202 protein-coding genes, 4 tRNA genes, 2 other RNA genes and 3 pseudogenes (2 of these 211 cut by a window edge) are annotated in these 229798 nt (G+C 65.8%); 131 read left to right on the plus strand and 80 right to left on the minus strand.

Annotation, left to right across the window (positions count from 1 at the left end; genetic code table 11):
* The 3 genes from ACNSTU_RS01040 to msrA all read left to right on the plus strand — a co-directional run.
* Positions 1-119, plus strand: the 3' end of a protein-coding gene (locus ACNSTU_RS01040) for a class I adenylate-forming enzyme family protein (RefSeq protein WP_290630846.1). 1468 nt of this gene lie to the left of the window's left edge; the window shows 119 of its 1587 coding nt (coding positions 1469-1587); the start codon falls outside the window, past its left edge; the stop codon is at positions 117-119.
* 72 nt (positions 120-191) lie between these two features.
* Positions 192-740, plus strand: a complete 549-nt coding sequence (gene msrB, locus ACNSTU_RS01045) for a peptide-methionine (R)-S-oxide reductase MsrB (RefSeq protein WP_290630848.1) — start codon at positions 192-194, stop codon at positions 738-740.
* Positions 737-1336 (plus strand): peptide-methionine (S)-S-oxide reductase MsrA, encoded by a 600-nt coding sequence (gene msrA, locus ACNSTU_RS01050; RefSeq protein WP_290630851.1) that lies wholly within the window; start codon positions 737-739, stop codon positions 1334-1336. Before msrB ends, msrA begins: the two co-directional genes overlap by 4 nt.
* Positions 1337-1562: 226 nt before the next feature.
* On the opposite strand, the gene ACNSTU_RS01055 is transcribed toward msrA, so the two are convergent.
* From ACNSTU_RS01055 to ACNSTU_RS01070, 4 genes are all read right to left on the minus strand, one after another.
* The gene (locus ACNSTU_RS01055) at positions 1563-2126 is read right to left on the minus strand and encodes a porin family protein (RefSeq protein ID WP_290630853.1); all 564 of its coding nucleotides are present in this window, start codon (positions 2124-2126) and stop codon (positions 1563-1565) included.
* A gap of 82 nt (positions 2127-2208) precedes the next feature.
* A complete protein-coding gene (locus ACNSTU_RS01060) occupies positions 2209-2397 on the minus strand; it encodes a hypothetical protein (RefSeq protein ID WP_290630855.1) in 189 nt (62 codons plus the stop codon).
* Between the two features lie 159 nt (positions 2398-2556).
* Positions 2557-3381 (minus strand): anti-sigma factor family protein, encoded by an 825-nt coding sequence (locus ACNSTU_RS01065; RefSeq protein ID WP_290637730.1) that lies wholly within the window; start codon positions 3379-3381, stop codon positions 2557-2559.
* Positions 3378-3884, minus strand: a complete 507-nt coding sequence (locus tag ACNSTU_RS01070) for a sigma-70 family RNA polymerase sigma factor (protein ID WP_290637732.1) — start codon at positions 3882-3884, stop codon at positions 3378-3380. Before ACNSTU_RS01070 ends, ACNSTU_RS01065 begins: the two co-directional genes overlap by 4 nt.
* Before the next feature lie 203 nt (positions 3885-4087).
* Between ACNSTU_RS01070 and ACNSTU_RS01075 the strand changes: the two genes are divergently transcribed.
* Positions 4088-5005: an acyl-CoA thioesterase gene (locus ACNSTU_RS01075; protein WP_418212007.1), complete on the plus strand. Its 918-nt coding sequence runs from the start codon at positions 4088-4090 to the stop codon at positions 5003-5005.
* Positions 5006-5146: 141 nt separating this feature from the next.
* A complete protein-coding gene (locus ACNSTU_RS01080; protein WP_290637734.1) occupies positions 5147-8677 on the plus strand; it encodes an indolepyruvate ferredoxin oxidoreductase family protein in 3531 nt (1176 codons plus the stop codon).
* Here the strand turns inward: ACNSTU_RS01080 and ACNSTU_RS01085 are convergent.
* The 3 genes from ACNSTU_RS01085 to ACNSTU_RS01095 all read right to left on the minus strand — a co-directional run bounded on the left by ACNSTU_RS01085 (position 8642) and on the right by ACNSTU_RS01095 (position 9908).
* The gene (locus tag ACNSTU_RS01085) at positions 8642-9271 is read right to left on the minus strand and encodes a QsdR family transcriptional regulator (protein WP_290632707.1); all 630 of its coding nucleotides are present in this window, start codon (positions 9269-9271) and stop codon (positions 8642-8644) included. The two genes, ACNSTU_RS01080 and ACNSTU_RS01085, sit on opposite strands and share 36 nt — an antisense overlap.
* 164 nt (positions 9272-9435) lie before the next feature.
* Positions 9436-9603, minus strand: coding sequence for a metallothionein (locus ACNSTU_RS01090; RefSeq protein ID WP_290632705.1), 168 nt, complete (start codon positions 9601-9603; stop codon positions 9436-9438).
* Entirely contained in the window at positions 9600-9908 is a 309-nt protein-coding gene (locus tag ACNSTU_RS01095; protein WP_290632703.1) for an ArsR/SmtB family transcription factor, read from the minus strand. The genes ACNSTU_RS01090 and ACNSTU_RS01095 overlap by 4 nt, the downstream gene beginning before the upstream one ends.
* 132 nt (positions 9909-10040) lie before the next feature.
* Between ACNSTU_RS01095 and ACNSTU_RS01100 the strand changes: the two genes are divergently transcribed.
* Positions 10041-10949 carry an AEC family transporter gene (locus tag ACNSTU_RS01100; RefSeq protein ID WP_366925979.1) on the plus strand — a complete coding sequence of 303 codons (909 nt, stop codon included), beginning with the start codon at positions 10041-10043 and terminating at the stop codon, positions 10947-10949.
* A gap of 14 nt (positions 10950-10963) precedes the next feature.
* Here the strand turns inward: ACNSTU_RS01100 and ACNSTU_RS01105 are convergent, their stop codons facing one another.
* The 15 genes from ACNSTU_RS01105 to ACNSTU_RS01175 all read right to left on the minus strand — a co-directional run bounded on the left by ACNSTU_RS01105 (position 10964) and on the right by ACNSTU_RS01175 (position 28621).
* Positions 10964-12328, minus strand: coding sequence for an L-serine ammonia-lyase (locus ACNSTU_RS01105; protein WP_418212008.1), 1365 nt, complete (start codon positions 12326-12328; stop codon positions 10964-10966).
* Between the two features lie 116 nt (positions 12329-12444).
* Complete coding sequence (locus ACNSTU_RS01110) at positions 12445-13347, minus strand: hydroxymethylglutaryl-CoA lyase (RefSeq protein WP_290632697.1); 903 nt, start codon at positions 13345-13347, stop codon at positions 12445-12447.
* A gap of 250 nt (positions 13348-13597) precedes the next feature.
* The gene (locus ACNSTU_RS01115) at positions 13598-15598 is read right to left on the minus strand and encodes an acetyl-CoA carboxylase biotin carboxylase subunit (protein WP_290636815.1); all 2001 of its coding nucleotides are present in this window, start codon (positions 15596-15598) and stop codon (positions 13598-13600) included.
* Positions 15599-15601: 3 nt separating this feature from the next.
* Positions 15602-16396 (minus strand): enoyl-CoA hydratase/isomerase family protein, encoded by a 795-nt coding sequence (locus ACNSTU_RS01120; RefSeq protein WP_290631943.1) that lies wholly within the window; start codon positions 16394-16396, stop codon positions 15602-15604.
* Positions 16397-16410: 14 nt separating this feature from the next.
* The gene (locus ACNSTU_RS01125) at positions 16411-18018 is read right to left on the minus strand and encodes a carboxyl transferase domain-containing protein (RefSeq protein ID WP_290636814.1); all 1608 of its coding nucleotides are present in this window, start codon (positions 18016-18018) and stop codon (positions 16411-16413) included.
* A gap of 12 nt (positions 18019-18030) precedes the next feature.
* Positions 18031-19194: an isovaleryl-CoA dehydrogenase gene (locus tag ACNSTU_RS01130; protein WP_366925964.1), complete on the minus strand. Its 1164-nt coding sequence runs from the start codon at positions 19192-19194 to the stop codon at positions 18031-18033.
* 68 nt (positions 19195-19262) lie between these two features.
* Positions 19263-19679 (minus strand): MerR family transcriptional regulator, encoded by a 417-nt coding sequence (locus tag ACNSTU_RS01135; protein ID WP_290631937.1) that lies wholly within the window; start codon positions 19677-19679, stop codon positions 19263-19265.
* A gap of 100 nt (positions 19680-19779) precedes the next feature.
* Entirely contained in the window at positions 19780-20610 is an 831-nt protein-coding gene (locus tag ACNSTU_RS01140) for an ABC transporter ATP-binding protein (RefSeq protein ID WP_290631935.1), read from the minus strand.
* Positions 20611-20669: 59 nt separating this feature from the next.
* Positions 20670-21917, minus strand: a complete 1248-nt coding sequence (locus ACNSTU_RS01145; protein ID WP_290631933.1) for an ABC transporter substrate-binding protein — start codon at positions 21915-21917, stop codon at positions 20670-20672.
* 36 nt (positions 21918-21953) lie between these two features.
* Complete coding sequence (locus tag ACNSTU_RS01150; RefSeq protein WP_290631931.1) at positions 21954-23027, minus strand: branched-chain amino acid ABC transporter permease; 1074 nt, start codon at positions 23025-23027, stop codon at positions 21954-21956.
* Positions 23028-23032: 5 nt separating this feature from the next.
* Complete coding sequence (locus ACNSTU_RS01155) at positions 23033-23914, minus strand: branched-chain amino acid ABC transporter permease (protein WP_290631929.1); 882 nt, start codon at positions 23912-23914, stop codon at positions 23033-23035.
* Between the two features lie 9 nt (positions 23915-23923).
* Positions 23924-25891: an AMP-dependent synthetase/ligase gene (locus tag ACNSTU_RS01160; protein ID WP_290631927.1), complete on the minus strand. Its 1968-nt coding sequence runs from the start codon at positions 25889-25891 to the stop codon at positions 23924-23926.
* The gene (locus ACNSTU_RS01165) at positions 25881-26684 is read right to left on the minus strand and encodes an ABC transporter ATP-binding protein (protein WP_290631925.1); all 804 of its coding nucleotides are present in this window, start codon (positions 26682-26684) and stop codon (positions 25881-25883) included. The genes ACNSTU_RS01160 and ACNSTU_RS01165 overlap by 11 nt, the downstream gene beginning before the upstream one ends.
* Positions 26685-26925: 241 nt before the next feature.
* Positions 26926-27672 (minus strand): SDR family NAD(P)-dependent oxidoreductase, encoded by a 747-nt coding sequence (locus ACNSTU_RS01170; protein WP_290631923.1) that lies wholly within the window; start codon positions 27670-27672, stop codon positions 26926-26928.
* 28 nt (positions 27673-27700) lie between these two features.
* Positions 27701-28621: a DMT family transporter gene (locus ACNSTU_RS01175; protein WP_290631921.1), complete on the minus strand. Its 921-nt coding sequence runs from the start codon at positions 28619-28621 to the stop codon at positions 27701-27703.
* Between the two features lie 134 nt (positions 28622-28755).
* On the opposite strand from ACNSTU_RS01175, the gene ACNSTU_RS01180 reads away from it, so the two are divergent.
* Positions 28756-29637, plus strand: a complete 882-nt coding sequence (locus ACNSTU_RS01180) for an EamA family transporter (RefSeq protein ID WP_290631919.1) — start codon at positions 28756-28758, stop codon at positions 29635-29637.
* Here ACNSTU_RS01180 and ACNSTU_RS01185 read toward each other — a convergent pair.
* The gene (locus ACNSTU_RS01185) at positions 29582-30268 is read right to left on the minus strand and encodes a GGDEF domain-containing protein (RefSeq protein ID WP_418212009.1); all 687 of its coding nucleotides are present in this window, start codon (positions 30266-30268) and stop codon (positions 29582-29584) included. The two genes, ACNSTU_RS01180 and ACNSTU_RS01185, sit on opposite strands and share 56 nt — an antisense overlap.
* A gap of 651 nt (positions 30269-30919) precedes the next feature.
* Entirely contained in the window at positions 30920-32485 is a 1566-nt protein-coding gene (locus ACNSTU_RS01190; RefSeq protein ID WP_290637780.1) for a class I adenylate-forming enzyme family protein, read from the minus strand.
* 431 nt (positions 32486-32916) lie between these two features.
* On the opposite strand from ACNSTU_RS01190, the gene ACNSTU_RS01195 reads away from it, so the two are divergent.
* Positions 32917-33492 (plus strand): histidine phosphatase family protein, encoded by a 576-nt coding sequence (locus ACNSTU_RS01195; RefSeq protein ID WP_290637778.1) that lies wholly within the window; start codon positions 32917-32919, stop codon positions 33490-33492.
* A 63-nt stretch (positions 33493-33555) separates the two neighbouring features.
* Here the strand turns inward: ACNSTU_RS01195 and ACNSTU_RS01200 are convergent, their stop codons facing one another.
* Positions 33556-34758, minus strand: a complete 1203-nt coding sequence (locus tag ACNSTU_RS01200) for an ABC transporter substrate-binding protein (RefSeq protein WP_290631911.1) — start codon at positions 34756-34758, stop codon at positions 33556-33558.
* Between the two features lie 154 nt (positions 34759-34912).
* Positions 34913-36367, minus strand: a complete 1455-nt coding sequence (locus tag ACNSTU_RS01205; protein ID WP_290631909.1) for an HDOD domain-containing protein — start codon at positions 36365-36367, stop codon at positions 34913-34915.
* Positions 36368-36659: 292 nt separating this feature from the next.
* Between ACNSTU_RS01205 and motA the strand changes: the two genes are divergently transcribed.
* The 5 genes from motA (at position 36660) to ACNSTU_RS01230 (ending at position 41187) form a co-directional block, all read left to right on the plus strand.
* On the plus strand, positions 36660-37514 hold the full coding sequence (gene motA / locus ACNSTU_RS01210) for a flagellar motor stator protein MotA (protein ID WP_290631907.1): 855 nt from the start codon (positions 36660-36662) through the stop codon (positions 37512-37514).
* Positions 37515-37534: 20 nt separating this feature from the next.
* Positions 37535-38401, plus strand: a complete 867-nt coding sequence (gene motB, locus ACNSTU_RS01215) for a flagellar motor protein MotB (RefSeq protein WP_290631905.1) — start codon at positions 37535-37537, stop codon at positions 38399-38401.
* A 73-nt stretch (positions 38402-38474) separates the two neighbouring features.
* Positions 38475-39317, plus strand: a complete 843-nt coding sequence (locus ACNSTU_RS01220) for a 6-pyruvoyl trahydropterin synthase family protein (protein WP_290631903.1) — start codon at positions 38475-38477, stop codon at positions 39315-39317.
* A gap of 74 nt (positions 39318-39391) precedes the next feature.
* Entirely contained in the window at positions 39392-40777 is a 1386-nt protein-coding gene (gene hemN / locus ACNSTU_RS01225) for an oxygen-independent coproporphyrinogen III oxidase (protein ID WP_418212010.1), read from the plus strand.
* Between the two features lie 50 nt (positions 40778-40827).
* Positions 40828-41187, plus strand: a complete 360-nt coding sequence (locus ACNSTU_RS01230) for a YbaN family protein (protein WP_418212011.1) — start codon at positions 40828-40830, stop codon at positions 41185-41187.
* Here the strand turns inward: ACNSTU_RS01230 and ACNSTU_RS01235 are convergent.
* The 4 genes from ACNSTU_RS01235 to ACNSTU_RS01250 all read right to left on the minus strand — a co-directional run bounded on the left by ACNSTU_RS01235 (position 41184) and on the right by ACNSTU_RS01250 (position 45645).
* Complete coding sequence (locus ACNSTU_RS01235; protein ID WP_290631899.1) at positions 41184-42323, minus strand: NnrS family protein; 1140 nt, start codon at positions 42321-42323, stop codon at positions 41184-41186. The genes ACNSTU_RS01230 and ACNSTU_RS01235 overlap by 4 nt on opposite strands.
* A gap of 147 nt (positions 42324-42470) precedes the next feature.
* Complete coding sequence (gene cydB, locus ACNSTU_RS01240; protein ID WP_290631897.1) at positions 42471-43472, minus strand: cytochrome d ubiquinol oxidase subunit II; 1002 nt, start codon at positions 43470-43472, stop codon at positions 42471-42473.
* Between the two features lie 6 nt (positions 43473-43478).
* Complete coding sequence (locus tag ACNSTU_RS01245; RefSeq protein WP_290631895.1) at positions 43479-44894, minus strand: cytochrome ubiquinol oxidase subunit I; 1416 nt, start codon at positions 44892-44894, stop codon at positions 43479-43481.
* Between the two features lie 124 nt (positions 44895-45018).
* Positions 45019-45645: a M15 family metallopeptidase gene (locus ACNSTU_RS01250; protein WP_290631893.1), complete on the minus strand. Its 627-nt coding sequence runs from the start codon at positions 45643-45645 to the stop codon at positions 45019-45021.
* 572 nt (positions 45646-46217) lie between these two features.
* On the opposite strand from ACNSTU_RS01250, the gene ACNSTU_RS01255 reads away from it, so the two are divergent.
* Positions 46218-47636, plus strand: a complete 1419-nt coding sequence (locus ACNSTU_RS01255; RefSeq protein ID WP_290637776.1) for a putative bifunctional diguanylate cyclase/phosphodiesterase — start codon at positions 46218-46220, stop codon at positions 47634-47636.
* 124 nt (positions 47637-47760) lie between these two features.
* Here the strand turns inward: ACNSTU_RS01255 and ACNSTU_RS01260 are convergent, their stop codons facing one another.
* Positions 47761-48270, minus strand: a complete 510-nt coding sequence (locus ACNSTU_RS01260) for a DedA family protein (RefSeq protein ID WP_290631889.1) — start codon at positions 48268-48270, stop codon at positions 47761-47763.
* Positions 48267-49142: a DUF1295 domain-containing protein gene (locus tag ACNSTU_RS01265; RefSeq protein WP_290631887.1), complete on the minus strand. Its 876-nt coding sequence runs from the start codon at positions 49140-49142 to the stop codon at positions 48267-48269. Before ACNSTU_RS01265 ends, ACNSTU_RS01260 begins: the two co-directional genes overlap by 4 nt.
* A gap of 617 nt (positions 49143-49759) precedes the next feature.
* On the opposite strand from ACNSTU_RS01265, the pseudogene ACNSTU_RS01270 reads away from it, so the two are divergent.
* Positions 49760-49930: pseudogene (locus tag ACNSTU_RS01270) on the plus strand (type II toxin-antitoxin system RelE/ParE family toxin); the annotation flags it as partial.
* A gap of 122 nt (positions 49931-50052) precedes the next feature.
* On the opposite strand, the gene ACNSTU_RS01275 reads toward ACNSTU_RS01270, so the two are convergent.
* Positions 50053-50622, minus strand: coding sequence for a hypothetical protein (locus ACNSTU_RS01275; protein WP_418212012.1), 570 nt, complete (start codon positions 50620-50622; stop codon positions 50053-50055).
* Between the two features lie 146 nt (positions 50623-50768).
* Between ACNSTU_RS01275 and ACNSTU_RS01280 the strand changes: the two genes are divergently transcribed.
* From ACNSTU_RS01280 to ACNSTU_RS01300, 5 genes are all read left to right on the plus strand, one after another.
* Entirely contained in the window at positions 50769-51302 is a 534-nt protein-coding gene (locus ACNSTU_RS01280) for a Crp/Fnr family transcriptional regulator (protein WP_418212013.1), read from the plus strand.
* Positions 51303-51588: 286 nt separating this feature from the next.
* A complete protein-coding gene (locus tag ACNSTU_RS01285; RefSeq protein ID WP_418212014.1) occupies positions 51589-52425 on the plus strand; it encodes an N-acyl homoserine lactonase family protein in 837 nt (278 codons plus the stop codon).
* A gap of 166 nt (positions 52426-52591) precedes the next feature.
* Positions 52592-53359: an outer membrane beta-barrel protein gene (locus ACNSTU_RS01290; protein ID WP_418212153.1), complete on the plus strand. Its 768-nt coding sequence runs from the start codon at positions 52592-52594 to the stop codon at positions 53357-53359.
* Positions 53360-53434: 75 nt separating this feature from the next.
* Entirely contained in the window at positions 53435-54826 is a 1392-nt protein-coding gene (locus ACNSTU_RS01295) for a serine hydrolase domain-containing protein (RefSeq protein WP_418212015.1), read from the plus strand.
* A 78-nt stretch (positions 54827-54904) separates the two neighbouring features.
* Entirely contained in the window at positions 54905-56095 is a 1191-nt protein-coding gene (locus ACNSTU_RS01300) for a serine hydrolase domain-containing protein (protein WP_290636112.1), read from the plus strand.
* Positions 56096-56217: 122 nt separating this feature from the next.
* Here the strand turns inward: ACNSTU_RS01300 and ACNSTU_RS01305 are convergent.
* Positions 56218-56487, minus strand: a pseudogene (locus ACNSTU_RS01305) (LytTR family DNA-binding domain-containing protein); the annotation flags it as partial.
* Here ACNSTU_RS01305 and ACNSTU_RS01310 point away from each other — a divergent pair.
* The 5 genes and pseudogenes from ACNSTU_RS01310 to ACNSTU_RS01330 all read left to right on the plus strand — a co-directional run bounded on the left by ACNSTU_RS01310 (position 56480) and on the right by ACNSTU_RS01330 (position 61822).
* Positions 56480-56698, plus strand: a complete 219-nt coding sequence (locus ACNSTU_RS01310) for a hypothetical protein (RefSeq protein WP_290636114.1) — start codon at positions 56480-56482, stop codon at positions 56696-56698. The pseudogene ACNSTU_RS01305 and the gene ACNSTU_RS01310 overlap by 8 nt on opposite strands.
* Positions 56699-56899: 201 nt before the next feature.
* Positions 56900-57252 (plus strand): annotated as a pseudogene (locus ACNSTU_RS01315) (DUF418 domain-containing protein).
* 154 nt (positions 57253-57406) lie between these two features.
* Complete coding sequence (locus ACNSTU_RS01320; RefSeq protein WP_290636118.1) at positions 57407-58519, plus strand: efflux RND transporter periplasmic adaptor subunit; 1113 nt, start codon at positions 57407-57409, stop codon at positions 58517-58519.
* Positions 58519-61614 carry an efflux RND transporter permease subunit gene (locus ACNSTU_RS01325; protein WP_418212016.1) on the plus strand — a complete coding sequence of 1032 codons (3096 nt, stop codon included), beginning with the start codon at positions 58519-58521 and terminating at the stop codon, positions 61612-61614. Before ACNSTU_RS01320 ends, ACNSTU_RS01325 begins: the two co-directional genes overlap by 1 nt.
* A 37-nt stretch (positions 61615-61651) precedes the next feature.
* Positions 61652-61822, plus strand: a complete 171-nt coding sequence (locus ACNSTU_RS01330) for a hypothetical protein (protein WP_290636122.1) — start codon at positions 61652-61654, stop codon at positions 61820-61822.
* 301 nt (positions 61823-62123) lie between these two features.
* Here ACNSTU_RS01330 and ACNSTU_RS01335 read toward each other — a convergent pair whose 3' ends face one another.
* Positions 62124-62624 carry a nucleoside deaminase gene (locus tag ACNSTU_RS01335; protein ID WP_290636124.1) on the minus strand — a complete coding sequence of 167 codons (501 nt, stop codon included), beginning with the start codon at positions 62622-62624 and terminating at the stop codon, positions 62124-62126.
* A gap of 203 nt (positions 62625-62827) precedes the next feature.
* Positions 62828-63319: a CIA30 family protein gene (locus tag ACNSTU_RS01340; protein WP_290636126.1), complete on the minus strand. Its 492-nt coding sequence runs from the start codon at positions 63317-63319 to the stop codon at positions 62828-62830.
* A gap of 98 nt (positions 63320-63417) precedes the next feature.
* On the opposite strand from ACNSTU_RS01340, the gene ACNSTU_RS01345 reads away from it, so the two are divergent.
* Both ACNSTU_RS01345 and ACNSTU_RS01350 read left to right on the plus strand, forming a co-directional pair.
* Positions 63418-64365 carry a histone deacetylase gene (locus ACNSTU_RS01345; RefSeq protein ID WP_290636128.1) on the plus strand — a complete coding sequence of 316 codons (948 nt, stop codon included), beginning with the start codon at positions 63418-63420 and terminating at the stop codon, positions 64363-64365.
* 126 nt (positions 64366-64491) lie between these two features.
* Positions 64492-66726, plus strand: coding sequence for an NADP-dependent isocitrate dehydrogenase (locus ACNSTU_RS01350; protein ID WP_290636130.1), 2235 nt, complete (start codon positions 64492-64494; stop codon positions 66724-66726).
* 161 nt (positions 66727-66887) lie between these two features.
* On the opposite strand, the gene ACNSTU_RS01355 is transcribed toward ACNSTU_RS01350, so the two are convergent.
* The 3 genes from ACNSTU_RS01355 to ACNSTU_RS01365 form a co-directional block, all read right to left on the minus strand.
* Positions 66888-66964 (minus strand) — tRNA-Arg (locus ACNSTU_RS01355).
* A 52-nt stretch (positions 66965-67016) separates the two neighbouring features.
* Complete coding sequence (locus tag ACNSTU_RS01360) at positions 67017-67889, minus strand: hypothetical protein (protein WP_290637154.1); 873 nt, start codon at positions 67887-67889, stop codon at positions 67017-67019.
* 220 nt (positions 67890-68109) lie between these two features.
* Positions 68110-68185, minus strand: a tRNA-Ala gene (locus tag ACNSTU_RS01365).
* Between the two features lie 94 nt (positions 68186-68279).
* Here ACNSTU_RS01365 and ACNSTU_RS01370 point away from each other — a divergent pair.
* The 39 genes from ACNSTU_RS01370 (at position 68280) to ACNSTU_RS01560 (ending at position 106064) form a co-directional block, all read left to right on the plus strand.
* Entirely contained in the window at positions 68280-68966 is a 687-nt protein-coding gene (locus ACNSTU_RS01370) for a TIGR04283 family arsenosugar biosynthesis glycosyltransferase (RefSeq protein WP_290635363.1), read from the plus strand.
* On the plus strand, positions 68966-69604 hold the full coding sequence (locus tag ACNSTU_RS01375) for a TIGR04282 family arsenosugar biosynthesis glycosyltransferase (protein WP_290635365.1): 639 nt from the start codon (positions 68966-68968) through the stop codon (positions 69602-69604). The genes ACNSTU_RS01370 and ACNSTU_RS01375 overlap by 1 nt, the downstream gene beginning before the upstream one ends.
* Before the next feature lie 77 nt (positions 69605-69681).
* Positions 69682-70962, plus strand: a complete 1281-nt coding sequence (glgC, locus tag ACNSTU_RS01380; RefSeq protein ID WP_418212017.1) for a glucose-1-phosphate adenylyltransferase — start codon at positions 69682-69684, stop codon at positions 70960-70962.
* 19 nt (positions 70963-70981) lie between these two features.
* Entirely contained in the window at positions 70982-71755 is a 774-nt protein-coding gene (locus tag ACNSTU_RS01385) for an ADP-ribosylglycohydrolase family protein (protein ID WP_418212018.1), read from the plus strand.
* Positions 71756-71784: 29 nt separating this feature from the next.
* Positions 71785-72198 (plus strand): NfeD family protein, encoded by a 414-nt coding sequence (locus ACNSTU_RS01390; RefSeq protein WP_418212019.1) that lies wholly within the window; start codon positions 71785-71787, stop codon positions 72196-72198.
* Positions 72199-72376: 178 nt separating this feature from the next.
* Positions 72377-73831, plus strand: coding sequence for a flagellin (locus tag ACNSTU_RS01395; RefSeq protein ID WP_418212020.1), 1455 nt, complete (start codon positions 72377-72379; stop codon positions 73829-73831).
* A 91-nt stretch (positions 73832-73922) separates the two neighbouring features.
* Positions 73923-74321, plus strand: coding sequence for a flagellar protein FlaG (locus ACNSTU_RS01400; RefSeq protein WP_418212021.1), 399 nt, complete (start codon positions 73923-73925; stop codon positions 74319-74321).
* Between the two features lie 48 nt (positions 74322-74369).
* Positions 74370-76325, plus strand: a complete 1956-nt coding sequence (gene fliD, locus ACNSTU_RS01405) for a flagellar filament capping protein FliD (protein WP_418212022.1) — start codon at positions 74370-74372, stop codon at positions 76323-76325.
* A gap of 22 nt (positions 76326-76347) precedes the next feature.
* Positions 76348-76803: a flagellar export chaperone FliS gene (fliS, locus tag ACNSTU_RS01410; protein ID WP_418212023.1), complete on the plus strand. Its 456-nt coding sequence runs from the start codon at positions 76348-76350 to the stop codon at positions 76801-76803.
* 11 nt (positions 76804-76814) lie between these two features.
* Positions 76815-77135, plus strand: a complete 321-nt coding sequence (locus tag ACNSTU_RS01415) for a flagellar protein FliT (protein WP_418212024.1) — start codon at positions 76815-76817, stop codon at positions 77133-77135.
* Between the two features lie 304 nt (positions 77136-77439).
* Positions 77440-78942: a sigma-54 dependent transcriptional regulator gene (locus ACNSTU_RS01420; RefSeq protein ID WP_290633328.1), complete on the plus strand. Its 1503-nt coding sequence runs from the start codon at positions 77440-77442 to the stop codon at positions 78940-78942.
* Positions 78943-79063: 121 nt separating this feature from the next.
* A complete protein-coding gene (locus ACNSTU_RS01425) occupies positions 79064-80380 on the plus strand; it encodes a sigma-54-dependent transcriptional regulator (protein WP_290633330.1) in 1317 nt (438 codons plus the stop codon).
* A 79-nt stretch (positions 80381-80459) separates the two neighbouring features.
* Complete coding sequence (gene fliE / locus ACNSTU_RS01430; protein WP_290633332.1) at positions 80460-80783, plus strand: flagellar hook-basal body complex protein FliE; 324 nt, start codon at positions 80460-80462, stop codon at positions 80781-80783.
* A gap of 17 nt (positions 80784-80800) precedes the next feature.
* The gene (gene fliF, locus ACNSTU_RS01435) at positions 80801-82531 is read left to right on the plus strand and encodes a flagellar basal-body MS-ring/collar protein FliF (RefSeq protein WP_290633334.1); all 1731 of its coding nucleotides are present in this window, start codon (positions 80801-80803) and stop codon (positions 82529-82531) included.
* Positions 82524-83543 (plus strand): flagellar motor switch protein FliG, encoded by a 1020-nt coding sequence (gene fliG / locus ACNSTU_RS01440; RefSeq protein WP_290633336.1) that lies wholly within the window; start codon positions 82524-82526, stop codon positions 83541-83543. Before fliF ends, fliG begins: the two co-directional genes overlap by 8 nt.
* Positions 83530-84318: a flagellar assembly protein FliH gene (locus ACNSTU_RS01445; RefSeq protein WP_290633338.1), complete on the plus strand. Its 789-nt coding sequence runs from the start codon at positions 83530-83532 to the stop codon at positions 84316-84318. The genes fliG and ACNSTU_RS01445 overlap by 14 nt, the downstream gene beginning before the upstream one ends.
* Complete coding sequence (fliI, locus tag ACNSTU_RS01450) at positions 84315-85664, plus strand: flagellar protein export ATPase FliI (protein WP_418212025.1); 1350 nt, start codon at positions 84315-84317, stop codon at positions 85662-85664. Before ACNSTU_RS01445 ends, fliI begins: the two co-directional genes overlap by 4 nt.
* Before the next feature lie 15 nt (positions 85665-85679).
* Positions 85680-86126, plus strand: coding sequence for a flagellar export protein FliJ (fliJ, locus tag ACNSTU_RS01455; RefSeq protein ID WP_418212026.1), 447 nt, complete (start codon positions 85680-85682; stop codon positions 86124-86126).
* A 105-nt stretch (positions 86127-86231) separates the two neighbouring features.
* Positions 86232-87629, plus strand: a complete 1398-nt coding sequence (locus tag ACNSTU_RS01460; RefSeq protein ID WP_290633344.1) for a flagellar hook-length control protein FliK — start codon at positions 86232-86234, stop codon at positions 87627-87629.
* A 116-nt stretch (positions 87630-87745) separates the two neighbouring features.
* A complete protein-coding gene (locus ACNSTU_RS01465) occupies positions 87746-88279 on the plus strand; it encodes a flagellar basal body-associated FliL family protein (RefSeq protein WP_290637015.1) in 534 nt (177 codons plus the stop codon).
* A 3-nt stretch (positions 88280-88282) separates the two neighbouring features.
* Positions 88283-89317, plus strand: coding sequence for a flagellar motor switch protein FliM (fliM, locus tag ACNSTU_RS01470; protein WP_290633348.1), 1035 nt, complete (start codon positions 88283-88285; stop codon positions 89315-89317).
* Positions 89292-89732 (plus strand): flagellar motor switch protein FliN, encoded by a 441-nt coding sequence (gene fliN, locus ACNSTU_RS01475; RefSeq protein ID WP_290633350.1) that lies wholly within the window; start codon positions 89292-89294, stop codon positions 89730-89732. Before fliM ends, fliN begins: the two co-directional genes overlap by 26 nt.
* Before the next feature lie 342 nt (positions 89733-90074).
* The gene (gene fliO / locus ACNSTU_RS01480; protein ID WP_290633352.1) at positions 90075-90437 is read left to right on the plus strand and encodes a flagellar biosynthetic protein FliO; all 363 of its coding nucleotides are present in this window, start codon (positions 90075-90077) and stop codon (positions 90435-90437) included.
* Positions 90434-91180 (plus strand): flagellar type III secretion system pore protein FliP, encoded by a 747-nt coding sequence (gene fliP / locus ACNSTU_RS01485; RefSeq protein ID WP_290633354.1) that lies wholly within the window; start codon positions 90434-90436, stop codon positions 91178-91180. Before fliO ends, fliP begins: the two co-directional genes overlap by 4 nt.
* A gap of 8 nt (positions 91181-91188) precedes the next feature.
* Positions 91189-91458, plus strand: coding sequence for a flagellar biosynthesis protein FliQ (fliQ, locus tag ACNSTU_RS01490; protein ID WP_290633356.1), 270 nt, complete (start codon positions 91189-91191; stop codon positions 91456-91458).
* Positions 91459-91474: 16 nt separating this feature from the next.
* Positions 91475-92254: a flagellar biosynthetic protein FliR gene (gene fliR / locus ACNSTU_RS01495; RefSeq protein ID WP_290633358.1), complete on the plus strand. Its 780-nt coding sequence runs from the start codon at positions 91475-91477 to the stop codon at positions 92252-92254.
* A 65-nt stretch (positions 92255-92319) separates the two neighbouring features.
* Positions 92320-93492, plus strand: coding sequence for a flagellar biosynthesis protein FlhB (gene flhB / locus ACNSTU_RS01500; protein ID WP_290633360.1), 1173 nt, complete (start codon positions 92320-92322; stop codon positions 93490-93492).
* Between the two features lie 74 nt (positions 93493-93566).
* Positions 93567-95729 (plus strand): flagellar biosynthesis protein FlhA, encoded by a 2163-nt coding sequence (gene flhA / locus ACNSTU_RS01505; protein ID WP_290633362.1) that lies wholly within the window; start codon positions 93567-93569, stop codon positions 95727-95729.
* Positions 95730-95738: 9 nt separating this feature from the next.
* Positions 95739-97115, plus strand: a complete 1377-nt coding sequence (gene flhF / locus ACNSTU_RS01510) for a flagellar biosynthesis protein FlhF (RefSeq protein WP_290637017.1) — start codon at positions 95739-95741, stop codon at positions 97113-97115.
* An 80-nt stretch (positions 97116-97195) separates the two neighbouring features.
* Complete coding sequence (locus tag ACNSTU_RS01515; protein WP_290631699.1) at positions 97196-98044, plus strand: MinD/ParA family protein; 849 nt, start codon at positions 97196-97198, stop codon at positions 98042-98044.
* Positions 98041-98769, plus strand: a complete 729-nt coding sequence (locus tag ACNSTU_RS01520) for an RNA polymerase sigma factor FliA (protein WP_290631697.1) — start codon at positions 98041-98043, stop codon at positions 98767-98769. The genes ACNSTU_RS01515 and ACNSTU_RS01520 overlap by 4 nt, the downstream gene beginning before the upstream one ends.
* Positions 98770-98904: 135 nt before the next feature.
* On the plus strand, positions 98905-99297 hold the full coding sequence (gene cheY, locus ACNSTU_RS01525; protein ID WP_290631703.1) for a chemotaxis response regulator CheY: 393 nt from the start codon (positions 98905-98907) through the stop codon (positions 99295-99297).
* A gap of 10 nt (positions 99298-99307) precedes the next feature.
* Entirely contained in the window at positions 99308-100072 is a 765-nt protein-coding gene (locus tag ACNSTU_RS01530; RefSeq protein ID WP_290631695.1) for a protein phosphatase CheZ, read from the plus strand.
* A 91-nt stretch (positions 100073-100163) separates the two neighbouring features.
* The gene (locus ACNSTU_RS01535) at positions 100164-102314 is read left to right on the plus strand and encodes a chemotaxis protein CheA (protein ID WP_290631693.1); all 2151 of its coding nucleotides are present in this window, start codon (positions 100164-100166) and stop codon (positions 102312-102314) included.
* Between the two features lie 19 nt (positions 102315-102333).
* On the plus strand, positions 102334-103440 hold the full coding sequence (locus tag ACNSTU_RS01540) for a protein-glutamate methylesterase/protein-glutamine glutaminase (RefSeq protein WP_290631691.1): 1107 nt from the start codon (positions 102334-102336) through the stop codon (positions 103438-103440).
* Between the two features lie 19 nt (positions 103441-103459).
* Entirely contained in the window at positions 103460-104254 is a 795-nt protein-coding gene (locus ACNSTU_RS01545; RefSeq protein ID WP_290631689.1) for a ParA family protein, read from the plus strand.
* Entirely contained in the window at positions 104247-105065 is an 819-nt protein-coding gene (locus ACNSTU_RS01550; protein WP_290631687.1) for a chemotaxis protein CheW, read from the plus strand. The genes ACNSTU_RS01545 and ACNSTU_RS01550 overlap by 8 nt, the downstream gene beginning before the upstream one ends.
* A 92-nt stretch (positions 105066-105157) precedes the next feature.
* Complete coding sequence (locus tag ACNSTU_RS01555) at positions 105158-105655, plus strand: chemotaxis protein CheW (RefSeq protein WP_290631685.1); 498 nt, start codon at positions 105158-105160, stop codon at positions 105653-105655.
* A gap of 19 nt (positions 105656-105674) precedes the next feature.
* The gene (locus ACNSTU_RS01560; RefSeq protein WP_290631683.1) at positions 105675-106064 is read left to right on the plus strand and encodes a DUF2802 domain-containing protein; all 390 of its coding nucleotides are present in this window, start codon (positions 105675-105677) and stop codon (positions 106062-106064) included.
* 4 nt (positions 106065-106068) lie between these two features.
* Here the strand turns inward: ACNSTU_RS01560 and ACNSTU_RS01565 are convergent, their stop codons facing one another.
* Together ACNSTU_RS01565 and ACNSTU_RS01570 are read right to left on the minus strand one after the other, a co-directional pair.
* Positions 106069-107721 carry an EscU/YscU/HrcU family type III secretion system export apparatus switch protein gene (locus tag ACNSTU_RS01565; RefSeq protein WP_418212027.1) on the minus strand — a complete coding sequence of 551 codons (1653 nt, stop codon included), beginning with the start codon at positions 107719-107721 and terminating at the stop codon, positions 106069-106071.
* Positions 107722-107784: 63 nt separating this feature from the next.
* Positions 107785-109284, minus strand: a complete 1500-nt coding sequence (locus ACNSTU_RS01570) for an SPOR domain-containing protein (protein WP_290631677.1) — start codon at positions 109282-109284, stop codon at positions 107785-107787.
* A gap of 179 nt (positions 109285-109463) precedes the next feature.
* On the opposite strand from ACNSTU_RS01570, the gene ACNSTU_RS01575 reads away from it, so the two are divergent.
* The 7 genes from ACNSTU_RS01575 (at position 109464) to ACNSTU_RS01605 (ending at position 119298) form a co-directional block, all read left to right on the plus strand.
* Positions 109464-109539, plus strand: a tRNA-Glu gene (locus ACNSTU_RS01575).
* Between the two features lie 224 nt (positions 109540-109763).
* Complete coding sequence (locus tag ACNSTU_RS01580; protein WP_290631675.1) at positions 109764-111812, plus strand: GAF domain-containing hybrid sensor histidine kinase/response regulator; 2049 nt, start codon at positions 109764-109766, stop codon at positions 111810-111812.
* A 124-nt stretch (positions 111813-111936) separates the two neighbouring features.
* Positions 111937-112299: a response regulator gene (locus tag ACNSTU_RS01585; RefSeq protein ID WP_290631673.1), complete on the plus strand. Its 363-nt coding sequence runs from the start codon at positions 111937-111939 to the stop codon at positions 112297-112299.
* Entirely contained in the window at positions 112296-113489 is a 1194-nt protein-coding gene (locus tag ACNSTU_RS01590) for a methyl-accepting chemotaxis protein (RefSeq protein WP_290631671.1), read from the plus strand. The genes ACNSTU_RS01585 and ACNSTU_RS01590 overlap by 4 nt, the downstream gene beginning before the upstream one ends.
* 55 nt (positions 113490-113544) lie before the next feature.
* On the plus strand, positions 113545-113850 hold the full coding sequence (locus ACNSTU_RS01595; protein WP_290631669.1) for an STAS domain-containing protein: 306 nt from the start codon (positions 113545-113547) through the stop codon (positions 113848-113850).
* 41 nt (positions 113851-113891) lie between these two features.
* Positions 113892-115649 carry an ATP-binding SpoIIE family protein phosphatase gene (locus ACNSTU_RS01600; protein ID WP_290631667.1) on the plus strand — a complete coding sequence of 586 codons (1758 nt, stop codon included), beginning with the start codon at positions 113892-113894 and terminating at the stop codon, positions 115647-115649.
* Positions 115650-115779: 130 nt separating this feature from the next.
* On the plus strand, positions 115780-119298 hold the full coding sequence (locus tag ACNSTU_RS01605) for an EAL domain-containing protein (protein WP_290631665.1): 3519 nt from the start codon (positions 115780-115782) through the stop codon (positions 119296-119298).
* 12 nt (positions 119299-119310) lie between these two features.
* On the opposite strand, the gene ACNSTU_RS01610 is transcribed toward ACNSTU_RS01605, so the two are convergent.
* Positions 119311-124206, minus strand: coding sequence for a chemotaxis protein CheB (locus ACNSTU_RS01610; protein WP_290631663.1), 4896 nt, complete (start codon positions 124204-124206; stop codon positions 119311-119313).
* Positions 124207-124500: 294 nt separating this feature from the next.
* On the opposite strand from ACNSTU_RS01610, the gene ACNSTU_RS01615 reads away from it, so the two are divergent.
* From ACNSTU_RS01615 to ACNSTU_RS01695, 17 genes are all read left to right on the plus strand, one after another.
* Positions 124501-126441, plus strand: coding sequence for a methyl-accepting chemotaxis protein (locus ACNSTU_RS01615; RefSeq protein ID WP_290631661.1), 1941 nt, complete (start codon positions 124501-124503; stop codon positions 126439-126441).
* A gap of 16 nt (positions 126442-126457) precedes the next feature.
* Positions 126458-127981: a chemotaxis protein CheW gene (locus ACNSTU_RS01620; RefSeq protein WP_290631659.1), complete on the plus strand. Its 1524-nt coding sequence runs from the start codon at positions 126458-126460 to the stop codon at positions 127979-127981.
* Positions 127975-129036: a chemotaxis-specific protein-glutamate methyltransferase CheB gene (gene cheB, locus ACNSTU_RS01625; RefSeq protein ID WP_290631657.1), complete on the plus strand. Its 1062-nt coding sequence runs from the start codon at positions 127975-127977 to the stop codon at positions 129034-129036. Before ACNSTU_RS01620 ends, cheB begins: the two co-directional genes overlap by 7 nt.
* Positions 129036-129680, plus strand: coding sequence for a HEAT repeat domain-containing protein (locus tag ACNSTU_RS01630; protein WP_290631655.1), 645 nt, complete (start codon positions 129036-129038; stop codon positions 129678-129680). Before cheB ends, ACNSTU_RS01630 begins: the two co-directional genes overlap by 1 nt.
* On the plus strand, positions 129670-130545 hold the full coding sequence (locus ACNSTU_RS01635) for a CheR family methyltransferase (protein ID WP_290631653.1): 876 nt from the start codon (positions 129670-129672) through the stop codon (positions 130543-130545). Before ACNSTU_RS01630 ends, ACNSTU_RS01635 begins: the two co-directional genes overlap by 11 nt.
* Positions 130542-130913, plus strand: coding sequence for a response regulator (locus ACNSTU_RS01640; RefSeq protein ID WP_290631651.1), 372 nt, complete (start codon positions 130542-130544; stop codon positions 130911-130913). The genes ACNSTU_RS01635 and ACNSTU_RS01640 overlap by 4 nt, the downstream gene beginning before the upstream one ends.
* Complete coding sequence (locus ACNSTU_RS01645) at positions 130910-133603, plus strand: chemotaxis protein CheA (protein WP_290631649.1); 2694 nt, start codon at positions 130910-130912, stop codon at positions 133601-133603. The genes ACNSTU_RS01640 and ACNSTU_RS01645 overlap by 4 nt, the downstream gene beginning before the upstream one ends.
* A gap of 1 nt (position 133604) precedes the next feature.
* Positions 133605-133844 carry a hypothetical protein gene (locus ACNSTU_RS01650; RefSeq protein ID WP_290631647.1) on the plus strand — a complete coding sequence of 80 codons (240 nt, stop codon included), beginning with the start codon at positions 133605-133607 and terminating at the stop codon, positions 133842-133844.
* Positions 133845-133867: 23 nt separating this feature from the next.
* Positions 133868-134632, plus strand: coding sequence for a ParA family protein (locus tag ACNSTU_RS01655; RefSeq protein WP_290631645.1), 765 nt, complete (start codon positions 133868-133870; stop codon positions 134630-134632).
* A 40-nt stretch (positions 134633-134672) separates the two neighbouring features.
* Complete coding sequence (locus ACNSTU_RS01660) at positions 134673-137675, plus strand: PAS domain-containing protein (RefSeq protein WP_290637295.1); 3003 nt, start codon at positions 134673-134675, stop codon at positions 137673-137675.
* Positions 137676-137679: 4 nt separating this feature from the next.
* Positions 137680-138048 carry a gamma-glutamylcyclotransferase family protein gene (locus ACNSTU_RS01665; RefSeq protein ID WP_290631641.1) on the plus strand — a complete coding sequence of 123 codons (369 nt, stop codon included), beginning with the start codon at positions 137680-137682 and terminating at the stop codon, positions 138046-138048.
* A gap of 327 nt (positions 138049-138375) precedes the next feature.
* On the plus strand, positions 138376-138891 hold the full coding sequence (locus tag ACNSTU_RS01670) for a 4Fe-4S dicluster domain-containing protein (protein WP_290631639.1): 516 nt from the start codon (positions 138376-138378) through the stop codon (positions 138889-138891).
* 15 nt (positions 138892-138906) lie between these two features.
* The gene (locus ACNSTU_RS01675; protein ID WP_290637293.1) at positions 138907-140757 is read left to right on the plus strand and encodes an aldehyde ferredoxin oxidoreductase family protein; all 1851 of its coding nucleotides are present in this window, start codon (positions 138907-138909) and stop codon (positions 140755-140757) included.
* 13 nt (positions 140758-140770) lie between these two features.
* The gene (locus tag ACNSTU_RS01680; protein WP_290631635.1) at positions 140771-142039 is read left to right on the plus strand and encodes an NAD(P)/FAD-dependent oxidoreductase; all 1269 of its coding nucleotides are present in this window, start codon (positions 140771-140773) and stop codon (positions 142037-142039) included.
* Positions 142040-142073: 34 nt separating this feature from the next.
* Positions 142074-142328 carry a MoaD/ThiS family protein gene (locus ACNSTU_RS01685; RefSeq protein ID WP_418212028.1) on the plus strand — a complete coding sequence of 85 codons (255 nt, stop codon included), beginning with the start codon at positions 142074-142076 and terminating at the stop codon, positions 142326-142328.
* Positions 142291-142635 (plus strand): hypothetical protein, encoded by a 345-nt coding sequence (locus tag ACNSTU_RS01690; RefSeq protein ID WP_290631631.1) that lies wholly within the window; start codon positions 142291-142293, stop codon positions 142633-142635. Before ACNSTU_RS01685 ends, ACNSTU_RS01690 begins: the two co-directional genes overlap by 38 nt.
* 340 nt (positions 142636-142975) lie before the next feature.
* On the plus strand, positions 142976-144721 hold the full coding sequence (locus tag ACNSTU_RS01695) for a diguanylate cyclase domain-containing protein (protein WP_418212029.1): 1746 nt from the start codon (positions 142976-142978) through the stop codon (positions 144719-144721).
* Between the two features lie 11 nt (positions 144722-144732).
* Here ACNSTU_RS01695 and ACNSTU_RS01700 read toward each other — a convergent pair whose 3' ends face one another.
* Complete coding sequence (locus tag ACNSTU_RS01700; protein WP_290631627.1) at positions 144733-144918, minus strand: hypothetical protein; 186 nt, start codon at positions 144916-144918, stop codon at positions 144733-144735.
* Positions 144919-145054: 136 nt separating this feature from the next.
* On the minus strand, positions 145055-145762 hold the full coding sequence (locus tag ACNSTU_RS01705; protein ID WP_290631624.1) for a TetR/AcrR family transcriptional regulator: 708 nt from the start codon (positions 145760-145762) through the stop codon (positions 145055-145057).
* Positions 145763-145938: 176 nt separating this feature from the next.
* On the opposite strand from ACNSTU_RS01705, the gene ACNSTU_RS01710 reads away from it, so the two are divergent.
* Positions 145939-149073, plus strand: coding sequence for a bifunctional diguanylate cyclase/phosphodiesterase (locus ACNSTU_RS01710; protein WP_290631622.1), 3135 nt, complete (start codon positions 145939-145941; stop codon positions 149071-149073).
* On the opposite strand, the gene ACNSTU_RS01715 is transcribed toward ACNSTU_RS01710, so the two are convergent.
* The 3 genes from ACNSTU_RS01715 to ACNSTU_RS01725 form a co-directional block, all read right to left on the minus strand.
* Complete coding sequence (locus ACNSTU_RS01715; protein ID WP_290631620.1) at positions 149049-149525, minus strand: hypothetical protein; 477 nt, start codon at positions 149523-149525, stop codon at positions 149049-149051. The two genes, ACNSTU_RS01710 and ACNSTU_RS01715, sit on opposite strands and share 25 nt — an antisense overlap.
* Before the next feature lie 44 nt (positions 149526-149569).
* Positions 149570-149666: signal recognition particle sRNA small type (gene ffs, locus ACNSTU_RS01720), an RNA gene on the minus strand.
* A gap of 35 nt (positions 149667-149701) precedes the next feature.
* Positions 149702-149792, minus strand: a tRNA-Ser gene (locus tag ACNSTU_RS01725).
* A gap of 140 nt (positions 149793-149932) precedes the next feature.
* Between ACNSTU_RS01725 and dnaX the strand changes: the two genes are divergently transcribed.
* Genes dnaX through recR form a run of 3 tightly spaced genes read left to right on the plus strand, consistent with a single transcriptional unit; the run spans position 149933 to position 152620 of the window.
* Positions 149933-151657 carry a DNA polymerase III subunit gamma/tau gene (dnaX, locus tag ACNSTU_RS01730; RefSeq protein WP_290631618.1) on the plus strand — a complete coding sequence of 575 codons (1725 nt, stop codon included), beginning with the start codon at positions 149933-149935 and terminating at the stop codon, positions 151655-151657.
* A 33-nt stretch (positions 151658-151690) separates the two neighbouring features.
* On the plus strand, positions 151691-152020 hold the full coding sequence (locus tag ACNSTU_RS01735; RefSeq protein WP_290631616.1) for a YbaB/EbfC family nucleoid-associated protein: 330 nt from the start codon (positions 151691-151693) through the stop codon (positions 152018-152020).
* Positions 152021-152620: a recombination mediator RecR gene (gene recR, locus ACNSTU_RS01740; protein WP_290631615.1), complete on the plus strand. Its 600-nt coding sequence runs from the start codon at positions 152021-152023 to the stop codon at positions 152618-152620.
* Here recR and rsgA read toward each other — a convergent pair.
* Complete coding sequence (gene rsgA / locus ACNSTU_RS01745; RefSeq protein WP_418212030.1) at positions 152611-153501, minus strand: ribosome small subunit-dependent GTPase A; 891 nt, start codon at positions 153499-153501, stop codon at positions 152611-152613. The two genes, recR and rsgA, sit on opposite strands and share 10 nt — an antisense overlap.
* 104 nt (positions 153502-153605) lie before the next feature.
* Here rsgA and orn point away from each other — a divergent pair, with 104 nt between their 5' ends.
* A complete protein-coding gene (gene orn / locus ACNSTU_RS01750; RefSeq protein WP_290631613.1) occupies positions 153606-154163 on the plus strand; it encodes an oligoribonuclease in 558 nt (185 codons plus the stop codon).
* An 8-nt stretch (positions 154164-154171) separates the two neighbouring features.
* Here orn and ACNSTU_RS01755 read toward each other — a convergent pair whose 3' ends face one another.
* The 5 genes from ACNSTU_RS01755 to ppsA form a co-directional block, all read right to left on the minus strand.
* Positions 154172-154996 (minus strand): sulfurtransferase, encoded by an 825-nt coding sequence (locus ACNSTU_RS01755; protein ID WP_290631611.1) that lies wholly within the window; start codon positions 154994-154996, stop codon positions 154172-154174.
* Between the two features lie 16 nt (positions 154997-155012).
* Complete coding sequence (glcF, locus tag ACNSTU_RS01760; protein ID WP_290631609.1) at positions 155013-156227, minus strand: glycolate oxidase subunit GlcF; 1215 nt, start codon at positions 156225-156227, stop codon at positions 155013-155015.
* Positions 156228-156263: 36 nt separating this feature from the next.
* Positions 156264-157331 carry a glycolate oxidase subunit GlcE gene (glcE, locus tag ACNSTU_RS01765; protein ID WP_290631606.1) on the minus strand — a complete coding sequence of 356 codons (1068 nt, stop codon included), beginning with the start codon at positions 157329-157331 and terminating at the stop codon, positions 156264-156266.
* A gap of 23 nt (positions 157332-157354) precedes the next feature.
* Positions 157355-158848: an FAD-linked oxidase C-terminal domain-containing protein gene (locus tag ACNSTU_RS01770; protein WP_290631604.1), complete on the minus strand. Its 1494-nt coding sequence runs from the start codon at positions 158846-158848 to the stop codon at positions 157355-157357.
* A 308-nt stretch (positions 158849-159156) separates the two neighbouring features.
* Positions 159157-161538, minus strand: a complete 2382-nt coding sequence (ppsA, locus tag ACNSTU_RS01775; RefSeq protein WP_290631701.1) for a phosphoenolpyruvate synthase — start codon at positions 161536-161538, stop codon at positions 159157-159159.
* A gap of 253 nt (positions 161539-161791) precedes the next feature.
* Between ppsA and ACNSTU_RS01780 the strand changes: the two genes are divergently transcribed.
* Positions 161792-162613 (plus strand): pyruvate, water dikinase regulatory protein, encoded by an 822-nt coding sequence (locus ACNSTU_RS01780; protein WP_290631602.1) that lies wholly within the window; start codon positions 161792-161794, stop codon positions 162611-162613.
* Positions 162614-162767: 154 nt separating this feature from the next.
* Positions 162768-163178, plus strand: coding sequence for a DUF1249 domain-containing protein (locus tag ACNSTU_RS01785; protein WP_418212031.1), 411 nt, complete (start codon positions 162768-162770; stop codon positions 163176-163178).
* Here ACNSTU_RS01785 and ACNSTU_RS01790 read toward each other — a convergent pair.
* The 5 genes from ACNSTU_RS01790 to ACNSTU_RS01810 are packed head-to-tail and all read right to left on the minus strand — an operon-like array spanning position 163144 to position 168730.
* Complete coding sequence (locus tag ACNSTU_RS01790) at positions 163144-163932, minus strand: glycerophosphodiester phosphodiesterase family protein (RefSeq protein ID WP_290631597.1); 789 nt, start codon at positions 163930-163932, stop codon at positions 163144-163146. The genes ACNSTU_RS01785 and ACNSTU_RS01790 overlap by 35 nt on opposite strands.
* Before the next feature lie 47 nt (positions 163933-163979).
* Positions 163980-166001: a transglutaminase TgpA family protein gene (locus ACNSTU_RS01795; RefSeq protein ID WP_290637289.1), complete on the minus strand. Its 2022-nt coding sequence runs from the start codon at positions 165999-166001 to the stop codon at positions 163980-163982.
* A complete protein-coding gene (locus ACNSTU_RS01800; protein WP_290633700.1) occupies positions 165998-166960 on the minus strand; it encodes a DUF58 domain-containing protein in 963 nt (320 codons plus the stop codon). Before ACNSTU_RS01800 ends, ACNSTU_RS01795 begins: the two co-directional genes overlap by 4 nt.
* Complete coding sequence (locus ACNSTU_RS01805) at positions 166957-167874, minus strand: AAA family ATPase (RefSeq protein ID WP_290633701.1); 918 nt, start codon at positions 167872-167874, stop codon at positions 166957-166959. The genes ACNSTU_RS01800 and ACNSTU_RS01805 overlap by 4 nt, the downstream gene beginning before the upstream one ends.
* 52 nt (positions 167875-167926) lie before the next feature.
* Positions 167927-168730, minus strand: coding sequence for a response regulator (locus ACNSTU_RS01810; RefSeq protein WP_290633702.1), 804 nt, complete (start codon positions 168728-168730; stop codon positions 167927-167929).
* Between the two features lie 186 nt (positions 168731-168916).
* On the opposite strand from ACNSTU_RS01810, the gene ACNSTU_RS01815 reads away from it, so the two are divergent.
* On the plus strand, positions 168917-169858 hold the full coding sequence (locus ACNSTU_RS01815) for a M23 family metallopeptidase (RefSeq protein WP_290633703.1): 942 nt from the start codon (positions 168917-168919) through the stop codon (positions 169856-169858).
* Positions 169859-169892: 34 nt separating this feature from the next.
* Here ACNSTU_RS01815 and ACNSTU_RS01820 read toward each other — a convergent pair whose 3' ends face one another.
* On the minus strand, positions 169893-170738 hold the full coding sequence (locus ACNSTU_RS01820) for an AAA family ATPase (protein WP_418212032.1): 846 nt from the start codon (positions 170736-170738) through the stop codon (positions 169893-169895).
* 41 nt (positions 170739-170779) lie between these two features.
* Entirely contained in the window at positions 170780-171673 is an 894-nt protein-coding gene (locus ACNSTU_RS01825; protein WP_290633705.1) for a LysR family transcriptional regulator, read from the minus strand.
* 295 nt (positions 171674-171968) lie between these two features.
* Between ACNSTU_RS01825 and ACNSTU_RS01830 the strand changes: the two genes are divergently transcribed.
* Positions 171969-172904: a ring-cleaving dioxygenase gene (locus tag ACNSTU_RS01830; protein WP_290633706.1), complete on the plus strand. Its 936-nt coding sequence runs from the start codon at positions 171969-171971 to the stop codon at positions 172902-172904.
* 5 nt (positions 172905-172909) lie between these two features.
* Here the strand turns inward: ACNSTU_RS01830 and ACNSTU_RS01835 are convergent, their stop codons facing one another.
* Positions 172910-174076 carry a cation diffusion facilitator family transporter gene (locus ACNSTU_RS01835; protein WP_290633707.1) on the minus strand — a complete coding sequence of 389 codons (1167 nt, stop codon included), beginning with the start codon at positions 174074-174076 and terminating at the stop codon, positions 172910-172912.
* A gap of 347 nt (positions 174077-174423) precedes the next feature.
* On the opposite strand from ACNSTU_RS01835, the gene ACNSTU_RS01840 reads away from it, so the two are divergent.
* Together ACNSTU_RS01840 and ACNSTU_RS01845 are read left to right on the plus strand one after the other, a co-directional pair.
* Complete coding sequence (locus ACNSTU_RS01840; RefSeq protein WP_290633708.1) at positions 174424-174795, plus strand: hypothetical protein; 372 nt, start codon at positions 174424-174426, stop codon at positions 174793-174795.
* 10 nt (positions 174796-174805) lie between these two features.
* A complete protein-coding gene (locus tag ACNSTU_RS01845; protein ID WP_290633709.1) occupies positions 174806-176266 on the plus strand; it encodes an esterase/lipase family protein in 1461 nt (486 codons plus the stop codon).
* Between the two features lie 18 nt (positions 176267-176284).
* On the opposite strand, the gene ACNSTU_RS01850 is transcribed toward ACNSTU_RS01845, so the two are convergent.
* A complete protein-coding gene (locus ACNSTU_RS01850; RefSeq protein WP_290633710.1) occupies positions 176285-177175 on the minus strand; it encodes a LysR substrate-binding domain-containing protein in 891 nt (296 codons plus the stop codon).
* Positions 177176-177279: 104 nt separating this feature from the next.
* Here ACNSTU_RS01850 and ACNSTU_RS01855 point away from each other — a divergent pair, with 104 nt between their 5' ends.
* A complete protein-coding gene (locus ACNSTU_RS01855) occupies positions 177280-178209 on the plus strand; it encodes a DMT family transporter (protein WP_290633712.1) in 930 nt (309 codons plus the stop codon).
* Positions 178210-178234: 25 nt separating this feature from the next.
* On the opposite strand, the gene ssrA is transcribed toward ACNSTU_RS01855, so the two are convergent.
* Positions 178235-178598: a transfer-messenger RNA gene (gene ssrA, locus ACNSTU_RS01860) on the minus strand.
* A 60-nt stretch (positions 178599-178658) separates the two neighbouring features.
* Positions 178659-179150, minus strand: coding sequence for an SsrA-binding protein SmpB (gene smpB / locus ACNSTU_RS01865; RefSeq protein ID WP_290634944.1), 492 nt, complete (start codon positions 179148-179150; stop codon positions 178659-178661).
* A gap of 149 nt (positions 179151-179299) precedes the next feature.
* Between smpB and ACNSTU_RS01870 the strand changes: the two genes are divergently transcribed.
* From ACNSTU_RS01870 to ACNSTU_RS01880, 3 genes are read left to right on the plus strand one after another with little or no spacing between them, the layout of a single operon-like run.
* Entirely contained in the window at positions 179300-180694 is a 1395-nt protein-coding gene (locus ACNSTU_RS01870; protein WP_290634946.1) for a sodium-dependent transporter, read from the plus strand.
* A gap of 56 nt (positions 180695-180750) precedes the next feature.
* Positions 180751-181194, plus strand: a complete 444-nt coding sequence (locus ACNSTU_RS01875; protein ID WP_290634948.1) for a type II toxin-antitoxin system RatA family toxin — start codon at positions 180751-180753, stop codon at positions 181192-181194.
* Positions 181175-181471 (plus strand): RnfH family protein, encoded by a 297-nt coding sequence (locus ACNSTU_RS01880; protein ID WP_290634950.1) that lies wholly within the window; start codon positions 181175-181177, stop codon positions 181469-181471. Before ACNSTU_RS01875 ends, ACNSTU_RS01880 begins: the two co-directional genes overlap by 20 nt.
* A gap of 6 nt (positions 181472-181477) precedes the next feature.
* Here ACNSTU_RS01880 and ACNSTU_RS01885 read toward each other — a convergent pair whose 3' ends face one another.
* Positions 181478-181822, minus strand: coding sequence for an outer membrane protein assembly factor BamE (locus tag ACNSTU_RS01885; protein ID WP_290634952.1), 345 nt, complete (start codon positions 181820-181822; stop codon positions 181478-181480).
* Between the two features lie 90 nt (positions 181823-181912).
* Entirely contained in the window at positions 181913-183586 is a 1674-nt protein-coding gene (recN, locus tag ACNSTU_RS01890; RefSeq protein WP_290634954.1) for a DNA repair protein RecN, read from the minus strand.
* A gap of 377 nt (positions 183587-183963) precedes the next feature.
* Between recN and hrcA the strand changes: the two genes are divergently transcribed.
* The 5 genes from hrcA to dapB all read left to right on the plus strand — a co-directional run bounded on the left by hrcA (position 183964) and on the right by dapB (position 189900).
* Positions 183964-185022 carry a heat-inducible transcriptional repressor HrcA gene (gene hrcA / locus ACNSTU_RS01895; RefSeq protein ID WP_290634956.1) on the plus strand — a complete coding sequence of 353 codons (1059 nt, stop codon included), beginning with the start codon at positions 183964-183966 and terminating at the stop codon, positions 185020-185022.
* A 126-nt stretch (positions 185023-185148) separates the two neighbouring features.
* Positions 185149-185775 (plus strand): nucleotide exchange factor GrpE, encoded by a 627-nt coding sequence (grpE, locus tag ACNSTU_RS01900; protein WP_290634958.1) that lies wholly within the window; start codon positions 185149-185151, stop codon positions 185773-185775.
* Between the two features lie 101 nt (positions 185776-185876).
* Positions 185877-187802 (plus strand): molecular chaperone DnaK, encoded by a 1926-nt coding sequence (gene dnaK, locus ACNSTU_RS01905; protein ID WP_290634959.1) that lies wholly within the window; start codon positions 185877-185879, stop codon positions 187800-187802.
* A gap of 126 nt (positions 187803-187928) precedes the next feature.
* On the plus strand, positions 187929-189059 hold the full coding sequence (gene dnaJ, locus ACNSTU_RS01910; protein ID WP_290634961.1) for a molecular chaperone DnaJ: 1131 nt from the start codon (positions 187929-187931) through the stop codon (positions 189057-189059).
* Between the two features lie 28 nt (positions 189060-189087).
* Entirely contained in the window at positions 189088-189900 is an 813-nt protein-coding gene (gene dapB, locus ACNSTU_RS01915) for a 4-hydroxy-tetrahydrodipicolinate reductase (RefSeq protein ID WP_290637588.1), read from the plus strand.
* Here the strand turns inward: dapB and ACNSTU_RS01920 are convergent, their stop codons facing one another.
* Positions 189901-190797 carry a DMT family transporter gene (locus tag ACNSTU_RS01920; protein ID WP_290634965.1) on the minus strand — a complete coding sequence of 299 codons (897 nt, stop codon included), beginning with the start codon at positions 190795-190797 and terminating at the stop codon, positions 189901-189903.
* Positions 190798-190866: 69 nt separating this feature from the next.
* Positions 190867-193041: a malate synthase G gene (locus tag ACNSTU_RS01925; protein ID WP_290634966.1), complete on the minus strand. Its 2175-nt coding sequence runs from the start codon at positions 193039-193041 to the stop codon at positions 190867-190869.
* 257 nt (positions 193042-193298) lie between these two features.
* Here ACNSTU_RS01925 and ACNSTU_RS01930 point away from each other — a divergent pair, with 257 nt between their 5' ends.
* The 4 genes from ACNSTU_RS01930 to tsaA all read left to right on the plus strand — a co-directional run bounded on the left by ACNSTU_RS01930 (position 193299) and on the right by tsaA (position 199747).
* A complete protein-coding gene (locus ACNSTU_RS01930) occupies positions 193299-195695 on the plus strand; it encodes a DEAD/DEAH box helicase (protein WP_290634968.1) in 2397 nt (798 codons plus the stop codon).
* Positions 195685-196935: a ribonuclease H-like domain-containing protein gene (locus tag ACNSTU_RS01935; RefSeq protein ID WP_290637587.1), complete on the plus strand. Its 1251-nt coding sequence runs from the start codon at positions 195685-195687 to the stop codon at positions 196933-196935. The genes ACNSTU_RS01930 and ACNSTU_RS01935 overlap by 11 nt, the downstream gene beginning before the upstream one ends.
* Positions 196936-197010: 75 nt before the next feature.
* Complete coding sequence (locus ACNSTU_RS01940) at positions 197011-199038, plus strand: ATP-dependent helicase (RefSeq protein ID WP_290637585.1); 2028 nt, start codon at positions 197011-197013, stop codon at positions 199036-199038.
* 28 nt (positions 199039-199066) lie between these two features.
* On the plus strand, positions 199067-199747 hold the full coding sequence (gene tsaA / locus ACNSTU_RS01945; protein ID WP_290632665.1) for a tRNA (N6-threonylcarbamoyladenosine(37)-N6)-methyltransferase TrmO: 681 nt from the start codon (positions 199067-199069) through the stop codon (positions 199745-199747).
* A gap of 38 nt (positions 199748-199785) precedes the next feature.
* On the opposite strand, the gene ACNSTU_RS01950 is transcribed toward tsaA, so the two are convergent.
* Entirely contained in the window at positions 199786-200166 is a 381-nt protein-coding gene (locus ACNSTU_RS01950; protein WP_290632663.1) for a hypothetical protein, read from the minus strand.
* 9 nt (positions 200167-200175) lie between these two features.
* On the opposite strand from ACNSTU_RS01950, the gene ACNSTU_RS01955 reads away from it, so the two are divergent.
* Genes ACNSTU_RS01955 through ACNSTU_RS01965 form a run of 3 tightly spaced genes read left to right on the plus strand, consistent with a single transcriptional unit; the run spans position 200176 to position 203380 of the window.
* On the plus strand, positions 200176-200889 hold the full coding sequence (locus tag ACNSTU_RS01955) for a hypothetical protein (protein ID WP_290637583.1): 714 nt from the start codon (positions 200176-200178) through the stop codon (positions 200887-200889).
* An 11-nt stretch (positions 200890-200900) separates the two neighbouring features.
* Positions 200901-201152: a YkgJ family cysteine cluster protein gene (locus tag ACNSTU_RS01960; protein WP_290631974.1), complete on the plus strand. Its 252-nt coding sequence runs from the start codon at positions 200901-200903 to the stop codon at positions 201150-201152.
* Positions 201149-203380, plus strand: coding sequence for a tRNA(Met) cytidine acetyltransferase TmcA (locus tag ACNSTU_RS01965; protein WP_290631972.1), 2232 nt, complete (start codon positions 201149-201151; stop codon positions 203378-203380). The genes ACNSTU_RS01960 and ACNSTU_RS01965 overlap by 4 nt, the downstream gene beginning before the upstream one ends.
* Here the strand turns inward: ACNSTU_RS01965 and ACNSTU_RS01970 are convergent.
* From ACNSTU_RS01970 to map, 11 genes are all read right to left on the minus strand, one after another.
* Positions 203344-204330, minus strand: coding sequence for an NADPH:quinone reductase (locus ACNSTU_RS01970; RefSeq protein WP_290631970.1), 987 nt, complete (start codon positions 204328-204330; stop codon positions 203344-203346). The two genes, ACNSTU_RS01965 and ACNSTU_RS01970, sit on opposite strands and share 37 nt — an antisense overlap.
* 25 nt (positions 204331-204355) lie before the next feature.
* Complete coding sequence (locus tag ACNSTU_RS01975) at positions 204356-205039, minus strand: haloacid dehalogenase type II (RefSeq protein ID WP_290637579.1); 684 nt, start codon at positions 205037-205039, stop codon at positions 204356-204358.
* Between the two features lie 157 nt (positions 205040-205196).
* Positions 205197-206417 (minus strand): YeeE/YedE family protein, encoded by a 1221-nt coding sequence (locus ACNSTU_RS01980; RefSeq protein ID WP_290637578.1) that lies wholly within the window; start codon positions 206415-206417, stop codon positions 205197-205199.
* Between the two features lie 117 nt (positions 206418-206534).
* Entirely contained in the window at positions 206535-207566 is a 1032-nt protein-coding gene (locus ACNSTU_RS01985) for an LLM class flavin-dependent oxidoreductase (RefSeq protein WP_418212033.1), read from the minus strand.
* A complete protein-coding gene (locus tag ACNSTU_RS01990) occupies positions 207563-208711 on the minus strand; it encodes an MFS transporter (protein WP_290636742.1) in 1149 nt (382 codons plus the stop codon). The genes ACNSTU_RS01985 and ACNSTU_RS01990 overlap by 4 nt, the downstream gene beginning before the upstream one ends.
* A gap of 5 nt (positions 208712-208716) precedes the next feature.
* Positions 208717-209853: a succinyl-diaminopimelate desuccinylase gene (gene dapE, locus ACNSTU_RS01995; RefSeq protein ID WP_290631392.1), complete on the minus strand. Its 1137-nt coding sequence runs from the start codon at positions 209851-209853 to the stop codon at positions 208717-208719.
* Complete coding sequence (locus ACNSTU_RS02000; protein WP_290631390.1) at positions 209850-210200, minus strand: Spx/MgsR family RNA polymerase-binding regulatory protein; 351 nt, start codon at positions 210198-210200, stop codon at positions 209850-209852. Before ACNSTU_RS02000 ends, dapE begins: the two co-directional genes overlap by 4 nt.
* 2 nt (positions 210201-210202) lie before the next feature.
* Positions 210203-211021: a 2,3,4,5-tetrahydropyridine-2,6-dicarboxylate N-succinyltransferase gene (dapD, locus tag ACNSTU_RS02005; RefSeq protein ID WP_290631388.1), complete on the minus strand. Its 819-nt coding sequence runs from the start codon at positions 211019-211021 to the stop codon at positions 210203-210205.
* A 71-nt stretch (positions 211022-211092) separates the two neighbouring features.
* On the minus strand, positions 211093-212286 hold the full coding sequence (gene dapC / locus ACNSTU_RS02010; RefSeq protein WP_418212154.1) for a succinyldiaminopimelate transaminase: 1194 nt from the start codon (positions 212284-212286) through the stop codon (positions 211093-211095).
* 13 nt (positions 212287-212299) lie between these two features.
* Positions 212300-215002, minus strand: coding sequence for a [protein-PII] uridylyltransferase (gene glnD, locus ACNSTU_RS02015; RefSeq protein WP_290632412.1), 2703 nt, complete (start codon positions 215000-215002; stop codon positions 212300-212302).
* 8 nt (positions 215003-215010) lie between these two features.
* A complete protein-coding gene (gene map, locus ACNSTU_RS02020) occupies positions 215011-215784 on the minus strand; it encodes a type I methionyl aminopeptidase (RefSeq protein ID WP_290632410.1) in 774 nt (257 codons plus the stop codon).
* 302 nt (positions 215785-216086) lie between these two features.
* Here map and rpsB point away from each other — a divergent pair, with 302 nt between their 5' ends.
* The 14 genes from rpsB to lpxB form a co-directional block, all read left to right on the plus strand.
* The gene (rpsB, locus tag ACNSTU_RS02025; RefSeq protein ID WP_290632408.1) at positions 216087-216857 is read left to right on the plus strand and encodes a 30S ribosomal protein S2; all 771 of its coding nucleotides are present in this window, start codon (positions 216087-216089) and stop codon (positions 216855-216857) included.
* 115 nt (positions 216858-216972) lie between these two features.
* A complete protein-coding gene (gene tsf / locus ACNSTU_RS02030) occupies positions 216973-217854 on the plus strand; it encodes a translation elongation factor Ts (RefSeq protein ID WP_290632406.1) in 882 nt (293 codons plus the stop codon).
* A gap of 24 nt (positions 217855-217878) precedes the next feature.
* A complete protein-coding gene (gene pyrH, locus ACNSTU_RS02035) occupies positions 217879-218598 on the plus strand; it encodes a UMP kinase (RefSeq protein WP_290632403.1) in 720 nt (239 codons plus the stop codon).
* Positions 218599-218603: 5 nt separating this feature from the next.
* The gene (gene frr / locus ACNSTU_RS02040) at positions 218604-219161 is read left to right on the plus strand and encodes a ribosome recycling factor (RefSeq protein WP_290632401.1); all 558 of its coding nucleotides are present in this window, start codon (positions 218604-218606) and stop codon (positions 219159-219161) included.
* Positions 219162-219249: 88 nt separating this feature from the next.
* Positions 219250-220014, plus strand: a complete 765-nt coding sequence (locus ACNSTU_RS02045) for an isoprenyl transferase (protein WP_290632399.1) — start codon at positions 219250-219252, stop codon at positions 220012-220014.
* Positions 220007-220822: a phosphatidate cytidylyltransferase gene (locus ACNSTU_RS02050; protein WP_290632398.1), complete on the plus strand. Its 816-nt coding sequence runs from the start codon at positions 220007-220009 to the stop codon at positions 220820-220822. Before ACNSTU_RS02045 ends, ACNSTU_RS02050 begins: the two co-directional genes overlap by 8 nt.
* Positions 220813-222012, plus strand: a complete 1200-nt coding sequence (gene ispC, locus ACNSTU_RS02055; RefSeq protein ID WP_290632396.1) for a 1-deoxy-D-xylulose-5-phosphate reductoisomerase — start codon at positions 220813-220815, stop codon at positions 222010-222012. Before ACNSTU_RS02050 ends, ispC begins: the two co-directional genes overlap by 10 nt.
* Positions 222009-223364 (plus strand): RIP metalloprotease RseP, encoded by a 1356-nt coding sequence (rseP, locus tag ACNSTU_RS02060; protein WP_418212034.1) that lies wholly within the window; start codon positions 222009-222011, stop codon positions 223362-223364. The genes ispC and rseP overlap by 4 nt, the downstream gene beginning before the upstream one ends.
* A gap of 38 nt (positions 223365-223402) precedes the next feature.
* Entirely contained in the window at positions 223403-225682 is a 2280-nt protein-coding gene (bamA, locus tag ACNSTU_RS02065; protein WP_418212035.1) for an outer membrane protein assembly factor BamA, read from the plus strand.
* A 111-nt stretch (positions 225683-225793) separates the two neighbouring features.
* A complete protein-coding gene (locus ACNSTU_RS02070; RefSeq protein WP_418212036.1) occupies positions 225794-226315 on the plus strand; it encodes an OmpH family outer membrane protein in 522 nt (173 codons plus the stop codon).
* 142 nt (positions 226316-226457) lie between these two features.
* Positions 226458-227474, plus strand: coding sequence for a UDP-3-O-(3-hydroxymyristoyl)glucosamine N-acyltransferase (gene lpxD / locus ACNSTU_RS02075; RefSeq protein WP_290634682.1), 1017 nt, complete (start codon positions 226458-226460; stop codon positions 227472-227474).
* Positions 227475-227540: 66 nt separating this feature from the next.
* Entirely contained in the window at positions 227541-227981 is a 441-nt protein-coding gene (gene fabZ / locus ACNSTU_RS02080) for a 3-hydroxyacyl-ACP dehydratase FabZ (protein WP_290634680.1), read from the plus strand.
* Entirely contained in the window at positions 227978-228748 is a 771-nt protein-coding gene (lpxA, locus tag ACNSTU_RS02085; protein ID WP_290634678.1) for an acyl-ACP--UDP-N-acetylglucosamine O-acyltransferase, read from the plus strand. The genes fabZ and lpxA overlap by 4 nt, the downstream gene beginning before the upstream one ends.
* Positions 228749-228798: 50 nt before the next feature.
* Positions 228799-229798, plus strand: partial view of a lipid-A-disaccharide synthase gene (gene lpxB, locus ACNSTU_RS02090; RefSeq protein ID WP_418212037.1) — the 5' portion only. It continues 173 nt past the right edge of the window; only the first 1000 of its 1173 coding nucleotides appear in the window; the start codon lies at positions 228799-228801; the stop codon falls past the right edge of the window.

Below are 229798 nucleotides of genomic sequence, written 5' to 3' on the forward strand. Positions count from 1 at the left end.
TGGTGTTCGTGGACGCACTGCCGCGCACGCCGTCGGGGAAGTTGATGAAATACGTGCTGCGCGACACCTACCGGCCGCTGGGCGGGGAGCCCGGGGGTGGCGAGCCCGGCCGGGGCTGACTCCGGCGGAACGCCCTGTCAACTTTACCCCCACCCGGGTGTCAAAGGCATGGGTGAGGGTGGAGGAACGTGATGAACAGGCGTCGTTTCATCGGCGGAGCGTCGGCACTGGGTGTGCTGTCGATGCTGCCACCCGGGCTTCTGGCGGCGCGTGCGCGCGCTGCGCACCACGATGTGTCGGTGGACGCCCGGGAGTTGGAGCGTCTCGGCCGGACGGCGGAGCAGTGGCGGGGCATGCTAAGTGACGACGTCTGGCAGGTGCTGTTCCGCGGGCGGACCGAGCCGTCGTTCTCCAGCCCGCTGGACTCGGAGTACGGTGACGGCACCTACATCTGCGCGGCCTGCCACCTGCCGCTGTTCGGCTCCGAGACCAAGTTCGACAGCCGTACCGGCTGGCCGAGTTTCTACGAACCGTTTCACGGGCACGTGGGCACCAGGCTCGACTTCAGACTGATCTGGCCGCGTACCGAGTATCACTGCATCCGCTGCGGCGGACACCAGGGGCACGTCTTCAATGACGGCCCCGAGCCCACGGGCGAGCGCTGGTGCAACAACGGGCTGGCGCTACGCTTCGTGCCTTCCGGCGATCCGCTGCCCGAACTGAGGGGGCGCACCACATGAAGCGACTGACTGCTGCACTGGCGGGTGCCGTGGGGCTACTGCTGGGGGTGGCCCTGACCGGCGTTGCCGTGGCGGACGAGCGCCAGGCCGTCTTTGCCGGTGGCTGTTTCTGGTGCATGCAACCGCCCTACGATGAGCTGGACGGCGTGCTCGGCACCGAGGTGGGCTACACCGGCGGGCATGTGGAGGAGCCGACTTACGAGCAGGTGACCGCTGGCGACACCGGTCATCTGGAGGCGGTGCGCGTCACCTACGATCCGGAGCGCATCGATTACGAGTCGCTGCTGGAGGTCTTCTGGCGCAACATCGATCCTCTCGATGACGGCGGACAGTTCTGCGATCGGGGCGGTCACTACCGTGCGGCCATCTTCGTGGCGAATGAGGCGGAGCGGGAGCAGGCCGAAGCCTCGCTGCAGGCGCTGGAGGCGTCCGGGCGGTTCGAGGATCCGATCGTCACCCGGATTCGCGATGCCGACACGTTTTATCTTGCCGAGGACTACCACCAGGACTACTACCAGAACCGCCCGCTGCGGTACCGCTTCTACCGCACCAGTTGCGGCCGGGATGCGCGGCTTGATGCGCTCTGGGGGGATTGACGATGCATCGCCCGGGGGGGATACGCCGGCTGGTAGACATGAACGTCTACCCTGCGGAAGGCGTAGTGCCTAGTCACCGAGTAGGGTGGACCTTCAGGTCCGCCATCAAGCTGTCCGGTTCGCTACGCACGGGATCAATGGTACCCGTATGCTCACCAGGGGCGCGCCTGTGAAATAGGGCGGGCCGGCGGGGGGGAGTCGCCGGCCCGTACTGCGGGATTGCGCCTTAGAAACGGAACTGCATGTTGATCGAAGCCAGATCGACATCCGTGTCGTCAACCGACATCCGATCGTACTCGAGACGCAGGTCGGTGTGCTCGGTCAGGGTGAACCGTGCACCGACGCCGTAGAACATGTCGTTGCCGTCGTCACTGTAGCTGGCGTCCAGCGGACCGGAGGAGCTGCGCTCCCGGTCCCAGAAGAACTGGCCAACCCGGGCATACGGGGCGAAGAATTCCGTGACCGGCAGCGCGGCCATGCCGGCGATGGTCCAGCCGTTGATATCCGTATCGAGGTTGCCGTCCTCGGCGGTGCCGAGGTCGATATAGCCCGCTTCCAGTGAAAAGATGCGGTTGGCCTCCATGCCGGCGAACACGCGCCAGGACCAGCGATTGTCCTTGATGTCATCATCAGACTCTGGGAAGTCCTCGTCGTTGAGACGATAGTAGCCCAGGCCGCCGCCCAGGTAGCCGCGAACCTCCGGTTGCGTCGCTGATTGTGCGACCACCGTGGCCGGCGCGGCCATCAGGCCGGTGATCACGAGCGGAATCCAGATCCTTGTGTGCGTCATGATGAGTCTCCTGTCTCATGGCAAAAAGAGAGCGCCCCCGCCGCCAACGGGCAGGGTGGTGCTGCGGGCTACTGTGGCTGCGTCAGTCGTCGAACGCGTCTTCCACCTCGTCACCGGCGTCGTCGAACTCATCGCCGATGTCATCGGCGGTGTCATCGATTTCTTCGCCGGCCTCTTCGGCGGGTCCCTGGTCATCGCAGGCGGTGAGACCCAGCGTGCCCAGGGCGAGGCCCAGGAGCAGAATGAGCAGGGCGTGGCGTAGCTTCCACATCGTCGATTACCTTCCTTCTGACAGTCCGTGTCCGGCCCGAGCGTGGGCCGGGATTCGGACGACGGCGGGGCGGGTCGCCCCTTCGCGCCGTCGTCTATCCATACATACGCAGGATGTGCCGGAAGAGTTCCATGGAATGTGATGCGGTCGGTGGAACGGCTAGCGGAAGTGGTCGAACGCCCGTTCCGCCAGTGAACCCAGCATGTCCTGATCCACGGAGCCGAGCACCGCATAGCGGGTCGAGCCGGATTCCGAGTTCCAGTGATACATGGACAGGTCGTCCTGCTTCTGGAATGCAGTGCGACCATTGCGCTCGAGCGCGCGTGAAAGGACTCCGTCGTCACCGCGGGACTGGAAATAGATGGCGACCATCTGGTTGTCATCGTTGCGGTAAAGCATCTGGCCGGCGGAGCCGGACGAGGCCGGAAGCGCCTGCCCGCCGATGAACTGGAAGCCGTCGTCGTCCAGCTCGGGTGCGGCGATTTCCAGCTCGTTTCGCTCACGGAACCACTCGCCGAAGCGGTCCCGGTCTTCCTCGAGGCGAGTCTCCCGCCAGGGCGAATCCTCGCGGGCATAGAGGGAGTACGAGCTGGACGCCTGCTGCAGGAACATCTGCATCGCAATGCGTTCGGCTTCCTGTTCGTAGAGGTCGCTGCGCAGCATCCAGCCGGCGACCACGCCTACAGCGAGCGCAACCGAGGCCGCAGTGGCCAGTGGCATGCTGCGCCGCAGCCAGCTGACCCGGGCGCCGTCGTGCGCCTCGACGGGGGTGATGGTGTCCAGCAGGCGGTCGGGAATGGGTTCATCCAGCACGGGGTCGTAGAGCTGACGCAATGCATGGGCCTGCGCTTCATAATCGCGCACGGTCTCCATGGCCTCCGGGTTACGGGCGAGATGATTCTCAACGCGCGCCTGCTCGGCCCCATCCAGTTCGCCATCCAGATAGGCGTTGATCATTTCGGAACTGACGGTGTCGTTGCTCATTCGGCACCTCGTTCCACACGCTTGGCCGATGCGCCGTTGGTTTTTGTCCTCAGCGCTTCCCGAGCCCGGGAAAGCCGGGAGCGCAGTGTGCCTACGGGCACTGACAGCACCTCCGAGGCCTCTTCGTAGGTAAAGCCTTCCACCGCAACAAGCAGCAGCGCGTTACGATGCTCTTCCGGTAGTTCTGCCATGGCCGCCCGCACGCCATCAAGCTCAGTGGAAACCTCCTGTCCGGCAGCGACGGCATCCGGCTCTCGAAAGTGGCGCCGGAAGTGGAGTTCACGGTCGACGGAACGCCGGCGTGAGACGTGGTTGTTGTGCAGGATGCGGAACAGCCACGAGCGCAAGCCCTTGTCGGGATCCCACTTCCGGGCGTTCTTCAGAGCACGCTCCAGACAGCCCTGGACGAGATCATCCGCTTCTTCCGGGCAGCCGGCAAGCGCTCTAGCGTAACGTCGCAGGTGAGGGATCTCCGCTGTAATCCGTGTGCGAAGACTGTGCATGTTGATGCGTTCTCCCGGCGGTTCGTCCAGAGCGGGATTGCTCTGGTGATCCCCCGACAGTGTTGTATGTTGAGATCGGACAACGCTAGCACAATGCGCGTCGCCTTCGACCTGTTGCAGGATGGAGACGTCTGCCCCGGCCTGGCGTGTAGAATCCGGCTGCGCCGGCACATCAACATGACAAACGGGATGGTACGCGAATCATGACACCCCTGTTGGAAGTCTACCGTAACAGCGTTCAGTCGTGGGAAATCGACATGATGGGCCACATGAACGTCAAGTTCTATGTGGAGAAGTCCGTGGCCGCCCTCGCCATGCTCGGTCAGCATCTCGGGCTGGGCCCACGGTTTGCGCGGGAGAGCGGCGCCTGCCTGGTGCCAACGGAGCACCATGTCCGTTTTCTCCGGGAGCAGCGCCCGGGAGCACCGCTGGTGATCAACGCCGGCATCGTCGAGGCGACCCGCGAGCGGCTGGTGGTATACCAGGAGATGGTCAACGCGGCGAGCGGTGACCTGGCGGCCTCCTTCATCGTGACCGTGGCGCTGCAGGATGGCGTTAGCAGGGAATCCAGGCCGATCCCGGAGCACGTGCTGGAGCAGACGCAGCCCCTACGCACGGAGGTCCCCGCCCACGGTGCTCCGCGGGGGCTTGAGATGGCGCCGCCAAGGTCGGAGCCGACCCTGGACGAGGCCGTGGACAAAGGCATGTTGAGCACCTGGAAGGGGCCGGTTCTGCCGCGCATGTGCGACCACCATGGCCGCCTCGCCACCGAGGCGCACATGGGCATCGTCTCCGACGCCATACCCAATCTGCTGGTGCACCTGACCGCGGAGGACCGGTCCGAGAGCCCGCTCGGTGGCGCCGCGCTGGAGTACCGTTTCGTCTACCGGCGGCCGGTATCCGGGGATGATCTGCTGGAGCTGCGCAGCGGCATCAAGGCGGTCTCGACCAAGACCTATCAGTTCGGCCACTGGCTGTTCAACGGGGCAACGGGGGAGTGCGTGGCGACGGCAGAAGCGGTCGCCGTGCTGCTGGACCTGGACGCGCGCAAGGCCGTGGTCATCCCGGAAGCCAGTCGGGCGGTGCTGGAGCGCCATGTGATCCCGGGGCTGTCGGCCTGAGGGCGGCGTCCGCGGGTTACGGCATGCTGCAGTGCAAATTGACTCGCCGGACGGAGCGGCGGATCGTCAGGGGATGGTCCGCCGGGCTCAAAAGGCGAATGGTGGACGACGCGCTCCGGCGGCAGCCGGAGCACAAACCGGGTGTCCGATAAGGGAGATCCCCTGATGGTGCTCGCCGACGTTCGCCTCGACGACAAGTACGCCCGCGATGCCGGGCGCGTGTATCTCAACGGCATTCAGGCGCTGGTGCGGTTGCCGCTCATGCAGCGCCAGCGTGACAGCAACGCCGGTCTCAATACCGCCGCCTACATCTCCGGGTACCGCGGCTCGCCCCTGGGCGGGCTGGACAAGGCCCTGTGGGACGCGGGGCCGTTCCTTGATCGCCAGTCCATCCGCTTCCAGCCCGGGGTCAACGAGGACCTGGCCGCCACGGCCGTCTGGGGCAGCCAGCAGGTGGGACTGTGGCCGGGCGCGCGCTACGACGGCGTGTTTGGCATGTGGTATGGCAAGGCGCCCGGGGTGGATCGCACCGGCGACGTGTTCCGCCACGCCAACTCGGCCGGCACCGCGCCCCATGGTGGTGTTCTCGCCGTGGCTGGAGACGATCACGGCTGCAAGTCGTCTACGCTGCCGAGTCAGTCCGAGTTCGCCTTCATGGATCTGCAGATGCCGGTGCTGCACCCGGCCGATGTCCAGGATGTCCTGGATCTGGGGCTCTATGGCTGGGCGTTGTCCCGCTACAGCGGCTGCTGGACCGGGTTCATTGTTGTCGCTGATACCGCCGACGCGTCTGCCTCGGTCAGCATCGACCCCGATCGAGTGACCATTGCTCTGCCGGAGGATTTTCAGATGCCGCCGGATGGCCTTGGCATCCGCTGGCCGGACCGGCCCATGGACCAGGAGTTCCGGTTGCAGCGCTACAAGCTCCAGGCTGCGCTGGCGTTCGTCCGCGCCAACCGCCTCGACCGGATCGTGATCGACACCCCCGCGCCGCGCCTTGGCATCGTCACCACCGGCAAGGCCTATCTGGATGTGCGCCAGGCGCTCCTGGATCTCGGCATCGACGACGATGAGGCGGCGCGCATCGGATTGCGCCTCTACAAGGTGGCCATGAGCTGGCCTTTGGAGCCGGAGGGAGTGCGTCGCTTCGCCGACGGGCTGGAAGAGATCCTGGTGGTGGAAGAAAAGCGCCCGCTGATCGAGAGCCAGTTGAAGGAGCAGCTGTACAATCTGGAGCACGCCAGCCGTCCGCGGGTGGTGGGCAAGTATGACGAGTACGGGGAGTGGATTCTCCCGTCGGCCGGCGAGCTCAATCCCGGGCAGGTGGCGCGGGTGATTGCGGCGCGTGTCGGCCGGTTCCACGCCAGCACGGTCATGGAGCGGCGGCTGCGTTTCCTGGAACAGCAGGAGGCGGCGCTGGCTGCCGGCCGGACGCTGGTGGAGCGCCTGCCGCACTTCTGCTCCGGCTGCCCGCACAACACCTCGACGCGGGTACCGGAGGGGAGCCGCGCCACGGCCGGGATCGGCTGTCATTACATGGCCAACTGGATGGATCGCCACACCGAGACCTTCACCCACATGGGCGGTGAGGGGGTGCCGTGGATCGGGCAGGCGCCGTTCACGGAGACGCGGCACATCTTTGCCAATCTGGGCGATGGCACCTATTTCCACTCCGGGCTGCTGGCGATTCGGGCCGCCGTGGCTAGCGGCGCCAACATCACCTACAAGATTCTCTACAACGATGCCGTTGCCATGACCGGCGGCCAGCACGTGGACGGCGAGTTGGACGTGCCGCAGATCACCCGGCAACTGGCCGCGGAGGGCGTCCGGCGCACGGTGGTGGTGAGCGACGAGCCGGAGAAGTACGGCACGTCCACGCCCCTGGCGCCTGGTGTCCGGGTGCACCATCGGCGTGATCTGGACGTCATTCAGAAGGACCTGCGCGAGGAGCCGGGGGTGACCGCGCTGGTGTACGACCAGACCTGCGCCGCCGAGAAGCGGCGCCGGCGCAAGCGCGGCACCATGCCGGATCCGGCCAAGCGCGCCTTCATCAATACCCGGGTGTGCGAAGGCTGTGGCGACTGCAACAGCAAGTCGAACTGCCTCTCCGTGGTGCCTGTGGAGACCGAGCTGGGCCGCAAGCGGGCAATCGATCAGGGCCAGTGCAACAAGGATTTCTCCTGCGTTGACGGGTTCTGCCCGAGCTTCGTGACGGTCCACGGCGGCACCCGGCGCAGGCCGGAGGCGAACGCCGACCCGAGCGCTTTGCCGCCCCTGGCAGAGCCCGCGCTGCCGCGACTCGACACGCCCTACGGTGTCGTCGTGACAGGGGTGGGCGGTACCGGCATCGTCACGGTCGCTGCGCTTCTGGGCATGGCCGCGCACCTGGAAGGCAAGGGTGTGGCCGTGCTCGACATGACCGGGCTGGCACAGAAGTACGGGGCGGTCACCAGCCACATCCGTATGGCTGGTGATCCCGATCAGCTTCACGGGCCGCGCATCCCCCCGGGCGAGGCGGACCTTCTGCTGGGCAGCGATCTTGTGGTGGCCTCCGGCCGGGACAGCCTCGGCCGCATGGATGCCAGCCGCACCGCTTCGGTGATCAACACCCACGGCGTCATGCCCGCAGCATTCATCAGTAACCCGGATATGCCCTTTCCCACCCGTGAGATGGTGGAGCAGATCCGTGGCCAGAGCCGCGCCGGTGCCTGTCACGCCCTGGACGCCGCCGCACTCACCGAGGGCCTGTTCGGTGACAGCACCACCATGAACCTGTTTCTGGTCGGCTTCGCTTATCAGCAGGGGCTGCTGCCGGTCTCGTCGGAGGCGATCGACCGCGCCATCGAGCTCAATGGAACCGCCGTTGAAGCCAACCAGCGGGCCTTTTTCTGGGGACGTCACGCGGCGCATGACCTGGAGGCGTTACAGCGCCAGGCGCAACCGGGTGAACAGGGCGAGGGTGAAGCGCCGGACCCGGAGACCTGGATCCAGCGCCGCCACGCCGACCTGACTGCCTACCAGAACGTGGCCTACGGCGACCGGTTCACCGCGCTGGTGGAACGCATGCGCGACGCCGAGCACCGGGTGATGCCCGGCTCCCGGGAGCTCACCGATACCACGGCGCGCAGCTACTTCCGGCTGCTGGCGTACAAGGATGAGTACGAGGTGGCACGGCTCTATACCGACGGCGCCTTCGCGCGCCAACTGGAAGAGACCTTCGCCGGCGACTACCGGGTGCGTCTGCATCTTGCGCCGCCGGTGCTGGCGCGTCGGGATCCGCACACCGGTGAGCCCCGCAAACGCGAGTTCGGCGCCTGGATACTCCCGGCCATGCGGGTTCTGGCGCGCATGAAGGTGCTGCGGGGAACCGTTCTGGACCCGTTTGCGTATTCAGTGGATCGCCGGCTGGAGCGTCAGTTGATCGGCGAGTTCGAGCGGTTGTGTGACGAGCTGCTGACCGGGCTGCGCCCGGAGAACCACCATCATGCGGTGGCCCTCGTGCGGCAGTTCGGCGCCGTGCGTGGCTACGGCCACGTGAAAAAGGCCAGTGTGGAGCGGATGCGCCAGCAGCAGGAGACGCTGCTGCACCGGTTCCATGCGCCCGAGTCGGCATCGGCCGCGGTCGGCCGGCCGGCGTCAGCGGCCGATCGTGTCGGGGCGGCTGAGCAGTAGCCGGAAGGCGGTGGTCGCCTGGTCGAGCCCCGGTTCGCGGCCGCAGATGATGTCGCTGTAGATGGCGCCTTCGCCGATGCGCACGAGAAAGAAGGCGAGGCTGTCTGTATCCAGCTGCGGGTCGATCCGGCCCGCGTCCGCCTGCTCTCGCAACAGAGCCGACCACGTATCGATCAGCCGGCGCTGCAGGCCGCTGACGTTGGACGTTAGCACGCGCAGGGCGAACTGTGGATCCTGCCGCAGGAACTGGTGCAATGCCTCTGCGCCCATCACCTCCGTGTTCACGTCGTGGTAGATGGCCGCCAGGTAATCCACGCCCAGGAGCGAAGGGTTGGCGTCGGCGCGCGCCTTGGCCTCGTCGAAGACATCCTTGTAGAGCGACCAGAGGATCTCGCCGAGCAGCAGCTCCTTGTTGCCGACCCAGCGCATGAGCGTGGCGCGGCCGATCTCCAGCTCTTCCGCCAGGGCGGAGAGGTTGAGGCGCTTGCCATCCAGCCACCAGCGGCGTGCCAGGCGGAATGCGGTAATGGGGGTTGGACGGCTGCTGCGGCTGTCGTCGTTCAGGGCAAGGGCGAGAGGCGTCTTGCGGCTCATGGGCGGAGCCCCGTTTCAGTCAGTTGGGATTCTTTTCGGTTCTTGCGGAACACGGCCCATTCTACTCAACTCGACGGCGACGGGCATCCCTGTCGTTGCAGCGCTATCGGTTGGAATGGCCCGGGGTGAACGGTTGCCCCGGGCCATGGGAACGGCAGCGCCGGTCAGCCCTTGCAGTCGCAGCCGGCGTGGCCGCAGCCACTGCCGCTGTCGTGCCCCTTGGCACATGCATCACCGCAGTAGAGGCGGCCGTTCTGCTCAACGGCCTTCTCGGGCGCGATGACACAGACGCAGTCGCTGCAGGCGCATTTTACGCGGTCGACGTCACTCATGATGGTTCTCCCGTGTCTTCGTGGATGTGTTCCACCATGTTCTGGAGCATGGTGCGAACGTGCTCGTCACTCACCTGGTAGAGGACGCTGCGACCCTGGCGTGTTCCCCGCACCAATCGTGTGGCGCGCAGCAGCCGCAGGTGATGGCTGATCAGCGACTGGGACGCGTCCAGCCGAGCCGCCATGTGGCCGACGCTGACTGGTTCATCCATACAGGCCAGGACGATGCCGAGCCGAGTCGGGTCCCCGAGCATGCGGAACATCTCGCCGAGTTCGGTCAGTTGGTCATCGGTCAGATCAGACATGGCCTGATAATGCCAATACATGAAGATGTGTTCAAGGATTTTCTGGTGTGTTGACGTTGTCAGCAAACCCCGTAATGCTGCGCACTTCCAGAAAACCGGAGGGACATCGCTCTGTTCGAAATCATCAACATCCTGGCGCCGGTGTTTCTGGTGATTGTCCTGGGGTGGGCGCTGGCGCGCTCGGGCTTTCTCCCGGCGCAGGCCATTGGCGAGGTGAACCGGCTCAGCTACTGGGTCGGGTTGCCGTCGCTGCTGTTCTACAGCATCGGCACGGCCGATCCGCAGATCCAGGGGGTCACCGGACTGCTGTTCGTTACCGCCGCGGCAACGCTGCTGGCGATTGTTGCCGCCGGCCTGGGCGCCCGCGTGCTGGGGCTCCCCGGGGGCTCCTACGGCACCTTCATGCAGGGCGTGTTCCGCGGCAACCTGGCCTTCATCGGGCTGCCGGTGGTGCTGTACGCCTTCTCCAATGGCAACGGCAGCGCCGAGGCGAGCGCGCTGCTGGTGTTCGGGCCCCTGGTGGTGCTCTACAACGTGCTCGCGGTGGTGGTGCTGGTGCTCTCCGGCGGAGGTGCCGGGCGCGGGGTGGTCAGGCCGGCGGTCTACGGGCTGATCACCAATCCGATTCTGATCGCGTCCCTGGCGGGTGTGTTGCTGGCCTTCTCCGGTTTGCAACTGCCTGCATTCGCAGAGCGTACCTTGTCGGCCGTGGGGCAGATGGCGCTGCCTCTGGCGTTGATCTGCATCGGTGCGACCCTGTACTCCACGCGCATACGCGGGCGGATCGGCTGGGCGGTGACCGGGGCGGTGATGAAGGTGGCCCTGGTGCCGGCCATCGGCTTCGTGCTGGCCCGGGCTGTGGGGCTGTCCGCCGAGCACACGCAGATTGCGCTGATCCTGCTCGCCTGCCCGACGGCGTCGGTCTCCTACATCCTGGCGCAGCAGTTGCGGGGCGACGAGGGACTGGCCTCCAGCATCGTGGTGATTGCCAACGTGCTGGCCGTGCCGGCGCTGTTCGTGGTGCTGGCAATCACGGGGTAGCGGGCCAGGCCCGTTCAGCATTCCACGATGTTGACTGCCAGTCCGCCCCGCGACGTCTCCTTATACTTGGATTTCATGTCGCGACCGGTGTCGCGCATGGTCTTCACCGCCTTGTCCAGCGACACCACGTGGTTGCCGTCGCCGCTCAGGGCGAGGCGACTGGCGTTGACCGCCTTGACGCTGCCCATGGCGTTGCGCTCGATGCAGGGGATCTGCACCAGTCCGCCCACGGGGTCACAGGTCATGCCCAGGTGGTGCTCCACGGCGATTTCGGCGGCGTTCTCCACCTGGGCGGGTGTCCCGCCCAGCACTTCGGTGAGCCCGGCGGCGGCCATAGCGCAGGCGGAGCCCACCTCGCCCTGGCAGCCGGCCTCGGCACCGGAGATCGATGCCCCGCGCTTGATGATCATGCCGATGGCCGCTGCGGTGAGCAGGTAGCGGGCGACGCCGTCGTCGGAGGGCTGCGATGTGTGCCGCAGGTAGTAGTGCAGAACGGCGGGGACGATGCCGGCCGCACCGTTGGTGGGCGCGGTTACCACGCGGCCGCCGCAGGCATTCTCCTCGTTCACCGCGATGGCATAGGCGGCGAGCCAGTCCATGCCCGCGAGCGGGTCCGGCGTGCCACCACAGGTGAGCCGGCGGTAGAGCCCGGGGGCGCGGCGCCGGACCCGGAACGGCCCCGGTAGTTCGCCTTCCTGCTCGAACCCCCGGGCCACGCACGCCTCCATCACGCGGCGAACCCGATCGAGGCCGGCGCGAATATCGGTCTCGGTGTGCAGTACCTGCTCGTTGGCAAGGGTCACGTCGCTGATCCGGCAGCCGCGCCGCTCGCACCACTCCAGCAGTCCCTGCGCAGTTGTGAAGGGGCAGGGGAGCTTCAGGTCGCCGTCGCTGCCCTCGTCGCTGACGTCAGGCCCACGCAGAAAACCGCCGCCCACGGAGTAGTAGTCGCGCTCGGCAACAACGGTGCCTGCGCCGTCCCAGGCGGTGAAGCGCAGCCCGTTCGGATGCCCGGGCAGGCTCTTGCGGCCGTGGAAGAGCAGGTCCCGCGCTGAATCGAACGCCACCGGATGACTGTTGCCCAGAATGAGCGCGCCCGCGTCACTGATGGCGGCGCTGCGCCGGGGCAGGCGCTCGGGGTCGGCGGTTTCCGGGTCTGCCCCTTCCAGACCAAGCAGGACCGCCGGGCCGCTGCCGTGACCACGGCCCGTGGCCCCCAGCGAGCCGAACAATTCTGCGCGAACACGGGCAATCCGGTCCAGAGTGCCGTCCGCTGCCAGCGTCGCGACGAAAAGCCCCGCCGCCCGCATGGGCCCTACGGTATGGGAGCTGGACGGCCCGATGCCGATACGGAAGAAGTCGAAAACACTCAGCGTCATGGGGCACCTCCAATGCCATTGGAGGAGTGTGCACCCGCGGATGGGTGTGCGCTTGTGATCCTGCGACGTTCAGGCCGTCGGGAGCGTCACGCCGGTAAACGTGTCGAGTGGACTCTTCACCCCTTGGCCGCGAGGGCCCGAGCGACCCTGGACACCGGTTCGCGGCCGAGCTCGGCCGAAATCCACCGCCCCGTAGCGGCCAGGGCCTGCAGGTCCGCGCCGCTGGTGATGTCCATGCCGTCGAGCATGTACACCACATCCTCGGTGGCCACGTTGCCCGAGGCGCCCCTGGCGTAGGGGCAGCCGCCGAGGCCGGCAACAGAGGCGTCCACGGTGGCCACGCCCAACTCCATCACCGCATACAGGTTCGCCAGGGCCTGGCCGTAGGTGTCATGGAAGTGAGCGGCGATGGCGTTCATGGGCACATGCCCGGCCACGGCCTCCACCATGCGCTTCGCCTTGAGCGGCGTGCCCGTGCCGATGGTGTCGCCCAGGGAGATTTCGTAGCAGCCCATGGCGTAGAGGGCCGTCGCTACCCGGGCCACGGTGGTGGGATCAATCGCGCCCTCGTACGGGCAGCCGAGCACGCAGGAGACGTAGCCGCGCACGCGGATGCCCCGTTCCGAAGCGGCCTCGATCACGGGGCGGAACCGTTCCAGGCTCTCGTCGATGCTGCAGTTGATGTTCTTGTTGGAGAATGTCTCGGAGGCGGCGCCGAACACCGCGACCTCTTCGGCCCCCGCCTCGGCGGCGGCTTCGAAGCCTTTCATGTTGGGTGTCAGCACCGGGTAGTTGACGCCGGGGCGACGCCGGATACTCCGCAGCACGTCGGCGTGGTCCGCCATTTGCGGGACCCATTTGGGTGAGACGAAGGCAGTGGCTTCCACCGTCGTCAGGCCCGCGTCCGCCAGGCGGTGGATGAGCTCCAGCTTGGTGGCCGTGGGGATGGTGACGGTCTCGTTCTGCAGCCCGTCGCGCGGGCCGACTTCAACGATGCGGACGTGGTCGGGGAGGGACATGGGGCCTCCGGGGGTGTGTTGCTGATGCCGGGTTGCGGTTCGTGGTGGACCTGAAGGTCCACCCTACGGTTGCGTTGGCCGGTGCTTCGGGTCGTGTGCCTGGTGGATCTGAAGGTCCACCCTACGGTTGCGTTGGCCGGTGCTTCGGGTCGTGTGCCTGGTGGATCTGAAGGTCCACCCTACGGTTGCGTTGGCCAGTGCTTCGGGCTGTGCGTAGGGTGGACCTTCAGGTCCACCACATCCGTCATCGTTACTCCTCCGCGCCGATGGTCAGCAACTCTGCGCCCTCGGAGACCTGATCGCCTTGGCGGAAGTTGACCTTGTCGACCCGGCCGGAGGTGAATGCGCGGATGGTGTGTTCCATCTTCATGGCCTCCAGCACCATCAGTGCCGCACCTTCCTCCACGTGATCGCCTTCAACCACCATGACCTGCAGCACGGAGCCCGGCATGGGGGCTGTCAGGCTGCCCTCGCGCAGTTCCTCGCTCATGCCGGCGGACAGCGGGTCGTGGATGACCAGTCTGCGCTCAGCGCCGCCGATGGCGACGCTGAGCTGGTCACCGGACTGGAGCGCGAGGGCGTCCTGGTGGACGCCGTCCAGCACGAGACGCATGTGGCCGTCCGAGCCCAGCGTACCGTTGGCGGTGACCGTGCCGCGGGGGAGGTCCAGCAGGAAGCAGTCATGCCGGTAGTGGGCCACCACGGTCAGGTCGGTGTCGCCATCCAGGAAGTGCAGCACGTGGTGATTGTCGCTGTTCGGCTGCCAGCCATCCGTGCTGTGCCAGGGTGACCAAGGGTCGCCGGAGGCGCGGGAGCGCTCCGCAGCGGCCTGGTCGACGCTGAGCAGCTCATACAGCGCCGCCACGGCCAGCAAGGGGTCCGGGACCGGATGCGCCGCAGGGAAGAGGTCGTCCTGGTACTGCTCGATGAAGCCCGTGTCGACCCCGCCCCGGGCGAATGCCGGGTGGGCGGCGATGCGGCCCAGGAACCGCGTGTTTGTGGTGGTGCCCGCCACGGTCCATCCGGCCAGGGCGTTGCGCAGGCGCTGCAGGGCCTTGTCCCGGTCGTCGTCCCACACCACCAGCTTGGCGATCATGGGGTCGTAGTGGATCGAAATGGCATCGCCTTCGCGGATGCCGGTGTCGATGCGCACATGGTCGTCCTCGGCGGGCGTGCGCAGGCGGCTCACGGTGCCGATGGCCGGTAGGAAGTCGCGGTCCGGATCCTCGGCGTAGATGCGCGCCTCGAAGGCGTGTCCGGAGAAGGCGAGGGTGTCCTGGTTGCGGGGCAGTGGCTGACCGGCGGCCACCTGAAGCTGCCATGCGACCAGGTCTTCGCCCGTGATCATCTCCGTGACCGGGTGCTCCACCTGCAGGCGGGTATTCATCTCCATGAAAAAGAACGCGCCGTGGGCGTCCATGATGAACTCCACCGTGCCGGCCCCCACGTAGCCGATGGCGCGCGCCGCTGCCACGGCGGCGTCCCCCATGGCCCGGCGCTTTTCGTCGGACAGGCCCGGGGCGGGCGCTTCCTCGATCACTTTCTGATGGCGCCGCTGGACCGAGCAGTCGCGCTCGAACAGGTGCACCACGTTGCCGTGGTCGTCGGCAAACACCTGTACTTCCACGTGGCGGGGCTGCAGCAGGTACTTCTCCAGCAGTACGGTGTCATCGCCGAAGCCTGCCGCCGCTTCGCGCCGGGCACTGGTCAGAGCCTCCGCGAAGTCGGCCGGGTCGTCCACCCGCCGCATGCCCTTGCCGCCACCGCCGGCGGAGGCCTTGATCAGCACCGGGTAGCCGATTTCGTCGGCGACCTTGGCCAGGTGCTCCGGCGTCTGATCGTCGCCGTGGTAGCCCGGTACAAGTGGCACGCCAGCGTCCGCCATGATGGTCTTGGCCGCACTCTTGGAGCCCATGGCGCGGATGGCCGAGGCGGGCGGACCGATGAAGCGGATGCCCGCGCGCGTGCATGCCTCGGCGAACTCCGCGTTCTCGGACAGAAACCCGTAGCCGGGATGGATGCCGTCGGCGCCGCTGCGGCGGGCCACTTCCAGAATCCGGTCCACGTTCAGGTAGCTTTCCTTCGCGGGCGCCGGGCCCACGGGCCATGCCTCGTCGCAGGCGTGCACGTGCATGGCGTCCGCATCCGCCTCCGAGTACACGGCGACAGTGCGTACCCCCATGGCGCGGCAGGTGCGGGCGATGCGGCAGGCGATTTCCCCGCGGTTGGCAATCAGTACGGTCTGCAACATCCCTCAGGACTCCTCGACCCACGCGGGTTTGCGTTTCTCCAGAAAGGCACCGATCCCTTCCTGCCCCTCGGCGCCGACGCGGATGGCGGCGATGCGGCGCGCGGTGTCCTCGATCATGGCGCGGTCCACCGGGCCGCGGCCCACGGCGCGGGCCAGGTCCTTTGAGGCGGCCATGGCTTCCGGCCCGTTGCCGCGCATCTGTGTGATCAGGTGATCGATGCGTGCATCGAGCTCGCCGGCGGGTACCTGTTCGTGTATCAGGCCGATCCGCACCGCTTCCGCCGCATCGAAGCGCTCGGCGGTGACGAAATACCGGCGCGCCTGCTGTTCGCCCATGGCCTTGACCACGTAAGGTGAGATGGCCGCCGGGATCAGCCCCAGCTTGACCTCGGACAGGCAGAAGCTGGCCGTGCCTGCGGCGATGGCGATGTCGCAGCAGGCCACAAGCCCGACGCCGCCGCCAAAGGCCGCCCCGTGCACCCGGGCAATGGTGGGTTTCGCCAGACCGTCCAGGGTCTCCATCAGTTCGGCCAGGGCGAGGGCGTCGGCTTCGTTCTGCTCGCGCGTGTATCCGGCCATGCGCCGCATCCAGTTCAGATCGGCACCGGCGGAGAAGCTCTTGCCGTTGCCCGCCAGCACTACCACGCGCACGCCGTCGTCGCGCTCGATCTCCCGCAGCACGGCGGTGAGTTCGGCGATGAAGACGTCGTCAAAGGCGTTGTGGCGGTCCGGGCGGTTCAGTGTCACCGTGGCGACACCGTGCGCCTGTTCGGTGAGAATGGCGGCTTCGTCGTTCATCCCGAAACTCCCGGTTACATGCGGAACACGCCGAAGCGCGTGTCCTGCGCCGGCGCGTTGAGGCTGGCGGAGATGCCCAGGCCGAGCACCATGCGGGTGTCCGCCGGGTCGATGACGCCGTCGTCCCACAGCCGCGCGGTGGCGTAATAGGGGTGGCCCTGGTGCTCGTACTGCTCGCGGATGGGCGCCTTGAAGGCTTCCTCGTCCGCCTCGCTCCACTGCTCGCCCTTGCGCTCGAGGCCGTCCCGGCGCACCTGCGCCATGACGTTGGCGGCCTGGTCGCCGCCCATCACCGAGACCCGGGCGTTGGGCCACATCCAAAGGAAACGTGGCGAGTAGGCGCGCCCGCACATGCCGTAGTTGCCGGCACCGAAGCTGCCGCCGATGATGACGGTGAACTTGGGCACCGCGGAGCAGGCCACGGCCGTGACGAGTTTCGCCCCGTCCTTGGCGATGCCCCCCGATTCGTATTTGCTGCCCACCATGAAGCCCGTGATGTTCTGCAGGAATACCAGCGGTATGCCGCGCTGGCTGCACAGCTCCACGAAGTGGGCCCCCTTGAGGGCCGACTCGGAGAACAGCACGCCGTTGTTGGCGATGATGCCCACGGGGTAGCCGAAGATGCGCGCAAACCCGCACACCAGTGTGGTGCCGTAGAGCTGCTTGAACTCCTCGAACTCGGAGCCGTCGACGATGCGGGCGATGACTTCGCGCACGTCAAAGGGCTTGCGCAGGTCGGTGGGAACGGCGCCGTGGAGTTCCTCCGGGTCGTAGAGTGGCGGTTGCGGCTCGCGCACGTCCAGCTCTACCCGCTTGGTGCCGTTCAGGTACTCCACGCTCTGGCGCACGATGCCCAGCGCATGGGCGTCATTGAGCGCGTAGTGGTCAGTCACGCCGGAGACCCGGGAGTGCACGTCGGCGCCCCCTAGATCCTCGGCGCTGACCACCTCGCCGGTGGCAGCCTTCACCAGCGGCGGTCCGCCCAGGAAGATGGTGCCTTGTTCCTTGACGATGATGCTCTCATCGGACATGGCGGGCACGTACGCGCCACCGGCGGTGCACGACCCCATGACCACGGCGATCTGCGGAATGCCGGCGGCGGACATGTGCGCCTGGTTGTAGAAAATCCGCCCGAAGTGGTCGCGGTCCGGGAACACCTTGTCCTGGTTGGGCAGGTTGGCGCCGCCGGAATCCACCATGTAGATGCACGGCAGGTGATTCTCCGCGGCAATCTCCTGGGCGCGCAGGTGCTTCTTCACCGTCTCGGGATAGTAGGTGCCGCCCTTGACCGTGGCGTCGTTGGCGATGATCAGGCATTCGCGCCCGCTCACCCGGCCGATGCCGGTAATGATGCCGGCGGAGGGTACGGCGTCGTCGTACATATCCGTCGCCGCGAGCTGGGAGAGCTCGAGGAAGGGCGAGCCCACGTCCAGCAGCACGCGGATCCGGTCCCGGGGGAGCAGTTTGCCGCGGTCGGTATGCCGCGTCTGCGCCGTCTCGCCGCCGCCTTCCTTGATCCGGGCCACCCGGTCGCGGAGGTCGGCCACCAGCGCGCCCATGGATTCCCTGTTCGCCTGGAACTCCTCGGAGCGGGGGTCGATTCTGGATTTCAGCACCGTCATTGGCTGGTTCGCCTATTTGGTCTGTTCGAACAGTTCCCGGCCGATCAGCATGCGCCGCACCTCGGAGGTGCCGGCGCCGATCTCGTAGAGCTTGGCGTCGCGCAGCAGCCGGCCGGTAGGGTACTCGTTGATGTAGCCATTGCCGCCCAACGCCTGGATCGCCTCCAGCGCCACCTGAGTGGCCTTTTCCGCGGCGTAGAGGATGGCGCCGGCGGCGTCCTTGCGGGTGGTCTCGCCACGGTCGCAGGCGGCCCCAACGGCGTAGACGTACGCGCGGCACGCATTCATGGTGGTGTACATATCGGCGAGCTTGCCCTGCATGAGCTGGAAGGTGCCGATGGGTTCACCGAACTGTTTGCGCTCGTGCACGTAGGGTACCACTACGTCCAGGCAGGCCTGCATGATCCCCAGGGGGCCGGCAGCGAGCACGGCGCGCTCGTAGTCCAGCCCGCTCATGAGCACCCGCGCGCCGCGGCCTTCCTCGCCCAGGATGTTCGCCGCGGGCACCTTGCAGTCTTCAAACACGAGCTCGCAGGTGTTGGAGCCGCGCATGCCCAGCTTGTCGAGCTTCTGCGCCGTGGAGAAACCCGGCATGCCCTTTTCGACGATGAAGGCGGTGATTCCCTTGCTGCCCGCGTCCGGGTCGGTCTTGGCGTAGACCACCAAGGTGTCGGCGTCGGGGCCGTTTGTGATCCACATCTTGTTGCCGTTGAGCACGAAGTGATCGCCTTGGCGTTCCGCGCGCAGCCGCATGGAGACCACATCGGAGCCGGCGCCGGGCTCGGACATGGCCAGCGCGCCCACGTGCTCGCCGGTGATCAGTCCGGGCAGGTACTTCTGCCGCTGCTCCTCGGAGCCGTTGATGCGGATCTGGTTCACGCAAAGGTTCGAGTGCGCGCCGTAGGACAACCCCACGGAAGCCGATGCGCGGGAGATCTCTTCCATGGCGACGATATGTGCGAGATACCCCATGCCCGCACCGCCGTATGTGTCCTCCACGGTGATGCCGAGCAAGCCCATGTCGCCGAGCTTGGGCCAGAGGTCCGGCGGGAATTCATTGCTGGAGTCAATGTCGGCGGCGCGCGGAGCGATTTCGGCAGCGGCGAAATTCGCCACCGAGTCGCGCAGCATGTCGATGTCTTCCCCGAGGCCGAAATTCAGGGTCGGAAGCTGAATCATTGGTGTCTCCCCGGCAGCCGAGGCTGCGTGTGTTTCCTGTTGATCGTCTGTGTCTGGGGTGGCCGTCAGCCGGTCTGTTCATCGTTCTGGCGGCTGAGGAGCTCCTGGCACCTCGTATAGGACTGCTCCAGCTCCGCCAGTGCGTCCTCGATGTCCCTGCGCTGCTGCTTCAGTTGCTGGCGCTTTTCGTCCAGCACCCCGAGGTAGTAGCGCAACTGCCTGGATTCGCCGTGCGCCTGGTCGTAGAGTTCGAACGTCTCGCGGATCTCGCCCAGGGTGAACCCCAGGCGCTTGCCGCGCAGGATGAGCTTGAGCCGGGCCCGGTCGCGGCGCCGGTAGAGGCGCTTGCGGCCTTCGCGGATCGGAGCAAGCAGCCCCTCATCCTCGTAGAACCGGATCGCCCGTGTTGTAATGTCGAACTCGCGCGCCAGCTCGCCGATCGTGTACACCGGGGCGCTCTTCACATGCCGTACGGCTTCCATGGTCTCTGGACTTCCTCGTGGCGACAGTCTTTTCGTTTACGTAAACGTAACATGAGCCGTTTCCGTCCGGTAGATCCTGCCACCGTTCTCGCGGCTCGCGTCAGGCGAGCCAGCGTTTCCGGCGCCGGTAGTGTTTGACATTGTGATAGTCCACCTTGCCGCTGCCGCCAAGATAGAACTCCTGCACGTCCGGGTTCTGGCGCAGCACATCCGCCTCGCCGGTCATGACGATATGGCCGTTCTCCACCAGGTAGGCGTGGTGGGCAATCTCCAGGGCCGCCGAGGCATTCTGTTCCACCAGCAGGACGCTCACACCCTCGTTGGCGTTGATGTCGCGGATGATGGAGAAGATCTCCTCGACCAGTACGGGTGCCAGGCCCAGGCTCGGTTCGTCGAGCATGAGTAGTCTGGGTTCCGTCATCAGCGCGCGGCCGATGGCGAGCATCTGCTGTTCACCGCCGGAGAGGTAGCCCGCCTTACTGCGGGCGCGTTCCTTCAGCCGCGGAAAATAGGTAAAGACCTGATCCCGAAGCTCCTGGTAACGGGTCCGGCTGCCGCGCAGCGGGTAGGCCGCAAGCAGGTTGTCCTCGGGTGTGAGGTGGCCGAAGATGCGTCGACCTTCGAGTACGTGCACCAGGCCGCGCTCGACCCGCTGGGCAGCGCCCAGCGGCGCCAGATCCTCGCCGTTGAACAGGACGTGGCCGCGGGTGATTTCTCCGCGTTCGGGGGCGAGCAGGCCGCTGATGGTCTTGAGTGTGGTGCTCTTGCCGGCGCCGTTGCCGCCCAGCAGGGCGACGATCTGACCGTCTCCCACCTCCAGCGACACGCCTTTGATCGCGAGAAAGACCTTGTCGTAGATCACCTCGACGTTGCTCATGGAGAGCACGGTGGCCGGGGCGGTGCCGGCTGTCTGCGCTGTCTCTGCAGTCATGAACGTATTCCCCGTCGTGTGCCGGCCCGCCGGCGCCTGCGCCGGCGGGCCGTCTGCCGTTAGCGGCCTTCGCGGAAGCCCGCCGCGTCTTCGCGGATTTCTTCCCAGACCAGGTCCTGGTAGGAGTGGAACCAGTCGGTGATCGGCTCCCAGCTGTCGCCGTTCCATTCGGTGACACGGCCGTAGCCACCGCCCTGGTGGTCCTCTTCCGAGAACGACACCGGCGGCATCATGCCCTCGGCGTCGAAGTTGTCGATCATCCGCAGGCCGTCACGCAGTTTTTCCCCGGTCAGCGGAGCGCCGTATTCCTCCAGAGCGAGGCGTGCTCCCTCCACCGCCACGGCCATGGTCGCCACGCCGATGTTGTAGTAAGTGGTGCCGACGTTCTCGGCCTCACCGGTGCCTTCACCGGCGTCGATGACCTGCTCCTGGATGCGCTCGATGATGGGGTAGTCGGTACCGGTGGCAACGGCTTCGTAACGCTTCAGACCCTGGGCCCGGTCAACGCCGATGGTGCGCGCGTCCGTCTCGGCCATCCACACCACTGAGAGTATCTGCGACGGGTCGATGCCGTTGCGGATCGCCGTCTGCACAGAGACGGCCTGACCGCCACCGGCGCCCCAGATCAGCACGTGATCCGGCTGGTAGCGGCGGACATCCGACCAGGTGCTCGACTGCTCGTTGCCCGGGCTCGGATAGGCGAATGTGCGCAGCTCGAACCCTTCGCTCTCGGCGAGCTTCTCGAGCACGGGAACGGGTTCCCGGCCGAATGGCGAGTCGATGTAGACGTGCGCGATGCGCTTGCCTTCCAGGCCGCCCTCATTCTCTTTGATGTACTCGGCCAGAATGGTCGCCTGCGACCAGTATGTGGCCATCAGCGGAAAGATGTACGGGAAGGTGGTGCCGTCGCTGGCGTCGCCGCGCCCGTGGAGCGCCGTGATCATGACGATCTCGTCATCCAGGACCCGGTTCACGGCGGCGCGGGAGACCGGTGTGCTGAGGAAGTCCACCAGCACGGCGCCCTCGCGCCGGGCACGGTTGTACGCTTCAAGGCCGCGCTGCGGCTCGTTGCCGGTGTCGCGCACGAGGGCCTCGAACATGTGCCCGTCGATGCCGCCCTCGGCATTGATCAGTTTCAGGTAATCCCGCTGCCCCTGGTTGTACTCATCCGTGAGGAACGTGTAGACGGCGGTAAAATCCTGGAGCAGGGCAAACTTGATGGTGTCGTTGTCCGCCTTTGCGGTCCCGCCAAAGGCGAGTGCCGCGGCGGCGACCGTGCCGGTCAGAGCCTTGGTGATGCTGCGCATGGTGTCTCCTCCTCGTTTTGTTGTTTTCCCGGTCGTTCAGCTCCGTGAGTGGCGGAACGGCCAGACCAGGAAGTATTTCCTGATGTTGTCGTAGATCTTGGCAAGCCCCAGGGGCTCGAACAGCAGGAAGCCGATAATCAGCGCGCCATAGGCCATCAGCGGGATGTGCGCCAGCAGGTTCGTGGACACTGACAGCCAGCCCTGGATGGCCGCGTACGCGACCACGTTCGTCAGGAATATCGGCGCCAGCAGGACGAATCCGGCACCAAGATAGGCGCCGATGACACTGCCGAGCCCGCCCACGAGAACCATGGCCACCAGCTGGATCGAGACGTTGAAACCGAACTGCTCCGGCGTTACCGCCTGGTAATAGCAGAATGCCAGCACGGCGCCACTGACCCCGCCCAGGAACGAACTGGTGAAGAATGCCAGCAGCTTGTACTTGAAGCTGTTCACGCCGATGATCGATGCCGCGTAGTCCTTGTCACGCACGGCGACCAGGGCGCGGCCGAAACTGGTGCGTTTGATGTTGAGCACCAGCAGGGTCACGATCACGGCCCAGAGCAGGGCGCCGTAGTACAGTGCGGCATCGCTCTGCATGGGCACGAACAGGAAGGTCACGTCCGGCGTCTGCAGCGTGGCCTGGGCGCCCCCGGAGATGGCCGGCACGTTGATGATCACCCAGTCCACCAGGTACTGCATGGCGAGGGTTGCCATCACCAGATACAGGCCCTTGACGCGCAGCGCCGCCGCACCGAACAGACAGCCAATGAATGCGGCCGTCAGACCTGCGCCGATCAGCGCGATCTCGAACGGCCAGCCGGCCCGGACGATATGGATGCTCGAGTAGGCGCCGATGGCCATGACGGCGGCGAAGCCGAAGTGCAGCTGGCCCGCGATCCCCATCAGCAGCGTCAGTGACAGCGCTGCTGCACTCCAGACCAGCCAGGGCAGCATGTAGCTGCTGAGGTAGAGGTCCGACATGTACAGCGGTGCGGCCACCGCGAGCGCCAGCAGGATCCAGACCTGCCAGCGGTCGGTCGGCACCGGCCACAGGCGCCGGGCGGTCTCGTAGCGGGTGTGGTGGACTCCGGACAGTCGATAGAACATGGGATTCAGACCCTCTCGATGTCTTCGCGGCCGAAGATGCCGTGCGGCCGGATCATGATGGTGAACAGGATGATCAGCGAGGTGACCACGTCACGGGTGCCGCCACCCACGATAGGGTCCACGTAACCCGGGATGACGCTGCCGAGAATGCCGACGATCAGCCCGGCCACAAGCACGCCGATGATGCTGTCCAGCCCGCCCAGAATCACCACGGCCACCGCCGGGAACAGCAGCGTCGACAGCGTCCAGTCCACCCCCTGTACCGAGCCCCAGAGCGCGCCGGCGGCAACGGCGGAGATGCCGGCGAGCCCCCAGGAGATGCCCACCGCGCGCTCCACGGATATGCCCACCGACCAGCTCGAGACGTGATCGTCCGACACCGCTCGCAGCTTGGTGCCGAGCCGGGTGCGGAAGAACAGCAGTGACAGCCCCACGAGAATCATCGCCACGATGCCGCCAACCAGGTAATCGCGGTTGATGAACACGTCACCGACGATCACCGGGGTGAGCGGGATGCCCAGGTCCAGGGACTTGGGCGATGCGCCGAGCAGCCCCGGCCCGAGGCCGCGCAGGAAGATCTCCAGACCGAGGGTGAGCATGACGATCATGATGATCGGTTGCCCCACCATCTTGCGCAGCAGCAGGCGCTCGGCCAGGAGGCCGAAGCCGAACATCGCCGCTGCCGCCAGTGCAATGGCGAGATACAGGGGCAGTCCGGCCATGCTTGCGAGCATCCAGATGGCGTAGGCGCCGATCATGACCATGGCGCCCTGGGCCAGATTGGGTACGCCGGCGGACTTGTAGATCAGCACGATGCCAAGCGCCGTCAGGCTGTACATCAGCCCGGTGAGGGCGCCGTTGATGAGCAGTTCGAGAAAGTACGCCATAACCTTGCCTCACTTGTTCCCGGCTGCGGGCAGATCGCGGATGGCGAGATGGCGGCGGAGGACGCCGGACTCGCCGGTTTCATAGGTAATCCGGGCCTCGTACTCGATCTCGGTGCGCCCGTCGTAGAGCGCCTCGATGATCGGCGCGTAGTGCTTGTCGATCACGTTCCGACGCAGTTTCCGAGTTCGGGTGACCTCCCCGTCATCCGGGTCGAACTCCTTGTGGAGATTGACGAAGCGGCGGATCTGCAAGCCCTCCGGCAACTTCGTGTTGACGTGCGTGATCACGCCCTGAAGCCGGTCGTACACCTCGCTCTTCTGCGACAGATCGGCGTAGGAGGTGTAGGGCACGCCGTTCTCCTCAGCCCAGTGGCCTACGGCGTCGATGTCGATGCAGACGATGGCGGTGAGGTGATCACGCCCTTCGCCGACCACGCAGACATCCTTGATGTACTGGCTGAACTTGAGGTGGTTCTCCACATAGGTGGGGATGAACCGTTCGCCGGCGGCGGTATACACCACCTCGGAGACGCGGCCCAGCACCACGATCTGACCGTCCTCTTCCAGATAGCCGGCGTCGCCGGTGTGCAGCCAGCCGTCCTGCAGGGTCTCCGCCGTCGACTCCGGCTTGTTGTAATAGCCGTCGAAGACGTTGTCGCCGCGCATGATGATCTCGCCGTCGTCGCTGATCCGCACCTCGACTCCGGGGAACGCCTTGCCCACGGTGTGGAGCTTCAGCGTGTCCGGGTCCTGGGCGGCGCAAAGGGCGCAGTTTTCCGTCTGACCGTAGAACTGTCTGAGGTTGAGGCCGAGGGCGCGGAAGAACAGGAACACCTCCTCACCGATGGCCTCGCCCGCCGTGTAGGGGCGTTGGACGCGCCCCAGGCCGAGCTGGTCCTTGATCGGGCCGTAGACCAGAATCTCGCCCAGCGCGCGCCAGATCCGTTCACCGCTGCTCGGCGCCTCGCCGTTCAGACGGCGGCGCTCCAGCTCCACGGCGAACGGCATGAACCGGTTGTAGAGCCAGCGCTTGAAACCGGTGGACTCGTCAATGCCCACCTGGATGCGGGTGAGCATGTTCGACCACGCGCGAGGCGAGCTGAAGTAGAGGGTGGGTGCGATCTCGCGCAGGTCGTGCAGGGCGGTCTCCTGCCGCTCCGGGATGTTGACCGAGAACTGCAGCGCGATGGCCGCACCCACGGAGAAGATGAAATCCCCCACCCAGGCCAGGGGCAGGTAGGCCATGTGGATTTCACCCTGGTCGAAGTAGCCCGCCGCCGCCGCGTTGCGCACCCCGGCCAGGATATGGCCGTGTTTCAGCGGGATGCCCTTGGGCGCGCCGGTGGTCCCGGACGAGTGCAGCAGTACCGCCACGTCGTGGACGGTCGCGCGGCCCGTGAGCGACTCCCGCAGCGAGGCGTCGCCTTCCAGGCGTTTGCGCCCTTCTGCCGCAATATCACGGAAGGCGGCCACGCCGGACGGCTCCTTGCCGGCCAGGCCGCGCGGGTCGTCGTAGATGACCAGCTCCAGCTCCGGGTAGGATTCGCGGATCTGCAGCAGCTTGTCCACCTGCTCCTGATCCTCCGCCATGGCGAACCGGATCCCCTCACGGCGGAGCTGGTCCGCGACCTCGTCGGGAGTGGTATCCGGGTAGGCGGGGGAGGGGACGGCGCGCAGTGCCACCGCGCCGAGCATGCCGAAGTACAGCGCCGGGCGGTTGTCACCGATGACGAGAATGTTGTCTTCCTCCCCCACGCCGCGGGCTTCGAGTCCGGCCGCGAAGCAGAGCACCTGATCCAGGTACTCGGCCCAGGTGTACTCCTGCCAGATGCCCTGGTCCCGCTCGCGCATGGCAATCCGGTCAGGGTACTCGCGGGCGTTCCTGGCCAGCAGATTGATCAGGTGATCGTCGTGCTGCCAGTTGGGGTGGAGCGCCGCAGGGTTCGTCTCGTTCGCAAGCTGCTGTTCAGGCTGCATCGTTGCTCTTCCCGATGTAGGCCGCGACAACGGCGGGGTCCTTGATCGCGTCCCGGGCCGTGCCTTCGGCGATCTTCTCGCCGTTGTTGAGCACGGCCACGCGGTCGCAAATGGCGGTGACCACGTCCATGTGATGCTCGATGAGCAGGATGGTGAGGTTCAGTGCCTCCTGGGCATCCAGGATGAAGCGCACCATGTACTCCTTCTCTTCCTGGTTCATGCCTGCCATGGGCTCGTCCAGGATCAGAAACCGCGGTTCCGCGGCCAGCGCCCGCGCCAGTTCCACGCGTTTCTGCATGCCGAGCGGAATGACGTCCACCGGTTCGTCGCGAACGCTCTCCAGCTGCAGCAGGTCGATGATCTCCTCGACCTGCCGGCGGTGGGCCACTTCCTCCTTCTGCGCCCACCACCAATAGAACAGCGATGCCAGCGCGCTGGGGCGCATGAAGATGTGCCGCCCGAGGAGAATGTTGTCCAGCACGCTCATGCCCTTGAACAGCGCCACGTTCTGGAACGTGCGGGCGATGCCTCGTGAGGCGACCTGATAGGGTTTGAGGTGATTGATGGCGGCGCCTTCGAAGACGATCCGGCCTTCCTGGGGCGGGTAGAAGCCCGTGACGGCGTTGACCAGGGTGGTCTTGCCGGAGCCGTTCGGACCGACAAGTCCGAAGATCTCCCCCTGGCGAATGCCGAGATCGATTCCTTTCAGGGCCTTCAGGCCGCCGAAGCGGCGCACGACCTGCTCACAGGCGAGCGTGACGCCGTCATGCGTCGTCTGATCCGTCGTATCCACGGAGTGATCCTCTTGTCGCTGCGTTGTTGTTGGAGCCACTGTTGCCGCGGCTCTCTCCTCCTGTCATCCCCGCAGGGGCAGCGAGGCGGAGTAATGACGCTTACGTAAACGGAAAGCAATTCACGCTCGCATTCGTCGTTACTGCGCCTAGAACCAGAACATAGGTATCGTTTACGTAAGCGTCAAGTGTGACTTGTAGTGCGCTGCGGCAAGTGCCGCAGCGACGGGGCGGGAGAGGGAATCAGCCCTGAACGTGCTGCGTGTTGCCGCCGTCCACGACCACCTGGGAGCCGGTGATGAAGCTGGCGGCGGGACTGGCGAGAAAGGCGACGGTGTTGGCAATCTCCTGCGGGGTGCCGAGCCGGCCCATGGGGTTGCGTTTGAGCACCCGGGCGAACTGGTCCGGGTCGCCCTGCTGCACGCGGTCCCAGATGCCGCCGGGGAAGAGAATGTCGCCGGGCGCCACGGCGTTGACGCGCACCCCTTTCTTCACCAGCTTCATGGACAGGGATTTCATGTAGTGGCTCATGGCCGCCTTGATGGCGCCATAGGCGGCCAGCGGGGGCACCCCGACCATGCCGGCGATGGAGCTGATGTAGACCACCGCCGCGCGGTCGGACTCCAGCAGGTGGGGCAGCACCGTATCCACCTCGGAGACGGTGCCGAGGATGTCCGTGTCCACCATGGCCTTCCAGTCGGTGGTCATGGCGCTGACGTTCGGGATGAAGATGTCCAGGCCGCCAAAGGCGTCGGTGACGTCGCCGACCCAGCCGGAGAAGGCAGCGTGGTCGCTCACGTCCAGCGCGCGCCCGATGGCCTTGCCGGGGAGCGGCTCGAGCCGCTCGAGCATGGCATCGACCTTGTCCTGGCTTCGCGAACAGATGGCTACATGACACCCCTCCTGCGCGAGAGTCTCCGCTATGGCCGCGCCGATGCCTGCCGTGCTGCCGGTAATCAGCGCCCGGGCGCCGTTGAGTCCAAGATCCATGCTGCCTCCGTTACGTTGTTGTTTGTGCTCACTGCTTGCCGGCAGTCGGCTGCCGCACGGCCATGGCCACACCAAACACCGCCACGGCAATGCCCGTCAATGCCATGGGACCGAGCCGCTCGCCGAAGAGAATCCAGGCCTCCACCGCCGTGACCGGTGGCACCAGGTAGAACAGGCTCGCCACACGCGAGGCCTCACCGCGCCGGATCAGCGCCATGAGCAGCAGGATGGCGGCGATGGACAGCCCGAAAATCAGCCAGCCGAGGGTAAGCACGAAGGTCAGCGTCCACTCGATCTCGCGCGTCTCGAACACCAGCGCGGCCAGGCCGAGCACCAGCGATGCGCCCACGAACTGGATGAACGTGCCGGTGGTCAGCGGCATCTCGGTGCAGTAGCGCTTCTGGTACAGAGTGCCGATGGAGATGCCGAGCAGGGCGAGTGCTGCCGCAAGCAGTGCCACGGGGCCGAAGCCGGTGAACAGCGTTGCCGGGTCCGCCAGGTCCAGTTGCTCGCCGAGGACCAGGGTGATGCCCGCCAGGCCCAGGATGATCCCGATCCACTGATTACGGTTGATGCGCTCGCCGAGCCAGGAGCGTGCCAGCGCCGCGGTCACCAGCGGCTGCAGGCCGACGATCAGCGCCGTGACGCCAGCGGGCATGCCCTGGTCGATGGCCGAGAAGACGCCACCGAGGTAGGCCGCATGTACCAGCACCCCGGCGACACCGATGTGCAGCCAGGCCTTAAGGGTGCGCGGCCAGACCTCCCGCATGACGCGGATGATGAGATAGAGCACCACCAGCGTGCAGAGAAACCGGATGGTCAGGAACGTGAACGGCTCGGCATAGGGCAGTCCGAACCGGGCGCCGATGAACCCGGTGCTCCAGAGCAGCACGAACAGGATCGGCATGGCCCGGATCCAGAGACCCTGGGTTGCAGCGGATACGGCCAAGAGATGTCTCCTTCCAACCGGCACGGAATCGCCCCGGAGTGTATCAGCTCGGGCCGGGCCGTGATCGCGCTTGGCGCACGCGCCGGTTCGGGGTAGCCTTCGCGCCCTCGGCTTCGCGGAGGGATACCCGGCTCATGGCCTATCTCATTGGCATTACCCTGTTGTGGGCGTTTTCGTTCAGCCTGATCGGCGAGTATCTCAGCGGGCAGGTCGACAACGACTTCGCGGTGGTCACGCGCGTCCTTCTCGCCGGAGCTCTGTTCCTGCCGCTGTTGCGCTGGCGCGGTCTGCCGGCTCCACTCATTGGCGGTATGCTTCTGGTGGGCATGCTGCAGTTCGGGGTGACCTACCTGTGCCTGTACCGGTCCTTCGCCTATCTCACGGTGCCGGAGGTGCTGCTGTTCACCATCACCACCCCCATCTACGTTGCCCTGATTGATGATGCCCTGTATCGGCGGTTCTCCCCGGTGGCGCTCGCCGCGGCGGCCATGGCCGTCATCGGTGCGGCGGTGATCCGCTATGACGGTGTCACCGGGGACTTCATCACCGGTCTGGTCCTGCTGCAGGTCGCCAACATGGCCTTTGCCGCAGGGCAGGTGGGCTACAAGCACCTGACCCGCCGCTACCCCGTGGCTGTGCCGGGTTACCGCTATTTCGGCTTCTTCTTCATTGGCGGCGCAGTGGTCTCCGTACCCAGCTTCCTGCTCTTCGGCGACGCGGGAATGCTGCCGGAGACCGCCTGGCAGTGGGCCGTACTCGGCTGGCTCGGGCTGGTGGCCACCGGTCTCGGGCTGTTTCTGTGGAATCACGGCGCCTGCAGGGTGGATGCGGGCACCCTGGCAGTGATGAACAACGCCATGATTCCCGCCGGGCTGCTGGTCAACCTGCTCATCTGGAACCAGAATGCCGATCTGCCCCGGCTGGCGCTCGGGGGAGCGATCATGGCGGCATCACTGTGGTTCAATGCCCGCTTTTCTCGCAATGCGGCGTTGGGGTTGACGTCGGCGTCCCGCTAGCACCGGGCGGCAGCAGCACGGTGGTGTTACGGCCACGGTTCTTTGCCTCATAGAGGGCCTGGTCCGCCCGAAAGAGTGTTGACTCGACGGGTTCATCGGCGATGTGGAGCGTGATACCAACGGAGATGGTGAGGCGGTAGTCGTCGGGCAGTTCTGGTAGCTGCAGATCGAGAACGGTCTCCCGCAAGCGCTCCGCGGCCTGGTGGGCTGCCTCGGGGCCGGAGTTGTTGAGTATGAGAAGAAACTCCTCGCCGCCAAAGCGTCCGACGAAATCGCCCTGGCGAAGTGACGCACGAAGTGCATCTCCTACGCGGCACAGCGCCATGTCACCTGCCTGGTGGCCGTAGGTGTCGTTGACCTGCTTGAACAGGTCGACATCCACGAGGCCCACTGCCACGGGCGTACCTTCGGCGCGCTGGGAGTGCGCCTTTTCGCTCTGTGAATTGAGCTGCTCCAGAGCCGCGCGCCGGTTCGGCAGCCGCGTGAGCGGGTCCAGTGTGGCCAGGTCCCGGAGTTCCGCCAGGGCGATCTCCAGGCGTGCGTTGCGCTGGCGCAGGGTGTGTCTCAGCCCGGCTATGAAACCGCCCAGCAGGCAGAGCATAGTGATCACCAGCGCGTAGGTCAGAATCACAGGGGGCCTCGGCGCGGATATTCAGCCGCTCCGGCGCCCAGAAAGCCAGGGTGCCGATCAGAAAGACGTAGGCTGCGACGTGGTAGCCGCCGAGCCACAGCAGGCGGCGTGTATCGTAGGCGAGAGCGGCAAACAGCATCCCGACCGTTGCCATCAGCACCACCGCCACGCGCAGCTGCGGATCCTGGAGGTGATACATGCCATACAGGGCGGGCAGCAGGCTCAGCATGACCTGGGCTCCGGTCATGCTGGGGTCGTGCAGATAGAGGTTCACGCCCGAACGGATGAGCAGCACGTACGCTGCGAGCAGGGTGAGGTACATCAGTGCCACATGCACCACCCGGACGGGCTCCATGAAGCCGGCCAAGGTGGCACTGGCAAGGGTCAGCAGCAGGCAGAGCTGGGCCAGAAATCCCCACAGCGTGCGCTGCAGTCTCAGGGACTGGGCCCCGCTGACGGACTCGACGGATTTTTCCATGTTGACGCCGCGCCGACACCGGCCGAGGTGGAGCTGCCTTCCGGGATTCGGCGACTCATTCTAGTTATTGTTCGACGGCCAGCCGGGCCACGCCGGCCTAGCCATCCTTTTGATTATCGTCAAGCCTAACCCGCCGTGGCCGATTCGCGAAATACGCTGTGTGAGTATTGGTGTCAGCTGGTGGTCATGCCCTGCTGGTAGCGGTCGCGCAGCTCGCGTTTCAGGACCTTGCCGATGGCGGACAGCGGCAGCTCGTCCACGCACTGGATGTCGGCCAGGCGCTGGGTCTTGCCGAGCTGGCCGTTGGCCCAGGCGAGCAGGTCGTCCGGGTTGCCCTCGTAACCGTCCTCTATGACCACGAAGGCCACCGGCGTCTCGCCCCAGCGCTCCGACGGCACGCCCACGACAGCACAGTCGTGAACGGCCGGGTGCTCGCGCAGCACGGCCTCCAGATCGGTGGGGTAGATGTTGAATCCGCCGGATATGATCATGTCCTTCTTGCGGTCCATGATCACCAGGAAGCCGTCCTCGTCGAAGCGGCCGATGTCGCCTGTGCGAATGAACCGCCGCCCGTCCGGGGCGTACCATTCCGCCTCGGCGGTCTTCTCCGGCTGGTTGTGGTAGCCGATCATAAGGCCGGCGGAGTGGCCGACGATTTCGCCCATCTCGCCGTGCGGGACCTCATTGCCGTCGTCATCAATGAGCCGGATGTCGTGGCCGGGCACGGGCTGTCCCACGGTGTGCAGCTTGTCCGGATGGTGATGGGCCAGCAGGCTGCAGACGCCGCCGCCCTCGGTCATGCCGTAGTTGTCGATCAGGCGCCCGGGCCAGCGCGCGAGCACGTCCGCCTTGAGTTCGGCGCGGAAGGGCGCGCTGGTGCACAGCTTGCACTGGAAGGCCGAGAGATCGTAGGCGTCGAAGTCCGGCACATCCATGATGCGCTGGTATTGCACCGGCACGAGAATGGTATGCGTGACGCGGTACTGCTCGGCGAGCTGGAGGTAGCGTACGGCGTCGAATTTGGCCATCAGCAGCAGCATGCCGCCCAGCGCCAGCGTCTGGAAGAAGGGCACCAGCGTGGTGTTGGAATACAGCGGCGTCGACAGGAGGGTGATGCTCTCCGGCCCGATCCCGTACTCCTCGGAGATGCCCCGGCGGATGTGCCCCCAGCGCAGCTGATGGGGTTGCACGATCCCCTTGGGCGTCCCGGTCGTGCCTGAGGAGTAGATGATGTTGAAGGGCCACTCCGGCTCGATGCTCACAGCATCGGCCTGGCTTCCTTCCGCTGCGAGCCATTCGCCGAGCGGCGTGCCCGCGGCGGTGTCATCCAGGGTGATCCAGCGTGCATCGATCCGTGCGCTGACCGGGGCGAGGGCTTCCGCATTGGCCGCATCCACGAACAGGTGGCCTGCGCCAGCGTCGGTCACCATGTGGGCGAGGCTCTCCGGCGTGGCCGAGGGGGCTAGCGGAGCGGCGACGACACCCGCACGCAGTGCGCCCAGGAAAACGGTCACGTAGGCGATCGATGTGCCCGCGCAGATGCTGATGGCATCGCCGGGGCCGAGGCCGTCCCGTTGCAGCGTTGCCGCGACCCGCTCCATGGCGGCGTTCAGCTCGCCGTAGGTCATTGTCGCTCCGTCCTGCACCAGCGCCCGGGCGTCCGGGCGTTCCCCGGCGTGGGTGCGGATCAGGTCCGGCACAGTGGCGAAGGGCTGTTCACTGAGGGCGTTCAGGTCCATGGAATTACGTCCTGTCTCCGGGCGATCGGGGAAGACTAGTGGAGAAGGCTGAGGGTTGTCCATACTGCGAACAAGGATTTCGCAGTGCAGAACATAGCGGGCAGTCAGGCCTTCGTCCTGCGCTCACTGTCCACTGTGCTGCGGCCTGATTCCTTGCCCTGGCAGAGCGCCGCATCGGAATGTCAGGAGCACGAACGCGAGCACCAGCGAGCTGGTTGCCACTCGCATGGCCATCAGGCTGTAGAATGCGAAGCGGGCGCGGATCGGGTCGATGGTATAGCGTGAGGCCGACGAGGATTCGAGGGTCGAGGGTTGGTTTGTTGCGGGCTGGTCGACCATTCGTGTCGCGGGCGGTGCTCCCCGATCCTGTGGTGGACTGTTCACGATCGTACATGCATGCACAACAGTGGGGCATTTAAAGGGGAAGCGGTGTGAGCGGAGTCGCAGATGACCGAGTAACTCTCTATCTGGTGCGCCACGGCAGGGCTGCGGGCTCCTGGGACGAATCCCGGGACCCGCGGCTTGATGCCGAGGGCCACAGACAGGCCGAGCGCGCATCTGCGGAAATCGATGCAATGGCCGGGCGCCCGCTGGCGCTGTGTACCAGCCCGCTGCAGCGGGCCCGCGAGACCGCCGCGCCCCTGGCGGCGCGCTGGGAAACGGCCCCCGCCGTGGAGCCCGGGGTGGCGGAAGTGCCGTCGCCGGGGATGTCACTGCAGGAGCGGGGTGGCTGGTTGCAGGGCCTGCTGCAGTCCCGCTGGCCGGATCTCGAGCCGCATCTGTGGCAGTGGCGTGAGCAGGCAGTGGACACCCTGTGCGCCTGCCAGCGCGATACGGTGTTCGTCACCCACGCGGTCCTGATCAACGCCGTGGTGGCGGCCGTCACCGATGACCCGCGGGTGCTGGTGTTCCGGCCCGACTACTGTTCGGTCACGACCCTGCATCTGCGCCGGGGCGCGCTGGCGCTGCACGCCCTGGGCCGTGAAGCCGATACCCGCCTGCGCTGAGTGGTGGTGTCCCGTCCCGGCAGTACGCGCGATTGATGCGCTTCGCCTGGACGGGGTAACCGGTTACTGCAGGTAGTCGCAGTTGCTCTCGTCCAGTGGCCGCACGGTCTGCTCCGCCGGGATAGTGTTCAGGATCTCGTAGTAGTCACCCGCGGCTTCCGTGTCGCGCGGCGACTTGATGCGGGCCAGGTGCATGTCGATGGCCAGGCGTCCATCGGCGCGCAGTTCCCCGCCGCGGCCGTAGATGTCGTCCACCGGCGTGGCGCGCATCTGTTCCATCACGGTCTCCGGGTCGTCCGTGCCCGTCGCCTCGATGGCGCGGAGGTAGTGCGTGACGGCCGAATAGACGGACGCGCTGAACTGACTGCCGAAGAAGCCGGACCGTTCCTGGAACCGCTCGGCCCAGGCGCGATTGTCGTCGTCGTCGTTCCAGTACCAGGCCGTGGTCAAGCGCAGGCCCTGAGAGACGTACAGGCTCAGTTCCTCGGGCAGGGCTTCCGTGGTCAGCAGACCGGCGAGGATCTGATCGCCCTCGGGAATCCCGAGTTCGTACGCCGTGCGGATGGCCCGGGCCTGATCCTGCCCGGCATTGGCCAGGGCAATGACGTCCGCCCCGGAGGCTGCCGCTTCGAGGATCGGCCCGACGAAATCCTCGCCCTGGAAGGGGTGCAGGGAGGTGCCTACAACCCGGCCGTCGTGGGCTTCGATGACGGCGGTGGAGTCCGCCTGCAGGCTCTCCCCGAAAGAGTAGTCGGCGGTGACGAAATGCCAGCTCTCGTAGCCTTCCTCCAGCAGCGCCGCGGTGGTCCCTGCCGCCAGGGCATAGGTGTCGAACATCCAGTGCGCGCCCAGAGGCGAGCAGTGCTCGCCCGTCAGGCTCGACGAGACGGAGTCGGTGTGGAGCGTGATGATGCCGTGTTCGCGGGCGTAGTGCTGAATGGGAATGGCCGTGTTGGAGCCCACCATGCCCAGGAACGCATCCACGTTGTAATTCTCGTGCAGGTCGCGCGCGTGCTCCATGGCGAGGTCTTCATCCAGCGCATGGTCGCGCGAAATGACCCGGATCCGGTTGCCCAGCACTTCACCGCCAAAGTCTTCCACGGCCATGGCGGCGGCGATCTCGGCCCCTTCGCCCACTTCCCGGTAGGTCGATTGCATGTCGGAGATCAGGCCGATGCGCACCTCGCCGTCCGAGATGCCGGCGTGCGCCGCGAGCGGCGAGGCCAGTAGACCCAGGATTCCAAGACCAATGACTGAGCGTCGCATTCCGTGTCTCTCCTTGCGTCCTCCGGACGCCGACGTATGACGTATTGTTGTTGTGCGGGTGCAATGGCCCCCAGAGCCGCTGCTCCGTGACGTCGGCGAGTATGACATGTTCCATTTCCCGGTTGGAGCCCGGGCTCGGCCGGGCGCTGTGTCGCTACTGTTTCTCCAGTGCCTCCTCAAGGGCCACGCACACCCGGTGAAAGGCCTCCCGGGCGCCGTCGTCCATGGCGCATTCGTTGCCGAGCCGGTCTGCGAATAGTACGCCGACCAGGCCTTTCGGGCCCCGTATCGCCTGTATCAGGTAATCGTCGGCCTGGAACAGTACGCCGCCCAGGGCCTTCAGTTTGTGCCGCAATGGTGATGGTTTACCCGCCGTCACCCGCGCCGGTTTCCTGCCGGGTGGCAGATGATTCATGAGCCACTGCCCCTCGGCGGGCAGGCCGGTGGTGAGCAGGATAGGGTCTGTCTCCGCGCCCAGCGCCAGATAGGGCCGGAGTGTGTCGGCGTTCTTGTTGAGGCGGAAGAAGATCGTCCTGTTCATGCCGAGCCCGTGGTGAACCGCGCGCGTCGCCAGCGTCAGCAGGGGGGCGTAGGTGTCCACGCGCTCATGCCGCAGTTCCAGCTCGTTGCGAATGCGGTCCAGGTTGTCTTCTTCCAGCTCTTCGATGAGGCGCTGGAACACGTCATGCCGGGGCATCAGGCACATGCCGCGCGCGGGCACGGACGCCTCCGGCTGGGGCTGCGTGCGGGTGAGCGGCAGCCACGCGGGCGGGCTTTGCAGCGGGTGCTCCTCTGCCGCCTGCCGGGAGATGGGCGGGATGGTCTCGGCCGCACTCTCGGTGTCCGTTGCAAGATAGGTTGCGAGCACCTCCAGTAGCCGTTCCATGCCCGTAGTTTCCCAGCCATGCTCGCCGATGGATGTCAGCTCCAGGGCGAGGCGAATGCCCAGGGTCCGCCGGGAGGTGATGTTCTCCGGGAGGACGTACTCCATCATCAGCGTCGGGATCCGCCACGCCTCGTTCAGGCCCATGGCGAGGTCCATGGCGGCGAAGCCGAGGGTGACGTACTCCGCCTCGCGGCGGCGGATGCCGGTGCGCTCACGGAGTTCGTCCATCGTCTCCATGAGCGCCTGGCCATCCGGGTCGGCCCGCAGTGCGAACTCGCCTGCATAACGCGCGAGGGCCGCGGCATAGACCTCGCCCGGGAGGATGTCCTTGCGCCGTTCTGCCCAATGTTCCGCCTGTCGGGCCGTGTGGTACGCGTTCGCGAGGGCGCGGCGGTACTTCTCCGCGGCGGATGCGGACAGGGTGGAGTCAATCGCGGGCCAGCCCTTGGCAAGCTCCATGGCCCGGCTTTGCCCGAGCATGAGTAGCGCCTGGTCGGGTGTGGTGGTCTGTGCGTCCAGGTGCCGGTGCTTGTGGCCGTTCGCCGCGCGCAGGATGTTCATGGCCAGGGCCGGGTCCCGGACGATTATCGGGTGCAGGTCGCGTACACCGAGATTGTTGCCCTCCGGCCCTGCCAGGCGTGCCAGCGCCGCCGCAGACGACGGCAGTATCGGCAGATACGGCTTCTCCAGGTGGGACAGCCAGTCCTCCAGGCGTTGTTGCATGGTCTGCTCCTGATGCTCGGGCTCGCGAACCTCTTTAATTGTGGCCCGATTGTCGCCGATGGCCCGGCGGCAGTTTGCGAACCAGTTGGCCGTTATGAATACCCGCCCCCGTGTAGCATGCCGTTTGAATGGCCGGTCAGGAGGGCCGGGTGAGCGGGCGGGAATCATCGGGCTTCAGTTTCCGCAATACCGGCCGATCACAGGGACAGAGTTCAAGCGGACGGCGGCGGTGTGCGCGCCCGTCCTCCGACACGCTTCAAACAAACAAGTCCACAGGGCGTGGGAGTGGAACATGTTGATTGTCTTGGGTGCGTTGATTGTGGTGTTTTCGGTCATTACGGGCTATGTGGCCCACGGTGGCCAGCTCGCAATCCTATGGCAGCCCTACGAGTTCCTCATCATCAGTGGCGCCGCTTTCGGCGGCTTTCTGATCGCGAATCCGGGCAAGGTCGTCAAGAAGGTCTTCCGGGTGATCCCGCTGTTGTTCAAAGGTACGGTCTACAGCAAGGCCACGTACATGGACCTGTTGGCCATGCTCTACGACCTCTTCTACAAGGCGCAGCGCGAAGGGCTGCTGGCCATTGAGGAGGACGTCGATGATCCGCAGAACAGCGAGCTCTTCCAGAAGTATCCGCGCATCCTCGCCGAAGAAGAGGCCATGACCTTTCTCACGGATTATCTGCGCCTGATGGTGGGGGGCAGCATGAATCCCCATGAGCTGGAAAACCTCATGGACCTGGAACTGGAGACCCTGCACGAAGAAGAGGAGATGCCCGCCCACGCGGTCAACATGACCGCCGACGCGCTCCCGGGTTTCGGCATCATTGCGGCGCTGCTGGGCATCACCATTGCCATGGGTGAAATTGACGGCCCGGTCACAGTAATCGGGCAGCTGGTTGCCGCCGCACTGATCGGCACGTTCACCGGCATTCTCGCCGGCTATTCCTTCGTCGGTCCTCTGGGCAAGGCCATGGAGCACCGTGCACGGGAGAAGGCCAAGCTGCTGGAGATCATCAAGGTCACCATCATGGCCATTCTCAACGGATACAAGCCGGTGCTTGCCGTGGAGTTCGGGCGCAAGGTCATGTACGACAACGAACGCCCCGGTTTCGAAGAACTCGAGAACCATCTCAAGGGCCGCGGCTGAGGTAGTCCAGGAGCGAAAGCATGGATGACAAGACTCAGCCGATAATCATCAAGCGCGTCAAGAAGAAGCAGGAGGCTGCTCACGGCGGCTCCTGGAAGGTGGCGTTTGCCGACTTCATGACCGCCATGTTCGCGCTGTTTCTGGTGCTGTGGCTGGTTTCGGTCGTGGACGATGACCAGCGGCGGGGAATCGCGAACTACTTCCAGAACCCCACCGCCTACCAGGACGCCGGCGAGCAGCCGGGTGACAACCTCATCGATCTGGAAGGTGGCAGCGAGACGCCGTTGGACATCGCCGACTCGCCGCGCGAACCGACGGTGGAGGACATCATGCGCGTCGCCGAAGATTACCAGCGCGACCGCATGGAGTCCCTGCAGGCCGATCTGGAGGACGCCATCGAGCAGAGTCAGGCGCTGGAGCCTTTCAAGGATCACCTGCTGCTGGATATCACCCCTGAAGGGCTGCGCATACAGCTTGTGGACAAGCGCAACCGGCCCATGTTCGATCTGGGGGAGGACGATCTGCGGGACTACGCCGAGGCGATCCTGATGGAGCTCGGGGAGGTCATCAATGCCGTGCCGAACAAGATCAGTCTCACGGGCCATACGGACGCTGTGGCGTTCACGGACCCGGACGAGTACGACAACTGGGAGCTCTCCGCTGATCGTGCCAATTCGGCCCGACGTGCGCTGCTGGCCGGCGGGACGGAAGCCGAACGCATTGCGCAGGTGACGGGGCTTGCCGATACGGTGCTATTCGACAAGGAGAATCCGCAGAATCCGATCAACCGGCGCATCAGCATCGTGGTGCTCAACCCGCAGGCCGAGCGGGCCATTATGGAGCGCGCGGACACCTCCCGGTTCACGCCGGCGGACGTGACCGACTGAGCGTCGGGACATCCGCCCGGCCATTGGGGTAAACTGCGCAGCCCGACTGTCCACACCACGCTGCGAGTACCCCATGGCCCGCCTATTCGTCGAACAGCTGACCGTCATCGATTCCTCGCGGCTCGATCCCGTCGACGGGCTGGTGGGCGAGAGCTGGATCGTCGATGTGGAGATCGGCGGCAGCCTGGATGCCCAGGGCATGGTCTTCGATTTCGGTGACATCAAGCGCGAGCTCAAGGCCGCCATTGATGACACCGTCGATCATCGTCTGCTGGTCCCGGAGCAGGGCACCGAGGTCAGCCACACCGACGGCGGAGTCGCGGTGGAGTTCCCGAGTCGCCGCGGCACGATTCGCATGAGCGGCCCGGCGCACACGGTGGTGGTGGTGCCCGGTGCGCGGGTGGACGCTGCGGCGCTGGAGCGGCTGCTGCAGGGCACTCTGTTACAGCGGCTCCCGGGCAACGTGACGGATCTCGTCGTGCACCTCCGGCACGAGGCCATCGACGGCGCCTGGTACGCCTACAGCCATGGCCTGCAGGCCCACGGCGGCGCCTGCCAGCGGATCGCCCATGGTCACCGCTCCCGGCTGATCGTCCATCGCGACGGTGAGCCGGCGCGGGACTGGGAGCAGTACTGGGCCCGACGCTGGAAGAACATCTACCTCGGTACCCGCCAGCACCTGGTGGCCACATCCGACCGCGACGGCGTTCCCTTCCACCGGTTTCGTTACACGTCGGGCGAGGGCGTTTTCACGCTGGAACTGCCCGCGGCGGCCTGCGAACTGCTGGAAACGGAAACAACGGTGGAGCAGATCGCCGCTCACCTGCATGCGTCGATGAAAGAGCAAGAGCCCACCGTTCGCCTGACCGTGCGCGCGTTCGAGGGTGTCGGCAAGGGCGCTCTCGCCGACGGTTGACCTGGGTCAATGTCCGCGCCGGGTCGCGGGGCTAGCCTGATCGGGTGCAAGAAACCCGTCAGGTGATGGAGCCCATGCAGACCGTTTTCGACCGCCCGCTGTACGACAAGTACGACGTTCCCGGGCCACGGTATACTTCGTATCCCACGGCGCCGCATTTCCACGGGGGATTCGGCGCCGACGCCTACATTGACGTCGCCCGCGCCAGCAACGACGATCCCGTGCCGCGGCCGCTGTCGCTGTATCTGCACATCCCGTTCTGCCACAGCCTCTGCTACTACTGCGCGTGCACCAAGATCATCACCCGGCACCCGCACAAAGGCGAGATCTACCTCCACTACCTGGAGCGCGAACTGGCCCTGCAGGGGGCGCTGTTCGACGACGATCGGCCCCTCAGGCAGCTCCATCTCGGCGGTGGCACACCGACCTTTCTGGAAGACCACCAGCTCTGGCGGCTGATGCAGACCATCATCCGGCACTTCCCGCCGGCGCCGATGGGCGAGCGCGAGTTCTCCATCGAGATCGACCCGCGCGCTGTGGGCCCCGATACCATGCGCATGCTGGGCGAGATGGGCTTCAACCGCATGAGCATCGGCGTGCAGGATTTCGACCCCGCCGTGCAGAAAGCGGTCAACCGCGAGCAGTCCGCAACCCTGGTGCGTGAGGTCATCGAGCAGGGGCGCGGGTCGGGGATGGAGTCCCTGAGCCTGGACCTCATCTACGGGCTTCCGCACCAGTCCGTGCGTACCTTCGATGCGACCCTGGACGAGGTGCTCGCCATCCGTCCTGACCGTTTGTCCGTGTACAACTACGCCCATCTCCCCGAGCGCGTGAAGGCCCAGCGGCTCATCGCCTTCGAGACCCTGCCGTCGCCGGAAGAGAAGCTCGGCATTCTCGAGCACACGGTGCAGCGGCTCACTGAGGCGGGCTATGTCGCCATCGGCCTGGATCACTTTGCGCTGCCGGACAGCGACCTGGTGCACGCCATGGAGAACAACACCCTGCAACGCAACTTCCAGGGCTACTCCACCCACGCCGAGTGCGACCTTGTGGCCGCCGGCATGAGCGCCATCGGCATGATCGGTGGTCACTACTGCCAGAACGCGGCCGACCTGCGCAGCTACTACGCCGCCCTGGACGCCGGGCGTCTGCCCGTGGCAAAGGGTTGCCAGCTCGATTTCGACGACCGGGTGCGCAGAACCGTGATCGAGCGGCTCATGTGCCGCACCTGGGTGGATTTCGACGCCATCGAGCGGCGTTTCGGGATTCATTTCACCGACTACTTCGCCCCGGAGCTGGAGGCGCTGGCGCCCCTGGAGGCGGACGGGCTGATCCAGCGCGAGTCCGACGGCATCAGGGTGCTGCCCACGGGGCGCCTGCTGCTACGCAACGTCGCCATGGTATTCGATCGGTATCTGCAGGACGGGACGGCGAACGTGCGCTACTCCCGAACGGTGTAGCATGACCGTATCCGCGCCGTATGGCGCGCCCTGACCGCGAGAGGGTTGCCGTGGTGACGCGCTGGCTCTGGCGGGTGCTCGGTGTGACCTGTGTGGGGATTGGCGCCGCAGGCACCGTCGTGCCGCTGCTGCCGACCACGCCGTTTCTGCTGGTGGCCGCCTGGGCGTTTGCGCGCGGCTCCGAGCGCTGGCGCCAGTGGCTGTTGAACCACCCCCGGTTCGGGCCGCCCATCCACGCCTGGCAGAGCCAGCGCGCAATTCCCCGCAAAGTGAAGTGGATCGGCATCGCGTCGGTGGTGGCCAGCCTTGGCATCGCGCTGTGGGCGCAGCTGCCGCCGGCGGCACTGGCGATTCAGGTGATCGCCCTGGTGTGCGTCACCATCTTCCTGCTCACGCGCCCCGACGCTTAGGTGGTTCGCGGGCGCACCAGCAGGGGCGTGTAGGCGACGGCGAAACAGAGATAGGCGAGCGCCCAACCCAGCCCGGACGCGGCGGCGAGCCACGGGATCTCGACGGAGAAGGCGAGGCCCAGGCGCGCAAGGGCGGCAAGCGTGATCAGTGCGAAGCCGGCCACCGCCAGCCAGGGGGCCACCAGCGGCCGCCCCGTATGGCCCAGGGAGACACGCGCCATCATGCCGATGCACAACGATCCCATTGCCCCCACCATCAGCGCATGCAGCCCGGCCGACCACGCGATGGTGGCTCCGGACAGGCTCATACCGAGCAGCGCCAGCCCCACCGGAATCCAAAGATACCCCAGGTGCAGAATCCACAGCAGCGGCGTGCGCCAGGTCTGCCACGGCCGCCAGGCGATCCAGCGCGCCAGCAGAAAGCCGGCCGCCGCGAACAGGATCGGCGCCAGCATGGGATCGCGGCCACCCAGCAGGTACATGGGCACCAGTAGCAGCACCGCCAGGGTTGCGCACCAGTTCAGCGCCGGCCACTGGCGCGGACGGCTGTCGGCCAGCCAGCGCTCCGTGAAGAAGGGAATGACCCGGCCACCCATGAACACCAGCAGCATGGTCACCAGCAGGATGGTCACATCCAGCGCCGGCATTGCCGCGCCGGGCAGGATGCCGTGGATATCCAGGTGGATAACGCCGTTGAGTACGGCGAAGGCGCCGAACAGGGGGATGAACATATAGTTGCGGGTGTTGCGGGCCGGCAAAAGGGTGCGACCAACGAAATACGCCAGCAGCGGCAGAAACGCCAGGTCAACGATGCTCACCAGCCAGAAGGGTACCAGCCAGGGCACCAGAAAGCCCACGCGGGCGGCCAGCCAGACGCCCACCAGCAGCGCCAGTTCCCGGGGCGTGACCGACTGCCGGCCCGCCCAGTTCTGCGCGGCGGTCAGCACGAATCCGGCAATCACCGCCATGGTGAAGCCGAATAGCATCTCGTGGCCGTGCCAGATCATCGGCGGCACCGGCGCCGTAGTGCCGACGCCGTAGGCAAGCAGGGTAACCCAGACACCCATCCAGGCCAGGGACAGCCAGGCCGCGCCGAGAAAGAAGGGGCGGAAAGCGATGGAAAACAGCGCATGCATGGGAGGCTCTTGGTGGCCCTGGATTGCCCTGCCAGCATGCCCGTCGCGGTGCAGACATCACATTGATGTGGATCAAATGCATGTTAATTAGCCGGAGGGGCGGTCGGTTACACCCCTCCGGCTGATGCGCCTCTCATCGTGGCGCCGTCAGTGGTACCCCTCGCCGGCGCGGACCTTGCCGCGGAAGACCCAGTAGGTCCACGCGGTGTAACCCAGAATCACCGGCGTGATGAACAGCACGCCCAGCAACAGGAACAGCTGACTCTCCGGTGCCGAGGCGGCGTCCCAGAACGTGTGTTCCGGTGGCACGGCCAGCGGCCACATGCTGATCAGCAGCCCCGCGTAGAAAGTAATGAACAGCGTCAGCGTGGCGATGAACGGAATCCCCTCGCGCCGCTTCTCGATGGCCTGCCACAGCCACGCCGCCGCGCCGAGGGTGACCAGTGGGAAGATCCACAGCCACTCGATGTTGCCGAGCCAGCGGTCCAGGACCCGCGCCTCCGCCAGCGGCGTCCAGATGCTGATGATGGCGAAGAACAGCATCACCGCGCCGAGCATCCAGCGTGCCACGCTGTAGGCCCAGGTCTGCAGCGCGCCCTCGGTCTTCAGGATCAGCCATGTGGCGCCGAGCAGGGTGTAACCGCACACCAGCGCCAGACCGGTCATGACCGTGAATGGCGTGAGCCAGTCGAGCGGGCCGCCCACGTAGGTGAACCCGTCCACCTCGAAGCCCTGGATGTAGGCGCCGACCACGGCGCCCTGGGCGAAGGAGGCCACCAGCGAGCCACCGAAGAAGGACCAGTTCCACAGGTACTTCGAGCGGTTCGCCTTGAAGCGGAACTCGAACGCCACGCCGCGGAAGATCAGGCCGGCGAGCAGCAGGAACACGCCGATGTACAGCGCCGGCAGGAACACCGCGTAGACCAGCGGGAAAGCCGCCAGCAGCCCGGCGCCGCCAAGAATCAGCCAGGTCTCGTTACCGTCCCAGACCGGGGCGACGGTGTTCATCATGGTGTCCCGGGCCTCCTCGTCCGGGGCGAAGGGGAAGAGAATCCCCACGCCCAGGTCGAAGCCGTCCATGAGCACGTACATGAACACGCCCAGGCCGATGATGCCGATCCAGATCAGAGTCAGGTCAATCAGTTCCATGGTCATCTACCTCCGCACGCCTTCCGGAGCCGCGCCGTCGTCAAAGCTCGTGTCCACGGCGGAGAACGGGCGCTTGGGCCGTCCTTCCGACGCCTCGGGGGTGCCCTCCAGGGCTTCCGGTCCGGCCTGGATCAGACGCACCAGGTAGTAGAGCCCGGCGGCGAAGATCACCGCGTACACGGCGATGAAGCCGATCAGGCTGAACAGCGCCATCCATCCAGTGAGAGAAGGTGTGACCGCCTCGGAGGTGCGCATGATGCCGTGAATCACCCAGGGCTGGCGGCCGATGTCGGTGACGAACCACCCGGCCAGCACGGCCACGAAGGGCAGCGGGATCATCCAGGTAAACACCCGCAGCAGTCGCGGCGAGTCGAACAGCCGTCCGCGCAGCCGCTGCACCAGGCCCACGGCGGCCACGGCGATCATCAGCAGGCCGATGGCCACCATCACCCGGAAACTCCAGAACACCCAGCCCACCGGCGGCCGGTCCTCCGGTGCCCACTCCTTCAGGCCGGGCACTTCGCCCTGCAGGTCGTGGGTGAGAATCAGGCTGGCCGCGTTGGGAATGGCGATCTCCAGGTAGTTGCGCTCGTTGGCGGCGCTGGGGATGGCGAACAGGATCAGCGGTGCGCCCTGTTTCGTCTCCCAGGCCCCTTCCATGGCGGCAACCTTCTCCGGCTGGTGTTCGAAGGTGTTCAGCCCGTGCAGGTCGCCGACCACGAGCTGTGCCGGGGCGATGAAGGCGAGCAGGACCACGGTCATGCCCAGCGCCTTCCTGTTGATTTCCGGCGCCCGCCCGCGCAGCAGGTACCAGGCGCTCACCCCCGCCACCACGAAGCCGGCGGTCAGGAACGACGCCAGTGCCATGTGGAAGAAGCGCGGCCACAGAGACGGGTTGAAGATGGCCTCGCTCCAGGAGGTGACGTAGATCAGCCCGTCGCGCATCTCGATCCCGGCCGGAGTCTGCATCCAGCTATTGGCGGAGAGAATCCAGAACGACGAGATGAACGTGCCCAGCGCGACCATGCAGGCGGCGAACAGGTGGACCCCCTTGGGCACCTTGTCGCGTCCGAACAGCAGCACGCCGAGGAAGGTGGCCTCCAGGAAGAAGGCGGTGACCACCTCGTAGCTCAGCACTGGCCCCAGGAAGTTCGCCGAGGCGTAGGAGAACGCACTCCAGTTGGTCCCGAACTGGAACGCCATGACGATGCCGGAGACTACCCCCATGCCGAAGATGACGGCAAAGATCCGCGTCCAGAACCGGGACAGCCGCGCGTAGACCGGGTTCTCCGTACGGTAGAAGAGGCCTTCCAGCGTGGCGATATACGCCGCCAGCCCGATGGTGAAAACCGGAAACAGGGCGTGAAACGACACCACGAAGGCGAATTGAATGCGAGAAAGAAGCAGTGGATCCAGTTCCATGACGGCCGTGCACTCCACAGTTGAAGGACGGCTGTATTCTGCAGTGCGTCATGGCGCCCGTTGTTGATGTAGATCAACCGAAGGGGTAGTCCTTTCGAGGTAGGCCGGTTTCAGGTAGTGGAGCTCACTCGCCGCGCTGAAACATCCAGTGCCAGGGCTCGAAGATCAGCCCGTTGTCGTTGTCTTCCGGGTAGGAGAGGGCGAAGCAGAACTCGTCCGCGCGGGCTTCGAGCCAGGCGAAGGCGTCTGTCTCGGCGAACTCGCGGGTCAGTCCGGGGCCGCCCGGCGTGGCGATGTCGATGGCATCACCGGTGTGGTGCTCGCTGTGCCCCGGAGCCGCGCTGGTGCGCAGAATGGCGTCAATGGCCCGGCCGTTGTCCAGGCGCCGGTTCAGCAGCGTGGTCTGCTGGAAGACGCTGCGGAACGTGGAGGCCGGGAACAGCTCCACGCCGTCCATGCGCGCTGCCGCCTGCATCCGTAGCCAGGCCCGGGCCGCGTCCGGGCTCATGAAAAAGGCGCCGCGGCGCTGGTCGATGGCGATCAGGTGCAGCGTCTCGGCCTGCGGCTGCAGCGGTAGCCCGGTGCGCTCAACGTAGTCGGATGGGATCTCCAGCTGGCGGTGCAGCCCGTGGATCAGCGCCTTGTATGCGTTGTCCGGCGCCTCCAGGGCGGGCGCGCCGCAGCGGCCGTCCGCATGGAGCAGCGCCGGTGCAAGCAGGGCGATCAGCAGAAAGGGTCTCCAGTTCGTCATCTGGCCAGTATCCGCCCAAGCGGGCTGTGGGGTCCGCGAACGCAATCACGGATGGGATCGCCCGCTTACGGGCGCCTTCAGCTCTGGTGCGACATGCCGGCACCATCCCGTGGGTGCTGCGTGCAGAAAGGCGTTGTTAACCGGTGGTTGTTCTGCAAGTCTATGGGAAAAGGGCTCAATCCATAATACGAAAACCAACGGAAACATGAGCCGGTTTGTGCGGGAAGCACAATACCGATAACAAGCTGAGACAAGAAGGTTCGCCAGGGGCCGTTTCGCGTTTTCCAGGGGTGACAGGCGCGTATCCGGGAGCGGCGTTCCGGGAGGGGGCGGTTTGGACGCGGAACGGATGGCCTTGCCGCGGCTGGCGCGATGGACGGATGGTGCATTTGTCAGCCTGCTGCTGATCGCGCTGCTGCTCCTTGCAGCACTTTGGACTGTTGTCCTCGATGGCGGGACGCCCTCGGCCTACGCCCATTTCATGTACGCCCCCACCATTCTTGCCGCCTACCGCTATCGCGCCGTCGGTGGTGCGCTGTGCGGGTTCCTCGGAGGCTTTTTGGTGGGGCCGGTTGCCCGCCTGGATTGCCACTGGCGACCCCGCCACAGAGCTGAGCTGGCTCGTGCGAGCCGCCTGGATCAGCGTGGTCGGCTTCACGCTGGGCGCGCTGTTCGGATACGCGAGCCGACAGGCCGGGCTGCTGGAGCGGCACTGGCACACGGACAACGGCACCGGCCTGCCGAACCTCCCGGGCCTCAGGCGCCTCATGGCCGTGGCGGATCGCAACAACGACGCCGGCGATGACCGCGACGTGATCGCCACGGCGTTCAAGGTGGTGAACTACGACGCCCTGGTGGGGAGTTTTGGCTATCAGGGGGCCGACGAGATCATGCGCGCCCTCGGGCAGCGGGTGTCGGACGGGCTGCCGGACGCTGCGATGCTCGGACGCACGGCCCCGGATGATCTGGTGGCGCTGGAGCGCATCGCGCGCGGCGGCGACGCCTCGGTAAAGCCGCAGAGCCTGCCGTCGACACTCGAGATCGGGCGCATGCAGGTGTACGCCGATATCGCCCTCGGGTCGGCCAGGGCCGCGTTCCCGCTGGAGTCGCCGGATGAACTGCTGCGTCAGGCGTCGGCCGCCGCCGGTAGGGCGCGGGATCGCGGGAGACGGATGGATGTGCACAACAGCAGCGACGAGCATGATCGCCGGCATGCTCTGCAACTGCTGGCTCAGGTGCCCCGGGCGCTTGAGGCCGGTGAGATGTATCTGGTCTATCAGCCCGAGCTGGACCTGCGCACGCGGACGATTGTCGGCGTCGAGGCGCTGATCCGCTGGAACCACCCGGAGCACGGGCTCGTCTCGCCGGACCAGTTCATTCCGCTTGTGGAAGGGACGGCACTGATCGAGGACCTTACCCACTGGGTACTGGACCGGGCAGTGCAGGACAGCCAGACCTGGCAGACCGCCACGACGCCCAGGCTGGCGGTGAACATTTCCAGCCGGAATCTCATGAGTCCGGCGCTGATCGACCACATCAGGGATCTACTGGCGCGCACGGGCTTCCCCGGCGACCGGCTGGAGCTGGAGATCACGGAAACCGCGCTGACCGAAGTGGAACAGGCCCACTGCGAGCTGCTCGCGGAACTGCGCGACATGGGCGTGTGCATCGCCATCGACGACTTCGGCACCGGTTACGCATCGCTGGCTTACATCCGCAAGCTGCCGGTGGACGTCCTCAAGCTGGATCGCTCGTTCATCCAGGCGGCACCCGACCAGCCCAAGGACCTCCAGATGCTGCGCCGGATCGTGCAGATCGCCAGCGATCTCCAGCTGAAGGTAGTGGGCGAAGGAGTGGAGGATCGCCGGATGCTCGATCTGCTTGCCGATCTGGGCTGCGATCACGCGCAGGGGTATTTCATCGCACGACCGCTGCCGTCTGACGCCGTGAGGGGGTTCCTGAACGACTCTGGGGAATCGTTGCAGGTCTAGGCGATCTGATTTCCGGGCTCAGTCAAGCCCGAGTGGATCACTGGGTTCCCGCGCCCGGCTTCAGCTCGACTAGAACACACAGCAGCTTGCCCCGTGCGACCCGGTCTCGCAGCAGGTGGATCAATCAGGAAGGGAGAAAAAGCGTATGCGCGCCCTGCACGATGGCGACCAGGCCCAGCGCCCACAGGCTGCATGCCGCCACGTCGTACAGGGTATAGCGCGTGCGTTTGAATCGCGTGACGCCCATCATGGCGGGGACCAGGCTACGGATAGCCGGGATGAAACGGCCGATGAAGATGACGAAAACGCCGTAGCGACGCACCATGGCCTCGGTGCGTTCCCAGCGCTGCGCGTTGCGCTGAATGATGCGCCAGCCATGGATACGGTGGCCGATCCCGCGACCCGCATAATAGCCCACGTGGTCACCCAGCGACGAGCCCACCATCGCCATGGCAGCCATGAGCCAGATATTGGCCCAGTCATTGGCGTAGAAGACTGAAGTAACCACGACGATCATCAAGCTGGGGACGAACAGGCCCACGCCGACACAGGTTTCCATGAAAGCCAGCAGCGGCACGAGGAAGATGGCCTGCTCGCGGTGCTCGCCGGCCCAGGCGAGGATGGAGTCGATCATTTCGCACGACGTCGGGGCGGCCGGGGCAACAGGACCGGCGTGACCGCCTTGTAGGCCTCATAGTCGGCCTCGCCACCCCATTTCTCATCGGCGCGCTGCTCCAGCATCGGAATGCCACTGACTTTCAAGAGCAGCCAGCAGACGAACAGCGGCGAGAGCCAGCCCAGCCATTGCCATCCGGTCAGGGCCGGTGTCGCCATGACCGCGATACCCGTCCACAGCATGATTTCGCCGAAATAATTCGGATGGCGCGACCAGGCCCACAGGCCCTGTTGGATGAAGCGCCCTTGGTTGGTCGGGTCGGCATTGAAGGCGTTCTTCTGGTGATCCGCTACAGCCTCAATGGCAAAACCGCCAACCCAGATGATCAGCCCCAGCGTGGCCAATACATCCCAGCCCGAGGCCCCCGGGCTACTCACCGCAATCAATGCGGCCAGCAGCGTCACGAAAACCCATAGCCCCTGGAGCGTCCAGGCCATGAGGAAGCTGCCCCAGTAGGGCTTGAGGTTGTCAAAGCGGCCATCCTTTCCGCTGCGCTTTACGCGCAGGAACAGGAAGCTGCCCAGACGACCGCCCCAGATGAGTACCAGCGCCGTGATCACCCACCCACGTGCATCCGGACTCGCGAAGCTGGCTGCCAGCAGGATCACACTGGCGTAGGTTAGTGCGCCGGCGAGGTCGTAATAATGCTCGGTTTGGCGCAGGAAGGATGGCACGAACACCAGCCACTGCACCGCAAACGAGAACAGGGCCAGCGCTGGCAACAGCGGGAGACCGGCGACACGGTACGCGCCATCGTCCAGCAACAAGGCCAGCCCCAGCGCGAGTAGGGTTGCGATCACACTGACAAGAAAGGCCGAGCTGTTGCGCACAGCGGGCTCCGTTTGAATGCTTCGGAAGGGAGTATGCGTGACACTGCCACAAGCCGGTCGGCGCGCCTAACAAATTCTTTCGGCGCTCGACTGAGGTCCTCCGCGAGGACGATCGACCGCCGTCCCGCCGATTCAGGCGCTAGCCGCACGGTTAGTAATCAGGAGGCGCAGGAGCGCATGCGGTCGTGGCAAAGCTGAAGCAGGCGAGGGAGGTACAGCGCTGGCTAAGGGATATCCTCAGCGTGCTTCACCGCGCTATGGATATCGACCGATACCTCACGTGACACTGCCTTGAAGCCGGTCCCATTATGGCTCGATCCCGACCTGAAGGCGTCATCGGGCCTGCGGTCACCGAACGGCCGCTATAGCAGTTATGAAGACATCCAGTACCACCTTTATGTCCTGGAGAAAGTCAGGCGTGGCGAAGCTCGTGCCGAGTCAGAGGGCACTGTATCTCACCAGGAGGACTTGGACCGTCTTTCGAAATGGCGTACGAAGTAAGGTGGTCACCGGAAGCGGTTGAGGACATCGAAGCTATTGCTGCGTGGATTGGCAGAGATTCGCCGCAGCACGCTGAGGCCGTCGTTGATCGACTGCTGTAGGCGGCCGCCACCCTCGACCACAACCCCTCCCGCGGCAGAGTAGTTCCGGAGTTCGAGGATTCCGCTTATCGTGAGACTTTCATCTTCAGCTACCGGGCAATCTATCGAGTCAATCCGGCGGCTGTCGTCGTGATTGCAATCGTTCATGGCAAACGCTTACTAGAGAACATTCCGCGCACGGAATAGATCTGTTCCAACCAGCGACAACTGCACCACGACGGAACGCTCCGCCCCCCTCTTAGGGCTCGAGCCTCGGGCGCTCGGTCGGAGGCGACACACCGGTGATCGTTCAGGGTCGGCTGGTGAGCCTAATGGTGGTGATGGTGCCCACCATCGCCGCCGTAACCCCTTTCTTGCTGGTACTCGTGTATTTGATGCCTGGTAAGCAGTTCCGTCATCTTTAGGTGATAACGTAGGTGAACCGCCCGCAGCCTCCCTTGTGCTTCGGCAGCCGCCTGAGTTGCCGCGTCGACCTCCGCCTTGCTGGCGTTGTCATCCGCGAACACGGCGTCAACCTCACGTTCACGCTCGATGTAGAACTCGCCGGCGGCAATCGCTTCCTGCTGCATATCCTCGAACAAGCGACGAGTTTGTTCGATCTGTTCTTCCGTCAGCTCCAGCTCATCAGCGAGATCCAGCACGTGTCGCGGGCCGGGGTAGCCATTCAGTTCTGCCGGCAGGGCGAACCCCATGCCTCTGCCCGCACGGAGATCCTCCAGCTCTTCTTCCGACAAGCTCGTAATCTCGCGTTGCTGTAAACCGGAATACTCATGATGACGGTCCTGGGCATTCGAGCCATGCGTGACCGAATCATCGCCAGACGCAGCAAGTGGACCCGAGAGAGCGACGAGCAGGATGACCGACACGAAGTGTCGCATGGTGAGCCTCTGAAGGTTGACCAAAACGCCATCGAGTTTGTCAGAGGGATTGACCGACACATATGATTATAATCATGCAGCGGAACAGCGGCGAGTTGGACGACCTCTTTCGGACGTGCACCGGGAAACCTCCTGGGATTCGCACATTGACCACTGGAGATGTACTTTTCCGGGCAACGCAACCTGTGCATTCGCTGCACGTCGTTCGGGAAGGCTCGGTTGCTCTGATCCGAACGGATGCCAGAGGCGAAGAAATCACACTATACAAGGCCATAGCCGGAGAGTGCGTCGCTGAGCCCTCGCTGTTCGCCGAGCGGTACCATTGTGATGCCCGAGCAGTCTCGCCCACGTCGGTCACTGTTTACCCACGTCAAGCCGTCCTGGAGAGCCTGCGTTCGAATCCCGACATGGCGCTACAGGCAGCCATGAGCATGGCGCATCTGGTGCAGTCCACACGAACCCGCGTTGCCCTGCTCAGCCTCAATAAAGCACGAGACCGCATATTGCATTACCTCCAGCTTGCCCGGCGCAACGGGGCTGACCATGTTGACATGCTTTCCGACTGGAAAGCCGTCGCCACGGAACTCTCCCTGACGCACGAGGCGGTTTACCGCGCGTTGGCGCAATTGGAGCGTGAAGGGCTCATCCAGAGAGAATCGAAACGCGTCTGGCTGACGTAAGCTGCATTTGCCGACCCCGTTGTCGTGCGAAGCGGGAACACCTCAGAGCGGTCACTGTGGGGTGCGGCCGCCACTGGCAGGTTCGGGTCGACGTTCGCCGTAACGCCGACATGGACCGCATTCTGCAGGGTGGATCGCGGGATCGATGTGAGCCAAGCTGCTCTTAATAAATCATTCCGTGTTGGGAACCATGGCCGCCATGACTCGCCGAGATGCCGCCATACAAGACCCACAGCAATCGAGGACGCTGCGAGGCGTGCAAGTGGGCACAACCGGGACGGGCAGCATGCATCCCGAACACCGGTACGGCTCGCGGCTGCCGCTCATGCTCTGGGTTCTTCTGTCACGGCGCTGGGTCGATGGGGTGCCGGTGCATTTCTTCGCCATCGACCATCGCGATGGGCTGGTGTTGTTCGACACTGGTCTGGATCCGGCGATTGCCAGCGATCCACGGGGCTATCTGGGCAGCGCGGTGGGCGTGTTCTTCCTGCACCGGTTGTTTCGCTGGCAGATCAGCCCCCAGGACAACGTCACTGACCAACTGGCGCGGATGGGTCATGACGTGAGCTCGGTGCGAAAGGTGGTGTTTTCCCATCTGCATTTCGATCACACCGGCTGCATCGACCATCTGCTCCATGCCCAGCTTCTGGCACCGCGGAAGGAATGGGAGGCACTCACTCGGCCGCATGCCGAACGCAACTGGTATCTGCGTCAGCATGTTGATCGCCCCGGCGCGCAGTGGACGTTATTCGACATGGAGCCCTGCAACGACCCGGCGCTTGCCCCGTTTGGCGCCTGCTTCGATGTCATGGGGGATGGCTCGATCGTGCTGTTGCCGACACCGGGGCACACTGCCGGATCAGTCTCCATGTTGTTGCGCAGTAACGGCATGCCACCGATCCTGTTGATCGCCGATCTGGCCTTTGAGCTGGACATGCTCATGACCGATCGATTGCCTGGCGTGGGCGAGGGCTCCGAGGCGATGCGTGTCTCCTACGCAAGGGTGCGCGCATTACGCGAGCGGCTGCCCGGATTGGTGATTCTGCCCAGCCATGACATGGGAACCGCAGCACGTCTTACAAAAGCGACGAACTCACACGCACCAGCGTTCGAGAGTCGTTGAACAGCGAGCGCCTTCGTGGCCCCGAAGCCGTGATCGGCGGTGCGTTCATCGGTTTGAACGTATAATGACCTTTGTGCATGGCATGGCCATGCCCTCCGGTGCCCCGCAGACGGTACCCCCGGCTTCGGGCGACTTCCGGTCAAGCCCCCACGAGAAGGACACGATGATGCTCCGGGCCTGTCCGTGCAGCTTACTGGTCTTGGTATTGATGGCTTTGCCGGCTCCCGGGCAGGTGCAGGCGGCGGAATCCGATCCTTCGGGCTGGACGGTTGAGCTGGAGACCGGTGGCCTCTGGTTCAGCCGCAACCGCGCTCGCATTCCCTCCGACACGGGCACCACCGTTGACCTGCGCGATCTGACCGGGAGCGGAGGTGATCCTTATGTTCGCCTTTACGTGGGCTATGAGTTCAACGAGCGGCACAGTGTTCGCCTCAACCTGGCGCCCGTAAGGGAGACGGGCACAGGAACCCTGGACAGAGAGGTGGAGTTCGACGGTGAGACGTTCGAGGCGGACACACCGACCCGTGCCAGCTACAAGTTCAACACCTATCGGCTGACCTATCGCTGGATGTTCCATCGCGATGCAGACTGGGATCTCGGGGTGGGAGCCGCGCTCCTGGTCAGGGATGCCCACATTGAACTGCGCCAGGACAACGTGCGCGCCAGGAATGAAGACTTGGGGTTCGTACCGCTGCTGCATCTGTATGGCGGGTATCACTTGACCGATCGCACGTCGCTGGTGCTCGACCTGGAGGGTGCGGCCGCGCCACAGGGGCGCGCCCTTGATCTTGCCGTACAGGTGCGTCATGCGCTGCCGTCAGGCTGGCAGGTGTTCGGCGGCTATCGCACATTGGAAGGCGGCGCCGACAACAGCAGCGTCTATACATTCGCATGGCTACACCACGTCTCGGTTGGCATCGGGTACCGCTTCTGACATTACCCCCTGAATGGATCAGCGATACTGGGGACTGGGATCGACCTTGGCTTCGGCCGACATCGGGCTTCACCCATGAACGATCAGGCACTGCTGGACGTCATCGCCGAGCTCGCCAACGACTGGGGCGTTCCCGGCGTCGCTGCCGCCCTTTGGCACCGGGGCGAGACGACGTACGCCTGTCACGGAGTGACCAGCATCGAGAACCCGTTGCCGGTCGATGTGCACACGTTGTTTCAGGCGGGCTCAATCAGTAAGACCTTTACGGCCACCGCGTTGGTCCTGCTGGAGGCTGAAAGACGCGTGGAGCTGGACGCGCCGGTGCACCGCTATGTGCCGGAGTTGCAACTGGCGGATGCGACGGCGGCCGCCCAGGTCACGCTGCGGCAGCTCCTGAACCATACCGCCGGTTGGGAAGGCGATTTCTTTCCGGATACCGGCGAAGGCGATGGTGCGCTGGCGCGTTTCGTAGCTCGTCTGAACGAGGTTGCACAACTCACGCCGCCGGGCGCGCTGTTTTCGTATAACAACGCCGCATACTGCCTTGCGGGCCGAGTGATCGAGAACGTCACCGGTGACACCTACGAGCGCGCCATTCGCAAGCTGATACTGCAGCCTCTGGACTTGCGCGCGTCGTTCTACTTTCCCAACCACATCATGACGCGTCGGTTTGTCGTCGGGCACAGGCCGTCGGCGGACGACACCCTGCAGGTCGCTCGACCCTGGTCGGCGGTACCGCGCAGTGGCCACCCCGCGGGTGGCCTTGTCACCAGCATCAAGGATCTGCTCGGCTGGGCCAGATTCCATGCCGGTGAGGATTGCGAAGCTCGTGGGCCGCAGGTTCTTAGCACGTCGAGGCTGCGTGCAATGCACGAGCCCACGGTGACCATGCGCGGCTGCGCGATTGGCGATGCACTGGGTATCGGCTGGTTTCTGACCGACGTCGGCGGCGCTTGGCTCGTGGGCCATGACGGCAGCACGCATGGCCAGGAGGCCAGTCTGTCTTTCCTCCCTGGACATGACTGGGCGCTGGCGCTACTCACCAATGCAAGCCCCGGCGGTCTGGCGTTCAACCGCATGGCCCGACGGCGCGTGCTCGAGGCTTGTACAGGGGTCATTGAGCCGGAGCCTGAGCCTGAGTCGGCAACGCCGGGCGCGCTTGCTGGCTATGCGGGGACGTATGGCGCTCGCGGCATGCGGTGCCAGGTAGCGGTCGGTGAGGCCGGAGACCTGGAATTCACCCTCCGGAATGATCCGGAACTGCCGGCACTCATGGCCGAGGACGGTGAAGTGCCTGCATCGCAGCCGATGAACCTGCGCGCCGGGCTGGTGAGTGGGCCTGCGGATCGGTACGTGTTCGCAAGCGCCCCGGTCCAGGGCGTCACCGGGTACTTTGAGCGTGACGGTGATGGCGACGTGCGAGCGCTGCACCTGTTCGGGCGCTGGCTGCCCCGCGTCGGCACGTGATATTCGATGCAGGCGAGCCGAGCCATCCCAGGGGGCAAATCGCCGTAAAGACGAATCACGGTCGGGAAGAGCAAGACGATGGTCGATTCAATCCATCACGGGAGCTTTCCGCCAGCCGTTGGCAGCCTACTGGAACGTGCGGTTCAGGACCTGGCCGGTCTGCGGGGAATCCGGCACGCCATCCTGGGTGTCGAGCCAGGGGATCGCTCGTACCGCTGGATCGGTGCCGCCGGTGCCGCGGACCCGAGTGGTACACCGATGACGCCGGAGACGCCCTACTGCCTGGCCAGTGTCACCAAGCTCTACATCGGTGCGGCGATCCTGCGCCTCGAGGAACAGGGCCGGCTCTCCATCAATGATCCGCTCACGGACCATCTGCCCGACCATCTGGTCACTGGTCTCCATCGGCGCCGGGGCGTGGATAGGACGGCCGATCTCACACTGCGCCACCTCCTGGCGCATGCCTCCGGGCTGCCCGAATACCTCTCGGAGGCGCCCAAGGGGAACAAGGCGCTACTGGACCGAATCGTTGAGCAGGGTGACCTGAGCTGGGAGCCAGCCGACGTGACCGAACTGGTCCGGACAGCGAAGGGCGCGCACTTCAATCCCCGCCCCTTCGACGGACGTCGGCATACCGTGCGCTACTCGGACACCAACTTCCAGCTTCTCATGGCCGTGATCGAGGCGGTTACCCGCCAACCAATCCATGAAGCGTTCGCGACGCTCATCTACGCGCCGCTGGGCCTGACCCGCACATGGCACCCGGGAACGCCTTCGGAGGCATCCATGCCGCCAGCCGCAGTGCCATGGGCGGGTGAGGCGCCGTTTGACCGGCCGCTCGCCTTGCGCTCATTCCGGGATCTCTTCAGCACGGCCGAGGAGACGCTGCGCTTCTTGCGCGCCCTGATCACCGGGGCCCTGTTCGATGAGCCAGCCACGGCGGAGCGGATGCGGGAGCACTGGAACCCGCTGGGGTTTTCCCTTATCCCGACAGCCCCCGGCTGGCCCATCGAGTACGGGTTGGCCATGATGCGCTTTCAGACCCCACGCTTGCTGAGACCGTTCCTCACCGTCCCGACGCTCATTGGGCATACCGGAGTGTCCGGCTCATGGCTGTTCTATGCCCCCGATTCCGACCTGTACCTCACCGGGACAGTGGACCAATTGACGGCCCCGGCAATACCGTTCAGAAAACTGCCACGACTGGTCGAGCAACTGCGCTCTACCGCCGTGAAGCGCGCAACAGAGGAGGCGCGACAGCGCGACTGAACGCCGAGGTTGAGCGCTGGACCAGGAGAACCGTGATGGTGCTGCGAGATTCCGTTGAAGTCGCTGCGGACATAGTCAGCGTTCCGGCCCATCCGAGAGGGGTGCTTTTCTTTGGCTACTTCTTGCTGATAGGTGCGGCTGACCCGCACCTCCCGACCATCCTTGAGCAGGAGGCTCATCCGCACGTTGTGCCGATTGACCGCTTCGACAGCGTCGTGGGCAACCCACCAGGAGCGGTGGACGCGTCGGCCCAAGCCGTCGAGCTCTCTTGCGGCATCTTCCATCCGGCACAGGATGAGTTGCTCGCCATCGGTACTGTGCACGGCAAGGTAGTGATCCTGCATCTGCAGGCACAGAAGCTCGCCGCGGATCGGGCGCTCCGTGATGAACATCCAGACGTTCTCGATGATCAGCCAGGCCTATCTCAACCCGACACTGGGCGGGACCATGACCGGCGTCGATTTCTGGCTGTGGGCGGTGTCCCACGTCCCGTTCGATTCAAAGTTCCTGGCGCTGTTCGCGGCCCTGTTCGGCGCCGGAATGGTTGTCATGGCGGAGCGGGCCGAAGCCGCCGGCATCTCTACATGGCGCCAGCACAGGTGACGCATGGGTATCCTGGCGCTTATCGGGCTGATCCACGCCTACGGCATCTGGTACGGCGATGTCCTGTTCATCTATGCCGTCATCGGGCTGATTGCGTTCGCCTTCCGGAAGGCCTCGATCCGGCGTCTACTGACCGTCGCCGCGCTCTTCTACGCGGTGCCCGTTGTTGTCGGACTGGCCATGACCGGGCTGTTCTTCGCCATGCCCGGCGACGAGCACGAGGCAACGGTGCAGGCCCACTGGCAGCCCTCAATCGAGGCGATTGCGGCCCAGCAGGAAGCCTATCGCAGCGGCTGGCTCGGCCAGACGGCCCTGAGCTGTTATCTCCTCACCAGCGTGCTCTGCGGCACCGTGTTCTACGGCCACGGGCTTGGCCTGTTCGGGCAAGCCGACCGCGTGGATCAGCTCCTGGTGGTGCTCGCGGTCTGGGCAGTTCTCTGATCGTGGCGCCGGCCTGGCTGCGTCGCTTCCACATGGGGCCTGTGGAGTGGCTGTGGCGGTGGGGCGTGAAAGGGGAGAAGCCGGCAATGCGGCGCCAGGCGGCAGTGGCCTGACCGGCCAACCTGGCGAGGGCGCGCCCGCGCCTTCCTTCTCGGGTAGCCGAAGTAGACAATGCGGGTTACCGCTGCGCTACACTTCCGCTCAATCTACCGTGGAGAGGGGATCTCGCCCGCTTTACCGCGGATCCTTCACACGCAGGAGCAAATCATGGCGCTGTCCAGAGGACTCCGCTCCCGGTTCCTCAACTCCACCACTCTCGTGTTCTTGGCGATCATTGTGTTGCTCACGGCGTGGATCGGCAGCGGCGTGATCGGCAGGGACGACGCCCCGGTGGCGGACCGGGGGCCCCCAGGGCCACCCACGGTGGCGGTGAGCATCAGCGAGGCCGAATCGGTGACCCGGGAAGTGGTGCTCTACGGCGACGTGGAGCCGAATCAAGTGTCGCTGCTGCGAGCACGCACCGACGGCATCGTGGAAGAGATGATCGCCACCGGCACCCGTGTGGAGCGCGGCGACGCGGTGGGCCAGCTCTCCACCGATGACCGGCAGGCCCGTCTCGCCCGTACCCGGGCGCAGGTGGCCTCGGCCCAGCGCAACTATGACAGCGCCATGGAGATGGTCGAGGGCGGATTCATATCCCGCGCTGAAGTGCAGACCCGACTGGCCGAACTGGAAGCGGCCCGCGCCGATCTGCGGGCCGTGGAGCTGGAGATCGACAACACCACACTGCAGGCACCCATCGGCGGCGTGGTCAACCGCATCGACGCGGATGTGGGCGCCTACGTGTCCATGGGCGGAGAGGTGCTGCAGATCGTCGACAATCACCCGCTGATCGCCGTGGTGCATGTCCATCAGGCCGCGGCGCCACGGCTGCGCACGGGCATGCCGGCCCACGTGGACTTCGTCGGCGCCGACCGGCGCGAGGGCACCATTCGCTACATCGCCCCGTTGGCCGATGGCGCCACCCGGACCTTCCGGGTGGAAGTGGAGGTTGACAACAGCGACCTGGCCCTGCCCTCCGGGCTCAGCGCCGAAGTCATCATCCCCACCGACACGGTGGAGGCGCATCGGGTATCCCCGGCCCTGATCCGTCTCGACACCCAGGGCCGGATCGGCCTGCAGACTGTGGATGAGGATGACCGCATCGCCTTCACGCCGGTGGAGGTAATCCGGGCCCGCGCCGACGGCGTCTGGGTCACCGGTCTGCCGGATCCGGCCCGGATCGTCACCATCAGCCGGGGTCTGCTGAGTCCCGGACAGGCGGTGGAAGTGCGGGAGACGCCGGCAGCCTACCTCCGCTCGGGCGGGGAGGCGCGCTAGTGGCGCGGGCACTGGCGGCCATCTTCAGCCGTGTGCGCACGGTAGTGGTCCTGCTGGCGCTGATTGTTCTCGCCGGCGGCTATTCCTACGTGACCGTGCCCAAGGAGGCGGCACCGGAGATCGACATCCCCTTCTTCGTGGTGAATATCGCCTACCCGGGCATCTCCGCCGAGGACAGCGCCCGGCTGCTGATCGAACCCATGGAGCGCCAGCTACAGACCGTCTCCGGGTTGCGGCGCATCGACGCCCAGGCCGGTGAGGGCTTCGCCACCCTGACCCTGGAGTTCGACCCGGGCTTCGACCACCAGACCGCACTGCAGAGCGTGCGCGACGAGAGCGACAACGCCACGCCGGACCTGCCGGCGGGCGCGGAGGCGCCGGTGGTGCGGGAAATCGACCTGTCGCTGTTCCCGATCCTCACCGTGGCACTGTCCGGCGACGTGCCCGAGCGGGAACTGATCCGCATTGGCCGGGAACTGGAGGAGCGGCTGGAGTCCATCTCCGGGGTGCTGGAGGCGGACATCTCCGGCGCCCGGGAAGACCTCATGGAGGTCATCATCGATCCGCTGGCGCTGCAGTCCCACGGGATCTCACCCCAGGAAGTCAGCCAGGCGGTCCGTAGCAACAACCAGCTGGTGCCCGCCGGCGCCTTCGATACCGGTTCCGGGCGGATCGGCGTCTCCATCCCGGGCACCATCCAGTCGGTGGCGGACGTGCTGGTCATGCCCGTGCAGGTCACCGACAACGCCGTGGTCCGCGTTCAGGACGTGGCCGAGGTGCGCCAGACCTTCCAGGACCCGACCAGCTTCGCGCGCATCGAGGGCCAGCGCACCATCGGCCTCGACATCAGCAAGACCTCCGGGGCCAACATCATCGACACCGTGACCGAGGTCCAGGCGGTGGTCGAGTCCATGCAGCAGGACTGGCCCGCGGCGGTGCGGGTGGATTACCTACAGAACCAGGCCGACGACATCGGCAGCCTGCTGGGGGACCTGGAGAACAACGTCATCACCGCCATCGTGCTGGTCATGCTCACGGTGATCCTGGCCCTCGGCCTGCGCGCCTCGCTGCTGGTGGCCATCGCCATTCCCAGCTCCTTCCTCGCCGGCATCCTGGCCATCAACGTCCTGGGCTTCACCCTGAATATCGTGGTGCTGTTCGCCCTGATCCTGGTGGTGGGCATGCTGGTGGACGGCGCCATCGTGGTGGTGGAGTTGGCGGAGCGCTACCGCGCCGAGGGCCGTGCCCGGCGCGAGGCGTTCCTGGCCGCCGCCCAGCGCATGGCCTGGCCGCTGATCGCCGCCACCGCCACCACCCTGGCGGTGTTCATCCCGCTGCTGTTCTGGCCGGGCACTGCCGGGGAGTTCATGCGCTATCTCCCGGCGACCGTGATCGTCACCCTGACGGCGTCGCTGTTCATGGCCCTGGTATTCGTGCCGGTGGTGGGCTCACTGTTCTCCGCCGGCACGTCACCCCTGTCACCGGCCCGCGCCGCGTCGGCGCCTGGCCCCTACGGCCGGGTGCTGCGCTACATGATCGCCCGCCCGGGCTTCGCCGTGGGGCTTGGCCTGCTGGTGCTGCCCGGCTCGTTCGCCATCTACGGGGCACTGGGCAAGGGTGTCGCGTTCTTTCCGGCGGTGGAGCCGGAACGCGCCCAGATCCAGATCCAGGCGGACGGCAACCTGTCGGTACAGGAATCCGATCGGTTGGTCCGCCTCGTGGAAGACACGGTCATGGGCGAGGCTGGGGTAGACCGGGTTTACGCCCGCACCATCGGTTCGGTGGAGGCGCGCCTGGGCGCCAACCTCGGGCCGGACGTCATCGGCACCATCCAGCTCGACTTCGATGACTGGCGCCAGCGCGAGCCGGCCGCGGTGATCCTGGGCCGCATCCGCGACGCCACAGACGCCATCCCCGGCCTGGGGATCCAGGTCGAGGAGCAGCAGGCGGGGCCCGGCGCTGCGCGGCCGGTGCAGATCGAACTCTCCGCACGCGACCGTGATCTCCTGGCGCCCGCGTCCCGGCAACTCCAGGAGCTGATGGCGGAACAGGGAACGTTCGTGGATGTGGCCAGTGACGTACCGACCGAGCAACCGGAGATCCGCCTGCAGGTGGACCGGGAGCAGGCAGCCCGCTACGGCGTGGACATTGCCACCCTGGGGGATACCGTCCAGCTGCTCACCGGCGGGCTGCTGCTGGGCTCCTACCTGCCCGAGTTTGCGCCGGACGAAGTGGACATCCGGCTGCGTTACCCCGTGAAGGACCGCACTTTCGCCCAGCTTGCCGAGCTGCGCATCGCCACCGAGCGCGGCATGATGCCGATCACGAACTTCGTGGCGCTGGAGGCCTCACCGGCACCGTCGGTGATCAAGCGCGTGGACGGCCGCAACGTCCAGACCGTCTCCGCAGGCATCGCCCCTGGCACTACCTTGGCCGCGGAGCTGACCACCCTGGAGGACGCCATCGCCGCCTCCGGACTGGATGAACAGGTGGACGTGCGCTTCGCCGGAGAACTGGAGGATCAGCAGGAGACAATCGAGTTCCTCATGGTGGCGTTCATCGTGGCCCTGTTCCTGATGTTCCTGGTGCTGCTCACCCAGCTGAACAGCTTCTTCCAGGGCCTGCTGGTGCTCTCCGCCATCATCTTCTCCATCGCTGGCGTGCTACTCGGGCTGGTGCTCCGTCAGGAGCCGTTCTCGGTGGTGATGAGTGGCATCGGCATCATGGCGCTCGCCGGCATCGTCGTGAACAACAACATCGTGCTCATTGATGCCTACAACGAGCATCGCGGCACCGGCATGTCACCCAGCGAGGCCGCCCTGCGCGCCGGCTCCGAACGCTTGCGCCCGGTGCTGCTCACCGCCATCACCACCATCGTCGGGCTCATGCCCATGGTGTTCGGTCTGACCGTGGACTTCTTCGCCCGGGATCTATTCTTTGGCGCGCCTTCAGGGCAGTTCTGGATTCAGCTTGCAACGGCCATTGTCGGCGGTCTGGCTATCGCCACCTTCATCACCGTGCTGCTCACTCCCACACTACTCGCCTGGGACGGCGATCGACGCCTGCGTGGCGCCGACAAGGCAACCGCACCATAGATGGTTGAGTCACTGAGGCCGTTCATCCGATACTTTCGTGGAACAGCAGTTCGATCTGCATGACGGGGCGGTTGTCGCAACCGCAAAACGCCACCGCGCTGCTCTCCGCAACCCTCCGAAACCTGTCGACGCCTACCTCGATACCCTCGCGGCGCAGGGGCTTGTCGTCACGGCGGAAAGGCTGCGGGAGTTCGCAGACGTTCTCTGACCAAACTCGACCCCGTAACCAAGGGACACTGTTCGACCCTGAGCTGCCGGTGACTCGTCACAAACGGAAGTCCGCTATTCGGAGTGGCGCGACTCACACCAACGAACCTTCTGCAAGGCCGGTACGGTTCACCTGCGCTACAGGGACGTGGTCACAGCTGGGACTCGATGGGCAGAAGTCGCGCCGCACCGGCCCCGAAGCGCCGCCGGCGCGGGAGCCGCTGGCGTTTTAAGGTCACCCGGGGTTAAACCGTTCTAGGTGTGCCGGATAACACCGCCCCAGTGATGCCCTCTAAAGCCGTCTAGAGTTGCTTCCGAACAAGTTCCAACCACTCCTTGTACACAGCGATCGCATCAGCTTCCATGACCCGGCTTGCGCGAATGCTCTTGCCCTGTGTCGCCGGCAAGCAAGCCTCGGCGCGCAGACTCGGCACATCCGCATCCGCGAACCGCGTCCCCTGCAAGGGCGCAAACAGGCTAGTCGCCTTTTCACTGTCTGCCGCGAAGTACAGCTCCCGGATTCCTGCAAGCTGCATCGCCGCAGCGCAAAGCGGGCAGGGCTCACCTTGCGCGAATAGAATGCAATCGCTCAGATCCCAGGTATCGAGGCGGTGACAGGCATCCCGGATCGCAACAATTTCTCCGTGCGCCGTCGGGTCCCGATCTACCTCCACACGGTTGATCCCGACGCCCACCACCTCTCCCTCGCGAACGACCAGACTGCCAAACGGCTTGGTACCGGGTTCGCGAAGGGCGCGTCGCCCCTGATTGAGCGTCTCCCGCATGAGTTCATGAGCGTCCATATTACCTCTTCGCACTCGCAGCTGAGTTCAGTTTTCCGGGCACCTTTATTGTATACAATGCACTGCTCCACGAAACCAGTTGCTCCAAACGCGACCTCTACGGGTCGGGCACTGCCATCCAAGAACGTCCCGGATCGTAGCGGAGAAGGCTACGGTGGGGAATCAACCTGGCGGGCCTAAAATCGGGCCAAGCAGGTCACCGTTCAGGCATCGATTCCGTGAAGAACCAGCGCGAATGCCCCGGCCTGCTTGCCGGAGATGAACAGGCTGAGCGACGCGATGCATGCGGGGTCCAGCGCCGGGGCGTCGGGCAGCGTGCGGCCCCGAAACGACGGAACGAATCCGGCGAATGGCAGCGTGATCGGTTCGCGGCGATCTGCCGTGGTCGCGAATGAGTGCTGATACACAGGGGCGTCGCGGTCCCACGTCATGCGCAGCCCCAGCTTGTACTCCTTGCCGTCGCCGCGGACATCCAGCACTACGCCGTCATGGCTCGACAGGTCCAAGGTGGGAACGTCGCATTTCACCGAGGCGAAGCCGCCGCCATTGGCCAGGCTGACCTCTCCCCGGAAGACACTGCTCACGGCGTCCAGCGGCTCCACAGCCCCGGTGGACAGGCCTCCCATGACCGGGTCACCCACGGATACCCATGGGGCGGGTTCTGCCTGCAGACCGAAGCGTGCAACTGCCACCATGCATTCTCCTTGGGCGTGCCCGGTTGCGTGGGTGTTGGCAGAGCAGTGTATTCTGCCCGCTTGCCGGAATCGATCCGTCCTGTTCGCCGGGAGCCGCCATGGGGTTAGCAACCGTCCACCACCCGGGCTACACCATCGATCTGCCCGACGCGCATCCGTTTCCCATGCGCAAGTTCCGCGTCTTGAGGGAACAGCTCGCGGCCTCGCCGTATTCGGAAGTGGCGGAGTGGCTGCAACCGGAGCCGGTGGATCCGGCCCTGCTCACCCGTGTGCACACGCTGGAGTACATCGATGCGTTCCTTAACGGTCGAACCGAGCGCGCCGCACAGCGGCGGACTGGGTTCCAGTGGTCCGAGGACCTGGTGGCCCGGGTGCGCCTGGAGACCGGTGGCACGGTCCTTACGGTGCAGGCGGCCCTGGAGTGCGGACTGGCCCTGAATACGGCCGGTGGTACCCACCATGCGCACGCCGATGCCGGCAGTGGGTACTGCCTCATTAACGACATCGCCGTAGCAGCCGTTCACGCCCTGGCGAGCGGCTGGGCGCGGCGCATCCTGGTGGTGGATCTGGACGTGCACCAGGGGGATGGCACCGCCGGGTTGCTCCAGGACGAGCCCGCGGTTTTCACGTACTCCATGCATGCCCGCACCAACTTCCCGGCACGCAAACGCGCAGGCGATCTGGACATCGCGCTGGATAAAGGGGTTGCGGACGCCGAGTACATGGGCATGTTGGAACGCACGCTGCCTCGGCTGCTGTCGCAGGTGCGCCCGGAGCTGGTGATCTACGATGCGGGGGTGGACGTGCATGCGCAGGACCGCCTCGGCCACCTGGAGCTCTCCGACGCGGGTATTACCCGGCGCGATACCTACGTGCTGCAGACGTGCCGCGAGAGCGGCATTCCCGTGGCGGGGCTGATCGGCGGCGGCTACGACCGCGACATCGACGCACTGGCCCAGCGCCATGCGCTGCTGTTCCACGCCGCCCAGGGGCTGTGGCACGCCTCCGGGCCGCTGCTGGCCTTCGAGGGTGAGCAAGAGGGATGAGTCAAAGCCGAGTGCCTCCGGGAACCCCGGTACGGTTCAGTCCGTTACTATCAGAACACGGCAGCCCGATCATATGGGACAATAGCAACATCGTCGTCATCCGATAATCACGATGAAGAGGATTCCATGACTGACACTGCCAAGAACACGATCTACTACACGCTTACGGATGAGGCCCCTGCGGCGGCCACCCGTTCGTTGCTGCCCGTGGTCCGAATGTTTACCAGCGCCGCCGGCATCGATGTCAAACTTTCTGATGTCTCGCTGGCTGGGCGCATCCTCTCCGCCTTCCCGGAGCGGCTGAGAGACGACCAGAAGGTAGAGGACGGACTGACCTTCCTGGGCGAGCTGACCCAGAATCCACACGCCAACATCATCAAGCTACCGAACATCAGCGCCTCCATCCCACAGCTCACCGCTTGCATACGCGAGCTGCAGTCCCAGGGCTATGATGTGCCGAGCTACCCGGCCGAGCCCAAGAACGATGAGGAACAGGCCATCCACGACCGCTATGCCAAGGTGTTGGGCAGTGCGGTCAACCCGGTACTCCGCGAAGGCAACTCCGACCGCCGCGCCCCTCGTGCGGTCAAGAACTTCGTGCGTAAGCACCCTCATTCCATGGGGAGGTGGAGCAAGGCCTCCCGCACCCACGCCGACTACATGCGCGGTGGCGATTTCTACTCGGCCGAGCAGTCTTTCACTATGCCTCAGGCCGGTAAGGTGCGCATCGAGTTCGTTGACAAGGCCGGCAACGTCAAGCTGAAGAAGAAGCTGGAGCTGGAGACCGGCGAGATCATCGACAGCATGCGTATGAGCGTCAAGGCGCTGCGGGCCTTCCTGGAAGACACCATGGAAGATGCCCGGGAGTCCGGCGTGATGTGGTCCCTGCACGTGAAGGCAACCATGATGAAGGTCTCCCACCCCATCGTGTTCGGCCACGCCGTGAAGGTCTACTACAAAGAGGTTTTCGAGAAGTGGGGCGACCTGTTCAAAGAGCTGGGCGTGAACCCCAACGACGGCCTAAGCAGCGTCTACGAGAAGATCGAAAGCCTGCCGCGTTCCCAGCAGGAGGAGATCCACCGGGACATCCTGGCCAGCTACGAGCACCGCCCGGAAATGGCCATGGTGGATTCCTACAAGGGCATCACCAACCTGCACATGCCCAGCGACGTGATCGTGGACGCCTCCATGCCGGCCATGATCCGCAACGGCGGCAAGATGTGGGGGCCGGACGGCAAGTCGAAGGACTGCAAGGCGGTTATGCCGGAGAGCACATACTCCAAGATCTACCAGGAGATGATTAACTTCTGCAAAACCAATGGCGCCTTCGATCCCACGACCATGGGCTCCGTGCCCAACGTGGGCCTGATGGCAAAGAAAGCCGAGGAGTACGGCTCCCACGACAAGACCTTCGAGCTTGAGGCCGACGGCGTCATGCGGATCGTCGACCATAAGGGCGACGTGCTGATGCAGCACGAGGTGGAGAAGGGAGACATCTGGCGCGCCTGCCAGACCAAGGACGTCGCCGTTCGTGACTGGGTCAAACTGGCGGTGGGCCGTGCCCGCGAGTCCGACACCCCGGCCATCTTCTGGCTGGATCGCAACCGCCCCCACGACATCGAGCTCATCAAGAAGGTCAACTGCTATCTGCAGGAGCACGACCTGAGCGGCCTGGACATTCGTATCCAGACCTACGAGGAGGCCATCCGCCGCTCCATGGAGCGCATGATCCGCGGTCGCGACACCATCTCGGTCACCGGAAACGTTCTGCGTGACTATCTGACCGATCTGTTCCCCATCATGGAGCTGGGCACGTCGGCCAAGATGCTCTCCATCATCCCCCTGCTCGAGGGCGGCGGCATGTACGAGACCGGCGCCGGTGGCTCCGCGCCCAAGCACGTGCAACAGCTCCAGGAGGAGAACCATCTGCGCTGGGATTCGCTGGGCGAGTTCCTGTCTCTGGCGGTCTCGCTGGACGACCTGGGCATGAAGCAGGACAACCCCCGCGCCCGTGTGCTGGGTGAGTGCCTGGACCAGGCGACGGAACGGCTGCTGGAGAACGAAAAGTCACCGTCCCGCAAGACCGGGGAACTGGACAACCGTGGTAGTCATTACTTCCTGGCCCTTTACTGGGCGGAAGCGGTTGCCGCTCAGACCGAGGACCAGAAACTGGCGGACCATCTGGCGCCAGTGGCCAAGGAGCTGAAAGATAAGGCCGAGCAGATCCTTGAGGAGCTGAGCGTGGTCCAGGGCAGTCCGGCAGAGCTGGATGGCTACTATCACCCGTCTCCCGAGGCCGCCGACAAGGTCATGCGGCCCAGCCAGACGCTGAACGGGATTCTGGCGAAGGCGATGGGCTGACGGGAACTGTGTGCTGAAGCCATGCTAGGGAACATGACCTTGCCCGGCTGAATTGGGCGTAACCGTGTTCTACGGCCACGAGCTTGGCCTGTTCGGGGCAGGCCGACCACTTGAAACCGCAGAGGGTGGTGGATCTGTTCGGAAGGTGCTGGAAGGGTAGCTGGCGCCCCGGGCAGGATTCGAACCTGCGACCTACCGCTTAGGAGGCGGTTGCTCTATCCGGCTGAGCTACCGGGGCTGAAGGGGCTGCAGTATAGCGGAGGAGGGCGCCGGGCTGAACCCGGGCCGGATCAGCCGGTGCGGTCCAGGGTCTGCTGCAGGCGTCGCGCGGGCTGGTCCATGTCCGAGCGGCGCAGTCGCAGGCCCTTTATGGCCGGCCGTGCGCCGGTGTCAGGCAGCGACGGCAGGATGCGGCTGATGCGCCGGACGACATCGTCTTCGCTTTCGTAGTCTCCGGCGGCGATGGCCGCGCTGATTGCGGCCGGCGTGATGCGCCCGACCCGGCTGCCGGGGCCGAGCTGGCGCAGGAGTCGGTGGGCGGTTTCATTGATGGCGCGGGCACTGGGGGCCGGCATGGCGCCGGGTGCGAGGTTGAGTACCGCCAGAAAGACGGTGCGCTCCTGGCCACCTCCCTGCCCACGCCGGCCGCCGAGCATGCCCTGCAGCACCTGGCAGAACCCGTCGTGATCAGGGAGGCCGGTCTCGGGGTCGAGGCCGGCGCGTTCCAGAGCCTGTCGGCCGGGGTGGGTCGGTGAGGGGAGGTCCGTGATCCGTCGCTCCAGCCTGGTGAGGTCGTCGGTCGCGGGGGGCGCTGCCGTGGTGTCCGGTGCCAGCAGCACCAGCAGTGCGGTTTCGTTGAATGTCGTGTCGATGCGGCGGGTGATGCATCCGCCGAAGCCGGCCCGGGATGATTCAATGGCGATGACGGAATGGAGCCCTGTCTCGCTCAGGTGGCGCAGCGGCCCGGCGCGCTGGCGCAACGTTGCGGCGAGGCCTTCCAAGGATTCCGCGGCAATGCTTACGGCCTGTCCCGGCCACGGCATCTGATAGACGAGCAGCGCCCGCCATGGCGTTGCCAGAGTCTGGATGTCGCGCATGAGCGCGAGGTGGTCTGGGCCCAGCTCCCCGTTGCTGCAGGGGGCGGACGCCGATTCCTGGTCCAATGGCCCTCCGGTATTCGCATCCAGTCCTTTCGTTCAGGGTGCCACGGGGGAGACACCCCCGGAAAGACCAGCCATCGGACACTGTGCACTCCGTCACGAGAATCCACGCGGCGTAGCAGCGTAGGGTGGACCTTCAGGTCCACCAATAAAGGGAATGGCACAAAAAAAGCCCGCACTACCGAAGTAATGAGGGCTTCAGGCCACCTTGCGGTGGCGTATCTGGTGGAGCCGAGCGGAATCGAACCGCTGACCTCGACAATGCGAATGTCGCGCTCTCCCAACTGAGCTACGGCCCCGAAAAACGGTGCTTAATATACCATCGCCGGGCGGCTGTACCAAGCCCGGGAAATCCCCCTTCCGCAGCCGGGCGTTCCTGCCTACTATGCGGGTATGCGTATCACCATCATCATTCCAGTGCTCGATGAGGCGGCGAGCATCGCCGAAACGCTGGCCCCTCTGCAGTCGGCCAGGGCGACTGGGCACGAGATCGTCGTGGTGGATGGTGGAAGCAGCGACCGCACCCGGGAGGTCGCCGCGCCTCTGGCGGATCGTGTGGTCGAGGGGCCGCGGGGGCGGGCGGCACAGATGAATCGGGGCGCGGAGCTGGCCTCCGGCGACGTCTACTGGTTTCTGCACGCCGACACCCGGGCGCCGGAAGGTGCCGCGGATGCCATCGTTGATGCCTGCTCCGGCGGGCGCCGCGCCTGGGGATTTTTCCGGGTCCGGCTGGACGCGCCGGGTCCCGCATTCCGCATCATCGGCACGGCCATGACCTGGCGCTCCCGCATGACCGGCATCGCCACCGGCGATCAGGGCCTGTTCGCCTCGCGACGGCTTTTTGACAGTGTCGGCGGCTTCCCGGCGGTGCCGCTCATGGAGGACGTGGCGCTGTCGCAGTCGTTGCGTCAGCGGCAGGTGCCGGTGCGCCTCCCGGAGCAGCTCAGCACTTCGGCCCGCCGCTGGCAGCAGCACGGTACCTGGCGGACCGTGCTGCTGATGTGGCGCCTGCGGCTGGCGTATTTCCTTGGCGCCGATCCGGCGCGCCTCCATGAGCGGTATTACGGGACGCAGCCGTAATGGCGGACTGGCTGTTTCCCGAAGGACGGATACTGCTGTTTGCCAAGGCGCCGGTGGCCGGGCGCGTGAAGACGCGCCTGCGCGGTGCCTGGGGTGCCCGAGGTGCGTGCCGAATTCATCAGCAGCTCTTCCGGCGGACGCTGGATGTGGTCCGTCGCAGCGCGGCGGCGCCGCTGGATATCTGGTGTGCCCCCGGTTGCGATCACCCCTGGATCCGCGCTCGGGCGCGGGAGGTTGACGCCGGACTGCGGGCGCAACCGCCCGGCGACCTGGGCGCACGCATGGCCGGCGCGTTCCGGGCGACCCTGCGCACCGCCCCGTACGCCATCATCGTCGGGGGCGACTGTGCCGCCCTGACGCCGGAACATGTGCGCAGTGCGTTTCAGCGCCTGCATGCCGGTGACGACGCCGTATTCACCCCGGCAGATGACGGCGGCTATGTGCTCATCGGCCTGCGCCGGCTGGACCCGGCGGTGTTCCGTACCGTGCCCTGGGGCACCGACGCGGTCATGGCCGCGACCCGTCGCCGGCTGCGCCGCCTCGACTGGCGTGCCGGCGAACTGGCGGCGGTTCCGGACGTGGACCGCCCGGCGGACGTTCGTCGCCTGCGCCGGGCCGGCCTACTGCGGAGCTGGTGATTGTGAGCGGCTCCGGCAGCCATTATCCTGAGCGCTCCGTTCGCCCGAGGGCGCCACTGGGATCTTGAGGACGCCGGATGTTCTTGGAACGCAATCCCCGCTTCGTTAGCCGTCTCACCCGGGACACCCTGGCCATGATCCTGGCCGGCGGGCGCGGTGGTCGCCTCGCCAACCTCACGGACTGGCGCACCAAGCCGGCCGTGCCGTTCGGCGGCAAGTTCCGTCTCATCGATTTCCCCCTGTCGAACTGCATCAACTCCGGCATCCGCCGCATCCAGGTGCTCACCCAGTACAAGGCGCACTCTCTGATTCAGCACGTTCAGCGTGGCTGGGGGTTTCTGCGCGGGGAATTCGGCGAGTTCGTGGAGCTGGTGCCGGCCCAGCAGCGGCTGGATCGTCCCCTGTGGTATGCCGGCACCGCCGATGCCGTCTACCAGAGCCTGGATATCGTCAAGGCGCACAAACCGGAGTACGTCCTGGTGCTGGCCGGCGACCACGTTTACAAGATGGACTACGGCCCCATGATTGCACGGCATGTGGAGTCCGGCGCCGACATGACCGTGGGCTGCGTGGAGACGCCGCTGGAGAAGGCGCGCGCGTTCGGCGTGATGAGCGTGGACGAGCACGGCCAGGTGCTGGAATTCACCGAGAAGCCGGACAGCCCCGAGCCGGTGCCGGGGGACGACGCCACCGCGCTGGTGTCTATGGGCATCTACGTGTTCAACCGCGACTTTCTCGAGCGGGCGCTGCGGGAGGATGCCGAGAATCCCGCGTCCACCCGGGATTTCGGCCGGGATGTCATCCCCACCGCCATCCACGACGCGCGGGTCGTGGCTCATCCGTTCCGCGATCCCCAGACCGACCAGCAGCCCTACTGGCGTGACGTGGGCACGGTGGACGCCTTCTACGAGGCCAATCAGGAACTGATTGGCTCGAGCCCGGAACTGGACATCTACGACGAGAACTGGCCCATCTGGACGTACCAGGCGCAGCTGCCTCCTGCCAAGTTCACCACCGGCACGGTGGCCGGCGAGCAGGTGCCCGGCATGGCTGTCGATTCCATGGTCTCCGGCGGCGACATCATCAATGGCGCCGTGGTCCGCCACTCGCTGTTGTTCTCTCAGGTTGCCGTTGAAAGCAACTCTGTGGTGGAGGATTCCGTGATCCTGCCGGCGGTGAGCGTCGGCCGGAACTGCCGCATCCGCGGCGCCGTCATTGATGAGGGCTGCCGCATACCCGATAACACCGTTATTGGTCATAACCCTGAGCAGGATCGCCGCCACTACCACGTCTCGCCCCGGGGGATCGTGCTGGTGACCGCCGAGATGCTCGGACAGGACGTCAATCACGTACGCTGAATGGCCGCGGAGGAGTGCCATGCTTGGAGCGATTACCGGCGACGTCATCGGCTCCGTCTATGAGCACTGGCCCGTCAAACACACGGATTTCCCGCTGTTTCATCACGACTGCGCCTTTACCGACGATACCGTGCTCACTGTGGCCATCGCCGACGCGTTGCTTGACGACGAATCCTACGCGTCCGCCATGCGTCGATGGGCGAGGCGGTTCCCCACGCGCGGATACGGCATTCGCTTTGCGCAATGGTTCATGTCGGCGAATGGCGAACCCTATAGCAGCTTTGGCAACGGTTCCGCCATGCGCGTCAGCCCCGTCGCCTGGTGGTTCGGCGACGAGGCCACTGTCCTGCGGGAAGCCGAGCGCAGCGCCGCCTGCACCCACAATCATGAAGAGGGTATACGCGGGGCGCGGGCAACGGCGTTGGCAGTTTTCCTGGCGCGAAAGGGTGCTACTCAGGACGAAATCCGTGAGCGGGTTATGGCCGAGAGCGGGTATGCGCTGGACCGATCCCTGGATGCGATCCGACGGGATTACAGCTTCGATGTCACCTGCCAGGGATCCGTGCCCGAAGCCCTCATCGCGTATCTTGAGGCAGACAGCGTTGAGGGGGCGGTGCGCAACGCCATCTCACTGGGCGGCGACGCCGATACGCAGGCAGCCATCGCTGGCTCCGTTGCCGAGGCCGCCTGGGGGGTGCCCGACGCCATGGCGCAGACCGTGTTGAAGAAGCTTCCTCACGACATGAAAGACGTGATCGCCCGGTTTCGCGGCGCCGTGGCCCTGCGTGCCTGATTCCGTGCAACGCTCCGGGTGATCTTGATATGAACAGCAGGCGCTCCGGCCAGCCCTCGTTTCTGCAGCATCCTCTGCTCCGCTACACCCTCCTGCAGGTGCCCGGCTTGCTGCTGCTCGGCAGCGTTCTCTACATCTTGCACGGCTGGGGCTGGCTCAGTGGCCAGGCCGTGTTCTGGGTGGCCGTAGCCTGGGTGGTCAAGGACGTCGCGCTCTATCCGCTCTATCGACCCGCGCTGATGCGCCCGCCGCAGCAGAATGTGGCAGAGAGTTTGCTAGGCATCACCGGCACAGCCCGAACGGAGGTGGCGGAGTCGGGCCTGGTGCTGGTTCGCGGCGAATTCTGGCGGGCGGAAAGTGCCGGGGCGGCAATTGCCGCCGGCAATCGTGTGCAGGTCTGTGGCGCTCGAGGGCGCGTATTGGTGGTGTGCCTCGCTGAATAGCGCAGGACGCAATGGTGTATCGAGGGGTGTTTTGTGACGCAGTTCACGAAAATGTGCCCGGCAACGCTAAAGTCCAGCCCCTTGTGGCCGTTAACCCGTGTGAGCCGGCGGAACCGACTGCGGAGCTGCTAAGGAAAACCGGCTACGACACTATCGGGACAACGTAGGGGTATAAACCATGTCTCAGGTCATTAACACGAACATTGCTTCGATCAACGCACAGCGCAACCTCTCTCAGTCGCAGAGCGATCTGGGTGTGTCGCTGGAGCGCCTGTCCTCTGGTCTGCGCATCAACAGCGCCGCTGACGATGCCGCCGGCCTGGCCATCTCCGAACGCTTCACCGCGCAGATCACCGGCCTGAACCAGGCCAGCCGCAACTCCAGCGACGGCATCTCCTTCGCCCAGACCGCCGAAGGCGCCCTGGGCGAGGTCGGTAACTCGCTGCAGCGTATCCGTGAGCTGGCCGTGCAGTCCGCCAACGACACCAACTCTGCGGGCGACCGCGAGGCGCTGGACAACGAGGTGCAGGAGCTGATCTCCGAGATCAACCGCGTCGCCGAATCCTCCGAGTTCAACGGTCAGAAGATTCTTGACGGCTCTCTTGAAGAACTTGTGTTCCAGGTTGGCGCCAACGCGAACCAGACCATCATCTCCGATGGTGTTGACGTGACCGGAGGCAACCTCGGCTCCAACGTGCTGCAAGGCGTAGCGGTCAACGATATGGAAGCAGTGGAAGGCGCCGAGATGGCGTTGAACGGCATTGATGTAGACCTGGACGGCGTCGAGAGCATCGCTGAGGTTGTCGGAAACATCAACCAGGTGGCGAATGAATCCGGTGTGACGGCGCGCCAGGATTCTCTCACTCGCGCCGTGCTTGGCGAGCTTGGCGACGACGTTGACTTTGAGGACGAAGGCTCGATCACCATCAACGGGTCGACGATCAACTTGGTCGGTGTAGACGACGATCTCGATGAGATCGCAGACCGCATCAATGACGCCTCTTCCAGGACGGGTGGCGTTCGGGCGTCGGTAGGGGATGATGGGCTCGTCCTTGAGAGTTCCTCATCCACGATTGATGTCGCGACTTCGGGTGTTGATGGAGACGGTGATGACGCGGACGTGTTTGGCGGAGATCTCGGAGGCGATCTGAGCGCTGATGAGGTGACGTTCGAAGCCGGCCTCGTCCTGGAGACGGAAGTCGACGGCGCGATCAACATCGCCACTGATGACGTTGAGGCCATGGCAGCCCTTGGGCTCGGCGAAGTTGACGATCCTGATACTCCTACAGAGTTCATTGCATTCGATACCGAGAACCGGACTGTTGACAACAGCGTCGATGTGCTGACTCGGGACTCCGCAACGCAGACCATCGAAGTCATGGATGCGGCCATCAACCAGGTCAACGGCGCACGCAGCCAGCTCGGTGCGGTGCAGACCCGCTTCGAGTCCACCATTTCCAACCTGGACGTGAGCTCCGAGAACCTGTCCGCTGCCCGCAGCCGGATCCAGGACGCGGACTTCGCCGAAGAGACTGCAGCCCTGACCCGTGGCCAGATCCTGCAGCAGGCCGGCACCTCGGTGCTGTCCCAGGCCAACCAGATCCCGCAGAACACCCTGGGTCTTCTGCAGTAAGGGTTCGATTGGCGTTAATCGATTCCCGGGGCAGCTCGCCCCGGGAATCGCTGATAGGCGCCTCACGGGGTGAGCCGTCAGGAGAACAACAATGAGTGAATCAGTCGGATTTGTGCCGTCGGTCTCCAGCACTGGAAGTGGCAGTGGCGGAAGTAATCCCACGGTAACCCGTACAAGCGTGGAAAAGGCAAGCGATCAGCAGGGGCGGCCGTTAGAGCAGGCCGTGAGAGCGATCGAGAACAAGGTGCAGGCCGGAGACCCGGCCTCACGAAGTGAAGTCCAAGGCGCGATCGATCAGATCAATGATGCGGTGCAGATGGTTCGCACCGACCTGGAGTTCAGCGTTGATGATGATACCGGCAGGGCCGTAGTGAAAGTCCTCGAGTCCCGGTCGGACGAGGTCATACGGCAGATCCCCGCAGAAGAGATTCTCACTATTGCGGAGAATATCGAGGAAATGCGGGGCATTCTGTTCGACGACCAGGCCTGATCTGCCAGTCCGGATAGGCTGGCAATAAGTAGCGCAAGGGGATGAACGATGTCTTCAGTAAGCTCGTTGGGAGTAGGTTCCGGGCTCGACATTCGCCAGATTGTGGACGATCTGGTGGCTGCCGAGCGGGCACCGGCCGAAAACCGGATCGAGCGCCAGGAAGAGCGCCTCGAGACCGAGATTTCGGCGTTCGGCAAGGTGCAAAGCCTGATGGGCGATTTCCAGTCCAACGTGGCCGAGCTCCAGGATCCGGACAGCTTCGTCAGTCGGGATGCGTCCTCCACGAGCGATGCTGTGGGTATCTCCGCCGGTGATAATGCCGAGGATGGCTCCTGGAGTGTGGAGGTGCAGCAGCTCGCCCAGGCTCAGCGATCGGTGCTTAGTGCTGACAGCATCGAAGATCGTGACGAACCCCTAGGCACGGGCGAGATCACCATCGAGTCCGGTGATCGCGTCAGCACCATCACCATCGATGAGAACAATCAGACCCTGGAAGGCATACGTGATGCCATCAACCAGTCCACTGCCGGTGTCGACGCATCCATCATCAACGACGGCAATGGCCAGCGGCTGGTTCTCAACGGTCAGGACGAGGGCGAGGCCAGTGCCTTCACCATGGAGGTGGACGGCGATCTCGCAGCCGTGCTGGATCCCGATGGCGAAGGTGCCCTTGATGAGCTGCAGGCCGCGCAGGACGCCGAGTTCAGCGTCGACGGGCTGACCATGACCCGGTCCAGCAACCAGGTGGACGATGTGTTGGACGACATCACGCTGGACCTGGAAGGTGTTACCGATGGCCCGGCTACTGTCAGCGTTAGCACGGACAGTGCCGGCATCCAGTCCCAGGTTGAGGGCTTTGTTGAGGCGTTCAACGAATTTCAGGGCGGCATCAGCGAACTGACCAACTTCGACCCTGAGACCGAAGAAGCCGGCCCGCTGAACGGTGAATCTTCGGTGACCGGGATTGTCTCCCAGCTTCGCAACACCATCACCGAACCCGTGGAAGCCCTGGAAGGGCGTGCCGTTCGCTCCATGGCCGACATCGGTATTTTGACCACGCGCGACGGCTCACTTGAGCTGGATCCGGCGCGCCTTGATGATGCCGTGCGCGAGGATCCGGAAGCGGTGACCGCGCTGTTCGCCGAGAACGGGATCGTGGATGGAGAGGGTTTCAGTTTTGACGGCGCCACCAGTGCGACAGAGCCGGGGCAATTCGCCGTTAACGTGGACGAAGCGCCTGCCCGTGCCGCGTTGCAGTTCGAGTCGGACGATTTTGATTTTACCGAGCCACCGGATAGCGACCGCGATTTCCGGGTTGCCGTGGATGGCGTCGAGTCCGGTGTGCTCACCCTGCCGGCTGAGGATTTCGAGACCGGAGAAGAGCTCGCCCGCGCACTGCAATCGCTGATCAACGGCGATGAAGCACTGAACGATGCCGGAGCCCAGGCAACGGTCTCGTTCGACGGTGATGGCGGCTTTACCATGGAGTCGCGGACGCTGGGTGAAGACTCGACCATCGAGATCACCGAAGCTGCGGATGGGCCTAACGATATCGGCGGTCAGCTCAACTTCCCGGTCGGGGAGCAGGCGACGGGGCAAGACGTCGCTGGCACCATCGGCGGGATGGAGGCCGATGGTACGGGCCAAACGCTGACTGGCTCCATGGGAGCCGCTGATGGCCTGAGTGTGCAGGTGGATGAGGGGCAGGAGGGCGACCTTGGCCTGCTGACCTTCTCCACCGGCCTAATGTCCGACCTGGATAACCGCATCAACGCGCTGATCGGGCCTCAGGGCAGTCTCACCTCCCGCGAAAGCTCGCTGAACAACCAGCTGTCGGATCTCGACGACGACCGCGCGCGGCTGGACCAGCGCATGGCGCGCGTGGAAGACCGGTACGTCCAGCAGTTCACGGCCATGGACAGCATGGTGGCCGAGCTGCAGCAGACCAGTGAGTTTCTCAGCCAGCAGCTGCCGGGTGGCGGCATGAGTGGCGTTTCCCTGTAAGGGAGAGACCAAGGAGCGAGCCATGACCTACGCGAACATGAAGCTCAACCAGTATCAGCAGGTGAACAGCCAGTCCGCCGAGTACGCGGATCCGCACCGTCTCATCCAGATGCTCATGGAAGGGTTCATTACCCGCACGGCCGAGGCCAAGGCCGCTATGGAACGGGGTGATATCAATGCCAAGAACACCGCTGTGAAGAAGGCGTGTGGCATTCTGCACGGGCTGCTGGATTCCCTGGACTTTGACAAGGGCGGTGAGCTGGCGAGTAACCTGGCGTCCATGTACTTCTACCAGGAAAAGACCCTGCTGCTGGGCCACTCCCGCAACGAGCCGGAAAAGCTGGACGAAGTGATGCGGCTGATGCGGGAGGTGAAGGCCGGCTGGGATGGCATCCGGGATGAGGCCGTGGAGCAGCCTGCCAGCACGAAGGCGCCCGCGGCCCCCGCCAATGCCGGAAGTATCAGCGTCTCCGGCTGAGGAGCTGCAGCATGTCTGCTGACGAGAAGAAGCAATCCGCCCGGCGCCTGCTCGGCCTGTCCGAGCAGATGCTGCGGGCGGCCCGCCAGGGCGAGTGGGCCTCGGTGGCCGAGCTGGAGGCCCAGCGGCGTGATCTCAGTCAGCAGCTGTTCGCCGACCCCGTGCCCGCGGAAGCGGCCGACGTCGTGAATCACTGCGTGCGGGAGCTGCTGGCGCTGGACCCGGAACTCATCCAGCTGGCCGAAGCGGCGCGGGATGAAGCCGGGGAAGCGGTGCGCCGGACCCAGACGGGCAAGACCGCACTGTCGGCTTATCGGCGCTATTCACGTTGATTCTCACCACTTGATCGCAAGTTCTGCCAATGGCAATTGTAAAACAATAGCTTACGTTGTTTTTGTGACTTAACGCCTGAAATTTTGGCTGCGTTCCTGCCAGAGCCTGCGTGAACCGCGTCGCATTCCTGACGCCGTATCGTTGACACTCCACCGGCCCCCCAATACCGTCGAATCATTGGCGTCGCCGCTGTGCGACGCGTCAAGAGAATCGACCGGGGACGGACCCCCTCCAAGGTCATAATCCAGACAGGATCGACCCATCCTTTGGCAGGGGTGGGCTGCGGTTTCACCGGGGGTGCGCGTGGTTAGTGTCTATATCTACGACGAGGATCGTGAGCGGGCAGCTTCCGTAGAAGCGATCCTCCGTTTCCAGGATAACGAGGCAAGCAGCTTTTCCGAGCCGGACCATCTCGAGGCCGCCGTGCGCGACGATGAGCCGGCGCTGGCGCTGTTCACCGTGGAGTCCGGAGACTCGGGCTGGGTCGCCGCGCTGGAGCGGCTGAATCAGCGGACCGACGATCTGCCGGTTTTTCTGCTGCTGCCGGACGACGCACCGCGGGTCGCCGCGGAGAACGTGGCCGGCAACGTTCTGGGTTCCCTTGAACTGCCGCTGCGGCAGGCGCAGTTCACCGCTGCCCTCAAGCAGGCCCTGAATCACAATGCCCAGCGACGTGATCGGTTGGCCCGCAAGTCGGGTGTGCCGCGCCTGGTCGGGGAAAGTCGGCCGATGAAGCGGGTGAAGAAGCTTATTGATCAGGTGGCGGCCACCGATGCCAGCGTGCTCATCCTCGGCGAGTCCGGCACCGGCAAGGAGGTGGTGGCCCAGAACATCCACGCCCGCTCCGCGCGTCGTAATGGCCCCTTCGTCCCCATCAACTGCGGCGCGATCCCGCCGGACCTGCTTGAGAGCGAGCTGTTCGGTCATGAGAAGGGCGCGTTCACCGGTGCCATTACCGCCCGCCAGGGGCGTTTCGAGATGGCGAAGGGCGGCACCATCTTCCTGGACGAAATCGGCGACATGAGCCCGGACATGCAGGTGAAACTGCTGCGGGTTCTGCAGGAGCGGACCTTCGAGCGCGTGGGCGGCAACAAGCGCATCGAGGCGGATGTGCGGGTGCTGGCAGCGACCCACCGTGATCTCGATGCCAGGATCCAGGACGGCTCCTTTCGCGAGGACCTCTTCTATCGGCTGAACGTATTCCCCATCGAGACGCCGCCGCTGCGCGACCGGTCCAGTGACCTACCTGTATTGGTAAAGGAGTTGACGAGCCGCATTGAAGACGAGGGCCGCGGCTCCGTCAGGCTGTCCTCGGAAGCGCTGTCCGTGCTCAGCCGTTACGAGTGGCCGGGCAATGTGCGTGAGCTGTCGAACCTGATCGAGCGCCTGGCGATCGTCTGTCCCTTCGACGAAGTGGTTGTGGACGAGTTGCCGGAGAAGCTGCTGCGCGACATGGGCGTGGACGCCGACGACGCGCCCGAGGCTGCGGCCGAGGAGCCCGTCGCAGTGGCGGAAGTCGAGTCCATCGAAGTGGCCGGTGACAGCCTGGCGCCGGAGACCATGCCCCGCCTGCCCGCCGTCAACGGCAAGTCGCCCCGGGATCCCGACGCACGGTTGGTGAAACGGACCAGCGGTGGCATCGACCTGCGCTGGTACCTGGGTGAGCTGGAGCAGCGGCTCATCCGTGAGGCGCTGGAGGAGTCGGACGGTGTTGTAGCCAAGGCAGCCGATCTGCTGCAGCTGCGGCGGACCACGCTGGTGGAGAAATTGCGCAAGTACGACATCCGGCGACCGGATGTAAGCTGAGTCGCCCCCCGGGCGGATTCCCGTTCGGGTCTGTTCTGGCATGCGTTCTGCATTACTCACTCCAACGAAGCGGAAACCGCCGGCGAACTGACGCCGAGGTCCGGAATGCGGAGGGTGCGCCGTGTCAGATAACAAGATCCTGGTTATCGCAGCAGACGAGACCACGCGCGAAGCGCCCTGTGCGGCACTTGACGCTGCCGGTTTCGAGCCCCTGCCTGCGACAACTGTCGATTCCGCCTGCGATCTGATTGCACAGGTGCCGGTGAGCCTGGCCCTGGTCCACGGTGCCAGCACCGGTGATTGGCGTCAGTTGCGGCGCCACGCGGGGGCGCCTCCGGTGGTGGTGATGGAGCAGGGCGCCGAAGTGCCGCGGGCCGTGCAGGCCATTCGTTTCGGTGCCGTCGATTTTCTGACGAACCCCGAGGACCCGCTGGCCGTGGTGGCGGTTGCCCGCCGTCACGCGGTGGCAACGAATAGCCGGGGCGTGATCGCAGTGGATGAGCGGACCCGCGGCGTGCTGGACCTGGCCCGCCGTGTGGCACCGAAGCCGGTCACCGTGCTGCTCAACGGTGAGAGCGGCACCGGTAAAGAGGTCTTCGCCCGCTATCTGCATGAACAGTCGGATCGGGCCGATGGGCCGTTCGTGGCCGTGAACTGTGCGGCCATCCCCGAGAACATGCTTGAAGCGTTGCTGTTCGGGTACGAGAAGGGGGCGTTTACCGGCGCCACCCGCACCCACCCAGGGAAGTTCGAGCAGGCCGCAGGCGGCACGCTGTTGCTGGATGAGATCTCGGAGATCGCCCCGGAGCTGCAGGCCAAGCTGCTGCGTGCGCTGCAGGAGCGCGAAGTGGAACGGCTCTGCGGCACATCGCCCATTCCGGTGGATGCCCGGGTCGTTGCCACCACCAACCGGGATCTGCGCCAGGCGGTGCAGAACGGGCAGTTCCGGGAGGACCTGTACTACCGCCTGCATGTCTTCCCGATCCAGCTCCCGCCGCTGCGGGAACGGCGCGACGACATTCTGCCGCTGGCGGATGCGTTCCTGCGCAAGTTCGGCGACGGCGGGGCCACCATGTCGCCCGCGGCGCGGCACATGCTGCGGGAGTACGACTGGCCCGGCAACGTGCGCGAGCTGGAGAACGTGATACAGCGGGCCCTGATCCTGGCTGACGACGGCTGCGTGGATGCCGAGGATCTGCGGTTTGAGCTGGGGCCGCTGTCCGCGGCGGTGCCCGAGGCGGACGCGTCGCTGGACGACAGCATGAAGGACAGTGAGCACCGCCTGATTCTTGACACCCTGCGGCAGGCCAACGGCAGTCGCAAGATGACCGCCGAACGGCTGGGCATCAGCGTGCGCACCCTGCGCTACAAGCTGGCGCGCATGCGTGATGATGGCGTTCAGGTCCCCGACAGCAGTGCCATGGCGCAGGTCGGCTGACAGTAATGGCCCCGCCGTGGGTGTGGAAACGGAAACGAAACGACGGCCCTGATGGGCCGTTGCCAACGGAGGCGAAACGATGAACCCGGTGAACAACGACAACGTCATGCAGGCGCTCGAGCAGATGCAGGCCATGGTCGATCGTGCCGGCGGCGCGCAGGAAGCGGAACAGGCGGCGGACGGCCCGCAGTTCGTGAACGCACTGCGCGAGGCGCTGGATGGCGTCAACAACTCCCAGCAGGAATCGGCTGCTCTGCAGGATGCGTTCATCAGCGGCGAGGACGTGGACCTCACCGACGTGATGGTGTCGATGCAGAAGTCCTCGGTGGCGTTCGAGGCGACCAAGCAGGTCCGCAATCATCTGGTAGAGGCGTACCAGGACATCTACAACATGCCCGTGTGATTTGAGGTTAGTCCAGCATGGCTGAGTCACAGGCACTGAGCTCCCGGGACGCCCAGGACCTCTCTGCAGACCCCCAGGGCGTCGCCGACGCCGGCTCCGGAACGACCGGTCGACCGTGGGAACGCTTCCTGCGCCGGCCGACGGATTTCCGTCAGGCCGGCTTGATCGGTGGCGTCGTTGCGGCCGTCGCGCTGGGTGTTGGCGTCTTCTTCTGGGCTCAGCAGCCCTCCTACCAGACGCTCTACAGCGGCCTGAGTGATCAGGATCGCGCCCAGGTGGTCGAGGCGCTGCGGGAAGCCGGAGCCGGCGTGCGCCTCAATAATGATACCGGTGCCGTGGAGGTACCCCGCGGCGATCTGCACGAGGCGCGCCTGCATCTGGCCAGCGAGGGCCTGCCGGAGGGGCAGGGGACCGGCTTCGAGATGCTGGACGAGGACCAGCGCTTCGGCACCAGCCAGTTCATGGAGAGTGCCCGCTACCAGCGTGCTCTGGAAACGGAGCTGGCGCGCTCCGTCCGTTCCCTGAGCGCGGTGAGCAACGCGCGCGTGCATCTGGCCATTCCCGAGGATTCGGTATTCGTGCGCGAGGATACCCGGCCTACCGCCTCGGTGGCGCTGGACCTGCACGGCGGGCGCAGCCTCAGCGAGGGGCAGGTGCAGGCGATCGTGCACATGATCTCCAGTAGTGTGCCGGAGATGACGGAAGACAACGTCTCCATCGTGGACCAGAACGGCAACCTGCTGACCCAGGACGAAAGCCGCGATGATGGCATGTCCGGCAGTCAGTTCGAGGTGCGTGAGCGCCTCGAACGGGATTATCAGCGCCGCATCGAGGAGCTGCTGACGCCCATGGTCGGCTCCGGCCGCGTCAAGGCGCAGGTCAATGCTGACGTGGACTTCTCCCGGGAAGAGACTACCGAGGAGATGTTCGACCCGGATGCCACCGTCATCCGCAGTGAGCAGACCAGTGAAGAGCGGGGTTCCGGCTCCGACATGGCGCTGGGCATTCCCGGGGCCCTGACCAATCAGCCCCCGGGTGGTGGCGAGATCGGCGATGGCGACGACAACGGCGGCTTCATGGGCCCCGGGCTCGACATCACCAATACCGCGACGCGCAACTATGAAGTCGGTCGCATCATGCGCCACCTGCAGCGGCCGGAAGGTGCTGTCGACCGGCTGACGGTTGCCGTGCTCGTGGATCAGCCCATGGTCGAGGGCGAGGAAGAGGGTGAGATGGTCCAGGAGGCCATGAGCGCGGAGCAGATCGAGCGCATCACCCAGCTGGTGCAGGACGCCGTCGGTTTCGATGAAGACCGCGGCGACCGCGTGAACGTGGTCGATGCAGTGTTCGAAGAGGTCGATACCGGCGATGCGGTGCCCGATGTGCCGCTGCTTGAACAGCCCTGGATGCAGGAGCTTCTGCGCTGGCTGATCGCGGGTGTCGTCGCACTGGCCCTGATCCTGTTCGTGGTGCGGCCGCTGGTGCAGGCGCTGATCGGCGGGACCCGGGCATCAGGCGAGGACGCCGATCCGGATGTGGATGGCCTGCCGCCCGGTGCGGCCGTCGGACCTGACGGGCAGGTGCAGCAGCGCCTGACCGGGCCGGATGTGGAGAGCGGCTCCATTGGTCAGAGCTCGGCCATGGCCGTGGACCAGAACGAGAAGGTGGAAGCGGCCCGGGAAGTGGTGCAGAGCGACCCGACGCTGGCGGCAAGTGTGGTCAAGGGCTGGTTGAACGAAGATGAGTGACGGCAACAACATCACGGCGCAGAACCTCAGCGGTGCCGAGCGCGCAGCGATCTTCATCATGAGCCTGGGCGAGGACGACGCCGCCTCGGTGCTCCAGCACCTGGGGCCGCGGGAGGTTCAGGTGCTCGGCCAGGCCATGACCGGGCTGCAGAACGTCAGCCGCGAGCAGGTGGGTCGGGTGATGGAGCAGTTCGTCATTGGCGTCAGCGAGCAGACCTCGCTCGGTATCGGCAGCACCGACTACATCCGCTCCGTGCTGGTGAAGGCGCTGGGCGAAGACAAGGCCGGCGGCATCATCGACCGCATTCTCATGGGCGGCAACAGCCGCGGCCTGGAGCAGATCAAGTGGCTGGATGGCCGCACGGTGGCCGAAATGCTGCGGCTGGAACACCCGCAGGTCACCGCGATCGTGCTCTCCTACCTGGACCCGGATCATGCCGCGTCCGTACTCTCGGAAATCCCCGAGCGCATGCGCCACGACGTGGTCATGCGCATCGCCACACTGGACGGCGTCCAGCCCGCTGCCCTGCAACAGCTCGACGAGATCATGGAGAAGCAATTCTCCGGCAAGCAGCGGATCAAGTCGTCGTCCATCGGCGGCGTACAGGCCGCGGCCAACATCCTCAACTTCCTGGACACCAGCGTCGAAGGTGGTGTCATGGAGGCCATCGGCGAGGTCGACGAGGAGCTTGGCAACCGGATCCAGGATCTCATGTTCGTGTTCAACGATCTGGCGGCGCTGGATGATCGCAGCATGCAGACGCTCATGCGCGAAGTGAACACCGACAGCCTGGTGCTGGCCCTCAAGGGCGCCAGTGATGGGGTCAAGGACAAGGTCTTCCGCAACCTGTCCCGGCGCGCCTCGGAGATGCTGCAGGACGACCTGGAGGCCAAGGGCCCGGTGCGGCTCAGCGAGGTCGAGGGTGCGCAGAAGGACATTCTGAGTATTGCCAAGCGGCTTGCCGACGAGGATCAGATCTCCCTGGGCGGGGGTGGCGATGAGTTTGTCTAAAGTCCTGCGCGGTGCGGAGGCTGAAGCGGTCAGCCTCTGGGAACTTCCCTCCGTGGACGGCAACGTGGTGAATCAGCGCGGCGAGCCCGAGGAACCGCCTGAGCCAGAGATGCCGGAGATCCAGCTTCCAACCGAAGAGGAAGTGGAGGCGATACGCGAAGAGGCCCGCCAGGCGGGCTTTGCCGAGGGGCGGGACGCGGGTTACGCCGAAGGTGAGCGCGAGGCGCAGGCGGCCAGCGAGAAAGCCGCGAAGAAGATCGAGAAAGAGCAGCGCCAGCGCCTGAAAACGCTGGACAGACTCATCCGGGCTCAGGCCCGCCCCCTGGAACAGCTTGACGACGAGGTGCAGGATCAGCTGCTCAGCCTGGTGCTCACCCTGGCACGTCAGGTGATCCGCCGTGAGCTGCAGATGCAGCCGGGGGAGATACTCGGCGTCATCCGCGAATCGGTGGCCTTGTTGCCGCTGGCGGAGCGGGACGTCACTGTGCGCGTTCACCCCGAGGACCACCGTTTTCTCCAGGAACTGCTCGGCGAAGAGAGTGACGAGCGGGCGTGGACGCTGGTGGATGACCCGGCCCTCAGTCGTGGCGGCTGCGTGGTGCAGGCGCAGCGTGCGCGGGTTGATGCCAGCCTGGAGACGCGGCTGGCGCAGCTGGCCAGCCAGTTGCTCGGCGCCCGGGAAGAGGATCTGCGTGACGATGACGGTGCGGCGAACGCCGATGAAGAGCCGGACGCCGACGAGAATACTCCGGCCCCCGACGAGGAGCGCTCATGAGCGAGCCCAGCGCCGTACGCCGGGATCAGTGGCTGGAGCGTCTGCGTTCGGTGGAAACGCAGGTGGAACGCCCCAGGCCCGTGCCCAGTGGCGTGCTGCGCCGCATGGTCGGACTGACGCTGGAGGCCGAGGGGTGCCAGGCGCCGGTGGGCGCACGGTGCCTGGTTTCCACGCCCCAAGGCCTGGAAGTGGAAGCGGAAGTCGTCGGCTTCGGTAACGACAGTCTCTATCTCATGCCCACGGGCGATGTGCACGGCCTCACGCCTGGCGCCACGGTCACCCCGCAGGAAGGTGTGTACGAGGCCACCGTGGGCAAGAGCCTCCTGGGTCGCATTCTCGACGGCGCCGGGCGCGCCATCGACGGGGGTGGCAGCCTCGGTGCCACCGAGCGCATGCCGCTGTTGGGGGAAGCGTTGAACCCGCTCTCCCGGGCGCCCATCCGTGAGCCACTGGATACCGGTGTGCGTGCCATCAACGGCCTGCTCACCGTTGGCCGCGGGCAGCGCATGGGGCTTTTTGCCGGCAGCGGGGTCGGCAAGAGCGTGCTGCTGGGCATGATGACCCGCTATACCAACGCCGACGTGGTGGTGGTCGGCCTGATCGGTGAGCGTGGCCGCGAAGTCAAGGAATTCATCGAGGACATCCTCGGCGAGGAGGGGCTGAAGCGCTCCGTAGTGGTTGCCGCGCCCGCCGATGCGTCGCCGCTGATGCGGCTGCACGGCGCCATGCAGGCCACCGCCATCGCCGAGTACTTCCGCGATCAGGGGCAGCAGGTGCTGCTGCTCATGGACTCGCTCACCCGCTACGCCCAGGCGCAGCGGGAGATCGGGTTGTCCATCGGCGAACCCCCCACCACCAAAGGGTATCCACCGTCGGTTTTCGCCCGCCTGCCCAGGCTGGTTGAGCGCGCGGGGAACGGCGAGGTGGGCGGCGGCTCGATTACCGCATTCTACACCGTGCTCGCCGAGGGCGACGATCAGAACGACCCCATTGCTGATGCCGCCCGCGCCATTCTGGACGGGCACGTGGTGCTCAGCCGCGATCTTGCCGACTCCGGTCACTACCCGGCCATCGACATCGAGGCGTCCGTGAGCCGGGCCATGCAGAATATCGTGGACCCGGAGCACCGGGTCATGGCACAACGGTTCCAGCAGATCTATGGCGTCTGGCGGCAGAACCGCGATCTCATCAATGTGGGTGCCTACCAGCCCGGGACCGACCCACGTGTGGACGAGGCCATAGAAATGCGGCCGCGACTGCTGGAGTATCTGCAGCAGGACCTGCATGCCGCGGAGTCCCTTGGGAGCAGTATCGAGAAGCTCCAGGCCGTGCTGCCCACTCAATAACAGACGGGGGTTGGAATGTCGCGGCTGAAGCGTTTGCAGACGGTGGAAGGGGTAATGGACGAGAACGCCGAGCGCGCCGCCCGCGCGTTCGGGCAGGCGCAGAACACCCTGGCGCAGGCCGAACAGCGGCTGGTGCAGCTGCAGCAGTTCCGCGCCGATTACCACAACCGCCTGGCGGACGGGCAGGGCGAGACCATGGACGCCTTTCGTCTGCGCGATTTCAACGCCTTTCTCGTGCGCATCGACGGAGCGATCGAGCAGCAGCGCCGCCAGATCGAGGAGGCGCGCCGGCAGGTGGAGCTGGCCAGGGAAAACTGGAATGCCGAGCGCAGCCGGGCGGACGCCATGGGCAAAGTCGTGCAGCAGGAGCAGCGCTCCGAGCAGCGGGTTGCCGCCCGGCGTGAGCAGAGCGAGGCCGATGAACTGGCCCAGCGCATGTTTATTCACCGTAACGGCATGTAGTAGAAAGAATTTTTGAGTGCTCTTCTGTCCCGGTTATCAACCGATCCAGGTTGGCCCTTCTCTTGCAAGTAAGCCCGTCAATACGTCCTTCATTGGGAGAATGTCATGCAGGGGCTGCAACTGCTGGAGTCCGCGTTCAGGGAGATGAACGGGCAGAAAGGCGAAGGACCGGCGCCGGATGGCAAGGACGGCCGCGCCTTTCTGGAGGCGTTGCTGGAGACCGAGGGGCTGCGGGATTCCGGCTTGACCGTCGAGGATCTGGAGGCGTGGGTCGCCAGTCAGGGCGGCAAGGGCTTGCCGCTGGGTGGTCAGGACTTGCCGCTGGCGGGCAAGCCGGGTACGCAACCGGATGCGCAGGCAGGCAAACAGCTTCAGGGCATGCAGATGCAGGGCGCCCCGCAGGGGCGGATGGCCGCCTCCGACGGCCAAGGTGGGGCGTTCGTCTCCACGGACGCCATGCTGCAAAGCGGCATGCCCAGGGGCGAGCCGCCGGCCGACAGGGTCATGCAGGCGGACAGTCCTGCCGGGCTGGCCGACCAGCCCCTGGAGCTGGACGATGCCACGATTCAGCAACTGCTGGACGAAGGCTTTGCGGTGCAGGAGCTGGTGGACGCCGGCGTGCCGGCAGACCGGATTCCCGCTGATGCGCTGGCGGCGGAAGGTGTTCCGCGCGACGATCTCATGCGTGAAGCGGCGCGCCGGGAAACCCAGCAGACCGAGGCCGCCCGCGCCGACGCCATTCGTGCCCGCGCCCAGGCCATTGAGCAGGGTCGCAGTGCCGACGATGGGCTGCTCAACGACATGCTCAGTTTCGGTAACGGCATACCGGGACAGATGGGCGGCAACGAGGACAGCCTGGAGATGGCCCGGCGGGATACGCTGACGCAGTCGTCCATGCGTGCCGCACAGCTCCAGGGCCAGCAGGCGGCGGATCTGGCCCCGGCCCAGGCACGCAGTGGTGACAGCGAGGCGCAGCCGCAGTCCGACAACGCCAGGCATGCGCAACTGCAGTTCCAGCAGGTTTTCCAGACTGCGAACGCTGCCCCACAGCAGACCGGCATGCCTACATATAATGTGCCCCAGTCAATGGATCAGTCGGGCTGGGGTCAGGCAGTCGGCGAGCGCCTGGTGATGATGGCGAATCAGAACGTGCAGCAGGCGCGCATCCAGGTGAACCCGCGCGAGCTGGGGCCGCTGGATGTGAACATCCAGATGCGTGACGACAAGACCATGATCACGTTCCAGGCCCAGAACGCCGTCACCCGTGAGGCGCTGGACGCCGAACTGCCCCGCCTGCGGATGATGCTCAGCGACAACGGCATCGAGAATGCGGAAGTCTCGGTCGGCAAGGAGGACCCGGGCAATCCGCAGGGCGAGACCGAGCTGGCCGAGGGGTTCGCCCGCGGGGACACCGGTGACGGCGCCGAGTCCGAAGAGGACGAGGATGGCGTGGCCCTGGACAGCGACCGGATTCGTCGCGGGCTGGTGGACCACTACGCATGATCCGGTGACGAACCGGCGCTCCGCGGGGCTCCAGTCACCGGTTGCGGTGCCGATAACCTGTCAGGAATAGGGTGCAAGAGCCCCGGGATTCGCGGGGAGAACAGAAGGGAGAGGGCATGCGTGTCACCAGCAAGGCCGCTCAGCGCGGCTCCGGAAAACTCGTACTGATACTGCTGGTCGTTCTGGTCGCGTTGCTGCTGGCGGTGGGAACCGCTGCGGCGCTGTACCTGACCGGCGTGATCTCGCCGCTGGGCAACGGCGGGAATAATGTGGAAGAGGTGGCAGAGGACGAGTCCGGCGAGGAGCGGCCGCCGGCCCCGGCGCGCGGGCCGGCCCGGTACCTGGAGATGGAAGACGCCATTACCGTCAATATCTCGCGGGAAGACGGCCGGCGTGCCATCCTGCAGGCACGGTTGCAGGTCATGTCGCGGGACGAGGAGATTCTGGACAGCGTGGAGGAGCACATGCCGCTGATCCGCAACAATCTCATCAACCTCTTCGGCGACCAGCAGTTCGAGGACATCACCTCCAGCGAGGGCAAGAATGCCCTGCGGGAAGAGGCCCTGGAAGAGATCAACAGCGTACTGGAAGAAGAAGGTCATTGGCCTCACGTCGAGGCTGTTTATTTCACCAACTTCGTGACGCAATAGCTTATGGCCCAGGAGGACATACTCAGCCAGGACGAAATCGACGCGCTGCTGCACGGCGTCGATGACGGCAAGGTTGATTCCGAGAACGAGCGCGCGCCGCGCGGCGAGCTCAGGCCGTTCGATTTCCAGCATCAGGAGCGCATCGTCCGCGGGCGCATGCCGACGCTGGAGATGATCAACGAGCGCTTTGCGCGGCTGTTCCGTATTGGCCTGTTCAACATGCTCCGCCGGACGCCGGAAGTGTCTGTCCAGGGCGTGGACATGATGAAGTTCGGCGAGTACGTCCACACGTTGTACGTGCCGACGAGTCTCAACATCGTTCGCATGCACCCCCTGCGCGGCATGGCGCTGTGTGTGATCGATCCCAAGCTCGTCTTCGTGGTGGTGGACAACTTCTTTGGCGGTGACGGCCGCTACTACACCAAGATCGAGGGCCGGGAGTTCACCGGCACCGAATGGCGGGTCATCCGCATGGTGCTCAACCAGGCCTTCGAGGACCTCCAGGAAGCGTGGGCGCCGGTGCTGCCCATGGAGTTCGAGTACATGAACTCCGAGGTGAATCCGCAGTTCGCCAACATCGTCAGCCCGTCGGAAGTAGTGGTGGTCTGCCGCTTCAATGTGGAGCTGGACGGTGGGTCCGGCGAGTTCCAGCTCGCCATCCCCTACACCAACGTCGAGCCGATCCGCGATCAGCTCAATGCCGGCGTGCAGAGCGACCGCAATGAGGTGGATGAACGCTGGACCCGCTCCCTGCGCGAGGAGATGAAGGGCGCCGAGGTGGAACTCACCAGTACGCTGTCCAATGTGCAGATCAGCCTGCGTGACCTGCAGCGGATGAAGCCCGGCGACGTGATTCCCTGCGAGATACCGGAGGTCGTCACCATCGAAGCCGAAGGCATCCCCGTGCTGCGTGGCCACTACGGGGTTTCCAACGGGAATGTCGGCATCAAGATTACCGAACAGATTAACGCCCCCGAGCCCGAGGGGCCGCTGGCGTTGAGGAGCAAGCAGAATGAGCGAGGACGATCAGAAGACTGAACAGGAAGGCGCCATGGCCGAAGAGGCGGCTGCCCAGTCCGGGGAAGCGCAGGAGCCGGCCGCCGAGGCGTCGGGTGCGGAAGCTCAGGGCGGCGGCATGAAGCCACCGGGCATGGATACGCTCCATGACGAGAGCACGGAGGTGGACGACGAGAACGTCAACCTCGACGTCATCATGGATATTCCGGTAAACCTTGCCATGGAGATCGGGCGCACCAAGATCAGCATCCGTCATCTGCTGCAGCTCAACCAGGGCTCGGTGGTGGAGCTGGACCGTCTGGCAGGCGAGCCGCTGGATGTGCTGGTCAACGGCACCCTGATCGCTCATGGTGAGGTGGTGGTAGTCAACGACCGCTTCGGTATCCGCCTCACCGATGTCATCAGCCCCCAGGAGCGGGTGAAGAAACTGAAGTAAAACGTAGTGCGGACCTTCAGGTCCGCGAGCCCGGCGCCGATCGGGGGCGTGTCATGGCCAAAGGTGGACCTGAAGGTCCACCCTACGCAGATTGAACCATGCTGGCCGAATCACCGCGGATGCGTCGGGAACGTCAGAGTAGGGCGGACCTTCAGGTCCGCGAGTCATACCTCGATCGGCCGGGGTCGCATCGCAACAGTTCGAACAGGGGTAGTCGCCATCCGGAACCTGAGCCGCCGATTCCGCCAGCCTGCGCGCCTGATCTCCGGCGCTGTGCTGGTATGCGCCAATTTTCTGGCGTCCGGAGCGTTGCTGGCCGGCGAGGCGGAGGGCGGCCCCGGGGTGGATGCCGCGGCGCTGACGCGCGTGGTGATCGGTCTTGTGGTGGTGCTGCTGGTGGTTGTGGCACTGGGCTGGGCCATGCGCCGTTTCGGCAACTACGGTACGGGGTCTTCCGGTCAGTTGCGTGTGCTGGGCGGGGTTTCTGTCGGAACACGCGAGCGTGTCGTCCTGCTTCAGGTCGGCGAACAACAGCTTCTCGTCGGGGTTGCGCCCGGACGGGTACAGACTTTGCATGTACTGGACAAGCCCCTGGAAGGGGCCTCCGGTGATGCGGTGCGCCAGGGCGCGCCGGGTCAGCAGGGTTCCCCGTTCGCGCAACGGCTGCGTCAGGTGATGCGGCCAGACGAGAAGCGTCAGCAATGATTCGTCGACTACTACCCGGATTTCTGCCACTACTGCTACTCCTCTTCCCGGCGCTGACCCACGCCCAGATCGGCGGCATCGAGGCGCTGACCGTGGAGGATGGCGAGGATGGTCAGACCTACAGCGTGACGTTGCAGGTTCTCCTGCTGATGACGCTGCTGACCATGCTGCCGGCGGCGATTCTGATGATGACCGCCTTCACCCGCATCATCATCGTCCTGGGCATTCTGCGGCAGGCCATCGGCACCTCGCAGACGCCGTCCAACCAGGTGCTCGTGGGTCTCGCTTTCTTCCTGACACTGTTCGTCATGACGCCGGTGCTGGAGGAGACCTACAACAACGCCGTGGAGCCCTATCTCGCCGAAGAGATCACCCCTGAGGAAGCGCTGGATGCGGCGCAGGAGCCGTTCCGGGACTTCATGGCCAGCCAGACCCGCGACGAGGATCTGGCCATGTTCCTGCGCATCTCCAACACCGGCGAGGTGGAGTCCATTGAAGAAGTGCCGTTCACCGTGCTGGTGCCGGCTTTCATGACCAGCGAGCTGAAGACGGCGTTCCAGATCGGGTTCATCCTCTATCTGCCCTTCCTGGTGGTGGACCTGGTGGTCTCCAGTACGCTCATGTCCATGGGCATGCTCATGCTCTCGCCCATGATCATCTCCCTGCCCTTCAAGATCATGCTGTTCGTCCTGGTGGACGGGTGGTCGCTGATCATGGGCACGCTCGCAGCCAGTTTCTTCTAGGGGGCGCCATGAGTCCTGACTTTGCCATCAACCTGGGAATGGAAGCGCTGTGGGTCGCCGTGCAGCTCGCCGGGCCGATCCTGCTGGTGGCGCTGATCACCGGCCTGATCATCGGCATGTTCCAGGCGGCGACCCAGATCAACGAACAGACGCTGAGTTTCGTGCCCAAGCTGGGTACGCTCGTGATCACGCTTTTCATTGCATCGCCCTGGATGCTCAGTGTGCTGCTGGACTTCACGCGCAATCTGTTCATGAACGTGCCGTCCTGGATCGGCTGACCGGCGGAGAGATGGCGTGACCTTCACCTCCGCCGAAGCCATGGCCTGGATCGGCGCCTTTTTCTGGCCGTTCATGCGCATCGGGGCCATGGTCATGCTGGCGCCGGTCTTCAGTGATCAGCAGGTGTCCGCGCGTATCCGGCTGCTGTTCGCCGTGGCCCTGACTGTGGGTGTCATGCCCGTGTCCGGGCTGGGACCGGAGGTGGAGCCGCTGTCCGCGGAGTGGTTTCTGATCTGTCTCCAGCAGGTCCTGATCGGCATGTGCATGGGGCTGCTCATCGCCCTTGCGTTGCAGACCGCGAGCATTGCCGGCGAGAGCATTGCGCTGTCCATGGGGCTGGGTTTTGCCAACATGGTGGATCCGGTCACGGGGCAGTCCACGCCGGTGGTCTCCCAGTTCCTGATTGTGCTGGTGACGCTGCTGTTCCTGGTCATGGGTGTTCACCTGATGCTGATCGAACTCATGGCCGAGAGTTTCCGGGTCATGCCAGTGGGCACCGAGGGGCTGGTGCAGGAGGATCTCCGCACGGTGGCGGAGTGGGGCGTGCACATGTACGCGGGGGCCGTGCTGATTGCGTTGCCCGCGGTGGTCCTGCTGCTGCTGGTCTACCTGTCGCTGGGCGTGATGACCCGGGCTGCGCCGCAGATGAACATCTTCTCCGTGGGTTTTCCAGTGACCATGCTGGTGGGGTACATCGCCATCATGACCATCATCATCCCTTCGCTGCCCGGCCGCATGTCCGGCATCTGGAGTCACGCCTTCCAGACCATCGGCACCATCATCGGCACCAACTGATCAAACTGCCTGGATCGGTTCTTGCAAATGCATGAGCCGTCCCTTGAGAGCGTCGGAGTCACGTCATGGCCGGTGAGAGCGAGAACGGTCAGGAGAAAACAGAAGAGCCGACACCGAAACGGCGCCAGGATGCCAAGGACAAAGGCCAGGTTCCCCGATCGCGCGAGCTGAATACCACCATGATCATGGTACTGGGCGCCGGCGGGCTGCTGATCTTCGGCAGCTATATGGCGGGGCAGTTGTTCGAGGCCTTCAATCTGGCATTCCGCATTGACCGGGAGGACGTCTACGATCCGGAGGCGCCCTTTTACTACCTGCGCGAGGCCATCTGGGTGGGCCTCAAGGCGGTGGCGCCGTTCGCGCTCGTGATGCTGGTCGCCGCGATGCTCACGCCGGCGCTCATGGGTGGATGGACCATGAGCGCCAAGGGAATGGCGCCCAAGCTGGAGAAGATGAGCCCGATCAAGGGGCTCGGGCGCATGTTCGGCACCAAGGCGCTCATCGAGCTGGTGAAGGCCCTGGCCAAGGTGCTGGTGGTCATGAGCGTGGCGCTGATGCTGTTCTGGGCCATGCATCAGCGCATCCAGGGCATTACCACGGAGCCCCTGCATCAGGGCATGTTGCACGGCGCCACGCTGTTCTTCTGGGCGTTTTTCGCCCTGGCGTCCTCGTTGATCCTCGTTGCGCTTGTGGACATTCCCTACCAGCTCTGGGACCACACCCAGAAGCTCAAGATGACCAAGCAGGAGGTCAAGGACGAGAGCAAGGAGACCATGGGCAAGCCCGAGGTCAAGCAGAAGATCAAGCAGTTGCAGAACGAGATCGCCCAGGGGCGGATGATGGAGAACGTCCCCAAGGCCGACGTGGTTGTCACCAACCCCACCCACTTTGCCATCGCCCTGCGCTACGACCAGGAGCGCATGCGCGCCCCGCAGGTCGTGGCCAAGGGCATCGATGTGCTGGCGCTGCGCATCCGCGAGGTCGCCGAGGAAAACGAGATCCCGCTGTTCGAAGCGCCGCCGTTGGCACGGGCCTTGTATCACACCGCCGACCTGGAGCAGGAAATCCCCGCGGGGCTCTACATGTCGGTGGCGCAGGTGCTGGCCTACATCTACCAGCTGCAGACAGCGCGCAGGCAGGGCGGACAGCGCCCGCAGCGCCCCGACCCCGGTGTTCCGGACGATTTCGCCAAGTACACGACGAACGACGGCGACGGTCCGGAGGCGGCACGCCACTGAGAGCGCCGGCGCCAACTTTCTGACACAACCGAAACACTGACGCCGTAAAGGCGCGGGAGATCTGGAAACCCATCATGGGAACAGCCGTGCTCGACACTCTGCGCATGCTCACGCGCAACGGACTGGGAACGCCGCTTCTGCTCATGGCCCTGCTGGCCATGATGATCGTGCCGTTGCCGCCGCTGGCGCTGGACATGCTGTTCACGTTCAATATCACGCTGTCGCTGGTGGTGATGCTGGTGGCCGTGTATACGCCGCGGCCGCTGGAGTTCGCCGTCTTCCCCACGGTGCTGCTGATTGCGACGCTGCTGCGCCTGGCTCTCAACATCGCCTCAACGCGCGTGATTCTTCTGGAGGGGCATACCGGTACTGATGCGGCCGGGAACGTGATCCAGGCGTTCGGCGATTTCGTGGTGGGCGGCAACTACGCCGTGGGTCTCGTGGTGTTCGGTATTCTGGTCATCATCAACTTCGTGGTGGTGACCAAGGGCGCAGGGCGGATCTCCGAGGTCACGGCGCGTTTCACGCTGGATGCGCTCCCCGGCAAGCAGATGGCCATCGATGCGGACCTGAATGCCGGCCTGATCGATTCCGAGACGGCCCGCACCCGCCGTGATGAGGTGGCTCAGGAGGCCGACTTCTACGGGTCCATGGACGGTGCCAGCAAGTTCGTGCGCGGCGACGCCATCGCCGGCATTCTGATCCTGTTCATCAATATCATCGGCGGTCTGTTCATCGGCATCCTCCAGCACGGTATGCCGTTCCAGTCGGCCATGAACAACTACACGCTGCTCACCATCGGTGACGGTCTGGTGGCGCAGATCCCCTCCCTCGTGCTCTCCACCGGCACCGCCATCCTGGTGACCCGGGTCTCGTCCTCCCAGGACATGGCCGGGGAAGTGGTGCGCCAGCTCCTCGGCAACCCCAGGGCGCTGGCGGTGAGCGCCGCGGTGCTGGGCCTGATGGGGCTGGTGCCGGGCATGCCCAATCTGGCGTTTCTGACGCTGGCGGGCATTGCCGGCTTCTTCGCTTGGCGCATCCACAACAATCCGCTCGCCGAAGAGGCGGTGGAGCCTGCGGCCAAACCGGCGCGCGGCGCCCAGTCCGGGCGGGCCGCGGGCGGCTCCGGCGGTGGCGAGGGGGGTGCCCCGGTCGCGACCCAGGGCAGCGAGAACCAGGAACTCACCTGGGATGACGTGCCACCCGTGGATACAGTCGGACTGGAGGTGGGGTACGGCCTTATACCGCTTGTGGATCGCAACCAGGGCGGCCAGCTGCTGAACAGGATCAAGGGCGTGCGCAAGAAGGTCTCCCAGGATCTTGGCTTTCTGGTGCCGTCCGTGCACATACGGGACAACCTCGATCTCGGCCCGAACAGCTACCGGGTGAGCGTGCTGGGTGTGCCCATGGCCGAGGCGGAGCTGCAGCCGAGCCGTGAGATGGCCATCAATCCGGGGTCAGTGAGCGGCGAAGTGAAGGGGCAGGTGGCCCGTGACCCGGCGTTCGGCCTCGATGCAGTATGGATCGAGCCGTCCCAGCGCGATTTGGCCCAGAGCCACGGCTACACGGTCGTGGATGCCAGCACCGTGGCGGCAACGCACCTGAGCCAGATCATCCAGTCCCACGCCCATGAGCTGCTCGGGCACGAAGAGGTGCAGAAGCTGCTGGACATTCTCGCCCGCAAGCAGCCCAAGCTGGTCGAGGAGCTGGTGCCCAACACGCTGCCGCTGTCGACCGTGGTGCGCGTGCTGCAGAACCTGCTCGAGGAACGGATTCCCATCCGCGACATGCGCACCATCGTGGAGACGCTGGCGGAGCATGGCCAGGCCGTCAAGGATCCGTCTGCGCTGACCGCCCGCGTGCGCGAAGCGCTGGGCCGGATGATCGTGCAGAACGTGGCCGGCATGTCGGACGAGCTGCCGGTGATCACGCTGGATCCGCAACTGGAACAGTTATTGCTTAGCTCAGTACAGGGCAACGGAGACGGCACGGCCGGCCTCGAACCTGGACTGGCGGACCGCCTGCAGCGGTCCCTCGCGGATTCCGCGCAGCGTCAGGAGGTTGCGAACCAGCCGGCAGTACTGCTGACGGCGCCGCAACTGCGAAGCTGGATCTCGCGTCTGACCCGGCACAACGTCGAAGGACTCAACGTCCTCTCGTACAACGAAGTGCCGGACGAGAAACGAGTCAAAATCGTGGCGTCCATCGGTCAACAACAGGTGGCTCAGGGCAGTTAAGGTGAATTCATGAAGATTAAGCGCATCCACGCCGATACCATCCGCCAGGGGATTCGCCGGGTCCGGGAAGAAATCGGGCCGGAGGCGGTGATCCTGTCCACCCGCGAGCGTGACCAGGGCGTCGAGGTGATCGCCGCCATGGACTTCGACGAGGACAGCCTGCGTGAGCAGGCGGACCGGGATGACCGCCGGGTATCGCCCTCGACGCGCGATCGCGCGGCCCCTGCTGCGGAATCCGGGGCCAGCGCCGATTTCACCGAGATGCTGCGGCGCGCGCGGCAGCAGTCCGGTATCGGTGAGTCGTCTGGCGGACGCCGTCAGCGGATTGACGTCCACGTGGACGACCCGTTGACGGAAGACGACCTCAACAGGGGGCGTGCCGAACCGGCGCCGGTGACGGAAACGCGATCCGTTTCCGAACGGGCGGAGCGCCCCGAAGAGACCGCCGGCCGTGATGACGAGTCGGTGGAGGCCATGCGCAGTGAGCTGAAAGTGCTGCGGACCCTGTTCGAGAACCAGCTCTCCATGATGGAGTGGCAGCAGCAGGGCAAGAGCCACCCGGGGCGTACCACGCTTCTGCGGCAGCTCACGGAGATCGGGTTTGGTCCGGATGTCTGCCGTCAGCTGGCCAATCGGGTTGACGAGAAGCTGGAGCCGGAGCTGGCTCTGCGGCAGGCGCTGCACACGGTCAAGCGGCATCTGCCGGTCAGGAAGGACGACCTGCTCGAGCGCGGCGGCGTGGTGGCGCTCGTGGGCCCGACAGGCGTGGGCAAGACCACCACGGTGGCCAAGCTCGCCGCGCAGTTCGCGCTGCGTCACGGCCGCCACAAGGTGGCTCTGGTCAGCACGGACAATGTCCGGATCGGCGCCCAGGATCAGCTGCGCAATTTTGCGCGCATCCTTGGCGTGACCGTGCAGACCGCGAATTCCGCCGAAGAGCTGGAGACGGTGCTCGCCGATCTCTCCGACAAGCGCCTGGTGCTGGTGGATACCGCTGGTGTAAGCCAACGGGACATGCGGCTCGCGGAGCAGTTCACCACCCTCAAGGGTGTGGGTGACCGTATCCGTAGCTACCTGGTGCTGTCCGCGAACACGCAGCTGGCGGCGCTGAGCGCGACGGTCAAGTCGTACGGCGGGGTGGAGCCGTCCGGCTGTATTCTCACCAAGACGGACGACGCCGCCAGTCTGGGGGCGGCGCTGACCGTGCTGCTGCGGCATCGGTTGCCGGTGAGTTTCCTGGGGAACGGGCAGCGGGTGCCGGAGGATCTGATGCCGGCCGATGCCGGCCACCTGGTGCAGGACGCGCTGAAACTGGTGGAAGAGTATGGCCAGGAAGTGGACGACGAGCAGATGGCCGTGACCTTCTCGGTGGGCGGGTCGCACTGAGGGGCTCACGCCCACGGGGCTCCTGCGTGACAGTGGTAGTGCCGGGAGTGCGCCATGAAAGAACAAAGAGCACAGCGTTAATGGATCAGGCACCGAGTCTGACGCGGGTCAAGGTCATCGCCATTGCCAGTGGCAAGGGCGGGGTGGGCAAGACCAGTGTGTCCGTCAATCTGGCCGCCTCACTGGCGAGCGCTGGCAACCGCGTCCTGCTCATGGATGCGGATCTCGGGCTTGCCAACGTGGACGTGCTCTTGGGTCTTGAGACGCGGCACAATCTGTCCCACGTCCTGTCGGGTCAGGTGGAGCTGGACGACATTCTGATCGATGGGCCCGGCGGCGTGCAGATTATCCCGGCGTCCTCGGGCGTCAAGGGAATGGCGGCCCTGAGCGCGGCGGAGCAGGTGGGGCTGATCCGGAGCTTCAGCGAGCTCACCGGCGATTGGGACTATCTGATCATCGACACCGCCGCGGGCATCGCCGACAGTGTGCTCACGTTTGCCCGGGCGGCGCGCGAGGTGCTGGTGGTGGCTTGCGACGAGCCCTCGTCCATCACGGATGCGTACGCACTGATCAAGGTGCTCAACCGCGATTTCGGCGTCCACCGCGTCCATATGGTGGCCAACATGATTGCCAACGCGGCACAGGGGCAGGAGTTGTATGCCAAACTGCTGCGGGTTTGTGAGCGCTACCTGGATCTGACCGTCGCCTACATGGGCGGTATTCCCAACGACGATGCACAGCGGCGGGCGGTGCAGCAGCAGCAGGCGGTGACCACGCTCTACCCAGGTAGCCCGTCGGCCCGGGCCTTCCGGGAGTTGGCCAAGCGCGTCGATCGGCTGCCCATGCCCAGCCGGGCGGAGGGGCATCTCGAGTTCTTCGTGGAACGTCTCATTCAGTACAGTGGTGAAGCGGGGGAGGTGCTTTCATGAGTTCGCGCGCCGCAGCGTACTCGCAGGTACAGGCGCAGACCGGCGAGAACGACCTGGTCGTTCAGCACGCGCCGCTGGTCAAGCGGATTGCACACCACCTGCTGGCCAGGTTGCCCGAGTCCGTGCAACTGGAGGATCTGATCCAGGCCGGCATGATCGGGCTTCTGGAAGCGGCCCGGCAGTTCGATTCGTCCCACGGCGCCAGTTTTCCGACATATGCCGGGATTCGCATTCGCGGGGCCATGCTCGACGAGATCCGGCGGCTCGACTGGACCCCGCGCTCCGTGCACCGCCGTGGCCGGGAGGTGGCGCAGGCCGTGCGCGAGATCGAGAACCGCGCAGGGCGCGACGCCCGGGACAGCGAAGTCATGGAAGAGCTCGGCATGAGCGCCGATGAATATCACCAGACCCTGCGCGATGTCTCCAGCGCCAAGCTCTTCAGCCTGGATGAAGTCTCGCCGGCAACCGGCGAGACACGGGAACATGAGGGCGATGACGAAGGGCCGGAGCAGCATATCCAGGAGGCCGGGTTTCGTCAGTCCCTGGCCGAGGCCATCGGGACGCTGCCTGAACGTGAGCAGCTGGTGATGTCCCTCTACTACGAACAGGAGCTGAACCTGCGTGAGATCGGCGAGGTGCTCGGGGTGACGGAATCCCGGGTCAGTCAGATTCACGGGCGGATCATGCTCAAGTTGAAGGCACGCCTTGCCGACTGGACAGAGTGACAGGGCGTTTGCATGGACCGTCAGAATCGCGACGTGTGCGGCAGAACGCGGGCGTGCGCTCCGGCAGGGTGAGAGCGTTAGTAAGCCAACGACGTGTTCACCGTCTGACCAAAGTAAAGGTGATTGACTGTGAGTCTGGATAAAGACATGAGAATACTGATCGTGGACGACTTCTCCACGATGCGACGGATCATCAGGAACCTCCTGCGCGAGCTCGGTTTCCAGAACACCCAGGAAGCCGAGGATGGCAACACGGCGCTGCCCCTGCTCAAGAAAGGCGGCTTCGACTTTCTGGTCACCGACTGGAACATGCCGGGCATGGATGGCCTCACGCTGCTCAAGCACGTCCGGTCGGACGACGACCTCAAGCATCTCCCGGTGCTGATGGTCACGGCCGAGTCCAAGCGCGAGCAGATTATCGAGGCGGCCCAGGCGGGCGTGAATGGCTATATCGTCAAGCCGTTCACCGCCGCGACGCTGGAAGAGAAGATCAACAAGATCTTCGACCGCATCGAATCGGCCGAGTGAGGACAGGCGCATGACGGACGCCAGCCCGGATTTAGCTGCCTACGAGGCCAAGGCTCGCGAGCTACTGTCCTGTATCGAGGCCGGTGACGAGGAGGCCGTTGGCAAGGCGCTGGATGAACTCACCCGCCTGCGCGAGACGGAACTGTTCCGGGAGATCGGCAAGCTGACCCGGGAGCTCCATGAGGCGCTCAAGTCCTTTCGGCTGGATGGCCGGCTGAGCGATATCGCCGTCTCGGAGATTCCGGATGCCCATGAACGGCTGAACCACGTCATTGAGCTCACGGAGAACTCCGCGCACCGCACGCTGACGGCGCTGGAGGAGTCCCTGGAGACTCTCTCCAGCATTGGCAGCGAGGGCAAGGTGCTGGCGGCGGAGTGGAAGCGGTTCCGATCACGTCAGCTTTCTGCGACTCAGTTCCGCGGGCTGGGCCAGCAGCTGGACCAGTTCTTCGAGCGTCTCGAGAGTGAAGGCGACGCCATCCAGGCGAAGCTGACCGACGCGTTGATGGCCCAGGATTATCAGGACCTTACCGGCCAGATAATCCGCCGGGTCATGGAGCTTGTGAAAGAGGTGGAGGACGGGCTGGTGTCCCTCATTTCCATCTCCGCCCCGCGTCAGGCGCCGGATAAGGCTACGGAAAGCGCGAAATCGGCCGACAAGAAGAAAGACGACGAAAAGAAGCTGGAGGGGCCGCAGGTGCCGGGGCAGGAATCGGAATCGGCGGTCAGCGGTCAGGACGAAGTCGATGACCTCCTCTCCAGTCTTGGTTTCTGAACTCACGCCGCATCAGTGCGGGACGAGTCGGAGTAGGGCATCCCGGTAAGCCCTGCGTGCGGGCGCGGGCCGGGTATCGCTTGGGGGCTTTATGGCAGTTGATACGCAAGACGACATCGTTCAGGACTTTCTTGTGGAGTCCCGGGAGATCCTGGAGGAGCTGGGCGAGCAGCTCGTGCAACTGGAGCGCGCGCCACAGGATCAGGACCTTCTGAACGCGGTGTTCCGTGGCTTCCATACCATCAAGGGGGGTGCCGGGTTCCTGGGCTTCGACCCACTGGTCGAGATCTGTCATCGCACCGAGGACCTGTTCAACCTGCTGCGCAACGGCGAGCGTGAGGTGACCTCCGAGCTGATGGATTACGTCCTGCGCGCCCTGGATGTGGTGAACAACCAGTTCTCCGACCTGGGTAATGGTGAGGACCCCAGGGAGGCTCCGGAGGAGCTGCTGCGGGCACTGGAGCTCCTGCAGGAGCAGGAGAGCGTGGGCGACGCGCCAGCGGCGGCCCCGGCTGCACAAGCGGCGCCTGCCCCGGAAAGTGCCGCGGACGGCCAGACCGTTGCCGGCGGTGACGACATTACCGAAGACGAGTTTGAAGCGCTGCTGGACGCCCTGGACGAAGATAAACAGGAGCCGGCGGCGCCGGCCGCAGACAACGGCGGCACCCCTGCCGCCGGCGACGACATCACCGAAGAGGAATTCGAGGCGGTGCTGGACCAGCTGCACGGCGAGGGCCAGCACGGCGGCGTCCCCACGGGCGTGGAACCAGATGCGCCGGCGCCCGCTGCAGGCGGCGACGGCCTTATCAGTGAAGAGGAGTTCGAGTCGGTTCTCGACCAGCTCCATGGTGCGGGCAAGGGGCCGACCGCGGCCGGCGCCGGAGCCGCCGCACCGGCGGCAGCCAGCGACTCCGGTACGGCCAGGCGCCCGGCCAGTTCAGAGAAGCCAGCAGCGGCGCCAGCCGCCCGGTCTGGCGGCAACGACGGTGGGTCCGGTGGTGGCTCCGGTGGCGGGGATAGCGGTGCCGGTGGTGCGGCTGGCGGCGGTAAGGCCAGCGGCGAGACCTCCGTGCGCGTCGATACCGCCAAGCTCGATGACATTATGAACCTGGTCGGCGAGCTGGTGCTGGTGCGCAACCGCCTGAGCACCATTCGGTCCCAGTACGAAGACGAGCGCATGGGTCAGGCCGTCGCGGATCTGGAGCTGGTGACCTCCGACCTCCAGAGCGCCGTCATGAAGACGCGCATGCAGCCCATCAAGAAAGTCTTTGGCCGCTTCCCCCGTCTGGTCCGCGATCTGGCCCGGAACCTGGGCAAGGAAGTGGATCTGCAGATGGAGGGCGAGGACACCGACCTGGACAAGAACCTGGTCGAGGCCCTGGCCGATCCGTTGATTCACCTTGTCCGCAACTCCGTGGACCACGGCATCGAGGAGCCGGCCGACCGCAAGGCGGCGGGCAAGGCGTCCAAGGGCGTGCTCCGGCTCTCCGCGGCCCAGGAGGGTGACCACATCCTTCTCACCATCGCTGACGACGGCAAGGGCATGGACCCCGATGCGCTGCGCCAGAAAGTGGTCGAAAAGGGTCTGATGGACAAGGAGTCGGCCAGCCGGCTGGATGAGAAGGATTGCTTCAACCTGATCTTCACGCCCGGTTTCTCCACCAAGGCGGAGATCTCCGACGTCTCCGGCCGCGGTGTCGGCATGGACGTGGTCAAGACCAAGATCTCGCAGCTCAACGGCACCGTGGATATCGATTCGGCGCAGGGCAAGGGCACCACGCTACGGATCAAGGTACCGCTCACGCTGGCCATTCTGCCGACGCTGATGGTTCGCATGCGCGGGCGCAAGTTTGCGCTGCCCATGTCGGTGGTCAGCGAGATCTTTGAACTGGAAATGGGCAAGACCAAGGTGGTGGATAACCGCCGGGTGGTCATGGTGCGGCAGAAAGCGATGCCGCTGTTCTTCCTGGAGCGCTGGATCGACGCCATTGGCAGCCTGGAAACGGAGGATCCCGACGCCGGCCGCGATGAGCAGCAGGTGGTCACTGTCAATGTCGGCAACCAGGTAGTTGGCTTCGTGGTGGACGACGTGATCGGCCTCGAAGAGGTGGTGATCAAGCCGTTGGGCAGCATGCTCCAGGGGTTGCCCGGGCTGGCCGGCTCCACCATCACCGGGGACGGCAGCATTTCGCTGATCATCGATATTCCAAGCCTGGTAAAGACCTTCGGTTCCCGGATGTAGGCATGATGAGGAGAGTTGCGTGGCCACGCGCGTACTGATCGTCGATGATTCCGGTTTCTTCCGCCGGCGCATCAAGGAGATGCTCTCGGAAGACCGCGGCCTGGAAGTGGTAGGCGAGGCGGCGGACGGCCGCCAGGCCATCGCCGAGGTGCTGCGACTGAAGCCCGATGTGGTCACCATGGATATCGAGATGCCCGTGCTGGACGGCATCTCCGCAGTGCGCGAGATCATGAAGCAGCGGCCCACGCCGGTGCTCATGTTCTCCTCGCTCACGTTTGACGGTGCGCGCGCCACGCTGGATGCGCTGGAAGCGGGCGCGGTGGATTTCCTGCCGAAGCGCTTCTCCGACATCTCCGCCAATGCCGAGACGGCCCGCAAGCGGCTGCAGGAGCAGGTCAAGGCCGTTGGTGGCGGCCCGCGCGCGCCGGCACGGCCCCCGGCTGCATCGGCACAGCCCGAGCGGCCGCGTACCGTCCATGATTCACCGCGGGCCGAGACCCGCTCCGACGCGGTTGCGGCGCCCGCCGCACGTCCGTCACGCCGCGGGCCCGGGCTGCGCGATCTTGATCTTGTAGTCATCGGCGCCTCCACCGGCGGGCCGGTGGCCCTGCAGAAGGTGCTTACGGAGCTGCCGGCGGATTTTCCGCTGCCGCTGCTGATCGTCCAGCACATGCCGGCCAACTTCACCAGTGCGTTTGCGCAGCGGGTGAACGGCATGTGCCGGCTGCAGGTCCGTGAGGCCGCGGATGGCGACACGCTGGAGCCCGGCGTCGCACTGCTCGCGCCGGGAGGCACGCACATGGGCGTCCGCCGACGGGGTGGTGCTCTGAGTGTCTACACCATCGAACCGCGGGACGGCCAGTTCTACAAGCCGAGTGTGGATGTCGCCTTCAAGGAGGCGGTGAACACCTGCGGCGGGCGCGTGCTTGGCATCGTCATGACCGGCATGGGGGCGGACGGCTGCGAGGGCGCCGCAGACATTAAGCGGCGCCATGGGCACGTCTGGTCTCAGGACGAAGCGAGCAGCGTCATCTACGGCATGCCCGGCGCCGTCGCCAAGGCGGGGCTGACGGATCGCGAGATGGCGGTGACGGAAATCGGCGGTGCACTGGCGCGCCTGACATGAGCAGGGGCCTGGAGACAGTATGCGTACCTGGGCAATAGCCAATCAGAAAGGCGGGGTCGGCAAGACCACCACGGCCGTCAGCATGGCGGGGCTCCTGAGCAACCAGGGCGAGCAGGTGCTGCTGGTGGACCTGGATCCCCACGGATCGCTGACGGCCTACTTCGGGTACGACCCCGACGACATCTCGCCGAGTGTCTACGACCTGTTCAATGACACGCTGGATGCGAGTGACGTGCCGATGATGCTGCGCGACACCGGCGTCGAGAACATCAAGCTGCTGCCGGCTAGCAGCGCGCTCGCGACCCTGGACCGCCAGCTTGGCGCCCGTCACGGCAAGGGGTTGGTGGTGCGCAATACCGTTGAGGCCCTGGGTGAGCGGTTCGGTACGGTGTGCATCGATTGCCCGCCCATGCTGGGTGTGCTCATGGTGAACGCACTGGCCGCCTGTGATGACCTGCTGGTGCCGGTGCAGACGGAGTTTCTAGCCATCAAGGGCCTGGAGCGGATGGTCCATACCCTGGAGATGATCCAGCGCTCACGGCAGCGAGAGCTCCCGTACAGGATCGTACCCACCATGTTCGACCGGCGGACACGCGAGTCGGTGGAGGCGTTGCAGGAGCTGCGGCAGCGTTACGGGGATCGGGTCTGGGACGGGGCGATCCCGGAAGACACGCGGTTCCGGGAAGCGAGCCGGAATCGCCTGCCGCTGACCGTCGCACAGCCCTGGTCCCGGGGCAGTCAGGCTTATCGCAAACTGCTGCAGGCGCTGGTGCAGCAGCCGTCCGACGCGCCGGAGGCGGTGGAGCATGAGTAACAGCAGCCAGCGACAGCAGCCTACCCTGGTGGACCAGCACGACGCGATCCGCGACTACCTGGACGCGCTGCTGCAGGAAATCCCCGATCTCGAAGCGGACGCGGTGCCCGCGTCGGAGCCGGTGGCAACGCCCCAGCCCGAGCCCGTGGCGGCCGAACCGGTTGCAGCAGAGCCGACCCGGGGGCCGGAGCCGGTGGTCGAGCCGGAGCCGGTGCCGATGCCGGACCCCGCGCCGGTGAGCGCTCGCGAATCGGCGCCCGAGGTTGCGCCGGACGAGCCGGTGACCGAACCGGTGGAGGAATCGACTGCGGAGGTCGCTCCGCCGGCCACCGACCCGGTGATCGAAGAGCCGGCGGCGCGCCGCGATGAGGCAGTGCAGGCGCTGTTCTTCACCGTGGGCGGGCTGAAGCTGGCGGTGCCGCTCACCGAGCTCCACAGCGTCGTGCCGTGGCGCGACGTGGAAGTCACGCCCATGCCGCGGCAGCCGGAGTGGCACATGGGGCTGATGCGCTATCGCAACCGCAACGTGCGCGTGATCGACACCGTCACTATGGTGCTGCCGCCGGACAAGCGCCAGACCGAAGAGGCGCTGGCGGCGCCCGAACACATTCTGGTCGTGGGTGATGGTGGCTGGGGGCTTGCCTGCCACGCCATCGGTGACGTGGTGCGGTTGCGCCCCGATGAGGTGAAGTGGCGCAAGCAGGGGAGTCAACGGCCCTGGCTGGCAGGAACCGTTATCGGTCATCTGAGTGCGCTGATCGACACCAGCGCGTTTACACGAATGCTGGAGACGCAGGCGCCAAAACGTTGACCGTTTCCCGCAATCGCGGGAGCAGGGTCATGCCGGCGGCGTCCGTGCCGATACATCCAGTCTGAGAAAGAAAGTTTGAGTGGAGGCCAGTCATGGCGCAGCAAGCGGCTAGCAATGAGCAGGAGCAGGAACAGTTCCAGGGGCCGGTGACGCAGTGGGTCACGTTCTCACTGGCTGATGAAACCTACGGCATCGACGTCATGCGGGTGCAGGAAGTCCTGCCCATGAGCGAGATCGCCCCGGTGCCCGGCGCGCCCCGGTTCGTGCTCGGCATCATCAACCTGCGGGGCAACGTGGTGACGGTCATTGACACCCGCATGCGTTTCGGTCTTGAATCCCGGGACGCGGACAAGGCCAGCCGCATCGTGGTCATCGAAACCGGTGATCAGGTGGCCGGCATTCTCGTCGACAGTGTGGCGGAGGTCATGAACGTCCGGGAGGACGAGGTGGATACTGCGCCCAACGTCGGAAACGAGGAGTCGTCCAAGTACATTTACGGTGTTGTCAGTCGCGGTGAGGAACTGCTCATCCTGGTGGATGTCAACAAGTTGCTGAGCCGGGAGGAGTGGGAAGAGATCTCCTCCCTTTGATGCGTTATAGCGGGGATGCATGACCCTGAGTGTTCTGATCGCGATGGCCGCCCTCGTCATCGCCCTCACTTCCGCGGCCGTGGCGGTTATCCAGGTTCGGCGGGCAGAAGCCCGCCTTTCCGGTCTGCGTCACGAGCGGCGGCGTGTCCTGGAATCCGTGGAAGGCCTGTCGTCCGGCGCCGTGGCGCAGGGTGAACGGCTGGCGCGTCTGGAGCAGGAGCTGCGCCGCCTCAAGGAGCGGCTGTCCATGCTCAGTTCCCGCGAGACCAGCAGCGAGGCCTTCGAGCAGGCGATCCGGATGGCCCGAAAGGGTCAGGCCGCCGATGAGATCGCCGATACCAGCGGGCTGAGCAAGGTCGAGGCGGATCTGGTGGTGCTGATCCATCAGGAGCACGACGAAGAGGCCTGAAAGGCTACCCGCCGGGCGTTCTCCCTTTCAGGAGATAGGCGAACGCCAGCACTTCCGCGACCACCCGGTACAGCCGTTCCGGGATTTCCTCGTCCACATCCACCTGCGACAGCAGGCGTGCCAGCGTCTGGTCGCCGTGGACCGGTACGTCATGGGACTGCGCCAGGGTCACAATGGCGTCGGCAAGACTGTTTGCGCCCTTGGCAGTGACCATGGGGGCGCCGTCGCCATCGTACTCCAGGGCGATGGCAAGCCGCTGACGGGCCGAGTCATGCCTGTTCATCGAGTAGCCCTCGGTGTGGTCCGGTCGTTGGAGGTGAATCGGATGAGGGGGGTGGCCATGCATGCACGCCATGTTGGCCACCCGGAACCCCATGGCCTGCAGTCGCTCCTCCAGCATGTCCAGCTGCGTCTCCAGGAACCGCACGGTGCTCTCCCGCTCAGCCCACCAGGTAGTGGCCACGGCGTCCGGTGACAGGTGCACCACGGTATGCATTGGCCCCAGCCCCTCGAAGTTGAAACTCAACATCACCCGCCACGTCTTGTCCTCGTCCTGTTCATTGCCAGCGGCCTGTCGCTCCAGGTGGAACTGGATCAGATCGATCTGCCGCCCGTCACGCACGGGCAGCTCGAAGAACAGCGGTAGCGCCTCGCCGGCCAGCAGTGACAGCTGGGTGAGCTGCAGGCGGGCCATGGTGGAGTCGGTCTGACGCGCCAGCTCGGTCAGCATCTCGCCGGCGCCGGCGAGGCCGGGGAGCGTCGCGGCCTGGGGAGGCGGCGGCGGGATGCCCCGCGCCTGCGGCCCCGGGGGCGGCGACGTGTTGGCAGTCTGCTGGGCGGCTCCGCGCTGCGTGTCAGCCGCCGTCGCCTGTGCGGCGCCCGGAGTCGCCGGTTGCGCCAGGGGGGCGACGGGCTGCGGAAGCGCCCCCGGTTGTGGCGCAGGTTGCAGCGGGGCGGGCGGACGCGGCGCCGTCACTGGCGCCAGTCGAGGCTGCGACGCGGCGGGAGGCGGTTGTTGCTCACCACCACGTTGCTGCGGGCGAGCGTCCAGCGCCCGGAACACCTGGCTGAGCAGGTTGCTGAGCTGGCCTTTCTGGTCCGTGCGAACCACGCTGGGCGGCTCCTGGCCGGCGCCAATGGCGAGCAGCCGCCGCTCCAGGTGCAGGCCGCTGTCGGCGACGGCCTGCCGCAGGCCGTCGCTGCGCGAGACCTGGGTGCTGTCGGGGAGGGCCTGCCAGAATGTTCGCAGCGCCTGCTGCACCGGTTCCGGGAGGCTGCGTGTCTGAGCCGACGGCTGCGTTACCGTTTGCGCCACGTTCGCCATCAGGCCAGCGCTGCTGCCCTGTCGCGGCAGCAGTTGCCGCATCGCCTCCGAGGCCTCTCGGCTGGCTTCCGAGGGCAGGATGCGTAGCGTAAGCGCACCCCCTTCCTGGCGCAGCACCTGCACCTGGATGCGTTCACCGGCCTGCAGGGGTTGCTCCGTACGGGCCTGGATCTGGGCGCCGCCGATCTGCAGGGTTACACGCCCGTTCTGCGTCGCGGTGCGGGCAATGGCATCGATTACCTGGCCTGCCTGCCAGGAACGGAGAGACGCACCCGGCGCCGTTTCAGGAATGCGGAGGAGGCCGGGTTGTGCCGTGCTTGATGGAGGCAGCATGGTGACTCCCGGTTCGGGATGGCCTCAAGTTGGCCGCAGGACCATTGCCCCGCGAGCCTCCGGCTACTGGAAGTCGCTCAGCTGGCGCACCCATTCACCGCCGTCCCGTACGTCGTCGGGCAGGGCGGCAAGGCGTTCGCGGGCGTCGCTCTCGCTGGATTCAGCTCCGGTAACGACGACGTACCAGTCGCCGCCATCCCATTCGGTGACCAGCATGTAGGTTTCGACCTCACCGTTATGATTCTCCATCCAGGTGCGCAGGTTGTTGGGGCTGCGGCCCGCAACCAGCTGCACGGTCCAGTGATCACTCGGTTGCTCGGCCTGCCATGACCGGCCCTCCGCAAGCGTTTTCTCCAGCGGTGAGGCGGGTTCTTCCGCCGCGGTTACCCCGGCTTCGGGAGCGTCCTCCGCGGCATCCTCCGGCGGAGTGCCGGCGTCCGCCAGCGCCGTCAGGTCCGTGTGCAGTGATTCGGAGTAGCTGAACAGCGGAAGCGCTCCGGAGAGATCGACCGGCGGCTCCGCTTCGTCTCCGGGCGCCGCGGTGTCCAGATCAATGAGCGGGACGTCCACGACCAGCCGTTCGCCCGGCGTCGGGCCCTTGATCACTGCTGCATCAACGTCCAGCGGTTGAGCCACGGTGGTGGGCTCCGGCGCGTCGCTCAGCTGCCAGCCCAGTGTCAGCAGCGTTGCCAGCAGGCCAATTGTGGCCGCAGCGGCAACCACGACACTGCGCCTCGCACCCCGGAACTGCAGCCAGGTCGGCATTGACCGGCGTGTCTTCGGCCGGGAGCGCTTGCGGTTGGGCCGCTGTTTCGGGCGTGGCCGTTCCCTGCCACCCGCCAGCTGCTTGCGGGCAACTTCCAGTATGGCCCCGGGGCGGCCACCACTGCCGGCGTGGACTGCGTCGATGTCGAGGCTGGCGAGGAGGTGACCGGCGGTGTCGCCTTCCGCCTCCAGTGCCTGGCGGAGGAACTCCCGGGTTCCGGCCGGCTCAAGCCCGTGCAGGGAGACGGCAACGGGGTTGCTCTGGCGCTTCTCCGTATCTCGCCCCGCCACCTGAAGCGCGAGGCGGTGCGATCCGACCAGCAGCAGACTCAGCGCGCGGCCGGAAGCGATCCGTGTCTCTTCACGGAAGGCGAGGAGGTTGTCCAGCATGGCAGATTCCAGCCGGTCCGCGTCGTCCACGGCGAGCACCGGCGACTCACCGGCCCGCAGCATGCCGGTGATTCGCTCGGCCGCGTAGTCGCGAATCCGGTTGGGCGCGCTTACGGTGGGTTCGGCGTGCTGGAACTGCTCGAGCATCCCCAGCAGGATCTCGGTGAACGTGACTTCGGGTTCCACGTTCATGGCGTGGAGCTGCAGTCCGTGATCGTCGCGGGAGAGGATCCGGTGCAGCAGGTGCGTGCGGCCGCTGCCGGGGTCGCCTTCGAGGATGACCACGCGCTCACCCACCTGCAGGTGCTGCAGGAGCAGGTTCATGCGCGTCTCGCGCTCGCCATCGGCGTAGTGGAAGGGTGCCTGCAGGAGCCCGCCCCCCTGGACGCTGCTGGCGTTTGTCGACATTGATGGCTCCCTGGTTTCGGCGTTGCCCGGAACGCCTGTCATTCCGCCTCAGAGTACTGCCCGCAGTGTATCAGGCCGGCGACATTGCAGTGAGGCATGGTTGGCAGTTCAAACGGCCTGTTGACAGGCCCGACGGGCGCTCGTATCATGCGCCGCATCTTGGCTAAGCCAAGGGCCGCGTCCCCTTCGTCTAGAGGCCTAGGACACCGCCCTTTCACGGCGGCGACAGGGGTTCGAATCCCCTAGGGGACGCCACTTTTTCTCTCTCGTGGTTCCCACCACCTGGCGCGGTCTCATGCATATCTTCCGAGGCGCGTCCGCTCCGAAATCCTGAACCGGCGTGTTTCCGATTCGCATTCTGTGACGTGTCCACTAGGTCATGGCGGCGCGTTGTGGCAACGTAGAGCCTCTTCAACCCAGGGTGCGTCGCGCAACGGATCTGTCTGGCTGCCCCGCCAACCTCCGGATAATGGCAGACCGTGCATCAGACAAACTCTGGCGATCAGGCCCGCTCCGCGGCTCTGGATGCGCTGCGCATCATGGATACCGCACCGGAACCCCGGTTTGATCGCTTTACGCGGCTCGCGTCCCGCCTTCTGTCCGTTCCGATCTGTGCCGTAACGCTCCTGGACGCACACCGCCAGTGGTTCAAGTCCGCAGTAGGGCTGTCCATCACGGAGACCGCCAAGAGCGACTCATTCTGTCAGTACGCGATCGGTCAGCCAGACATCCTGGAGGTACCGGACCTGCTGATGGACAGCCGCTTCGAGCACAATCCCTACGTGACTGGCGATCCGCATCTGCGCTTCTACGCCGGCGCCCCCATTGCCGCGCCGGACGGGACCCACCTTGGGACCCTCTGCGTGATGGATACCGCGCCCCGGCATCTGACGGCGGATGAGCGGGACGACCTGCTGGAGCTGGCGCGGCTGGTGGAGCGCGAACTGGCGGCGGAGGATCTCAGCGACGCCATTGCCGCCCAGCAGCGCCGCGTGCAGGCGTTCGCCGCCCGCAAGCAGGAGGCGGAGACTGCCAACCGCGCCAAGAGCGAGTTCCTGGCGCGCATGAGCCACGAGATCCGCACCCCGATGAATGGCATGCTCGGCATGCTGGAACTGCTCGACCGGACGGAGCTCAGCGCGGAACAGCGACGCTACCTGCAGGTCGCCCGCAGCTCGGGTGATCTGCTCCTGGGCCTGATCAACGACCTGCTCGATCTGTCCAGTATCGAGGCGGACAAGATGGTGTTCCGCGAGGAGCCATTCGATCCCCGCTTCGCCCTGCAGCAGGTGGATGCCCTGATGGCGCCGCTGGCGCGCGAGAAGGGCCTGACCCTGAATGTGGCGTTACCCCCGCCGCTCGCTGCCGCTCTGGTCGGTGATCCGCAGCGCGTGCACCAGGTGCTGCTCAACCTGGTTGGCAATGCCATCAAATACACCGAGCGCGGCCGCGTCGACGTTCAGGTGGCGACCACACCGGTTCACGACAATGCGCTGCGGCTGGACTTTCACATCAGCGATACCGGTCCGGGCATCGCGCTGGGCGACCGTCAGGCCATTTTCGAAGCCTTCGCCCAGGTGCACGGGAAGGCCTACGGAGAGCCCGAGGGGACGGGGCTTGGGTTGCCCATTGCCCGGAGACTGGCGGAGGGCATGGGGGGCGCGATTACTCTCGAGAGCCAGCCGGGCGAGGGCAGCACCTTCACGTTCACGGTCCCGCTTGACTACGCAAAGGAGCCGGTTACCGACGTTCGACGCCAGTCTGCTCAGGTGCCTGACGCGGAGGGACTGCAGCGTTGTCGTGTTCTGGTGGCCGAGGACGATCCTGCCAGTCGCATGGTGGCCCAGTCACTGCTGGTGCGGGACGGCCACGCCGTGACCACGGTGGCGCGGGGTGACGAGGCCCTTGAAGCCGCGCTGACCGGCGGGCCGTTCGACCTGATCCTGCTGGACGTGGAGATGCCCGGACTCACGGGGCCGGAAGTGGCCGGCCGCCTGCGGCAGCGGGAGACTGAGGGGACTGCACCGCGGGCCCGAATTGCCGCGCTTACCGCCCACGCCATGCGCGGTGACCGGGAACGATTCCTCGCCGCCGGCATGGACGACTATCTGCAGAAACCCTTGCGGCTGGATGAACTCAGGGCACTGGTACAGTCATGCGCCGTGGCGTCGGCGTCGGATGTGTCTCTGCTGCCGGACCGCGCCCACCTGCTGGACCAGTTCGGCGGCGACGAAGCGCTACTCACCGAACTGATGCAGACCTTGTACGACAGCCTGGTTGACCGGCAAGGCCTCCTGGAGCTGGCCTGGCGGGAGGGCGATTACGACGCGCTGCGCCGCGAGGTCCACGCCTTGAAAGGCATGTTCGGCAACATGGCCATGGGGGTTGCCCGTGAGCATGCGGCGCGCGCGGAAGACGCACTCGCTGGCGATCCGAACGTGTTGCCGGAGCGGGTCAGGGAGCTGGTTCACATCCTGAATGCTTTGCGTACGCAACTGGCGCCGATCTGTGCCGCTCCCGGTGGATGACCCGTGCTCGCGGAAAACCGCTCAAGGGGCGCCGGTCGCGGCCGATACGCCTTCCTGACAAGGCATTGCGCGGCGCCAATGAGTAATGTACAAGGCTTGTACGCGGGAATTAAGGAGTGTGTTGATGGGCAAGATACTGGCGGTAGACGATTCCGCGACCATGCGTCAAATGGTAGCTACTGCGCTCAAGGAAAGCGGGCACCAGGTGGTCGAGGCGGGTGATGGCAAGGAGGCGCTGACCAAGGCGCAGAGAGAGCGGTTCGATCTGGTGATTACCGACGTCAACATGCCGCACATGGATGGGCTCACCCTCATCAAGGAGCTGCGCGGTCTCGCCAACTACCGCTTCACCCCCATACTGTTTCTCACCACCGAAACCGCGGCCGACATGAAGCAGCAGGCGAAGGCGTCCGGGGCCACGGGTTGGCTGGTCAAGCCGTTCAAGCCGGATCAGCTCCTCGCAACCGTCGGCAAGGTGCTGCGATGAGCCTCGCGGCCGTCCGTATGCCCCTGGCGAGTGCGGTTACCTTGGTGCTCGCGGGCATCGCCTGGTGGCAACCCGTGCTCGCGGCCCCTGCGGTGCTCGCGGCGGGTGGGCTCTGGGCGGTTCTGGACCGGTTGTCTGCCGATGGTGAGTGGTCGGAGCCGGGCAACCAAGAGCGCGATGATGCGCTGGAGCGGGAGCTGCGCGGATTTCTCGAGGACATGAATGAGAGCCTGAACGCGGAGTTCCTGCAGATCCGGGGCGACCTGGGGCAGATCCGTTCGCTGGTCACCGATGCCGTGCAGCAACTCAACGCCAGTTTTGTCGGGGTCAACGAAAAGACCCATGAGCAGTCCGATCTTACCGAGACCGTCATGCAGACCTCATCCGAGGATGACGCCAGCGGTTCGCTGGGCATCCGGCAGTTCGTGGCCGAGACCGAGAGCATTCTCGAGAACTACGTGGAGATGGTGGTGGGGATGAGCCGCCACAGCGTGGACGCGGCGCACGCCATCGACGATATCGTCTCTCAGATGGATGCCATCGGCGGGCTGCTGCGGGACATCCGCGGTATCGCCAAGCAGACTGACCTGCTCGCGCTTAATGCCAGCATCGAGGCCGCCCGTGCCGGCGAGGCCGGCCGCGGGTTCGCGGTAGTGGCCGAGCAGGTCAGGATGTTGGCGGAGCAGGCGAATACCTTCAACGACCAGATCGCCGAGCAGGTATCCAGCGCCCGGGGCATCATCGATCACGCGAAATCGTCCGTGAGCGAGATGGCCTCGCAGGACATGAACGAATCCCTGAACGCGCGCAAGCGAATCAGTTCCATGATGCAGGATCTGGAGTCGCTGGATCAGCGGGTGGATGCCGGGCTTTCCCGGATCTCCTCGCTCACCGGCGCCATCGACGGCCACGTACAGGATGCGGTTCGGGCCCTGCAGTTCGAGGATATCTCCACCCAGTTGCTGGACAACTCGGCCAAGGGGGTGGACGGACTGGATCATTACCTCGCCGGCATCCGTGGCGTGGTCGCCGAAGTCACCGACGATGCTGCCGATGCCGCTTACGCGGACCGGCTGCGGGAGGCCCGCTCGGCGCTCGCCCGCCAGCGTGCGGCGCGGGAAGAGGAGCGCCGCTCCCTGCGCTCGGTTTCACAGAGCGATATGGGCGCGGGCGACGTCGAACTGTTCTAGTATCAACGGTTCACGTCGAGAACTGACCGACAGACACCAGACTGAGGACCTATTGATGCCACTGGCAGTGACACGCGACGAGGAAGAAGGCGAGCTGATCATCCAGGTCACGGGACAGTTCGATTTCGGGCTGCACAGGGATTTCCGCGACGCCTACCGGGACGCCAGCGACGTCAAACGGTTCGTGGTGGATCTGCAGAACACCGACTACATGGACAGCTCGGCGCTGGGCATGCTGCTGCTGCTGCGCGAGCACGCCGAGAATCAGGTGGCGCAGGTGGAGCTGCGCAACGTGCGCGGCGAGTTGGAGCGCATTCTGCGTATTGCGAACTTTCACCAGCTCTTCCCGATGCGGGGTTGATCCATGGCTGTCCTGGCGGCAACTTGCATTGAGGAAGGATCGTGACGGGCGACGCCCGTGGCAACGATCACGAACCTCCTGCGCCCGCAGTGGCCGATGCCGCCGCCACGGTGCTGCTGGTGGACGACGAACCGGTCAATCTGCAGCTCCTGAAAGGCATGCTGCGCCACCGGGAGGGCATACACCTGCTTACTGCCGCCGATGGCGCGGAGGCGGTGGAGCAGGTGCGCACCCGGCCGATTGACCTGGTTCTCATGGATGTGCTCATGCCGGCCATGGACGGCTACGAGGCCACACGTCAGATCAAGGCACTCGACGGGGACAGTTACGTCCCGGTGCTCTTCGTCACGGCGCTGAACGACGACGATCAGCTCGCCCGCTGCGTCTCCTGTGGCGGTGACGACTTTATCGCCAAGCCCGTGAATCGTGTGCAGCTCAATGCCCGGCTCGACTCATGGTTGCGCATCGCGCAGGTCTACCGCACGGTGCGGAAGCAGCGCGACTCCCTGGACGCCTACCAGCGGCGCACCGAGATCGACCAGTGGATCGCCCGGGAGGTGATGCAGCGCGCCACTGCCACGCCGCTGCTCCAGCGCGACGGCGTGCGCTTCTGCTACTGGCCGGCGGAAATTCTCAGCGGCGACATGCTGCTCGCCGCAGAGTCGCCAGAAGGCCGCTCGTTCTTCATGCTCGGGGATTTCACCGGGCACGGCATCGCCGCCAGCATCGGTACTGTGCCTACGGCGGATCTGTTCCATCGGGAAGTGGCGCGGGGTGTCGACGCCCGTGAACTGCTCAATAGCGTGAACACGAAACTGCACCAGTATCTGCCGCCCAACCTGTTCATGGCCGCGGTGCTCCTGGTGTACGATCACCATCGCGGCCGTTTCGAGATCTGGAATGGCGGCATGCCGGATGTGCTCTACCGGACCGACGACGGCACGTTGCATCGGGTGGAGTCCAGCCATCTGCCTCTGGGCGTGCAGGGCCACATGGACACCTGCGAGATCACCCGTCTCGATGCGGAGAGCGGCACGTTCCCCGACCGGGTCTGGGTGCTCAGCGATGGAGCCCAGGAGGCCCGTAACGGCGCCGGTGAGGAGTATGGGCAGGCGCGGGCGGAGGCGGCCCTGCTGGCCGGCGGGCTCGCGCAGGTGGAGGAGGAGCTGCGGACCTTCCAGGCGGTTACCGGCGATGACGTGACCATGCTCGAGCTGCGCCCCGAGGTGGCGGCAGAGCGTGACCCGGACATCGCCGCCGAGCAGGCAGGCCCGGAGTGGAGCTTCTCCATGGAGCTGGATGCCGCCGCGTTGCGAGGGACATCCCCTTTGCAGCCCATCGCAGATGGCGTCGCGCAGATGGAGCGGATGGGTGAAGATGAGCGTCAACGGTTTCTCACCGTCATGGCAGAGCTCTATTCCAATGCGCTGGAGCATGGCGTGCTGGGGCTTGATTCATCCCTCAAGACGTCGCCTGACGGGTTCACGGCGTACTACGAGAATCGCTGCAGCGCTCTGAGTGCGCTAAGCTCCGGATTTCTGCGGATTCAGGTCGGCAGAGGGCGGGATGATCGCGGTGAGCTGCTGCGCATCCGCGTGACCGACTCCGGGGCCGGTTTCGATTATGGTCGCCTGCTGCGGGACGAGACGCCTGTGGACGCATCACTTTCGGGGCGGGGGATCAAACTGCTGCGCGGCATGTGTGACTCGCTGTGTTATTTCGGGCGGGGCAATCAAGTGGAGGCGCGCTTCCGGCTCTGCCCCCGCAGGCGCAGTGAACACGCACCGGGCAACGAATGAACGTCTGAACAGCTCTTAATCAGGAATCGTGGGGAAATCGTGGGCAGGGAGCGCCGTCATCAGGAGGTAACCTGCCATTACAGCGCCACTACCCGTCTCGCTGCGTGCTGCAGTTGAAGCGCTGACCGCGGTGTCCGAGCAGCCTTTCCTGCTCGCGGACGCCCGTTCTCCCGATCTGCCCGTGATCTATGCCAGCCCGGCCTTCGAGCGCCTTACCGGCTGGGCCGCGGGGCAGATGGTCGGGAAAAACTGTCGCGTCCTGCAGCATGAGGCGTTCAACCAGCCCGGCCGGTGGCTCATGCGCGATGCGATCCGGCGCGGTTCACGATCGCGGGCACTGGTGCAGAACTGGACCCGTGACGGGCAGGCCTTTGTCAATGAAGTGACGCTTCTCCCCATTGGCAGCCCCGGGCAGTCTCCGGACTATTACCTTGGTTTTCAGCGGAATCTGACGTCCCGTGATGACACGGGCCCCGCGAGAGAGGGGCCCCGGATTGCCGATGAGCGCCGGGATGAGGGGTTGCGGGACTGTATCGCGCACCTGGAGCGTGCGTTCGGAACGGTGATCGACGCAACCACACGCCGGTGGCTGACCGTAGCTGCCACGCCCTCGGGCAATATAACGGAAGGGGGGCTGGATGCGGTCCGTGAGGACGACGATCCCAACCACTACGGGCACCCGTTCAGCCTCGACGATCTGATCGTCCAGATTCGCCGCCGCGCCGGCGATGCGGCGCCCGGTGTACCAGTGCAGGTCACGCGGGAGCCCCGTTTCCCGGAGCGCATCTTCGGTTGCCAGCAGGCCCTGGTGGATACCTTGGGGTACGTCATATCGGCCCTTCTTCGATTCAGCCCGCTTGCGGAGATCCGGATTGATCTGAGCCTGGAGCTCGGCAATGGCGAACAGGGATTCCCGCGATTCGCGATTTTCCCCGTGCCGGCGAACGGCGATCAGCCGGAACCGATCTCCGGTTCCGAGGGGCCGGACAAGGCCCTCAGCCCGTGGTCTGACCTTGCGTTCCCGGAGGTTGCGAGGCAGGTGGCGTTGTGTGGAGCGCGGCTATGGCTGGAGCCAGACTTCACTTTTCATCTTCGCCTGAGCACCCCGGTGAACCTGGCGGCAGCGCAGTATGGTGCCGGACGTTTCCGGCAAAGACACCTGAAAGTGCTGGTTGGTGAGGATAACCCGGTGAACTGGAAGATGCTCACCGGTCTGCTGCAACATCAGCATCACGAGGTGCGGGTGGCGGAGAGCGGTGTCCAGGTTCTGGACGCCCTGCAGGACGGGCGTCCGGATGTGCTGTTCCTGGATCTGTACATGCCCGGCTTGGACGGTACGGAGGTCGCCGCTCAAATTCGCGAAGAGGAGCGCCGGGAAGGGCTCCCTCGCCTGCCGATCATCGCGGTCAGCGCCGCCACCGAGCCGGAGGAACAGGGGCGCTGTCTTGCCGCCGGCATCGACGCCTTCATCGGTAAACCGGTGGATCGTGAGCACCTGCAGGCTGTGCTCTGGGAAGTGCTGGGCAATCGCCCCGGAGACGGTGAGGGGAGCAACGGCAAACCGGTCAGCCTTGCCGATCACCACGACCTGGAGCTGGATCAGGCCCTGCAGGCGCTGGATTACGATCTGGACCTGTTCGCCGGCATGCTGGACGCGTTCAGGGCCGACTTCCCGGAACGCATGGGAATGCTGCGCAACGCCTTGAGAAAGCGGGATGTGACCGAGGCTGGGTTCATTGCCCACACGCTCAAGGGGGCCTTGTCGAACTTCAATGCCGCCGAGGCGGTGGGGCTTGCCAATGCGCTGGGAGATCAGATCGGTCGAGGGCAGGTGCGGGAGGCGCGTGAAACCCTGAAACTGCTGGACGAGACGGTTCAGCGTTTCATGGGGTGGGCCGATGAGTCCGTGGAGGCGCGGCGTCGGGAGCATCGCAAGGATCGTACCGAGACCCGCGCCACGTCGGTGGATGGCCGGAGCGTGCTGGTGGTGGAGGACAGTGCTGACACCCGGCTGATGCTCACCGAGTTCCTGCGCCGGGACGGCTACGTCGTGCACTGCGCCTCCAACGGTGAGGAGGCGCTGAGTCAGCTGGCTGTCGAGACCCCGGATCTGATTCTCATGGACTGCGTCATGCCCGTGATGGATGGTCTGGAAGCGTGCCGGCGCATCAAGAGCCACGACGCCTACGCCGATGTGCCTTTGCTGATCATTACCGCGCTCAATGACGAGAGCTCCGCCGGCGAGGCGATTCGAGCAGGCGCCACGGATTTCATCACCAAACCGATCTTCCTGCCGGTTCTGCGACAGCGACTGCGCCAGCTCGTGCTGTCGCGGGAGCGGCATCAGCGCATCCGCTACCTGGCCTATCACGACAACCTCACCGGTCTGCCCAACCGCGCCCGCTTCCACCAGGAGCTGGACGAGCTCCTCCAGAGCGCGCAGGAGCGCGGAGGCGAGCACGCGCTGATGTACCTGGATCTTGACCAGTTCAAGATCGTCAACGATACCTGCGGCCACGCCGCCGGTGACGAGCTGCTGAAGGAGCTGGGCGAGGTGCTCACCCGTCAGGTGCGCAACGGCGATCTGGTGGCGCGTCTGGGTGGGGACGAATTCGGTGTGCTGCTCCGGGACTGCCGGCTGGAGAACGGCGTACTCGTGGCCGAGAAGATCATCGATGCGGTCCGCAACTTCGTCTTCTTTTGGGAGGAGCAGGCGTTCTTCATCGGTGCCAGCGCCGGGGTGGTCGCGATCAATGACGAGGGCAGCACCACGGGCGATCTGCTCAGTGCTGCGGATACCGCCTGTTATGCCGCCAAGTCCAGTGGTCGCGGGCGTGTGGAAGTCTACCGCCGTGAAGCAGGGCAGGTGCGCCAGGAGTCGGAGCAGCTCCAGCTCGTCCCGCGGATCACCCGGGCGCTGGAGGGCGACCGTTTCGTGCTCTATCGCCAGCGGATCGTATCCCTGTGCGATGTCCCCGATCACGTGCCCCATTACGAGGTTCTGGTGCGGATGCTGGACGAGGATGGAACCATTGTTCCGCCTGCGCGGTTCATCCCGTCGGCCGAACGCTACCAGGTAATGCCCCGGGTTGATCGCTGGGTGGTCCGTCACGCCCTGAAGCACCTGCGCGAGGAGCACCTGCAGGGTGGGCAGCCGGTGCGCTACAGCATCAATCTGTCCGGGACGACGCTCATCGAAAAGGGGTTTGGCGACTTCCTCGAGGAGCAGGTCAGCGTGTCGGGCGTGCCTCCCGAGTGGCTGTGTTTCGAGATCACCGAGACCGCCACCATCCGCCAGATGGATGCGGCGGTGGCCTTCATCAATCGCATCCGTAGCCTCGGCTGTACATTTGCGCTGGACGACTTCGGTGCAGGGCTGTCGTCGTTCGGCTACCTCAAGACGTTGCCGGTTGACTTCATCAAGATCGACGGCCGCTTCGTCCGTGACCTGCTGGAGGAAACCTTTGATCAGGCCATGGTCGAGGCGATTCAGCGCATCGGCAGTGTCATGGGCATCGAGACCATCGCCGAGTTCGTGGAGAACGAGGCGGTGATGGAGCGGCTGCGCGAGATCGGCGTGACCTATGCCCAGGGCTACGGAATCCACCGCCCGGAACCGTTCCCTGGTCCCCTGGAGGCATCCGCCTGAGGTGCAAGGTCGTCATCGCGTGATGGCGTGCTGAAGTGCGGCCTGCAAGTCGACGATGCGCAGCGGTTTCGTCAGGCGGTCGTTGAATCCGGTCTCGGCGGTGGCGTCGTCGTAGAGTGCATCGGCGGTCACCGCGATCACCGGAATGCCGGCCGTACGGGAGTCTGCGCGGAGCGCCTCCAGCGCCTGATGGCCGGTCATCCCTGGCAGGTGCAGATCCATGAGAATGAGATCCGGCCGCTCGGCCGCTGCCATGGCCACGCCCTTGTTGCCGTCGGTGGCTTCCAGCAGCTCCACGGTGGCCTCGCGCCGGAAGATCTCCCGCGCCAGGGCCATGTTGCTGGGGTTGTCCTCCACGTAGAGCACCCGCAGCGAACGCAGCCCGTCGGGCACGATGTCTGTCTCTTCCGGCAGCACGTCCTGTTCGCCCGCGGTGATCTCCGCCACGGTCTCCGGCCGGATCAGGGGCAGGTTGAACGTGAACGTGCTGCCCTGGTCCGGGGTGCTCTGCACATCGATGCTACCGCCCAAGAGCTGGAGGATGCGGTGCACCAGCACCAGTCCGATCCCGGTGCCCTGGATGCGGCCGCCTTCCTGGCCAAGCCGGTTGAAGGACTCGAACAGCCGGCCGCGATCCTCCTGCGGGATGCCGATGCCGGTATCGGAGATGGCGATCCACAGCCGCTGGTCGTCGTGCCAGGCGCCCAGGTAGACGTCACCACCGTCGCGGTTGTACTTGATGGCGTTGGTGAGCAAATTCAGCAGGACCTGGGTGACGCGTGTGGCGTCGGATACCAGCTCGCCGTCGAAGCGGATGTCCTGGTGCAGCGTCACCTGGCGTTCTTCGGCCATGGGCGAGACCGTGCGCAGGCTGTCGTTGACCACCTGATGCAGGTCCAGCGGCTGGTTCTCCACGTGGAGCCGACCGGATTCGATCCGCGCAAGATCCAGGACCTCGCTGATCAGGTCGAGCAGGTGCCAGCCGGCCCGCAGAATCTGCTGGATGTTCTCGTTCTGGGTGGGCGACACGGGGTTCTCCGGGTCCGCCTCCAGCAACTGCGCGAAGCCGAGAATGGCGTTGAGCGGCGTGCGCAGCTCATGGCTCATGTGGGAGAGGAACTCCGACTTCGCCCGGTTCGCTTTCTCGGCCTCCAGCCGCGCGGCGAGCAGGGCGTTTTCCACATCCTTGCGGCGGCTGATGTCCATGACCAGGCCAAGCAGGCGCAGCGGCGCACCGTCAGCCCCGCGCTCGGCATTGGCGCGGATGTGCAGCCAGCGCTGGCCGCCGTTCTGCGTGCGCACGCGGAACTCCAGGTCCACGTCCTGGCTGCTGCGCAGGCACAGGCGGATGGCGTCCAGTAGTGGGCTGCGATCGTCTGCATGGACCTGCCGCAGCAGTTGAAGGCCGGTGAGGGCAGCGGTGGTGAGAGGAAGTCCGAACAGGTTGGCCAGTTGTCCGGGAGCGCCCAGGAACGCGGCATCCGGGCGCCACTCGAAATTCACGACGCCCGCGTAGTCCTGGGCGGTAATCAGGCGCTCTTCGTTGTCGCGCAGCGCCTGCTCCACCTCCACCCGCTTGGTGGCGTCCTCCTGTATGCCCACGAAGTGGGTCAGGTGCTCATGCTCGTCGTGCACGGGGAAGATGGAAAGATCATTCCAGAAGGCCGAGCCGTCCTTGCGGTAGTTGCGCAGCATCACCCGGGCACTGGTGCCGTTACGCAGGGCATCGCGCACCACGTCCAGTGCCTCGGTGTCCGTCTCCGAACCCTGCAGGAAGCGGCAGTTGCGTTGCAGAACCTCATCCGTGGGGTAGCCGGTGATGCGCTCGAAAGCCGGGTTCGCGTAGACAATCGGCAGATCCGGGTCGGCCGCATCGGCGATGAGAATGCCGTTGACCGACGCGTCCAGGGCCTTGGACTGCAGGCGGACCTTTTCCTCGGTCTCCCGGCGTTCGGTGATGTCCAGCGCCTTGATGCACAGGGCGTAGGTACGGCCGTCCTCGTCGTTCAGGGGGAACCGCTCCGTGATGAAATACCGAGTGCGCCCCTCCAGCGTGATGCTCTCCTCGTGCTCCTGTACCGTGCCGGCATCGAACACGGACTGCTCACGCTCGCGGTTGCGGCTGGCGACGGTGTCCGGCAAGAGGTCGGTGTCGCGCCGCCCGATTGCACCGCCTGGTTCCAGGCCGAGCCACGCCTCGAACGCGTCATTGGCGAAGATGTAACGGCCATGCGGGTCCTTCAGGGCCGTGACCACCGGCGAGCGGTTGACGATGGCGTGCAGGCGCGCCTCGCTCTCGCGGGATTCGCGCTCCGCGCGCTTGATGCGCGTGTTGTCGAAGAAGGTGATAACCGCGCCGCCGACGTTGCGCTGCTCGTCGTAGTAGGGCTGCATGCGCAGCAGGTAGTAGCGCATCACCGGGCTGGCCGCGCTGTGCTCGGCGCCTTCCTCGGTGGTGTGCAGGGTCTGGCTGATCTGGACCTCCACCTGCTCGCCGCGGCGGATGACCCGCTGCAGGCGCTGCCGGAACTGTGGCACGTCGACACGGCGATCCACGTCCAGCAGCGGGGTGTCCACCAGATCGTCGGTACCGATGAAGATCTGGTCGCAAGCCGGGTTGTGGAACTTGATGCGGAGTTTTTCGTCCACTACCACCAGCGGGTCGGCCAGGCTGTCGTTGACGTTGCGCAGATCGTTGTAGGCGGCGTTGAGTTCGTCCGTCTTGCTGTTGAGCTCCTCGTTGACGGTGGTCAGCTCTTCATTGGTGGACTGCAGTTCCTCGTTGGTGGTCTCCATTTCCTCGTTGGAGGACTGGAGTTCCTCGTTGGACGACTGCAGCTCCTCGTTGGAGGACTGCAGTTCCTCATTGGTGGTTTCCAGCTCCTCGATCACTGTCTGGAGGTGTTCCCGCGTGGTGGCGAGTTCGTCCTCCAGTTCGCTGATCCGCTGCTGGGTGGCTTCGTCGTCCGCGTCACCGGCATCCGTGGCGCCGTCCCCGGCCTCGGGGTCGCCGCCGGCGGCTGTCGGTACCGGGTCGAAGCAGATCAGGTAGAGAAGCTCCTCGTCCAGCTCGCCGGTCACCGGGTGGACGGAGACCCGCACCCGTTCCTCCTGGTCCGGGACGTGGATGGCGCGGCTGTAGGCGGAGACCCGGTTCTTCTTGACCCGGGTGACCAGCGCCGACATGTCCACCCGCAGCTCCCGTCGGACCAGGTTGCGCACCGTGAAGTCCGGGTCGCCGTGGGGAATGCACAGATAGCGGGACGTGTCGCCCAGGATGTGCTGGATCTGCAGGGTCTCGTCCACCAGCAGGCCGGCCGGGGCGTACTGCTCCATGGTGGCCCGGATCATGCGGTCGTACGGGCTGAGCTTGGGCTGGCGGCGAGCCGGAGATTCCGAGTCATCGTTCGCCGTTGTGCCGACGCCACCGGCGCGGTAGGGCATGGTGGAGTAGCTACTGCGGCTGCCGCGCTGCTGGAAGATCTTCCAGGTGGACTCCAGCGGCAGGAACAGATGCTCGTGCCGCGTCACGTTCTCGGACTTGCCGAGGAACAGCAGTCCGCCCGGGTTGACGGCGTAGTGGAACAGCTCGAACAGCCGCTTCTGCGTATCGTTGTTGAAGTAGATCAGCAGATTGCGGCAGCTCAGGAGATCCAGGCGCAGGAAGGGTGGGTCGTGCAGCAGGTCCTGCCGGGCGAATACAAGCATCTCCCGCAGGCTCTTCACGACCTTGTACTGATCGCCGTACGGCTGGAAGTAGCGGTTGACCGTCTCCTGATCCAGCTCCACCAGCGATGTGGCGTTGTAGACGCCGCGGCGCGCGGTATTGAGCGCGGGCTCATCCAGGTCCGTTGCGAAGATCTGGATGCGGTAGTCCCGGACCCGCGCCCCGAGCATTTCGCTCAACAGAATGGCGAGGGTGTAGGCCTCCTCGCCAGTGGCGCAGCCGGGGACCCAGATGCGGATATCATCGCCCGGGCGGCGATTGCGCAGCAGGTGGTGGAGCTGTTCCCGCAGCGCCTCGAACGCCTCCGGGTCGCGGAAGAACGAGGTCACGGAGATGAGAATGTCCTGACAGAAGAGCCCGACCTCTTCGGGGTCTTCTTCCAGCAGCCGCAGGTAGTTCTCCAGTTCGTTGAGGTGGCGTGCGGCCATGCGCCGGCGCAGGCGCCGGTGAACCGTCTTCTCCTTGTAGGCGGACAGGTCCAGCCCGGTCTGCTGATGAACGAGCCGTGTAATCCGTTCGTAGACCGGCGCTTCCGGCTGCTCGGGTTGGGTAAGAAGGGCGCGGCCCGCCATCTCCACCAGCCGCTGGAGCTCGCCGGCGACGCGGTCCGGCGGCATCACCAGATCGATGCACCCGGTCTCCATGGCCGCCCGCGGCATGCCGTCGTACTTTGCCGTCTCCGGTGCCTGTACCAGGGTGAATCCGCCACCGGCCTTGATGGCGCGCACCCCGTGGCTGCCGTCGCTGCCCGTGCCGGAGAGCACCACCGCGATGGCGTGCTCGCCGAAATCATCCGCCAGAGAGCGGAAGAAGCCGTCCACCGACGGCTTGGGTACGGGGCGGTCTTCCGGCGCGGTCAGCCGGAGCTGGCCGTTTTCCACCACGATGTTCTTGTTGGCGGGCGTGATGTAGATGGTGTTGGCCTCGATGGCCATGCCGTCCGCCACCTGAGCGACTCTGAGCCGTGTCTCCCGCCCCAGAAGCTGCACGAGCATGCTTTCGTGCCGGGGTGAGAGGTGCTGGGCAATGATGTAGGCCATGGAGGTGCCGGTGGGCAGGTGGCCGACGAAGGCGCGCAGTGCTTCCAGGCCGCCCGCGGAGGCGCCGATGCCCACGACGGTGAGTTCGCGCTCGTTCGCAGGGAGTTCGGTGCTGGAGTCGTCAGCGGCGGACTCTGTCATTCGCAGCCTCTGGGCGGCTGCTGTCTGGCAGCCGTGTGGATGAGTCGGGCGTCGGCGTCGCGTCATCCGTGCGGGGCAGCCAACAACGCGATTCATTCTATGGAGGGGCGAGGAGGGCCGCAACCGCGGGTTTCGCCCTTCGACAGCGCGTCTTTGCTGGCGTCGATTTCCGTGCTCAAGCCCGCAGGTGGTCCGCCGATAACCCGGATTGAGTAGCGCTTGCCGGGTCACGGGTCCGGCGCGCGGGCATGCGCGGTTCGCGATGGTGCGAATCCCCAGCACGGAGAGATACAGATGGCTCTGGTGAAGAAATCCGAACTGGACAACGGAGGTTCGGAGCACGACGCGGAGTCGGGAGGCTCCACGGCCGACAACGGGCAGCACTCACGCCGCGAGGCGGAGGCGGCACGGCGCCGGGCGCGCACCCTGGCCAAACGTCAGCAGGCCGCCGAGCGGATCGCCGCGGCCGTGGCGCAGCTCGGCAGCAGCGTTGCCCAGTCGTCATCCGCTGCGGAGGAGCTGCGCCGCTCCATGAACCAGATCGCCGTGGGCGCCGAACAGGCCTCCGGATCCTCGCAGGAGACCCTCGGGTCGGTCTCCCAGGTGGCGAGTGCGGTCACCCAGCAGCGGGACAACACCCGCGCGGCGGTGAAGCGGCTCGACACCATGACCGAACAGGTCACCAGTAGCGGTGATGCCATCGAGGACCTGGTAGACGTGGTGAAACGGGGCATCGAACGCCAGGGGCGTGCGGTGGAAGGGGCGGATACGCTCTCTACGCGGGCGGAAGAGGTGGGCGACATCGTCAAGGCGGTGACCCGGATCGCCGATCAGACCAACCTCCTGGCCCTGAACGCCGCCATCGAAGCGGCCGGGGCCGGCCAGCACGGCCAGGGCTTCGCAGTGGTCGCAGACGAGGTGCGCAGCCTTGCGGAGCTGTCGCAGAAGAGCGCTTCCGAAATTCAGGAGCTGGTGACGCGCATCCAGACGGAGGTGGAGGCCGTCACCGGTGACATCCGCCGGACCGCGGAGCAGGGTCAGGAGAACGCAGACGCCGGCGACCGGATCACGCAGCAGCTCGAAGACGTCCGCAAGTCCATGGAGACCATGCAGGCCAGCGGCCAGTCCATTCGCCGCATCGCCGACGAGTCGGCGGAAGCGGCCGAACGGGTGCAGAAGGAGGCCGAGACCATCGCCAGCGCCGCCGAAGAGCAGGCGTCCGCCTGTGAAGAGGCGGTGCGCATGGCGGGTGAGCAGACCAGCGCACTGAACCAGTGCCAGGAGGCCACCGAGAACCTCTCGGAGCTGTCCGAGAACCTCCGCGACAACACCGACATCGATCGCAGCGCCGAGGAAGTGGCGGCGGCGGCCGAGCAGCTGGCGACGTCGGTGGAGGAGATCCATCGCTCGTCCACGCAGGTGTCCACGGCCATCGAGCAGATCAACAAGGGCGCGCGCCAGCAGAGTCGCGCCGGCGAGGCGGCGGCCGCCGCCATCACCCAGCTTGAGCAGGGCGCCAACCAGGCGTCGGAGCAGACGCAGAAGATCCTGGAACTGGGCGACGAGGCGTTCACCAAGTTGCAGGAGAACCGCCAGACCGTCGAGGAGCTTGCCAGCAGCGTTGCGACTGGCGCGGATCAGTCCCGCGATGTGCGTAAGCGCGTGCGCGAACTGGAACTTGTGACCCGCCGCATCGACAAGACCATGGGTGGCATCAACATGGTCAACGTCCAGACCAGCATGCTGGCCGTCAATGGCGGCATCGAGGCGGCCCGCGCCGGGGAGCATGGAAAGGGATTCACGGTGGTCGCCACCGACATCCGCAACCTGGCCTCGGATGCCTCGGAGAATGCCGGCCGCATCGAGGAGGTGGTCGGCCTGGCCCAGGATGACATCGCCGACGTGCGCTCACTGATGGAGCAGATCGCTGCGAGCGCTGACGAGGAGACCCAGAACAACGAAAGCATCCTGCGCGACCTTCGCAAGGTGGAAGACACGGTAAAAAGGGTGATGGAGGGGAACCGGGAGATCGCCGAAGCCTCGCGCACCATTACCGAGTCCGTTGGCGAGGCGAAAACGGGGATCGAGCAGATCGCCGCCGCGGCCACGGAGGCCGAACAGTCCACCAGCGAGGCCGCCACGGCGTCCACCCAGCAGCACCAGGCCGGGGAAGAGCTGGCGGCCGCGGCCGAGGAGATCGCCTCCCTGGCGGATCAGCTGCAGAACGGTGGGTGATCCGGTGAGCGCTGGCATGGGCACGGCAGGCGAAGTACAGACGGCACCGGGGGACAGTGACGGTCAGCACCTGGTGTTCGCCCTGGGTGACGGAGCCTACACGGTCGCCATGGCGCCGGTGCGGGAGATAATCCGCGTCCCTGAGGTCACACCGGTCCCGCTCAGCCACGACGCCGTGATCGGCGCCGTGAACCTGCGTGGCCAGGTCATTCCGGTGGCAGATCTGCGCCAGCTTCTCGGGTATCCCGCCGTCGAACCGGGGGAGGATGCGCGCGTGCTGGTCACCAGCCTGCGTGACGGGCTGGGGCTGCTGGTGGACGCGGTGCTGGAAGCCACCGTCCTTGATCCCGGCGATGTCCGGCCCGCCGAGAACGTCACCGGCGTCGTCGATCTGCCCTGGCTGGAAGGGGTGGTGCACCGCTGCGACCGCCTGGTGCAGTGCGTCGACCTGGAGCGCCTCATTGCCAATGTTGGCCTGGAGATCGTGACCACCGAGACCCTGGAGCGCTCCGGGGGCGGCAGCCTGGGGGGCACGGCGGAACAGGCGGAAACGGCCGGGCAGCGGCGGGAACTCATTGGACTGGATGTGGCGGGACAGACGTTTGCACTGCCGTTGCGCCAGGTGGTCGAGATCCTGCGCGAACCGGAGGTGACCACCGCCGTCCCGGACGGCCCGCCCGCCATGCTCGGGATCGCCGACTGGCGCGACCGCCCGCTGCCGCTACTGGACCTGGCCCGCTACTTCGATCTGCCGGAGCACGATGGCGAAGCGGAGCGGCGCGTCCTGGTTGTGCCGCTGGCCGGCGACCGGGATTCCCTCGACGGCGCCGTGGTGGGGCTGGTGGCGGATGCGGCCCGGGAGGTTCTGCGGGTACCCGCTCACCGGGTCGACCCGCTGCCAGAGATCATGCGCCAGGGTGGCGGCCTGCAGGAGTGCAGCGCCGTGGGACGGCTGGAGGATGGCCGTCTGGTGTCGGTTCTGGACGCCGAGCAGCTCCTGCACGACCGGGATCTGGCAGCTGTGCTCAATCGCGATGACGTCTCCGGTGCCGCCGACGATCCGTCGGCGGTGGAGCAGTTCGTGACCTTCGAGCTGGCAGGGCGCCCGTACGGTGTGCCAATCGACGCGGTGAAGGAGATTCTGCGCCCGCCCGAGCGGCTCACACGGGTGCCGCGGGCGCCCGCGCTGGTGGAGGGGGCGTTGAACCTGCGCGGCAGTATTCTGCCCATCATCGGGCTGCGCGACTACCTGGGGCTCGGTCCGGTTCCCGACAGTGAGCGGGCACGGGTGCTGGTGCTGCGGCGGGAGTCGGGCTGGCTCGGCTTCGGGGTGGATGCGGTGCTCAGCGTTGAACAGGTGGCCCGCGCCAGCATTGCTCCGGCCCCGGGCAACGCCACACGACACACCGACCTGCTTACGCGGGTTGCCATGGATGACAACGGCGGCATGACGCTCTTACTGGACCCTGCCGGCCTGGCCGCGCGGGTCGAAGCGGCGGCCGAAGAGGTCGCCATGGCAAACCTGGAGCCCCAATGCTGACAGTTCTGGTCGTTGACGACTCGGCGCTGATGCGCCGTGCCCTGCGGGAGGCGCTCGAAGCAGAGCCGGATATCCGCGTGGAGATTGCGCGGAATGGCGAGGATGCCCTGGAGCAGGTGCAGCGGCTGCGGCCGGATGTGATCACCCTGGACATTCACATGCCGACCATGGATGGCCTCACCTGTCTGAGCCACCTCATGGTCATGGACAACCCGTGTCCGGTGATCATGGTCTCCTCATTGACGGAGAAGGGCGCGCTCGCGACGTTCGAGGCCATCGAACTCGGTGCTTTCGACTATATCGCCAAACCCGGCGGAACGATCTCCACGGATCTGGAGAGTATCCAGCGGGATCTGGTCGCCAAGGTCCGTGCAGCAGCGGGAGGGCGCCGTCTCGGCCGGACATCGGCTGAGCCGGCCGCGAAACCGGCACCACCGCAGCCGCGGCCGGCGCGGAGCGGGGGTGCCGTGGAGCGTCTGCTCGTCATCGGTGTCTCCACCGGTGGGCCGCGGACGCTGGAGGAAATTCTGCCACGGCTGCCGGCGGACCTGGACTGGCCCGTGCTGGTGATCCAGCACATGCCTGCCAGCTTTACCAGCGTGTTCGCCCGCCGTCTCGACGGTATGTGCGCCATGGCGGTGCAGGAGATCGCCCGGCCCACTGCCCTTGAGGTGGGCGTCATCCACGTGGCGCGCGGCGATGCGGACATCACCCTGAGCCGCCGCGCCCAAGGGCTGACGCTGGTGCCGACGCCGGCCAACCCGGACTATCTCTGGCACCCTTCTGTTGGCCGTTTTCTGGAAAGTGCTGATGGCCAGGTGGATGCCGGCGCGCTGGTGGGCGTGCTCCTCACCGGCATGGGTGACGACGGCGCGGCCGCCATGGCGGCCTGGCATCGTCGCGGCGCACGGACCATTGCGGAATCCGAGGAGACGGCGGTGGTCTTCGGCATGCCGCACGAGCTGATCGAACAGGGCGGTGCCCAGGAGATCCTGCCTTGCCACCGGATTGGCGCCCGTCTGCTGGACTGGCTCCGTGACGGGGAGGTGGCCTGATGCCTTTGATCCGACGCGATGACGCTGCTCCGGCACCGGGGCAGGAGCGGCGCGAGATCCCGCGAGACAGGGAAGGGCTGATCGCCCAGCTCGATGACAAGCGTCCGGTGGCGAGGCGGCGTGCCTCGCGGGAGCTGGCTGGTGATGCCGGCGCCGTCGACGCGCTCTGCGACGCACTGGAGCGGGAGCAGGACGAGGGCTGTCGCCACGCCATGCTCACGGCGCTGCTGGTCACTGGCGGTCAGCGGGTGCAGGAGCGGCTGCTGCCACTCCTGCGCAGCGAGGATGCCGCCCTGCGCAACGGTGCTATCGAGGTGCTTCAGGGCATGCCGAAGCTCGCCGCGGGGTACATGGATGAGCTCCTGGCGGATCCCGACTCCGACGTGCGCATCTTCGCCGTGAACATCCTGGAGTCGCTGCGTCACGAGCGCGTGCCCGACTGGCTTCGCGGTGTTCTCGAGCGCGACGATCACGTGAACGTGTGCGCCGCGGCGGTGGATGTGCTCACCGAAGTGGGCGACGACCACTGCCTCGATGCCTTGCGCCAGCTGCCCGCCCGGTTTCCCGGTGAGCCCTTCATCGCCTTCGCGGTCCGCACGGCGGAGCGGCGCATCACCGGTGAGGAGCGCGGTGATGGCCGCTGACGCTCCCCGTGAGGCAACGGAGGTGCCCGGCATCGGGTACGAGGATTTCACCCGCTTCCGCGAATTTTACTACCGCAAGACCGGCAACTGGTTCGAGGAGAACAAGCGCTACTACGTGGACAAGCGCCTGCTGGCCCGCATGCGTGCCACGGGTTGCGGTACGTTCCGCGAATACTTCGTGCGCCTGCGTTTCGAGACGGACGGCGCCGAGCTGCAGGAACTGGTCAATAGCATGACCGTGAACGAGACGTACTTCTTTCGCGAGGAGTACCAGTTCCAGTGCCTGGTGCGGTCCATGCTCCCGCGGGTGGTGAAGCGCAAGAAGCCGGGCGAGACCGTGCGCATCTGGTCGCTGCCCTGTTCCACGGGTGAAGAGGTGTATTCCCTGGCGCTGTACCTGCTGGAGTACTGGGACGATGTGGACGATTACAACGTGGAACTGATCGGCTCCGACATAGACACCCGCGCACTGGAGAAGGCGAATCAGGGGATCTACGAGGGTCGTGCCCTGCACGCCCTGCCGGGACCGCTGCTGAAGCGCTATTTCCGGCGGCTGCCCGATGGTAGCCACCAGATCCTCAAGAGCATCCGCGATTCCATCCGCATTAGCCGCGTCAATCTCCAAGATCCGCTGGAGACCCGCCCCTATCGCGGCTTCGATGTTGTGTTCTGTCGCAACCTGTTGATCTATTTCGATGATGCAGCCCGGAGACGGGCGGCGGAGACGCTCTACGATGCCCTCAACCCGGGCGGCTACATCTGCCTCGGGCACTCAGAGTTCATGAGCCGCATCTCGTCGCTGTTCAAGCCGGCGCGCTTCCCCGAGGCCATCGTCTACCAGAGACCGGAGGAGGACCAGACATGACGCGCGTACTGGTTGTTGATGACGCCCAGACCGTTCGCCTCTACCACCGAGAACTGCTGGAGCAGGACGGGTTCGACGTCGACGAGGCCGTCAACGGGCTTGAGGCACTGGAGCGTCTTGCCGATACACCGTATGACCTGCTGCTGGTAGACGTGAACATGCCACGAATGGATGGCTACACGTGCGTCCGCCGGGTGCGTACGGACGGGCCCGACATCGGCGTGCCCGTCATCATGGTCACGACGGAAGGCGCGGCCGGGGACCGGGAACAGGCCCTGAGCGCCGGCGCCAACCTGCACATGGCCAAGCCCGTGCAGCCGGAAGTGCTGCTGAGTCGGGTGCGGCTCATGAGTGGAGTGTTGTCATGAATCCCCTGTTGAAACAATTCGTGGAAGAGACCCGGGAGTTTCTCGAGGACGCGGCCTCCGGCCTGCTGGCGCTGGAGAAAGACCCGACCGACCGAGATGCCATGGACCGGGTATTCCGGGCCATGCACAGCACCAAGGGCGGCTCCGGTCTGTTCGACTTCGACCCCATGACCGACCTCATGCACCAGGCCGAGAACCTGCTGGACGAAGTCCGCCAGGGCGAGCGCCCGCTGCAGGGGGCGCTGGTGGACCAGCTCCTGGACGTGCTCGATCAGGTCAACCGCTGGATCGACGCCATCGAGCGTGACGAGGTGCTGCCGCCGGACGCGGCCGCCGCCAGCCAGGCCCTGGTCGACAAGCTGCGCCATGCCGCGGGTGACACCGTCGACACGGCAGCCGACGCCGATGCGGCTCCGGTCGCGGAGCCGGTGGCCCCGGACACCCCGACGCCGGCTCCCCCCGTCGAGGATGCCGGCTGGCAACCCGAATGGCTTGCGGCGATACCGGATGCGCAGCGGCGTGAAGCCGTGATGGCCGCCTGGCAGGACGGGGCGGAGCTGGCGCTGTTCGAGTTTCAGCCCGAAAGCGGGGCCTTCTTCACGGGCGGTGATCCGCTGCTGCTGGTCCGCAACGTGGAGAGGCTGGTATGGCTGGCCATCGAGCCCGCCACACCCTGGGACGAACCGGAGTCCATGGACGCCTATGACTGCCGGCTGCGATTCCGCGGCCTGGCCAGCAGCGGTGCGGATGCGGTGGCTGCGGAGTTTGCGTTCGAGGACGAGGAGACCCTGCGTTGCGAGCGCGTGCCGGCGGACGCCCTGGTTTTCGCGGGCGGTGAGCCTGGTGACGCCACCATGCTGGAGGAGTTTCTCGCCAGCGCGCCCGAACTCCACGCCGCTGGCGACCATACGGCGTTGCGGCGCTCCGCAGAAGCCATGGCCACTCTGGTCAGCCCGGACATCCGGGAGGGCAGTGCGTTGGCCTGGCTGGTCGTGGCGCTGGATGCCGACCGTCAGGACCACGTGGCCGCACTCTTGCGGGAGCTGGGAGTGGCCGTGACGACGCCGTCGGCGCAGGAGCCGGAACCGGAACCCGAGCCCGAACCGGACCCGGACTATACGGAAGCCGCGCCCGCGTCTGTTGCCGCCGTGGGCCCGGTGGGGGACGCAGCACCGCTGGCGGGCGAGTCCCGCGCGGACGTGTCGGCGATCGATCCGCAGGCGGTGCGTGCCGTCATGCAGGAGCAGTTGGCCATGCTGGGCGCGGTGGACACCGATGATGCGGCAGCGGCCGGTCATGTTGCCGCGGCCGGCCGTGTGCTCAAGCGGGCCCTGGTTGCCCTGGGCGAGGCGGATGACGCTGTCGACACGGCGCTGGAGAACGCCGCCAAGGGTGATCTGGAGCCCCTGCGCGCGGTTGTTCAGGGCGGTGCACAGGGCGTTCCGGCGACGTCCGCGGCCCCTGCGGTTGAGACGGCGGGTGGAGAGCGATCGACCAAGAGCTTCCGCGTGGATGCCGAGAGCATCGATTTCCTGGGCGACCTGGTCGGTGAACTGGTGGTCGCCAAGAACAGCTTCCCGTTCCTCGCTGAACGGGCCGAGCACGAGTATGGCGTGCGCGATCTTGCGCGGGAACTGAAAGAGCGCTTTAACGTCATCAGCCGCATTGCACAGGACATGCAGGGCGCCGTCATGCAGGTGCAGATGCTGCCCATGGCGCAGATCTTCCAGCGATTCCCGCGCCTCGTAAGAGATCTCTCCCGGCGTCTGGACAAGCAGATCGAGTTGGTGCAGGAAGGCGAGCAGACCGAGGCGGACAAGACCGTCATCGAGGTCCTCGGCGAGCCGCTGACGCACATGGTCCGCAACAGCATCGATCACGGCATCGAGTCGCCCGAGGCACGGCAGGCGGCGGGCAAGCCCGCCCAGGGCACGATCCGCCTGGCGGCGCGCCAGGAGGGCGAGCATGTCATCGTCGAAGTGGAGGACGACGGCGGCGGGCTGGATCCGGCCGCCCTGCGCCGCAAGGCCGTGGACAAGGAGCTGATCAGCCAGGCGGAAGCGGAGCGGCTCACCGATCAAGAGAGCCTGCAGCTGATCTTCACCCCCGGATTCTCTACCCGCGACGCCGTATCCGATCTCTCCGGCCGTGGCGTCGGCATGGACGTGGTCCGCAGCACCGTGAATCGCTACGGTGGCTCCGTGTCCGTGGCCAGCGAGCAGGGCCGGGGCACGCGGCTGCGCCTTGCCATGCCACTGACCATGGCCGTGTCCTACGTCATGGGCGTGGAGGTGGCCGGCCAGCTTTTTGGTGTCCCCATGGAGAGCGTGGTGGAGACGGTGCGGCTGCCTGAGTCTGCCGTCCGAAAAGTCAAACAGGAGGAGGCGGTCGTGCTCCGCGACGAGGTGATCCCGCTGCGGCGCCTGGATAAGCTCCTCATGCTCGACGGCGCCCAGAGTGATCGCCGGGCGCGGGTGGATGCCACGTACGACGAGCCCCAGGTGACTGTGCTCGTGGTGCGGCAGCCCGAGGGCCCCGTCGGGCTGGTTGTGGACGACTTCCAGGAGGGCCTCGATGTGATCGTCAAGCCCATGGAAGGTGTGCTGGCAAGTATCCGCGCTTACTCCGGTACGGCCCTGCTCGGCGATGGCCGTGTGCTTCTGGTGCTCAACCTCAGGGAGTTGCTCTGACATGCCCATCGACTACCGCAAGACCGTGGCCCGGCTCGAGGGAACGTGCACCGTCGAGGAAGCGGAGGAACTGTTACAGTGGCTGCAGGCCAATCCCCAGGGCAAGGTCAACCTCAAGGAGTGCGGCCATCTGCATGCCGCCGTGCTGCAGGTGCTCATGGCGGTGCGTCCGCCACTCTCTGCAGAGCCGTCCGATCCGTTTCTGGCGCGCTGGGTCACCCCCGCGATCACTGGCACATAACCATGACGCCATCGGTGTAAGCCATGACGACTGAACCCTTCGTGGTCGCCGTTTCCAACCGCAAGGGCGGGACCGGGAAATCGACGACGGCGGTGAATCTTGCCGCCGCCTGGGCGCGACAGGGCCTGCGCACCCTGGTGATCGACCTGGACAGCCAGGGACATGCGGCACTCGGTCTCGGCGTGAGGCCGGCGCGTGGCCAGCCGGGCAGTCAGCAACTTCTGGCCGGCGAGGTGGAGCAGCTGTCGGCCGTGGTGGTGCCGTCGCGTGTCGAGGGCGTGGACGTGATTCCGGCGGATACCCGTGCGCCGCGTGAGCCCGATGCCCCGCCGGAACGGCTCGCCGCACTCCTCGCAGCGTCCGATACGCCCTGGGACCGGGTCATCATCGATACGCCGCCGTCGGCCGGTGCGTTGCTGGAGAATGCCCTTGGTGCCGCCCACGGCGTGGTCGTTCCGTTGCAGCCCCACGCCCTTGCCGCCGAGGGTGTGCGTCAGCTGGTTCAGCTGTTTTTCCGCATTGCCAGCCGCGTCAATCCCCGGCTCCAGTACCTGGCCATCCTGCCGGTCATGCGTGATCCGCGGGTGCGCCTCCACCGCCAGGTGGTGGACGACCTCGCCCATCAGTTCGGCGCGTTCCGCATGCTTCGGGGAGTGCGCTCGGACATCCGGCTTGCCGAGGCGTTTGCAGCGGAGCGTTCCATCCTTGAGTATGCGCCCTCAAGCCGCGGTGCCATGGACTACCGGCTGCTTGCCGACGAGCTGGAAGCCCTCTGGGAAATTGCCTGACGGCAAGGGAGCGCAACCGCATGCAGGGAGGAGGCGTTCGGTGAATCTGTGGCTCGACACTTACCGACTACTCCTGGCTGCGGCGCTCGTCGGCCTCGGCGCCGTCGCCACGCTGTCGTCCGGCGGTCTGGTGCTCACCGGCGCCGCCGGGTTCACCGGCGTTGAATCACTGCTCGGCGATCTTTCCGTCTTCTCCGGTCTGGCGTTCGCATTGGCCGGCGCCGGCTGGATGACCCTGTTCGCCGGTGTCGCGACGGTCGCCGCGTCGCTTGCCGCCATCGCGGTCGCGGCGTCGCTGCTGGCCTTGACCGGCGGATGGGTGGTCCCCGCCGACGTGCCCGGCGGCAGCGTTGGCGGTCTGGTTGCGGCCGTGCTGCTGGTCGCCAGCCTCCCGGATCGCGTGCCCTTTCCCTGGCGCGCCGCCGGTGCCACGGCCCTGATTGCGGCGGTCGCGCTATGGTTACTCGATGTACCGATGGCTGCGCTCGCGATGGGGCTGGCCGGTGGATTCCTGCTGCCCGGAACGCCGCACCCCGGGGACGTCTCACGGTTGCAAGGACGGGCCAGTCTCCTGCTCCCCGTTGCAGCGTTCGGTGGTGTGCTGCTGGGCACGTTGTTGCTCTGGCAGGTAATCCTGCACGAGGAGCGCGGGCACTGGGTGGAGCGCACCGAGGGCGTTCTCGACCGCTTCCACGTCGTGGTCGCCTCTGATCTGGGGCTGCGGGTGGAGGCCATGGAGCGCATGGCGCGGCGCCTTGAACAGCGGCCGGACCTGACCGAAGAGGAGTGGCGAAGCGACGCCGCGGCCTACCTCACCCACTTTCCGGATCTGGAAGGCGTCGGTCTGTTGGGACCGGAGGGCGTGCTGCGCTGGTCGCAGGGCCGGTTGTGGCGGGAGGCCATGGCGCCCGAAGCGTTTCAGCATGACCGCCGCGCGGCCCTGCCATTGGAAGCCGCCGCCGAGACTGGTCGTACACGTCTCTCGCCGGTATTCCAGCGGCTCCGGGACAGCGCCTTCGTCTACATGATTACACCGGCCCCGCATCAGGGAGGGGACGGCGGATTCCTGATTGGTGTGCGCCGGCTCGATGGGTTGTTCCGGCATGCCCGCGCCGGTGTCGAGCCCGGTTTCGTCTTTCAGGTCCGCGAGCGCGACGGCGCGCACGTGTTCGGCCCGGAGGTCGGGCCTGGTGAGGGTGGTCTCGTCCAGGCGGAGCGAACGGTCGCCCTGTACGGTGCGACCTGGACAGCCACCGCCTGGCCCGATCTGCCGCTGATCGCCGCGGAGCGGTCACGGGTCGGCGATGTGGTGCTGTTCAGCGGCGTGCTGCTGGCGCTGATCGGCCTGGTGGCCATGCGTCTGGCCCTGCTGGCCCGGGAGCGCGCCGTGACCGCCGCCCGGAATGCCGAGGCCTTGCAACTGGTGATGGTGGAGCGGGAACGCACGGAGGCCCGCCGGCAGGCTACGGCCCTGCGTCTCGAGCACACGCTGGATGGTCTGGCTGATGGCTTTCTCACACTCGATGCCGGCTATCGGGTGACCTATGTCAACCGGGTGATCTGCGAAATGGCTGGGATCAAGGGACGAGACGTGATCGGGAAGCCGTTGTGGAACCTGTTCCCGGAGAACCGCGCCATCTACGATCCGCTGTATACCAAGGTAATGGAGACCGGCCAGCCGCTGGTGGAGGAGGTGCGTGATCCGGCGCTGAACCGCTGGCTGGACGTCCGCGTCTATCCCACCGAGGACGGCGTGGCCGTCTACCTGCGGGACATTTCGGAGGCGCGGGAGAGCCGGGATCAGCTCCGTTTCCAGGCCCAGATCCTCGAGCAGATCCACGAGGCCGTGATCGGTTCGGACCTGGCGGGCAACATCACCTTCTGGAATGGCGGTGCCGAACGTCTGTTCGGGTATCAGGCAGAGGCCATGGTGGGCAGCCCGCTGCGGCTGCTACGCCCCGGGCCGGATCAGTTGTCCCTGCGCCGTGAGTTCATGGAGCCGGTGCTTCTCAAGGGGGCGCACGAGCTGCAGCTGCAGCTCGAGAACAGTGACGGTGAGGCGTTCGCGGCGATGATCTCCCTCTCTCTGACTCGTGACTCGGAGGGGCGGGCCACCGGTGTGCTGGCCTTCATTCTCGATGTGACGCAACGGGTGGAGTTCGAGACCGATCTGCAGGAAGCGCTTACCCGTGCGCAGATCTACGCCCGGAGGCTGCGGGAGCTGGGCCGCATTTCTCTGGCGCTGAACACCACCAGCAACTGGCGACGGGCCGTGGACACACTGGCCCGGGAGTCGCGTGAGCTGCTCGAGTCGCACCTGTGTCAGGTGACGGTGCTGGACAGCACCGCGGGGCAGGGGTTGTCATCGGTGATCGCGGCTTCGGAGAAGTACGCCGGTTTCAGTGACAGCCAGGAGCTGATTGCCCCCGACTGGCTGTGGGAGCAACTGCGGCGGTCCCAGGCGCCGGTTCTGCTGACCGAGGCAGAATTCGAGGACGAAAACGGCGAAGCGGGCTTTCCGCGCTGTGGTCTCGGTGTTCCCATCGTCAATCATGACGCAAGGGTGATCGGCATGGTGTTCTGTGCCGACCGCTACCGGGGCGAGTTCACCGCTGACGATGAGGCGATCGGAGTACAGCTAGCCCAGTATGCCGGCGCGGTGCTGTCCAAGAGCGAGGCGCTGGACGCCATGCGCGCGGTCGATGCGCAGCATCGCGAGCAACTGGAGTTCCTCAGTACGGTTACCCGCAGTGTCACCGAGGGAATCGTGGTGACCGATGCGCATGGTGTCATCGACTACGTGAATCCGGCGGCCAAGACGCTGCTGAACCGGGATGGCGCGGAGCTGGTCGGCTACCGGTTGCTGGACCTGCTGGGCGAGACAGAGCCGGTGGTGACCACACCCGGCGAAGTGTCGGATGCCTGGAAAACCACTGTGAAGCGGGGCGACGGCCGGCCACGGACCCTGGTTTTCCGTGTGTCGCAACTGGCCGAGGGACGCTGGCAGAATGGCCGGGTACTGGTCTTCAGTGAGGAGCATTAGGCCCGTGTCCCGCCTGCTCGGAGAACAGATCTTTGTGTACGGTACCCTGCGCCGGGGAGGCAGCAATCACCGGTTGTTGCAGGATGCGCGCTTGCTGGGCGAACATCTCACCGATCCGGTGTTCGCCATGCTCGACATCGGCCCGTATCCCGGGGTGGTGCCCGGTGGGCAGACGGCGGTCCGGGGCGAAGTCTACGTCGTGACGCCCGCGCGGTTCCGGGAGCTGGACGCCCTCGAGGACTACCCCCGCACCTACACGCGCCGGCCCCTGACCACACCCTGGGGCGATGCCTGGATCTACCTCTACAGACCCCGTGGCCAGCGGCTGCCGCAGGTCTCCTCAGGCGACTGGTTCCGTTCCTCCCGGCCCTGACGGCCGGCTCCCGGCGCGCCACCGATCCGGTGGACCTGAAGGTCCACCCTACGTCCCGTTGCCCCGGCCCGCCGCCAGCCTCGTAGGGTGGACCTTCAGGTCCACCACCAGCGCACGCCCGTCCGCCGCCAGCCCCCGTAGGGTGGACCTTCAGGTCCACCACCAGCGCCGGACCACGGCTTCGCACTGCAGCAAAGAAAACGCATGACTTCTTCAGTAATGGCGCCTATTCTCAATTGGAAGGGCATCGCAGAATGTCCTGCCTGACAAGGCTTTGGCGGTTGCGAGGCTCAGAACGCAAACGGTGCCGAAGCGGAGGAGAAAGCCATGGCAATGGCTCTTAAACTGGAACCCGAGAAATGTACCGGGTGCCTGCAGTGCGAAATGGCCTGTTCCTACGAGAACGAGGGCGTCTTCAACCCGGCCAAGTCCCGAATCAAGGTCTTCAGCTTCCACGAGGAAGGCAAGTTCGCTCCCTATACCTGCACCCAGTGCGAGGAAGCCTGGTGCATGCATGCCTGCCCTGTGGAAGCCATCGTCGTCGATATGGCGACGGGCTCCAAGAACGTGCTCGAGGACGTCTGCGTGGGGTGCAAGGTGTGCACGATTGCCTGCCCCTTCGGCACCGTCAACTACGAGCCGGATTCCGGCAAGGTCATCAAGTGTGACCTCTGTGGCGGCGACCCCTGGTGTGCCAAGGCCTGCCCCACCGGCGCCATTACCTATGTCGACGAGGCGGATACCACTTACGAGCGCATGCGCGCCTGGGCACAGCAGGCGCCTTCGGCTCCCGCGCGGTTCAACCCGCCGAAGCCGAAGGAAGTGCAGGTGTTCGAGCGCTGAGCGGAGGATCAAGTCATGGCCTGGACGGGAAACGTGCTGCGGGTGAATCTCACCAATGGCAGCATCAAGAGTGAGCCCCTGAACAAGCAGTGGGCGCGGGACTACCTGGGGCAGCGCGGACTGGCCACCAAATACCTGGTGGAGGAGGTCGACCCCGCGGTCGACGCACTGTCGCCGGAGAACAAACTGATCATGGTCACCGGCCCGCTGACCGGAACCATGGCCTCGACCGGTGGCCGGTACTCGGTGGTCACCAAGAGCCCGCTGACCGGGGCGGTCGCCTGCTCCAACTCCGGCGGCTATATCGGCGCCGAGCTGAAAATGGCCGGCTGGGATATGGTGATCTTCGAAGGACGCTCCGAGAAACCGGTCTACCTGCATATCGAAAACGAGGACGCAAGGCTGCTGCCCGCCGACGAGATCTGGGGCAAGAGCGTCTGGGAGGCGGACGGCATTCTGCACCGCCGCCACCAGGATCCGGACATGCGCATCTCGTGCGTCGGCCGGGCGGCCGAGGCCGGCAATCTGTATGCGGCCATCGTCAATGACCTGCACCGGGCTGCCGGGCGCTCCGGCGTCGGCACCGTCATGGCCTCCAAGCACCTGAAAGCGGTGGCCGTGCGCGGCAGCCGTGGGGTCGGCAATATCAAGGATCCGATGCGTTTCATGCAGGCGACCGAGGCCGGCAAGAAGGTGCTGGCCGACAACGCGGTCACCGGTGGCGGGCTGCCCCAGTACGGCACGCAGGTGCTGATGAACGTCATCAACGAGATGGGCGCCATGCCCACCCGCAACATGCGCGAGGTGCAGTTCGAGAGCGCCCACAGGATATCCGGCGAGGCCATGCATGAGCCGCGCGAGAGCGATGGCAAGCCGAACCTCACCACCAACGCGGCCTGTTTCGCCTGCACCATTGCGTGCGGACGGATCTCGACCATCGACCAGGGGCACTACACGGTAAAGAACAAGCCCGAGTACTGGCACGCCTCCGGCGGGCTGGAGTATGAGGCCGCGTGGGCGCTGGGCTCGGACACCGGCGTGGACGACATCGACGCCCTGACCTACGGGATGTTCCTGTGCAACGAGGACGGCATCGACCCTATCTCCTTCGGTGCAACGGTGGCAGCCGCCATGGAGCTCTATGAACTGGGCGCCATCACCAAGGACGACACCGGCGGGCTGGTGCTGACCTTCGGCTCCGCGGAGGCCCTGACCACCTGTGCCGAACTCACCGCCAGGGGCGAAGGCTTTGGCAAGGAGCTCGGGCTGGGTTCAAAGCGCCTGTGCGAGAAGTATGGCCACCCGGATCTCTCCATGACCGTCAAGGGGCAGGAGTTCCCGGCCTACGACCCGCGTGGCATCCAGGGCATGGGGTTGGCGTACGCCACCTCCAACCGGGGCGCCTGCCACCTGCGTGGCTATACGGTGTCCTCCGAGGTGCTGGGCATTCCGGAGAAGACCGATCCCCTGGTTACCGAAGGCAAACCTGAGCTGGTCAAGGCATTCCAGGATGCCACCGCGGCAGTTGATTCCAGTGGCCTGTGTGTGTTCACCACGTTCGCGTGGACGCTGGACGACATCGCACCGCAGATCGACGCCGCCTGCGAGGGCGAATGGAGCTCGGAGTACCTGCTGCAGGTTGGGGAGCGCATCTGGAACCTGGAGCGTGACTTCAACCTCAGGGCCGGGCTCACCGGCAAGGACGACACTCTGCCGAAGCGGTTGCGCAAGGATGCCGCGAACGTGGGGCCCGCCCAGGGGATGGTCAACGACGTGGAGGCGATGATGCCCCGCTACTACGCCATCAGGGGCTGGACCGAGGACGGCCGGATCACCGACGAGACGCGGCAGCGGCTCGGGCTGTAGACGGAGGCACACCATGAGACACGTCATTGTTGGCGCCGGCCCCGCCGGCGTGGTCGCCGCCGAGCAGCTGCGCGGGCACGACCCCGAGGCCGAGATCACCCTGATCAGCGGCGAGCCGGAGCCGCCATACTCCCGTATGGCGATTCCCTACTATCTGATCGAGAACATCGACGAAGCCGGCACGTACCTGCGCAAGCAGTCGGGCTACTTCGACGAGCAGCGGATTCGCGTGCTGCACGACCAGGTCACCGGCGTGGACTCGGGTAGCCACAGCGTTGCCCTGGCCCAGGGCGGCAGCCTCGGGTTCGACCGCCTGCTGGTTGCCACCGGCTCCCGGCCGTTGGACTTGCCGGTGCCCGGCGGCGACCGGCCGGAGGTCCATCACTGCTGGACGCTGGAGGACGCCCGCGCCATTGTGCGGGGAGCGCAACCGGGCGCCAAGGTGGTGCTGATCGGGGCGGGTTTCATCGGCTGCATCATCCTGGAGTCACTGGCCCTGCGGCGCACCGAGCTCACGGTTGTGGAGGCGGGGAATCGCATGGTGCCACGCATGATGGATGAAACCGCCGGCGGCCTCATCAGGGACTGGTGCGAGTCCAGGGGCGTTCGGGTTCATGTGGATGCGAAGGTTGCGTCCATCGATGACGGCCGTGGCAACCACGCCGCCGCGGTGCGCCTGGAGAACGGCCAGGTACTGGATGCCGACGTGGTGATTGCCGCGGTGGGCGTGACCCCCAACGCGGAATTCCTCCAGGGTGCCGGTCTGGACATGGATGCCGGCATACTGGTGGACCGGCAGCTCAAATCCAGCGTCGACGGCATCTACGCCGCCGGCGACGTGGCCCAAGGGGTGGACTTCTCCACCGGCGGGCAGTCGGTGCATGCCATTCAGCCGACCGCCGCCGACCATGCCCGGGTCGCGGCGAGCAACATGGTGGGGAGGCACCAGGCCTACCACGGCAGTGTCAACATGAACGTCCTCGACACCCTCGGGCTCATTTCCAGCTCGTTCGGGTTGTGGATGGGTAAGGATGGCGGCGACAGCATCACCGTGCACGACCCGGATCGCTACCGTTACCTGAACCTCCAGTTCGAGGACGACCGTATGGTGGGTGCCAGTGCACTGGGCCTGACCGAGCACGTGGGCGTGCTGCGCGGCCTGATCCAGACCCGGGTCAGGCTCGGGGTCTGGAAGGAGCGGCTGCGCAAGGATCCGAGCCGGCTCATGGAGGCGTACCTCGGCGCAACGCGACCCATCGGCTACAACGCCCATGTGCTCTGACCGTGCTGACAGTTCCCCCGCGCAGGGGCAGGAGATGATCCGGCTGCGGGTTAAGCTCTTCGCAAGCCTGCACGTCTACCTCCCCGACGGGGCGGAATGCAACGAGGTGACCGTCGAGTACCCGGCGGGGATTACACCCAACGCCCTGCTGGCGGAGCTGGGCGTTCCGCGGGAGATGGCGCACCTGGTGCTGCGCAACGGCGTCTACATCAAACCGGCGGAACGGGGTCGGCCGGTGCTCGGTGACGGCGATGCGTTCGCGGTCTGGCCGCCAGTGGCTGGCGGATAGCGTGGCCGGCCATGCCCGTGGCGAGGAGCGGATCACCAAGGAAATGGGGCTGCGCGAGATGGAGTTCGTGCAGGCGCTGCCTGCGGTTCTGGCGGGCTATCAGTGGCAGCGCAGCGGCAATGTGGTGACGGCCTGGCGTGAGACGGGAACGATCCGGCTGGAGTTCGGCCCCGAGCAGGTGCGTCGGATCGCCTCGGTGTCGCTGCCATGGATGCCCGTGACCCTGATTTTTGTCGACTTCCCGGAAGCGGAACGGAAGGCGTTCATGGACCACTTCAACCGGCGATTTCAGCGCGGTGGCGGCTGAGATCGGGGCGATGATGCAACCCGCATGTCAGTCTGCTATACCTTGAGTTAATTGGATGGTCGAGTCAGTTCCGGTTTCTGTCAGGTCTGAGCCGGCAACCGGCATTTGGAGGAGTCCCGCTCCTCCCGTTTTATACTCGCCGGGGTGAGAATCTCACCCCGGCCCTCTCGAGCTGGGCAACATCAGGAGCAACACGTCTGCAACTAAGGGGTATGGGTTTGCGCAAAAAAGGGAAGTTCCAGGGCCAAGGACCTGGTGACGCCTCAATATAGAAAAATTGCAAAGGCGGGGTGGTGCGGTGCGAACGTCAACCGATACCGGCCCAACGGACGGTCTGTCCGTGGGTGGACGTGAGAGTGTTTCGGAAACAGCCGCGGCGGGCGGCAACCCGGCGGAACGCGTTCGGGCCGTGAACGTGCCGGTGCTCCAGGAGATCTGCCTTGCGCTGGAGGCCGTACTGCCCGGCGCGCTGGCCATCATACGCATTGATGGTAATGAAACCGGCGCTATCGTTGGCGGTTGTGACGCTGGGTGCCGGGCCGCCGAGCGGCTGCAGTCCATGGCGGCGAAGGGGCATGCTCTACCGGCGGGGCGTCAGGAGGCCGTGGTTGCCATTGACGAGGCGCTCGATTGGGCATGGATCGGGATAATCCTGCCGGATTGTGGCCTGCATGCGGTGACCTGCGATGTGATCGCCGATGGTGCGGGCAATCACCTTGGTGGGTTGTATGTGTTCCATGGTGCCACCGGTGCCGCGCCTCGCGGATGCGAGGCGATCGTGAGTCGGTTTGCGCAGCTTGCGGCCGTGGTCATGGGGGTTAATAACGCCCTCATGGCAGTGCGCAACGAAGCCAATCGGGACGGACTGACCGGACTGATCAATCGCCGCAGGCTCATGAGCCTGCTGAGGGATGACCTGGCCGTGGACTCCCAGCGCGACCAGGTGGCCGTGCTGCTCCTGGACATCGACGACTTCAAGAGCGTGAATGATCGCAGCGGGCACGGAGTTGGCGACAGCGTGCTCATGGTGGTGGCCGACCGGTTGCTCGCGGGCGTGCGCCCCGGGGACGAGGTCGCGCGGCTGGGCGGTGACGAATTCGTGGTCCTGATGCGGGACGTGGACCGCGCAGCAAGTGAGCACGTTGCGTCGCGGCTACTGAACAACCTGCGGGAACCGCTTCACGTGGAAGGTGTCACCCAGCGACTGACGCCCAGCATGGGGCTGGCGTTGTCCGCGGACTTCCCGGACTGCCCGCCGGAGCGGCTTCTGGATGAGGCGGACGCTGCCATGTATCTGGCGAAGCGGGAGGGTAAGGACGGGATGCGCACTGCCGGGGCGCACAGTGAACGGCGCCGCCCTGACACGAGGCTGCTCGAGTTGATGACGGATCCCGGCGTGCTGGACGAATGCCTGGTGCTGCACGCCTGGCCGCGCTGGCGGGACGGGGTCATGGTCGGTCGGCAACTGCTGCTGCAGTGGTGGGACAGGGATGCGGATCGGCTGCGTTCCATGCAGGGGCTGTTACGCCAGATCCAGACGCCGGATGCCCGCATGGAAGTGCAGCGCATCTGCCGCGAGGCGATTCGGGACCGCCTGAACCCCGGCTGGTTCGCCGACGGCATGCGAGTGGCCGTGCGGCCGCCGCGTCCGGCGCTGCTGGATCCGGGTTACCCGGAATTCCTTGCCGGTTGTCTCAAGGACAAGCACGCTCTGCCGCCCCAGATGGAGCTGGATGTGACGGAAATCATGGGCGACCCGCCCGCGCGCATCCGGGCGAGCCTCGAACGTCTGCGCGAGCGGATGCCGGGGCTGCGTATTGCGGTGCGCACGATCGAGCAGAACGCACTGTCCATGGAATTGCTGGAGGCGACGCGCCCCGATGTGCTGCGCATCTCCGTCAGGGATGTGCTCGCCGCAGAGCGCAACGGAATGGACCCGGCGGCGGCGCTGGAGGCGATGTGCGCCTTGGCACGCTCCTGCCATGCAGAGGCCGTCGGCGATCACGTGACCACCTCCCACGAACTGCAGCTTCTGAAGGCGGTAGGTGTCCGGTACTGGCAGGGCCCGTGCGAGATCGCTCCGTAGGAGACGCGGACTCAGTCGTCGATGGCTTCGCAGACGATATCGGTAATCTCCACGGCAATCGTTCTGCCGTTGGCATCCACGGAGACTTCCTCGAATTCCAGTTCCCGCTTTGCCAGGGTTTTTGCCGCCTCAAGCGTTTCGGCCTCGACGACCACGCCTTCTTCTTCTGCTCCGTGGTCCTGTGCGGTTGCAGGCACACGGCACCTCCACAGCGCCATGAGATGTCCTCCCGTGTAGCGATTACGGCTCGACTCGTTACCTCGTCATGCCGTCACTCCAAGACTAGCGCTTCCTGCCGCCGCACGTCGAGACCCGATACATGGATGCCAGCGCTCAGGAGTGGGAACCTGTGTCGGGTGTGCCGTTGGCCGCTGCATCATCGCGCGCCGCCTGCCCGCTACGGGAGCCGCCGATAATTGCGCGGAAGATACCGGTGAGCTGGCGTTCCATCTGGTCTGCGTCGAGGCCGGTATCCCCGGATAGCCATTCCACCAGCAGCTCGTTGGTTGCCCCGACCAGGGCCACGCCCGCGAGGCGGTAGTCCGCTGGCGCTAGTATGCCGCGGTCGGCCATGTGGCCTGCGGCCCCGGCGATGACCTCGGCGAAGTGACGGATCACGTCCCGTCGCCGGCTCTCCAGTTCGCGGCTCACGCCAACGGTTTCCACCAGGGCAAGGCGTGCCCGGGTGGGGTTGTTCATGCACAGCCGGGCAAACCCGCGCAGGGCGTCAAGCACCCGCTCCACGGGGTCGTCGTCTTCGCGAGCGCGGAGCCGCTCCATGACCACGGTCAGCGCATCGTCGATGAATCTATCGAACAGGGCGGTCAGGAGCTCTTCGCGGGAGCGGAAATGCTCGTAGAAGTGGCGGGTTGTCACGCGCGCATGGGCGCACAGCCGCTCGATGGATGTGTTGGGATAGCCGTCCCTGCCCATGAGCTCCAGACCGCTGAGCAGCAGGCGCTCGCGGCGTTCTTCGCGCAGCTCTTCCTTGGTTCGGCCGCGGTAACGACGGGATGTGGGCTGATTCGGGCTCTTTGCCATGGGATGCTCTGTTTGGATGTGATTTCCGGATTATTGAGCAAGCCGGGGGGCGATGTCCAAGGCGGGTGTCGTTAATGAGAGCTGGTTGGTCGTTTGGCCTCTCAAGGCGTGACATTATCGCCCGAGCGCGATCGCGAACCGGCTCGCCGGTTCAAGGAAGGACAGGGCGGGAGTGTATGCGAAAAGACCATCAACTTCCCCGGTTGCCGGCCCGTGTTGCGTTGCTGTACGCGCTAGTGGCGGGGTTGTGGATTCTGTTCAGCGACTCCGCGCTCGTGGCGGTGGGGCTGGATCCCGAGGCCCACGCCCTGATCAGCATGGGCAAGGGCTTTGCCTTCGTCGCGGTGACGGCGGTCCTGCTGTTTATTGCGCTCCGCAGTGGCGTCTCCGGGCAACTGCGCGCCTTTGATGCAATGGAAGACGCGGAACAACGTCAGCGCCAGCGGGTCGAGGCGCTTCCGCACGCCTTCCTGGAAGTGGATGTGGGCGGCGTAATCCGGTTCGGTAACCCGGAAGCGGAGCGGATGTTCGGCGTGGCCGGACCGTCGCTGACCGGCACGGAGCTCGGTGAGCTCCTGCGTGGCCTGAGTGCGCACCAGCAGCTGTCCGCGGCACTGGAACTCGTGCGCTGCGACAGCGATGGCGCCGGCAGTTTTCGCGGCCAACTGGCGGCGGACACCACCGAGCCGGTGGAGCTGCGCGTCGACTGGTCCATCGACCCCTACGGACCGGCCGGCCGACAGCTCGTGGCGGTGGTGACCGATATTACCGCCTGGGTGAGGGCGTCTGCCGAGAGCCGACGGTTGGCCACCGTGCTCGAGGCCACGACGGATCTCGTGGCGACGCTTACTCCGGAAGGTGACATCACCTACCTCAACCGGGCCGGACGTGCGCTGCTGGGTGTGCAACGGGAGGCGGTGGACGGCACGCTGGAGGCACAGCAGTTCATGCCCTTCTGGGCGCAGCGGCTGGCCCGCGACTACGCCGTGCCGGAGGCGTTGCGCTCCGGTACCTGGAGTGGCGAGATGGCGCTCAAGACCCGCAGCGGCCGCGAGCTGCCGGTCTCCCAGGTGGTTGTCGCCCATCGCGATGATCAGGGGCAGGTGCAGTATCTGTCCACGATCGCGCGTGACATCTCCGAACGCAAGGTCATGGACGAGGCCCTGTACGCGTCCCGCGAGCAGTACCGCTCCCTGGTGGAGAATACCCATGACGGCCTGGTGGTGTCCCAGCACGGCCGTGTGCGGTACGTCAATCCGCAGCTCGCGAACCTGCTCGGCTTCGTGTCGGCGGAGTACACGGCCGGCTCATCCATGGCGTTCGTGCACCCGGAAGACCGTGACCGCGTGCGGGAATGGTACCGCTCCATTCAACGGGGTGACGGTGCCGAGCCGTGCATGCGGTTCCGTTTTCTGACCGTGACGGGGGGTGTGTGCTGGGTGGAGGGCAAGGCCAGCACGATACTGTGGGAAGGTGCTGACGCGACGTTGTCGTTCTTCACCGATATCACCGAGCAGGTCCAGGCAGAGGGGCGCCTGGAGTATCTGGCAGAATACGATGCCCTCACCGGGCTCCCCAATCGCGATCTCTTTCTCGCCCGGCTGGATGATGCCATTACCCACGGTGAGGCCCAGGATGGCGCCGTTGGGGTGGTCTATCTCAACCTCACCCGCTTCCAGATCTTCAACGACAGCTACGGCCACGAACTGGGTGACCGGTTGCTGCGGGCCGTGGCGGAGCGTCTGGCGGACGCTGTCGACGACGGGGATGTTGTCTCCCGGGTCGGGGGTGACGAGTTCGCGGTCATTCTCGACGGTCTTCCGGACGCGGATGCCATTCCTCCGGGCGTGCGCGCCCTGCTGACGTCCATGGAGGAGCCCTTCCGCGTGCAGGGGCACGAGTTCTACGTCAGCGCCAGTGCCGGGATAGCCGTCTACCCGGAGGATGGGGCCCGGCCCGAGTTGCTGTTGCGCAATGCCGCGAGTGCCCTGGACGCGGTAAAGAAGTCCGGTGCCGGCGCGTACCATTACTACGCGGCTGGGCTGAACGAGAATGCGCGCCGCCGGTTGGCACTGGAGACCGACCTTCGCCATGCGCTGGGTCGAGGTGAGTTCGAACTGCATTTCCAACCCCAGGCCGATATGCAGAACGGGCGGCTGACCGGAGCGGAAGCCCTGCTGCGCTGGAATCATTCCGAGCGCGGGCTGGTGATGCCGGGGGACTTCATCCCGTTGCTGGAAGAGAGCGAGCTGATCCTCGATGTGGGCGCGTGGGTGCTGGAACAGGCCTGCCTTGCCCAGCGCCGGTGGTGGCGGGAGCACGGGCAGGATCTGGTGGTATCCGTGAACCTGTCGGCGCGACAGCTCGATGACCCTCAGCTGGTGGATCGCGTGCGGCAGATCCTTGACCGCACGGATGTCGATCCGCGCCGGGTAGAGCTGGAGATCACCGAGAGTTCACTCGTCCATCACCCGGAAGAGGCGGCGGCGACCCTGGAAGCGCTCAAACGGCTCGGGCTCAGCCTGGCCGTGGACGATTTCGGCACCGGATACTCCAGCCTCAGCTACTTCCGCCGGTTTCCCGTGGACACGCTCAAGATCGACAAGGCGTTCGTCAGTGAACTGACCCGGGATCCCGACACCGCGGGCATCGTTCGCGCCATTATCGCCATGGCGGACAGCCTGCACTGCCATATCGTTGCCGAGGGGGTCGAGACCCTGGGGCAGCTCCGGATGCTGCGCCAGTATGGATGCAACTGGATGCAGGGGTATCTCCTCAGCCGGCCGTTGCCCGAGGCTGCATTCGATGACCTGGTCCGCGGCGGAGACGGGTTCCAGGTGGCGGATGCCGACGACACCGACGGTGCCGGTCTGCTGCTTGTCGGTAGTGACGATGCCGTTCGCCGGCAGCTGGAGGCGGTGACGCATGAACACCGATTGCCAGTAGCCCGTGTGGCGACCACGGACGAGGCCTTCGAGTGGCTGGCGACGCGGGAGACGGCGGTAATGATTGTTGACCAGAACGCGTACGACAGCGACATGACGCCGTTCGCGGCGCGGGTTCAGGATCTCCATCCGCGGGTCGGGCGGCTCTTGATGGGGGGAGTCGGCGAGGTGCTCGTCGGTGCCCATCAGGTGGGGCAGCAGCGCGCGTTTCAGCGCTTCGTCGACCAGGCAGCGTCCGAGTCCGTGCTGCAGCAGGTCGTGCAGGATGCCATCGGCGCGTATGCGCAGAAGCGGGAACGCGGCGCCATTGGCGGCCGTGCCGGTGGCCGCAGCCAGCAGCGTCAGTCGGCGTCGCGGGGTGCGTAGCGCTGGAGCTGTTCCAGGAGCTCTGCGGTACGGCGCGCCGGCAGTGGAGGAGCTGCTGCGGGCTGCAGCTCTGCCAGACGTGCGCGGGTCCAGGGGGCGTCGCCCTGACGCAGCGTCTCGAGGGTGCCCCACCAGCGCACCTGGAAGACCGGAGCCGCACAGGCGTTGACCGCGTCACGGAGCTCCGCGCTCGTGCCCCTGATCTCCAGCCCGGCCAGCGCGTCCTGGAGCACGTCGCGCAGGCGGATGTAATCCAGCCCGTCGAGCCCCCGGCGGCGAGGCTCCACGCGCGCCAGATAATGGCCCATTTCGCTGCGGCCGGAAAACCAGACCATGACGGTGGAGGCGTCGCCGCCCGAGTCGGTGACCAGGCCGAGGCGATAGCGACGCGGGTCGCGCGCTGCCATCAGCGCATCGATCTCCGCGATGTCCTTGCCTTCCCATGGAAACATGTGCGCGGGTGGTCCGGATGGGGGAGCTGAAATAGGGAGGCGGCGAATACCAGCCACACCCCGGCGCCCGAGTCCACTGCTGCGGCTGCTCCCTTCCGGGCCTGACCGGGTTCACAGCTTATCGCCGCGGGGGGACCGGCACCGCCGCCATTGAATCGGCACTGCCTAACTGAAAATGGCGGAGAGGGAGGGATTCGAACCCTCGGTACGGGGTGACCGTACACGCGCTTTCCAGGCGCGCTCCTTCGACCGCTCGGACACCTCTCCGGTCTACGATGGTGCGTGCCATCGAGGGCGGGAAGATTAAACCAGAACAGCTGCTGGTGCAATGCATCCGGTGACGGGCGAGGGGCTGTCGGGAGGTGTTACAATTCCGTCCACTTGGGACAGGGTTGGCGACTACCGGCATGAGTTATCAGGTACTGGCGCGCAAGTACAGGCCGAGAAGCTTTGCGGACATGGCGGGTCAGGAGCACGTGCTGCGTGCGCTGATCAACGGTCTGGAGAACGACCGCCTGCACCACGCCTACCTCTTCACCGGCACCCGCGGCGTGGGCAAGACCACGGTCGCCCGGGTACTCGCCAAGTGCCTGAACTGCGAAACCGGCGTCACCAGTGAACCCTGCGGCACCTGTAGTGCGTGCACATCCATCGACGAGGGCCGTTTCGTCGATCTGATCGAGGTGGACGCGGCCTCGCGCACCCGGGTGGAAGACACCCGCGAGCTGCTGGATAACGTGCAGTATGCGCCGACCCACGGGCGCTACAAGATCTACCTGGTGGACGAAGTGCACATGCTGTCCACCCACAGCTTCAATGCGCTGCTGAAGACGCTGGAAGAGCCGCCTCCCCACGTGAAGTTCCTGCTGGCCACCACCGACCCGCAAAAGGTGCCGGTGACCATTCTCTCGCGCTGTCTCCAGTTCAACCTGAAGCGGTTGCCGGCGAGTCTGATCGCGGATTATCTGGGCCGGGTGCTGCAGCAGGAGGGGATCACCGCGGAGGCGCCGGGGCTTGCCCGGCTCGCGCGGGCAGCGGACGGCAGCATGCGCGATGCCCTCAGCCTCACGGATCAGGCCCTGGCGTTCGGTGGTGGACAGGTCACCGACGACGACGTGCGCGGCATGCTGGGGAGCATCGAGGATCACAGCGTGCTCGACATCATCGAGGCACTGGCCGGTCAGGATGGCGACGGGCTCATGGGCGTGGTGGATCAGCTCGCCGAGCGCAGCCCCGATTTCGCGGACGTGCTCGCCGCCATTCTGACCAACCTCCACCTGATCGGTCTGTTGCAGACGGTGCCCCGGTCCGTGGACGCGGACCATCCCGACCATGGCCGCCTGCAGGCGCTTTCCGGTGCACTGACACCAGAGGATGTCCAGCTATTCTACCAGATCGCGCTCACCGGGCGCCGTGACCTGCCGCTGGCGCCGGAGCCGCGCATGGGTTTCGAGATGGTGCTGCTGCGCATGCTGGCGTTTCGTCCGGATGATGGCAGCGCACCGCCCGCGGCGGGGAGTGGCCCGGCCTCGGGCCGCACTACCGGGCAGCAGCGCGGCGCGACCGAAAGCGCCGGGCCGACGCCGGCCGTTTCCGCGGCCAAGGAACCCGCCGAGGGTGCACCGGAGCCGGCCGCTGAACACGGTGTCGACCCCGCGGATGCCGCCAATGCAGCGATTGCCGACGCCCCAGCCGCACCGACTGCAGAGCCCGGTGCCCCGGTGCGTGCTGATGCACTGCCGCCCTGGCACGAGCTGGTCCCGCACCTGACGCTGTCCGGCATGGCGCAGGCACTGGCGATGCAGTGCCGCTGGGGCGGGTATGCCGACGGCGTGGTGACGCTCTGCCTCGACCAGCGGCACCGCTCCCTGCGGAACAAACAGGTGGAGCAGCGGATCGAATCAGCGTTGAGCAGCCACCTCGGGGGCGCTGTCACCGTCCGCTTCCAGATGGAGCGCACGGACGCGGAGGAAGACGCGCTGGAGCAGACGCCGGCGGAACGCGTGGAAGTCGCGCGCCGCCGGCGTCAGGAAGCGGCCGAGGAGGCAATCCGGGAGGATCCGACCATTGCCGACATGCAGCAGCGCTTCGGTGCCGAGGTGCTGCCGGATTCAATTCAGCCCGCGGAGTGACCGCGGCGGTAACGCAACAGCGAGGATGATGTCATGAAAGGCGGTATGGGCAATCTGATGAAGCAGGCCCAGAAGATGCAGGCCGACATGCAGAAGGCGCAGGAAGAGATCGCGCAGATGGAGATCACCGGTCAGGCCGGTGGCGGCATGGTCTCGGTGGTCATCAATGGCAAGCACGAGTGCAAGCGTGTCGAGATCGATCCGAGCCTGTTCGGGGACGACGATGACCGTGACATGATCGCCGATCTGGTGGCGGCTGCCTTCAACGACGCCGTACGCAAGGTGCAGGATGCGACCCAGGAGCGCATGCAGGGCATGACTGAGGGTCTGGGCCTGCCGCCGGGAATGAAGCTGCCGTTCTGAATGGCCTACTCACCACTGATCGAGCAGCTGATCGCCAGCCTGCGCAGTCTGCCGGGGGTCGGCCCCAAGAGCGCGCAGCGCATGGCTTTTCATCTGCTGCAGCGGGACCGACGTGGCGGCGCTGCGCTTGCGGAGGTACTCGGCGCCGCCATGGAGCGCGTTGGTGAGTGCCGCGACTGCCGCCTTCCCACGGAGGAGGAGCTATGCTCCATCTGCCGCAGCGAGGGGCGTGATGCCGGCGTGCTTTGTCTGGTGGAAAGCCCGTCCGACGTGTTCGCCCTGGACCAGGCCACCGATTACCACGGCCGCTATTTCGTGCTGGGCGGGCGGCTGTCGCCGCTGGATGGCATCGGGCCCGCCGAGCTCGGGCTTGATCGGCTGGAGGAGCGGCTGCGCTCCGGTGAAATCCGCGAGGTGATTCTGGCGACAAGTCCCACGGTCGAGGGCGAGGCCACGGCACAGTACGTGGCCGAGCTGGCCCGGGAGAGTGGCGCAAGCTGCAGCCGCATTGCCCATGGTGTGCCCATGGGCGGTGAACTGGAGACGGTGGATAGTGGCACCCTGGGCCACGCCTTCGCCGGGCGCCGCAGCTACGAGTAACCGCCGTTGCGCTCCGCGAGCAGTTCCCGCAGGCTGGCAACGCGGCTTGCGTCGATCCGCCCCTGGTCGACGGCGTCGCGCACGGCACAGCCGGGCTCCCGGTCGTGCCCGCAGTCCCTGAATTCGCACGCGTCCGCGTAGGGTACGATCTCCGGAAATCCCGATTCGATGACGTCCCGCGACAGGTGCGCCAGGCGCAGAATGCGCACTCCTGGCGAGTCCACCAGGTCGCCTCCGCCCGGCAGCGGGTAGAGCGTCGTCTCCGTGGTCGTGTGCCGCCCCTGCCCGCTGGCCTCGGAGATGGCCTGGGTGCGCGCCTGCCGGTCGGGGACCAGGGCGTTGATGAGCGAGGACTTGCCCACGCCGGACTGACCCACCAGCAGACTGGTGCGATCGGCGAGGGCCGCGGTGAGCGTCTCCAGACCGTCGCCGGTGACGCAGCTCACGGTGTGGATCGTGCATGCGCGGGCATGGGCTCCGGCGAGCGCGGCCTGGAGGGCAGGCATGGCGTGATCGCCGAGGCGATCGCTCTTGTTGATGACTACGACGGGCGTCACGTTCAGGCTTGTCGCCAGGACCAGGTAGCGGTCCAGAAGGCGCTGATCTGGAGCGGGTTCCGAGGCGCAGACGACGACTAGCTGCTCCAGGTTCGCCGCCAGGGGGCGTTCCTGACCCCGGTAATTGGTGCGTACCAGTGTGTTGCGGCGTGGGTGAATGCGCTCGATCGCCACCTGGTGGGGCGGCTGTCCGGTCCAGTCCACGCGGTCACCGGTGATCGCGCGCCCCGTCCGGCGCCGGGTGAGGGCGCGGTAGAGTTGCCCGTCGGCGGTCTCGATGATGCTCTCGGCGCCGAAGCTGACAATGACCCTGGCTTGATCCATCCGGTACCCGATACTCCCTGGGCGGTTCAGAAAACGAAAGCGGCCCGGGAGCATAGCCTCTGGTAGAATCGGCGGCAACTCACCGCAATGCTAAGGATCCCGTTATGGCGCCGAGTCCCGACAACCTGATCTGGATCGACCTGGAAATGACAGGTCTCGACACCGATCGGGACTACATCATCGAGATTGCCACGGTGGTTACCGACAGTCAGCTCACCATTCTCGCGGAGGGGCCGGTCATCGCCATTCACCAGGCCGATCAGATCCTGCAGGCCATGGATGAGTGGAACACGCGGCAGCACGGACGCAGCGGGCTCGTCGATCGCGTGCGCCGTAGCGAATACGACGAGGCCGCGGCCGAGCGGGAGACGATTGCGTTCCTGGAGCAGTGGGTTCCGGCCGGCGTCTCGCCCATGTGCGGTAACAGCATCTGCCAGGACCGGCGGTTTCTGCACCGCTCCATGCCGGAGCTGGAGGCCTACTTCCACTACCGGCACCTGGACGTCAGCACCCTGAAGGAACTGGCCAAGCGCTGGAGCCCGGACCTGGTGAAGGAGTTCCGCAAGGAGGGCAGCCACCTGGCCATGGACGACGTCAAGGAGTCCATCCGCGAGCTGCGGTTCTACCGCGAGCGGTTCCTGAACGTGCCTCAGCAGCAGTAGGCGGCCGCCTACTGCTCCACCGGCGTGTCCGGGTCATTCCCCCATTCCGACCACGAGCCCGCATACCCGCGCACCTTCTCGTAGCCCAGGCTGCGCAGCATCACGTAGCTGAGCGCCGAGCGGTGGTGGGTCTGACAGTGGGCCACCACCTCCTGATCGGGGCGAATGCCGCGCTCCTCCAGCATGGCCTGAAGCCGCTCTGGCGGCAGGAGGCGGAGGTTGCGCTCCCGGTCCATGGCCTGCGTCCACTCCAGATTGACCGCGCCGGGGATGTGCCCACCACGGGCGGCACGTACGTCCACGCCGTCGTACTCCCCCGCCGAGCGGGCGTCCAGCACCGTCACGTGGTCGTCATCCAGGTGCTTCAGCAGCCATTCCTTGTCCGCCAGTGCGGGCGGATCCGGCGGCAGGGAGACGCGGTAGTCGCTGGGGGTGGGCCTGTTCTCGCCCGATTCCCCCGGAAACCCTTCGTTGAACCACGCGTGGTGGCCGCCGTTCAGCAGTGACCAGTGAGGATGGCCGCAGACGTCCAAGGTCCACAGCAGCCGGCTGGCGCGACCGTTGCCTTCGTTGTCGTAAGCGACCACGTGGCGGTCGTGGGTCAGGCCGATATCCGAGAACACCGCCGACAACGCCTCGGCGTCCGGCAGCAGGCCGAGCGCCGGCGGGGTCTTGCGTACCAGCCAGGCGTAGGTGAGGTGGATGGCGCCGGGTACGTGCTGCTGGGCATAGACGGCGGGATCGCTCAGGTCGATGATAAGCAGGCGAGGGTCGTCCAGCCTTGCCTGAAGCTCTTCCGGTTCGACCAGCAGTGGCAGTAGCGGTTCGCTCATGGTGCGTCGGACTCCTTCAGCGGGCATCCAGCAGTTCCAGCCAGTGCCGTACCGGCACCTCGGACGTCTCGTTCAGATGGGTCAGGCAGCCGATGTTGGCCGTGGCGATCAGCTCCGGCTTGCCGGACTGCAGGTTCCGCAGCTTGTTGGTGCGCAGTTCCTTGGCCATCTCCGGCTGCAGCACAGAGTAGGTGCCGGCGGAGCCACAGCACAAGTGCGCATCGGGAGTGGGCGTCAGTTCAAAGCCGAGCCGCCGCAGCATCGCCTCCACGCGCCCGCCAAGTTTCTGGCCATGCTGGAGCGTGCACGGGGACTGGAAGGCGATCTTGCGTGGTGCGCCGTTCGCGGGAGCGAGGCGCTCCTCCTCCTGCAGCAGGAGCTCGACCGGGTCCACCGCCAGCTCGGAGACGCGTGCGGCCTTTTCGGCGTAGTCGGGGTCGTCCTGCATCAGGTGCCCGTAATCCTTGACCTGCACGCCGCACCCGCTGGCGTTCACCACGATGGCTTCGGCGCCCGCTTCGATATGGGGCCACCAGGCGTCGATGTTCGCACGTACGCGTGCCGCCGCCTTCTGCGGGTGTCCCAGGTGCTGATCGATGGCGCCACAGCAGTCGCTCCCGCTGGTGCGGATGATCTCGATGCCGAGGCGGTCCAGCAATTGCGCGGTGGTGGGATTGATGGTCGGTTCCAGCGCCGGCTGTACGCAGCCCTCGAGCATCAGCACCTTGCGGGCGTGGGTCCTGGATTCAGGCCAGGGGGGCGCCTGCCGCCGCTGCGGGATCTTGCCCCGCAGGCTGCCCGGTACCAGCGGGCGAAACACCTGCCCCGTGCGCAGCAGGGCCGTGAACAGCCGGCGGCGGGGCAGTACGGTCCGCAGCGCGGAGCGCATCAGCGCCCCGTGTCCGGAGCGGGGGACCTGTTCTTCCACCAGCGCTCGGCCGATGTCCACGAGCTTGCCGTACTCCACGCCCGACGGGCAGGTGGATTCGCAGTTGCGACAGGTCAGGCAGCGGTCCAGGTGCATCTGGGTCGTGCCGGTGGCGGGCTGCCCCTCCAGCACCTGCTTCATCAGGTAGATACGGCCGCGGGGGCTGTCCAGTTCGTTGCCGACCAGTTGGTAGGTGGGGCAGGTGGCCAGACAGAAGCCGCAGTGGGTGCACTTGCGCAGGATGCGGTCCGCTTCCTGTCCTTCGGGGGTGTTCTTGATCGAGTCGGTAAGCCAGGTCTGCATGGGGAATCCCGAGTCTCTTGCGGTCGAGGCGCGTGGTCAGATGCCGGCGTAGAGCCTGCCCGGATTCAGTATGCCCTTGGGGTCGAAGGCGGTCTTGACCCGCTCGTGCAGGCGCCGGACGCCCGGGCTCAGTGGCTGAAACACGTCGCCCTCCCGGTCACCGCCCCGGAAGCACGTGGCGTGGCCGCCGAGCCGCTCCGCTTCGCCGAATACTTGCTCCGGGCTGGCGTCGGTACGCAGCCAGTGCTGCTGACCGCCCCAATCCGCCAGGCGCTTCCCGGGCAGATCGGGGGTGTCGGGCAGCGGCGGAAGGGACAGGCGCCACAGGGCCGGGCCGTCGTCGGTGAACAGCGGTAGCCGGTGGTCGCGCAGGGCGTGCCAGAACGTGGTCGGGTCGTCATCCTGCTCCCCGCCCAGGTGCCTGATCCCGGCATCGACCGCCAGCTTTGTTCCGGACAGTCGCACGCGCAGCTGTTCCCCGTCGTGGGCGGCCCCGGAGACGGGGAGACCGGCGCGGAACGCCTGTTCAACGGCGTTGAATCCGTCGACCTCGGTGTGGTCAAGGCGCAGGCTGACCTCTGCCTCGGGCAGCGGTAGCACCTTCATGGATACGTCGAGAACGACACCGAGGGTGCCGTAGCTGCCGGTGGCGAGCCGCGATACGTCGTAGCCGGCGACGTTCTTGATGACTTCGCCGCCAAAGCGCATGTTTTCGCCCTGGCCGTTGATCAGCCGCATGCCGAGAATCAGGTCCCGGGCGGACCCGGCCCAGGGTCGGCGCGGACCGGAGAGTCCGGCGGCGATGGTGCCGCCGATGGTCGAGGCGTCGCCGAAATGGGGAGGCTCGAAGGGCATCATCTGCCCGCTTTCCGACAGCGCCGCTTCCAGTTCGGCCAGGGGCGTGCCGGCGCGTGCGGTGAGCACGAGCTCCGTGGGCTCGTAGTTGATGATGCCGCTGTGTGCGGACAGGTCCAGAACGTCGCCCTTTGGCGTGCGCCCGAGGAAATCCTTGCTGCCCCGGCCACGAATGCACAGGGGCGTGCCGTTGTCCGCGGCGTCTGCAACCTGTTGGGCGAGTGTGTCGCCGTGGTCGTTGCTTGTCATGTAAGCCGGAACCCTTGTTGTGATCAGAACCTTGGGATGTCGGGGTGCGGCAGCTCGCCATGGTGGACGTGCATGGCACCAAACTCCGCGCAGCGATTCAGTGTCGGAATCGCCTTGCCCGGGTTGAGCAGCCCCTGCGGATCGAATGCGTTCTTCAGTGCACGGAACTGGTTGAGGTCCGGCGTCTGGAACTGCACGCACATCTGGTTGATCTTCTCCATGCCCACCCCGTGCTCCCCGGTGACGGTACCCCCCACCGCAATGCACAGCTCGAGGATCTTGCCGCCCAGCTCCTCGGTACGTTCGAACTCACCGGGGACGTTGCCGTCATAGAGCACCAGCGGGTGCAGGTTGCCGTCGCCGGCGTGGAAGACATTCACCACCCGCAGGCCGTAGTCGTCGCTCAGCTTCTGCATTTCCTGCAGCACGTAGGCGAGCTGGCGGCGCGGGATGGTGCCGTCGATGCAGTAGTAGTCCGGGGAAATGCGGCCCACGGCGGGGAACGCCGCCTTGCGGCCCGCCCAGAAGCGCGCCTTCTCGTCGTCATTCTGCGCGACGCGGATGTCCTCGGAGCCGAACTCCTCCAGCAGCCGGCAGACGTGCTCCCGCTGGGCCTCGACGTCATCCGCGCTGCCGTCCAGTTCGCAGATCAGGATGGCGGCGGCCTCCGTGGGGTAACCGGCGTGCACGAAGTCCTCCGCCGCCTGGATCGCCGGGCCGTCCATCATTTCCAGTCCGCCCGGGATGATGCCGGCGGCAATGATGCCGGCGACGGCGTTGCCTGCCGTCTCCACGTCGTTGAACGCCGCCAGTAGGACGTCCTTGGTGGGCGGATTCGGCAGCAGCTTCACCTTGATCTCGACGATGACACCGAGCATGCCTTCGGAGCCGGTGATGGCCGCCAGCAGATCGAAACCGGGGCTGTCCAGCGCTTCGGAGCCGATGGTGACCTGTTCGCCATCCATGGTGATCATGGTGACTTCCAGGACGTTGTGCACTGTAAGACCGTACTTCAGGCAGTGGACGCCGCCCGCGTTCTCGGCGACATTGCCGCCGATGGAGCAGGCGATCTGGGAGGACGGGTCCGGTGCGTAGTAGAGGCCGTAAGGGGCTGCCGCCTCGGAGATTGCCAGATTGCGCACGCCGGGCTGCAATGTGGCGATGCGTCGGTCGTGATCGATATCCAGGATCTGGTTGAAGCGGGCCAGGCTGAGCAGTACGCCCTGAGGATGGGGAAGGGCGCCGGCGGAGAGGCTGGTGCCGGACCCGCGGGCGACCACCGGGACGTTCATCTCGGAGCAGGTGCGCAGCACCTGCCGGACTTCCTCCACCGTCTCGGGGATGGCCACCACCTGCGGCATCTGCCGGTATCCGGAGAGCCCGTCGCACTCGTACGGGCGCATGGCCTCGTCGTCGACCAGCAGGTTGTCGCCCTGGAGAGCCTCGCCGAGACGCCGGATCAGCGCGTCCCGGTCGACGGTAAACTGGCAGTCTTCCGTACGATAGACCGAAGCCATTGGTTCGCTCCTCAAGGTCCTGGTGCGCTGGCTGCCCGGCCTGACGGCGGTATGCCGGAAGCGGCTCCGCCGGCCATCATGGCGGTTGCCAGTCACGCACGATATGCCCGCCGTGGCCCATGGTCAGCACCATTCCCGGTGCGGAAGCGTCCGTTGCACTGTCCGGCAGATTCCGGTCAAGAGCAACGGTGGATTTTTCCGAACCGGCCGCCCTGCCGGTGGCTATCCCGCGGTAACCCGCTGACGAAACGACCCATTGCCGTTTTTCGCCGCCGGCCGGGGCGGGCGCGCAGCCCGCCCGCGCCGGATCAGCCCTGGCCGACCTCCTTGCCCGCCAGATAGAGCCATGTCTCCACAACCGTGTCGGGGTTCAGTGACACGCTCTCTATCCCTTCGTCCATCAGCCAGCGGGCAAGTTCCGGATGATCCGACGGCCCCTGGCCGCAGATGCCCACGTACTTGCCCTGTTTCCGGCACGCCTGGATGGCCATGTGCAGCAGCGCCTTCACCGCTTCGTCGCGCTCGTCGAAGAGGTGGGCGATCAGGCCGGAATCCCGGTCCAGCCCCAGGGTGAGCTGGGTTAGGTCGTTGGAGCCGATGGAGAAGCCGTCGAAGTATTGCAGAAACTCGTCGGCCAGCAGCGCATTGGACGGCAGCTCGCACATCATGATCAGTTTGAGGCCGTCCTGACCGCGTTTGAGGCCGTTCTTCTCGAGCAGTTCCACCACCTGCCGGGCCTCGTCCGGCGTGCGCACGAACGGGATCATGACCCAGGTATTGGTCAAGCCCATCTCGTTGCGCACCTTCTTCAGCGCCTTGACCTCCAGTTCGAAGCAGTCCTGGAAGTTCTCGGAGATGTAACGGGCCGCACCGCGATAGCCCAGCATGGGGTTTTCTTCGTCGGGCTCGTAGTCCGCGCCGCCGATGAGATTGGCGTACTCGTTGGACTTGAAGTCCGACATGCGCACGATCACCGGCTTGGGCGAGAAGGCGGCGCTCAGGGTGGAGATGCCTTCGGCGAGCCGGTCGATGTAGAACTGCACCGGATCGTCGTAGCCGGCCGTCTGCGTGCGGATGATGGTCTTCAGGTCGTCCGGCTGGGCGTCGAAGTTCAGCAGCGCCTTCGGGTGGATGCCGATCATGCGGTTGATGATGAACTCCAGCCGCGCCAGGCCGACGCCCGCGTTGGGCAGGTTGGCGAAATCGAAGGCCCGGTCGGGGTTGCCCACGTTCATCATGATCTTGAACGGCAGCTCCGGCATGTTCTCGAGGCTGATCTCGCGCACCTCGAAGTCCTGCTTGCCGCCGTAGATGTAGCCGGTATCCCCCTCGGCGCAGGAGACGGTGACTTCACTTCCGTCCTTGACCAACTCGGTGGCGTCGCCGCAGCCCACCACGGCGGGGATGCCCAGTTCGCGGGCGATGATGGCCGCGTGGCAGGTGCGACCACCCCGGTTGGTGACGATGGCCGAGGCGCGCTTCATGATCGGCTCCCAGTCCGGGTCGGTCATGTCGGTGACGAGCACGTCACCGGCCTCGATGCGGTTCATTTCATCCAGCCCGCCTACCACGCGCGCCTTGCCGGCGCCGATGCGCTGGCCGATGGCGCGCCCGGTGGCCACCACGTCACCCTTGTCCTTGAGGTGGTAGCGCTGCAGCGTCTGGGTGCTGTCGCGGCTCTTCACCGTCTCCGGGCGTGCCTGCAGGATGTAGAGGCGGCCGTCGTTGCCGTCCTTGCCCCATTCGATGTCCATGGGCCTGCCGTAGTGTTTCTCGATGATCAGCGCCTGCCGGGCCAGGTCTTCCACCTCGGCATCGGTGAGCGAGAACCGCAGGCTGTCGGCCTGGTCCACGTCGACGGTTTTCACGGACTTGCCGTGGCCCTGCTCGTCGCTGTAGACCATCTTGATGCCCTTGCTGCCCAGCGTGCGCCGCAACACCGCGGGGCGGCCGGCTTCCAGGGTGGGCTTGTGGACGTAGAACTCGTCGGGGTTCACGGAGCCCTGCACCACGGTTTCGCCGAGGCCGTAGGAGGAGGTGATGAACACCACGTCCCGGAACCCGGATTCGGTGTCCATGGTGAACATGACGCCAGCGGCGCCGACATCGGAGCGCACCATGCGCTGGATACCCGCCGACAGTGCCACCTGGCCGTGCTCGAAGCCCTGGTGCACGCGGTAGGAGATGGCGCGGTCGTTGAAGAGGGATGCGAACACGTGCTTGATGGCCAGCAGCACGTTGTCGAGGCCCCGCACGTTGAGGAACGTCTCCTGCTGGCCGGCAAACGACGCATCGGGCAGGTCTTCCGCCGTGGCCGAGGAGCGCACCGCGAAGGAGGCGCCGCCGGGGGCGTCGTCCTCGATCTTCTGGTAGGCGGTGACGATCTCGTTGTGAAGCCGCTCGGTAAAGGGCGTGTCGATGACCATCTGCCGGATCTCGGCGCCGGTTCGGGCGAGCGCATCCACGTCGTCCACGTCCAGCCCTTCCAGGGCCTCTTCAATGCGCTGACGCAGGCCGCTTTCGTCCAGGAAATCCCAGTAGGCCGCGGCGGTGGTGGCGAATCCGCCAGGGACCTGCACTCCGGCTGCCGCCAGGTTGCTGATCATTTCGCCGAGCGAGGCATTCTTGCCGCCGACCCGGTCGACGTCATTCATGCCCAGTGTCTCAAACCAGAGTACGTAATCCTGCAAAGCGCTTTCCCCCTGTTGCTCGCAGCGCGACATGAGGCGCGTCCACCTGGACGTTGCCGTCGGCACGGATCGCGCAAAACGTGGCGTATCCTACGAAAACCTGCGCGCGAGCGTAACCCCTGAAATGGATTCAGACGCTCCGCGTGGCTGCGGAAACGCCGTTGTGGGCCGGCCTCCACGCCCGCGAGACGCGGCGTGCATGGGCTGCTACCATCCTCGACCTGTAACGCAATTCCGAGTCGGATAACCGCATATGACCACCAAACGCACCGTGTTTTTCATCTCGGACCGCACCGGGATTACGGCGGAGACCCTGGGGCACAGCCTGTTGACCCAGTTCGACATCGAACTGGATCAGGTGACGCTTCCGTTCGTCGATGACGTCCAGCGCGCCCAGAAGACGGTGGAACAGATCAATCAGGTGGCCACTCAGACCGGGATCAGCCCGATCGTGTTCAGCACCGTGGTGAAGTCCGAGGTCCGTGATCACCTCCGCCAGTGCCACGCCACCTTCTTCGACTTCTTTGACACGTTCATCGCCCCTCTGGAGCGGGAACTCGGGGTGCCGTCGTCCCACGCCATCGGGCAGGCGCACGGGCGCGGTGACAACCGCCTCTACGATGTGCGGATCGACGCCATGAACTTCGCCCTCAACAACGACGACGGCGTGAGTACCCGCCACTACAAGGACGCCGATGTGGTTATCGTTGGCGTCTCCCGGACCGGCAAGACCCCGGTGTCGATCTATCTCGCGCTACAGTATGGCATTTACGCGGCCAATTATCCGCTGACGGATGAAGATCTTATGGAGGGGCGGCTGCCGAGCTGCCTCGGTCCGTACCGGAAAAAGCTCTACGGGCTCAGCATCCACGCCGAACGGCTCCGGGAGATCCGCCAGGAGCGTCGCCCCAACAGCCAGTACGCATCGCTGCAGCAGTGCCAGATGGAAGTGGCTCGCGCCGAAGGGCTGTTCCGGCGAGAAGCGATTCCCTACGTCAACTCCACCACCATCTCCATCGAGGAGATTGCCAGCACCATGATCGTGGAGGCGAGGCTCCGGCGGCGGCTGTACTGAGAGGATGTCAACACGCGGTCCTGAGACTGGATGGGCGTTGCGGATTGGGGCTGGTCCAGGCGGTCGGGGCCTGTGTTATGCTCCGCAAATGTTCTCGGATGCCCGCCAGCACAGCCTTCTGGATACGCTCCCGTCGCGTTCCTTCGTGACGTTGATGGAACTCTACGAGGACAACTACATCCTGGTGCGGCGGCTGGTGCCCGGGCTGCAGGATCTGGACGGCGCCTATGTTTCCCGGGTCTCGGGCACGGCCGATCTGCATCTGCGCGTGCTGGAGCAGACGCCTTACACCACCTCGCTGTCGCTCACCCACGTCTTCCGCCGGCCCGACGCCGCCGCGGCGCAACCCGATCTGCAACTGCGTATCTACCACGATGCCCGGGCGGGAGAAGTACTGCCCGAGACCGACGTGACCCATTTCGATCTCTGGGGCGGGCGGCAGCCGGAGCGCAAGAGTCTCGAATGGCGCTGGGAACTCAACCGTTTTCTCAACCGCTGGCTGCGCTACTGCCTGAACGAAGGGCATGGCTTCAGTCCGGCGTACGCCCCTGCCGAGACGGGCTGACCGCGCGCTCGCCGGCCGCGCGGCTCATCGCCGCTCTCAGCTCTCCCGGGCACATGCTCTCCAGCCAGCCAACGCCGCGTCGGCACAGGCGCTCGGCCAGGGATGCGTCGTCCACCTCGTAGATCGCCCAGTCCCAGGGGCCGTCCGGCAGGCGGGCCATGCCGGCCGGCAGCAGCTTGTGATGACAGAAGAGGAACTCCGGCGTCAGGGCGCGGGCCCGTTCAATGGCCGCAGTTCCGTAACGGGGGATGACCCAGCCCACGGCGGCGCGCGCCTGGGAACGGGTCGCCTGGAGCACATCGTCGCGGAAGCTGATGATCACCCGCTGATCCCCCAGCGCCTCGGAGGCCGCCAGGACGGCCTGGACCGTCGCCGGCGCGGAATGGTGGCGCAGGACTTCCGGCTTGACCTCAATGAACACCCACAGGCCGGGGACGGCGGACAGGCGCTCGGCGACACGCGTCAGGCGCGGGAGTGGCTCGCCCCGGAACCGTTCCCCGAAACGCGCGGGTTCGCAGGCGCTCAGAGCGTCGACGGCGGCGGCCGTGAGCCTGTTCACGTCACCGTCCACTCCGGTGGTGCGCTGCAGGGAGGGGTCGTGGAGGACTACGGGCACGCCGTCGGCGGTCAGCTGGATATCCAGTTCGATGCCGTCGGCACCGGCGGCGACGGCCGCCTCGAACGCCGCCAGCGTATTCTCGGGATAGCTGCGGGCGACGCCACGATGGGCAATGATGCGCGGGTGTTCGTCCATCGGCTGCCCTTTGCGTTCGCGGTGTTCCCAGTGACTGTAGCCGCGGATCAGCCCGCGTGCGAGCCCGCTGCCCCTGGTTCTGCGGCCGCCCGCGGTGCGTCCCCTGACATGCGCGATGGCCGGAAGCGCCTTACGGCGCGGCGGAGTGCGGTCATGTCCGCCGCCGTCTGGTGGCGGCCGTACCGGATGCGCAGGTAATGCGTCGTGATCGTGGTGATGACCTCGGCCTGATCCGGCCACTGCGCGGCGGCCCGCCGGGCGAAGGTGTGCGGCCCCTCGGAGGCGGGTGCACGCAGGCCGGCGCGTGCCGCACGATGGCGGAACGTGCGCCAGGCGCGGGTGGCGGGGTCCGGTGGCCGGGGACGCGAGCGGTACAGGAGTAGGGCCGCGAGTGCGCCGAGTAGCAGAGCCATGGTGGCCGTGAGGGCGATCACCACGCGCTGCCACGAGCCCAGGCTCAGGCGTTGCATCAGGTTATCCTGCAGCGTCGGCCCGTAGGCGAGCACCCAGCGGTTCCAGTAGGCATTCATGGCATCCCAGCGCAGTGACAGGGACCCGACCAGTCCGTCGCCGCCTGTGACGCCCCCGGGGGCGGGGTCGCCATCGGGCAATGCTTCGGCGAGACCGTGCTCCACGCGCTCCGGCGCCACCTGGGCCGTGGGGTCGACACGGACCCAGCCTTCGCCCTCCAGCCAGACTTCCACCCAGGCGTGGGCATCGGACTGTCGCACGATCATGTAATCGCCGGCCGGGTTCATGCGGCCTCCCAGGTACCCGGTGACCACGCGCGCGGGGATGTCGGCGGCGCGCATCAGGACCGAGAACGCCGACGCGTAGTGCTCACAGAAGCCGGCCCGGGTTTCGAACAGGAACTGATCGACGCTGTCGTCGTCCAGCAGCGGGGGCTGGAGGGTGTACGAAAAGGGCTCGGAGGCGAAGTGTCGCAGCCCCTGTTCCACCACATCACGGTCGCCGCCGGCCTCGTCGCGCCAGCGCCGGGCCAGCTCCCGGGCCTGCGGATGGGCATCGTCCGGCAGTGCAAGATGGCGCCGGCGCTCGCCGTCGCCCAGTGAACGGCCGAGCTGGTAGTGCAGAGCGGATCGCGCCTCGTAGCGGATGCGCTCACGCAACGGGGTGCTCTTGCGTAGCTGGTGGGCGCGGTCGAATTCGGCCGTGTGGTCGACGGAGGTGGCGACATCCAGAGTGAGCAGCCAGGGTTGGTTGTGGGGTTCCAGCGTGACCACATAGCGGGAGGGTTCGCTCAGGGCTCGGACCTCGGTGGCGTTCCGCCCGGTGGTGCGTTCCTGCGTCCAGGTCTGGCCGTCGTAAGCGGCAAGGACCGGCCCGCGCCAGTATCGCTGTCCCCGCGGCGGCGGGCCGTCGGTGAACTCGACACGGAATGCCGGGTCGGTGGACTGGCTCAGATTGCTGATCGCGCCCGGGGTCATTTCATCACTGAGGCCGGTCATGGCCGCATAGGCGTCTTCCGGCATGCCCCAGAGTGGCCCCTGGATGCGGGGGAACAGGGCAAACAGCAGCACCATGATCGGTATCGCCTGCGTCAGCATGGTGCCGGCAAGCCGGGCGTGGGCGCCGACGGGGCTGGCGTCGCTGGCGCCCTGCGTGGTGATGAGCAGGGTGGTCAAGGCCCAGGTCGCGGCGGCGGCGTGGGCCGCGCTTAGCAGGCTCTGGTCGAAAAGAAAGGCGGTGGCCACCAGAAAGTAGCCCAGCAGCAGGATCACCAGGGCGTCGCGCGCGTTGCGCAGCTCCAGGAACTTGAAACCCGCCATCAGGGACAGCAGCGCGACGCCGGCATCGAGCCCGAGAATGGTGCCGTAGGTCACGTAGATGGCGCCGGTTGCCGTGATCACCGCCAGCAGGCGGGTCAGGCGCCCGGGCAGGGCGTCGCCGCGCAGACTGAGCAGATAGCGAAGGCCACCGCATGCGATCACGCTGATGATGAGCCACAGCGGGAGTTGCAGTGCATGCGGTGCAATCACCAGCCCCATGGCGGCCAGAAGCCATTTCAGTCGGTCATGGGCAATGCCTGCCGGTGGCGGGGCGGTCATGCGACCTCCGGGAACCGTGCCAGTGCCTCCAGGCAGCGGAGCCGGTGAGCTGCTCCGACACCGGGCGCGATGCGCACCCCCGGCAACACGAGTCCGTACGCCCGGTGTTCCCGCTCGGCGTCGAGAATCCAGCGACACAGGCGGGAGAGCCGGGCCTCGGTGCCGAGTCCGTTAAGGGACTGGTAGTCGAGCCAGACCGACGCCCGGTTGCCGCCGCCGCTGAACTGCTTCGTCTGCAGTTCCTGCTCCTGCGCAAGGCTGCGCCAGTGGATCCGCTTCAGCGGGTCCGCCGGGCGGTAGCGGCGCAGGCCGGTGAAATCGTCGTCGCCCGGCTCGGTGGTCGCGTCCCGGTGGCCGCTCCGGTCCGCGTCCGGCGGTGGCACTGCCCCGTGCTCGGGCGCGGGGTAGACGACACACTGTGCGTCCAGGCGGATTCTGCTCCAGGCCCGGTACAGCCCTGCCGGGAAGCGCGATTCGGCCACCAGTGGCGGCAGGGCGGCAACGCCGCGCCCGCGGGTCGCCACGGTGATGGTGACGGTGGCCGTCTCCTCCGGCGGGATGTCGACGCAGCGTCCGGGCAGATCCGGTTGCCACACGGTAATGCCAATGCGCGTGCGTGGCGCAGGGTTGGTTACGTCCACGGTGAAGCGCGCCAGCTGCCCGGCAAACACGGCGGCGGGAGGCCGTGCCGTGACGTTGACGCCGTGCAGGTTCCGGAACGTGTGGACGATTGCGACAAGCGCGAAACCGACCAGAAGAAAACAGAGCAGAAACGCCATGTTATTGCTGTAGTTCACGGCGCCCAACCAGATCGCGACCACCATGGCTGCGAACACCAGGCAGGCGCCGGTGGGCAGGATGAAGATGGTCCGGTAGCGCAGTTCCGCGGCGCGGGTCAGCGGGCTGCGGCGGTCGATCCAGCGTTGCAGCACGCCAGCCGGTGTGGTGATGGCTGTCACGGAATCGGCACGGCGGCGAGCAAGGCCTCCGCCGGCACCGCCTCACCTGCCGTGTTGCACGTCTGCAGCCGGTGCCCGGCCACACTGGGAAAGACGGCCTGGACGTCCTCCGGCACAACGGCGTCGCGCCCGTCCAGGTGCGCCCAGGCGCGAGCGGCGCGCAGCAGTGCCTGTCCCGCACGGGGAGAGAGGCCGTGCTGCAGTTCCGGCGTCGAGCGGGTATGAGCCAGAATCGCCTGCACGTAGGCGATCAGGGCGTCGGAGGCGTGGACGTCACGCACCTGCGCCTGCTCGTGCTGCAGCCCCTCCGGTGACATCACCGCGGGCGTCTCCGCCAGCAGGTGACGGCGATCCTGACCAGCCAGCAGTTGGCGTTCCGCGCGACTGTCCGGATAGCCGATGCTGATCCGCATCAGGAAACGGTCGAGCTGAGACTCGGGGAGCGGGAAAGTGCCCACCTGGTTCTCGGGGTTCTGAGTGGCGATGACGAAAAAGGGCTCGGGCAGGGGGCGTGTCTCGCCTTCGGTGGTCACCTGCCGCTCCTCCATCGCCTCGAGCAGCGCGCTCTGGGTACGGGGCGTGGCACGGTTGACCTCGTCCGCCAGCAGGAGCTGCGTGAACACCGGTCCGGGGTGAAAGTCGAAACGGGCGTGGTGGCGGTCGTAGATGCTGGCACCCACCACGTCGGCGGGCAGCATGTCGCTGGTGAACTGGAGCCGCCGGAACTCGAGTCCCAGGAGGCGCCCGATGGTGTGCGCCAGCGTGGTCTTGCCCACACCGGGCAGGTCTTCGATGAGCAGGTGTCCCTCGGCCAGCAGGCAGGCAATGGCAAGGCGGACCTGCCCGGTCTTGCCGAGGATGACGGTCTCCGCGGCCTGCAGGAGCGGCGCCACGCTGGTTTCCTGGCCGCGCATCAGGCCTCCGTGCAACACGATGATCCCTCTCCCGGTTGCTGGTTGCGGTGTGTCAGTGGCCGTCCATCAATCGTGCCAGGTGATCGCGGACCGTGCCCATATTGAACGGCTTGTCGCACAGGGCGGAGACTCCCGCCTGGCGGACGGCCGAAAGCCGCGCTTCGTCCTGTTCGCAGGTCACCATCAGCACCGGAATGTGGGACAGGGTCGGTTCGCGGCGGATGTGTTCCACCAGCGCGTGCCCGTCCATCTCCGGCATGTTGTAGTCGGTGACGACGATATCGAACTCCGTCTGCGACAACAGCTCCAGTGCATCCGCTCCCGTGGCGGCCTCGCTGATGCGCTCCAGCCCCATCTGGGTGAAGGCGGTGCGGAGAAACCGGCGGGAGAGGGGGCTGTCGTCGACGATGAGTACGTGCAGATCCTCGATGTCGGAATAGCTGAGCTCAAGGGGGCGAGGCGCCACAAGGCCGATCGTGTTCTCGAGGGCGGTACGCAGCGCGTCCACGTGGAACGGTTTCGGCAGGATGGCGATGACGCCCGCCTGACGGATCGGCTCCAAATTGTGGGGGTGCTGTTCGCTGGAGACCAGCATGAAGGGGATGTCCGCCAGCGAGCCCGTTTCGCGCATGCGCGTGACCAGATCGGATCCGGTCATGTCGTCGAAGTACATGGCGCTGGCAACCAGGTCGGGTGGGCGTGCGTCCATGACCAGCATGGCCTCCTCGCCGGTGGCGACGCCATCGACCTTGTCGATGCCCATCTCGTTGAGATGATTGATGATGATTCGCCGCTGCGTTGCAGACGGTTCCGCCAGGAGGATGGTCAGGTCCTCGATACTGATCGCGTCATCCATTGGTGTTCTTGTCCGGTCAGCGTATTAGGGCACGTAGACAGCCTAACCGATGCGATGTGGTGGTAGTGAGAACGGGTTGGCGTCTGCGCAGGCCTTTGTGCATTACCATCTTGGACGATATGGTACCGCAGGGTGGCGGGACACGGATGACCCACAGATCAACAACAATTCCGGGGCACATGCCTGATGAGGCAGAAATTCACGGTCACGATCACCGACTTTCGCGGATCGCGCCAGTACTCGCTGCATCAACTGGCGCGGACATTTGCACTGATATTCGCGCTCGGGCTGATTCTGATTCTCAGTGCCGGGGCCGGGGTGATTGTCTGGTTGCAGAGCGAGGTGGGAGCGCTCGAGGATCGCCGTGACAGCGCACTGCAGGAGTATGCCCGGCTGCAGGAGGTCAACGGTGCGCTCATGGAAACGGTGGAGCAGAAGAACAGCCAGCTGGACGTAGTCACCACGGAGCTGGGCGAGATCGAGAGCCTGATCGGGCTACAGCCGGAAGGCGATGCCGACATCGTCAGGCGTCTCGACACCGCCAGCCATACGGCGCTGGAGCGGACCACCTTTCTGCAGAATGTCCCCAGCGGGTTTCCTATGCGCAATCGGGGTGTCACCAGTGAGTATGGCTGGCGGACCCATCCCGTGCAGGGTGAGAGGCGGTTCCACCCGGGGATCGATCTTCGCGCACCCGTTGGTACGCCGGTCATGACTACGGCGGACGGCGTCATCGAATACGCTGGCTATCACCAGGACAGCGGCTTCGGCAATCTCATCATCGTCAACCACAATTTCGGTTTTCGCACGTACTACGCGCACCTGGACGGCTTCGAGGTGGAGCCCGGTGATTTCGTGCGCAAGGGGGAGGTGATTGCCACCAGCGGCGAAACCGGGGTGACCGCCGGGCCGCACCTGCATTACGAGGTCTGGCACATTCAGCGCCGCCTCAACCCGGAGCCATTCCTCGAGTGGAGTCTCAGCGATTACGAAACCATCTTCGAGGAGAAGAGCCGCGTCAAATGGGACGCGCTCCTGGATGCCGTCCGCATGCGCCTGAATGCGCCGGTACACCGGCTCACCATGCGTGAGAGCAATGTGCAGGAGAGTATCGAGGCGCTAGAATAACTGGTCGTGGTCGGGTGCCGGCTCCCCGGTGGCCTCAGCCTTGTTCCACCCAGCTGAGGAGCCTCTGCCACTCCTTCAGTTCCCGCTCCAGCGAGCGGGACGGGTGGCGGAGTTCCGCGATGCCCTGTCCCTGTTCCGCCGCGTGAAGGTAGTTCTGCGTATCCCGCAGGCGCGCCACCACCGGGATGTTGAGGCTCTGCAGAAACCGCTCGAGCGATTGCAGAGCGACAGTGTGTTCCTTGGTACGGTTGGCGATGATGCCGATTCGCACGCTTTTCGAGTCCCGGCGGATTTTCGCCTTCAACAGCAGATCCCGTATGAAGTCGGCGCCGGCGCCTATGTCTATGGACGACGGCAGCACCGGAATCAGGATGACATCCGCCCCCTGGACGTGATCCACCATCTCCAGCCCGGCCACACCGGCCGGTGTGTCGTTGATGACGCGGCGGGTCTCCAGCGGCACACGCAGCTGCCAGCTGCGCGTGATCCCCAGGCTCTGGCGCTCCTGCACCGACACACCGTGGATCGGCGGGGCTGTGCCCGGCCGTGAGGCGAGCCAGCGGGAGCTGGACGTCTGCGGATCGTGATCGAACAGCGCCGGGTAGAGGCCCTGGTGGGCATACCAGACCGCGAGGTTTGTCGCGACCGTGGTCTTCCCGCATCCCCCTTTGCCGTTGATGACGACGATCCGCCGTGTCACCGACTCGTCCACCGGCGCGAGCCGGGGAGGCGAGGGCGTGTCGACGGTCAGATTGGACTCCGGACCATGGCCGGTAGTGTCACGGTTGTAAAAGGTAATGTGTTCCAGCTCCGTCCCTGCGTGGGCTGAACTTCTGCATTTTTCATGATCGCGCTGTCTCAGGGTACAAGAATGCGACATGGTCCGCACACTGTGACCAGAAATGGGGCTGTCTGGCCCGATCACACCGGAGCCAGATGCTGCTGCAGATGATCGAGAAACGTGCGGACTCTGGCCGAGAGATGGCGACGGTGCGGGTAGACGGCGTGAATGCCCAGCGTCCCTGCGTCCCAGTCCTGCAGTAGGGGCACCAGCCGTCCCGTTGCGATGGCGTCTTCGACAATGAAATCCGGCTGCAGGGTGACGCCTGCACCGTGCTCGGCGGTCGCGGCCAGCAGGTCGCCGTTGTTGATCTTGCAGTTGCCGGCAATGGCGATCCGTTCGTCGCCGGCAGGGCCGGAGAAGAGCCAGGTGTGGTGTCCGCTGGTCTCGAAATAGCTGTAGTAGAGGCAGTTGTGGTTCGCGAGGTCTCCCGGCGTTTGCAATGGTGGAGCGGCCGCCAGATACCCGGGCGAGGCGCAGAGAATCATCCGGGACGCGCCGATCCATCGGGCCACCAGTGACGAGTCCTGCAGGGCCCCGATGCGAATGACCAGATCGTAGCCTTCCTCCACCAGGGCGACACGCCGGTCATGGAGGCTGATGTCCAGTCGGACCTCCGGATAGGTTGCGAGGTAATCGGGTATCAACCGCTGCAGGCGGCGCAGTCCGAACGAGACCGGGGCGTTGACGCGCAATCGCCCGCGCGGTTTCACGGCGTCCTCGCCGGCCAGCGCGTCCGCTTCCGCGATCTCTTCCAGGATTCGTACACACCGCTGGTAATACGCGTCACCCGTGTCCGTGGGGTGAACGCGCCGGGTCGTGCGCACCAGAAGGCGCGTGCCCAGGGCTGCCTCCAGCTCCTGGACATGACGGCTGACGCTGGCCGTGGAGCGCTGCAGCCGGCGTGCAGCGCTACTGAAGCCGCCTTGCTCGATCACCGCCACCAGGGATTTCATGCTTTCAAGCTGGTTCATTGTTGTGATTTCCGGAAAAGTCGATTTTTTATGGCCCGTATTCTCGTTTTCCATGTGAATAATTATGCTGCGCCAACTAGTCGTGAATCACAACGCCCACGGCCATGGCCCACTCCCCGGTTCAGCCGGGAGGAGCTTTCATGAATCAGGTCCAGCTGCCCTTTGTCCACCACGTCCAGGCGGGCGACGGCACCGACAGGCCCCCGCGGTGGCCGATGCTGCCGGACAGCGCGTGCTGCCGCTCTCACCCGTGACTGGATCAATGCGTCTCACTGACGCACAGGAGATGACGACCATGCAACTCAAGGGCATTCACCACCTGACCGCGGTTACGGCCGATGCCAGTGGCAACCACGCCTTCTACACCGGTACGCTCGGGTTGAGGCTGGTCAAGAAGACGGTCAACCAGGACCAGACCGAGGCGTACCATCTGTTCTATGCGGACGGTGTTGGCTCCCCCGGGACGGATATCACGTTCTTCGACTTTCCGGCCCCGCCCGAGCGGCGTGGAAGCCAAAGCATCAGCCAGACCGCGTTTCGTGTGGCTGGCGAGACGACGTTGCGCTGGTGGCGCGACCGCTTCGAGACCCTGGGTGTCGCCCACGGCCCGATTCACGAGCGGGATGGACGGCTGACCGTGGATTTCGAAGACCCGGAGGGCCAGCGCCTGAGCCTGGTGGACGATGGCGGCGACGGCGCGGCAACACCGTGGCAGGACAGCCCGGTGCCGGAGGAACACCAGATCCGGGGGCTTGGCCCGATCACCATCACCATCCGTCAGCGTGAGCCGACGGAGGCGGTGCTGAAGCCGCTGCTGGGCATGACGCAGGTGCGCTCCTACGCCCGGGAGGGTGTCGATGTGCTGGTCTATTCCATGGGCGAAGGCGGCGCGGGGGCGGAGTTGCACGTGGCCGTGGAGCCGGAGCTGGCGCGGGCGCAACCCGGAGCGGGTGGTGTCCATCACGTGGCATTTCGCATTCCCGAGGCGGAGTACGACGCCTGGTCCGAGCATCTCTCCGGCGTGCGGCTGCCCTTCAGCGGGCCGGTGGATCGCTACTACTTCCGTAGCCTCTACTTCCGGGAGCCCAATGGCATTCTCTTCGAGCTGGCAACGGATGAACCCGGCTTTGCTACCGACGAACCCCTGGAGCATCTGGGAGAGTCACTGGCGTTGCCGCCGTTCCTGGAGCCGCAGCGCCGGGAGATCGAGAGCCGGCTGAAACCGCTCTGACGGACTCAGCGTCCGACGAAGTGAATCCGGCAGGCTGCCACATAGGCCAGTGACTCGGCCCGCCTGGCGAGCGCATCCAGTTCCTCCCGCGTGGCGGCCGGATCCCTGTCCGGCCGCCACGGCAGGTGGATCTCCACCTCCAGGGCGCCTTCCATGTAGTGCAGGTCCATTCGCTCAACGGACCCGGCCGCGGTCATGTCGGCCCAGCAGTCATCCAGATCCCGTTCCACCTCGCGCCGAAGGGGCAGCTCGAAGGTTGCCTCGTCGAATACCGGGTCCTCGTGCTCGATGTGGACGAGCACGTCGTTGACATCCCGGATATCGCGCATGAGCCGGTCATGGACTTCCTCGCTGATGCGGTGGCCTTCCGAGACGCTCAGACGCGGATCCACCACCACGTGCAGGTCGGCCAGGGCGTCCTGCCCCATGCGCCGGGTGCGCAGCCCGTGTACGTCACGGACGCCGTCGATGTCCCGGACCACGCTCTCGATATCCGCGATCTCCTCGGGGGTCAGCGCCGTGTCCACCAGCTCGCGCAGCGATTGCCAGGCGAACTGCAGGCCCACGTGGGCGAGCATGATGGCGACAATGATGGCAGCGACCGCGTCGAGCCAGGGCAGCCCCATGAGCACGCCGGCGATACCGCCCACGACGACCAGGGAGGAGAGGGCATCGGAGCGGTGATGCCAGGCGTTGGCTTCCAGCAGCCGCGAGCGCGCCTCCCTGGCCACCACTCGCGTGTAATGGTAGAGGCCCTCCTTGATCACGATGGATGCGCAGGCCACCGACAGGGCGAGCCAACCCGGTACGAGCAGGGCGTCGGGGTTGATCAGTAGCCGCTGGATGGCGTCGTAGATGAACCCCCCGGCCACCAGCAGCAGCATGGCACCCACGCCGGCCGATGCCACGGTCTCGATACGGCCGTGGCCGTAGGGGTGATCGCCGTCGGCGTCACGGCTGCCGTAGGTGCAGGCGAGCAGCACGACGCCATCGGAGACCAGATCCGACAGGGAGTGGATACCGTCGACGATGAGCGCCTGGGACTGGCCGAAGAACCCGACCACGATCTTGCCGAGCCCGAGCACCAGGTTGATGGCGCCGCCGATCAATGTGACCCGCTGCTTGGCGCCGGTCTCGCGCGTCTCATTGGAGGTGTCGGCCGTTCTGGTCACCGGAGTGCTCCTGCATGCCGGAGGACATCGTGTCGTGGATTTCCCGGCGAGCGGGCCGGGAGGGAGCACACTATAACCCGTCCGGCTGGCGGTCGTCGTGGCGTGGCGGCGGGAGTGGCCCGGGGGCACCGCGAACCGCCACGTGACGGTGGTGCCGGCGGAGCGGTCGCGCCGGGCGATCCGGAGGCGCTACAGCGTCAATCCCGAGCCGCTGTGGATTACCCGGATCGCAGACGACGTACTGCGGCGCCCGCGTCCGGGTCAGACAGATGCATACCTTCTGCCCGTCTTTTTCCCGACTATACTTCGGCCCGGATCCTGTGTACTACGGCGGCGAGGGCCGGCCCATGGATCAGGACACCCAGAAGCACGCTATCGACTCGCTCCGTGACTGGAGCAAGTGGCTCATCGGCGTTGATTTCGCCGCAGCGACCGGGTGTGTGGTGGTACTGCAGGGCGGAGATCCGCAAGGGCTCGCCCGGTTGTTGCTGATTCTTGCGATCACCGCGTTCGCGCTTTCGGTACTCTGTGCCGTCATCCTGACCCGCGCACTGGCCTCGGTGGTCGAGCAATTGCCGCTGACCAACCCTGACGGACAGCCCGTGAGCACGAGCGGCTATCGACTCGGTGGCGGGGTCACCGTTGGCGGGTTGGCGTCGGCCCAGATCGTGCTGATGACTCTGGGCGGCGGGTTACTGGTCGGCTGGATTGTCGTCTAGGAGGGGTGTCATGCCCGGTTATCTCCCCATCATCTACGTGCGCGGCTATGCGGGCACCCAGGGCGCCGTGGAGTCCACGGTCGACCTCCCGTACTACGGCTTCAACCTCGGCAGCACCCAGGTGCGCACCGGGCCGGAGGGGACCCCGGAGTGCGCGATCTTCGAGAGCCCGCTTGTACGGCTGATGAAAGACCACGACTACCATGACGTCTTCGCCCGCGTCTCTGACGGTTCGGTGGAACTGCTCAACGGTGAGGACCAGCGCTACGCCGATGACGGTTTCCCGCAACGGACACTCTGGGTTTTCCGCTACTATGATGCCACCTCCCGGCGGACCGGAGACGGCGACCGCGATGACATCGAGGCCCTGGCGGCGGATCTTGGTGTACTGCTGGGGTTCGTGCTGGCGCAGACGGGAGCAGACCGCGTGTACCTGGTCGCCCACTCCATGGGCGGGCTCGTCTGTCGCTCCCTGATCCAGCATGTGCTCCAGGACGCGGCGCCGACACGCATCGCCAGGTTGTTCACCTACGCCACGCCGCACAACGGCATCCACTTCCGGCGTGGCCTCGGGTTTCTCACCAGCGTCCGCGATCTCCTGGGGCTGAACGATTCGGATACGTTCGGGCCCCGCCGCATGCGCCAGTTTCTCGGTTTTCCCGGCGACTGGGACCAGAAGCGGCTCAATGAACTCGGCGGACATTACCCGCCGGAGCGGGTGTTTTCACTCATCGGCACCAACCACAACGACTACGGCCTGGCACGGCTTGCCGTGGGGCCGGGCAGCGACGGGCTGGTGCAGATGGAGCATGCCTACGTCAAAGGGAGCAGCCGCGCGTTCGTCTACCGCAGCCACAGTGGCCCGCTCGGCATCGTGAACTCCGAGGAGGGCTACCAGAACCTGCAGCGCTTTCTGTTCGGCGACACCAGCGTGCAGATCCGCCTGGAGGGCGTGCGCCTGAAGGCGGCGCTGCGCGATGACGCGGACCTGCGGTTTCTGTTGATCGAGACAACGGTCGTCATCCGTGGCGAGGAGACGGTCATGACGGACCAGCGCGAGGAACACGGGTCGGCGCTCACGGTTGACGCCGAAGCGCTGGAGGTGGGGCACGAGACACTGTTTCGCACCTACCTCATGCGCACCCGGCGGCCCAGCCGGCGGGACCGGTACTCCCATTTCCAGATCCGGCTGCGCATCCTCCCACATTACGTGCGCAACCGGCGCATCCTGCGCGATCACCACTACTTCGGCGAACACCTGTTCCAGGACGTGCTCACCGTCGGCATTCGGGACGACGACGGGGGTGCCGGCCGTCTGGTGCGTGCCCGCTGGACGGGGCTGGACAGTGAACTGCCCGCCAGCGGTCAGCGCCATTCGCGCAGTGACGACATCCGCTTCCCGTTGCGCGCGGATAATCTGGAACGGGGTGAACTGGTCCTTCGCGTGCGCGACGAGGGGGAGACGCCCTGAGGCCTGTGTAGGGCGTGATCAACTCCGATCGATTGGTCCGGTTTCCAGGCGTTCCTGAATCTGCAGGGCAAGTTGTCGTGCCGCTTCGTTGGGTCGCCCAGGGCTGCGATGCAATGCGACTTCGATGACCGGCAGCTCGGGGAGTCCGTCCTCCGGGCCGAGCACGCGCATTCCGGAGGTGAGCATCGACGGTGTCAGCACGGTGATGGCGAGCCCGGCATGAACGGCCGAGCACAGGCCGGACAGGCTGGCGCTGGTATAGGCCACGCGCCACTCCAGGCCGGCGGCGTCGAGGGCTGACAGCGCGCTGTCGCGGAAGATGCACACGCCCTCCCGCGAGAGCGCCAGGGGCAGGGGAGAGCGATGGCGGGTGTCATGCATGGGCGAACCGGCCCACACCAGTGGCTCACGGCGCAGCACTTCGCCACCGGGGCTCTTCGGCTGCCGCGTAACCACGGCCAGATCCAGCGCACCGGCGCGCACGTCCGTGACCAGGTCGATACTGAGCCCGCAGCGCACTTCGAGATCCACTCCCGGGAACCGTGATTCAAACGCCGCCAGCGCCTCCGGCAGATAGACCACGTAGTCATCGGGAATGCCCAGCCGCACGACTCCGTCCAGCCGCTGTTCGAGGACATCCTGCCAGGCGAGGGCGTTCTGCTTCAGCATCTGCCGTGCGTGGACGAGCAGCCGTTCGCCGGCGGGGGTCGGTGTTGCCAGACGCTGGCCGCGCTGCAACAGCTGACATCCCAGCGTCTCCTCCAGGCGGGCCATGTGGGCGCTGACCGTGGATTGCGCCAGATGCAGGTGCGCTGCCGCCGCCGTGAACCCACCTGCTTCCACAACGCCGACGAACGTCTGCAGGACGACGAGATCGAGCGGTCTTTGCGAGCTGTGACTGGTCATCATGATACGTGATCACTTTATCATAATATGTCGTTTCCATGATTGGCGTTCCTTCCCTACCGTAAGCCGCGTCACAACACACGGCAAGCAATGAGCAGGGAGGAAGCATGGCTAACGCAGCGGCAGTTACCGGCGTCGCGGCAGGTCTGTTCACGATCGGCCTTTGGGGAAGTCTCCCGGTGCTGCGCGGCCTGGCCGAGCTCCCGCCCATGCTCGTGGCAGTGGTCGCCATGGCCTGCGCGGCCGGGCTGTCTGCCGTGATGGCACGGTTTCAGGCATTGCCGGGGAGTGAACGGCAGGTGTTCGGCTGGCGTTACTGGGCCGGTGGTGTCGGCGGGCTGGTCGGCGCGCTGTACTTCTATTTTCTGGCCCTGGAGAGCGGGGACCCGGCCCGCATCACTCTGATCACGTATACGTGGCCGCTGGGCTTCGTGCTGATCTGCGACCGGCTTGCCGGTCGCGGCCTGAAACCCCGGACGCTGGTCGGTTCCGCGGTCGCGTTTGCAGGCCTGGCGCCGCTGATTCTCGCTGACGGCCAGGGGCTGACCACACCGGTGGGAGCCTATGCGGCAGGGCTTGCCAGTGGCGCCTCCTGGATCGCCTTTTCACTGTTTCTGCGCCAGGCGGGGCCTCTGTCGTCCCGGAGCTATCAGTCGCTGTTCGCCCATGCCAGCCTGATCGCCCTCGGCCTGCACGTGGTGTTCGAGACGATGCCCGCGACCACCACGTCGTCGGACTGGCTCACGGCCGGACTCATCGGCATTGGTCCGTACGGCATTGCATTCATGGCTTGGGGCTATGCCCTGCGTTGCGGCCCCACGAACCTCGTCAGTGTGCTGACGTACCTGGTCCCCGTGGTCGCCGCAGTGTTCCTCATCGCGCTTGGGTTGAGTGACCCGAGCACGGAACTGTTCATTGCAGCGGCGGCGATTGCCGCAGGAGCACTGTTCAGTCAGGGACCCTGGCTGCGCAGGAGCAGTGCAGGAAGAGGCTGGGCAGTTACTGGCAGATGGAGAGACCGGAGCCGCTCAGCCTGATGCTGAACGGCTCCCTGTCAGGTGTTGGTGGAGGTGGGGGGATTCGAACCCCCGTCCGCAGGAGCTCCACCCTCGGATCTACATGCTTAGCCCGCCTATTGCATTCGCCAAGCGCTTCCCGGCAGGCAGCGGAACACGCTTGACTAGCCTGATTGATTTAACAGCGTATGGTGCAGGCGGAACCACATCGCTGCTGTCCTGTGATCTACGACCCCTGATTCGGAAGCACAGGCACTTGCCGGTCAGGGGCTAGCGGGATTTAGGCCGCTAGGGCGTAGTTTTCGTCGTTGGCAACTATTTTAAGTTGGCCATCATGTTTTACGAGGTGAGATGACGTCCTCGGCATGCACCTCAGGTTTCACGACCCGCGTCGAGACCATGTCACCCCCGAAGCAAATCGTTACTACTTGATGTATGGCCAGTGTACCGGAAATACAAGGCTACGTGCATCAAACCTTGTGCTTGAGGATGCGTTGCTTCTGCCGCTGCCAGTCCTGCTGCTTCTTGGTCTCGCGCTTGTCGTGCTTCTGCTTGCCCTTGGCCAGGCCGATGGCCAGCTTCGCCAGGCCGCGCTTCCAGTAGAGTTTCAGCGGCACCAGAGTGTAACCCTGCTGCTGGGTCGCGCCCAGCAGCCGCGCGATCTCGCGCTTGTGCAGCAACAGCTTACGCGTGCGCGTCGGATCCGGCTTCACGTGCGTGGAAGCCGTGGCGAGGGGCGGGATGTTCGCGCCCACAAGCCACGCCTGGGCCCGCCGGATCACGACGTACCCCTCGGTCAGGTTGATGCGGCCGTTGCGCAGGCTTTTCACTTCCCAACCGGTCAGCGACAGGCCCGCTTCGAATGTCTCCTCAATGAAGTATTCGTGGCGGGCACGCCGGTTGATGGCAATGACATTGCTGTCGTCGGCTTTCTTGGCGGTTTTCTTGCTCACGGCGCGCATTGTAACGGCACCCGCGGCATGCGGCCAGCATCGGGACCTGCATCACACTCCGTGGCCCGGGCGGTTGTCCCGAACCCGGGCGTTGGTGAGAATGCGCCAAGGCGATTTATTGCAGATGCGGGATTGACGGGTCCCGCGCGGGGGGATGTTTGGTCATTCCGAAGCGCTCGCTGCAGGGCGAGTGGACAGGGTCGTTCGCGTTCGTCTTTGCCCTGGCGGGCGTGTCCATCGGGCTAGGCAACGTATGGCGCTTTCCGGTGCTGGCCGCCGAGCATGGCGGTGGCGCGTTTCTTCTCCTGTACGGCGTCTTTCTGATCACACTCACGTTGCCGCTCTGGCTGGCCGAGCTGGGCATTGGCCGATCTATGCGCCGGACATTGCCCAGCGGCCTGGAGCGCATCGCCCGAGAGCAGGGCAGTGCACCGACCTGGCGTGCCGTCGGCTGGATGGCCGTGGCCGTTGCCGCCGTTGCCCTGCTCGGGCAGCTCCTGGTTGGCGGATGGGCCGGCGCATACCTGTATCGCGCTGTTGCGGCACCGGTGCTTCACTTCGATGCCGTGACGAACACGGCCGTGTTCGCCGAGTTGCTGGCTGATGCCGAACGCCTGCTGCTCTGGTTCACGCTACTTCTTGTCGCTGCGGCGCTCACCGTCTCCCGGGGGATCGGCGCGGGGATTCAGCCGCTGATGCGGCTGCTTGTGCCCGCCATGGTCGTCGTGATGGTGGCGCTGGCCTGGGCCGTTGGTCAGGAGCTGGGCCTGGCTCGTGCCTGGGGGACCGTCTTCGAACTCCGTTTCCATGAGTTGGGGTGGGCGGGGGTCCAGGCGGCTGGCGAGCACGCGCTGTTCTCCCTGGCCGTGGCGCTTGGCGTTGCAACGGCATTCGGTGCGGCGTTGCCGGACCGGTTCCCCACCGTCAGCACGGCCGGTGCCGCGTTGGCGCTGGACACGCTCGTCGGGTTGGTGGCCGCGGTGCTGGTGTTCACGCTGGTGGCGGGTCAGGGCATGCCCGGCGGCGGGCTGCAGGCAGGGCCCGCCCTGATCTTCCATGCCGTGCCGGACGCCATGGGCGGCCTGTCCTGGTCACGCCAGGGGCTGGTGGCGCTGTATGCAGTATTGCTGATGGCCGTGTTCACCACCGTGGTGGGACTGCTGGAGGTGGTGGTGTCTGCAGTGGTCGAGCAGGGCCGGTTGAGCCGCGCCCGGGCCACTGCAATGGTGGCTACGGCGTTGTGGCTCGCAGGCGCACTGGTGGCGGGGTCCCTGCGTGGCTGGCTCGATGCCGGCCCGGGCGAGGGCCTGTCAATGAATGGCGGACTGTCGCTGATGGGGGTGACCGAGTTCGTCGCCTGGGTCGTGATCCCCGCTGTGGCGCTGGCACTGCTGGTTTTCGTGGGCTGGTGCATGCCGCAGGAGACGCTCCGTGGCGCGTTGCGCCTGCGCGAAGACTGGCGTTACACGTTCTGGGTGCCCATGCTGCGGTACGTGGCCCCCTTGATTCTGCTGGCCCTTTTGGCGAGAGTTGCGGGCCTGTTGCCGTGGTGACCCCGCCGTGTTGGCGTCCGCTGCCGGCATTCCCTGAGGACAACCGTGACTGAGCCATGACGACAATCTCCCGCAGCGCGCTGGTACCGCATTCGGCGAAAGCCATGTTCGATCTGGTCAACGACGTGGACCGCTACCAGGAGTTCCTGCCCTGGTGCAGCGACAGCGGTGTGCTCGAGCGCAGCGGGGACGAACTGAAGGCCTACGTTACCATCAGCAAGGGGGGCGTTTCGCGCTCGTTCACCACGCGCAACCGGGCGCAGCCGGGGAAGATGCTGGAAGTCCGGCTGATCGAGGGGCCGTTCAAGCGTCTCGATGGCTACTGGCGCTTTCAGCCGTTGCGCGAGGATGCCAGCAAGGTGTCGCTCGACCTGGAATTCGAGTTCAGCAACAGCATCGTGCGCATGGCCTTCGGGCGGGTGTTCGACCAGGTGGCGAACCGGATGGTTGATTCGTTCGTGACCCGGGCGGATGAGGTCTATGGCCGCAGCAGCGGATGACTCCATCGCGGTCCAGGTGGCCTACGCCAGGCCGGAGCGCCAGTGCGTTCTCGACCTGAGCGTCCCGGCGGGTACCACGGCCCGCGAGGCGGTGCAGGTGTCGGGGATCTCCGAGGTATTCGGCGAAATCGACGCCCGAACCTCACCCATTGGCATCTACGGTCGCGCCGTCGAGGATGAGCACCCGCTGCGGGCCGGTGATCGCGTGGAGGTCTATCGCCCGCTGGTCATCGACCCGAAAGAAGCGCGCCGCCAGCGGGCCCGGATTCCACGGTAGGTGGTGTCAAGAGCCGAAGTCTTCGGGCGCCAGGTTCCCTTCCACGCGCACCAGACGGTCCCCGTCGAAGAAGACCGTGAGCCGGTCCGGGCGTCCACCGCCACCGGCGGCTTCGGTGTGGATGTAATCCCAGCGGTCATCGCGGAAGATGTCCTCGATGGCCGGTGTGCCCAGGACGAACTGCACCTGACGGCGCGTCATGCCCGGCTCCAGCTCGGCGATCATCTCCTCCGTGATGATGTTGCCCTGCTGGACGGGCACCTCGTAGGCGAAGGGGATGTCGCTGTAGGAGCATCCAGTAATGGCCACGGCCGTGCCGAGGCCAAGGGAAATCATTAGCGCGCGCATCATCGGTACGATTTCAAACCCTTTTTGGTGATGTCGGAATCATAACGCACACGGCCGGGTGGATTCACTGCCCGTCGGCGGCGGACGTCGCGATCATGCCGACTCGGCGTTGGTGACCATCTCCGTGGCGTGTTCCATGGTGGCCTGGGTCAGCTCCATGCCGCCCAGCATGCGCGCCACCTCCTGGATGCGTTCGTCGCGTGCCAGAGGTGTGACCGTGGTGGCCGTTGTCTGTTCCCCGGAGCGTTTGTGGACCTGCAGGTGGTGGTGCGCCTGGGAGGCCACCTGGGGCAGATGCGTGACGCAAAGCACCTGGTGATGCCTGCCCAGGGCGCGCAGCTGCCGACCCACGACCTCCGCGACACCGCCGCCAATACCGGAGTCCGCCTCGTCGAAGATCAGCGAGGGAATGCGGGTGGTTCCGGCCGCCGCCACCTGGATCGCCAGGCTCAGCCGGGAGAGCTCACCGCCGGAGGCGATCCGGTTGAGCGGCCCGAAGGGCTGACCGGCGTTGGTGCGCACCTGGAAGGCGATGTCATCGAGCCCGTGCGGGGTCGGGGCGTCATTGCTCCGCGGCGTGACCTCCACGTGAAAGGCGGCGCCGCCCATGCTGAGCTCACCCAGCTGTGCGGTCACCCCCTCAGACAATGTGTCCGCCGCAGTCTGGCGTGCGCGACGGAGCTGTTCCGCCACACCGTGGTAACGCTCCTTGAGCTGCGCATGCTGCTGTTGCAGCTCCGCCAGCCGTTCACCGCTTTGCTCCAGATCGTCAAGTTCCGCGCGCAGGGTCTCGAAGACACCGCCCAGGTCCTGCTCCCGCACGTTGTGCTTGCGCGCCAGGTCGCTGAGGGTGGAAATCCGCTCTTCCACTTCGGCAAGCCGGGCGGGATCCATCTCCAGGTTGTCCAGGTGGCGCCGCAGGCCATCCACGGCCTCTTCCAGCTGCGCCTGGGCGCCGGTGAGCTGCTCGTGGATATCGCCCAGACTGGCGTCCTTGTCCAGCAGTCCTTCCACCTCGCGTACGGCCTGCCCGATGATCGACTGCGCGGAGGTCTCATCCTCGTACAGCGTCTGCAGGAGCCGTTGCCCCGCCTCTGCGAGCGTGCCCGCATGCGCCAGCCGCCGGTGCTCGGCGTCCAGGGCGTCGAGCGCTTCCGGCGACAGATCCAGCGCTTCCAGCTCCCCGGTCTGGTAGGCAAGCAGGTCGCGGCGGGCGTCCTGATCCTCGAAACCGCCGCGCAATGCGTCCATGGCCTGCTCGCACTCCTGCAGCGAGCGGTGGAGCTGCGCTGTTTCGGCAAGCAGCTCGCCGTTGCCGGCATGGTTGTCCACGATCATGCGCTGCACGTCACGGCGCATGAGTGACTGGTGCTCATGCTGCCCGTGGATGTCCACCAGGAACTCGCCCAGTTCGCGCAGATGCTGCAGGGGTACGGGGCGTCCGTTGATGAATGCACGGGAGCGGCCGCTCGCCTGGATGACCCGGCGGAGCATGCACTCGCCATCGTCATCGAGCTCCTGCTCTGCCAGCCACGCCGCGCAGTCGGCGAGGCCGCCGATGTCGAACGTGGCGATGATCTCGGCGCGCTCCGCACCCGGGCGCACGGTCTCGGCAGAGGCGCGGTCACCGAGCGCGAGCCCGAGGGCGTCCAGGAGGATGGACTTGCCCGCGCCGGTCTCCCCGGTGAGGGTGGTCATGCCGGAGGCGAACTCCAGCTCCAGTTCATCGACGATGGCGAAGTCACGGATGTGCAGATGGTTCAGCATCGGTATGCGTTCCCGGCAGAGCGGCCCGGCTGCACCGCTGGCGAACGGATGCAGGCGTGCCCGCGAAGTTGGTTCCGGGCCTCTCCCTGATCGTGCCCGGCGTTTCCCCAGGCGGCAGTGTAACGGAGCTTGTGCGTCCAGTTCACGTAATTGACTTGGTCAGGTGCCGTTGGTAGCTTGATTCTTAGCACTCGCGCGGGCGAGTGCTAAAGAAGACGGGGCAGGTCGCCTCTTCGGCGGGTTCGCTTCACGGTGTTCGATCCAGGCACCACCCATTCCCTTGAGTCAGGCGGTTCCGGAGGGCGTCAGAAGCGGGCTCCGGTGGGGCCGTGGGCGGCGTGCCCGGGCAACCGCCAGGGTATCGGTCGGATGAGGCTATGAGCAGGAACAGTCCGGAGTCAGAACTCAACGAGCGCGCACAGCACCTCCTGAAGGTGATGGTGAAGCGCTACATCCGCGACGGCTCTCCGCTCGGGTCCAGAACATTGACGCGGGAGGCGGGGCTGGATGTCAGCCCGGCGACCATTCGTAACGTCATGGCCGATCTGGAGGAGCTGGGGTACGTGCGCTCGCCGCATACCTCTGCAGGGCGTATTCCCACGGACAAGGGGTATCGGTTCTTCGTGGATACGCTTCTGACCGTGCAGTCCATGAGCCGGCAGGTGGTCCATGAAACCGATCTGCAACTGCCGGAAGGGCAGAGCCCGGATGCGCTCGTGGATTCGGCGTCCAATCTGTTGTCCGGACTCACCCGGCTGGCCGGTGTGGTGACTCTGCCGCGGCACATGACCCGATCGCTTCGCCATGTCGAATTCCTGCCACTCAGCGACAGGCGCGTTCTCGCCATACTGGTCTTCAACGAGCAGGACGTGGAGAACCGCATCGTCCACACCGACCGGGACTACTCGCAGAGCGAACTCCAGCAGGTGACCAACTACCTGAATGCGGAGTTCGCGGGCCGTGGCGTGGACACGGTTCGGGATCAGCTCCTGCGCAGCATGGAGTCGGACAGGGAGCGGATGAACGCCCTGATGAACTCCGTGATCGAGCTGGGCGGCAAGGTCTTCGGGGGCGACGATCCGGCCGATGGTGAAGACTACGTGGTTGCCGGTCAGACCAACCTCATGGAGTTCCAGGAACTCTCCAACGTCGAGAAGCTTCGCAGCCTGTTCCAGGCGTTCACCGAGAAGCGCGACATCCTCCACCTGCTGGATCAGTCCCTGGCCGCCGACGGTGTGCAGATATTCATCGGCCAGGAGTCCGGCTACAAGGTGTTCGATGGCTGCAGTCTGGTTACCTCGCCGTACTCGGCCGAAGGGGAAGTGCTGGGCGTGCTCGGTGTCATCGGTCCGACGCGGATGGAGTACGATCGGGTCATCCCGATCGTGGACATGACGGCGAAATTGCTTGGTTCCGCCTTGAATCAATCCCATTGATCCCCATCTACTCGCTAGGGATGCATTGCGCCCGCCAGGCGTAATGCTGTCTGTTTGGGTTGTATTGTCCGGCACAACAAGGTGTTGCAGCCGGGTTTGCCGTATGACGAAACGTGGAGAGAGTGCATGTCTGAGAAGGATCAGAACGCGCGGAAGGACGATCCGGAGAACCAGGACAGGCAAGACCTCGAGCCGGAACAGGTGGATGAGGGCGAGGCCGCCCCCGGCGAAGGCGATGATCCGCGCGTCCAGGAGCTCGAGCAGAAGCTCGACGACGCGGAGGCACGCGCCGAGGACAACTGGAACCAGTACCTGCGGGCACGCGCCGAAATGGATAACGCGCGCCGGCGCCTGGAGAAGGACGTGGAACAGGCGAAGCGACAGGGCCTGGAGAAGCTTGCCGCCGAGCTGTTGCCGGTCAAGGACAGCCTGGAAATGGGTCTTGCCGCCGCTCAGGAGGCCAATGCCGATGTGGCAAAACTGGCCGAGGGGAGCGAGCTCACGCTCAAGATGCTGAGCCAGGCCATGGAGAAGTTCCAGATCTCCGAAGTGGAGCCCATGGGCCAGAAGTTCGATCCGGAACGCCACGAGGCCATGGCCATGCAGCCATCCGCCGAGCACGAGCCGAACACGGTCATTCACGTGGTGCAGAAGGGGTATCTGCTCAACGACCGGCTGCTGCGCCCGGCCATGGTGATCGTGTCCAAGGATGCCGACCAGCAGCAGGGTGGTCACATCGACGAGCAGGCCTGACCGCATCACCTTGAAAAACCGGCGGACGCCCAAATGTATGGGATCAGCACAACAGATTGCCGTAACGCGAGAATTGGCAGAATCATTTAGGAGAGGATCAAATGGGTAAGATTATCGGTATCGACCTGGGCACCACGAACTCCTGCGTGGCCGTCATGGATGGCGGACAGGCCCGAGTCATCGAGAACAGTGAAGGTGATCGCACCACGCCGTCCGTGGTGGCGTTCGCCGAGGATGGCGAGATCATGGTGGGTGCGCCGGCCAAGCGCCAGGCGGTCACCAACCCGGAGAACACCCTGCACGCGGTCAAGCGCCTGATCGGCCGGCAGTTCAAGGAAGATGTGGTGCAGCGTGACGTGCGCGAGATGCCCTACCACATCGTCGAGGCCGACAACGGCGACGCCTGGGTCTCGGTGCGCGACAAGAAGATGGCGCCGCCGGAAATCTCCGCCCGTGTGCTGCAGAAGATGAAGCAGACGGCCGAAGACTACCTGGGCGAGGAGGTCACCGAAGCGGTGATCACCGTGCCGGCCTACTTCAACGACAACCAGCGTCAGGCTACCAAGGATGCCGGCAAGATCGCCGGGCTCGAGGTCAAGCGCATCATCAACGAGCCCACCGCTGCCGCACTGGCCTATGGTCTGGACAAGAAGGGCGGCGACCGCAAGGTAGCGGTCTACGACCTGGGTGGTGGTACGTTCGATATCTCCATCATCGAGATTGCCGAAGTGGACGGTGAGCACCAGTTCGAGGTGCTGGCGACCAATGGCGACACGTTCCTGGGCGGTGAAGACTTCGACCGAGCCGTCATCGATTACCTGATCTCCGAGTTCAAGAAGGATCAGGGCATCGACCTGAGCAGCGACCGTCTGGCCGTGCAGCGGCTGAAGGAAGCGGCGGAGAAGGCGAAGATCGAGCTGTCCTCCGGCCAGCAGACCGAGGTCAACCTGCCGTACATCACGGCCGACCAGAACGGTCCCAAGCACCTGGCGGTGAAGCTGACCCGGGCCAAGTTCGAGTCCATGGTGGACGACCTGGTCAAGCGTACCATCGAGCCGTGCAAGACCGCGCTGAAGGATGCCGGACTGAGCGGCTCCGAGGTCGACGAAGTCATTCTCGTCGGCGGCCAGACGCGTATGCCGAAGGTGCAGGAAGCCGTGAAGGACTTCTTCGGCAAGGATCCGCGCAAGGACGTGAACCCGGATGAGGCGGTGGCCGTTGGTGCCGCGATCCAGGGCGGTGTGCTGGGTGGCGACGTCAAGGACGTGCTCCTGCTGGACGTGACCCCGCTGTCCCTGGGGATCGAGACCATGGGCGGCGTGATGACCAAGCTGATCGAGAAGAACACCACCATCCCGACCAAGGCGAGCCAGGTGTTCTCCACGGCCGAGGATAACCAGACGGCCGTGACGGTCCACGTCCTGCAGGGCGAGCGCGAGATGGCCAGCGGCAACAAGTCCCTGGGCCGGTTCGACCTGTCGGACATTCCGCCGGCGCCACGGGGCGTGCCGCAGGTCGAGGTCAACTTCGACATCGACGCCAACGGCATCCTCAACGTGTCCGCCAAGGACAAGGCCACCGGCAAGGAGCAGTCCATCGTCATCAAGGCCTCCAGCGGCCTGAGCGACGACGAGATCGAGCGCATGGTGCAGGACGCCGAGGCGAACGCCGAGGAAGACCGCAAGATGCGCGAACTCGTCGAGGCCCGCAACCAGGGTGAAAACCTCATCCACGCCACGCGCAAGTCGCTGGACGAGATGGGCGACAACATCTCCGCCGACGAGAAGCAGGAGATCGAGACGGCCATCAGCGAACTGGAAGAGGCCAATAAGGGCGAGGACAAGGCCGAGATCGAAGCCAAGACCCAGAAGCTGGGTGAGGCTTCCGGCAAGCTGGCCGAGAAGATGTACAGCCAGCAGGCCGAGGGCGCTGCCGAGGCCGGCGCCGAGAGCCAGGGTCAGGGCGAATCGGACGACGTGGTCGACGCGGAGTTCGAGGAAGTCAAGGAAGACGACGACAAGAAGTGATCGGCCCGCCTTTCGGGGCTCATGGACGGGCGCGGGGTTTCCCCGCGCCCGTTCTGCGTGGCGGCGACGTCACATCATGGCTGAACGGATCAGATACCGCCGAACCAAGCAGGGGACGATGCGATCATGGCGCAGCGTGATTACTACGAAATACTGGGGCTGCAGAAGAACGCCTCGGACGACGAGATCAAGAAGGCGTATCGAAAACTCGCCATGAAATACCATCCGGACCGGAATCCGGATGACGAGGACGCAGAAGTTCGTTTCAAGGAGGTCAAGGAGGCCTACGAAGTGCTGGCCGACCCCCAGAAACGCGCCGCCTACGACCAGTTTGGTCACGCCGGTGTTGACGGCGGCATGGGTGGTGGCGCACGCGGCGGTGGCGGTGCCAGCTTCTCCGATATCTTCTCCGACGTCTTCGGCGACATCTTCGGTGGCGGCGGCGGACGCGGTGGGCGCATGTTCCGTGGTGCCGACTTGCGCTACAACCTGGATCTGTCGCTGGAGGAGGCCGTCTTCGGCAAGGAGGCGACCCTCAATATTCCCACGTGGTCGACCTGCAGCGCCTGTGATGGCAAGGGCCAGGCCGACGGCAAGGCGCCCGAGACCTGCCCGACCTGTCAGGGTCACGGGGACGTGCGCGTCCAGCAGGGCTTTTTCTCGATTCAGCAGACCTGTCCGCGCTGCGGCGGCACCGGTGCGATTGTCACCGACCCCTGCGGTTCCTGTGGTGGTGACGGCCGGATCGAAGAGACCAAGGAACTCAACGTCAAGATCCCGGCCGGTGTCGATACCGGCGACCGCATCCGCCTCTCCGGGGAGGGTGAGCCCGGCGAACGCGGTGGCCCGCCCGGGGACCTCTACGTGCAGGTGATGGTCCGGGAGCACCCGATCTTCACCCGCGACGGCGCCAACCTTCGCTGCACCGTACCCATCAACGTGGTGACTGCGGCGCTCGGCGGAGAGCTGGAAGTGCCCACGCTGGAAGGCCGGGTGAACCTGCGTATTCCCCCGGGAACCCAGACCGGCAAGACCTTCAAGATTCGCGGCAAGGGCGTGAAGCCAGTGCGCGGTGGCGCCCAGGGCGACCTGCTGTGCCGCGTGCAGGTGGAGACCCCCGTCAATCTCACCCGCGAACAGAAGGAACTGCTGCAGCGCTTCGGCGAGACGCTGGATGCCGGCGGCAGAAAGCACAATCCCGAGGGCAGCTCCTGGCTCGACAAGGCCAGGCGGTTCTTCGATGAGTTGAAGTTCTGAACCGGAAACGATCAGGGAGTCGCCGAACATGGCCATTCGCATCGGAATCTGTGGCGCCGGCGGGCGCATGGGCCGCAATCTCATCGCGGCGACGCGGGAGCACGAGGATCTGGAACTCGGCGCCGCTCTGGAGCGGCCGGGCTCCTCCCTGATCGGTGTCGATGCCGGCGAACTGGCGGGCGAGGGGGCGATCGGCGTTCCCGTTGGCGACGACCTGGCCGCGGTGTTGCCGCAGCTGGACGTGGTCATCGACTTCACACTCCCGGATGCGACCGTCGCCAACGTACAGGCGTGCGCGGCGGCCGGAGTGGCCATGGTCATTGGCACCACCGGTCTTGACGACGACCAGAAACGGCAGCTGCGGGACGGCGCCGCGCACATCCCTGTGGTCCATGCCGCCAACTACAGCGTCGGTGTCACCCTGACGCTGAGTCTTCTTGCCACGGCTGCCCGTGCCCTTGGCGACGAATACGATGTGGAGGTGGTGGAAGCGCACCACCGCCACAAGATCGATGCGCCGTCCGGTACCGCCCTGCGAATGGGTGAGGTGGTCGCCGATGCGCTCGGTCGCGATCTCCGCGATTGCGCCGTATATGGCCGGGAAGGGCAGACCGGCCAGCGGGACAGCAAGACCATCGGCTTCGAGACGATCCGGGGCGGCGACGTGGTCGGTGACCACACGGTGATGTTCTTGGGGCTCGGTGAGCGCATGGAAATTTCCCACCGTGCCAGCAGCCGCATGACGTTTGCCCGCGGTGCCGTCCGCAGTGCCACGTGGGTGCGAAGTCAGCCGCCGGGCGTCTACGACATGGAAGATGTCCTCGGCTTGCGGACGGTCTGATTATCGTTCCAGCGCCGCCTTGACCATGGCTACGCAGAGCAGCGCGGCTCCGGTAATCTGCATGGTGCTGAGGCCTTCATCGAACAGAGCCCAGCCGAGCGTCGCGGCGGTCAGCGGCTCCGCGACAATCAACACGCCCGTGACGGCCGCCGGTGTGCGACCAACACCGCCGTAGAACAGGCTGTAGGCAACCACCGTCGGCACCAGGACCAGAAACGCCACCATACCGACACTGTCGAAGGCCGCGGCAATGCCCTGTGGCACGGCCAGTATCACTGGCGACAGCGCCACGGCGCCCACAGTGAAGAATGCCGCCGTCACGGCCAGGGGTGGCACGCTCTCGCCCAGTGCCCGCCCCGTGAGCGCGATGCCGGAGAAGGCGAGGCTGGCCATGAGGCCGAGTGCCGCGCCTTGTGCGAGCTGGGAGGCGGGGGCGCTGGTCCCCGGAGTCCCCACCAGGAGCAGCGTCCCGGCCGAGGCCGCAATGATGCCCAACCACGGGATGGGTCGGTCCCGTTCACCCAGCACCACCCGCGCCAGTACCGCCACCAGGACGGGGACAGGGCACAGCGCCGTGAGTGTGGCCAACGTGACACCGGAGACCGCCACGGCCTGGAAGTAGAAGGTCTGATAGAGGGCGATGCAGACGCCGCCAATCAGGACCGTGCCCAGGCGCGATCGCAGGTCCCGCCAGTGCCGGCGCAGCGCCGGGGCCGCGACAAGGAGCAGGAGCGGGGCCGCCAGGGCGATACGCAGAAGCGCCACCGCCATGGGCGACGTGTCCGTGCCGTCGTAGAGGAACTGTGACGCCGGTCCCGCCGTACCCCAGAGAATGGCCCCGGTGAACACCAGAATGAGCCCGATGACAGCGGCATTGTCGTGTGCTTGGTTCGCCATGTATCCATCAGGTTTCGTGGTCATAAAAAACCCGGCGCGGAGGCCGGGTTTTTCGTGCAGTGCCGGGGCTTATTGCCCGTACTTGGCCTTGGCTTCCTGCCGACGCCGGTGCAGGACCGGCTCGGTGTAGCCACTGGGCTGTTCGCGGCCCTTGAACACCAGGTCGCAGGCGGCCTGGAAGGCGACGCTGTCTTCGAAGTTGGGTGCCATGTTGCGGTAGCTCGGGTCGCCGGCGTTCTGCCGGTCCACCACTTCGGCCATGCGCTTCATGGTCTCCATGACCTGGCCTTCCGAGGCGATGCCGTGATGGAGCCAGTTGGCGATGTGCTGGCTGGAGATGCGCAGCGTCGCCCGGTCCTCCATCAGGCCGACATCGTTGATGTCCGGGACCTTGGAGCAACCGACGCCGTGGTCGATCCAGCGCACCACATAGCCCAGGATGCCCTGGGCGTTGTTGTCCAGCTCCTGCTGGATTTCCTCGGCGGACCAGGCGGGGCTGGTCTCCACCGGGACGGTCAGCAGATCGTCCAGGCTTGCCCGGCCGCGGCTCTTCAGCTCAGCCTGCACCGCGTGCACGTCCACCTGATGGTAGTGGGTGGCGTGCAGCGTGGCGGCCGTGGGCGAGGGGACCCAGGCGGTGTTTGCGCCGGCCTTCGGATGACCGATCTTGGCCTCCATCATCTCCTGCATGCGGTCGGGTTTCGGCCACATGCCCTTGCCGATCTGCGCGTGACCCTTGAGGCCGCACTCCAGCCCGACATCCACGTTCCAGTCTTCGTAGGCCTTGATCCAGGGCTCACCCTTGATGTCGTCCTTGCGCTTGAACGGGCCCATCTCCATGGAGGTGTGGATCTCGTCACCGGTGCGATCCAGGAAGCCGGTGTTGATGAAGATGATCCGGTCGCTGGCCTGGCGCAGGCACTCCTTGAGATTAACCGTGGTCCGGCGCTCTTCGTCCATGACGCCGATCTTCAGGGTGCTGCGCTTTAGACCGTAGGCGTCTTCCACCCGGTTCAGGATCTCGCAGGCAAAGGCCACTTCCTCGGGGCCGTGCATCTTCGGCTTGACGATGTACATGCTGCCGGCGCGGGAGTTGGTGTGCTTGCCCAGGCCCTTGAGGTCGTGGAGAAAGCCGAGCGAGGTCATCACCGCATCGAGCATGCCTTCCGGCACCTCTTTGCCGTTGGCGTCCAGCACGGCCGGGTTGGTCATCAGGTGGCCGACATTGCGAACCAGCATCAGTGCGCGGCCGTGCAGCTTCAGGGCGCCGCCGTCCGGCGTGGTGTATTCGCGGTCGTCATGGAGCTTGCGGGTGAACTGCTTGCCGCCTTTCTCCATGGTCTCTTCCAGGTCGCCACGCATGAGGCCGAGCCAGTTGCGGTAGACCAGGGTCTTGTCCTCACCGTCCACGGCTGCCACGGAGTCTTCACAGTCCATGATGGCGGTCATGGCGGACTCGATCACCACGTCCTTGACGCCGGCGGCGTGGTCCTTGCCGATGGGGTCATTGGCGTCGATCTGGATCTCCAGGTGCAGGCCGTTGCAGAGCAGCAGCACCGCGCTCGGCGCGGCGGCATCACCCTGGTAGCCCACGAACTGGGCGGGGTCCTGCAGAGCGGTTTCGCCAGAGGCCGTGGCGACCACCAGCTTGCCGTCCTTCACGGCGTAGGCGGTGGCATCGGCGTGGCTGCCCTGGGCCAGCGGCGCGGCGTTGTCCACCACGGCGGCGGCGTGACGGACCACCTCGGCGCCCCGTTTCGGGTTGTAGCTGGTGCCTTTCTCCTTGCCGCCATCCTCCGGGATGATGTCGGTGCCGTAGAAGGCATCATAGAGGCTGCCCCAGCGGGCGTTGCCGGCGTTCAGGGCGAAGCGGGCATTGCTGATGGGCACCACCAGCTGAGGGCCGGCGACCTCTGCGATCTCCGGGTCCACGTTCTCGGTGGTGACCTTGAACTCATCCCCTTCCGGGAGCAGGTAGCCGATGTCCTTGAGGAACTGCTTGTAGGCGGCGTGATCGTGCGCCTGCCCCTTGCGCTCCTTGTACCAGCCGTCGAGCTGCTCCTGGATGCGGTCACGCTTCTCGAGCAGCTCACGGTTGCGAGGGCCGAGTTCGTTGACCAGTGATTCCAGGGTGGTCCATACCGTGGCAGGCGTCACGCCCGTGCCGCTGGTCAGCTCGTTGGCCACCAGTTCATGCAGTTCCTTTGCAACCTGAAGACCTCCCTCCTGCACTCGTTCGGTCATGTTCTGACTCCTCGTACCCGTGATAGTGCGTGCGGCCGCGCGGTGCTCTGCGCGGCCACGGTGTCTGAATCCGCTGACGGAAAGGCGCATAGGATAACGCATCGGCCGGCATGATTCATGTCTAGCCACCGATCTGTGCCCCTGATTCAACAACCGCCCGACAGCGAGGACGGGGCGTCTGGTCGTTGGCAAAGGGGCTGTCTTTTTATACAGTGGTGTTCGGGGCCGAAACCGAAACGAGACGCGAGGAACATGCTATGGCCACTCCCGCCCGTGCCGTTGAAACGGCCGACGATCCGGTCAGGCGGCTGACCGGGCGCCTGCAGGGGAAGTACGGTGGCCGTATCACCGGGCAGCTCGTGGTGCCGGAGCGCCCGGCCCACTTCGCGGAGATGCCCGAGGGGCTGGATGGGCGCCTGCGGGAAGCGCTTGCCGCGCGCGGCATCACGCAGCTCTACAGTCATCAGCGCCACGCCTGGGAAAGCATCCGCACCGGGCGGCACACGGTGGTGGTCACGCCCACCGCCTCCGGCAAGACGCTGTGCTACAACCTGCCGGTGCTGCAAAGCGCCCTCACCGACGGCGGTAAGGCGCTGTACCTGTTCCCCACCAAGGCGCTGTCGCAGGACCAGGTGGCCGAGCTCACGGAGCTCAACCAGGCCGGCGATCTCGGCATCCGCGCCTACACCTTCGACGGCGATACCCCGGGTGACGCGCGCAAAGCGGTGCGCACCCGCGGCGACATCGTGGTCACCAATCCGGACATGCTGCACAAGGGCGTGCTGCCGCACCACACCAAGTGGGCGCAGTTCTTCGAGAGCCTGCGCTACGTGGTTATCGACGAAACACATACCTACCGCGGCGTGTTCGGCTCGCACATGGCCAACGTCATGCGCCGCCTGCACCGCGTGTGCCGCTTCTACGGGGCCGATCCGGTATTCATTCTCTCGTCAGCGACCATCGGCAACCCGGCGGAGCTGGCGCAGGGCCTGGTAGGCGACGCCGTTCACGCCATCACCGACAGCGGCGCGCCGGCGGGTGAGAAACAGCTCCTGCTGTGGAATCCGCCGGTGATCAACCATGATCTCGGCATCCGCGCCTCCAGCCGCTCCCAGAGCACGCGCATCACGCGCATGGCCGTGCGCGCCGGCCTGAAGTCCATCGTCTTCGCGCGCAGCCGGTTGATGGTCGAGGTGATCACGAAGTACCTGAAGGATGTGTTCGACAGCGACCCGCGCAAGCCCACGCGCGTGGCGGCCTATCGCGGTGGTTACCTGCCCGGTGAACGGCGCGACACGGAAAAGGCGCTGCGCGCCGGCAATGTGGACTGCGTGGTCGCCACCTCGGCCCTGGAGCTGGGTGTGGATATCGGCTCGCTGGATGTCTGCGTGCTGGATGGCTACCCGGGCACCATCGCTGCCACCTGGCAGCGTCTAGGCCGCGCGGGGCGGCGCGAACGTCCGGCGCTGGGCGTGCTGGTGGCCTCCAGCCAGCCCCTGGACCAGTACATCGTGCGCAACCCGGAGTTCTTTCTGGGGGCGTCCCCCGAGCACGCCCGAATCGATCCGGACCAGCTCCTAATCCTGCTCGACCACGTGCGCTGTGCCGCCTTCGAGCTGCCGTTCCGCCAGGGTGAGCGCTTCGGCGGTGAGGACTTGGAGCAGTTGCTCGCCTACCTGGAAGAACAGGGCGTGCTCCACCGTGAGCAGGACACCTGGCACTGGACCGAAGACAGCTATCCCGCCAACAGCGTCAGCCTGCGCTCCGTGGCCGAAGGCAACTTCGTGGTCATCGACATCACCGACGGCGGCCAGCAGATCGTCGCCGAGGTGGACTACTCCAGCGCCGCCGAGACCCTCTACGAAGGCGCCATCTACCTGGTCCAGGCCGCCCCCTACCAGGTGGAGCGGCTCGACTGGGACGGCCGCAAGGCGTGGGTGCGTCAGACCCGCGCCGACTACTACACCGACGCCATCGACTACACGCGCCTGAAGATCCTGGAGAGTTTCGAGTCCGCCCGCGGCCGGCGCTCCGAGAGCGCCAACGGCGAGGTGCACCTGGTGCGGCGCATCCCCGGGTTCAAGAAGATCCGCTACTACACCCACGAAAACATCGGCTACGGCAACATCAACCTGCCGGACCAGGAGATGCACACCACGGCTGTCTGGTGGGAAGTGCATCCGGACGAGCTCGCCCACGTTTTCCCAAGCCGGCAGGAAGCGCTGGATGGTTTTCTCGGCGCAGCACACGCCATGCATCACGTCGCCGCACTGCGCGTGATGTCCGAGCCCAACGATCTTGGGCGCGCCGTGGGAGACGGCAATGCGCGCTGGTTCGCGACGGTCGGGCCGTCCGGGCGTGGCCAGATCCGCAGTTTCGATAACGGCGAGATGAACCCCGAGGCGGAGCAGCGTTTCCGTCCCGCCGTGTTTCTCTACGACAACTATCCGGGTGGTGTCGGACTGTCGGCGCCGCTCTATGATCAGCGGCGGGCGGTGGTTACCGATGCCCGGGAGCTGGTCGCCGCCTGTGGCTGTCAGTCCGGCTGTCCGGGCTGCGTCGGGCCCATCCTCGCCTCCGACGAGACCCGCGGTTTCTCGCCGAAGCAGGCGGCACTGCAGGTTCTGGGGCTTCTGACCGGCGATGGACCTTAAGCAACGGTTGCGCACATTGCAGGCGGAGACCGGTGTGGCGGACCGGGAGGCCGTCGCCGCGCCGGCCTCCGACCCGCTCGCGACGGGCGTACCGGGTCAGCCCTCCGTGCGGGCCCGCCTCGATCGGCTCCGTGCTGCCACCCGGGGCGTTGATCACCGCCCCCGGGGTGATGGTGATCCGGAGCGGCTGGCGGCGGCGCTGGGTGCCGCAGCCGTTGCACCGGGCGTTCTGCGTGTCGACACCCACCTGCCGCCGGGGGCAAGGCACGGGGCTTCAGCCCTGCCATCACCGGACGCGGTCGTCGGGTTCTCGGGCTGGCCCCGGTTCCCGCTCCGGGAGCTTGCGTTCATTGACACCGAGACCAGTGGTCTCGCCGGTGGTACCGGCACCGTTGCGTTCAATATCGGTGTGCTCGGCTGGGCTGAGGGCGCCTGGCGCAGCCGGCAGTACGTGCTCACCGGTTTCGGCGGGGAAGCGGCGATGCTCGCGGCTCTCGCCGCCGACCTGCGGGCGTGCAGTGGCGTCGTGACCTACAACGGTGGCAGCTTCGATCTGCCCCTGTTGCGGGATCGCTACCGCCTGCAGCGTCAGCCGGACAGCGCTCTCCCGGAAGCGCACCTGGACTTGCTGCACCCGGTCAGGCGTCTGTACCGCAACCGCTGGAGCGACTGCCGCCTGGCTTCTGCGGAAGCGGGGCTGCTGGGCCTGCAGCGGCGGGATGACCTGCCCGGAGCGGAGGTGCCGGCAGTGTGGTTCGACTGGATCCATCGCGGACGCGGGGAGCGCCTTGGTGCGGTCCTCGGGCACAACCGGCTCGACATCCTCTCGCTGCTTGCGTTGATGCCGGCGCTCGCCGGCGCCGTTCGCGCTCCTGAGCGCTGGGGTGCCTGCCCGCTGGGCGCCGCCCGATACTGGCTGCAGCAGGGCAGGGAGCGACGCGCCCGTGTGCTGCTGGAGCGGGCCGGTGAACTGGATGTCGATGGCCTGCACGAGCTGGCGCGGCTGCGCCGTCGCGCCGGCTGGGGTGAGGGGGCGGCGGCCATCTGGGAGACGCTGGCAAACCAGGGGTGTCCACGCGCCCTGGAGCAACTGGCCAAGTTTCATGAGCACGTGCGACGGGACATGCACACGGCGCTCGCCCTGGCGGATCGGCTGCCGGCGTGCGAGGCGCGCGAACGGCGCCGCGCACGCCTTCTGAGGCGGTGCGGTGCCGGGAGAACACTGCCGCTGGATCTGTGACGGCCGGCCTGGCACCCAGGGGGCCCGGTCCGTAGAATTCCGGCTTCCAGCCAGGTAATCAGAGGGTCGGACACCATGCTTGATGACGATCAGGCCCGGGTCGTTGCGCACGACGATGGCCCTGCCGCGGTGCTCGCCGGTGCGGGCTCCGGCAAGACCCGCTGCACCACCGAGCGCGCCCGACGGCGGCTGACCACGGCGGGCATCGACGGCGATGGCATGGTATTGCTCACGTTCACCAACAAGGCCGCGGCGGAGATGCGCGAGCGCCTGCGGGCGTTGCTGCCGGACGGCGTGACGCTGCCCTGGATCGGCACCTTCCACAGTTTCGGCAATCAGTTGCTGCGCCAGCACGGCAAGGCGATCGGGGTGCCGCGCAACGCCACCCTCATGGACGCCGATGATGCCGGAAGGATGCTGGATGCCCTGCTGGCCAGCCCCTTTCCGGACAAGACCCGCCGGCAGCAGCTCATGCGCGTGCAGGACGAGGCAACGGCCCTCGGGCTGGACGTGGTGGAGGATGCGCACGTCACGGAGCTGATGGCGCTGTGCGATGCACACGATCTGGGAAAGTCCGATGGCCGGCGCTTCCGCGAGGTGTTGCGGCGGTACGAGGCCGAGAAACGGCGGGCCGGGGTTCTCGACTTCTCGGACCTGATTCTCCTGCCGGCGCGGTTGCTGCGCCAGGAGCCGGAGATCCGGGATCAGCTGCGAGGCCGGCTCCGGGACGTCACCGTGGACGAAGCCCAGGACACCGACGGTGGCCAGTTCCGCCTCCTGCAGTTGCTGGCGCCGGAGAGCCGGACCGTGATCCTGGTCGGCGATGACGATCAGGCCATCTACGAGTGGCGTCATGCACGGCCGGAGAACATGCGTGATTTCATCGACGACTATCAGGCCACGGTCTACCGCCTGGAGCGCAACTACCGCTCCACGCCAGCCATCGTCACCGGTGGTGCGACCCTGGTGCGCAACAACGCCATGCGCCTGGAGAAGAACCCCTACGCGGTGCGCGGTGCGGGCGACCACCCGCTGCGACTCGTGGAATACGACGATGGTGATGCCATGGCCGACGGTGTGGCAGACCGGCTTTCGGTTGCCATCATGGGCGGGCGCAAGCCCGACGACATCGCCGTGCTGTATCGCAAGAACCGCCTGGCACGGACGCTGGAAGCGGCGCTGCTGCGGCGGAACATCCCCTACCGCATCAAGGCTGGTACCGATCTGCTCAGCTATGCGGACGTCCGCATGATGCTGGCGGCCGGCCGCCTGGCAGCGAATCGGCGTGATATCCGGGCCCTGTCCCGGGTGGCCGATCTGATCCCCGGTCTCGGTGCCCGCGGTGTGGCCAGGCTGACCGAGGGGGAGGGGGATCCCCTGGCCCGGGCGGCCCGGCTCGCGCCCAAGGCGGCTCAGGCGGTGGAGCGGTTGGCGACCGGTCTGGATCAGCTCTATCGCGGCGGCCCGGGTGGGTTGCTGGACTGGACCCAGAAGGACGGCCTGTTCCGCCACTGGCTGCGGCAACGGGCGCAGCGGTCATTGAAGTCGGGCCGCGCCGGTGGAGCCGAGGACCTGGAGCAGGCGCTGCGGCCCGCGCTGGGGCGCATGCGGGTGATTCAGCGGGCCATGGACAAGCGCCTCGGATCCCTGGATGCCGGCACAGCCCTGGAGGCCCAATGGGCCGCCGCGCTGGAGGTGGTGGCGGCTGGCACTGACGAGGCCGACAATGAAGACGGCAAGGTGACGCTCTGCACCGTCCACGGGGCCAAGGGGCTGGAGTGGCCCGAGGTCCACCTGTTCGCTTTCTCCGAGGGGCTCATGCCCATGGAGCGTGACGGAGAGGTGGAGAACCTGGCGGAAGAGCGGCGCCTTGCCTATGTGGCACTGACCCGCGCCCAGGATGCCGTGACCCTTCACCACGCCGACCGTCTGGACATGGGGACCGGCAATGGCGCGGAGGACCGGGCCGTCTCCCGCTTCCTGCTGGAGCTGGGCAGCGAGGATGCCGTGGTTCGCACGGACCGGCGCAAGGGGCGGCCGAAAGAGCCGTCATCCGCGCCGGCGCGGGACTGGCTGGCGGAGATGCGCAAGGCCATCAACTGACGCCGCGATCGCGGACGGAGCAGCGGTCATGGAACCCATCGGCATCGTTCACAGCTGTTTCGACGAGCGCTTCGGCACACCACGCCAGCCCGGCCTCGTGCCCGCCGCCACGGCGGCGCTGGAGCTTCTGCCCCCGTTCGACGCGGCGGACATGCTGCGCGGGCTGGAGGCGTTTTCCCACGTCTGGATCATCTACCGTTTCCACGCCAACCAGCACGACCGCTGGTCGCCGACCGTGCGGCCGCCGCGGCTTGGCGGCAACACCCGCACCGGCGTGCTGGCGACCCGTTCACCCTTTCGTCCCAACCCGGTTGGCCTGTCGGTGGTGGAGCTGGAAGCAGTGATTACCGGCCCGGACTGGCGGGGTCTGAAGCTGCGTAACCACGACCTGGTCAATGGCACGCCCGTGCTGGACGTCAAACCGTATCTGCCATACTCCGACTGCGTCCCCGAGGCGGTGGCCCCTGAAGCGTTCGCCACCGGGGGAGGGCGACTGGAGGTGGCGTTCGTCGCCCATCTGCTGGACACGCCACCCGCCAACGACGCCGGCTGGCGGCAACTGGTGGAACAGTCCCTTGCCAGCGACCCCAGGCCGGCCTATCGCGGGCACGGCCAGACCCGTGAGTACGGCGTCAGCATCGGCGGGTACAACGTGCGGTTCCGGGTCGGGGAGGATCGGCGGGTGCAGGTCGTGGCCATCGAACAGTGAAACCGGCCCGCACCGAGTGATGGTGCGGGCCGCCGGTCTCAGCTGCGTTCGGTGACGTAGACCACGCTGATGCCGGAGTTTTCCAGGGCGTCCGCAATCGCGGTTCGAGAGGGTTGTTCACCGCTGCGCACGACGATACGGTTACCGTCTGCGTCGACGGATTGAAGAGACAGCCCGTCGATGTCCGCCAGGGGCTGAATACGTTTCCACGCAGGCCCGAAGCCGGAAGGGAGGCCGCGAACGACGATCTCGAAGGTCCGTTCCTCCAGTTCCTCCTCGGGACTGGCGTCCGGATCGTCGACGTCGGGAAATTCGGCCAGCGCCAGGCTGGATCCGGTCATCAGGACGATCAACAGCAGAACGCGTGGTGTTTTCATGGCCATCCCCTTCTCGTTTAACGTCTGTTCATTTTCCATCATGGGGCTTGCATGAACAAATCTTGTGGACCGGGCCGCGCGGCCTCGTGGGGCGTCGCGATCACCGTTGTGGTGTTGCTGGTGTCCGGGTGCGCCCGCGATGATGCCGACCCCCGTGGCACGGGTGAACGCGAAGCCCCCGAGCCGGCGCCGGGTGCGCCGGGGGTGCTGGTGAACGTCTTCGACTGCGCCGACGGTGAGCGCGTTGTCACGCGGGGTCGGGAAGGGGAGCGACTGGTCGTGCATCGTGCAGGGGAAACCTGGGACATGTGGGCCGTGGAAAACGCTGAGGACAGCTACGCGGCCGACGCCGGGCCGGTCTGGGAGCGTGACGGTGCGCAGGCGTACTGGGCCGGGCCTGAGGGCCGCCGAGTGCGCTGCGGCGAGACGCCGGCTGCCGTGGTCTGGGAGGAGGCCCGGTTGCGGGGCATCGACTACCGCGCCGAGGCCGGAGATCAGTCCTGGGAGCTGGAACTGCACGGTGACGCCCTGAGTTTCCGTCACCGCAGCCGGGACGGTGTGCTGCGCGTCGATGATGCTGAATGGAGCGATGATCGCGTACACCTCGAAAGCGGCGAGCCGGAGACCGGCGTCGCGCTGGAGCGGCTGGACCTGCCCTGCGATCACGGTGACGGGGTCGGCACCCTGGAGCAGGTGCGCATCACGGTGGAAGGCCGCCCGTTACAGGGGTGCGGTGGATTCCTCGATGATGATCCGACGCCATAGGGAGGCGTTGCATGGAATGTCGACCGGGTTGCGGGGCGTGTTGCGTTGCGCCGTCCATTTCTTCCCCCATCCCCGGCATGCCGGATGGCAAGCCGGCAGGGGTGCCGTGCATCCATCTCACCGCTGACGCCCTGTGTGGATTGTTCGGTCAGCCGGAGCGGCCGGCCGTGTGCGAGCAGTTCAGCGCAACTCCGCCGCTGTGCGGCGAGAGCCGGGATGATGCGTTTGCCCGCCTTCGTGAACTGGAAGAAGCAACGGTGTGACAACACACACAGCCGATCTGAACCCCCTGGGGCGGGCGCTTCAGGCCGATGCCGAGAGAGCCGGCTGGCGCCGCATGGTTGTGCTCAGCGGCACCCCCGCCTGGTGCCGGGACGCGGCACGGGATCTGCTGTCGGGGGCCTTCACCGATAACGCCACCGTCCTCTGGGCCGGCCGGGCGCCACCAGCCGGGACCGTGGCGGCTGCGCCTGACGGGCTCGGCCGCCATCTGGGGACGGAGATGCACGCCCTGGTGATCGACGCCTTCGACGGCCTGGACCCGGACGGACTTGGTGCCGGCGTCGGCACGGTGCGTGCCGGCGGGCTCGTGATCCTGCTGACGCCGCCGCTGGACTGCTGGCGGGGCTTTGACGATCCGCAACTGGCGCGCCTGGCCGTGGACGGTTACGACACCTCCGCCGTGGGCCGGCGCTTCACGGAGCGCCTCGCACGCATGCTCGCGGAAGACCCCACGGTGGTGCGTGTCCGCGAAGGCGGACCGGTGGCGGAGTGGCAGGCGCTGGAGGGCGCGCCGGGGCATCCCGGGGAGATTGATGACGTGGACTGCGTCAGTGCGGATCAGGAGCGCGCCGTGGAGACAGTCCTGCGTACCGCCACCGGCCACCGGCGTCGGCCGACGGTGCTCACCGCTGACCGGGGGCGCGGCAAATCCGCGGCGCTGGGGATTGCCGCAGGGCGCTTTCTGCAAGAGCGCGGCGGCACGGTGGTCGTCACGGCGCCGCAGCGTGGCGCGGTGGATGCAGTGCTGCACCACGCCGCACGGGTGCTGCAGACGGCCCCGGAGCGCGCCGAGGTCCACGCTCCGAACGGCGGGGTGCTCCGCTTCATGATGCCGGACGAGCTGGCGCGCAGCCGGGAGTCGCCTGGCCTGGTCCTGGTGGACGAGGCCGCGGCACTGCCCCCGCACCGCCTCGGTCAGCTGCTGCGCGAGCACAGCCGCATCGTTTTTGCGACCACGGTGCACGGATACGAAGGGAGTGGCCGCGGCTTCGTGCTGCGGTTTCAGCCCGTACTCGACGCGGAGACACCGCGCTGGCGCCACGTGCCTCTGGCGGCCCCGGTGCGTTGGCGCCAGGGCTGCCCGGTGGAGACGCTGCTGTTCCGCATGCTGCTGCTGGATGCGGAGCTGCCCGGTATCGATGACGCGGCGACCGCGTCTGATCCGGTCGTCGTCCGGACGCTGGATCGGGACGCTCTGGCCACCGATGAGCCGCTGCTGCGGGACGTCTTCGGGCTGTTGGTTCACGCGCACTACCGGACCCGGCCTCTGGATTTGCGTAATCTGCTGGACGGCCCGAATCTGCAGGTCCATCTCCTGTGGCGTGGCCCCGACCTGGCCGGTGTGGCCATGGTCGCCGACGAGGGTGGGTTCGAGCCGGCTGTTGCACGTGCCATCTGGGCCGGTGATCGCCGCCCCCGCGGGCATTTGCTGCCGCAGGGGCTGGCCGCCCATGTCGGCGTGCGTCAGGGGGCGGCATGCCGCGCGGCGCGGGTGATGCGGGTTGCGGTTCATCCACGGCTGCAGCGGCAAGGGCTCGGGCTGCGGCTGATGGAGCACATTACCGAGGCCGCCCGCGGCGCCGGGCACGACGTGCTGGGCGCCAGCTTCGGCGCCACCACTGGACTACTGGCGTTCTGGTGGCGTGCGGGCTGCGAGCCACTCCGGCTCGGCGTGCGCCGGGATGCCGCGAGCGGCACGCACTCGGCGCTGGTGGTGAAAGCCCTGACCGGCCACGGTGGCGACCTGATCGCGGAGGGGCGCAGTCTGTTCGCGCGCGACCTCCCGGCGCAGCTTGCCGATCCGCTGCAGCAGGTGGAACCGGAGCTGGCGCTGGCGCTCCTGGCCGGCCTGGCCGTCCCGCAACCCGATGAGCGGGACTGGCTGGACGCCGTGGGGTTCGCCCATGGGCACCGGGCCTACGAGGTCGCCATCGGCGCGCTGCGCCCGATTGCCCTGGCGGCACTGACCGGCCGCTCCGTGAACGAATGGCTGCCTGCGCAGGAGTGCCACGTACTGATGGTACGCCTGATTCAACAGCGCCCGTGGGCGGAGGCTGCGGCCGTAACCGGCTTGTCCGGGCGTCCGGCCGTTGTCGCTGCGCTTCGCGCCGGCCTGCGGACGATCATCGCGCACCAGGCGCCGGAAGCGGCCCGGCGCCTGGTGCAGGAGCACTACCCGAGTTCCAGCACCACATTGCCCACCACCTGACCCTGCTCCACAAGGGCGTGGGCTTCGGCGATCTGCTCCAATGGCCGGCGCTCGGCCACCCGGTGGCGCAGGGCATCCCGCTGCAGCAGTTCCATGACGCCGTCAATGGCGGCCCGGTGGTCGGCCTCGGGGAGGTTGTAGACGATGAAGAACTGCAGCAGCACGTTCTTCAGGATTGACGGGAAGAAGGGCAGGGTGACCTCGCCCGCGCTGGCACCGTAGGCAACGATCAGGCCGTTCGGGCGCAGCGCGGCCACGTCCACCGCCGCGTTGGCGGCAAACTCCAGCTCGACGATCCGGTCGGCGCCCTGGTCCCCGGTCAGGGCCATGACCCGCTGCGCCACGTCCTCCTCGCGGTAGTTGATCACCTCGTCGGCGCCCGCTTCGCGGGCGACCGCTGCCTTCTCCGCGGAACTCACCGTGGTCATGATTCTGGCGGCACCTGCCTGCCGTGCCATCTGGATGGCATACCAGGATACGGCGCCGGCGCCGCCGGCGATCAGCACGGACTGACCCCGCACGCCGCCATGGCAGTTGACCGCGTGAAATGCCGTAAGCGCCGGGATGCCGAGGCAGGCTCCGGCAGCCATGTCCACGTTCTCGGGGAGCGTGACCACCTGACGCTCCGGCAGCACCACATAGTCCGCCGCAGTCCCGTCGGGCCGGCCCCACGCCGCATTCCAAACCCACACGCGTTGGCCTGCCGTGTGCGCGGTGACATCGCTGCCTACGGCGTCGACAACGCCGGCCCCGTCGCTGTGCGGGATGATGCGCGGGAATGGCAGGTCCCGGCTGCGCGCCCCGGCCCGGGTCTTCACGTCGGACGGGTTGACCCCGCTGGTGTGCAGGCGGACACGGACTTCGCCGGGTCCGGGTTCGGGCGTCGGGATGTCGGAGACGGTCAGGACATCGGCGGCGGGGCCGACACGTTCGTAGTGGGCAGCTCGCATGGAACGGCTCTCCTGGCTGTTGTCGTTATGTGTCAGGTTCCAGGTCCGTGGCGATGATGGCGGTTGCGACCTCGTCCATGGTCGCGCCGATGATATCCGGCTGGTCGAACAGCGGATCCCATACCTGCCCGGGGCGGGCCAGGAATGCACCGGCCCAGCCGGCGTTCATGGCACCGGCAATGTCCCAGGCGTGGGCGGCCACGAGCCGCATATCCTGCGCCGTGGCAAGCATGCTGCGTGCTGCCGTGTTATAGACTTCGGGGGCGGGTTTGAGCGTCTGCGCCATGTCGACGCTCATGATCTCCTCGAAGAAGTCGCTCAGCCCAGCGTAGTCGATCTGCGCCCGGGCAGCCTGGGGGGTGGAGTTCGTCAGGGCGACCATGCGCAGCCCGGCGTCGCGCATGCGCTGGAGCGCCGGCGCCACGTCGGCGTACGGGGGCAGCGAGCGCATGCCGCCGGCAATGGCGTCACGGTCCTTCTGTGACAGGGACACACCGTAGCGCTCGGCGGTCTGGCTCATGGCGCCTGCCGCTATTGCCGAGAAGTCGTGGTAACGGCCCAGTATGGTGGTGGTCATGGCGCTCTGAAGGACCTGGCTGAACCACGTCTCCCGCGCCCGGGCAGTGCCGAAGATCCGCTCGAAGACGGGGTCGAGGCTGCCCAGATCCAGCAAGGTTTCGTTCACGTCGAAGGCAATGATGCGGCTCATGCTTCTCCCCCTGGTTTTTGTCGGCCGGGACGCGGCCTGCACTGGATGGTAACAGCATGGTGATCTGGCGTGGCAGAACGCAGAGGCGATAACGGCAGGAGGAGGGGGGGACGGCGGGGACCAGGCAGACGATTGCCTGGTTCCCGCCGCAGTATGATCAACAGGATGCTGGTTGCGTGGAGTGCTGTTGTTCACCGAAAAACCAGGGCCGCAACCGCACGCCGGCCATGTTCCCCAGGAAGCCGAAGATCAGCCACACCCAGCCGTGCAGGCTGCCCGATGCGATGCCACTGAAGTAGGCGCCGATGTTGCAGCCAAATGCCAGTCGCGCCCCGTAGCCAAGCAGAATGCCGCCGATGATTGCGGCCATGAGTGGGCGGAAGGGAATCTTCAGACTGGGCGCGAACCGGCCGGCAAGGGCCGCGGCGAGCAACGCGCCGATCACGATGCCGAAGTTCATCACGGAGGTCACGTCCGCGAATACACTGGCCTGCAGCGCCTCGGCGTTTCCGGGTATCTGCCAGTAGGCCCACTGGGAGACGTCGATGCCGACCATCTCGAAGCCCTTGGCGCCCCAGAGCGCGAATGCGGCGGTGATGCCCCAGGGCCGTCCCGCCAGCAGCAGGGTGATGAAGTTGAGCACCGCCAGTGCCACCGCGCCCCAGATGAGAGGCCAGGGGCCGCGCAGAAACCGACCCCAGCCCGCGTTGCCCGAGGTGGCGGGCTGCTCCAGGCTGCCGTGCCGCCGCTGCTCCAGGACCCGGGTGCCGAAGTAGATGCTTGCAAACAGGGCAAGGCTCAGCGCCAGGCCGCCGCCCACGCCGAGACTGTCCACCAGGGAGACGGCCTCGAAAGCCGGCTGATCCCACCACCAATCCACGTGGTGGGTGGCGATGACAGAGCCGAGGATAAACCCGATCAGCGTGACCACCATGCGCATATTGCCGCCGCCGGCGGTGAACAGCGTGCCAGAGGCACAACCGCCGCCGAGCTGCATGCCCACCCCGAACATGAATGACCCGACAACGACCGCGACGCCGATGGGGAACACGAAACCGCTGACATCGGTGCCGAAAGCCGTGCCGGCACCCAGGGCCGGGAAGAACAACGCCACCGCCAGTGCGAGCATGATCATCTGTGCGCGCAGACCGGCTCCGCGGCGTTCGGTAATGAAGACCCGCCAGGCCGACGTAAAACCGAAGGCCGCGTGATAAAGCACCACGCCGAATGCGCCGCCAACGGCGAACAGCGCTGCCTGGGTCAGACTGATGACCTGACCGGTGTAGAGAAGCCCGAGTGCCAGCAGAGCCAGCGCAATCCAGCCGGCCGGGCTCATACCGCCTGGCTGGCCCACCGCCACGGTTGGCGTCGACGCCATAGAAGACCTCCAGAGTTCAGGGGTTAATCAAAGGGTTCGGATCTTGAGTGAGCGAAGAGTACACGGACTTTCTGGGCCGAGTGAAAGGCCTGCTGACTCTATGCATAGAACCGTCCGCTACATGATCAACCGCTGTTTCCGGCGCGACTCAGTTGCCATGACATCGCCGAGGAGGCGGAGAGAGTGCAGGCGTGCCTCGGGGTCGTGGACGTCGTTGGTAATCATCAGCTCGTCCGCGGCGGTGGTGTCCAGGAAGTGATCGATGGTCTCGCGCACCGTGGCCGGCGCACCGAAGGCGGACGCGCTCAGGGTATTCTCCACCATGGCCTGCTCCTGCCGCGACCAGAGGCCGTCCATGCTGTCCACCGGCGGATCCAGACGTCCGCGCTGGTTGCGGATCATGCGCAGAAAGCGTTGCCTGACCGATGTCGCCAGGCGCTCTGCCTCTGCATCGGTGTCGGCGGTGATCACGTTCATGGCCACCATGGCGTGCGGCTTGTCCAGCACGGCGGAGGGCTGGAACACCTCGCGGTAGAGGCTCAGTGCCTCCATCAGGTAGCGCGGGGCGAAGTGACTGGCAAAGGCGAACGGCAGACCGAGCTGCCCGGCAAGCTGGGCACTGTAGCCGCTGGAGCCCAGCAGCCAGATGGGGACGTCCAGCCCCTGGCCCGGTATTGCTCGAACCTTCTGCTCGTCTCGGGCCGGCGCCAGGTATCCGCGCAGTTCCGCCACCTGTTCGGCGAAGTCCGGCTCCTGCAGGGCATTGGCCCCACGCAGGGCGCGAGCCGTGGCACCGTCGGTGCCCGGTGCGCGTCCGAGACCGAGGTCGATGCGCCCCGGGTAGAGCGTCTCCAGCGTGCCGAACTGTTCGGCGATCACCAGCGGTGCGTGGTTGGGCAGCATGACCCCGCCGGACCCTACCCGGATACGTTGCGTCTGCGCGGCCACGTGCCCGATGAGCACGGCCGTGGCTGCACTGGCAATGCCGTCGAGATTGTGGTGTTCCGCCAGCCAGAAGCGCTGAAAGCCGAGGCGATCGGCTTCCTGGGCGTGGGCGACCGTGCGTTCAAAGGCGTCCCCGGGCGAACCGCCCTGGACGATGGACGCAAGATCGAGCACGGAAACGGGAATGGTCGCAGCGCTGCTCATGACTCCGCCTTTCGTTGGGTTGGATTGGTGCCGGGCAGGCCGCGCGAGGCGGCGGTGGCCACCAGCAGCATCAGCGCCACTGCGCTGACCATGACTGCCCAGCCGCTCTGGGCGAACAGGATACCAGGCAACCAGGCGCCCAGGGTGCCGCCGGCATAGTAGGCCGCGATATAGAGTCCGTTGACCACGCCCCGGCGATCCGGGGCCAGGGCATTGACGATGCCCGGGGCGGTACCGTGAATCAGGAACATGCCGGCGCAGAAGACCAGCATGATCACGAACAGGGCCGGCAGTGACGGCACCAGGAATCCCAGCGTGGCGAGCAGGAAGACTCCGAGCCCGAGCCGGATCGTTGCCCGCGCACTGCCGCTCCAGCGCGTAATGCGGCCGGAGGCGAGAGCGACCACGATACCCATGAGGTAACCGGCGTACAGCAGCGCAATGGTGTCCTCGCCGGTGCCGGGCCGAAGCTGAACCGCCCGGAACGGCAGATAGGTGAGCAGCGCGGCGAACACGAAAAACACGCTGAACCCGATCAGGCAGGTGGCTGCCACGCCGGGTCGGGCAAGAACTTCGCGGCAGGCGCGCCAGTGGATGCGGGTGGTGTTCGGGGGCTGGTCTCCGCCCAGGCGCAGGAGCACCGGCGCGAGTGCGAGCAGCCCGCCGCCGAGCAGCCAGAACGCGGCTTCCCAGCTCCAGTAGGCGGAGATCAGCCCCGCCAGGGCGCGGCCGAGAAAGCCGCCGAGAACCGTCGCGGCCACATACGCGGCCATGGTGCCGGCGAGCCGCTCCGGGGCTACGCGGCCCGCGATGAACGTCATCAGCGCTGTCAGCGCCGCGGGGATCAGAATGCCCTGGGCGATCCGGGCGGCGAGCAGCAGGGCGAAGCTGTCCGCCAGAGCGAACATGATCTGGCTCACTCCCAGCAGGGCGACGGCGCCGGCGAGGACCCGACGCGCGCTCAGTCGTTCAAGCCAGAGCCCGTAGAGAATCGGCGCGATACTGAGGGGCAGCAGCGTGGCGGTGATCAGCAGCGCCGCGCGGGTCTCGGACACCGCGTAGTGCTCGGCGAGCAACGGCAGCAGGGGCTGGGGGGCGTAGAGTGCGCAGAAGACCAGGACGGTTGCCGCGAGGAGGCGCGCCATGGCCTTTACCGGTCTCCTGTCAGCAGCCGCTCCAGCGTTCCCTCGTAGATGGCCGACAGGGTGTCCAGATCCGCCGCGGTGACCCGCTCGTCGATCTGGTGAATGGTGGCGTTGAGTGGTCCCAGCTCGATCACCTGCGCACCGGTGGGCGCAATGAAGCGCCCGTCCGAGGTGCCACCCCCGGTGGACAGCGCGGCCTGCTGGCCGGTGACGCTGGCGATGGCGTCCAGCGTGGCCGCCACCAGGTCACCCGATTCGGTGACGAACGGGCGTGCCGAGAGCTGCCACTCGAGCCGGTAATCGAGCCCATGCTGATCCAGTATCGCGCCGACACGGGCCTGCAGCGTCTCCGGCGTGCTCTCGGTGGAGAAACGGAAGTTGAAGGTGACGTCCACGCTGCCGGGGATGACGTTGGTCGCTCCCGTGCCGGCATGGATGTTGGATACCTGGAACGTGGTGGGCGGGAAACTGTCGTTGCCCGCGTCCCACTGTGTCGCCGCCAGTTCCGCCAGGGCGGGGGCAAGCGCGTGGATCGGGTTCCGCGCCTTGTGTGGGTAGGCGACATGGCCCTGCACGCCGTGTACGGTCATTGTACCGTTCAGTGATCCGCGGCGGCCGTTCTTGACGGTGTCCGCCACGGTGGCGTCACTGCTGGGTTCTCCCACCAAGCACCAGTCGATGTGTTCGCCGCGCGCCTGCAGGGCGTCTACCACCCGGGCGGTGCCGTCCTTCGCCGGGCCTTCCTCGTCGCTGGTAATCAACAGGGCGATGGAGCCGCGGTGAGACGGGTGCTTCGCCGTGAACCGTTCGCAGGCGGTCACGAATGCCGCGAGGCTGCCCTTCATGTCGGCGGCCCCGCGGCCATGCAGCACACCGTCGAGGACCCGGGGATCGAACGGCGGCGTGGTCCACTCCGACTCCGGCCCGGTGGGCACCACGTCCGTATGGCCGGCGAACACGAACAGCGGGCGCTCCGTACCGCGGCGGCTCCAGAGGTTGGTGACGTCGCCGAAGCGCAGGGTCTCGCCCCGGAACCCGGCCTGCTCGAGCCGCTCCTGGATCAGCGACTGGCAGCCGGCATCGTCGGGGGTGATCGATGGCCGGCTGATCAGCGCCCGCGCCAGCTCCAGGGTGTCGCTCATGGCTGTTCCACTCCCAGTGCCGCCCGGTAATCGGCCTCGCGGAACCCCACCAGCACCTGATCCCCCGTATCCAGAACGGGCCGTCGGATCAGCGTCGGCTGCTCCCGCAGCAGCGCGGCGGGTTCGGACGCCGCGCGCTGGCGCTGATCCTCATCCAACTGCCGCCAGGTGGTGCTGCGCCGGTTGACCAGTTCGGCTGCCCCCAGCTGCTGGACCCAGGTGTCCAGCGCCGCCGGCACGCCGTCGCGGCGGACATCGTGGAACGTGGCCTCCACGCCGGCGAGCTCCAGCCATTTCATCGCCTTGCGGCACGTGTCGCAGCTCTTGATGCCGTAGACCGTGGCCATGATCAGGGACGCAGCAGTTCGTTGATGCCGACCTTGGCGCGGGTCTTGGCGTCCACCTGCTTGATGATGACGGCGCAGTAGAGGGAGTGGGTGCCGTCGGCCGAGGGCAGGTTGCCCGGCACCACCACGGCGCCCTTGGGCACGCGGCCGTAGAGCACTTCACCGGTCTCGCGGTTGTAGATCTTGGTGCTCTGACCGATGAAGACCCCCATTGAGATCACGGCCCCTTCCTCGACGATGACCCCTTCAACGATCTCGGAGCGGGCACCGATGAAGGCGTTGTCCTCGATGATCACCGGGTTGGCCTGCAGCGGCTCCAGGACACCGCCGATACCGGCACCGCCGGAGAGGTGCACGCCCTTGCCGATCTGCGCGCAGGAGCCCACGGTGGCCCAGGTGTCCACCATCGTGCCCTCGTCCACGTAGGCGCCGATGTTCACGTAGGAGGGCATGAGCACCGCGCCCGGGGCGATGAACGAGCCGCGCCGGGCGACCGCCGGCGGCACCACGCGTACGCCGCCGCTGTGGAAATCGTGGCTGTTGTAGTCGGTGAACTTCAGCGGCACTTTGTCGAAGTAGTTCACCGCGCCGGTGCGCATGACTTCGTTGTCGTGCAGCCGGAACGACAACAGCACGGCCTTTTTCAGCCATTCGTTCACGACCCAGTCACCGTCGCGTCTCTCGGCGACCCGCGCTTCGCCGCGATCGAGCATCATGATGGCCTGCTCGACCGCGTCCACCACCTCGGGGGACGCCGTGCGCGGGCTGATTTCACTGCGCTTCTCGAATGCCTCTTCAATGACGGATCGGATGGTGTCCATGGTGATTGGCCTCATTGTTCATGTGTTCGTGTCAACAGGGTGTTTCCCGGGCGGCGCCGGGGACGCGCGATTTACAGCCGCTCCACGCAACGCCGGATGCGCCGCATCGCCTCTTCGCACTCGGCCTCGTCGGCGACCAGCGCCATGCGGACATGACCGGCGCCCGGGTTGATGCCGTTCGCCTCCCGGGAGAGATAGCTCCCGGGCAGGACCCGCACGTTCTCCTGCTCGTAGAGTGTCCGCGCGAACGTGACATCATCCACCGGTGTGCGGGGCCACAGATAGAAACCGGCATCCGGCATGTCCACGTCGAGCACCGGCCGCAGGATCGCCAGTGCCGTGTCGAACTTGGCCCGGTAGCGGCTGCGATTATGCCTGACGTGGGCCTCGTCGTCCCAGGCGGCTCGACTGGCCTGCTGCACATGCAGGGGCAGGGCGGAGCCCTGGTAGGTGCGGTAACGCAGAAATCCCTCGAGGATGTCGGCGTCGCCAGCGACGAAGCCGGAACGCAGGCCGGGCACGTTGGACCGCTTGGACAGGCTGTGGAAGACCACGCAGCGGTGAAAGCCCGTCCGCCCCATCCGCGCGCACACCTCCAGCAGGCCCAGCGGCGGCCGCTCCTCATCCGGGTAGAGCTCGCTGTAGCACTCGTCGGCGGCGATGACGAAATCGTGGGCGTCGGCCAGGGCGATGAGCTTTCGCAGCCACGCCTCCGGCAGCACCGCGCCGCTGGGGTTGCCCGGAGAGCAGATGTAGATCACGGCGCACTGCCGCCACGTTGATTCGGGCACGGCGTCCAGGTCCGGCAGGTAGCCGGTGTCCGCGATGGTGTTGAGATAGATCGGCTCCGCGCCGGCAAGTAGCGCCGCCCCCTCATAGATCTGGTAGCAGGGGTTGGGCATCAGCACCAGGGCGTCAGGGCGCCCGGCGGCCACGGCCTGGGTGATGGCAAACAGCGCCTCGCGCGTCCCCGCCGCGGGCAGTACGTTGGCGTCCGGGTCCAGGGCGCCGTCCCCCAGGGCGAAGCGGCGCTCCAGCCAGCGACACAGCGTATTGCGCAGCTCCGGCGTGCCACCGGTGCCGGCGTAGCGGCCGAGGCCGTCGAGGCTCGCGGCCAGGGTGTCGCCGATGAACGCCGGCGGCGCATGCTTCGGCTCGCCGATACCCAGATTGACGGGTGCCAGCGCCGGAGGAGTTACATCCGCCAGCAGCGCATTGAGCCGCTCGAACGGGTATCGCTGCAGGCGGTCCAGGTTCGGGTTCATGGTCATGAGTTATCTACAGCCCGGTTGCCTGTTCCACGAGATCGCTGGTTTCCCCGAGGAGTTCGATCAGCGTCCTGCGGATGGCGTCGAGCTGTTCGTCGTCCGCGAGCGGCTGGTTGTCGTGGTCGGTGATGAAGAACACGTCTTCGGCGCGGGCGCCGATGGTGGCGATCTTGGCGCTCTGCAGGCGCACGCCGCACCGGGCGAAGGTGTAGCCGACCCGTGCCAGCAGGCCCGGCCGGTCGGCGGTAATCAGCTCCAGCACCGTGCGCTCGTTGTTGGGATCATCCATGAAGCTGATCTGCGTGCCGATGTTGAAATGCTGCAGTTGCCGGGGGACCGGCCGGCAGCTCGGCGGCCGCAGTTCGTCCTGGCTGAGGACGTCGCGCAGCCGGGTGATGATCTCGGCCTTGCGGCCGGGGTCCTGCACCGGGTTGCCGTCGTCCTCCAGGACCAGATAGCTGTCCAGGGTGTAGCCGTTGCGCGTGGTGATGATGCGCGCATCCTGGATGTTCAGATTGAGCTGGTCCATGGCGTACACGGTGAGGGCGAATACGTTGTCCTTGTCGGAGCTGTAAACGAATGCTTCCGTCCCGCCCCGGGCGCCGTGCCCGTCCAGCAGCACCAGCGGCAGGTCCTGCGGCTGACAGCGGGCGATGGCCTCGGTGTGCCAGGCGATTTCCTCGGCGGAATAACGCAGGAAGTAGTCGTCGGTGAAATGCCGCCAGACCGACTTCACCGTCATGTGGTGCAGCCCCTTCACCTTGAGCCGGCGACGCGCCTGCCCCTGGGTTTCCCGCACCAGCTCCTCGGTGTCGATGGGGTGCTCCAGGCCGCGGCGCAGGGCGCGCTTCGCCAGGGTGTAGAGCTCCAGCAGCAGGGCGTCCTTCCAGGAATTCCACATCTCCGGGTTGGTGGCGCGGATGTCGGCCACCGTGAGCAGGTACAGGTAGTCCAGCCGCGTGCGGTCACCGATCTGGTCGGAGAACGCGTTGATGACCTCCGGATCGGAGATGTCCTTGCGCTGCGCCGTCATGGACATGAACAGGTGATTGCGCACCAGCCACGCCACCAGCCGCGAGTCGTACTCGCTGAGCCCGTGGGAGGCACAGAAGGCGTAGGCGTCCTCGGCGCCCAGCTCGGAGTGGTCGCCACCCCGGCCCTTGGCGATGTCGTGGAACAGTGCGGCCAGGTAGAGCAGGTCCGGCTTCGGCAGCCGCTGCATGATCGTGTGGCAGAACGGCAGCTCCGAGGCATGCTCGGGCAGGGCGAACCGGCGCAGGTTGCGCACCACAAACAGCGTGTGGGAATCCACCGTGTAGACGTGGAAGAGGTCGTACTGCATGCGCCCCGTGATCGCGCCGAACGCCGGTATATAGCGGCCCAGCAGGCCGTAGCGGTGCATACGCCGGATCTCATGGGTGATACCCCGGGGTTGGCGCATGATCTCCATGAACAGGCTGCGGCAGCGGAGGTCGTCACGGAAGCGGTCGTCGATCAGGTGCCGGTTGGCGCGGATCAGGCGGATCGTCGACGCCCGAACCCCCTTCAGCTCCTGGTGCTGCTGCATCAGCAGAAAGACTTCCAGCAGCGCGAAGGGGTAACGCTGGAAGACGTTCGGGTGGGTGACCTCGATGAACCCCTTGCGCGACTGGAAGCGCTTGTTGATGAGCTGCGGCGGCTCCAGGTCGTCGGCGTAGAGAATGACCTCCTGGTAGAGCTGCAGCAGCATCTCGTTGAGGCGGCTCAGTTCCATGACCGTGCGGAAGTAACGCTGCATGAACTGCTCCACGCCCAGGGTGTGATCCTGGTCGGTGTAGCCGAACTGCTTTGCCAGTGCCGTCTGGTGATCGAAGATCAGACGGTCTTCCCGCCGCCCTGCCAGGGTGTGGAGGGCAAAGCGGATATCCCAGAGCAGGTTCTGTCCGGCATCCAGGTCCTGGTATTCCTCCTCGGTGAGAAAGCCCTGGTCCACCAGATCGTGCAGCGTCTCCGCGCCGAAATGGCGCTTCGCCACCCAGCCCACCATGTGGATGTCCCGCAGCCCGCCGGGGCTCTCCTTGATATTGGGCTCAAGGTTGTAGGCGGTGTCGTGGTACTTGGCGTGGCGATCCAGCTGTTCCCGCCACTTGGCCTCGAAGAAGGCGCGACTGGGCCACACACGGGCGGGGCCGGTGGCCTCGCGCATGGCCTGGTAAAGCGGTTCGGGGCCCTTCAGCAGGCGCGACTCCATCAGGTTGGTGGCCACCGTGATGTCGCGCTCCGATTCGGTGACACAGTCGTCCAGGGTGCGGACGCTATGGCCCACTTCCAGGCCGATGTCCCAGAGGAAAGTGAGGAACGCCTCGATGCAGCCGTCCCGGCCGTCAAGGCCGGTGTCGTCCAGCAACAGCATGAGGTCGATATCGGAGCCCGGGTGCAGCTCGCCGCGGCCGTATCCGCCCACGGCGACCAGGGCAACGCCGGCGCACCGGGCGTCCATGATCCGGTCCCAGGCGCGCTGCAGGAGTTCGTCGATCAGCCACGTGCGCAGGGGCACCAGGATGCGCGCGGGCGCACCCTCGCGGAACCGGCCCATGAGAATGGCGTCACCGTGCTCGCGGGCGTCACGAAAGACGCGAATCGCCGGTTCTCCGGCCGCCAGCCGGCGTTCCAGTTCGTCGCCATCGAAAAGGACCGCGTCCGCTTCGCTGGGGTAGGCGCTGGCTGTGGACATGGTTTGCCTCAGTCCGGGACCACTTCGCCGTCGCGAAGCGTCAGGATATCGTAGCCGTCACTGGTGACCGCGAGCGTGTGCTCCCACTGGGCCGACAGGCTGTGGTCCTTGGTCACGACGGTCCAGTCGTCCTTGAGCAGACGGGTCTCCTTGCGGCCGGCGTTGATCATGGGCTCGATGGTGAAGGTCATGCCTTCTTCCAGCACCATGCCGGTGCCGGGCGTGCCGTAGTGCAGCACCTGCGGCTCCTCGTGGAAGTCGGTGCCGATCCCGTGGCCGCAGTACTCGCGGACCACGGAATAGTTGTGGCTCTCGGCGAACTGCTGAATGGCGTGTCCGATGTCGCCCAGCCGCGCACCGGGGCGGACGGCACGAATGCCTTTCCACATGGCGGCGTGAGCGACCTCGCTCAGGCGGCGCCCCTGGATGGTCGGCTCCCCCACGTAGAACATGCGGCTGGTGTCGCCGTGGTAGCCGTCCTTGATGACGGTAATGTCGATATTGAGGATGTCGCCCTTCTTGAGCTTCTTCGGGCCGGGGATGCCGTGACAGACTACGTGGTTCACCGAGGTGCAGATGGACTTCGGGAAGCCGCGGTAGTTGAGCGGTGCCGGTACGGCCTTGTGCTTGTTGACGATGAAATCGTGAGCGACATCGTCGAGCGTTTCGGTAGTCACCCCCGGGGTGATGTGTTCTTCCAGGAGGTTCAGCACCTGGGCGGCAAGCGCGCCGGCGGCGCGCATCTTCTCGATTTCCTCGCTGGACTTTATTGTAACCGACATGGGTTTGCGGGGATCTCCGGCTGGTGGATGGGTTCGGGTGGCCGCGCCTGGCATGGCGATGCCCGCGTGGCGGCCATTGACCCGCTGCAGGCGCGTGACAGGGCGGTTGCGAAATTGTCGCGGTAAGCCAGTTATGGTATAAAGCGCGCGCTCTTCAGGCAAATGCCGGAGTCAATTTCGTGGTCGCCGACAGGCGACTAACATCACACCTGCGCCAGAATTGAACCGGACAGCGGGGTTGCTCGGCGACGAGTTCCTGTCCGGGGTGCGGGGAGGCCCAAACCCGATCAGGAGATCACACCATGGCCAACGTATCCATGCGCGAAATGCTGGAAGCCGGCGTCCACTTCGGACACCAGACCCGCTACTGGAACCCGAAGATGGCACCCTACATCTTCGGTGAGCGCAACAAGATCCACATCATCAACCTCGAGAAGACCCTGCCGCTGTACCAGGACGCCCTGAACTTCATGGGCAAGCTGGTCTCCAACGGCGGCAAGATCCTCTTCGTCGGCACCAAGCGGGCGGCCCGTGAGGCGGTGCGCGCGGAAGCGCAGCGCTGCAACATGCCCTTTGTCGATCACCGCTGGCTCGGCGGCATGATGACCAACTTCCGTACGGTCAAGCAGTCCATCCGCCGGCTGAAGGATCTGGAGCAGCAGGAAGAGGATGGCACGTTCCAGAAGCTGGTGAAGAAAGAGGCCCTGGAGCTGACCCGCGAGAAGGACAAGCTGGACCGCTCGCTCTCCGGTATCAAGAACATGGAGCGTCTCCCCGACGCCATGTTCATCATTGACGTCGGCTTCGAGAAGATCGCCATCAAGGAAGCCCAGAAGCTCAATATCCCGGTGATCGGTGTCGTGGATACCAACAACTCGCTCAAGGGTGTGGACTACGTCATCCCGGGCAACGATGATGCGATCCGTGCCATTCAGCTGTACACCCGCGGCGCGGCCGATGCCATCGAGGACGCCAAGGCCTCGTCGGTGAAGCCCGGTGCCAGCGAGAAGGACGATTTCGTGGAAGTGCAGGACAACAGTGCCGCAGAGGGCGAGGGCGCCGCGACCCAGTAAATCGCGCCCGCGGTGCAACGGTGCGGCGGTGTCGCCGCCGCACCGGCCAAGCGCCTGCAGGGGCGCCGCCCCTGTCTGGCCGCAACGTGACGACCGAATACGAGAGGGATTGGACATGGCGATTACAGCTGCCCAGGTTAAGGAACTCCGCGAGCGGACCGGCTCCGGAATGATGGAATGCAAGAAGGCGCTGGTGGAGGCCGATGGCGACATCGACAAGGCCATTGAGACCATGCGCAAGAAGGGGATGGCCAAGGCCGAGAAGAAGGCGGGCCGTGTTGCCGCCGAAGGCAAGGTGATCACCCGCACCAGCGACGACGGCCGTCTCGGCGTGATTCTCGAGATGAACAGCGAAACCGATTTCGTCTCCGCCGGTGACGATTTCAACGATTTCGCCGATGCCATTGCCCGCATCATCCTGGAGAAGCAGCCGGGGGACGCCGACGCGCTGATCCAGCTGCCGTTTGACGACAGCCGCGACGTTCACACCGCGCGCCAGGAACTGGTTGCCAAGATCGGCGAGAACATCCAGCTGCGCCGCTTTCAGCTTTACACGACCGACACCGGACAGGTGCATCACTACCTCCACGGCAGTCGCATCGGCGTGATGGTCGAGATCGAGGGCGGAGACGAGCAGCTCGGTCGTGACATCGCCATGCACATTGCCGCGAGCAACCCGGCTGCGGTGGACGAGAACGACATGCCGGCAGAGCTGCTGGACAAGGAACGCGCGATTCTCAAGGCCCAGGCCGAAGAGAGTGGCAAGCCGCCGGAGATCGTCGAGAAGATGCTCGAAGGGCGCGTGCAGAAGTTCCTCAAGGAAACGACCCTGGTCGGTCAGCCGTTCGTGAAGGATCCCGATCAGAGTGTCGCCGAGCTTCTCAAGGGCGCCGGTGCGACCGTCAAGGCGTTCACGCGCTACGAGGTCGGCGAGGGCATCGAGAAGGAAGAAGGCAATTTCGCCGAAGAGGTGATGGCCCAGGTTCGCGGTTCCTGAGCCGGTGTGAGAGGATCTCGGCTCATGAGCAAGCCTGTTTATCGTCGTATACTCCTGAAGGTCAGCGGTGAAGGGCTGATGGGCGATGCCGATTACGGCATCGACCCGGCCGTCAGCCGCCGGCTGGCCCGGGAGATTGGCGAAGTTCGCGAACTGGGTGTCGAGGTCGCACTCGTGGTCGGCGGCGGCAATATCTTCCGCGGTGCGGGGCTTGCCGCCGCCGGCATGGACCGTGTGACGGCAGATCACATGGGCATGCTCGCCACCGTGATGAATGCCCTGGCGCTGCAGGATGCGCTGGAGCACGCGGGTGTATTCACGCGGGTGATGTCCGCGATCAAGATCAACCAGGTCTGTGAGGACTACATCCGCCGCCGTGCCGTGCGCCATCTGGAGAAGAAACGGGTGGTCATCTTCGCGGCCGGTACCGGCAACCCGTTCTTTACCACCGACTCCGCCGCGAGCCTGCGGGCCGTTGAAGTGGACGCGGACATCATGATCAAGGCCACCAAGGTGGACGGTGTTTACTCCGCCGATCCGGAGCACGATGCCGGGGCCTCCCGTTACCGTCGTCTGACCTATGACCAGGTACTGGATCAGAGGTTGTCGGTAATGGACGCCACTGCCATCGTACTGTGCCGGGATCAGGGGCTACCCATACAGGTATTCGACATGACCCGCCCCGGTGCACTCATGGATCTGGTCCTGGGTGCGGATGTGGGCACCATCGTCGAGAGAGGATGACTACCGTGATCGAGGATATCCAGAAAGACGCAAAGAAGCGGATGCAGAAGTCCGTTGAGTCGTTGAAGTCGGAGTTGGTCAAGATCCGCACCGGCCGTGCCCAATCCAGCCTGCTGGACCATGTCACCGTCGAGTATTACGGCGCCGAGGTGCCGGTCAACCAGGTGGCCAACGTCTCCGCATCGGACGCCCGCACGCTGCTGGTCACTCCCTTCGAGAAGGGGATGGCGCCGAAGATCGAGAAGGCCATCATCCAGTCGGATCTGGGGCTCAACCCGGCGTCTCAGGGCGAAGTGCTGCGCGTGCCCATGCCCGCCCTCAACGAGGAGCGGCGCAAGGAGCTGGTCAAGGTCGTCCGCAATGAAGCCGAACAGGCGCGTGTCGCGATTCGCAACGTCCGCCGGGACGCCAACTCCGACATGAAGACACTGGTCAAGGAAAAAGAGATCACCGAGGACGATCAGCGCCGCGGTGAGGAGCAGATTCAGAAGTTGACGGACCAGTTCGTTGCTCAAGTGGATGAAGTGCTCGAGCAGAAGGAACAGGAGCTCATGGCCATCTGAATACTGATCGGCCGGCGCATTGCCGCCGGTTGATCCCGCTCGTGTCCCGAGAAGCTCCCGGGGCGATACCCGTACCGCGGCAGGAACGATGAGCGACGAGATTGCGCAAAGGAACCGCCCCGAGGCGGCCGTGCCCCGGCATATTGCCATTGTCATGGATGGCAACGGCCGGTGGGCACGTTCACGTTTCATGCCCCGTCAGGCTGGCCACCGTGCCGGCGTTGACTCGGTGCGGCAGGTGGTGGAGACCGCCGGCCGCCTTGGGGTGGAAGCGTTGACGCTGTTCGCGTTTAGCAGCGAGAACTGGTCCCGCCCGAGCGATGAAGTCTCCGTGCTCATGGATCTCATGCTGAGGACGCTGCAGAAGGAGTCTGCACGACTACACAAAAATAATGTCCGTATCCGGCTGATCGGGGAACGCAGTCACTTGTCGGATCGGTTGCGTACGGAGATTGTCGAGGCGGAGCGCCTGACCGCTAGCAACACCGGTCTGACGCTCGTGGTGGCGGTGAGCTTCGGTGGCCGCTGGGACATGCTTCAGGCTGCCCGCCGCTTCGCGCGGGACGTCCGGAATGGGGTGCGTGAGCCCGACGAACTCGATGAGGACCTGTTCTCCGGTTACCTTAGCCTTGATGGGCTTCCCGACCCCGACCTGTTGATCCGTACCGGCGGTGAGCAGCGGATCAGTAATTTCCTGCTCTGGCACCTGGCCTACGCCGAACTCCATTTCGTCGATACCCTCTGGCCCGACTTCGGGGCCGAGGAGCTGAAGGCGGCCGTGGCCAGCTTCGCCGGGCGTGAGCGCCGCTTCGGCCTCACCAGCGAGCAGGTGGAGCGGCTGAGCCGTGCTTAAGTGGCGGGTAATCACCGCCCTGGTCCTGTTGCCCCTTGTTCTCGGGGTTGTTTTCCTCCTGCCAACCGCTGGTTTCGCGCTTGCCATGGCCGTTGTGGTCGGGCTGGGCGCCTGGGAATGGACCCGTCTCATTGGTCTCCGCGCACAGCGCGAGCGGGCAGGACACGTGGCGGCGTTGCTGATCCTGTTGGTGGGTAGCGCCGTCTGTCTTGCCAGCGCAGTGGCGACCTCCCTGGTGCTTGCCGTCGGCGTCGTCGGCTGGCTGGGCCTGATCACCTGGTTGGCTGCCTACCAGCGTGGGCAGGCAGCCGATGGGCCGGTGACAGGGCGCGCCGGGACGCTCCTCGGTTTGCTGCTGTTCGTTCCTGCCTGGTTTGGGCTTGTGTTCGTTCACGGCCAGCCTGGCGGTGCGTGGCTGGTGTTCATGTTGCTGGTCCTGACCTGGGCAGCCGACGTGGGTGCGTACTTCGCGGGTCGTGCGCTTGGCAGGCGGCGGCTCGCACCCCGCATCAGCCCGGGAAAGACCATGGAAGGCGCTGCCGGCGGGCTCGCGTTGACGCTGGTGGCCGCCTGGGTGCTGGCGTCGGTGTTGCCGGCGCCGTTGCCGGGCGGGTTGTCCTTGCTGCTCTTGGCAGTGGCGGTGTTTGTGGCTTCCGTGGCGGGTGATCTGTTCGAGAGCATGATCAAGCGCCGGTGCGGTGTGAAAGATAGTGGGACGCTGCTGCCGGGGCACGGCGGCGTGCTTGATCGTATCGACAGTCTCACCGCGACGGCGCCCGTGTTCGCCGCGGGGCTCCTATGGCTCTAGATGAGACAACCATCACCATTCTCGGTGCTACGGGATCCATTGGCACCAGCACGCTGGACGTCCTGGCACGGCACCCGGGCCGCTTCCGGGTGCGGGCATTGACGGGGTATCGCAACATCAGCCTGCTGGCGGAGCAGTGCCAGCTCTTCAGGCCGGACCTCGCCGTGGTTGCGGACGCTGAAGCGGCGACCGCCCTGCGGGAGCGACTTGGCGCGGAGTGTGACCAAGTTGGCGTGCTGTATGGCGAGGAGGGCCTGGAGCAGGCTGCCGCGACCGGCGCCGATGTCACGGTGGCCGCCATTGTCGGTGCCGCCGGCCTGCGTCCGGCGTTGCGCGCCGTGGCGGATGGCGGGCGTGTTCTGTTGGCCAACAAGGAGTCGCTGGTCATGGCAGGGGCGCTGTTCATGGATGCCGTCGCCCGGAGCGGTGCGACACTCCTGCCGCTCGACAGCGAACATAACGCCGTCTTTCAGTGCCTGCCCGGGAACTTTTGCCGTGGGCGACCCGTCGATAGCGGTGTGACCCGTGTGCTTCTCACGGCCTCCGGGGGTCCGTTCAGGACAACGCCGCGGCCGGAACTGGAGCATGTGAAACCCGAGCAGGCGTGTGCTCACCCGAACTGGTCCATGGGGCGAAAGATCTCCGTGGACTCCGCGACCTTGATGAACAAGGGTCTTGAAGTCATCGAGGCGTCCTGGCTGTTCGGCATCGATGCAGATCATCTCGACGTGGTCGTGCATCCGCAGAGCATCGTGCACTCCCTTGTCGAGTACGTGGACGGAACCATGCTGGCCCAGATGTCCAATCCGGATATGCGTACACCCATCGCCCATGCCCTGGGCTGGCCGGAGCGTCTCGCGTCCGGCGTGGCGCCTCTGGACCTGGTCGGGCTGGGGCGGTTGGAATTTCAGGAGCCGGACCATGATCGCTTTCCCTGTTTGCGGCTTGCCTATCGGGCGCTCCGGGCCGGTGGCAGTGCGCCGGCGGTGCTGAATGCGGCCAATGAGGAGGCGGTGAGCGCCTTCCTGGAGGAACGTCTGCCGTTCATGGGGATTGCCGCCGTCATCGAGAGCACTCTGGAGCATGCCTCGACCGGCGACGTGTCCGACGTCCAGGAGTTGCTTGCGGTGGACGGGTCTGCCCGCCAGGTGGCGAGGGACTTCATCAGGCGAGCAGGGGCGACGCAGTGACGGGCATCGGCACCAACATCGTCGCGTTTCTCGTGGCCATCGGCATCCTTGTGGCGCTGCACGAGTACGGTCACTACTGGACGGCGAAGCGGCTGGGCGTCAAAGTCCTGCGCTACTCCATCGGTTTCGGCAAGCCGCTGCTGACGTGGCGCCGCGGACCCGACCAGACCGAATACACCATTGCCGCCATTCCGCTGGGCGGTTACGTGAAAATGCTCGACGAGCGGGAAGCGCCCGTCTCCGAGGCAGAGCGCCATCGGGCATTCAACACCCAGCCACTGTGGCGACGGACGCTGATCGTCTGCGCGGGTCCGGCGGCCAACTTCCTCTTTGCCATTCTCATCTACTGGCTGCTGTTCGTGGTCGGAACCCAGGAACTGCGGCCCGTGATCGGTCCGGTAGAGCCCGAGACGCCGGCAGCCGAGGCGGGGTTCCAGGAAGGCGAAGAGATCCTTTCGGTCGCCGGGCAGCGCACACCGACCTGGGAACGTGTCCTGATGCGAGTTATGGATGGCGGCCTGCGGGGGCGCACGCTGGACGTCGGCGTGCAGACCGAAGCAGGGCGTGAGACGGCCCGCAGTCTCGATCTCTCGGGGCTGCCCCGGATCGGTGACGACCCGGATCTTTTGCGCGTCATCGGTCTGCAGCCGTGGCGTCCCACCATTGAGCCACGGGTCGGCGAACTGGTCGGCGGGGGGCCGGCGGAAGCCGCCGGACTGCGGTCGGGTGACGTGGTGACTGGCGTCAACGACACGTCCGTCGGCGAATGGCAGGAACTTGTGGAGGCGTTGAATGCCCGAGCGGGGGATCCGGTGACCTTGACGGTGGATCGGGGGGGCGAGTCCGTACGGATCGACGTCGACCTCAACCCGGCCGGATCCGATCGGGGGGTGCTGGGCGTGCGGCCTGATATCGCGCCGGATGCATTCGAGCACATGTTCCACACGGTTCGCTATGGACCGGTGGACTCACTGGGGGAGGCCGTTCAGGGGACATGGCAGACAAGCACACTCACTCTGCAGGTTCTGTGGAAGATGCTCGTGGGCGAAGCATCCCTGAACAATCTGAGCGGTCCGATCAACATCGCCCAGTACGCCGGGGACACGGCGTCCACCGGACTGGTGCCATTCCTGAAGTTCCTGGCCATCGTCAGCATCAGCCTTGGCGTGATCAACCTGTTACCCATTCCCGTGCTTGACGGCGGGCACTTGCTGTACTTCGCCGCGGAGGCCATCAAGGGCAGCCCCGTATCCGAGCGGGCGCAGATCATCGGGCAGCAGATCGGCATTCTGATGATCATCCTGTTGATGGGGCTGGCATTTTACAACGACATCGCGAGATTGCTCGGTTGAGCAGGCGAGATAATCGACAAGATTCCAAAGACGTCTTTATGCGCAAACTGGTTGTTGCTCTCACCTTATGTGTTGCCGTCATCGGCCCGGTTCAGGCCTTTGAGGCGTTCACGGTCGAGGATATTCGCGTGGAAGGCCTTCGCCGTATCGCGCCTGGTACGGTGTTCAATTATCTTCCGATCACCACCAACGACGAGGTGGACAGGCAGTTGGCCGCCGAGGCGGTTCGAGCGCTCTACGACACGGGATTCTTTCAGGATGTGGAGCTTGAGCGTGACGGCAACGCGCTCGTGGTCAACGTGGTGGAACGGCCGTCGGTTGCCGACATCGAGATTTCCGGCAACAGCGCCATTCCGACGGATGCCCTGAAACAGGCAATGAGCGACTCCGGGCTCGCCGAGGGGGAAACATTCAACCGCGCCCTGCTGGAAGGCATCGAACGGGAGCTTCGTCGTCAGTATTTCGGCCAGGGGCGCTATGACGTCGAGATCGAGACCACTGTCTCGCCGTTGCCGCGTAACCGCGTTGCCATCCGCATCGACATCGACGAAGGGCAGACGGCGCGCATCCGCGACGTGCATTTCGTGGGCAATGACGCATTCAGTGACGGCGACCTGAACAGCGTCTTCAGTCTTGGCCGCAAGCCCTGGTATCTGCCGTTCTCCCGGCGTGATCGTTACTCCCGGGAAGCGCTGGCCGGTGATCTGGAGAATCTGCGTTCCCACTACATGAACCGCGGGTATGCCGATTTCAGCATCAACTCCAGCCAGGTCTCCATGACACCGGACCGCAGCGGCATCTACGTCACCGTGAACATGGACGAGGGCGAGGAGTACCGGCTGGGCGAGGTCAACGTCATTGGCGATACCGTTGTCGAGCCGGAAGAACTGCAGGAGTTGGTCGAGTTGGAGGCCGGAGACCTCTTCTCCCAGGAGCGGATTACGGCCGGTGCCAATCGCATCCGTAACCGCCTGGGTCAGGAAGGCTACGCGTTCGCCAACGTCAATCCGGTGCCCGACATCGACCGTGACGAGCAGACCGTGGATCTCACCTATTACGTTGATTCGGGCAGCCGTGCCTACGTGCGCCGGATCAACATCAGCGGCAACTACCGAACGGATGATGAGGTGATTCGGCGCGAGATGCGTCAGATGGAAGGAGGGTGGCTTTCGTCGGAGAACATTGACCTCTCGCAGCGCCGTCTGAATCAGCTCGGCTTCTTCCAGAACGTGCAGATCGAAACACCACAGGTACCCGGCGAGCCGGACCAGGTGGATGTCAACGTCGATGTCACCGAAGGGCTGTCCGGCAGTCTCCAGGCGGGCATCGGCTACGGCAGCGGGCAGGGCATGTTGCTGAATTTCTCCGTTGCTCAGGATAACGTGCTTGGCACCGGCGACCGCATGCAGCTGGCGCTGAACAACAGCCGGATCAGTTCCCTGTACCAGCTGTCGTACACGGACCGGTACTACAATGTCGATGGTGTCACCCGTTACTTCAATGCCAGCCTGCGGGAAACCGACGCGCGCAGGGCGCGACTTTCGGACTACGGCGTGCGTGCGGGCAACCTGGATATTGGCTTCGGCATTCCCTTGAACGAGGAGGACCAGATCCGTATCGACGTGGGCTACGAGGATCTGCGTTTGAATCTTGGTTCCCAGGCCACCGATGACCAGCGGGACTTCGTCGACGAGTTCGGCGACCAGTACGAGAATTACAAAGCCGAAGTGAGCTGGATCCGCAATACGTACGACCGGCGCATCTTCCCCACGAGTGGGGCGCGCCAGTCGTTGGGGCTCGAGGCGTCTCTGCCCCAGAGCGACCTGCAGTACTACAAGGCCAACTACAGCCATCGGCGTTACTTCTCGCTGGCCGAAGACTGGTCGCTGTCCATGCAGGGGCGTCTTGGTTACGGTGAGGGCTACAGCGACACCAGCCGTCTGCCGTTCTTCGAGAACTTCTTTACCGGCGGCATCAACTCGGTGCGCGGCTATCGTGCCAGCTCGCTCGGCCTGCGGGGTGAAGATGGTCGTCCGACCGGCGGCAATTTCCGTGCGGTGGCCAATGCCGAACTGTACTTCCCGGTGCCGTTCATCGATTCGCCGGCCGTGCGGTTCTCCACCTTCGTGGACGCGGGCCAGGTGTACAATACCCGTGAGCAGGACATCGACTTCGATGACATGCGCTATTCGACGGGTGTCGCGTTCACCTGGATGTCGCCCCTTGGCGCATTGACAATGAGCCTCGCCGAACCGTTAAATGACGAGCCCGGAGATGATCTGGATCGCTTCCAGTTCTCGCTCGGTCAGTTCTTCTGACGGCAGGCGCAGCGGCTGCTGTCGCGGGCCGACGCTCCGGGGCGTCGCCCACTTGACGCGACCGATTGAAGCAGATGCCCGAACGGCATCGCCAACCTGGCCGGGATGGAAATGAGCAGAATTGTTCGAGTTGTGACGCCGGCACTGCTGGTGGTGGTCCTCGTATTGAGTGGCGTTGCGGCCGCTGACACGCGAATCGGTTTCGTCAACGCAGGCCGCGTCACGTCGGAAGCGCCCCAGGCGGAAGCGGCCCGAGCCAATCTGGAAGAAGAGTTCGGGCCACGGGATCGCGCCATCTCCGAGGAGCAGGAGGCGCTGCGGGAAATGGAGAACCGGCTCAACCGCGACGGCGCCGTCATGAGCGACAGCGAGCAGCAGCGGCTGCAGCGTGATCTGGTTGCGCGGCAGCGTGAGTTGCGCCGGGCAGAAGAGGAATTCCGCGAAGACTTCAACATGCGCCGCAATGAAGAACTGGGGCGCTTGCAGCGGCGCATTGTCGAGACCATCGACAAACTTGCCGAATCCGAAGGTTTCGATCTTATCGTGAGCGAGGGTGTCATCTACGCCAGCGATCGCGTCGACATTACCGATCGGGTTCTCGAGCGACTGCAACAGGACTTCGACAGCCAATAAGAAGCGCACGGCGCTTCGCATCGTGGCGCGTTCTGAGCCGGCGCCGGCACTTGCGCCTTGCACAATGACGCGCAACTGCCACCCGGTTGTCCGCGCTCTCCGGATGCGGACCCGGCGACGATACGATAAGGGGAGCGCCTGCATGAAACGCCTGGGAGAACTGGCTTCGGCTCTTGATCTGGATTTGCGTGGTGATCCGGGACATCCGCTCGAACGCATTGGTTCTCTGGACAGTGCGAATGCAGACGAGCTGACCTTTCTTGCCGATTCCCGGCGCCGCAGTCAGTTGGCGACGAGCCGTGCGGGCGCGATCATCGTTCGGCCGGACGATGCCGATGGCGTTCCCGGCAACGCCTTGATTGCACCGGATCCCCATCTCGCATTCGCCAGGGCTGCCCAGCTTCTGCACCCGCCCCGAGTCCGTTCCGGCATTCATGCAACCGCTGCGGTTGACGAATCCGCGCAGATGGGGGAAGGCGTTGCCATCGGCGCCCAGGTTGCAATCGGACGTAATGTGGTGCTGGAACAGGGCGTTCAGATCGGTGCCGGTGTGGTGATTGAGGACCACGTCACGGTCGGAGCCGGTACGATCGTTCACCCTCGGGTGACGCTCCTGTCGGGCTGCGCTCTGGGTGCTGGGTGCGTGGTGCATTCCGGAACCGTGATCGGCTCCGACGGGTTCGGTTATGCGCGGGATGGGCATCGCTGGGAGCGGGTGCCCCAGGTTGGCAACGTGCGCATCGGCGACCGCGTGGATATCGGCGCAAACGTCTCCATTGACCGCGGGGCAATCGGCGATACCGTCATCGACAACGGCGTCAAACTGGATAACCAGGTGCACATCGCGCACAACGTACACATCGGTGAACACACTGCGATTGCGGGTTGCGTTGGCATCTCCGGCAGCACACGGATCGGTCGCTACTGCACGATCGCGGGTGCCGTGGGGATTGCAGGGCACCTGGTGATTGTCGATAACGTGCATATTACCGGTATGGCGCAGGTCACCAAGAGCCTGACTGAACCGGGAGTCTATTCGTCGGGCACGGGGATCGAGACGAACCGCAGCTGGCGGCGCAATGTAGCGCGGTTCCATCAGCTCGACGACATCGCGCGCCGGCTGCGAACGATCGAGCGGCGGCTGAAAACGGACGATTAGGCGGTGCGACAGGCGTGAGCCGTGCCGCGCATCGCCGTATCATCAAAGAATGGGCATTTTGCATTTATGGATACGAATCAAATAAAACACCTGCTTCCACATCGGTACCCGTTTCTGCTCGTGGACCGGGTTCTGGAGAGTGAGCCGGGTGAACGCCTGCTGGCGCTGAAGAACGTGACCATCAACGAGCCGTTCTTTCAGGGCCATTTCCCCATCAAACCTGTCATGCCGGGGGTGCTTGTCCTGGAGGGCATCGCCCAGGCATGCGGGCTGCTGGCTTTCGAGACGGAAGGCGAGAAGCCGGAAGGCAACCCCCTCTTCTATCTTGTCGGCTATGACAAGGCGCGCTTCAAGCGCCGGGTCGAACCGGGCGATCAGCTGCATATCGAGGTCACGCTGCTGCGCGTACGGCGCGGGATCTGGGTGTTCTCGGGCAAGGCGAGCGTTGATGGCGAGATTGCCGCAGAGGCAGAAGTCATGTGCACCGTGCGGGATGCGGAATCTTGATCGACGAGACAGCAAGGGTTGATCCGTCGGCGCGGCTGGGCAGTGACGTCACCGTCGGCCCGTACGCAGTGATCGGACCCGACGTTCAGATCGGTGACCGTTGTGAGATCGGGCCGCATGCCGCCATCTACGGGCCAACGCGCATGGGCGTTGATAACCGCATTTTCCAGTTCGCATCGGTGGGCGCTGAGCCCCAGGACAAGAAGTTTTCCGGGGAACAGACCTGGCTGGAGATGGGGGATCGCAACACCGTCCGTGAATTCGTGACCATCAACCGGGGCACCGTGCAGGACAAGGGCGTGACCCGCATCGGCGACGACAACTGGATCATGGCATACGTGCACATCGCCCATGACTGCATCGTGGGTGATCGCATCGTGTTCGCCAATGGTGCGTCACTGGCGGGGCACGTAGACGTGGAGGATGACGTCATCCTCGGCGGGTTTTCCCTGATTCACCAGTTCTGCCGCATCGGTGCATTCAGCTTTTCGTCCATGGGTAGTTGCATCAAGCAGGATGTGCCGCCCTACGTGACGGTCTCCGGCAACCCGGCCGAACCCTTTGGCATCAACAGCGAGGGGCTTCGCCGGCAGGGGTTCTCCAAGCAGGACGTTCTCGCGCTGCGCAGGGCCTACCGCACGGTTTACAAGTCGGGGCTGCGTCTGGAACCGGCGCTTGAGCGGGTGCGGGAGATCGCCGCTGATCATCCGCCGGTTGAGCGTCTGGCGGCGTTCATCGGTGAGAGCCGCCGCGGCATCGTACGCTGAGGCCCGCGGGCATGGATGCCATGGCCGCGGAACAACCACCGGGAGCGAGCATGCGGATCGGCATCGTGGCCGGGGAGATGTCGGGAGACTACCTCGCGGCAGGGCTCATGCGGGAGCTGCGCAAGCATTTCCCGGCGGCGCGTTTCGAGGGCATCGGCGGCCCGCGCATGGAGGCCGAGGGCTGCACCAGCTTTTATCCGCTGGAGTCGCTCTCGGTGATGGGGCTTGTGGAGGTGCTGCGTCACCTGCCTGGGCTTCTGGCCATCCGGCGGGATCTGGTGCGTCGGTTTCAGGCTGATCCGCCGGATCTGTTCATCGGCATCGACGCCCCCGATTTCAATCTCGGCCTCGAGCGGCGTCTGCGCGAACAGGGCATCCCGACAGTCCACTATGTCAGTCCCACGGTCTGGGCGTGGCGACAGGGACGGATCCGCGATATCGCCCGCTCGGTTGACCGCATGCTGTGCATATTCCCCTTCGAACGGGAGTTTTTCCGCCACCACGATGTGCCGGCCACGTTCGTGGGCCATCCCCTGGCCGATGAAGTACCGGAGACCCCGGATCAGGCCGGCGCCCGCAGCGCGCTCGATCTGCCGGCTGAGGGCGCCATGGTTGCGCTCCTGCCCGGGAGCCGCATGAGCGAGGTCAAGCACCTTGGGCCGCTGTTCCTGGAGACGGCCGCCTGGCTGTTCCAGCACCGCCCGGACCTGCGTTTCATCGTGCCCTGCGCCACCGGGCCCATCGCGGAACACATGCGCGGACTCGCCGCCGCCCATACGGACGGCATGCCGGTGACCCTGGTGGATGGACGCTCGCGGGAGTGTCTTGCCGCGGCGACGGTGGCCCTGCTGGCGTCGGGTACGGCGAGTTTGGAAGCCATGCTGCACAAGCGGCCCATGGTGGTGGCCTACAAGGTTTCCGCGTTGACGGGGTGGCTGGCCCGACGCCTGGTCAAGGTGGATCACTTCGCCATGCCCAACCTCATTGCCAACCGTCGCATGGTCGAGGAGTTCGCCCAGCAGGACGCCGTGACCGGCAATCTCGGCCCGG

Source organism: Aquisalimonas sp. APHAB1-3 (assembly GCF_048323695.1).
In the GTDB taxonomy this organism is placed as follows: domain Bacteria; phylum Pseudomonadota; class Gammaproteobacteria; order Nitrococcales; family Aquisalimonadaceae; genus Aquisalimonas.

Coding starts and splice junctions, on each gene's coding strand:
- ACNSTU_RS01840 (WP_290633708.1), top strand. CDS start 174,424: ATGGATCAGGACACCCAGAAGCACGCTATCGACTCGCTCCGTGACTGG.
- ACNSTU_RS01810 (WP_290633702.1), bottom strand. CDS start 168,730: ATGGATGACGCGATCAGTATCGAGGACCTGACCATCCTCCTGGCGGAA.
- ACNSTU_RS01160 (WP_290631927.1), bottom strand. CDS start 25,891: ATGCAGCCTGAACAGCAGCTTGCGAACGAGACGAACCCTGCGGCGCTC.
- ACNSTU_RS01735 (WP_290631616.1), top strand. CDS start 151,691: ATGAAAGGCGGTATGGGCAATCTGATGAAGCAGGCCCAGAAGATGCAG.
- cydB (WP_290631897.1), bottom strand. CDS start 43,472: ATGGAACTGATTGACCTGACTCTGATCTGGATCGGCATCATCGGCCTG.
- ACNSTU_RS01170 (WP_290631923.1), bottom strand. CDS start 27,672: ATGGATCTTGGACTCAACGGCGCCCGGGCGCTGATTACCGGCAGCACG.
- ACNSTU_RS01115 (WP_290636815.1), bottom strand. CDS start 15,598: ATGTTGCAGACCGTACTGATTGCCAACCGCGGGGAAATCGCCTGCCGC.
- ACNSTU_RS01705 (WP_290631624.1), bottom strand. CDS start 145,762: ATGGCAAAGAGCCCGAATCAGCCCACATCCCGTCGTTACCGCGGCCGA.
- smpB (WP_290634944.1), bottom strand. CDS start 179,150: ATGCGCGCCGTGAGCAAGAAAACCGCCAAGAAAGCCGACGACAGCAAT.
- ACNSTU_RS01260 (WP_290631889.1), bottom strand. CDS start 48,270: ATGATCGACTCCATCCTCGCCTGGGCCGGCGAGCACCGCGAGCAGGCC.
- map (WP_290632410.1), bottom strand. CDS start 215,784: ATGTCGGTTACAATAAAGTCCAGCGAGGAAATCGAGAAGATGCGCGCC.
- ACNSTU_RS01755 (WP_290631611.1), bottom strand. CDS start 154,996: ATGAGCGAACCGCTACTGCCACTGCTGGTCGAACCGGAAGAGCTTCAG.
- ACNSTU_RS01190 (WP_290637780.1), bottom strand. CDS start 32,485: ATGGACCTGAACGCCCTCAGTGAACAGCCCTTCGCCACTGTGCCGGAC.
- ACNSTU_RS01310 (WP_290636114.1), top strand. CDS start 56,480: ATGAACATCCAGACGTTCTCGATGATCAGCCAGGCCTATCTCAACCCG.
- ACNSTU_RS01340 (WP_290636126.1), bottom strand. CDS start 63,319: ATGGTGGCAGTTGCACGCTTCGGTCTGCAGGCAGAACCCGCCCCATGG.
- ACNSTU_RS02070 (WP_418212036.1), top strand. CDS start 225,794: ATGAGCAGAATTGTTCGAGTTGTGACGCCGGCACTGCTGGTGGTGGTC.
- dapC (WP_418212154.1), bottom strand. CDS start 212,286: ATGAACCCGAACCTGGACCGCCTGCAGCGATACCCGTTCGAGCGGCTC.
- ACNSTU_RS01545 (WP_290631689.1), top strand. CDS start 103,460: ATGCGTACCTGGGCAATAGCCAATCAGAAAGGCGGGGTCGGCAAGACC.
- ACNSTU_RS01245 (WP_290631895.1), bottom strand. CDS start 44,894: ATGGAACTGGATCCACTGCTTCTTTCTCGCATTCAATTCGCCTTCGTG.
- ACNSTU_RS01770 (WP_290631604.1), bottom strand. CDS start 158,848: ATGGCTTCGGTCTATCGTACGGAAGACTGCCAGTTTACCGTCGACCGG.
- ACNSTU_RS01275 (WP_418212012.1), bottom strand. CDS start 50,622: ATGCGACACTTCGTGTCGGTCATCCTGCTCGTCGCTCTCTCGGGTCCA.
- ACNSTU_RS01530 (WP_290631695.1), top strand. CDS start 99,308: ATGACGGACGCCAGCCCGGATTTAGCTGCCTACGAGGCCAAGGCTCGC.
- ACNSTU_RS01065 (WP_290637730.1), bottom strand. CDS start 3,381: ATGAGCAACGACACCGTCAGTTCCGAAATGATCAACGCCTATCTGGAT.
- ACNSTU_RS01710 (WP_290631622.1), top strand. CDS start 145,939: ATGCGAAAAGACCATCAACTTCCCCGGTTGCCGGCCCGTGTTGCGTTG.
- ACNSTU_RS01630 (WP_290631655.1), top strand. CDS start 129,036: ATGCCTTTGATCCGACGCGATGACGCTGCTCCGGCACCGGGGCAGGAG.
- flhB (WP_290633360.1), top strand. CDS start 92,320: ATGGCCGGTGAGAGCGAGAACGGTCAGGAGAAAACAGAAGAGCCGACA.
- ACNSTU_RS01690 (WP_290631631.1), top strand. CDS start 142,291: ATGCGTTCGCGGTCTGGCCGCCAGTGGCTGGCGGATAGCGTGGCCGGC.
- ACNSTU_RS01125 (WP_290636814.1), bottom strand. CDS start 18,018: ATGACGGTGCTGAAATCCAGAATCGACCCCCGCTCCGAGGAGTTCCAG.
- ACNSTU_RS01845 (WP_290633709.1), top strand. CDS start 174,806: ATGCCCGGTTATCTCCCCATCATCTACGTGCGCGGCTATGCGGGCACC.
- ACNSTU_RS01885 (WP_290634952.1), bottom strand. CDS start 181,822: ATGATGCGCGCGCTAATGATTTCCCTTGGCCTCGGCACGGCCGTGGCC.
- fliG (WP_290633336.1), top strand. CDS start 82,524: ATGAGTGACGGCAACAACATCACGGCGCAGAACCTCAGCGGTGCCGAG.
- fliS (WP_418212023.1), top strand. CDS start 76,348: ATGACCTACGCGAACATGAAGCTCAACCAGTATCAGCAGGTGAACAGC.
- ACNSTU_RS01925 (WP_290634966.1), bottom strand. CDS start 193,041: ATGACCGAACGAGTGCAGGAGGGAGGTCTTCAGGTTGCAAAGGAACTG.
- glgC (WP_418212017.1), top strand. CDS start 69,682: ATGTTCTTGGAACGCAATCCCCGCTTCGTTAGCCGTCTCACCCGGGAC.
- ACNSTU_RS01520 (WP_290631697.1), top strand. CDS start 98,041: ATGAGTTCGCGCGCCGCAGCGTACTCGCAGGTACAGGCGCAGACCGGC.
- ACNSTU_RS01150 (WP_290631931.1), bottom strand. CDS start 23,027: ATGTTCTATCGACTGTCCGGAGTCCACCACACCCGCTACGAGACCGCC.
- ACNSTU_RS01635 (WP_290631653.1), top strand. CDS start 129,670: ATGGCCGCTGACGCTCCCCGTGAGGCAACGGAGGTGCCCGGCATCGGG.
- ACNSTU_RS01880 (WP_290634950.1), top strand. CDS start 181,175: ATGGCCGCAGCAGCGGATGACTCCATCGCGGTCCAGGTGGCCTACGCC.
- ACNSTU_RS01940 (WP_290637585.1), top strand. CDS start 197,011: ATGCTTGATGACGATCAGGCCCGGGTCGTTGCGCACGACGATGGCCCT.
- ACNSTU_RS01620 (WP_290631659.1), top strand. CDS start 126,458: ATGGGCACGGCAGGCGAAGTACAGACGGCACCGGGGGACAGTGACGGT.
- ACNSTU_RS01075 (WP_418212007.1), top strand. CDS start 4,088: ATGACACCCCTGTTGGAAGTCTACCGTAACAGCGTTCAGTCGTGGGAA.
- ACNSTU_RS01465 (WP_290637015.1), top strand. CDS start 87,746: ATGCGTGTCACCAGCAAGGCCGCTCAGCGCGGCTCCGGAAAACTCGTA.
- flhF (WP_290637017.1), top strand. CDS start 95,739: ATGAAGATTAAGCGCATCCACGCCGATACCATCCGCCAGGGGATTCGC.
- fliE (WP_290633332.1), top strand. CDS start 80,460: ATGAACCCGGTGAACAACGACAACGTCATGCAGGCGCTCGAGCAGATG.
- dnaK (WP_290634959.1), top strand. CDS start 185,877: ATGGGTAAGATTATCGGTATCGACCTGGGCACCACGAACTCCTGCGTG.
- ACNSTU_RS01975 (WP_290637579.1), bottom strand. CDS start 205,039: ATGAGCCGCATCATTGCCTTCGACGTGAACGAAACCTTGCTGGATCTG.
- msrB (WP_290630848.1), top strand. CDS start 192: ATGAACAGGCGTCGTTTCATCGGCGGAGCGTCGGCACTGGGTGTGCTG.
- dapD (WP_290631388.1), bottom strand. CDS start 211,021: ATGGACACCATCCGATCCGTCATTGAAGAGGCATTCGAGAAGCGCAGT.
- ACNSTU_RS01155 (WP_290631929.1), bottom strand. CDS start 23,914: ATGGCGTACTTTCTCGAACTGCTCATCAACGGCGCCCTCACCGGGCTG.
- ACNSTU_RS01250 (WP_290631893.1), bottom strand. CDS start 45,645: ATGACGAACTGGAGACCCTTTCTGCTGATCGCCCTGCTTGCACCGGCG.
- ACNSTU_RS01820 (WP_418212032.1), bottom strand. CDS start 170,738: ATGTCGCATTCTTGTACCCTGAGACAGCGCGATCATGAAAAATGCAGA.
- ACNSTU_RS01095 (WP_290632703.1), bottom strand. CDS start 9,908: ATGTCTGATCTGACCGATGACCAACTGACCGAACTCGGCGAGATGTTC.
- fliF (WP_290633334.1), top strand. CDS start 80,801: ATGGCTGAGTCACAGGCACTGAGCTCCCGGGACGCCCAGGACCTCTCT.
- ACNSTU_RS01055 (WP_290630853.1), bottom strand. CDS start 2,126: ATGACGCACACAAGGATCTGGATTCCGCTCGTGATCACCGGCCTGATG.
- ACNSTU_RS01180 (WP_290631919.1), top strand. CDS start 28,756: ATGGCCTATCTCATTGGCATTACCCTGTTGTGGGCGTTTTCGTTCAGC.
- ACNSTU_RS01655 (WP_290631645.1), top strand. CDS start 133,868: ATGACGACTGAACCCTTCGTGGTCGCCGTTTCCAACCGCAAGGGCGGG.
- dnaJ (WP_290634961.1), top strand. CDS start 187,929: ATGGCGCAGCGTGATTACTACGAAATACTGGGGCTGCAGAAGAACGCC.
- ACNSTU_RS01960 (WP_290631974.1), top strand. CDS start 200,901: ATGGAATGTCGACCGGGTTGCGGGGCGTGTTGCGTTGCGCCGTCCATT.
- ACNSTU_RS01780 (WP_290631602.1), top strand. CDS start 161,792: ATGACCACCAAACGCACCGTGTTTTTCATCTCGGACCGCACCGGGATT.
- dnaX (WP_290631618.1), top strand. CDS start 149,933: ATGAGTTATCAGGTACTGGCGCGCAAGTACAGGCCGAGAAGCTTTGCG.
- ACNSTU_RS01550 (WP_290631687.1), top strand. CDS start 104,247: ATGAGTAACAGCAGCCAGCGACAGCAGCCTACCCTGGTGGACCAGCAC.
- ACNSTU_RS01285 (WP_418212014.1), top strand. CDS start 51,589: ATGCATCCCGAACACCGGTACGGCTCGCGGCTGCCGCTCATGCTCTGG.
- ACNSTU_RS01980 (WP_290637578.1), bottom strand. CDS start 206,417: ATGGCGTCGACGCCAACCGTGGCGGTGGGCCAGCCAGGCGGTATGAGC.
- ACNSTU_RS01235 (WP_290631899.1), bottom strand. CDS start 42,323: ATGCATGCGCTGTTTTCCATCGCTTTCCGCCCCTTCTTTCTCGGCGCG.
- tsf (WP_290632406.1), top strand. CDS start 216,973: ATGGCGATTACAGCTGCCCAGGTTAAGGAACTCCGCGAGCGGACCGGC.
- recN (WP_290634954.1), bottom strand. CDS start 183,586: ATGCTGAACCATCTGCACATCCGTGACTTCGCCATCGTCGATGAACTG.
- ACNSTU_RS01785 (WP_418212031.1), top strand. CDS start 162,768: ATGGAACTCTACGAGGACAACTACATCCTGGTGCGGCGGCTGGTGCCC.
- ACNSTU_RS01375 (WP_290635365.1), top strand. CDS start 68,966: ATGGCGGACTGGCTGTTTCCCGAAGGACGGATACTGCTGTTTGCCAAG.
- ACNSTU_RS01320 (WP_290636118.1), top strand. CDS start 57,407: ATGGCGCTGTCCAGAGGACTCCGCTCCCGGTTCCTCAACTCCACCACT.
- ACNSTU_RS02000 (WP_290631390.1), bottom strand. CDS start 210,200: ATGGCCACGGTCTACGGCATCAAGAGCTGCGACACGTGCCGCAAGGCG.
- ACNSTU_RS01300 (WP_290636112.1), top strand. CDS start 54,905: ATGGTCGATTCAATCCATCACGGGAGCTTTCCGCCAGCCGTTGGCAGC.
- ACNSTU_RS01610 (WP_290631663.1), bottom strand. CDS start 124,206: ATGACAGAGTCCGCCGCTGACGACTCCAGCACCGAACTCCCTGCGAAC.
- dapB (WP_290637588.1), top strand. CDS start 189,088: ATGGCCATTCGCATCGGAATCTGTGGCGCCGGCGGGCGCATGGGCCGC.
- ACNSTU_RS01385 (WP_418212018.1), top strand. CDS start 70,982: ATGCTTGGAGCGATTACCGGCGACGTCATCGGCTCCGTCTATGAGCAC.
- ACNSTU_RS01090 (WP_290632705.1), bottom strand. CDS start 9,603: ATGAGTGACGTCGACCGCGTAAAATGCGCCTGCAGCGACTGCGTCTGT.
- ACNSTU_RS01970 (WP_290631970.1), bottom strand. CDS start 204,330: ATGCGAGCTGCCCACTACGAACGTGTCGGCCCCGCCGCCGATGTCCTG.
- cheB (WP_290631657.1), top strand. CDS start 127,975: ATGCTGACAGTTCTGGTCGTTGACGACTCGGCGCTGATGCGCCGTGCC.
- ACNSTU_RS01805 (WP_290633701.1), bottom strand. CDS start 167,874: ATGCGCGGCCAGGAAACCAGCGTGGCGCCGCTCCTGCAGGCCGCGGAG.
- fliD (WP_418212022.1), top strand. CDS start 74,370: ATGTCTTCAGTAAGCTCGTTGGGAGTAGGTTCCGGGCTCGACATTCGC.
- ACNSTU_RS01850 (WP_290633710.1), bottom strand. CDS start 177,175: ATGATGACCAGTCACAGCTCGCAAAGACCGCTCGATCTCGTCGTCCTG.
- ACNSTU_RS01815 (WP_290633703.1), top strand. CDS start 168,917: ATGAGGCAGAAATTCACGGTCACGATCACCGACTTTCGCGGATCGCGC.
- ACNSTU_RS01445 (WP_290633338.1), top strand. CDS start 83,530: ATGAGTTTGTCTAAAGTCCTGCGCGGTGCGGAGGCTGAAGCGGTCAGC.
- ACNSTU_RS01205 (WP_290631909.1), bottom strand. CDS start 36,367: ATGCAACAACGCCTGGAGGACTGGCTGTCCCACCTGGAGAAGCCGTAT.
- flhA (WP_290633362.1), top strand. CDS start 93,567: ATGGGAACAGCCGTGCTCGACACTCTGCGCATGCTCACGCGCAACGGA.
- dapE (WP_290631392.1), bottom strand. CDS start 209,853: ATGAGCGACACCCTGGAGCTGGCGCGGGCGCTGATCAGCCGGCCATCG.
- ACNSTU_RS01460 (WP_290633344.1), top strand. CDS start 86,232: ATGCAGGGGCTGCAACTGCTGGAGTCCGCGTTCAGGGAGATGAACGGG.
- ACNSTU_RS01830 (WP_290633706.1), top strand. CDS start 171,969: ATGCAACTCAAGGGCATTCACCACCTGACCGCGGTTACGGCCGATGCC.
- ACNSTU_RS01640 (WP_290631651.1), top strand. CDS start 130,542: ATGACGCGCGTACTGGTTGTTGATGACGCCCAGACCGTTCGCCTCTAC.
- ACNSTU_RS01110 (WP_290632697.1), bottom strand. CDS start 13,347: ATGTCCCTCCCCGACCACGTCCGCATCGTTGAAGTCGGCCCGCGCGAC.
- ACNSTU_RS01560 (WP_290631683.1), top strand. CDS start 105,675: ATGACCCTGAGTGTTCTGATCGCGATGGCCGCCCTCGTCATCGCCCTC.
- fliM (WP_290633348.1), top strand. CDS start 88,283: ATGGCCCAGGAGGACATACTCAGCCAGGACGAAATCGACGCGCTGCTG.
- glcE (WP_290631606.1), bottom strand. CDS start 157,331: ATGACAAGCAACGACCACGGCGACACACTCGCCCAACAGGTTGCAGAC.
- ACNSTU_RS01615 (WP_290631661.1), top strand. CDS start 124,501: ATGGCTCTGGTGAAGAAATCCGAACTGGACAACGGAGGTTCGGAGCAC.
- ACNSTU_RS01290 (WP_418212153.1), top strand. CDS start 52,592: ATGCTCCGGGCCTGTCCGTGCAGCTTACTGGTCTTGGTATTGATGGCT.
- ACNSTU_RS01795 (WP_290637289.1), bottom strand. CDS start 166,001: ATGACCGCCCCGCCACCGGCAGGCATTGCCCATGACCGACTGAAATGG.
- pyrH (WP_290632403.1), top strand. CDS start 217,879: ATGAGCAAGCCTGTTTATCGTCGTATACTCCTGAAGGTCAGCGGTGAA.
- ACNSTU_RS01565 (WP_418212027.1), bottom strand. CDS start 107,721: ATGCTGCCTCCATCAAGCACGGCACAACCCGGCCTCCTCCGCATTCCT.
- motB (WP_290631905.1), top strand. CDS start 37,535: ATGGATGACAAGACTCAGCCGATAATCATCAAGCGCGTCAAGAAGAAG.
- ACNSTU_RS01085 (WP_290632707.1), bottom strand. CDS start 9,271: ATGAGCCGCAAGACGCCTCTCGCCCTTGCCCTGAACGACGACAGCCGC.
- ACNSTU_RS01145 (WP_290631933.1), bottom strand. CDS start 21,917: ATGCGCAGCATCACCAAGGCTCTGACCGGCACGGTCGCCGCCGCGGCA.
- fabZ (WP_290634680.1), top strand. CDS start 227,541: ATGGATACGAATCAAATAAAACACCTGCTTCCACATCGGTACCCGTTT.
- lpxD (WP_290634682.1), top strand. CDS start 226,458: ATGAAACGCCTGGGAGAACTGGCTTCGGCTCTTGATCTGGATTTGCGT.
- hemN (WP_418212010.1), top strand. CDS start 39,392: ATGCAGACCGTTTTCGACCGCCCGCTGTACGACAAGTACGACGTTCCC.
- ACNSTU_RS01335 (WP_290636124.1), bottom strand. CDS start 62,624: ATGGACGCTCATGAACTCATGCGGGAGACGCTCAATCAGGGGCGACGC.
- fliJ (WP_418212026.1), top strand. CDS start 85,680: ATGTCGCGGCTGAAGCGTTTGCAGACGGTGGAAGGGGTAATGGACGAG.
- ACNSTU_RS01390 (WP_418212019.1), top strand. CDS start 71,785: ATGAACAGCAGGCGCTCCGGCCAGCCCTCGTTTCTGCAGCATCCTCTG.
- ACNSTU_RS01070 (WP_290637732.1), bottom strand. CDS start 3,884: ATGCACAGTCTTCGCACACGGATTACAGCGGAGATCCCTCACCTGCGA.
- ACNSTU_RS01790 (WP_290631597.1), bottom strand. CDS start 163,932: ATGGACGAACACCCGCGCATCATTGCCCATCGTGGCGTCGCCCGCAGC.
- ACNSTU_RS01685 (WP_418212028.1), top strand. CDS start 142,074: ATGATCCGGCTGCGGGTTAAGCTCTTCGCAAGCCTGCACGTCTACCTC.
- ACNSTU_RS01295 (WP_418212015.1), top strand. CDS start 53,435: ATGAACGATCAGGCACTGCTGGACGTCATCGCCGAGCTCGCCAACGAC.
- rpsB (WP_290632408.1), top strand. CDS start 216,087: ATGGCCAACGTATCCATGCGCGAAATGCTGGAAGCCGGCGTCCACTTC.
- motA (WP_290631907.1), top strand. CDS start 36,660: ATGTTGATTGTCTTGGGTGCGTTGATTGTGGTGTTTTCGGTCATTACG.
- ACNSTU_RS01350 (WP_290636130.1), top strand. CDS start 64,492: ATGACTGACACTGCCAAGAACACGATCTACTACACGCTTACGGATGAG.
- ACNSTU_RS01585 (WP_290631673.1), top strand. CDS start 111,937: ATGGGCAAGATACTGGCGGTAGACGATTCCGCGACCATGCGTCAAATG.
- ACNSTU_RS01920 (WP_290634965.1), bottom strand. CDS start 190,797: ATGGCGAACCAAGCACACGACAATGCCGCTGTCATCGGGCTCATTCTG.
- ACNSTU_RS01570 (WP_290631677.1), bottom strand. CDS start 109,284: ATGTCGACAAACGCCAGCAGCGTCCAGGGGGGCGGGCTCCTGCAGGCA.
- ACNSTU_RS01670 (WP_290631639.1), top strand. CDS start 138,376: ATGGCAATGGCTCTTAAACTGGAACCCGAGAAATGTACCGGGTGCCTG.
- ACNSTU_RS01715 (WP_290631620.1), bottom strand. CDS start 149,525: ATGTTTCCATGGGAAGGCAAGGACATCGCGGAGATCGATGCGCTGATG.
- rsgA (WP_418212030.1), bottom strand. CDS start 153,501: ATGGATCAAGCCAGGGTCATTGTCAGCTTCGGCGCCGAGAGCATCATC.
- ACNSTU_RS01590 (WP_290631671.1), top strand. CDS start 112,296: ATGAGCCTCGCGGCCGTCCGTATGCCCCTGGCGAGTGCGGTTACCTTG.
- ACNSTU_RS02045 (WP_290632399.1), top strand. CDS start 219,250: ATGAGCGACGAGATTGCGCAAAGGAACCGCCCCGAGGCGGCCGTGCCC.
- ispC (WP_290632396.1), top strand. CDS start 220,813: ATGGCTCTAGATGAGACAACCATCACCATTCTCGGTGCTACGGGATCC.
- fliI (WP_418212025.1), top strand. CDS start 84,315: ATGAGCGAGCCCAGCGCCGTACGCCGGGATCAGTGGCTGGAGCGTCTG.
- ACNSTU_RS01645 (WP_290631649.1), top strand. CDS start 130,910: ATGAATCCCCTGTTGAAACAATTCGTGGAAGAGACCCGGGAGTTTCTC.
- ACNSTU_RS01120 (WP_290631943.1), bottom strand. CDS start 16,396: ATGAACGACGAAGCCGCCATTCTCACCGAACAGGCGCACGGTGTCGCC.
- ACNSTU_RS01060 (WP_290630855.1), bottom strand. CDS start 2,397: ATGTGGAAGCTACGCCACGCCCTGCTCATTCTGCTCCTGGGCCTCGCC.
- ACNSTU_RS01950 (WP_290632663.1), bottom strand. CDS start 200,166: ATGATGGAAAATGAACAGACGTTAAACGAGAAGGGGATGGCCATGAAA.
- ACNSTU_RS01825 (WP_290633705.1), bottom strand. CDS start 171,673: ATGAACCAGCTTGAAAGCATGAAATCCCTGGTGGCGGTGATCGAGCAA.
- ACNSTU_RS01675 (WP_290637293.1), top strand. CDS start 138,907: ATGGCCTGGACGGGAAACGTGCTGCGGGTGAATCTCACCAATGGCAGC.
- ACNSTU_RS01935 (WP_290637587.1), top strand. CDS start 195,685: ATGGACCTTAAGCAACGGTTGCGCACATTGCAGGCGGAGACCGGTGTG.
- ACNSTU_RS01985 (WP_418212033.1), bottom strand. CDS start 207,566: ATGAGCAGCGCTGCGACCATTCCCGTTTCCGTGCTCGATCTTGCGTCC.
- fliQ (WP_290633356.1), top strand. CDS start 91,189: ATGAGTCCTGACTTTGCCATCAACCTGGGAATGGAAGCGCTGTGGGTC.
- ACNSTU_RS01220 (WP_290631903.1), top strand. CDS start 38,475: ATGGCCCGCCTATTCGTCGAACAGCTGACCGTCATCGATTCCTCGCGG.
- ACNSTU_RS01875 (WP_290634948.1), top strand. CDS start 180,751: ATGACGACAATCTCCCGCAGCGCGCTGGTACCGCATTCGGCGAAAGCC.
- ACNSTU_RS01930 (WP_290634968.1), top strand. CDS start 193,299: ATGGCCACTCCCGCCCGTGCCGTTGAAACGGCCGACGATCCGGTCAGG.
- tsaA (WP_290632665.1), top strand. CDS start 199,067: ATGGAACCCATCGGCATCGTTCACAGCTGTTTCGACGAGCGCTTCGGC.
- ACNSTU_RS01535 (WP_290631693.1), top strand. CDS start 100,164: ATGGCAGTTGATACGCAAGACGACATCGTTCAGGACTTTCTTGTGGAG.
- ACNSTU_RS01855 (WP_290633712.1), top strand. CDS start 177,280: ATGGCTAACGCAGCGGCAGTTACCGGCGTCGCGGCAGGTCTGTTCACG.
- ACNSTU_RS01650 (WP_290631647.1), top strand. CDS start 133,605: ATGCCCATCGACTACCGCAAGACCGTGGCCCGGCTCGAGGGAACGTGC.
- ACNSTU_RS01415 (WP_418212024.1), top strand. CDS start 76,815: ATGTCTGCTGACGAGAAGAAGCAATCCGCCCGGCGCCTGCTCGGCCTG.
- ACNSTU_RS01400 (WP_418212021.1), top strand. CDS start 73,923: ATGAGTGAATCAGTCGGATTTGTGCCGTCGGTCTCCAGCACTGGAAGT.
- ACNSTU_RS01200 (WP_290631911.1), bottom strand. CDS start 34,758: ATGCGACGCTCAGTCATTGGTCTTGGAATCCTGGGTCTACTGGCCTCG.
- msrA (WP_290630851.1), top strand. CDS start 737: ATGAAGCGACTGACTGCTGCACTGGCGGGTGCCGTGGGGCTACTGCTG.
- ACNSTU_RS01680 (WP_290631635.1), top strand. CDS start 140,771: ATGAGACACGTCATTGTTGGCGCCGGCCCCGCCGGCGTGGTCGCCGCC.
- ACNSTU_RS01135 (WP_290631937.1), bottom strand. CDS start 19,679: ATGGAAGCCGTACGGCATGTGAAGAGCGCCCCGGTGTACACGATCGGC.
- ACNSTU_RS01345 (WP_290636128.1), top strand. CDS start 63,418: ATGGGGTTAGCAACCGTCCACCACCCGGGCTACACCATCGATCTGCCC.
- ACNSTU_RS01555 (WP_290631685.1), top strand. CDS start 105,158: ATGGCGCAGCAAGCGGCTAGCAATGAGCAGGAGCAGGAACAGTTCCAG.
- glnD (WP_290632412.1), bottom strand. CDS start 215,002: ATGTCCACAGCCAGCGCCTACCCCAGCGAAGCGGACGCGGTCCTTTTC.
- fliN (WP_290633350.1), top strand. CDS start 89,292: ATGAGCGAGGACGATCAGAAGACTGAACAGGAAGGCGCCATGGCCGAA.
- ACNSTU_RS01395 (WP_418212020.1), top strand. CDS start 72,377: ATGTCTCAGGTCATTAACACGAACATTGCTTCGATCAACGCACAGCGC.
- ACNSTU_RS01370 (WP_290635363.1), top strand. CDS start 68,280: ATGCGTATCACCATCATCATTCCAGTGCTCGATGAGGCGGCGAGCATC.
- ACNSTU_RS01515 (WP_290631699.1), top strand. CDS start 97,196: ATGGATCAGGCACCGAGTCTGACGCGGGTCAAGGTCATCGCCATTGCC.
- ACNSTU_RS01990 (WP_290636742.1), bottom strand. CDS start 208,711: ATGGCGCGCCTCCTCGCGGCAACCGTCCTGGTCTTCTGCGCACTCTAC.
- ACNSTU_RS01105 (WP_418212008.1), bottom strand. CDS start 12,328: ATGACGCTGAGTGTTTTCGACTTCTTCCGTATCGGCATCGGGCCGTCC.
- glcF (WP_290631609.1), bottom strand. CDS start 156,227: ATGCAGACCTGGCTTACCGACTCGATCAAGAACACCCCCGAAGGACAG.
- recR (WP_290631615.1), top strand. CDS start 152,021: ATGGCCTACTCACCACTGATCGAGCAGCTGATCGCCAGCCTGCGCAGT.
- hrcA (WP_290634956.1), top strand. CDS start 183,964: ATGAGCAGGAACAGTCCGGAGTCAGAACTCAACGAGCGCGCACAGCAC.
- orn (WP_290631613.1), top strand. CDS start 153,606: ATGGCGCCGAGTCCCGACAACCTGATCTGGATCGACCTGGAAATGACA.
- ACNSTU_RS01595 (WP_290631669.1), top strand. CDS start 113,545: ATGCCACTGGCAGTGACACGCGACGAGGAAGAAGGCGAGCTGATCATC.
- fliP (WP_290633354.1), top strand. CDS start 90,434: ATGATTCGTCGACTACTACCCGGATTTCTGCCACTACTGCTACTCCTC.
- bamA (WP_418212035.1), top strand. CDS start 223,403: ATGCGCAAACTGGTTGTTGCTCTCACCTTATGTGTTGCCGTCATCGGC.
- grpE (WP_290634958.1), top strand. CDS start 185,149: ATGTCTGAGAAGGATCAGAACGCGCGGAAGGACGATCCGGAGAACCAG.
- ACNSTU_RS01140 (WP_290631935.1), bottom strand. CDS start 20,610: ATGACTGCAGAGACAGCGCAGACAGCCGGCACCGCCCCGGCCACCGTG.
- ACNSTU_RS01955 (WP_290637583.1), top strand. CDS start 200,176: ATGAACAAATCTTGTGGACCGGGCCGCGCGGCCTCGTGGGGCGTCGCG.